The 188,275-nt window shown below is 56.9% G+C and carries 170 protein-coding genes and 4 pseudogenes (1 of these 174 only partly in view); 58 read left to right on the forward strand and 116 right to left on the reverse strand.

What is annotated here, in order from left to right; translation table 11 throughout:
* The 4 genes in view from ACP7B1_RS13330 to ACP7B1_RS13345 are tightly spaced (at most 5 nt apart) and all read left to right on the forward strand, a layout consistent with a single transcriptional unit that may run on beyond the window.
* Positions 1–30 carry the end of an ABC transporter permease gene (locus tag ACP7B1_RS13330; RefSeq protein ID WP_346308138.1) on the forward strand. The gene continues 906 nt to the left of window position 1, outside the view, so 30 of the gene's 936 nt are visible here — the last part of the coding sequence; the start codon falls outside the window, past its left edge; the stop codon is at positions 28–30.
* 5 nt (positions 31–35) lie between these two features.
* On the forward strand, positions 36–857 hold the full coding sequence (locus ACP7B1_RS13335) for an ABC transporter permease (protein WP_346308109.1): 822 nt from the start codon (positions 36–38) through the stop codon (positions 855–857).
* Complete coding sequence (locus ACP7B1_RS13340) at positions 854–1,834, forward strand: ABC transporter ATP-binding protein (protein ID WP_346308110.1); 981 nt, start codon at positions 854–856, stop codon at positions 1,832–1,834. The genes ACP7B1_RS13335 and ACP7B1_RS13340 overlap by 4 nt, the downstream gene beginning before the upstream one ends.
* On the forward strand, positions 1,827–2,795 hold the full coding sequence (locus ACP7B1_RS13345; protein WP_346308111.1) for an ABC transporter ATP-binding protein: 969 nt from the start codon (positions 1,827–1,829) through the stop codon (positions 2,793–2,795). Before ACP7B1_RS13340 ends, ACP7B1_RS13345 begins: the two co-directional genes overlap by 8 nt.
* 157 nt (positions 2,796–2,952) lie before the next feature.
* Here ACP7B1_RS13345 and ssuE read toward each other — a convergent pair whose 3' ends face one another.
* On the reverse strand, positions 2,953–3,534 hold the full coding sequence (ssuE, locus tag ACP7B1_RS13350) for an NADPH-dependent FMN reductase (RefSeq protein WP_346308112.1): 582 nt from the start codon (positions 3,532–3,534) through the stop codon (positions 2,953–2,955).
* The gene (locus tag ACP7B1_RS13355; RefSeq protein ID WP_426136964.1) at positions 3,531–4,925 is read right to left on the reverse strand and encodes an LLM class flavin-dependent oxidoreductase; all 1,395 of its coding nucleotides are present in this window, start codon (positions 4,923–4,925) and stop codon (positions 3,531–3,533) included. The genes ssuE and ACP7B1_RS13355 overlap by 4 nt, the downstream gene beginning before the upstream one ends.
* Before the next feature lie 156 nt (positions 4,926–5,081).
* Between ACP7B1_RS13355 and ACP7B1_RS13360 the strand changes: the two genes are divergently transcribed.
* On the forward strand, positions 5,082–6,026 hold the full coding sequence (locus ACP7B1_RS13360) for a LysR substrate-binding domain-containing protein (RefSeq protein WP_346308114.1): 945 nt from the start codon (positions 5,082–5,084) through the stop codon (positions 6,024–6,026).
* Between the two features lie 26 nt (positions 6,027–6,052).
* Here the strand turns inward: ACP7B1_RS13360 and ACP7B1_RS13365 are convergent, their stop codons facing one another.
* The 15 genes from ACP7B1_RS13365 to ACP7B1_RS13435 form a co-directional block, all read right to left on the reverse strand.
* The gene (locus tag ACP7B1_RS13365) at positions 6,053–7,531 is read right to left on the reverse strand and encodes a histidine ammonia-lyase (protein ID WP_346308115.1); all 1,479 of its coding nucleotides are present in this window, start codon (positions 7,529–7,531) and stop codon (positions 6,053–6,055) included.
* Complete coding sequence (locus ACP7B1_RS13370) at positions 7,528–8,529, reverse strand: ornithine cyclodeaminase family protein (RefSeq protein WP_346308116.1); 1,002 nt, start codon at positions 8,527–8,529, stop codon at positions 7,528–7,530. The genes ACP7B1_RS13365 and ACP7B1_RS13370 overlap by 4 nt, the downstream gene beginning before the upstream one ends.
* Positions 8,530–8,545: 16 nt before the next feature.
* A complete protein-coding gene (locus tag ACP7B1_RS13375; RefSeq protein ID WP_426136965.1) occupies positions 8,546–9,868 on the reverse strand; it encodes an LLM class flavin-dependent oxidoreductase in 1,323 nt (440 codons plus the stop codon).
* The gene (locus ACP7B1_RS13380) at positions 9,865–10,842 is read right to left on the reverse strand and encodes an LLM class flavin-dependent oxidoreductase (RefSeq protein ID WP_346308118.1); all 978 of its coding nucleotides are present in this window, start codon (positions 10,840–10,842) and stop codon (positions 9,865–9,867) included. The genes ACP7B1_RS13375 and ACP7B1_RS13380 overlap by 4 nt, the downstream gene beginning before the upstream one ends.
* Complete coding sequence (locus ACP7B1_RS13385; protein ID WP_346308119.1) at positions 10,839–11,579, reverse strand: DUF427 domain-containing protein; 741 nt, start codon at positions 11,577–11,579, stop codon at positions 10,839–10,841. The genes ACP7B1_RS13380 and ACP7B1_RS13385 overlap by 4 nt, the downstream gene beginning before the upstream one ends.
* Positions 11,580–11,633: 54 nt before the next feature.
* Positions 11,634–12,566, reverse strand: coding sequence for an ABC transporter ATP-binding protein (locus ACP7B1_RS13390; protein WP_346308120.1), 933 nt, complete (start codon positions 12,564–12,566; stop codon positions 11,634–11,636).
* Positions 12,563–13,204 (reverse strand): ABC transporter permease, encoded by a 642-nt coding sequence (locus tag ACP7B1_RS13395; RefSeq protein ID WP_346308121.1) that lies wholly within the window; start codon positions 13,202–13,204, stop codon positions 12,563–12,565. Before ACP7B1_RS13395 ends, ACP7B1_RS13390 begins: the two co-directional genes overlap by 4 nt.
* A gap of 9 nt (positions 13,205–13,213) precedes the next feature.
* On the reverse strand, positions 13,214–13,831 hold the full coding sequence (locus ACP7B1_RS13400; RefSeq protein WP_346308122.1) for an ABC transporter permease: 618 nt from the start codon (positions 13,829–13,831) through the stop codon (positions 13,214–13,216).
* A 106-nt stretch (positions 13,832–13,937) separates the two neighbouring features.
* A complete protein-coding gene (locus tag ACP7B1_RS13405; RefSeq protein WP_346308123.1) occupies positions 13,938–14,819 on the reverse strand; it encodes a glycine betaine ABC transporter substrate-binding protein in 882 nt (293 codons plus the stop codon).
* A gap of 308 nt (positions 14,820–15,127) precedes the next feature.
* On the reverse strand, positions 15,128–15,904 hold the full coding sequence (locus tag ACP7B1_RS13410; RefSeq protein WP_346308124.1) for an anti-sigma factor: 777 nt from the start codon (positions 15,902–15,904) through the stop codon (positions 15,128–15,130).
* A complete protein-coding gene (locus ACP7B1_RS13415; protein ID WP_346308125.1) occupies positions 15,901–16,431 on the reverse strand; it encodes an RNA polymerase sigma factor in 531 nt (176 codons plus the stop codon). Before ACP7B1_RS13415 ends, ACP7B1_RS13410 begins: the two co-directional genes overlap by 4 nt.
* Before the next feature lie 145 nt (positions 16,432–16,576).
* Positions 16,577–18,040, reverse strand: coding sequence for a YncE family protein (locus ACP7B1_RS13420; RefSeq protein WP_346308126.1), 1,464 nt, complete (start codon positions 18,038–18,040; stop codon positions 16,577–16,579).
* Between the two features lie 10 nt (positions 18,041–18,050).
* Positions 18,051–18,563 carry a DUF305 domain-containing protein gene (locus tag ACP7B1_RS13425; protein WP_346308127.1) on the reverse strand — a complete coding sequence of 171 codons (513 nt, stop codon included), beginning with the start codon at positions 18,561–18,563 and terminating at the stop codon, positions 18,051–18,053.
* Between the two features lie 383 nt (positions 18,564–18,946).
* Positions 18,947–19,768 (reverse strand): PfkB family carbohydrate kinase, encoded by an 822-nt coding sequence (locus ACP7B1_RS13430; protein WP_346308128.1) that lies wholly within the window; start codon positions 19,766–19,768, stop codon positions 18,947–18,949.
* 51 nt (positions 19,769–19,819) lie between these two features.
* A complete protein-coding gene (locus tag ACP7B1_RS13435) occupies positions 19,820–20,833 on the reverse strand; it encodes an SIS domain-containing protein (protein ID WP_346308129.1) in 1,014 nt (337 codons plus the stop codon).
* A gap of 196 nt (positions 20,834–21,029) precedes the next feature.
* On the opposite strand from ACP7B1_RS13435, the gene ACP7B1_RS13440 reads away from it, so the two are divergent.
* Entirely contained in the window at positions 21,030–21,761 is a 732-nt protein-coding gene (locus ACP7B1_RS13440) for a GntR family transcriptional regulator (protein ID WP_346308130.1), read from the forward strand.
* A 45-nt stretch (positions 21,762–21,806) separates the two neighbouring features.
* On the opposite strand, the gene ACP7B1_RS13445 is transcribed toward ACP7B1_RS13440, so the two are convergent.
* The 8 genes from ACP7B1_RS13445 to minC all read right to left on the reverse strand — a co-directional run bounded on the left by ACP7B1_RS13445 (position 21,807) and on the right by minC (position 28,236).
* A complete protein-coding gene (locus tag ACP7B1_RS13445; RefSeq protein WP_223614459.1) occupies positions 21,807–22,559 on the reverse strand; it encodes an amino acid ABC transporter ATP-binding protein in 753 nt (250 codons plus the stop codon).
* A gap of 22 nt (positions 22,560–22,581) precedes the next feature.
* Complete coding sequence (locus ACP7B1_RS13450) at positions 22,582–23,553, reverse strand: amino acid ABC transporter permease (protein WP_288193048.1); 972 nt, start codon at positions 23,551–23,553, stop codon at positions 22,582–22,584.
* 14 nt (positions 23,554–23,567) lie between these two features.
* A complete protein-coding gene (locus ACP7B1_RS13455; RefSeq protein ID WP_346308131.1) occupies positions 23,568–24,851 on the reverse strand; it encodes an FAD-binding oxidoreductase in 1,284 nt (427 codons plus the stop codon).
* A gap of 95 nt (positions 24,852–24,946) precedes the next feature.
* Positions 24,947–25,774: a transporter substrate-binding domain-containing protein gene (locus ACP7B1_RS13460; RefSeq protein ID WP_346308132.1), complete on the reverse strand. Its 828-nt coding sequence runs from the start codon at positions 25,772–25,774 to the stop codon at positions 24,947–24,949.
* Positions 25,775–26,138: 364 nt separating this feature from the next.
* A complete protein-coding gene (locus tag ACP7B1_RS13465) occupies positions 26,139–26,321 on the reverse strand; it encodes a hypothetical protein (protein WP_346308133.1) in 183 nt (60 codons plus the stop codon).
* Between the two features lie 56 nt (positions 26,322–26,377).
* Positions 26,378–26,641 carry a cell division topological specificity factor MinE gene (gene minE, locus ACP7B1_RS13470; protein ID WP_223614464.1) on the reverse strand — a complete coding sequence of 88 codons (264 nt, stop codon included), beginning with the start codon at positions 26,639–26,641 and terminating at the stop codon, positions 26,378–26,380.
* Entirely contained in the window at positions 26,638–27,453 is an 816-nt protein-coding gene (minD, locus tag ACP7B1_RS13475) for a septum site-determining protein MinD (protein WP_346308134.1), read from the reverse strand. Before minD ends, minE begins: the two co-directional genes overlap by 4 nt.
* A 30-nt stretch (positions 27,454–27,483) precedes the next feature.
* Positions 27,484–28,236: a septum site-determining protein MinC gene (gene minC, locus ACP7B1_RS13480; RefSeq protein WP_346308135.1), complete on the reverse strand. Its 753-nt coding sequence runs from the start codon at positions 28,234–28,236 to the stop codon at positions 27,484–27,486.
* 368 nt (positions 28,237–28,604) lie between these two features.
* Between minC and ACP7B1_RS13485 the strand changes: the two genes are divergently transcribed.
* Genes ACP7B1_RS13485 through ACP7B1_RS13495 form a run of 3 tightly spaced genes read left to right on the forward strand, consistent with a single transcriptional unit; the run spans position 28,605 to position 33,276 of the window.
* Positions 28,605–31,430: a xanthine dehydrogenase family protein molybdopterin-binding subunit gene (locus ACP7B1_RS13485; RefSeq protein WP_426136966.1), complete on the forward strand. Its 2,826-nt coding sequence runs from the start codon at positions 28,605–28,607 to the stop codon at positions 31,428–31,430.
* Positions 31,427–31,972 carry a (2Fe-2S)-binding protein gene (locus tag ACP7B1_RS13490; protein WP_346306866.1) on the forward strand — a complete coding sequence of 182 codons (546 nt, stop codon included), beginning with the start codon at positions 31,427–31,429 and terminating at the stop codon, positions 31,970–31,972. The genes ACP7B1_RS13485 and ACP7B1_RS13490 overlap by 4 nt, the downstream gene beginning before the upstream one ends.
* 11 nt (positions 31,973–31,983) lie before the next feature.
* Positions 31,984–33,276, forward strand: a complete 1,293-nt coding sequence (locus ACP7B1_RS13495; RefSeq protein WP_346306862.1) for a cytochrome c — start codon at positions 31,984–31,986, stop codon at positions 33,274–33,276.
* A gap of 190 nt (positions 33,277–33,466) precedes the next feature.
* Here ACP7B1_RS13495 and ACP7B1_RS13500 read toward each other — a convergent pair whose 3' ends face one another.
* Entirely contained in the window at positions 33,467–33,817 is a 351-nt protein-coding gene (locus ACP7B1_RS13500; RefSeq protein WP_346306861.1) for a YciI family protein, read from the reverse strand.
* A 329-nt stretch (positions 33,818–34,146) separates the two neighbouring features.
* On the opposite strand from ACP7B1_RS13500, the gene ACP7B1_RS13505 reads away from it, so the two are divergent.
* From ACP7B1_RS13505 to ACP7B1_RS13515, 3 genes are all read left to right on the forward strand, one after another.
* Positions 34,147–35,121 (forward strand): DUF2971 domain-containing protein, encoded by a 975-nt coding sequence (locus tag ACP7B1_RS13505; RefSeq protein WP_426136967.1) that lies wholly within the window; start codon positions 34,147–34,149, stop codon positions 35,119–35,121.
* Positions 35,122–35,310: 189 nt separating this feature from the next.
* Entirely contained in the window at positions 35,311–36,333 is a 1,023-nt protein-coding gene (locus tag ACP7B1_RS13510; protein ID WP_346306859.1) for an LLM class flavin-dependent oxidoreductase, read from the forward strand.
* Between the two features lie 177 nt (positions 36,334–36,510).
* The gene (locus ACP7B1_RS13515; RefSeq protein ID WP_346306858.1) at positions 36,511–37,242 is read left to right on the forward strand and encodes a response regulator transcription factor; all 732 of its coding nucleotides are present in this window, start codon (positions 36,511–36,513) and stop codon (positions 37,240–37,242) included.
* 111 nt (positions 37,243–37,353) lie between these two features.
* On the opposite strand, the gene ACP7B1_RS13520 is transcribed toward ACP7B1_RS13515, so the two are convergent.
* From ACP7B1_RS13520 to ACP7B1_RS13565, 10 genes are all read right to left on the reverse strand, one after another.
* Positions 37,354–38,793, reverse strand: a complete 1,440-nt coding sequence (locus ACP7B1_RS13520; protein ID WP_346306857.1) for an HlyD family type I secretion periplasmic adaptor subunit — start codon at positions 38,791–38,793, stop codon at positions 37,354–37,356.
* A gap of 11 nt (positions 38,794–38,804) precedes the next feature.
* Positions 38,805–40,520: a type I secretion system permease/ATPase gene (locus tag ACP7B1_RS13525; protein ID WP_346306865.1), complete on the reverse strand. Its 1,716-nt coding sequence runs from the start codon at positions 40,518–40,520 to the stop codon at positions 38,805–38,807.
* A gap of 97 nt (positions 40,521–40,617) precedes the next feature.
* Complete coding sequence (locus ACP7B1_RS13530; protein ID WP_346306856.1) at positions 40,618–41,196, reverse strand: PE-PGRS family protein; 579 nt, start codon at positions 41,194–41,196, stop codon at positions 40,618–40,620.
* A 328-nt stretch (positions 41,197–41,524) separates the two neighbouring features.
* Entirely contained in the window at positions 41,525–42,604 is a 1,080-nt protein-coding gene (locus ACP7B1_RS13535; RefSeq protein ID WP_346306855.1) for a hypothetical protein, read from the reverse strand.
* Positions 42,605–42,888: 284 nt separating this feature from the next.
* Positions 42,889–44,211: an MGH1-like glycoside hydrolase domain-containing protein gene (locus ACP7B1_RS13540; protein ID WP_346306854.1), complete on the reverse strand. Its 1,323-nt coding sequence runs from the start codon at positions 44,209–44,211 to the stop codon at positions 42,889–42,891.
* A 22-nt stretch (positions 44,212–44,233) separates the two neighbouring features.
* Positions 44,234–45,292: an ABC transporter ATP-binding protein gene (locus tag ACP7B1_RS13545; protein ID WP_346306864.1), complete on the reverse strand. Its 1,059-nt coding sequence runs from the start codon at positions 45,290–45,292 to the stop codon at positions 44,234–44,236.
* Between the two features lie 13 nt (positions 45,293–45,305).
* Positions 45,306–46,139: a carbohydrate ABC transporter permease gene (locus tag ACP7B1_RS13550; protein WP_346306853.1), complete on the reverse strand. Its 834-nt coding sequence runs from the start codon at positions 46,137–46,139 to the stop codon at positions 45,306–45,308.
* The gene (locus ACP7B1_RS13555) at positions 46,136–46,987 is read right to left on the reverse strand and encodes a carbohydrate ABC transporter permease (RefSeq protein WP_346306852.1); all 852 of its coding nucleotides are present in this window, start codon (positions 46,985–46,987) and stop codon (positions 46,136–46,138) included. Before ACP7B1_RS13555 ends, ACP7B1_RS13550 begins: the two co-directional genes overlap by 4 nt.
* Positions 46,988–47,023: 36 nt before the next feature.
* Entirely contained in the window at positions 47,024–48,301 is a 1,278-nt protein-coding gene (locus tag ACP7B1_RS13560) for an ABC transporter substrate-binding protein (RefSeq protein ID WP_346306851.1), read from the reverse strand.
* A gap of 16 nt (positions 48,302–48,317) precedes the next feature.
* Positions 48,318–49,352, reverse strand: coding sequence for a LacI family DNA-binding transcriptional regulator (locus ACP7B1_RS13565; protein ID WP_346306850.1), 1,035 nt, complete (start codon positions 49,350–49,352; stop codon positions 48,318–48,320).
* 340 nt (positions 49,353–49,692) lie between these two features.
* On the opposite strand from ACP7B1_RS13565, the gene ACP7B1_RS13570 reads away from it, so the two are divergent.
* The 5 genes from ACP7B1_RS13570 (at position 49,693) to ACP7B1_RS13590 (ending at position 55,198) form a co-directional block, all read left to right on the forward strand.
* Positions 49,693–50,301: a CDP-alcohol phosphatidyltransferase family protein gene (locus ACP7B1_RS13570; protein ID WP_346306849.1), complete on the forward strand. Its 609-nt coding sequence runs from the start codon at positions 49,693–49,695 to the stop codon at positions 50,299–50,301.
* A gap of 28 nt (positions 50,302–50,329) precedes the next feature.
* Complete coding sequence (locus ACP7B1_RS13575; RefSeq protein WP_426136968.1) at positions 50,330–52,108, forward strand: bifunctional alpha/beta hydrolase/class I SAM-dependent methyltransferase; 1,779 nt, start codon at positions 50,330–50,332, stop codon at positions 52,106–52,108.
* Entirely contained in the window at positions 52,105–53,448 is a 1,344-nt protein-coding gene (locus tag ACP7B1_RS13580; protein ID WP_346306847.1) for a phosphatase PAP2/dual specificity phosphatase family protein, read from the forward strand. The genes ACP7B1_RS13575 and ACP7B1_RS13580 overlap by 4 nt, the downstream gene beginning before the upstream one ends.
* Positions 53,449–53,607: 159 nt before the next feature.
* The gene (locus ACP7B1_RS13585) at positions 53,608–54,264 is read left to right on the forward strand and encodes a lysophospholipid acyltransferase family protein (RefSeq protein WP_346306846.1); all 657 of its coding nucleotides are present in this window, start codon (positions 53,608–53,610) and stop codon (positions 54,262–54,264) included.
* A complete protein-coding gene (locus ACP7B1_RS13590; protein ID WP_346306845.1) occupies positions 54,257–55,198 on the forward strand; it encodes a phosphatidate cytidylyltransferase in 942 nt (313 codons plus the stop codon). The genes ACP7B1_RS13585 and ACP7B1_RS13590 overlap by 8 nt, the downstream gene beginning before the upstream one ends.
* Positions 55,199–55,285: 87 nt before the next feature.
* Here the strand turns inward: ACP7B1_RS13590 and ACP7B1_RS13595 are convergent, their stop codons facing one another.
* The 4 genes from ACP7B1_RS13595 to ACP7B1_RS13610 all read right to left on the reverse strand — a co-directional run bounded on the left by ACP7B1_RS13595 (position 55,286) and on the right by ACP7B1_RS13610 (position 58,968).
* A complete protein-coding gene (locus ACP7B1_RS13595) occupies positions 55,286–56,143 on the reverse strand; it encodes a sigma-70 family RNA polymerase sigma factor (RefSeq protein ID WP_346306844.1) in 858 nt (285 codons plus the stop codon).
* A 66-nt stretch (positions 56,144–56,209) separates the two neighbouring features.
* A complete protein-coding gene (locus ACP7B1_RS13600; RefSeq protein ID WP_223614489.1) occupies positions 56,210–56,524 on the reverse strand; it encodes an EthD family reductase in 315 nt (104 codons plus the stop codon).
* Positions 56,525–56,576: 52 nt separating this feature from the next.
* Positions 56,577–56,882 carry a putative quinol monooxygenase gene (locus tag ACP7B1_RS13605; RefSeq protein ID WP_223614490.1) on the reverse strand — a complete coding sequence of 102 codons (306 nt, stop codon included), beginning with the start codon at positions 56,880–56,882 and terminating at the stop codon, positions 56,577–56,579.
* 397 nt (positions 56,883–57,279) lie between these two features.
* A complete protein-coding gene (locus tag ACP7B1_RS13610; protein ID WP_346306843.1) occupies positions 57,280–58,968 on the reverse strand; it encodes an FAD-dependent oxidoreductase in 1,689 nt (562 codons plus the stop codon).
* A gap of 197 nt (positions 58,969–59,165) precedes the next feature.
* On the opposite strand from ACP7B1_RS13610, the gene ACP7B1_RS13615 reads away from it, so the two are divergent.
* Positions 59,166–59,690: a LysR substrate-binding domain-containing protein gene (locus tag ACP7B1_RS13615; protein WP_346306842.1), complete on the forward strand. Its 525-nt coding sequence runs from the start codon at positions 59,166–59,168 to the stop codon at positions 59,688–59,690.
* A 58-nt stretch (positions 59,691–59,748) separates the two neighbouring features.
* Here ACP7B1_RS13615 and ACP7B1_RS13620 read toward each other — a convergent pair whose 3' ends face one another.
* On the reverse strand, positions 59,749–60,381 hold the full coding sequence (locus ACP7B1_RS13620) for a LysE family translocator (RefSeq protein WP_346306841.1): 633 nt from the start codon (positions 60,379–60,381) through the stop codon (positions 59,749–59,751).
* A gap of 227 nt (positions 60,382–60,608) precedes the next feature.
* On the opposite strand from ACP7B1_RS13620, the gene ACP7B1_RS13625 reads away from it, so the two are divergent.
* The gene (locus ACP7B1_RS13625) at positions 60,609–61,598 is read left to right on the forward strand and encodes an AraC family transcriptional regulator (RefSeq protein WP_223614499.1); all 990 of its coding nucleotides are present in this window, start codon (positions 60,609–60,611) and stop codon (positions 61,596–61,598) included.
* 59 nt (positions 61,599–61,657) lie between these two features.
* Positions 61,658–62,866: an MFS transporter gene (locus ACP7B1_RS13630; protein ID WP_346306840.1), complete on the forward strand. Its 1,209-nt coding sequence runs from the start codon at positions 61,658–61,660 to the stop codon at positions 62,864–62,866.
* Positions 62,867–63,005: 139 nt separating this feature from the next.
* On the opposite strand, the gene ACP7B1_RS13635 is transcribed toward ACP7B1_RS13630, so the two are convergent.
* The 3 genes from ACP7B1_RS13635 to ACP7B1_RS13645 all read right to left on the reverse strand — a co-directional run bounded on the left by ACP7B1_RS13635 (position 63,006) and on the right by ACP7B1_RS13645 (position 65,312).
* Complete coding sequence (locus tag ACP7B1_RS13635; RefSeq protein WP_346306839.1) at positions 63,006–63,821, reverse strand: glucose 1-dehydrogenase; 816 nt, start codon at positions 63,819–63,821, stop codon at positions 63,006–63,008.
* Positions 63,808–64,290 carry a MarR family winged helix-turn-helix transcriptional regulator gene (locus ACP7B1_RS13640; protein WP_426136969.1) on the reverse strand — a complete coding sequence of 161 codons (483 nt, stop codon included), beginning with the start codon at positions 64,288–64,290 and terminating at the stop codon, positions 63,808–63,810. The genes ACP7B1_RS13635 and ACP7B1_RS13640 overlap by 14 nt, the downstream gene beginning before the upstream one ends.
* 404 nt (positions 64,291–64,694) lie before the next feature.
* Complete coding sequence (locus ACP7B1_RS13645; RefSeq protein WP_346306837.1) at positions 64,695–65,312, reverse strand: TetR/AcrR family transcriptional regulator; 618 nt, start codon at positions 65,310–65,312, stop codon at positions 64,695–64,697.
* Positions 65,313–65,491: 179 nt separating this feature from the next.
* Here ACP7B1_RS13645 and ACP7B1_RS13650 point away from each other — a divergent pair, with 179 nt between their 5' ends.
* Positions 65,492–66,607 (forward strand): efflux RND transporter periplasmic adaptor subunit, encoded by a 1,116-nt coding sequence (locus ACP7B1_RS13650; RefSeq protein ID WP_346306836.1) that lies wholly within the window; start codon positions 65,492–65,494, stop codon positions 66,605–66,607.
* Entirely contained in the window at positions 66,607–69,672 is a 3,066-nt protein-coding gene (locus ACP7B1_RS13655) for an efflux RND transporter permease subunit (RefSeq protein WP_346306835.1), read from the forward strand. Before ACP7B1_RS13650 ends, ACP7B1_RS13655 begins: the two co-directional genes overlap by 1 nt.
* A gap of 267 nt (positions 69,673–69,939) precedes the next feature.
* Here ACP7B1_RS13655 and ACP7B1_RS13660 read toward each other — a convergent pair whose 3' ends face one another.
* The 8 genes from ACP7B1_RS13660 to ACP7B1_RS13695 all read right to left on the reverse strand — a co-directional run bounded on the left by ACP7B1_RS13660 (position 69,940) and on the right by ACP7B1_RS13695 (position 83,426).
* On the reverse strand, positions 69,940–72,678 hold the full coding sequence (locus ACP7B1_RS13660; RefSeq protein ID WP_346306834.1) for an autotransporter outer membrane beta-barrel domain-containing protein: 2,739 nt from the start codon (positions 72,676–72,678) through the stop codon (positions 69,940–69,942).
* Between the two features lie 426 nt (positions 72,679–73,104).
* Positions 73,105–75,123, reverse strand: coding sequence for a putative 2-aminoethylphosphonate ABC transporter permease subunit (locus tag ACP7B1_RS13665; protein ID WP_346306833.1), 2,019 nt, complete (start codon positions 75,121–75,123; stop codon positions 73,105–73,107).
* Entirely contained in the window at positions 75,107–76,276 is a 1,170-nt protein-coding gene (locus ACP7B1_RS13670; RefSeq protein ID WP_426136970.1) for a putative 2-aminoethylphosphonate ABC transporter ATP-binding protein, read from the reverse strand. The genes ACP7B1_RS13665 and ACP7B1_RS13670 overlap by 17 nt, the downstream gene beginning before the upstream one ends.
* Positions 76,277–76,344: 68 nt before the next feature.
* Positions 76,345–77,367: a putative 2-aminoethylphosphonate ABC transporter substrate-binding protein gene (locus ACP7B1_RS13675; RefSeq protein WP_403183321.1), complete on the reverse strand. Its 1,023-nt coding sequence runs from the start codon at positions 77,365–77,367 to the stop codon at positions 76,345–76,347.
* A 275-nt stretch (positions 77,368–77,642) separates the two neighbouring features.
* The gene (gene phnY, locus ACP7B1_RS13680; protein WP_426136971.1) at positions 77,643–79,100 is read right to left on the reverse strand and encodes a phosphonoacetaldehyde dehydrogenase; all 1,458 of its coding nucleotides are present in this window, start codon (positions 79,098–79,100) and stop codon (positions 77,643–77,645) included.
* Between the two features lie 18 nt (positions 79,101–79,118).
* Complete coding sequence (phnA, locus tag ACP7B1_RS13685) at positions 79,119–80,375, reverse strand: phosphonoacetate hydrolase (RefSeq protein WP_403183329.1); 1,257 nt, start codon at positions 80,373–80,375, stop codon at positions 79,119–79,121.
* Positions 80,376–80,402: 27 nt separating this feature from the next.
* On the reverse strand, positions 80,403–81,605 hold the full coding sequence (locus tag ACP7B1_RS13690; RefSeq protein WP_426136972.1) for a 2-aminoethylphosphonate--pyruvate transaminase: 1,203 nt from the start codon (positions 81,603–81,605) through the stop codon (positions 80,403–80,405).
* Between the two features lie 150 nt (positions 81,606–81,755).
* Positions 81,756–83,426, reverse strand: coding sequence for a Na/Pi cotransporter family protein (locus tag ACP7B1_RS13695; RefSeq protein WP_426136973.1), 1,671 nt, complete (start codon positions 83,424–83,426; stop codon positions 81,756–81,758).
* A 146-nt stretch (positions 83,427–83,572) separates the two neighbouring features.
* Here ACP7B1_RS13695 and ACP7B1_RS13700 point away from each other — a divergent pair, with 146 nt between their 5' ends.
* Positions 83,573–84,445, forward strand: a complete 873-nt coding sequence (locus tag ACP7B1_RS13700; protein WP_426137041.1) for a LysR substrate-binding domain-containing protein — start codon at positions 83,573–83,575, stop codon at positions 84,443–84,445.
* On the opposite strand, the gene ACP7B1_RS13705 is transcribed toward ACP7B1_RS13700, so the two are convergent.
* The 7 genes from ACP7B1_RS13705 to ACP7B1_RS13735 form a co-directional block, all read right to left on the reverse strand.
* Positions 84,442–86,919 carry a GcvT family protein gene (locus ACP7B1_RS13705; RefSeq protein WP_426136974.1) on the reverse strand — a complete coding sequence of 826 codons (2,478 nt, stop codon included), beginning with the start codon at positions 86,917–86,919 and terminating at the stop codon, positions 84,442–84,444. The two genes, ACP7B1_RS13700 and ACP7B1_RS13705, sit on opposite strands and share 4 nt — an antisense overlap.
* Positions 86,920–87,003: 84 nt before the next feature.
* Positions 87,004–87,798 carry a DeoR/GlpR family DNA-binding transcription regulator gene (locus ACP7B1_RS13710; RefSeq protein WP_426136975.1) on the reverse strand — a complete coding sequence of 265 codons (795 nt, stop codon included), beginning with the start codon at positions 87,796–87,798 and terminating at the stop codon, positions 87,004–87,006.
* Positions 87,799–87,993: 195 nt separating this feature from the next.
* On the reverse strand, positions 87,994–88,938 hold the full coding sequence (locus tag ACP7B1_RS13715) for a MurR/RpiR family transcriptional regulator (protein ID WP_426136976.1): 945 nt from the start codon (positions 88,936–88,938) through the stop codon (positions 87,994–87,996).
* 33 nt (positions 88,939–88,971) lie between these two features.
* Positions 88,972–90,585: a dipeptide ABC transporter ATP-binding protein gene (locus ACP7B1_RS13720; protein WP_426136977.1), complete on the reverse strand. Its 1,614-nt coding sequence runs from the start codon at positions 90,583–90,585 to the stop codon at positions 88,972–88,974.
* Positions 90,582–91,403, reverse strand: a complete 822-nt coding sequence (locus ACP7B1_RS13725; RefSeq protein ID WP_426136978.1) for an ABC transporter permease — start codon at positions 91,401–91,403, stop codon at positions 90,582–90,584. The genes ACP7B1_RS13720 and ACP7B1_RS13725 overlap by 4 nt, the downstream gene beginning before the upstream one ends.
* The gene (locus tag ACP7B1_RS13730) at positions 91,400–92,338 is read right to left on the reverse strand and encodes an ABC transporter permease (RefSeq protein WP_426136979.1); all 939 of its coding nucleotides are present in this window, start codon (positions 92,336–92,338) and stop codon (positions 91,400–91,402) included. Before ACP7B1_RS13730 ends, ACP7B1_RS13725 begins: the two co-directional genes overlap by 4 nt.
* Before the next feature lie 110 nt (positions 92,339–92,448).
* Positions 92,449–93,954, reverse strand: coding sequence for an ABC transporter substrate-binding protein (locus tag ACP7B1_RS13735; protein ID WP_426136980.1), 1,506 nt, complete (start codon positions 93,952–93,954; stop codon positions 92,449–92,451).
* 81 nt (positions 93,955–94,035) lie between these two features.
* Here ACP7B1_RS13735 and ACP7B1_RS13740 point away from each other — a divergent pair, with 81 nt between their 5' ends.
* Positions 94,036–95,196 carry a P1 family peptidase gene (locus ACP7B1_RS13740; protein WP_426136981.1) on the forward strand — a complete coding sequence of 387 codons (1,161 nt, stop codon included), beginning with the start codon at positions 94,036–94,038 and terminating at the stop codon, positions 95,194–95,196.
* Between the two features lie 69 nt (positions 95,197–95,265).
* Entirely contained in the window at positions 95,266–97,050 is a 1,785-nt protein-coding gene (locus ACP7B1_RS13745) for a sensor histidine kinase (protein WP_426136982.1), read from the forward strand.
* A gap of 72 nt (positions 97,051–97,122) precedes the next feature.
* Here the strand turns inward: ACP7B1_RS13745 and ACP7B1_RS13750 are convergent, their stop codons facing one another.
* From ACP7B1_RS13750 to ACP7B1_RS13790, 9 genes are all read right to left on the reverse strand, one after another.
* Positions 97,123–97,440 (reverse strand): hypothetical protein, encoded by a 318-nt coding sequence (locus ACP7B1_RS13750; RefSeq protein WP_403183370.1) that lies wholly within the window; start codon positions 97,438–97,440, stop codon positions 97,123–97,125.
* Between the two features lie 175 nt (positions 97,441–97,615).
* Positions 97,616–97,750, reverse strand: a complete 135-nt coding sequence (locus tag ACP7B1_RS13755; protein WP_426136983.1) for a hypothetical protein — start codon at positions 97,748–97,750, stop codon at positions 97,616–97,618.
* Positions 97,751–98,343: 593 nt separating this feature from the next.
* Complete coding sequence (locus tag ACP7B1_RS13760; protein ID WP_426136984.1) at positions 98,344–99,894, reverse strand: L,D-transpeptidase family protein; 1,551 nt, start codon at positions 99,892–99,894, stop codon at positions 98,344–98,346.
* Between the two features lie 4 nt (positions 99,895–99,898).
* Positions 99,899–100,921, reverse strand: a complete 1,023-nt coding sequence (locus ACP7B1_RS13765; protein WP_426136985.1) for an ABC transporter ATP-binding protein — start codon at positions 100,919–100,921, stop codon at positions 99,899–99,901.
* Positions 100,914–101,894 carry an ABC transporter ATP-binding protein gene (locus tag ACP7B1_RS13770; protein WP_426136986.1) on the reverse strand — a complete coding sequence of 327 codons (981 nt, stop codon included), beginning with the start codon at positions 101,892–101,894 and terminating at the stop codon, positions 100,914–100,916. The genes ACP7B1_RS13765 and ACP7B1_RS13770 overlap by 8 nt, the downstream gene beginning before the upstream one ends.
* A complete protein-coding gene (locus ACP7B1_RS13775; protein ID WP_403183682.1) occupies positions 101,894–102,712 on the reverse strand; it encodes an ABC transporter permease in 819 nt (272 codons plus the stop codon). Before ACP7B1_RS13775 ends, ACP7B1_RS13770 begins: the two co-directional genes overlap by 1 nt.
* Positions 102,713–102,771: 59 nt before the next feature.
* Positions 102,772–103,704: an ABC transporter permease gene (locus tag ACP7B1_RS13780; RefSeq protein ID WP_403183381.1), complete on the reverse strand. Its 933-nt coding sequence runs from the start codon at positions 103,702–103,704 to the stop codon at positions 102,772–102,774.
* A 163-nt stretch (positions 103,705–103,867) separates the two neighbouring features.
* Positions 103,868–105,469, reverse strand: coding sequence for an ABC transporter substrate-binding protein (locus ACP7B1_RS13785; protein WP_403183384.1), 1,602 nt, complete (start codon positions 105,467–105,469; stop codon positions 103,868–103,870).
* 39 nt (positions 105,470–105,508) lie between these two features.
* Entirely contained in the window at positions 105,509–106,411 is a 903-nt protein-coding gene (locus ACP7B1_RS13790; protein WP_403183387.1) for a serine hydrolase, read from the reverse strand.
* Between the two features lie 126 nt (positions 106,412–106,537).
* Between ACP7B1_RS13790 and ACP7B1_RS13795 the strand changes: the two genes are divergently transcribed.
* On the forward strand, positions 106,538–107,479 hold the full coding sequence (locus ACP7B1_RS13795) for a LysR family transcriptional regulator (RefSeq protein WP_403183390.1): 942 nt from the start codon (positions 106,538–106,540) through the stop codon (positions 107,477–107,479).
* Here the strand turns inward: ACP7B1_RS13795 and ACP7B1_RS13800 are convergent.
* Positions 107,446–107,619, reverse strand: a pseudogene (locus ACP7B1_RS13800) (DDE-type integrase/transposase/recombinase); the annotation flags it as partial. The gene ACP7B1_RS13795 and the pseudogene ACP7B1_RS13800 overlap by 34 nt on opposite strands.
* Before the next feature lie 4 nt (positions 107,620–107,623).
* Positions 107,624–108,529, reverse strand: coding sequence for a LysR substrate-binding domain-containing protein (locus tag ACP7B1_RS13805; protein ID WP_223614532.1), 906 nt, complete (start codon positions 108,527–108,529; stop codon positions 107,624–107,626).
* Between the two features lie 204 nt (positions 108,530–108,733).
* On the opposite strand from ACP7B1_RS13805, the gene ACP7B1_RS13810 reads away from it, so the two are divergent.
* The 8 genes and pseudogenes from ACP7B1_RS13810 (at position 108,734) to ACP7B1_RS13845 (ending at position 116,951) form a co-directional block, all read left to right on the forward strand.
* A complete protein-coding gene (locus ACP7B1_RS13810) occupies positions 108,734–110,035 on the forward strand; it encodes an FAD-binding oxidoreductase (protein WP_426136987.1) in 1,302 nt (433 codons plus the stop codon).
* Between the two features lie 320 nt (positions 110,036–110,355).
* A pseudogene (locus ACP7B1_RS13815) lies at positions 110,356–110,454 on the forward strand (IS6 family transposase); the annotation flags it as partial.
* Positions 110,455–110,599: 145 nt separating this feature from the next.
* Positions 110,600–111,730, forward strand: a complete 1,131-nt coding sequence (locus ACP7B1_RS13820) for an ROK family protein (RefSeq protein ID WP_426136988.1) — start codon at positions 110,600–110,602, stop codon at positions 111,728–111,730.
* Positions 111,727–112,530, forward strand: coding sequence for an ABC transporter permease (locus ACP7B1_RS13825; RefSeq protein WP_426136989.1), 804 nt, complete (start codon positions 111,727–111,729; stop codon positions 112,528–112,530). Before ACP7B1_RS13820 ends, ACP7B1_RS13825 begins: the two co-directional genes overlap by 4 nt.
* Positions 112,530–113,288 (forward strand): ABC transporter ATP-binding protein, encoded by a 759-nt coding sequence (locus ACP7B1_RS13830; protein WP_426136990.1) that lies wholly within the window; start codon positions 112,530–112,532, stop codon positions 113,286–113,288. The genes ACP7B1_RS13825 and ACP7B1_RS13830 overlap by 1 nt, the downstream gene beginning before the upstream one ends.
* A 30-nt stretch (positions 113,289–113,318) precedes the next feature.
* Positions 113,319–114,287, forward strand: coding sequence for an aliphatic sulfonate ABC transporter substrate-binding protein (locus ACP7B1_RS13835; protein WP_426137042.1), 969 nt, complete (start codon positions 113,319–113,321; stop codon positions 114,285–114,287).
* A gap of 93 nt (positions 114,288–114,380) precedes the next feature.
* Entirely contained in the window at positions 114,381–115,877 is a 1,497-nt protein-coding gene (locus ACP7B1_RS13840; protein ID WP_426136991.1) for a sulfatase family protein, read from the forward strand.
* Between the two features lie 171 nt (positions 115,878–116,048).
* Positions 116,049–116,951 (forward strand): LysR family transcriptional regulator, encoded by a 903-nt coding sequence (locus ACP7B1_RS13845; RefSeq protein ID WP_426136992.1) that lies wholly within the window; start codon positions 116,049–116,051, stop codon positions 116,949–116,951.
* A gap of 41 nt (positions 116,952–116,992) precedes the next feature.
* Here the strand turns inward: ACP7B1_RS13845 and ACP7B1_RS13850 are convergent, their stop codons facing one another.
* The 11 genes from ACP7B1_RS13850 to ACP7B1_RS13900 all read right to left on the reverse strand — a co-directional run bounded on the left by ACP7B1_RS13850 (position 116,993) and on the right by ACP7B1_RS13900 (position 130,143).
* Complete coding sequence (locus tag ACP7B1_RS13850; protein ID WP_426136993.1) at positions 116,993–118,333, reverse strand: MmgE/PrpD family protein; 1,341 nt, start codon at positions 118,331–118,333, stop codon at positions 116,993–116,995.
* 21 nt (positions 118,334–118,354) lie between these two features.
* Entirely contained in the window at positions 118,355–119,356 is a 1,002-nt protein-coding gene (locus ACP7B1_RS13855; RefSeq protein WP_426136994.1) for a serine hydrolase domain-containing protein, read from the reverse strand.
* Complete coding sequence (locus tag ACP7B1_RS13860) at positions 119,356–120,150, reverse strand: ABC transporter ATP-binding protein (RefSeq protein ID WP_426136995.1); 795 nt, start codon at positions 120,148–120,150, stop codon at positions 119,356–119,358. Before ACP7B1_RS13860 ends, ACP7B1_RS13855 begins: the two co-directional genes overlap by 1 nt.
* A complete protein-coding gene (locus tag ACP7B1_RS13865; RefSeq protein ID WP_288192301.1) occupies positions 120,147–121,010 on the reverse strand; it encodes an ABC transporter ATP-binding protein in 864 nt (287 codons plus the stop codon). The genes ACP7B1_RS13860 and ACP7B1_RS13865 overlap by 4 nt, the downstream gene beginning before the upstream one ends.
* A 5-nt stretch (positions 121,011–121,015) precedes the next feature.
* Positions 121,016–121,948, reverse strand: coding sequence for an ABC transporter permease (locus ACP7B1_RS13870; protein WP_426136996.1), 933 nt, complete (start codon positions 121,946–121,948; stop codon positions 121,016–121,018).
* Between the two features lie 9 nt (positions 121,949–121,957).
* Positions 121,958–123,025: an ABC transporter permease gene (locus tag ACP7B1_RS13875; RefSeq protein WP_426136997.1), complete on the reverse strand. Its 1,068-nt coding sequence runs from the start codon at positions 123,023–123,025 to the stop codon at positions 121,958–121,960.
* A 149-nt stretch (positions 123,026–123,174) separates the two neighbouring features.
* Positions 123,175–124,794 (reverse strand): ABC transporter substrate-binding protein, encoded by a 1,620-nt coding sequence (locus tag ACP7B1_RS13880; protein WP_426136998.1) that lies wholly within the window; start codon positions 124,792–124,794, stop codon positions 123,175–123,177.
* Positions 124,795–124,866: 72 nt separating this feature from the next.
* Positions 124,867–126,291 (reverse strand): M20 family metallopeptidase, encoded by a 1,425-nt coding sequence (locus ACP7B1_RS13885; protein ID WP_403183438.1) that lies wholly within the window; start codon positions 126,289–126,291, stop codon positions 124,867–124,869.
* A 24-nt stretch (positions 126,292–126,315) separates the two neighbouring features.
* On the reverse strand, positions 126,316–128,139 hold the full coding sequence (locus tag ACP7B1_RS13890; protein WP_426136999.1) for a S9 family peptidase: 1,824 nt from the start codon (positions 128,137–128,139) through the stop codon (positions 126,316–126,318).
* A 21-nt stretch (positions 128,140–128,160) separates the two neighbouring features.
* Positions 128,161–129,126 carry a prolyl aminopeptidase gene (gene pip, locus ACP7B1_RS13895; protein ID WP_426137000.1) on the reverse strand — a complete coding sequence of 322 codons (966 nt, stop codon included), beginning with the start codon at positions 129,124–129,126 and terminating at the stop codon, positions 128,161–128,163.
* Positions 129,127–129,288: 162 nt separating this feature from the next.
* Positions 129,289–130,143 carry an alpha/beta fold hydrolase gene (locus tag ACP7B1_RS13900; RefSeq protein ID WP_426137001.1) on the reverse strand — a complete coding sequence of 285 codons (855 nt, stop codon included), beginning with the start codon at positions 130,141–130,143 and terminating at the stop codon, positions 129,289–129,291.
* 156 nt (positions 130,144–130,299) lie between these two features.
* Between ACP7B1_RS13900 and ACP7B1_RS13905 the strand changes: the two genes are divergently transcribed.
* On the forward strand, positions 130,300–130,965 hold the full coding sequence (locus ACP7B1_RS13905; protein WP_426137002.1) for a TetR/AcrR family transcriptional regulator: 666 nt from the start codon (positions 130,300–130,302) through the stop codon (positions 130,963–130,965).
* Between the two features lie 45 nt (positions 130,966–131,010).
* Here the strand turns inward: ACP7B1_RS13905 and ACP7B1_RS13910 are convergent, their stop codons facing one another.
* Both ACP7B1_RS13910 and ACP7B1_RS13915 read right to left on the reverse strand, forming a co-directional pair.
* Positions 131,011–131,364, reverse strand: a complete 354-nt coding sequence (locus ACP7B1_RS13910) for a Rieske (2Fe-2S) protein (RefSeq protein ID WP_426137003.1) — start codon at positions 131,362–131,364, stop codon at positions 131,011–131,013.
* 11 nt (positions 131,365–131,375) lie between these two features.
* Positions 131,376–132,458, reverse strand: coding sequence for an amidohydrolase family protein (locus ACP7B1_RS13915; protein WP_426137004.1), 1,083 nt, complete (start codon positions 132,456–132,458; stop codon positions 131,376–131,378).
* Between the two features lie 128 nt (positions 132,459–132,586).
* Between ACP7B1_RS13915 and ACP7B1_RS13920 the strand changes: the two genes are divergently transcribed.
* Positions 132,587–133,444: a LysR family transcriptional regulator gene (locus tag ACP7B1_RS13920; RefSeq protein WP_426137005.1), complete on the forward strand. Its 858-nt coding sequence runs from the start codon at positions 132,587–132,589 to the stop codon at positions 133,442–133,444.
* 89 nt (positions 133,445–133,533) lie between these two features.
* Positions 133,534–134,598 (forward strand): 2Fe-2S iron-sulfur cluster-binding protein, encoded by a 1,065-nt coding sequence (locus tag ACP7B1_RS13925; RefSeq protein ID WP_426137006.1) that lies wholly within the window; start codon positions 133,534–133,536, stop codon positions 134,596–134,598.
* Positions 134,599–134,814: 216 nt separating this feature from the next.
* Here ACP7B1_RS13925 and ACP7B1_RS13930 read toward each other — a convergent pair whose 3' ends face one another.
* The 4 genes from ACP7B1_RS13930 to ACP7B1_RS13945 all read right to left on the reverse strand — a co-directional run bounded on the left by ACP7B1_RS13930 (position 134,815) and on the right by ACP7B1_RS13945 (position 139,060).
* Entirely contained in the window at positions 134,815–136,086 is a 1,272-nt protein-coding gene (locus ACP7B1_RS13930) for an ABC transporter permease (protein WP_426137007.1), read from the reverse strand.
* Positions 136,083–136,769, reverse strand: coding sequence for an ABC transporter ATP-binding protein (locus ACP7B1_RS13935; RefSeq protein ID WP_426137008.1), 687 nt, complete (start codon positions 136,767–136,769; stop codon positions 136,083–136,085). Before ACP7B1_RS13935 ends, ACP7B1_RS13930 begins: the two co-directional genes overlap by 4 nt.
* A 4-nt stretch (positions 136,770–136,773) precedes the next feature.
* On the reverse strand, positions 136,774–137,238 hold the full coding sequence (locus ACP7B1_RS13940; RefSeq protein ID WP_426137009.1) for a hypothetical protein: 465 nt from the start codon (positions 137,236–137,238) through the stop codon (positions 136,774–136,776).
* Positions 137,239–137,305: 67 nt separating this feature from the next.
* Positions 137,306–139,060: an alkaline phosphatase gene (locus ACP7B1_RS13945; protein ID WP_426137010.1), complete on the reverse strand. Its 1,755-nt coding sequence runs from the start codon at positions 139,058–139,060 to the stop codon at positions 137,306–137,308.
* A gap of 383 nt (positions 139,061–139,443) precedes the next feature.
* Between ACP7B1_RS13945 and ACP7B1_RS13950 the strand changes: the two genes are divergently transcribed.
* From ACP7B1_RS13950 to ACP7B1_RS13965, 4 genes are all read left to right on the forward strand, one after another.
* Positions 139,444–140,409 carry an ABC transporter substrate-binding protein gene (locus ACP7B1_RS13950; protein WP_426137011.1) on the forward strand — a complete coding sequence of 322 codons (966 nt, stop codon included), beginning with the start codon at positions 139,444–139,446 and terminating at the stop codon, positions 140,407–140,409.
* A 52-nt stretch (positions 140,410–140,461) separates the two neighbouring features.
* Positions 140,462–141,439, forward strand: coding sequence for a FecCD family ABC transporter permease (locus tag ACP7B1_RS13955; RefSeq protein ID WP_426137012.1), 978 nt, complete (start codon positions 140,462–140,464; stop codon positions 141,437–141,439).
* A 65-nt stretch (positions 141,440–141,504) separates the two neighbouring features.
* A complete protein-coding gene (locus ACP7B1_RS13960; RefSeq protein WP_426137043.1) occupies positions 141,505–142,476 on the forward strand; it encodes a FecCD family ABC transporter permease in 972 nt (323 codons plus the stop codon).
* Positions 142,477–142,484: 8 nt separating this feature from the next.
* Entirely contained in the window at positions 142,485–143,294 is an 810-nt protein-coding gene (locus ACP7B1_RS13965) for an ABC transporter ATP-binding protein (RefSeq protein ID WP_403183485.1), read from the forward strand.
* Here the strand turns inward: ACP7B1_RS13965 and ACP7B1_RS13970 are convergent.
* Both ACP7B1_RS13970 and ACP7B1_RS13975 read right to left on the reverse strand, forming a co-directional pair.
* On the reverse strand, positions 143,269–143,949 hold the full coding sequence (locus tag ACP7B1_RS13970; protein WP_426137013.1) for a class I SAM-dependent methyltransferase: 681 nt from the start codon (positions 143,947–143,949) through the stop codon (positions 143,269–143,271). The genes ACP7B1_RS13965 and ACP7B1_RS13970 overlap by 26 nt on opposite strands.
* 114 nt (positions 143,950–144,063) lie before the next feature.
* Positions 144,064–145,257: a (R)-mandelonitrile lyase gene (locus ACP7B1_RS13975; RefSeq protein WP_426137014.1), complete on the reverse strand. Its 1,194-nt coding sequence runs from the start codon at positions 145,255–145,257 to the stop codon at positions 144,064–144,066.
* Between the two features lie 167 nt (positions 145,258–145,424).
* On the opposite strand from ACP7B1_RS13975, the gene ACP7B1_RS13980 reads away from it, so the two are divergent.
* The 4 genes from ACP7B1_RS13980 to ACP7B1_RS13995 all read left to right on the forward strand — a co-directional run bounded on the left by ACP7B1_RS13980 (position 145,425) and on the right by ACP7B1_RS13995 (position 148,940).
* On the forward strand, positions 145,425–146,318 hold the full coding sequence (locus ACP7B1_RS13980; protein ID WP_403183494.1) for a LysR family transcriptional regulator: 894 nt from the start codon (positions 145,425–145,427) through the stop codon (positions 146,316–146,318).
* Positions 146,319–146,629: 311 nt separating this feature from the next.
* Positions 146,630–147,691 carry an alpha/beta hydrolase gene (locus ACP7B1_RS13985; protein ID WP_426137044.1) on the forward strand — a complete coding sequence of 354 codons (1,062 nt, stop codon included), beginning with the start codon at positions 146,630–146,632 and terminating at the stop codon, positions 147,689–147,691.
* Between the two features lie 71 nt (positions 147,692–147,762).
* Complete coding sequence (locus tag ACP7B1_RS13990) at positions 147,763–148,248, forward strand: cytochrome P460 family protein (RefSeq protein WP_426137015.1); 486 nt, start codon at positions 147,763–147,765, stop codon at positions 148,246–148,248.
* 5 nt (positions 148,249–148,253) lie between these two features.
* Positions 148,254–148,940 (forward strand): DUF4405 domain-containing protein, encoded by a 687-nt coding sequence (locus ACP7B1_RS13995; protein ID WP_426137016.1) that lies wholly within the window; start codon positions 148,254–148,256, stop codon positions 148,938–148,940.
* A gap of 68 nt (positions 148,941–149,008) precedes the next feature.
* Here the strand turns inward: ACP7B1_RS13995 and ACP7B1_RS14000 are convergent, their stop codons facing one another.
* Both ACP7B1_RS14000 and ACP7B1_RS14005 read right to left on the reverse strand, forming a co-directional pair.
* Positions 149,009–149,860 carry a DUF6500 family protein gene (locus tag ACP7B1_RS14000; protein ID WP_426137017.1) on the reverse strand — a complete coding sequence of 284 codons (852 nt, stop codon included), beginning with the start codon at positions 149,858–149,860 and terminating at the stop codon, positions 149,009–149,011.
* A gap of 59 nt (positions 149,861–149,919) precedes the next feature.
* The gene (locus ACP7B1_RS14005; RefSeq protein WP_426137018.1) at positions 149,920–150,198 is read right to left on the reverse strand and encodes a hypothetical protein; all 279 of its coding nucleotides are present in this window, start codon (positions 150,196–150,198) and stop codon (positions 149,920–149,922) included.
* Between the two features lie 84 nt (positions 150,199–150,282).
* On the opposite strand from ACP7B1_RS14005, the gene ACP7B1_RS14010 reads away from it, so the two are divergent.
* The 3 genes from ACP7B1_RS14010 (at position 150,283) to ACP7B1_RS14020 (ending at position 154,173) form a co-directional block, all read left to right on the forward strand.
* On the forward strand, positions 150,283–152,706 hold the full coding sequence (locus tag ACP7B1_RS14010; protein WP_426137019.1) for a GcvT family protein: 2,424 nt from the start codon (positions 150,283–150,285) through the stop codon (positions 152,704–152,706).
* Positions 152,703–153,773 carry a GlxA family transcriptional regulator gene (locus ACP7B1_RS14015; RefSeq protein ID WP_426137020.1) on the forward strand — a complete coding sequence of 357 codons (1,071 nt, stop codon included), beginning with the start codon at positions 152,703–152,705 and terminating at the stop codon, positions 153,771–153,773. The genes ACP7B1_RS14010 and ACP7B1_RS14015 overlap by 4 nt, the downstream gene beginning before the upstream one ends.
* Positions 153,774–153,882: 109 nt before the next feature.
* A complete protein-coding gene (locus ACP7B1_RS14020; RefSeq protein ID WP_426137021.1) occupies positions 153,883–154,173 on the forward strand; it encodes a hypothetical protein in 291 nt (96 codons plus the stop codon).
* An 81-nt stretch (positions 154,174–154,254) separates the two neighbouring features.
* On the opposite strand, the gene ACP7B1_RS14025 is transcribed toward ACP7B1_RS14020, so the two are convergent.
* The gene (locus ACP7B1_RS14025; RefSeq protein WP_091879693.1) at positions 154,255–154,401 is read right to left on the reverse strand and encodes a DUF1127 domain-containing protein; all 147 of its coding nucleotides are present in this window, start codon (positions 154,399–154,401) and stop codon (positions 154,255–154,257) included.
* Between the two features lie 540 nt (positions 154,402–154,941).
* Between ACP7B1_RS14025 and ACP7B1_RS14030 the strand changes: the two genes are divergently transcribed.
* Both ACP7B1_RS14030 and ACP7B1_RS14035 read left to right on the forward strand, forming a co-directional pair.
* Positions 154,942–156,918, forward strand: a complete 1,977-nt coding sequence (locus ACP7B1_RS14030; RefSeq protein ID WP_426137022.1) for an oleate hydratase — start codon at positions 154,942–154,944, stop codon at positions 156,916–156,918.
* A gap of 71 nt (positions 156,919–156,989) precedes the next feature.
* A pseudogene (locus ACP7B1_RS14035) lies at positions 156,990–157,085 on the forward strand (IS5/IS1182 family transposase); the annotation flags it as partial.
* On the opposite strand, the gene ACP7B1_RS14040 reads toward ACP7B1_RS14035, so the two are convergent.
* Positions 157,076–157,498, reverse strand: a complete 423-nt coding sequence (locus tag ACP7B1_RS14040) for a DoxX family protein (RefSeq protein WP_403183518.1) — start codon at positions 157,496–157,498, stop codon at positions 157,076–157,078. The pseudogene ACP7B1_RS14035 and the gene ACP7B1_RS14040 sit on opposite strands and share 10 nt — an antisense overlap.
* Positions 157,499–157,630: 132 nt before the next feature.
* On the opposite strand from ACP7B1_RS14040, the pseudogene ACP7B1_RS14045 reads away from it, so the two are divergent.
* Positions 157,631–157,729 (forward strand): annotated as a pseudogene (locus tag ACP7B1_RS14045) (hypothetical protein); the annotation flags it as partial.
* A 116-nt stretch (positions 157,730–157,845) separates the two neighbouring features.
* Here ACP7B1_RS14045 and ACP7B1_RS14050 read toward each other — a convergent pair.
* The 8 genes from ACP7B1_RS14050 to ACP7B1_RS14085 all read right to left on the reverse strand — a co-directional run bounded on the left by ACP7B1_RS14050 (position 157,846) and on the right by ACP7B1_RS14085 (position 165,684).
* Positions 157,846–158,289 carry an NAD(P)H-dependent oxidoreductase gene (locus ACP7B1_RS14050; protein WP_403183521.1) on the reverse strand — a complete coding sequence of 148 codons (444 nt, stop codon included), beginning with the start codon at positions 158,287–158,289 and terminating at the stop codon, positions 157,846–157,848.
* A gap of 28 nt (positions 158,290–158,317) precedes the next feature.
* A complete protein-coding gene (locus ACP7B1_RS14055; RefSeq protein WP_403183525.1) occupies positions 158,318–159,337 on the reverse strand; it encodes a hypothetical protein in 1,020 nt (339 codons plus the stop codon).
* Between the two features lie 7 nt (positions 159,338–159,344).
* Positions 159,345–160,475: a mannonate dehydratase gene (locus ACP7B1_RS14060; protein WP_426137023.1), complete on the reverse strand. Its 1,131-nt coding sequence runs from the start codon at positions 160,473–160,475 to the stop codon at positions 159,345–159,347.
* Positions 160,475–161,260 (reverse strand): SDR family NAD(P)-dependent oxidoreductase, encoded by a 786-nt coding sequence (locus tag ACP7B1_RS14065; protein ID WP_426137024.1) that lies wholly within the window; start codon positions 161,258–161,260, stop codon positions 160,475–160,477. Before ACP7B1_RS14065 ends, ACP7B1_RS14060 begins: the two co-directional genes overlap by 1 nt.
* 18 nt (positions 161,261–161,278) lie before the next feature.
* Positions 161,279–162,271: an ABC transporter permease gene (locus tag ACP7B1_RS14070; RefSeq protein ID WP_426137025.1), complete on the reverse strand. Its 993-nt coding sequence runs from the start codon at positions 162,269–162,271 to the stop codon at positions 161,279–161,281.
* Entirely contained in the window at positions 162,268–163,803 is a 1,536-nt protein-coding gene (locus ACP7B1_RS14075) for a sugar ABC transporter ATP-binding protein (RefSeq protein WP_426137026.1), read from the reverse strand. The genes ACP7B1_RS14070 and ACP7B1_RS14075 overlap by 4 nt, the downstream gene beginning before the upstream one ends.
* 63 nt (positions 163,804–163,866) lie before the next feature.
* The gene (locus ACP7B1_RS14080; protein WP_426137027.1) at positions 163,867–164,832 is read right to left on the reverse strand and encodes a substrate-binding domain-containing protein; all 966 of its coding nucleotides are present in this window, start codon (positions 164,830–164,832) and stop codon (positions 163,867–163,869) included.
* 99 nt (positions 164,833–164,931) lie between these two features.
* Positions 164,932–165,684, reverse strand: a complete 753-nt coding sequence (locus ACP7B1_RS14085; protein WP_426137028.1) for a FadR/GntR family transcriptional regulator — start codon at positions 165,682–165,684, stop codon at positions 164,932–164,934.
* Between the two features lie 219 nt (positions 165,685–165,903).
* Between ACP7B1_RS14085 and uxuA the strand changes: the two genes are divergently transcribed.
* On the forward strand, positions 165,904–167,088 hold the full coding sequence (uxuA, locus tag ACP7B1_RS14090; protein WP_426137045.1) for a mannonate dehydratase: 1,185 nt from the start codon (positions 165,904–165,906) through the stop codon (positions 167,086–167,088).
* Between the two features lie 10 nt (positions 167,089–167,098).
* Complete coding sequence (locus ACP7B1_RS14095) at positions 167,099–167,791, forward strand: RraA family protein (RefSeq protein WP_403183546.1); 693 nt, start codon at positions 167,099–167,101, stop codon at positions 167,789–167,791.
* A 64-nt stretch (positions 167,792–167,855) separates the two neighbouring features.
* Here ACP7B1_RS14095 and ACP7B1_RS14100 read toward each other — a convergent pair whose 3' ends face one another.
* Complete coding sequence (locus ACP7B1_RS14100) at positions 167,856–169,106, reverse strand: Zn-dependent hydrolase (protein ID WP_426137029.1); 1,251 nt, start codon at positions 169,104–169,106, stop codon at positions 167,856–167,858.
* A gap of 172 nt (positions 169,107–169,278) precedes the next feature.
* Between ACP7B1_RS14100 and ACP7B1_RS14105 the strand changes: the two genes are divergently transcribed.
* Complete coding sequence (locus ACP7B1_RS14105) at positions 169,279–170,787, forward strand: aldehyde dehydrogenase family protein (protein ID WP_426137030.1); 1,509 nt, start codon at positions 169,279–169,281, stop codon at positions 170,785–170,787.
* 9 nt (positions 170,788–170,796) lie between these two features.
* Positions 170,797–172,278 carry an NAD-dependent succinate-semialdehyde dehydrogenase gene (locus tag ACP7B1_RS14110; RefSeq protein ID WP_426137031.1) on the forward strand — a complete coding sequence of 494 codons (1,482 nt, stop codon included), beginning with the start codon at positions 170,797–170,799 and terminating at the stop codon, positions 172,276–172,278.
* A gap of 49 nt (positions 172,279–172,327) precedes the next feature.
* Here the strand turns inward: ACP7B1_RS14110 and ACP7B1_RS14115 are convergent, their stop codons facing one another.
* Together ACP7B1_RS14115 and ACP7B1_RS14120 are read right to left on the reverse strand one after the other, a co-directional pair.
* Positions 172,328–173,116: a helix-turn-helix transcriptional regulator gene (locus ACP7B1_RS14115; protein ID WP_403183558.1), complete on the reverse strand. Its 789-nt coding sequence runs from the start codon at positions 173,114–173,116 to the stop codon at positions 172,328–172,330.
* 75 nt (positions 173,117–173,191) lie between these two features.
* Positions 173,192–174,205: an agmatine deiminase family protein gene (locus ACP7B1_RS14120; RefSeq protein WP_403183560.1), complete on the reverse strand. Its 1,014-nt coding sequence runs from the start codon at positions 174,203–174,205 to the stop codon at positions 173,192–173,194.
* Between the two features lie 125 nt (positions 174,206–174,330).
* Between ACP7B1_RS14120 and ACP7B1_RS14125 the strand changes: the two genes are divergently transcribed.
* Positions 174,331–175,230: a LysR substrate-binding domain-containing protein gene (locus ACP7B1_RS14125; protein WP_426137032.1), complete on the forward strand. Its 900-nt coding sequence runs from the start codon at positions 174,331–174,333 to the stop codon at positions 175,228–175,230.
* Here ACP7B1_RS14125 and aguB read toward each other — a convergent pair.
* The 7 genes from aguB to ACP7B1_RS14160 all read right to left on the reverse strand — a co-directional run bounded on the left by aguB (position 175,227) and on the right by ACP7B1_RS14160 (position 182,816).
* The gene (aguB, locus tag ACP7B1_RS14130; RefSeq protein WP_426137033.1) at positions 175,227–176,102 is read right to left on the reverse strand and encodes an N-carbamoylputrescine amidase; all 876 of its coding nucleotides are present in this window, start codon (positions 176,100–176,102) and stop codon (positions 175,227–175,229) included. The two genes, ACP7B1_RS14125 and aguB, sit on opposite strands and share 4 nt — an antisense overlap.
* Positions 176,103–176,120: 18 nt before the next feature.
* Positions 176,121–177,617, reverse strand: a complete 1,497-nt coding sequence (locus tag ACP7B1_RS14135) for an aminotransferase (protein ID WP_426137034.1) — start codon at positions 177,615–177,617, stop codon at positions 176,121–176,123.
* Positions 177,560–178,624 carry an extracellular solute-binding protein gene (locus ACP7B1_RS14140; protein WP_426137035.1) on the reverse strand — a complete coding sequence of 355 codons (1,065 nt, stop codon included), beginning with the start codon at positions 178,622–178,624 and terminating at the stop codon, positions 177,560–177,562. Before ACP7B1_RS14140 ends, ACP7B1_RS14135 begins: the two co-directional genes overlap by 58 nt.
* A complete protein-coding gene (locus ACP7B1_RS14145) occupies positions 178,621–179,421 on the reverse strand; it encodes an ABC transporter permease (protein ID WP_426137036.1) in 801 nt (266 codons plus the stop codon). Before ACP7B1_RS14145 ends, ACP7B1_RS14140 begins: the two co-directional genes overlap by 4 nt.
* A 4-nt stretch (positions 179,422–179,425) precedes the next feature.
* A complete protein-coding gene (locus ACP7B1_RS14150) occupies positions 179,426–180,349 on the reverse strand; it encodes an ABC transporter permease (RefSeq protein WP_426137037.1) in 924 nt (307 codons plus the stop codon).
* Positions 180,346–181,524, reverse strand: a complete 1,179-nt coding sequence (locus tag ACP7B1_RS14155; protein ID WP_426137038.1) for an ABC transporter ATP-binding protein — start codon at positions 181,522–181,524, stop codon at positions 180,346–180,348. Before ACP7B1_RS14155 ends, ACP7B1_RS14150 begins: the two co-directional genes overlap by 4 nt.
* Before the next feature lie 236 nt (positions 181,525–181,760).
* The gene (locus ACP7B1_RS14160; protein ID WP_403183584.1) at positions 181,761–182,816 is read right to left on the reverse strand and encodes an agmatine deiminase family protein; all 1,056 of its coding nucleotides are present in this window, start codon (positions 182,814–182,816) and stop codon (positions 181,761–181,763) included.
* Between the two features lie 656 nt (positions 182,817–183,472).
* On the opposite strand from ACP7B1_RS14160, the gene ACP7B1_RS14165 reads away from it, so the two are divergent.
* Positions 183,473–184,180: a hypothetical protein gene (locus ACP7B1_RS14165; protein ID WP_426137039.1), complete on the forward strand. Its 708-nt coding sequence runs from the start codon at positions 183,473–183,475 to the stop codon at positions 184,178–184,180.
* A gap of 196 nt (positions 184,181–184,376) precedes the next feature.
* Here the strand turns inward: ACP7B1_RS14165 and arr are convergent, their stop codons facing one another.
* From arr to ACP7B1_RS14180, 3 genes are all read right to left on the reverse strand, one after another.
* On the reverse strand, positions 184,377–184,799 hold the full coding sequence (gene arr, locus ACP7B1_RS14170; RefSeq protein ID WP_403183591.1) for an NAD(+)--rifampin ADP-ribosyltransferase: 423 nt from the start codon (positions 184,797–184,799) through the stop codon (positions 184,377–184,379).
* A 274-nt stretch (positions 184,800–185,073) separates the two neighbouring features.
* Positions 185,074–185,553, reverse strand: a complete 480-nt coding sequence (locus ACP7B1_RS14175) for an SRPBCC family protein (RefSeq protein WP_403183594.1) — start codon at positions 185,551–185,553, stop codon at positions 185,074–185,076.
* A complete protein-coding gene (locus ACP7B1_RS14180; RefSeq protein WP_403183597.1) occupies positions 185,537–185,893 on the reverse strand; it encodes an ArsR/SmtB family transcription factor in 357 nt (118 codons plus the stop codon). The genes ACP7B1_RS14175 and ACP7B1_RS14180 overlap by 17 nt, the downstream gene beginning before the upstream one ends.
* Positions 185,894–186,041: 148 nt before the next feature.
* Here ACP7B1_RS14180 and ACP7B1_RS14185 point away from each other — a divergent pair, with 148 nt between their 5' ends.
* Positions 186,042–186,683 carry a dihydrofolate reductase family protein gene (locus tag ACP7B1_RS14185; protein WP_403183600.1) on the forward strand — a complete coding sequence of 214 codons (642 nt, stop codon included), beginning with the start codon at positions 186,042–186,044 and terminating at the stop codon, positions 186,681–186,683.
* A gap of 104 nt (positions 186,684–186,787) precedes the next feature.
* Here ACP7B1_RS14185 and ACP7B1_RS14190 read toward each other — a convergent pair whose 3' ends face one another.
* A complete protein-coding gene (locus ACP7B1_RS14190; protein ID WP_403183707.1) occupies positions 186,788–186,997 on the reverse strand; it encodes a HipA domain-containing protein in 210 nt (69 codons plus the stop codon).
* Positions 186,998–187,255: 258 nt separating this feature from the next.
* Entirely contained in the window at positions 187,256–188,128 is an 873-nt protein-coding gene (locus ACP7B1_RS14195) for an arylamine N-acetyltransferase family protein (RefSeq protein ID WP_403183603.1), read from the reverse strand.
* Positions 188,129–188,275 lie beyond the last annotated feature (147 nt).

Consider the following 188,275-nt stretch of genomic DNA (forward strand, 5'->3'; position numbering starts at 1 on the left):
GTCATCGACCCGCGTATCAGCCACGGGTGACGGATATGCGACTGCGTTTCAACCTTCTTTTCGGTGGCGCCATCTGCCTGATTATCCTGACGCTGGGTGTGTTTGCGCCTTTGTTCGTGCATCACGATCCGATCCTTGATGCCAATTTGATGAATGCGGAATTGCCCCCGAATGCCGATTTCTGGTTCGGAACCGACTCGCAAGGCCGCGATGTGTTCAGCAGGGTGCTTTATGGGTCCCGTGTGTCGCTGACGGTCGGTATCGTCTCACAGTTGATCAACAGCTGCATAGGCCTGCTGTTTGGCATATCCGCTGGCTATATCGGCGGCAGATGGGATGAATTCGTCAGCGGGCTTACCAATGTGATGCTGTCGATCCCCTCACTGATTTTTGCGCTGGCGATTATGGCCATTCTCGGTCCTGGCCTCGGCAGTTTGCTGATCGCACTTGGACTGACCAACTGGTCATGGACCTGCCGGATTGCACGCTCGTCAGCGTTGTCGCTGAAGAGCCAGGGCTATGTGCAAGCTGCCAAGACGCTTGGCTATAGTGATATCCGCATCATGATCACGCAGATCCTGCCCAATATGATCGGCCCCATCCTCGTGATCGGGACGCTTGGCATGGGTGATGCCATTCTTGCCGAAGCAGCGCTTTCCTATCTGGGACTCGGCATCAGACCGCCCTTCCCAAGCTGGGGCAGCATGCTGACGGATGCACGCGAATTGATCGCCGTCGCACCCTGGGCAGCCATATTCCCGGGGATCGCTATATTTCTGACCGTGCTCGGCCTCAATCTGTTTGGAGATGGGCTGCGCGACTACCTCGATCCGCATATGAGGATACGCAAGGCATGAGCGCTCCCCCTTTGCTTGAGGTCAGGAATCTGCATATCGATATGCGTTCTGGGCAAGAACGACTGAATGTCGTTGAAAACGTTTCTTTTTCGATCGGTGCCGGCGAGACGTTCGGACTTGTCGGCGAAAGCGGATGTGGCAAGAGTATCACCGCTTTGTCGCTGATAGGTCTTCTCAACAGGCCGCTTGCGGTTGGACAGGGTGAAATCCTGTTCAAGGGCCAGAACCTTCTGAAGATGAACGGCAGCGAGCTGCGCAGACTGCGCGGCAATCGAATCTCCATGATTTTTCAGGAGCCGATGACCGCGCTCAATCCGCTGGCGACCGTCGGACGTCAGATTGCTGAAATGTTCGTCTTGCATCAGGGCTCGACCTGGCACGAGGCTGAACGCAAGGCGATCGCCGCATTGGCACAGGTTCAAGTGCCCGCTCCCGACAAGCGTATCAAGAACTATCCGCACCAGATGTCAGGCGGCATGCGCCAGCGCGTGATGATTGCAATTGCATTGGCCTGTCATCCCGACCTGCTGATTGCCGACGAACCCACGACCGCGCTCGATGTCACCGTTCAGGCGGAAATTCTCAAACTGATGCAGGAGCTCTGCGATCAACGCGGTACATCAGTTCTGATGATCAGTCACGACTTGGGCGTTATCGCGAAAATGTGCCAGCGTGTTGGCATCATGTATGCGGGCCATCTCGTTGAAGAACGGGCAGTCGCCGATCTCTTCCGCCATCCGGCTCACCCTTACACGCATGGCCTGCTCGCTTCATTACCGGTCTTGGGGCAGCGCAAGCTGAACGAGCGCAAACCTTTGCAGGAAATCGAAGGAATCGTGCCATCGATTGCCGCTTTTCCCACCGGTTGCCGTTTTGAGCCACGCTGTAAGCGCGCCTCACCAATCTGCCGCGACGCAGTGCCGGGCCCATCCGTTCTCGGGGACCATAGCTTTGTCAGGTGTTACCATCATGGCTGATCAAACCCAACCTCTGTTGCAAATTGAAAATCTGAGCGTGTGCTTCCCGGTATCAGCGGGATTGTTCCGTCGTTCGCACCAAGCTGTGCGGGCAATCAATAATCTCAGCCTCAGCCTTCACAAGAACCAATGCCTGTCCATTGTCGGTGAATCGGGCTGTGGCAAATCTACCCTGGCACTGACAATACTGGGTTTGCAGCACCCCACGCAGGGCAGGATTTCCTTTGATGGAAAGCCGATCACCGGCGCTGACCAGCCGGGACGCATGCAACGCGCACGCATGGCTCAAATGGTGTTTCAAGATCCCTATGCGTCGCTCAATCCACGCCAGACAATTCACGCTGCCCTTGCTGGGCCGCTTGGGTTGCATGGGTTGCGCAACAAAGGTGAAGTCGACGACCGTATTGCGGCGACCCTGAAAATGGTGGGATTGAAACCGGAGCAGGCGAAGCGCTATCCGCATGAATTTTCGGGCGGTCAACGTCAGCGCATCGGGATTGCCCGCGCATTGATCCTCGACCCGAAAATCATTGTTCTGGATGAGCCGGTTTCCGCGCTCGACGTTTCCATCAGGGCGCAGATTATCAATCTGCTTTTGGACCTTAAAGAACGGCTGGACCTGTCTTACATCATGATCAGTCATGACCTGAGTGTTGTTGAACATATGAGTGACCGGGTCGCCGTGATGTATTTTGGCCAGATCGTTGAGGAAGGTCCGTGGCAAAGCATTTTCGCCAATCCGGTCCATCCCTATACGCGCCGCCTGCTCGCCGCCATTCCGGATCCGTTCATGATCATCCGCCAGGAGGACATGACCCGCAAGGACATGCAGCCGCCGCCCCTGTCAGGCTTTTCCTATTACCCCGAGGAAATCGGCACACATGACGTCTATCAGTCACCGCCCCCCACGGAATTCCTCACTGTCGGGGACGATCACAAGGTTCGCTTTATAGCCAGATAACCGGACCAAAATCGCTTGGCATGTCAGATCGGTCGAGCCGATGATCGGCACACCTTTCTGTTCGCGCGGCAACACATAGCCGCAAAGCGGCTGGCCGACACGCTGATAGTCAGTTTCGATATCTTCCCGCCACGGCATAGTCTGAATTCTTTGCCAGTTACACAACGGTAGGGCCGCGCGGATGCCCAAGCATTGCAGCCCTTTCATCATCTGTCAGGGAATAGATGAAGTTATCGCAGGCGTGACGAAGTGCGGCCCAAAGCGGGTCGAGCAGCGATATCAGTTCACCGGCTTTGGGAAAATCGCTCTCACACACGTAATGCGACTGGACGACATGGCGCGCGCCCATTGACTGAAACACCGGCCGCAGACCGTAATCAAGCGCGAGGACATGGGCGAGGCTGCCGCCGGTGCCAAGCGGCAGGATAACCTTTCCAGCCAGTGCAAACTGCGGGAGCACATCCAGGCCTGCTTTCAACAGACCCGAAAACGATGCCTTGTAGATCGGCGTGGCGATGATCAGACCATGCGCAGCGGCAACCTTTTCCAGGAACGACGCCACTGACGGAGCCTGGACGTCGGCTGACAACAAAGCGCCGGGATCGAGATGCCGCAGAACAAGGTGTTCCGTCTCGATTTTCTGTCCGCGCAATTCTTCCAAGACCGCCTCGACAACCCTTGCGGTCTTGGAGGTGGCGGAAAGGCTTGCGGATATGGCGAGAACTTTCCGGTTGCTCATGGACGAACCCCGGCTTTTCCGGCCCGGACGCGATCTGGTGCGCCGGCACTTGGTTCGCGACGAACAGCAAATGCGTTTTGTGGACGCGCCAGCCCCAGACGGTCGCGCAAGGTGCCGGGCTCGTACTCGGTTCTGAATAAGCCGCGCCTTTGCAACTCCGGCACCACGGTCTGCATGAAATTCAGCCAATCCTCAGGCAGCAGCGGAAACATCAGGTTGTATCCGTCAGCCGCTCCCGAGACGAACCAGGCCTCCAGCTGATCGGCGACTTGCGAAGGGGTCCCCGCAACGAGTGGAACCGAGCCGGTATTGGCGATCTTTCGGGCCAGCTGACGTATGGTAAGGCCCTTGTTCGCGTCGTCCTTGACGAGCGTGAGCCAGGTGCGCCAGCCATTGAACGTGCCCTCGTCGGGCAGATCCGGTATGGGCCCATCGAGCGGATAGAGGGACAAATCCACCCCTACCCAACTGGAAAGAAGATCGACGGCAACTTCATCGAGCATCAATGTCTCGAGATAGTCCTGTTTTTCCTGCGCCTCGGATGCCGAGGCGCCGACGATTGGCAGGATACCCGGCAGGAGCTTCAGGCTTTCCGGCGAGCGGCCGTGTTTTGCCAGGCGGTTGTTGATGTCCGCGCGATAGCTAAGTCCTTCCGCCTCGCTGCGAATAACGGCAAAATGCACGTCCGCATGCCCTGCGGCCAGATTCCTGCCCGCGTCGGACGACCCGGCCTGGACGATCACGGGATGGCCCTGCGGCGGTCGCGGTACGTTGAGCGGCCCCTTTACCTTGAAATGCTTTCCCCGATGGTCGAGATAATGGACATATTCGCGATGGGCGAAGAGCCCCGTTGCCTTGTCGATGACGAGCGCGTCGTCTTCCCAGCTGTCCCACAAGGCTTTGGCCACGTCGAGGAACTCGGCGGCGCGCTCATAGCGGACCGCATGTTCGATATTGGCATCGCGGCCAAAGTTGGCGGCCTCTTCTTCCAGCGCCGATGTCACCACGTTCCATGCGACCCGCCCCCTGCTGATATGATCCATCGAAGCAAACATGCGAGCGGTGTTGAATGGCTCGTTATAGGAACTCGACGCTGTCACCATGAAGCCGATGTCCTTGGTGACAGCAGATAGAGCCGATACCAGCGATAATGGTTCCAGTCTGGGATTGGCATAATGTGCCAGCCCGCTGCCATAGGTATCCCAGACGCCGAGATGGTCGGCGATGAAGATCGTATCGAGCTTGGCGCGCTCCGCCGCCTCAGCCAATCGGCGATAGTAGTCCAGATCGAGAAATTCGCGGCCGGGTGCACGCGGATGCCGCCATGACAGGCGATGATCTCCCTGGGGATTGAAGAAAAAGCCAGCTAAAATCATCTGACGACGCGGCATGGCAGACCTTCCTTTGGCCGGTGTTTCGTTGATCACGCTTGTTCCGGGATGGCCGTATCCTGCGCTGCCGGTTAAATTAGGCGAGGCTTTCCCTTTGCAAAAGCGATGATTTCTGCAAGAAAGATAAGTTCAACTTATCTTTTCCGGAGTGGCAGCATGACGGGTATCCCCTCTTTACGCGGCTTGCAGGCGGTCGAGGCCGCCGCCCGCTGTGGAAGCTTTGTCGCTGCATCCGAAGAACTGGCGATTTCGGCCGCCGCAGTCAGTCAGCTCATCCGCACGCTCGAGGATCAAGTCGGACGCAAGCTGTTTCATCGCATCAACCGGCGTGTCGTGCTGACCGAGGCCGGATTGGAGATTTTTCCGCGGCTTGCCAATGCCTTCAATGAACTCCGGAGCGTGTCGCGTGAGCTCGGTAGCGGCAATCAGCGATCCTCGCTGGTGGTGTCGGTGGCACCATCCGTTGCCATGGGCTGGCTCTCTTCGCGTCTGCCGGGATTCGTCGATATCCATGGTCCGGTCGACATCTCCCTCAGGGGTGAAGATGATCCGGTGCCATTCGACCGCGATCTCATCGACATGCGCCTGTCCTACGGTGTCTTTCATTATCCGGAACATGTCACCGAAGCGATTGGCACCGATGCGGTCTATCCGGTGTGTTCGCCACAGTTCCTAGCCGGGCATGACCCGATGACATCTCCGGAAAGTTTGCTGTCGGTCCCCTTGATCCATACCGATTGGGGGCCTGCGGGAGCCTCCTTTCCGTCATGGCGAAACTGGTTCGCCTCCGCCGGTGTGACGCCGGGCCGCCATATCCAGCATGGGATGACCGCCAACTCGTCGATGGCGTCGCTCGACCTGGCGCGTGGCGGACTGGGCATAACACTGGCGCAGGGGTTGTTCTGTGCCCGCCAGGTAGAAGCGGGCGAACTGGTCGTTGCCTGCAATCAGGTGCTCGAACTGGCCAGCCCCTATTGCATCACCACCCCGCGCAGAAGCGCACAACGTTCCGTTGTTGCGGCTTTCAAATCATGGTTCATCGATGAATGTCTGCGTTGCGTGAACGCGCCAGCACTTTTGGCTTCCAAGGTTCAGCGGTAACTCGGCGGCCAACAGCTTCAGCTCCCTCACGCGCCGATGTCCTGCAGACGCGCCGTAAGGCAGGACACGTCAGGTCCGAGCGGTCGGTCTTCGATGAGAGGCCCGGCAACGGATCGGACGAGATCGTAGGTCTCTTGCGTACCGCGGCCGCAGTGATGGCCCGCACGCAGATCGACTGCCTGCGCCCCGGCCAGCAGCTCGCAGGCAACAAGATGCCGCCAGAGATCGAGCATATCGGCGCACTTGGCCACCGCCAGAAGTGTCTGGGTGGCGTGATCTTCCACCCCTTCGGATACGGGCAAGAAATCCAGCAACACAGGATTTGCCTTGTGGCGGATCGCGCCGACAAGCGCAGTAACCGTCTTTTGCAGCGGAACAAAACCGGCGGATGCTTCGCCTACCGACGAAAGGTAACGCGGCAGGCCATTGCGGCCAGATCCGGTCAATTGAATGAACCGGGCAGCACTGGCCAGCGCCATCTGGGCGATAGCAAGTCCCAGGGTTTCAAACGCCAGTGCCAGAAACGGCGTGTGGAAATTGCCCGTCGAAAGCACCCTGTTCTCATCAACAAGCACCAGCGGATTGTCCGCTGCCGCATTCAGCTCGATCTCCACGGCTTCTCGGGCTGCATCCAGCGCATGCGCCAGCGCCCCATGGATCGAGGCGACACAGCGCAGGCTTAGCGGGTCCTGAATGGCCGCGCGCGCTTCATGCAGCGACGAGCCTTCAAGACGGGCAAGGAGCCTTTCCGCTTCCTGTATTTGCCCGGCGGCCGGGCGTGCCTGCTGGATGGCCGGGTGGAGGATCAGCGGGTTGCCGCCAAGCCCCTCGAAACTGAGCGCAGCAGCCTGTCGCTGCCATTCGAGCAAGACCATGGCATCGCTCAGGGCCAGTGCGCCCTTCCCCACCGAGACTGCCGAGGCATTGAGAAGCGACAGCCCGTCCTTCGGACCAAGTATGGAGGGTCGCAGACCGGCCTTCGACAGGGCTTCGGCGGAGGTAAGCACCGCGCCGTCATATTCGGCCTGCCCCTCGCCGATCAGGGTCTGGGCAATGGCAGACAGCAGGACAAGATCACCCGCACCGATCGACCCGATGGATGGAACAAGCGGGTGCACCTTGTGATTGATCAGTGCCAGCAGATCAGCAAAGACGTCAGGCGACAGGCCGGAGCCGCCAACCGCCAGCATGGACAGGCGCGCCGCCATGACAGCACGGGTTTCGTCGCGCGGCAGCACTGGACCGACGCCGGCACCCCGTCCGCGCACCAGCTGCTGCTGGAACTGACCGGCTTCATCGGCAACCGTCGTCCTGAGATTGGCGCCAAGCCCCGTGTTCAGGCCGTAGATATGCTGCCCGGAAGCAGCAGCAGCATCGAGCACGGCCCTCGCCCGGGTCAGTCTGGCCAATACATCGGGCGTCACCGTGACGATAACATCCTTGCGTGCGACGGCTGTAATATCGGCGATGGTGATGCCTGAACCCGTGAGAACAAGCGTGTTCATGCGAACCGTAGCCTCTGGCCGATATTGTTCGCCTTGGCTTTCTCGAGCATGGCATAACCAAGCGCGATATCGCTGAGCGACAGGCCCCTGTGCCAGAACAGGATGGTTTCACCGTCGTTCTCGCGTCCCGTCCGGTGACCGGCGACGATCTGGCCAAGTTCCGCATGCAATGTCTGTTCGGACAGCTTGCCCGCCTCGACATGGGCGCGCAGCGAGCCGAATTTACCGCCCCTGCACTGGCCCCAGTCATCCACCACCAGCTTGTCCATGATATCGGTGAGCGACAGTTCCACCGCGCTCATCGTGCCGTAGGGCACGACGAAGGCACCGGGCTTGATCCATTCGGTCTTGAGCATCGGTTGCGGCTCAGGCAGGCGTGATGCCTCGACCACGATATCAGCACCCTCGACGCATGCCTGCCAGTTGTCGGTAACGGTTATCGGCTTGCCGAGATCATCCGAGAGTTTTTTCGCGAAGGCGTCGCGGCTTTCCGGGCGGCGCGAATGCACGCGGATTTCATCGAAATCATAGAGATGATCGAGCAGCCGCACATTCCAGTAGGCGGTGCCGCGCGCGCCGATATGGCCGAGCACCTTGGAATTCCTGCGCGCCAGATGTTTTGCACCAAGGGCGGTGATCGCACCGGTCCGCATATCGGTGATGACAGTGGCATCGAGAATGGCCTTTGGTGCGCCTGTGCGCGGATCAAACAGGTTGAGCACACCGAATTCGGAGGGATAGTTCAGCTTATAATTATCAACGAAGTCCCCGACGATCTTGACGCCTGCCAGATTGAGCGGCGCCACATAGCCACGCAGCACGTTGAAATGGCCATGAAACGTTTCATCAGGCTCCAGATGCACTCGCGGCTCGATCACGGTCTGGCCGTTGCCCTGCGCGGCGAGCGAGGTCTCGATTGCCGCCAAAATCTCCGCATCGGTCAGCGCAAGCGCCTCGATGTCGAGGGCATTCAGATAGTCGATATAGATCGGTTTCATGCTTTTCTTTCTCTGCTCATGACGAACGGGCCGGTGTTCTGACGCCCAGATTTTCTCGCAAGGTGCGCCCTTCATATTCCGTGCGAAAGAGGCCCCGGCGCTGCAGCTCCGGCACGACGAGTCTCACAAAATCGTCGAGCCCCGTGGGAAAGAGCGGCGGCATGACATTGAACCCGTCGGCTGCCTTGCCGCGAAACCGTTCTTCCAGCGCATCGGCAATCTGGACGGGCGTGCCGATCAGTTGCCAATGGCCGCGCGCACCGGCGAAATGCCGGGCCAATTGCCGGATGGATAGATTCTCCCGCCGGCCGAGATCGATGATGAGCTGCTGCCGGCTCTGAATGCCATCGGTTTGCGGCATATCCGGCAACGGTCCGTCGAGCGGATAGGCCGACAGGTCCTTGAGACTGAGATAGCTCGCCAGCAGCGCCACACCGACCTGATCGGGGATCAGTTCCTGCAGTGCATCGTATTTTGCCCGTGCTTCGCTTTCGGTTTCGCCGACGATGGGCGAAACACCGGGCATGATCTTGAGATCGTCTGCCTGTCGCCCGAACTTCGCCAGCCGGGCTTTGACGTCGGCATAGAAGGCCTGCGCCTCGCCCATGGTCTGGGCAGCGGAAAAGACCACGTCAGCGGTACGGGCGGCAAGGTCCTTGCCGACATCCGACGCCCCGGCCTGTACCATCAACGGCCTGCCCTGCGGCGACCTCTGGCTGTCCAGCACACCTGTGACGGTGAAATGCGTGCCATGGTGATCGACCGGATGAAGTCTTGCCGGATCGGCATAGATGCCCCGCTTCGCGTCGATGACATAGGCGCCGTCATCCACGCTGTCCCAGACGGCGACAGCAGCTTCGGCAAACTCCTCTGCCCGCTCATACCGCTGGGCATGTGGCCGCAAGCCGCTCGATACAAAATTCTCCGCTTCAAGATCGCTGGCGGATGTTACCAGATTCCACCCGGCCCGGCCCCCGCTGAGCTGATCGAGCGCGGCGAATGTCCGCGCCAGGCCGTAAGGCTCATTATAGGTGGTGGAGGCCGTGGCAACGAGACCGATATGGGAAGTATTGACCGCCAGCGCCGCCAGCAGACTGAGCGGTTCGAAACTGGTCGAGCGCGCTGCCTGGCTGGCAATCTCCGGGTTGCGCTCGCGAATGGCCGCAGCGTCTTCGATGAAGACCATGTCGAATTTTGCCCGTTCGGCCGTCTGCGCCAGCTGAATGAAATGGCCGATATCAGCCCCGGCATTGGCATGGGCATCGGGATGGCGCCAGGCGGCGATATGATGGCCGCCCGCCATGAGAAAGGCACCGAGTTTCATCTGGTCCGCGCTCATGATGCACGCTCCAGGCGAGCCGGATGCGCAAGGCCGAGATGGCCGCGCAGGGTCGTGGCGTCATAAGCATGACGGAACACACCGCGCTGCCGAAGTTCCGGAACAACCTCATCAACGAAGCTGGCAACACCTTCGGGCGCAATTGCCGGCAGGGCGACAAATCCGTCGAGACCGGCCACAGCTGCCTGCTCCTGCATCTGGTCGGCAATGTCCGAAGCGGTGCCGATGGAGGGAACGATGTTCGCGAGCAGCCTGATATCCTCACGCTGGCGTCCGTGCGCCACGAGGCGTTCAAGCAGACTGGCGGCAAGCGCTTTCCATGCATCCGGCGTTGTCTCCGGCAGGAAAACCACATCCGCCAGCGCTGCAGTGTCGAGCGTATCCGGAGTCAGGACATGGCTGATCACCGGTCTGCCCTGTGGTGACGGATTGACATTGAGCGGGCCGCGAACCGTGAAATACGCACCCTTGTGGTTGAGAACGTGCATTTTATCAGGTTCGAAAAACCGCCCCCGAGCCTTGTCATAGACAAAGGCGTCGTGCTCCCAGCTGTCCCAGAGCCCGGATACCACGGCAAGATAGTCCCGATCACGATCAGGATCATGGGAGCCGATGACATTCCAGCCGGTACGCCCCCCGCCAATCAGATCGAGGGACGCAAAACGCCGGGCGAGATTGTACGGTTCATGCTGATGCGTCGCTGCGGCGGCAATCAGGCCGATGCTGCGCGTCGCCGTCGCCAGCGCCGAGACCAGCATGGTTGGCTCGAACGGCAGGGCAAGCGGCGACAGATCATCATGAGGCCGCTGACCAAAACTATCCGCCAACAGGACGAAATCCAGTCCGCCTGCTTCCGCCTTCTTGACCTGCGCCGCTATGTGACCGAAATCGAGCGCGTCCAGCTGGCCGCTTTTTGCGCGCCAGGCGGTCGGATGATGGCCGAACGGCGTCAGTGACAGGCCGATATGCATCATTCCGCATCCCCGGCGCTGACGCGGATTTCATCAACCTTTTCATTGTAGAACGAGATCAATCCCTTGATCCGTCCGCTTTCGTAGAGCGGCTCCGGATAATACCAGACGATGTTCTCGTGGCGCTTTCCATCGAGATCGAAGTGATAGTAGGACGCCCTGCCCTTATAGGGGCAATAGGTGTGCAGCGCGCTATTCGCCAGCGTGCCGGCAACCAGGTCTTCCACGGGAAAGTAATAGCGCGGGATCAGACTGGTCTCGAACAGGAAAACCGCGCGGTTCGTGCGGGCAACCAGCGTGCCATCGACAAAGACCTCCACACGGCGCTTGCTGTCGATCGTATCGACCCGCCAGTGAACATTGCGCGGATGACCGAAGATTTCCTCATCTTCCTCAAACCAGCGCACGGCGCTCCACGCCACAGTTGCATAACCGGCGAGTTCAGGCACGCCTTGTGGCACGTTTTCATAGCTCCAGGCGCTACCCTCAGCGCCCTTGAGCGACCAGTAGCGTCTTGCCCCGAGCACCGGCGATTTCCCCGTCTTTTCCGACGGCTGGAGAAGATCAGCGCGGAAGTCCGACTTCGGCAGGTAATAAACGGGGTGACCGCCATTTTCGTAGATGACGATGGCCTGCGTACTGTCGGCGATCACCTCTTCACCCAGCTTCAGGCGGATGCGGCGATAGGTCGGTTCGATCAGGACAGCGGGCACTTCCCGGGAACGATAACTGATGGACATAAGCACTCTCCAAAGGTGAGTTTCTATCGGCAGGCCTGATCAGACGGGATGCGATCAGACCGAAAAAATCGCATCGCGCGTCAACCGGCCGGTGACGGCTCCGGCCCCATCCATGACAGCAAGAACATCGCTGTTTGCAGCGACCATCAGTGCCAGTGCATCGCGCAGGTTGCTGGTGGAAGCGACGGGGTGCGCTCCGTCCCGCGGCTTGTCCGCCGTCATGGCATCGCCGACAGTAAACAGGCTCAGGCGCTTGATCGCCCGGTCTATGCCGACGAAGTTTTCGACAAATGCGTCAGCGGGATGGGAAAGGATCGCATCGGGCGTATCATACTGGACGATCGTGCCGCTCTTCATGATGGCAATGCGGTCGCCCAGACGGATGGCTTCGTCGAGATCATGCGTCACAAGCACCACCGTCTTGCGCACCCGCTGCAATATCTGGCGGAACTCATCCTGCAGGCGGGTCCGGGCAATCGGATCGATGGCGCCGAACGGCTCATCCATCAGCAGCACGGGCGGATCGGCCGCAAGCGCCCGCGCCACGCCGATGCGCTGCCGTTGGCCGCCTGAGAGCTGCCGGGGGTAGCGCTTGAGCATTTCGGCCGGATCAAGACCGACGAGATGCAGAAGCTCGTCGGTCCGGTTCCGAATCCGCACCTCATCCCAGCCAAGCAGCTTGGGTACGGCGGCAATATTCTGGGCGATAGTCATATGCGGAAACAGGCCTACCTGCTGGATCACATAACCGATATGGCGACGCAGGATCACCGGATCAACCTTGGTAACGTCTTCGCCGTTGACAATAATCCTGCCTTCGGTCGGATCGATCAGCCGGTTGATCATGCGCATGGTCGTGGTCTTGCCGCAGCCCGACGGACCGATCAGCGCAACGGTCGAACCCTCGGGTACGATCAGACTGAGATCGTCAACCGAAGCAACGCTGCCTTCACCATAGCGTTTGGTAACGTGTTCCATATTGATCATGCGGATGTTCTTTCTGCGAAGAAGATTTTTTCGGCCCGGCCGAGAATGAATTCCGTTGCCAGCGCCAGAATGGCGATGGGAACCGCGCCAACCAGAAGGCGCGACATGTCCATCATACTGATGCCCACAGCGATAAAATCGCCAAGGCCGCCGCCGCCGATGAACGGGGCAAGCGTTGCACCGGCGAGCACCTGCACGGCGGCGGTGCGTGCGCCGGCGAACATGGCCGGTGCCGCCAGCGGAATGCGAATCTTGCGCAGCACCTGTCCACGGCTCATGCCCATGCCGATTGCAGCTTCGACCGCATCGGGATCGACGTCGCGCAGACCGATAAAGGCATTGAGCAGGATGGGCGGCAAAGCGAGCACGGTCAGCGCGACAATGGAAGGCCACAGGCCGATACCGAGCAGCGGCATCATGATGGCGAGAATGGCAAGGCTGGGGATCGTACGCAGCGCATTGATGGAATTGATGACCGCAAAAGCCAGCCCGCCGCGATTGATGATGAGGACGGCAAGCGGCAAGCCAATGGCTAACGCAAACACCAGCGAGACGCCGGACATCACAAGATGCTGACCGAGTGCCCGCAGGAACTCGGGCTGATTGTTGATGATCCAGTTGAAGGCGGTGATCAGCATGCCCGCCCCTCAACGCCAGCGAACCAGGGCTTTTTCAGCCTGGCTCAGAACAAGATCAAAGAACGTCGCCATCAGCGCCGTCAGGATACCGCCGACAAGGATTTTCTCCGTATAGCTCTGGTCGATGCCCATGAGGATGATGGTTCCGAGGCCGCCGCCGTCGATGAAGGCGGCAACGGTGGCGATGCCGATGACCGTCACCAGCGCGATGCGGATACCGGAGACGATAAGCGGCAGGGCCAAGGGCAGTTCGATACGCACCAGCCGCTGCCAGGCGCTGTAGCCCATGCCATCGGCCGCATCGAGCACATCGGCGGGAACGCCGCGCAGGCCGGTCACCACATTGCGCAGAAGAATAAGCAGGCAATAGGAGGACAGCCCGACCAGAGCCGGCTTGGTGCCAAGGCCCAGCCACGGGATGAGCAGCGCGAACAGAGCAAGGCTGGGGATGACGAAGATGATGCCGGTGATTGTCAGCACGACCGCATAGAACCGCGGCCGCCGGGCACAGATGATGCCGAGGATCAGTGCTATGACGAGCCCGATCAGAACGGATGAGACCGACAGCACAAGGTGCTGCCAGGTTGCGGCCAGAATTTCCGGAATGTTTTTGGGAGCCCAGTTCAAGTGCGTCGTTCCATATCGCTCGGAATTGAAACAGCGGAGACAATCCTATCTCCGCTGTTTCCGGGATGTCCACGTGGCAGGTTGACTGCCAACCGCCAGAAAGGTCTCAGATGCCTTTTTCCTTCAGGAAGGCTTCCGCCACTTCCTTGGGTTCCTTCTTGTCACGCTCGACGGCGGCATTCAGTTCGCGCATGTTCTCATTGTTCAAGAGCGGGCTGACCTTGTTCAGGACTTCAGCAATCTTGGGGTTTTTGGCCAGGGTGTCCTGGCGCACGACGGGCACGAGGTAATAGGGTGGAAACAGGTTCTTGTCGTCGGCGAGAACAACAAGCTTGCTGTCCGCGATCTGCCAGTCGGTGGCAAAGCCATAGGAAACATCGATATTCTTGCTGGTGAGCGCGCTGTAGCGGATACCGAGCTTGGCAAAAATACGGAAATCCTTGAAAACGATGCCGTAGGTCTGTTTGAGACCGGGCAAGCCGTCCTTGCGTTCACCAAACCCGCCTTCCGCGCCGAAGCTCAGATCTTTCGACGCGGGACCAAGATCCGTCAGCGTCTTGAGCTTGTATTTGTCAGCAGTTTCCGGAAGCGTGATGATGGCATAGCCATTGTTGATATTGGTCGGCTGGAGCAAGGTCAGCTGCAGGTTCTTCTCGTAGTAGTCCTTGACTTCCGCATAGATTTTTTCGGCTGAACCCGAAAGATCGCCCTTCACCACGGCGGCAAGGGCCGTACCCGTATACTCGGGGTAGAGATCGATTTCGCCGTTCAGCAGCGCCGAATGGGCAATCAATGTCGCGCCAAGATTGGTGCGCCGCTCAACCTTCACGCCAGCCTTCTCCAGAGCCTGCGCATAGATTTCGGCCACCACAAACTGTTCGGTAAAGTTCTTGCTGCCGATCTTCACAACCTGGGCAAAGCCCGGAGTTGCGGCAGCCAATGCCAATATTACCCCCAGCCCTATGGAGGCCACGTTTCTGAAAGTCATGATTTACCCTGCGAGCTGACGTAGGACTTTGAGTATCCTACTGGTTTCGTTGTTCATTTCGCATGCTAGCAATCCACGGCAGTAAGTTCGTAGAACAAACTCCCAATATTTCCCCGATAAGTAGAAATTATTTACTCGGCAATTGCAATCGCTTTGGCACTGCAATGTATGGCCTTTACGAGCATCGCAAAGCCACTCGGGTGAACTGTCGAGGGGTATGGTGTGGATTCGCACGGCCCGTGATGAAAATGCGAAGCGCTGGAGCGACCAGTCCCTGTCGCAACAGCATGCTTTTGCTCACACTCTATCTACACATTTGTTTCGATTTGCCGGCGCATTTCATGGGCAATCGGATTGAGTGCCTGGGTGGAAAGAGGCCCGACCAGGCTGTAGCCGATACCCTCCCTGGACCAGCTGACTCTTTGCACGGAACCGGTCGATTGCGACGACATGGGCGCGTTTTTATCGGCTGTCATCGCCCGTGTCAGCATCATCAGCCGGGTGCCACGGTCATCGTCGTACATGAGCATGCCTGCAGGGCCGTGCGCTGTGGCGACAACCCGGCCCCCCATGAACCGGTAGCCGGAGCCCGTCAGGTCAGGCACGGATATAGTGTGGCCCAAACTGTCCGAAACCCATTTGACCAGGCTAACCTGATCGGATGCCTTGATTTCGACCGGCCGCCCTTTATCGCCAGCATACACCTGATAGCTGTATGTTGCCTCGTCAGCGAGCGCCATGATCCCACCGGCGGCCGGTTGACCCATATCGTGAAGCGACCAGCCGCCGGCTATGCCAACAGCAAGCAACACAACAGCGGCCGCCGCCGAGCGCCAAACCGGGAAACTGGGACGGCGCGCACCATCAAGCATGCGCGCCAGATTGAGCTCCGGAGGTACCGGTTCTTCGCTGATTGGTGCGAGCGCGGACCGCAGTTCATCCCGCTGCCTTCGGTAACTTGCGATCCTTTTTGCTTCGTCAGGGTGCTGCTCGAGATATCCGGCTACCTCATCCCGCCTGGTCGTGCTGAGAGCTTGGTCGACATAGGCATGTAGATCGTCTTCCGTAATCGGGCGCTTGTTCATTTTACTCTCCTCAAATGAGGACCGTTTTCAATTTTGTTGCTCACATCACCCTCAAGAATCTGCCGTAACCGTTCACGGCCGCGCGCCAGTCGCGACATAACCGTGCCAATGGGAACCCCGAGAATCTTCGCGGTCTCCGCATAGGACAGATCTTCAACCGAAACGAGAAGAATGACGCTTCTCTGTTCCTCGGGCAAAGTCTTCAAGGCACGCAAAACGTCCTGCTGGTGTAAGCCATCCTCCTGCGCGGGCCGTCCGGAGAGAGCCGGGTCAAATACATCATCAATGTCCAGATGCACCCCACGCCGTGCGGTTTTCCTCAAGCTGTTAATCGCCAGATTGTGCAGGATCGTAAACATCCATGTTCTGGCGTTGCCATCCTCACGCCGCTGGTGCCAATGACTGACGGCCCGCTCCAGACAATCCTGCAGCAGGTCATCGGCGGCCGATCGATCCCCCATCAAGCTGCGCGCATATCGCCGCAAGGCCGGAATGAGGGGCTCAATCAAAACGACCATATCTGTCATGACCGAACCCCTTCTGGTTCAAGACATTGTCCTGCGTCTTTGGCGGTGGCCGGTGTGCCAATGAAATTTTGACGCACTGTCCCGATCTGTAACTGCTGCCCGCATTCCGCAGTCCGACGGCAAACCGAATGCGGGCAGCGCGTTATCATTTGGTCTGCACCTGCACGGGCGTACCGATTCTGGCGGCCGTGCCGGACGCAACCACCAGATAACGGCTCGGGACATCCTGCCCACTCTGCGCCAATTGACGAATGGGGCCAACCGCGTTGACGATTGCCGAACCTGCGGGGTTGGTCATGAACGCTGCCAGCGGCTCGAGCATACCACCGCCATCCGCCTGGGAAGCCAAGGCCAGCACATAAGGCTGCTTTGGCTCCAGGCCCGTCACCGCAGCTTGCAGGACCTGTGTAAGCCCCTGATCGAAGAGGGTCACACTGGTCGGCTTCACGTCCGCAGACGCAGCAGCTGTCACCGAACCGAGGGTCAAGTGGGCCGCTTCGCCAGCAACACCGAGAGGTTGCAAGTTCTGCATCCCGTCACCTTCCGGGACGGCATTGGAAACATAGGCCAAGGCCTGCGGTGCCTGTCCGATGGGAATGGTTGCAATCACCGTATTGGTCAGCGTGTCGATGGCCGCCAATGCATCGGCATTTTCCAGGCCAACGTAAATGCGTGTGCCATCGCCAGAGGGCCACAGGCCATGCGGGAGCTTACCGACCGGGATCGTAGCCACTTGCTCAAACGTGTCGGTGCGGAAAACCTTGATCTGGTTCAATCCGCCAACAGTCACATAGGCAAACATGCCATTGGCATTGCCGACGATATTCACGTGATTGGTGATCGGCCCCGTGTCCAGCGTTTTGAGAAGTTTGAAAGGAGGCTTGGCATCAAACACCTGTGTCCTGCCCACGTCTTTCAGCGTGAACCAGACCTGCTTGCCATCGGGCGTTGCGGCAAGATCAGGGCAGAACGGACTTTCCTGCTTCACATGGCCGACGATCTTGTGATCGGCAATGGAGATGACAACGGTTTCCGGATTGAACGACGAACAGACATAGCCGTATTTGTTGTCAGGTGAGAAGATTTGCATGCCCGGTCCCGCGGGAACCTTGATTCGCGTCTTTTCTGCAAATGTATGTCCATCCAGAACAGCGATGTAATCTTCACCCCGAACCGTGACCCAGACTTCCTTGCCGTCAAGTGTGAAAAATGCCTCATGTGGGGCCCGCCCGAGGTAGGTGACGTGTTTGATCGCGTTGGTGGCCGTGTCGATAAACGTAACAGAATTGGTGCCGATCGAGACAACCGCGAGCGTTTTGTGATCGGGGGAGAAACCCATGCCGTGCACAAGCACCTGGCCGCGATAAAGCGGACTGAGATTGCCGGGTTGTGGATCTCCGAGCCGGATCACGCCCAACAGCTTGTTATCGACGGGATCGGTAACCGATACTGTATTGGAGAACTGTTCGGCAGCGTAGACGCGATCGCGATGACTGACCGGAACGTCGGGTGCCGAGGCCAATCCGGGCACCTGCCCGGCCAAAGCAGGAACCAACCCTGCGACTGCGGTGCCAATCAGCAATGTTATTGTAAAAAGCTTCAATCTCATTTCAAACTCCCTATTTCATGTTCATGGCTGGTGACATGGACATTGCTTGCGTTGTCGGCGAGTGGGTATCCAAATCAGGTATGAACGAGGTTTGGGTCGGAGATGGTTTGGATGGAGGCAGGGGTTCGCCGATCGCCAGGCGCATCGCTGCAATTTCCTGTTGTTGCGTGACAATGATTTCCTGGGCGAGACGCTTTATATTCTCGTTGTTGCCATAGCGCAGAACCGCCAGTGCCATATCAATCGCGCCCTGATGATGCGGCACCATCATCGCAACAAAGTCGCGATCAACGTCACCGGTTGGCTTGACCTCCATGTCCGCCATCATTTTTGCCATGGCCGCATCATTTTGCGTCAGAAATGGCGTTTCGTTCTGCATTGCAGATTTCGTCGCGTCGCTCATGCATATCACGTCGCTGGAAGGATCGCGCGCCGCAGCAATGGCGGACCAAGCGACAGCAAGTGTTCCCGCGAGAAGAAGTGCTCGTTGACCATTGAGATATCGATGGGACATGTCTTTCATACTCCGATCGGATTGTGTGTGTTCTGATGGTGAGACACGCCAAACGCCGGTTTATTCCACGCCGTGAGATTTTTTTGCATTGAGCATGTTCGAGCGAGCTGCTGCGCCGAAGCCGGATGCTGAAGTCTCTTTACCGCTGCCGTTTGCAACTTGAGGCTTGGTGGAAGGGTTGACCGTCCAATAAGGGCGCCGCCTCGCAGTGTTGTATTTGTCGCCAGAATGCCTGAGACGCCTGTCTGCGGCGGGGTCCAACATACGCAACAGCAAGGTGGCTGTCCGTTGAAGGTGCGATTGAAAACCGCCGTGGAGGTTGCAGACGAGACCGCTTTTCCCGCGGCCTCCATTTTGGGAACATAGTCTCGCTTTCCAGATTCTTTCGCTCTTTACAGATCCGTCGCTATCAGTGGCTGCAGAAACCCGCCCAAATGCGAGCAGGTGACGGCAGCACAATCACGCCCCGCAACCAGACAACTGTCGAAATCCTTTTGATGCAGGAAAGCCACGAGAAAGCCGGCTATGAAGCTGTCGCCCGCGCCGGTCGTATCCACCACCTCTGTCTTCCTACTGCCTATTCGAATTTCACCGTCACCACCGTGAGCGATTGCACCGGCACTGCCGCATGTGACGACGGCGTTGAGAGCACCTGCGGCGAGATAGGCTGTCAGCAATTGTGTTGCACGTGCGGCGTTCTCCCCCGCCGACCCGAAGGCGATTGTCAGCCCATGGGGTTCAAGGTGTGCTGGATCATTGTTGACGCCGAGATCCTGCGATACGCTGACACCCCGCTCCGTGAGGTGACGACGCAGCGTTCCCCCGTCATCGAGCCAACCGATATGCACGTGATCCATTGTTTCGAGAACTGCCAGATCGCGAGCCGATGGGGCATATCCAGAGCAGGTGCCAAAATCTTCGTCGACTATTATCCGATCGCCTGATGAGGCTATCGAAATTTGTGTCGACGCCGTTTTGCCGGCTTTGCTCTGGACGTATTGAACGTTCACGCCATTTTCTGCCAGGAGCGCGACCGTGCGGCTCCCGGCAGCATCCTCACCAACGGCACCGAAGTAGAACGACTGGCATCCCAGCCGCGCGAGTTGAACCGCAACATTGACTGCATTTCCACCAACGACCGAATATGCCGGAGGCGCCTGAAAGTAATCGATGCAATTATCGCCAACGGCAGCAATGCGCAGTGGTGTCTTCAACGTGCTTAAACCTTTCTTCAAATCGAAGGATGGCTTGGACCATGATCGTCTCTAGTATGCGACCCGCTTATAGTAACGACGGGTGGTCAGCGGATGGTTCCGGATCACTTCCAAATGGGCGCTGATCCGCTCCAAAACAGCTGCCAGCATAACGGGCGAGACAAGCCCGCGCAGTTCGGCAGAAATACCTGGCAGATCAAATGCCGCCGTATCGATGACCGACACCTGATCGGTATAGTTTTGTGCGAAGCTCTCCACACGGTCGGCCAGGGGGCGGCAAGCATCTTCCCCCTTGAGCAGGAACAGGCTGACATTCTTTTCGACAAGCTCCAGCGTTCCGTGAAAGAAATCCGACGCATGTACGGGACGCGCGCGTATCCATTGCATTTCCTCCAGAATGCACATGCCGTAGTAAAAGGCCGCCGGCCACACATTCCCGGCGCCGGTTATGATGTGATAATTGGAATTCGCCAACCGCGTGGCCAGCCCATTTGCCTGATCTTCGAACGAACGCTTCACGTCGAGAAGAAGCCCCGGCAACTGTGTGAGTTCACCAATCAGTTGGTCATAATTGGCAATCTCGCCGCGGTGTTTCATAACGGACAGAGCAATAATCAAGGATTGCAGATAGAAAGATTCGCAGGACGTATCGTCTTCTGCGAAATTTACGAACACGTGATCGCCACCCTTTCCAAGAGGTGTCTGCTCATGTCCGACAAGGGTGATAACCGTTGCCCCTAGCGTTTTTATTTTCTCAAGCAGTGCCACGCTCTCTTTGGTCGTGCCGGATAGCGAGGGCATCACGACGATCGATTTCGCGGTGAGATTGCGCGAACCGGTCACCAGCAGCTCTGCCGTCGATTCGATAAAGGCGGGAAAACGCGACTGCCGCTGCAGCAATTGCGCGGCGGGCTGCATAAGGATTGCTGCGCCGCCGGTGCCGAGGAAAAATATGTTTTCAGCTCCGCGAGCCAAACAGCTTCCTATGACCTGATCAAGGCGGTTTTCCAGCGCGAGCGCGCCGGTTTGGATACGGAGATATCGCTGTTCATCAAAATTCAGCATGTTGGTCTTTCTGGGAGAGAAGTGTGGATTGTTCCAAATCGGAGATACATTCATAGTTGTAAGACAACTGACATCATTGTCAATAATGCCTATATGAAAGAGAGCGATTTAAATGATAAGTTCAGCAAAAGCCTTCTTGACCGGATCATATTTGTCAGACAAGGAGGATTAAAACCACTTGCTGACGAGGTGATCCGTGGACGAGCCCCTTCGCGATATGCGAACATTGGTCATTCAACTTCGCGAAAGAATTGCTGACCTCATTCGCGAGCAGGCCCTCCGGCCTGGCGATAAACTCCCGACGGAAGCGCAACTGACGGCGCGTTTCAAAATCTCCCGGCCGGCATTGAGGGAAGCATTGAAACTGCTGGAACAGGACGGATTGATCTACGTCGAACACGGGCGCGGTCGATTTGTCTCGGCAATGTCCGCCATCCAGATCGACCGCCCTATAACGGTCTTCGAAAGTGTGACGGAAATGACCGGACACTATGGCTACAACACCGTCAACAAGGTCTTGTCCATCTCCGAAGAAGCGCCGGATTCGGCCCTGGCAAAGCAACTGCACCTCGACGAAGGCGCGCGCGTGATCCGGCTCGAACGATTGCGGTTGGAGCATGACGATCCGATAATGTATTGCGTGGATTATGTGCCGCGCAGCATCATAACCGCCCGCCTTTACGACATCGACTGGAGCGGCTCGCTATTGGCCCTGCTGGACCAGTACAAGCAAAGGCCTCGTATGTCGGCCGCGTCCGTTTCAGCCGTGATGCTACCGCAGGATGTCGTGGATCGAAATGATCTGCGCAATTTTGGGCCTGCGCTGCTGATCACTGAAACCTGTTTCAATGCAGCGGGAACACCGGTGGTCTATGCCCTGGACTACCACAAGGGCAGTCATTTTTCATTCAGTCTGGCGCGCAGGTAACGGTGTGATAGCGGCGTCTGCCGCTGGCGCATTTGCCCATGCCGGTCAATGCAGTATTTGGCTCAAGAAATGCCGGCTGCGCTCGTTCTGCGGATTGTCGAAAAAGTCATTCGGCTTGCCTTCCTCGACAATCTTGCCGCGATCCATGAAAATGACGCGATCGGCAACCTGTTTTGCAAAGCCCATCTCGTGGGTGACGCAAATCATGGTCATCCCCTCTTTGGCCAGAGACACCATTGTGTCGAGCACTTCCTTGACCATCTCCGGATCAAGCGCCGATGTGGGCTCGTCAAACAGCATGATCTTCGGATTCATGCAAAGAGCGCGGGCAATAGCGACACGTTGCTGCTGGCCGCCGGAAAGCTGGATCGGATATTTGTTGGCCTGCTCGGGGATGCGCACACGCTCAAGATAATGCATGGCGATCTCGACGGCTTTTTTCTTTGGCGTTTTCCGCACCCACATGGGCGCCAAAATGCAGTTCTGCAATATGGTCAGGTGAGGAAACAGATTGAAATGCTGGAACACCATGCCGACTTCCCGCCGCACTTCGTCGATCCGGTCTTCATCAGCGGTCAACTCAATACCGCCCACGACGATCTTGCCTTCCTGGTGGGCCTCGAGCCGATTGATACACCGTATCAGGGTGGATTTACCTGAACCGGACGGTCCGCAGATCACCACCTTTTCCCTGGGAGCGATCACAAGGTTGATGTCGTCCAGTGCATGGAAGCTCCCAAACCACTTATGGACGCTGTTCAGTTCAATTTCGACTGATGAAGCGGCGGATTTTGTCATGGCATTTCCCTTGGAGCGAACATTAGCGTTTCAGCGACCGGCCGAACCGCTCTTCAATGCGGGCCTGCACAATCTCGAGGCCGATGGACAGGAGCCAGTAGATCATTGATGCCGTAATGAGCATTTCGATGTGCCTGAATTCTTTCTGGCCCATCGTGCGCGCCAGATACATGATCTCCCAGACCCCCACGACCGATACCAGCGAGGAATCCTTGAGCATGGCGATGAATTGATTGCCGGTCGGCGGAATGATGACGCGCATGGCCTGCGGTAGGACAACCAGAAACATCGTATGATTGGGCCTCAGACCGAGCGCTGTTGCGCCCTCACTCTGGCCGCGCGGTATGCTTTCAATGCCGGCCCGGAAAATCTCGGTCATATAGGCGCCATAACAAAGCGACAGCGCCAGAATGCCAGCCGGGATCGCACCGATCACATAGCCCACCTGCGGCAAGCCCAGATAAATGATGTAAATCTGCATGAGCAGCGGCAGACCGCGGAACAGCGATGTGTAGAAACTCGCAAGTCCGTAGATGACACCGTTCTTGGAGAGCTTGGCGATTGCGCCAATCAAGGCGATGACCGTGGCAATGAAAATTGAGATCACCGATATATAAAGGGTCGTGACGACGCCTTGCGTTATGAGGAAGCCAATCTTCTTTGCAATGAATGTAAAACTGAGATCGAATGAATAGAAGAACAACAACAGCAGGCCGAACAGTTCCGCCCATACGGCGCCGATCTGGTACGTCCTGGGTAAAAGCCCCAGAAGTTTCCAGTTAACTGCAATCAGCAGGGCAAAGCAGATCGCGGCTAAAGCGCGTGTTATCTCGGGCGAGGCTGCAATTCCCGGCGCCAATGAAGGAAACAGGGTCGTAATCCAGTTTCCGCCCACACCCATCCAGTAGAGCATGGCCGCAACAAACACGACAGCGATGACGGCTCCGATACGCCTTGTTGCCTTTGGGTAGGACAGAACGAGAGTTGCAATCATTTTGATCCCCATAGTCAGACGGACGATCGTTCTCGCCACCAATCCTGAGCCTGTAGTTTCCAGTAAGTGAGTTGCGCCACCGTCAACCCGGCCAAGCCTCCAGCCCAGACGAGGCCGAACGGCTTGAACAAATTGTATCGGTCGGATTGCCCCAGGATGGCCTCGGCCACGAGCTTGCCGCCAATGGCGGTCGTGTTCAAACCATGCCCACCAAATGCGGTGCAATACCAGACGTTCGGCTGCAGTTGCCCGATCTGCGGCATGAGGTGCCTGGCATAGGACATCAATCCGGACCAGGATGTTTCGATCTTAAGATCGGCAAGTTGAGGATATGTGCTTACCATTTCCCGCCGCAGCTCGGCGGCAAGCGCAGCCGGTGACGCTGCCCTTGTGGTAATCCGGCCGCCCCATAGCAGGCGTTTGCCCCCCTCAACGACCCGATAATAGTCCCCTGCCCTGCGGTTGTCACCCACGGCGTGCGACGTATCGACGGCCTGCCGGATCAGTTCGGGTGCTTCTTCTGAAAGCATGACGTAGGTCGCGATCGGCAGAAAGCTTCGCTTCAGCTTTGGCAGAAAACCGGTGGTGTAACCGCCCGTCGTCACGACGATGCAACGCGCTTTGACCTTTCCCGCGCCGGTGTGAACAATCTTTTCAGGTTGGGAAAAGTCGTTGGCAATCGCGGGGCTCGCTTCGAAGATCTTTCCGCCCAATCGTTCAATCTCCGCGGCGACGCCACGCAAATAATTCAACGGATGCATGTGAAAGGCCTGCGGATCGCGCAATGCCTGGAAATAGCGCCTGGACCGGAGTTTCGCCTGCACTTCATCACGGCTCAGATAGTCCACGCCATAGTCGAAATCCCGTTGAAGGACTGCAGCGCGGGCCTTCAGAGCATCCCCATCGTCATATCGCAAGACAGACATGATCCCGTGGATAGGGTCTGCCGACGCAATGTTCAGATCGTTGATCGTGTCGCGGACAAAGCGCATGCCTTCAATGGACAAGGCATGAAGCTTGTGCGCGCTTTCAGGCCCAACCATGCGGGCTATGGCATCGCCGTCATTGGCAAAACCCGAACCGATGAAGCCGCCGTTTCGCCCGGACGCTCCCCAGCCGATACGCTCGGCTTCCAGCACAACGACCGTCTGGCCGGCCCGTGCCAACTGAAGAGCAGTGGTAATTCCGGCGAGACCACCGCCAATAACGCAGGTGTCGCACTCGACAGTGCCCGATAGAAGGGGAAATCGTCTGTCTTCGGCAATTGTCCGTCGATAGAACGTATCAATGTAACTCATTGCTTGCTCGCGAGGGGAATGCGTTTGAAGGATCGAATACCGGGAGGATAGAGCGCGGGTATTGCCACAATCGTCGGCGCCCGCGCTCTTCCTTGTCAGTTGGTGCTATAGTCCTTGCCATACCATTTGGTGGTCAACGCCGTGAGCGTGCCGTCCGATCGCATCGCCCCTATGATTTCACCGATCTTGGCGGTCCACTCGGGATCACCCTTTTCGGCGATCACGACAAGCGGTTCACGGAAGGCATAGCCGCCATCAAGAATTCGAACGGGATATCCGTTCTTGATTGCGTTCTGCGCTGTCTGCTCCGGGGCGATAACCGCATCCAGACGCACTCCGTCGCCAAGGCGAAGATCGTCAAATGGCAGCATTGAATCGGCAAAGGTACGAACTTCACCTGGTTCGACTTTATACTCGACCGGTGGCAGGCCCGGAGCATCGATCTCAAGCTGACGACGGATAAAATCTTCTGACGTCGTTGCCGTCTCGACGCCGATGGTCTTGCCGTTCAAATCCGCGCTCGATTTGGCTTTGCTGTCCTTATGGACGACGTAGACATAGGGGCTGTAGTAATACACCGATGCGAAATCGATAACTTGCGCACGGGCTTTTGTCGGCGTTACGGAACCGACGCCCACGTCATACCGCCCTTGCCAGCGACCGCCCGTCAGAGTAGCCCAGTCCGGGGTCTGGAAGGAGACTTCGACGCCAAGTCGCTTGCCGATCTCCTTGGACATGTCGATATCGAAGCCGACCATTTCGTTGTTGTCATCGAGATAACTTTGCGGCGGCCAACTGCTGTTGGTTGCAACCACCATGGCCTTTTTCTGCATTACCCGCTCAAGCGTTGTTCCCGCTTGCGCTGCCGGTACGAACGAAAGCGCCAATATCCCGGCCGCCAAACTCTTGATTATATAACCCATGCCATCCTCCTGAATGCGACGTCGGCCCCCTGCATTTCAATGCTTATGTAAGACGTCAGACAATGCAGTTCATAGCCAATGACCTATGGAGTCAAGACGGCGCCCGCCATTTTATGCGCAACGCCCGCAAAAGTTGTTGCAATTTGAATATGAGATCATGAGAAATGAAAATGTCAGGTTGCAGCTTGAAATCCGCACTGTTTAGATCACGCGCACAGCTTGCGGGAAAAGGGCACAGGCCAGCAATCGGATCATCGCCCCAAACGGAGCGATGAGGCGCGGTTGAGGAACACGGGGAAGCGGGGCCGCCCCCTGCCCGGTTTTGATCCCTCAACCTATCTGCACAGAACCTTCGAAGCTGCTATCAAGATGCAGCGTGCGCTTTGCCAGGCTTAGGATCGACCCCAACAGCCTGTTCGCAAAGTGCCACGTGTTTGGCCAGCGCATCGATTGGCAGGAACGCACTGACCGTGCAAATATCGCGCTTTTGGAACTTTGGCATTCCCTGGAGCTCCTTCAGTCGTTCAAGAAGTGCAAACCGGTTCATACTCGTCTCCTTCATCCACTGGTTGGCGTTTGCCCCGACCCCTTCTCATGTATCCATCAAGCAGCCCGAACTCCGGCTTTCAATGGAATCTCGATGTCGACCTCCAGCATCGAGACCTGGTCATCACTGTTCATTGTCACGCGAACTTTTTCCCGATCGATTTGTATGTGCCGCGTAACGACTGCCAGAATTTCTTCCCTTAACAGAATGACCAGGTCGGAATGCCCCTGCGATGCACGTTCATGGGCAAGCAGAATCTGCAGACGTTCGCGCGCCTTGGGTGCCGAAGCCTGCTTATTGAAGAAACGGAAAATGCTCATGCTGCCCTCCGCCGGAATATTTTGCCCAACAGACCACGCTTTTCACTGGGAATGGTGACAGGGATCGTTTCGCCGGCGAGGCGCCGTGCGGCATCCATATAGGCCAAAGCCGGTGCGCTATCCTTGTCAGCCAGAGTTACCGGCGAACCGATGTTGGATGCGCGCAGGACGTCCTGGCTTTCGGGAATGATGCCAAGCAGCGGAATGGATAGAATTTCGAGAACGTCTTCCACCTTCAACATATCGCCGCGTTCCGCCCGGTTTGCATCATAGCGGGTTAAAAGGAGATGTTTTTCCATTCTCTCACCGCGTTCGGCCTTGAGCGTCTTTGAGTCGAGAAGGCCAATAATCCGGTCTGAATCCCGAACCGAGGAGACCTCCGGGTTCGTGACGACGACTGCAATGTCGGCGTGGCGCATCGCCAGCGTCGCACCGCGTTCAATGCCTGCCGGGCTGTCGCAAATGATCCAGTCAAAGGATTTCTTCAAATCTTCGATGACCTTTTCCACACCCTCAGCCGTGAGATTGTCCTTGTCGCGGGTTTGAGATGCAGGCAGCAGGAAGAGCGTATCAAGCCGCTTGTCGCGAATGAGCGCCTGGGACAATTTCGCGTCGCCCTGGATGACGTTGACCAGATCGAAGACGACACGGCGTTCCGCACCCATAACAAGATCGAGGTTCCGCAATCCCACGTCGAAATCGATGACAACCGTCCTCTCATTGCGCTGAGCAAGTGCCGCACCAAGTGCGGCGGTTGACGTTGTTTTACCAACGCCTCCTTTGCCCGAGGTCACTACCACCACTTTTCCCATATTTTTTTCCTACCTTCCTCGAGCCCTGATTCAACCAAATGCCTCTGCCAGTATGGTGTCTCCCTCGAGCCACAGCTGGACGGCTTTCCCGCGAAGCCGAGGTTCCAAATCCTCCGCTGTCTTGTAAAGGCCATCTATGGCCAACAGTTCTGCTTCAAGTTTGCGGCAAAAAATGCGCGCCGATGCGTTGCCGGCCGAGCCAGCCATGGCTCTGCCGCGCAGCGTGCCATAGACATGGATAGAGCCACCCGCGACGACTTCAGCACCCGAGGCGACCGACCCGATGATGGTCACATCGCCCTCCGGAAAAATCACCGATTGCCCCGATCGCACAGGCTCCTTGATGATAATCGACGGCATCACGCGGACCTGAGCTCCGCTGGAAGCGTTCGCCGACGTGAAAGGAGGCTTGGCATTTCCGCCGCGTGGTTCGATTGCCGCCGTTGCTGCGGGAGCCTGGAAATCCGTCGCGGATTTCCCGCCCCGCATTGCCGGTGGCATGCCGGGAGCAAGCAGTGATGGGCGGGCACCTTCTATGCCCATGATCGACACCCCGCGCTTGGCAAGCTCTTCAATCAGCAGCGCCAGCCCAGCACGGTCGGTTTGCAGGTTCTCAACGTCGAGAACGATCGGTTTACCCAGGAAGAACCCCGCAGAACGTGATGCAAGGTCGTCCAGTTGGAGCAGCCAACGATCGATCGGCGCTTCGGGCGAAAGCACAAGGGCAAGAAACGACCGGCCTTTGAGGCGTATTGGTTGAGAATCTGTTAGCACTTTGTTCATCTAAGTTAATTTTTCGTTCCGGCGGTATAGGCGGCGAATGGTTAACAGATGGTTAATTTTCGCCGATTTCACACAGGTGAAAATCTGCAACCCGGTCCATGCACGGAGGAAGCAGGCGGGTCTCGCTCGACCGATTTTACCGGATAAGTACCGCCCCGAAAGCTGTCCCAATATGATCTGAAGTTTGCCCGCGGCGCGATAATCCTATTCGGCCCTGATGTACGGGAAAGCTGCAAGTCCATCGCAACACATGCGGCCTCCTTTCAGGAGCAACTGCATGTATTATTTGACTCCGAAATTGCGTCCGCTGTATCTATACGTCAGGCTGCGCGCTACACTGCCTGCAATTGTTTGGAGGAGGGGGAGACATGAAGCCCAATGTTTCGCGTAGAACCTTTATCAAAGGCAGCGTCGCGGCAGGCATCGCCGTCAAGGTGTCTTTTCTCTCAGCGCCGGCGCAGGCTGCACTTATTCAAACGCCTCCCTCACCCGGGCCCGACTGGCTTAAAACAGACGGTCGGCCGAAATTCCGGCTCGACGCCATCGCCAAGGTCACAGGCGAAAAGACCTTCGCCCGCGATTACCGTGCCCGCGATCTTGAAAACTGGCCGAAGGAGCAGGCGCACGCCTTCATGCTGCACGCGACCAAAGCGGATCGCATATTCGAAGGCATCGATTTAAGCCTTCTCGGCGACGACTTGAAACCCGACCGCCTCGTTCTTCACGAAGATCTCGTTGCCGACAACATCACCATCCCGGGCGAAGGCTTTTACGGTGACGTATTCTTCGTGCCGAAAGGGCAAACGGCCCGGCTGCTGGGGCAGCCGGTAGCCTTGCTTATCTATCATGATTTCGCCCGCTACGACGCGGCCAAGCGGCTGATACGCTTTGACGATACGGTGGTTCGCTATGGCGCTAAGGCGCCTTACAGCCATCCGGCGCACTATGGCGCGGCGCGTTATGTGCGCATCGACGGCGGCACGCCTGGTGCGGATGACCGATACTCATCGCTGAAGGATGCTGTGATTTATGGCGGTTTTGCCGGTGATGAACCGGCGTGGCCAGCTGCGGGCGATGGCAATGCCATGGCACGCGGCATGGCTGCCGCTGCGCAGATCGAGAAGGAAATCAGTAACGCCGGCAACGACCTGCTGGTCTTCAAACACAAATACTTCTCCCAGTCGGTCGACGCGTCCGCCATGGAAGCGGACAATGGCAATGTCTGGTACGATGCATCAACCGGTATCCTTCACGTCATGATGGCGACGCAGTCGCCTTATGAAGTGGCCGAGGTCTCGGCAAGCCTCGTCTCCAAATCGAAATTCCATCTCAAGGAGGTCGACCTCAAGGTCGGCTATACCGTCGGCTACGGCACCAAGGATCATTCCATCTTTCCGTTTTTCTGCGTTCTGGCTGGCCTCTACGGCGATGGCCGGCCGGTACGGCTTGCCAATGATCGCTACGAACAGTTCCAGATGGGACTGAAACGGCACGCGTTCTGGATGGACAACACGCTGGTCGTTGACCGTCAAACCGGCCAGTTCCGCGCCATGACCGGCCATTTCAAGAACGACGGCGGCGGGCGCCCCAACTTCTCGTTTTCAGTGGGTTTCGTCGGGGCAACGGCGGCGCAGTCGATCTACTATCTGCCGAAAAGCGACTTTTCCGCCGCGGCCATTGCCTCGCGTGCTGTCGACGCGGGCTCGACGCGAGGCTATGGCACCCTCCAGTCGATGTCGGCAACCGAGATGATGGTCGATGAGGTCGCCGAAATCCTCAAAATGGATGCGATCGACCTCCGGTTGAAGAATGTTTTCAAGTCCGGCATGAAGAATACGCAAGGGGCTATCCCCGCAGGCGCGCTGCGCAACGAGGAAATCCTGCTCAAGGCGCGCGACCATCCGCTGTGGACAAAGCGCGCCGAGAAGAAAGCCGCGTTCGATGCGGCCAATCCCGGCAAGCGCTACGGCGTTGGTTACGGTCATGTACAGAAGGACTACGGTACGGGCGCGGAATCGGCACTCGCTGCGCTTGAGTTCGATGCATCGGGCCGGATCAGGTTCGCGCACGTGGCACATGAGATCGGAACCGGCACGACCACGTCGCAGGCGATCATGGTTGGCGACATTCTCGGCCGCGTTCCCGACGAGACGGAGTTCGGCAAGGTGCGCTGGCCGCAGATGCCGCTCGAAACCTCCGAAGAGCCATATACCATGTCTCAGGAAGACGAAGACAAGCACAGCCAGAACCCGCGCTGGACGCCAAGTTTCACCTCGCCCATGAGCGCGACCAACAGCGTCTATTATCTCGGCCATGCCACGCGGCAGGCGGCGCATGCGCTTGTCGACCTTGCCATTTGGCCGGCGGCAAAGTCACTGTGGTCGCGCGGCATTGGCGGCGGATCGATGACCCCCTACACCGTGCGGCGGGAGGACATCCGGCTTGAAAACGGCCAGGTGAACGCGGGCGGACTGGCGCCGCTCAGTTTCGAGGCGGTTGCGGCCGAAGCGCACCGGCTCGGTCTCGTCACCGGCGTGACGGTCCACACCTTCAACCGATGGCAATGGACGGAAGCCGAATTCGACATCCCGAATGCAGGACGGGTGCGGCTTCCAATCGATGCGCTTGCGGTGAAATATGGCGATGGCGCCTCCGCCGAAACCAGAACGCTCATGACGCTGGACGGCTGGCAGTTCGTCAACCGGGCAGCGGTTCACTATCCGCCCACCCAGCGCAACAATGCCGGCGTCACCTATTATGCGCCGATGGCGACACTGGCCGAAATCAGCATCGATACCGCGACAGGCGAAGTGACGCTGATTTCGCACCACTCGATCATGGAGTGCGGAACCCAGGTCGTCCCGGAACTGGTCTCCGGGCAAATCCAGGGAGGCATCGCCATGGGTATCGGCCATGCGCTGAAGGAGTACCTGCCGCTTTACGAGGACGGTCCCGGCGACGGCACCTGGAACTGGAACCGCTACGAGCTGCCTCGTTCCAAAGACGTGGCGGTCTGGACCCAGACTGTGGAAATCCTCGCGCCGCTTTCGGAGACTGACCCGCCCAAGGGTATCGCCGAGGTCGTGATGATTGCGGTGGTGCCGGCGCTTGCCAATGCCGTGTCGCACGCCATCGGCAAGCGCTTCTACGATTTGCCGATTACACCGGAAAAGATACGGGGAGCGCTGGCATGACCCTGGCCACAAAGAAGCTGTCGCTGACCGTCAACGACAAGGCCATCGATCCCGTCGACGTGCCCGAGGGCATGATGATGCAGGATTTTCTCTACGAGTATCTCAATCTCACGGGTTCGCGCATGGGCTGCGGGCAAGGCATCTGTCATGCCTGCACGGTGATCGTGGAAAAGGATGACGGTACACTCGACGAGGTGCGCACCTGTATTACGGGCGCGCATTGGTTCAAGGACAAAAAGGTGCGCACGGTGGAGGGGCATGCCAGGCGCGATGCCTCTGGCGCCATTGTCGAACTCTCGCCAATTCAGCAGGCCTTCATCGAGAATTTTTCGTTCCAATGCGGTTACTGCACGCCGGGTTTTGTCACCGGTGCAACCGTTTTCATCGACCAGTTGAAACGAAAGCCGATTGCCAGGGCCGATCTGGAGCAGGCTATCACTGAAGCGCTTGATAATCATATCTGCCGCTGTACCGGTTACGTCCGCTATCACCAGGCCGTACGCGACGTGGTGCTGAAGACACCCGGCCTCTTGAAAACCTGAGGGAGTAGTCCATGACGTTGCGTAGGCTCCTCTGGATAATGGCGATACTGATCGTGTGCGGCGGTCTGGTTGCGGGCAGCGTTTTTGCCGGTCTGTTCGAGAAAAGCGCCGTGGCCAAGGACATCGAGCAGCCCCTGACTGCGGACGAGATGAAAGCATTGGCGCAACGCGGCGCCTATATCGCGGTTGCCGCAGATTGCTATGCCTGCCACACGGCAAAGGGCGGGGCTGCCTGGGCCGGCGGGCTGCCGATGCAAACGCCGTTCGGCACGATCTATTCCAGCAATATTTCGTCCGACAAGGAGAATGGTATCGGCAATTGGACCCGGTATGAGTTCCAACGTGCTGTTCGCGATGGTATCGGCAAGGACGGGAAACATCTCTATCCGGCAATGCCCTATGCCTCCTATAGGCAGATGACTCCGGAAGATGTCGATGCGGTCTACAGCTATCTGATGACGCGTGAACCCATGCCGGTGAAAAACCAGGATAACGACCTGGCGTTTCCCTTCAATATTCGCCGCACGCTGACCTTCTGGAATCTTGTCAACCTGCCCGGCGCGGTGCCGGCAAATGATCCGGCACGATCCGCATTATGGAACAGGGGCCGTTACCTGGCCGATGCGCTCGCCCATTGCGGCGAGTGCCACACACCGCGCAACCTGATGCAAGGCATGGAGCAGACGCGGTATCTGCAGGGAACGATCATTGAAGGCGTCTTAGCGCCCGACGTCACGAAGGATGGGCTGACACGCATGGGATTTGACGTCCCCTTGCTGGCGAGCTTTATGAAGACCGGCATTTTCGCCGGGGGTGCGATGACCAACCAGATGTTCGAGGTTGTCCATTTCTCGACACAGTACATGACCGACGACGATATGAAGGCACTCTCGGCCTACCTGTTCAACCTCGATGCCGTGCCGGACCAATCCCCGCCGCCACCAGCGCCCAAGCCGATCAATGTGGCTCCCGAGCTTACAGCGTCGGTACGGGGAACTTATCTCAACCTTTGCTCGGGCTGCCATGGCGCCCAGGGCGAAGGTATTCCGCATGTCGCGGTTCCGCTGGCCACCAACACGTCACTGCGCATCAATGACGCGCGCAATTTCGTCCGCACAGTCCTGCATGGCATTCCCGCACAACGTTTCCCGGGTCTCGAACGCATGCAGCCGATGCCAGCGTTCAAGGACCAGCTGACGGACCAACAGATAGCGGATCTTGCCAACTGGGCACGGGCAACATGGGGTGGCCAGGAAACGAACGTCAAGTCGGCGGACATTGCCTCGATCCGTCACGGCAATTAAAGGCAACACTGTTGCCAACGGTCGCAAACGACGTGTGGCCCCTGACGGCTTTCCTTTGAGCAAGCCAGTTCGCGCAGCATTCTTGCCAGGCTGGTGATCAGTCGGGGTTACGCGCTCCGCCAGATGGCGAGAGCACCCGATGAATGTCGGCGGCCGTCATGGCCACCGACCGGATGAGCGTTTTTTTGTCTCAAGCGCCGGCGAACGCACGAACCTCGCACGTGCCTTCCCATCCCGGCATGAAGTCCTTGTGCAGTTGCATAAACTCGACCGCCGACGCTACGGCCTCGTCCTTGTTGCCAAATTCCATGATTGCATAGCCGCCGATGACCTCCTTTGCTTCGACGAAAGGGCCGTCAATGACGCTGAGCTGTCCGTTTGCTATGCGCACCTGCGCACCCATCGTGACTGGTGTGAGTCCGCCCATGTCGAGCATGCGGCCAGCCTTGATCTCCCGGTCGGCGAGCTTGTTCATCGCCTCCATGAGTTCCGGCGTGGGAGGTTGGGAGTGGGCGGATGTGACGATTGACATGAATCGCATTTGACAATTCCTCCTTCGGCGAGCTGCGGGCACCATTGCCGCTGAACTGGCTCACTTATCAAGACAACGATCCAGCTCTTGCCAAATCGACATCCGTATTGAAAAAAATCCCACTTGTCTCAAGGTTGAGGGAACACACAATGCAAGATCGGGCTTTTGACATGGCCTTATGGCCGCCAATACTCCTGTTTCGCGATGCTCGACTATACACGATTTAGAGCCCAGCCCGGCTTTGAAATACCTTCTCCCGCAAAGGAATGCGCGCTAAACACGTACAGATGAGTTGCAAGCGAGTTGGCGGATTCGCGCCGAATCCAAGGGAAATATTTATGGAAAATTGGGATCCGGCCGTTATCAAAATGCTCAGCATCTTCATGCCGAGCACTTTCAAAAGCCGTGCAGCAATCAAACCGGAATCCCGGTTCGTCCACTACACCACGTCGAAAAATCTGCTCCAAATTCTTGACAGTGAAGAGATCGAGTTCAGAAACACCCGGGATATGAACGATCACCAAGACATCGAGACCGGCTTGGAAAGACTGCAGCATTGGATCAACAATTCAGGCGGTGCTGCACTCGCTGACGCGCTCGATCGATGTGCACCGGGCGTTTGGAACGAAGGCATAACGAAATTTCAGGACTGGCTGCCGGGTTTGAGAAACGAGACATATGTCTTGTCTGTAGCCGAACACGATCCCAACGAGAACAACACCGGACGCCTGTCGCTGTGGCGAGCCTTTGAAGGGGATGCAACCGGTGTTGCGGTCGTTGTCGACACTTCCCCGTTCATGCAAGTGGCACAGGCGTTGAAAGCTTATTCGAGCCCGGTTGCGTACTGGACAAGACAGCAGTTCGCTGGAGAGTTCGAAACTGTCACTGCGTCCATATTGGACAATCAGCAATTCATATCCCAGACCAACAGGCCCGTGCTACGCGAAGTTATATTTTTGATGCTGCTTTTCGCGGCCGTATGTTCCAAACACCCTGGCCTTCGCGATGAGCGGGAATGGCGAGTCTTGACCAACCCGCTTCTGTGGCCTTCGCCCATGCTTATTAAACACAACCCTGCTGTCGAGGGCAGCAACAGGACGATTTATAAACTGCCACTCAAAAATCGGCCAACGGAGAACATCACGGGATTGGAGTTTCCTCAGCTGATCTCGCGGGTCATTATTGGCCCCACAATGAATGCCGACGCCATCCGGGAAGAGATCGTGTCAAAATTGGCGGAGAAAAACGTCCCGCAGCCCGCTGCGAAAGTGATCATGTCAAAATTGCCTGTTCGTGCGAAAGCGATGGGGTAACACAGCGGAACACCAAGCTTGGTTGCCGCGTGGTCTGCCATCCATTGTCGGGCGAAAACTGTACCTTCGCACGCGCCGCTTGTGTCACTCTTCGAACACTGTGTTCAACGCACTTACAACCATTGGTATCCGGCCCCATATTGAGCGCTCCCCGAGCGACGGGGTTTGCTCCTTTTTAGGGATGATATCATGAAGAAGATCGGTTTTCTTTCGTTCGGCCATTGGGCGCCTTCCCTCCAATCGCAAACCCGTTCAGCCGGAGACGCTCTTCTTCAGTCGCTCGACTTATCTGTCGCTGCTGAGGAGCTTGGCATGAATGGCGCCTATTTCCGCGTGCATCACTTTGCCCGGCAATTGGCCTCCCCCTTCCCGCTGTTGGCGGCAATTGGAGCGAAAACCAAAAATATCGAAATCGGTACTGCCGTCATCGATATGCGCTACGAGAACCCGTTCTATATGGCCGAAGATGTCGGCGCGGCGGACCTGATCTCAAACGGCCGGCTGCAGCTTGGGCTGAGCCGGGGCTCCCCGGAACAGGTCATCGACGGCTGGCGTTATTTCGGTTATCAGCCAAACGATGGCGCCACCGATGCTGACATGGGACGTCAACACGCCGAGGTTTTTCTGGGCCTGCTCGGGGGCGAAGGTTTTGCTGAACCAAACCCACGACCAATGTTTCCGAATCCGCCCGGTCTGCTGCGCCTCGAGCCGCATTCCGAAGGCCTGCGAAAGCGTATCTGGTGGGGCGCTGGTTCGAATTCGACGGCGGTCTGGGCGGCCAAGCTAGGAATGAATCTCCAAAGCTCCACCCTTAAGAATGACGAGTCAGGTGAGGCGTTCCATATTCAGCAAGCGGCGCAAATACGTGCTTATCGCAACGCCTGGAAGGAAGCCGGCCACAATTGGACACCGCGCGTTTCCGTCAGCCGAAGCATCTTTGCATTGATGAATGACCGCGATCGCGCCTATTTCGGAAATGGCAGCAAGGAAGGAGACTCGCTTGGTTACATTGATGAAAACACCAGAGCCATTTTCGGCCGCAGTTATGCAGCCGAGCCCGAAGCGCTTGTGAAACAGCTCGCGCAGGATGAGGCCATCATGGAGGCGGATACTTTGCTGTTAACGGTGCCAAACCAGCTGGGCGTCGATTACAATGTACATGTGCTCGAGGCAATCCTGACGCACGTTGCGCCCGCGCTCGGATGGAGGTGACGGCGTCCAGCGAAATTCTCCGAACGCTGAGAGTTGGATCGAAAGCGTATATAGCCCAATTGATGTATATCGATGTAGAACAAGATCTAATCCCACTATAATCATGACATGCATGAAGAACGGGAATAGTATGCTGGGCTAAAATGGATTGGAATACATCCAAATAGGGAGCAACACGTGTCCATCGGTCAAGATACAAAACGCCGCAAGGCACACAATACGCCGACGGTAATCGTTATAGAACAACATACACTCGTGCGCACAACGATCATCCGGCTCCTCCAGGATGAACTTGCGGGCTGGGACTTCATCGACATGGTCTCAGTCAAGACACTCGATAGTGCTCTCGGGATGGATGTGCATGTCATCGCACTGGACATGGCTGGAAGAACTCTCGACAGCGCAAGTCTCTGCTACGATCTTGACGTAATTAGAGACATGTTTCCTGAGGCTTCAATCGCCCTTCTCTCCAACATGGATGATACGTTGGTCGCCTCTCAGGCGCTTGAGATGGGCATTCGCGGCTACTTCACAACCTCAGTTCCGATCGACGTCGCCCTTGCGGGCATGCGGCTCATCCTTGCCGGTGGTGTTTTCTATCCGCACCCGTTTGTCGCACACGCGAACGCGTCGGCGATGCGCAACAAGTCCCAGGACAAGCCGCGCAGAATAATCGAGAGCAACGCACACTATATGTCGATTGCGGATTTTACCCCGCGCGAAGCGGATGTTCTTGCAGAACTGCAATGCGGACATCCCAACAAAGTCATTGCGTGCAAACTAAATCTTTCGGATCATACGGTGAAAATGCATTTGCAGCACATCATGCGAAAATTGCAGGTGCAGAACAGAACCGAAGTGGTCGCACGGCTTGGTCAAAGGGTAACGTCAGACATTCCCGCGCAATAGATCCTGGACTATTTTGAGTGACGTCTTCTCCAGAATCCTCAAGCGCACTTAATAGTCCAGAACACCAATCTCTCTGCGCAACGCGATCCGTATCGCACCGCTTGCTGTCGTTCAATCTTCGCGAAACGCGCGGGTGAAACTGTCAAGGAGCGGCCTGACCGCGTAAAACGCCACACTGCTCTCCCCGGTTTCGATCAGCGCCTGCGCAGGCATGCCCGGAATCAGCGCAACATCGCGCATCTTCGCCAACCGTTCGTCGGTCACGCGAATTGTTGCGGCGTAGTAAGCTTGGCCGCTTTGCTTATCGACAAGACGATCGGCGGAGACGTATTCGACCACACCTTTCAGCAACGGTACGCGACGTTGATTGTAGGGAAGCAGATGAATCTGCGCTTCGAGTCCAGAATGCACGCGGTTGATATCTTCTGGCCGCACATGCGCGGACACAACAAGACTGCCGTTGCGCGGCACGAGATCGACGAGCGGCTCGCCAGCGCCAATAATACCGCCTGCGGTATGGATGCGCAGGTCAATGACCACCCCGTCCTCTGGCGCTCTGATTGCGGTCCGCGTGAGTTGATCGTCGATTGCCCGCAATCTTTCGCTCAGTTGCAATATCTGGCTTTCCGTGTCGCGAATGCCTTGGGCGACTTCGTTTAGCCGGTCACTTTCGATTTTCACAAGATAGGCTTGGCTTTCGCTGATGACCTGGTATGCGCGTGATATCTGGGCGATAACTTCGCCGAGCTGGCCATCGAGATCCGCTATTTCCCGTCCCAGAACAAGGAGCCTGGTCTTTCGTTCAAGCCCCTTGGCCGCCAACGGGGAGACTGCATCAAGCTCTTGTCGCGCGATTTCCACCCGCTGCGTCAGCGCCGACTTTTGTGCCACAAGACCAGAAATTTCCTCCTGCACCTGATCCATTTTCTTCTGCGTGATGGCGATCTCGGATTTCATCACCAGACGGCGCGTCTCGAAGATGTGATCTTGTCCGTCGAGAATGCCGTTGATTGCCGGATTGGTCACTCTGAGGATTTCGAGATCCGCGCCGTACATAACGCGGTCGCTGCCCTTCTGTTCTGCACTCAGGCGCGCGTGACTTGCCTTGGCATCCCAGAGCTGTCCCTGGAGACTGTCGCGCTCCGAGCGTGATTTCGTGTCGTCAAGCTGGAAGAGAACCTGGCCAGCTTTCACAGCGTCGCCGTTCTTGACAAGGATCTGCCGCACGATACCGCCTTCCAGATGCTGGATAACCTTGCGGCTCGTTTCAGGCTCGACAACACCTGCGGCGATGGCCGCGCTTTTGAGTGGCGCAAAGATCGACCAGGTGCCAAGGCCAATAATGAAGACCCCGATCAGCAGGTTGCCTAACAAGGCGACATTTCGAAGCCTCGGCATCGGGGAAGCAGGTGCCAGCGCCCCACTGGTTGGTCCAGCGATTGGCACATAGACGAAGTGCTTCTTGTTTTGATCCGACTTTACGATGGCATGACGCAATGTGTTAAGCACACCTGAAAACTTGAGCGGTATATCGAATTGAACGAGGGCCATTTCGCTGCCTCCTATGTCCCCGTTCGCGCTGGCGGTTGAAGGTACGTGTCGTAAATTTCGTCACTATCGCCGAAGGCATCGATGGTGCCGTTTCGCATGATCGCAATTTTGTTGGTGACTGGAAGAACACCCAACCGGTGCGTGATAACGACAACTGTCATCCGCTTGGCTCGCATGCGTTGGATCGCATTGAACAGGACACGCTCGCCGTCATAGTCCAGACTCGAGTTTGGATCGTCAAGCACAACGAGGGCTGGATTGCCGTAAGCCGCCCTTGCCAGTCCGAGCTGCTGTCGTTGTGCGCGCAGGAGCAAGCTGCCGCCCTCGCCGATGTCGGTCTCGTAACCCTGCGGCAAGCGCATGATGGCTTCATGCAGGCCGACAAGCTTGGCCGCTTCGATTGCCTTGGCGGAATCCGCGCCATCGAGTCGGCCGATTACTTCCTTGATCGCGCCGCCGAACAATTCGATGTCCTGCGGCAGGTATCCGATATGGCGCGTACCGCCGCAAAGACGCAGCGCTGATATATCCACGCCACCAAGCAGCGCGCTTCCGCTCGTTGGCTGCAGCACGCCAGCCATGATCCGCCCAAGCGTCGATTTGCCAGATCCCGATGAGCCGATGAGCGCCACGCAATCGCCGGGCGCGAGGCGCAATGAAACATCATTCAATATGTGCCGGTCGGCATACGGCACGGCGAAGCTCACGTTCTGAAGCACGAGGCTGCTGGATTCAGGCACCGGCACCATGCGCGAGCCGGCGTCCGATGCGACAGCAACCAACATCCTGTTGAGACGGTTGAAAGCGTTACGCGCATACGCAAAGGAACGCCAAGCGCCGATCGCACCTTCGATCGGTGTAAGCCCACGGCCCAGCAACAGGCTGGCAACGAAAATAATGCCAGGACTGCTGCTTTCCGCCAGTACCAGCCACGTGGCGGCACCCATCACCAGAATTTGCGTCAGCGTGCGGATGGATTTCGAGAAACCAAGAATGATCTCGGTCCGGTGCATTGCGTTGTCCTGCGCTATTCTCGCAAACTCCGCATCGCGGTAGACAACCTGCGCGGCTCCGTCCTGCATACCCATTGCCCGGACCACCTGGATGTATTTTAGCGCCATTCCGAACCGGGAGTAGCTCCGCGCCAGCGCCGCACTTGCGTGGGTCAGCGGTTCATGTGTGGCAAGCTCGGTTAGAAGGGCCAGAAACAGCAGCGCAAGTGCGCTCAAGAGGCCAATTGCTCCAAGCAGGGGATGAACGAGAAAAAGCAGAAGCAGGAAGACGGGCGCCCAGGGGATGTCGAAAAGCAGCGCGCTCGCCGGGGAATCGAGGAATTGGCGCAGCGAAGCAAGATCCCGATAGCAATCGGCCGCAACATTCGTATTGACCCTGGCTGCATATTCGAATGCGGCGGTAAGGACAACTGGCCGCATTCGATGATCGAGCCAACTGCCGATACGGGTAAGCGCAGCACGGCGCACGATATCGAGCACCGATCCAACAACAACCGCGACAGCGATGACAAGGGTCAACATCAGCAGCGTGTCGGTGCTCCGGCTCGACAGGACGCGATCATAAATCTGGAGGAGATAGATCGATGGTGCGAGCAGAAAGATGTTGTAACCGCAACTGTAGATGAAAACCAAACCAAAGGCTCCTGCGCAGGCGCGAAAGGCCACGACCAGATGCGTCGGTTGGCGCTCGGATTGTATGATATTCGTTGTCATTATCAGATCTCGGTTTTCGCGGTACTGACAAGGCAAACACCTGGCCGTCGATGAGGATCGCCGGTTTGGACCCGACGATCCTCACGGGCCGAAAGCGTCAGATCAAATGGCTCAGATCAAGATCGACATGGCTATGGTCGAAATGATCGAGAGTATTTGATACGGACTGAGTCGTTGTTGTGGGATCGGTGTGAACCACTGCAGCCGAGATATCGCCACCGCGTGCAATATTGCCGTTACCGCCATTACCGCCGACGCCGGCGAGAATAGTGGCATGCTGATCTGCGAAGAATTGGGTATTCTGGGTAGCCGTTGTTGCTGCAGAAACTGCTGCTACATCACCACCACTGCCGTTCGTCTCACTCCCGTTGGAGGTGGAAGCGCCGCCAGCACCGCCAGCACCATTGTTGGTGATGGAGGAAAGGGTTCCGTTCTCAGCTTCAGCTGAGCCACCGTGGCCACCAGGCCCCGCACCCCAATCTGCAGTTTGCCATACATGATCGCCATTATGCAGATCCGTATCTGCGCCATACACCGTCTGTGAATTGGCGACATACGCACTGGGATTGTAGTTGATATCTCCGTAGCTGTAGCCGTCGCCGCCGTTACCGGCATTTGCGTCGCCTGCGTTGGAATGATTGAGTTGGATCGTGTCAGATAATTGTGGAATAGGCATAACTTTACTCCCTTTACATGGTTTGTCAGTGTTTCTCCCACGTCCTGGTGCCCGGCGATGTCATCGCCAAGCAAGATAATCGCCCTAGAACAGTGCTCGCCATTTACATTGCGAGCTAGCTAGATATTCGGAGACGTTCTTTTGGGGAGGGTGCGGCTGCATAAGAGGCAAATCGCCAAAACATCCAACTGGCTATAGCCGCGCGCTGGTGCGCGACCTTTTATGATAATGCCGGCACTGCTGGCATTTCATTGCATTTGAGAGGGAAATGGGTGGAGGTTAGCGCACGGGGGCTGGAGATCCGCAGCCATATCCGGGGATCATGTGCTTACACATGAATGAACGAAAGAATGTCGTCTACCAGCGCTGAATGGGCATGCGAGATATCGCCGCCATGCCCACCGATGCCTGCCATTTGCAACGCATGCTGATCGTAAAGGACGTGATCAAGTTGTTGCGCATCGGCCGTGCCGCCCGCAGGTACCGCGATGTTGATCGGATGGAAATATCCTATGTTCACATCCACCATACTGCCGTTCGAAAAGCCCGACCCGCCACTTCCCGATGAATGGTTGCCGGTGAAAATCGTATCGGAACTCAGATTGAAACCGCCGCCATTGCCTCCTATGCCCGCGATCTGAATGGCGCCCTGATCGAAGATTGCGTTGTTGGTCTGATGGGCCTCGGCCGAGCCGCCTGCAGCACCGACCGCAATATTGATCGGCGAGAAGATGGCTACGTTCAGGTCGACCATGCTACCGATGAAATAGCCGTTGCCACCATGCCCCGCATACAGATCACCGCTATAGGTGAGTGCAGATCCGGACCCACTCGGGGAATCATGGATCGTTGTATTGTGATCACCGCCCGAGCCGCCGATTCCGCCAATCTGCGTGGTACCCTGCAGCATGGCCGAATTGTTCGATTGATCGGCAATCGCGTGTGAACCCGGCCCTCCAGCTACGGCAACGTTGACCGGCACGAAACTCCCGACATCCGCGCTTACCATTCCGCCGTAGAAAATCCCGTTGCCGCCGCTGCCGGCATGATGGAGAGTGTCCCCACCGCCGCCGCTGAGCACAGCGTTGCCGCTGCCGCCGTTCCCGCCCATGCCAGCCATTTCGGTGGAGTGCTGATTCATCAAGGCATTGTTGCCCTGCTGTGCCTCAACCACAGTGTGAGGACCAGCAATTGCGGCATTGGAAGGCGCGAAGATTGCCATGGGAGTGCTGCTTATGACGCCAATGGCGATGCCATCGCCGCCGCTGCCGGCTGAACTGCTTGGCACGACCTCCAGGGGAAGCCACGTTGGGACGAGCGCCAAATGCCCCGAAGCGGAACCCGGAATCGCATTCTGGCTGGTGCTCGTGTTGAGCACCCCTTCCGCTACGGGACGATTATCCGCCATCATCGTTACTCCACCCCAGTTGCAACCACCCGCCTCGCGAAGCTCTGCGGAACGCATGGTTCGACCAACCTCTATTGTGCAGTCAGATTAGCAAAAAGAAGAGCCTGCAATTCATCTACAGCCATCTGGGCGTAGGGATAGCTATTTGGCCGTAGTCTTTTTCGGGCAAATTCACGTTGCATCTGACTGTGAGAATTGTCCCGACGATCAGGATTTCGGCGGTTCTTAACGCAAGGCGACAGCCAAGTTGGCACGTTTCGGTCCACGGTCCTTCACCGAGCGCGTTACCGTGATGGGCTTGTAAGCTCCGGTCGCTCGCGCCTCACTGAGCCATCTACTTCCAATCGCAGAAGCTTGATGTAAGCTGCTGCCGTCCAGGAGAAACCCAATCCGCCACAACCTTCACCGGTCAAGGGGTCGAAATACTCGGCAAAGCCATTTGCTTCGATGGCTCTCACCGTGGAAAGGCGCAACTTCTCGGCCATTGTATCTTTGCCGTTGCGTTGCAGACCATCAATCAGCAGCCAGTTGATGACCGCCCAGACCGGACCGCGCCAATAGCGCTTTGCCTCGAAACCGGAATAAGATGGTTGTGTCGATGGGAACATTACTTTCAGTCCATCAGACCAAGCGTTCATTTCAGCGATTGCTGCTTCCAGCATGGTCTGTTCCAGGTCAAGCGCCAGGAGCGGACAGAAACAGGCCTGCGTCGGCGCTTCAATATCAGTGCCTGAAATCAGGTCACGCGAAACGAAGCGCCGCAGTTCCGGCCGCCATTGCGCCAGCAGCGCCTTGCGGGATCGAGCATTGACTATCTCGAGCTCCTCCGCGTCGGCCTCCTGGCCAAATTCGCGGGCGAGTTCGAGCAGCGCTTCGCCGGATGCCAAAAGAATGGCCGTCGTCTGGATTTCTGCGACTTTGAAGGGAGCGGCTGCCCATTGCTCCGCGGGATTCCACCCGCACGCGGCGTAGGTATCGACCAGATGAATAAAGCGGCGATAATCCTCGTCGTGCGGGCGCATGGCGGCGTCCACATGGCCGGTATCCTTGCGAATGACATCGGTTTTCGTCGTTGTGGGAACGCGGGCCAGCGCAATATCCCAGGCTGGTGAATTGTCGCTGCCACTTTCCCATGGATGCAGCAGCGCGACCAGTCCCGTGCTCTGAGGATCACGGGCTTCATACCACCAGCGGTGCCAACGCAATGCCGCATCGTAGAGGAACCGGCTGCGTTCCCCGGTGCCCGTTCGTCCCCGACGTTTTGCAGCATCATGGACTTTTTTCAGCGCCATTCCGAAGACAGGAGGTTGGGTAATACCTGAAGTGGCAATCGTGTGGTGTGTGCGCCAGACATTCGGACCAGGAAAATATGTGTCACTTGGCGCGTGGAAAACTATATGAGGGATCATTCCATCGGCCCATTGGCCCTCGATCAACCGTTCAAGCTCACGGTAGGCGCGCGGAACATCATAGGTCGCAAAACCCATTGCGACGAATGCGGAATCCCAGTTCCACTGGAATGGATAGAGCCGATCGGTCGGCACTGTGTAACCGCCGCGATCATTGGCGGCCAGAATTTGGCGCGCGTCTTCAAGATAATCAGTCATGGCTTCCCGTTCGAAGGTGGAGTTATGCAATGGGGTGATTGAGAGAAAGACCGGTTTCAGGCGAAAGCCATGTCAAACGGTCTGCATCGAGCTTGAGGCCAATCGCGTCACCGGCCCTGACTGTTTCGCTCGGCGGCAGGATCACGCGCACGGGCTGTTCCGCGACGGTACCCGTCAAGAGCAGATGCGAGCCCATTGGTTCAGCCACGCGCACGTCGAGGCGTAAACCTTCAGCAAGCGGAGCGATCGAAACATTTTCGCCGCGAAGACCAAGCACAATGTCACTGCCTGAATGAGCGGGCACTGTATGACTAATATTGCCGAGTTTTACAGTGCCATTCGTGACCGGCAGCCGGATAAAATTCATCGGCGGGCTGCCCATGAAACCACCAACGAAGCGGCTCGCCGGGTGGCTGTAAATATCGACAGGCGCGCCGACCTGCTCGATGCGGCCATTATACATGACGGCGATACGATCGGAGAGGCCCATGGCCTCGGTCTGATCGTGGGTCACATAGATGGTCGTCGTTCCCGACGCCTGCAGAACGGCTTTCAATTCCGTGCGCATTTCAAGGCGAAGCAGAGCATCGAGGTTTGAAAGCGGCTCGTCCATCAACAGCACTTTCGGCTCGACTGCCAGCGCCCGAGCAACAGCTACGCGCTGGCGCTGGCCGCCGGAAAGCTTGTTCGGATAGCGATCAAGGTAGGGTTCGATATGCAGGAGCTCTGCAGCCTTGCCGACCTGTCTTTTCACCCGCTGTTCATCGGCCCTTTGCATGCGCAGACCGAAGGCTACATTCTCGAACACTGTCATGTGGGGGAAGACCGCATAGTTCTGGAAAACCATGGCCAGACCACGATCCTTCGGTGCCAGCCCATTGATGGGAGTGGCGCCAATCAAAAGTTTGCCTGACGTTTCGGTTTCGAGCCCGGCAATGATCCTCAGCAATGTGGTTTTGCCGCAACCCGACGGTCCCAAAAGAGAAACAAACTCGCCGTCGTGTATTTCGAGCGATATTTCCTTCAATGCCTCGAATGTACCAAAGGTCTTTTTAATGCGATCAATGACGATATTGGCCACGATGGTCGCTCCATTATTTGCTGGAAATACCCCATATTGCGAACAGGTAGCGCCGGACCGCGAATATGAAGATGACGGAGGGAAGGATAAGCAGCAGGCCACCGGCAAAGCGGTAGTGCAGCGGGCTTTCAGCGAGAACGGTCAGAAGATAGGCCGTCAGCGTACGGTGTCGGACTGTCAAAACGGAGGCGGCAAAGACCTCGTTCCAGGAAATGACGAAGGCGAAGACCGCCGTTGCGGCAAGTCCCGGCAGTGCTAGCGGTGCAACAATACGGAAAAAGGCCTGGGGACGCGAACAACCGAACACCCATGCAGCCTCTTCGAGTTCTCGTGGTACACCCATGAAAATGCCCTGCGTGACGAGAGCGGCAAAGGGCAGAGCCAAAACCGTGTGCACCAGCCCGACACCGATGATGGTGTCGTAAAGGCCGATCCGAATGAAGGAGACAGTCAACGGCAGAGCTAGGATGGCGAGTGGAAAAGCCCGGGTCAGAAGCACGAGCAGACGAAAGCTGTCCTTGCCCTTGAAATTGTAGCGGGCGAGCGCATAACCGGCTGGCGCTCCGATCAGAACGGACAGGACAACGGTGACCGCCGCTGCGCCAAGCGAGTTCATGAAAGCGCCGGCCACGCCTTCGGTTTTCAAAAAGAGTAGAAACGGCTCGAAAGAAACACCAGCCGGGAAAACGGTTTTCGGCCATTGATAGACCCCGCCTCGTCCGCCAAAGGCGCCGAGTGCTACCAGATAGATCGGGACGAGAACCCAGGCACAAAGCACCGCGATGCCGCTCCAAAGAAGAACAGACCGGGCCGAACCAAAGCTTGACGGTTGGGAGCTGGTGGTCATGGCAGGCGCTCCGGATCAACCTTGACGGCTTTGAGATACACAAATGTGGCAGCCAGCGAGATGATCATGATCAGCACCGCATAGGCTGCGGCTACGCCATAATTCTGGTTCTGGTTTTGCCAGGTGTAGGCTTCGCCAACAAGCACAGGCATGTTGCTTCCACCCAATGCATAGACCACGGCGAAAACCTCGAATGCGAGAACTGTCCTGAGGATCAATGCGGATTGAAGAGCAGGTTTGATCAAGGGCAATGTGATGCGGAAAAACCGCGTCCAGCGGCCTGCGCCGAAGACTTCAGCCGCTTCGCCAAATTCCTTTGGCACCTGATTGAGACCTGCCACAATGATGACCATGACAATGGCGGTGCCACGCCAGATTTCAGCGACAGCAATAGCAAAAAACAAGGCTATCGGCGTCTGATAGGACAGCCAGTTGGCCGGCCGCTCTATGAGACCAAGAGTGAACAGCATGCTGTTCAGATAGCCACTGTTTTGCAGGATCGACAGCCAGACGAGGCCCGCCGCGAGATCGGAAATGCCAAGTGGAATTGTCCATATCCAGAGAATGGTTTCGCGGCCGGCGCCAACTTTGGCGACCATGGAACCCATTGCCAGGGCAATCATGATCTGGATCGGTACAACCGCAAGTGTCAGCAGGAACGTGTTGCGAATGGCCGAGCGAAAGTTCAAATCCCCCGCCATGGTTTGCAGATTGGCAAGAGAGGGCATGCCGCCTTCGGAAATCGCGAGCCAGATTGTCTGGACCAGCGGCAAAAGAAAGAGCAGCGCGAGAAAGATCACGCAGGGCGCGATCAGCACATAGGGAATCCAGGACTTATCGTTCTGCATGATCAACTTCTCGGGGAGGGTGCACGTCCAATGATATTATTCGACAGGACAGGAACCTTGGCTTGGTGCATCCGGTGCCCAGCAAGGGGCGCCCGTATCACCGATCAGTTTGCTCAGGCTCGCGGCTTGCTGGCTCAAGACATCGGTTACCGGTTCCCCGCGAATGACGATCCGCTGGAATGCATCCATATAGACTTTGTTGAACTCGCCGCCGCGATCCCCAAGACCCACCGGCAACAGTGAAATGACAGCATCCGGTGCCTGCTGCGTTGCCTGCACGCCGGCGGCCAGCATGGCAATGCCTGGTTCAATATCCGCCGGAAGTTTTGCGGCGACCGTTGGAAAGAAGCCAACATTCCTTGCCGTGAGAATTTGCGTTTCCGGTTTGACCAAATGTTCGATGACGCCTTTGGCTCCCGTTTCATCAGGTGCCCCTTGCGGGATTGCCAAGCCAGCCACGACAGGCATGTAGCCGCGTCCCTTCGGGCCAGCCGGAGCAGGGAAGATCACGTACTGGTCCGGCTGTGACGTGACGGCTTCTTTCAGCCGGGCGATATGATCCCAGGCAACCCATACTTCATCGGCAAGCAAGGGCTCCTGCATAAAATTGTAGTTGGTGGAATTGGGATTGACGACAGCCCAGAGCTTTTTGAAGCTTTCCCATCCCTTGGCCGCATCCGCGGATTTGAATGGGCGAACAACACCGCCCGTAAAGGACGGATAGAAATATCCCTGGAAATAGCGCGCCATCAGACCTTTGGGTCCAGCGGGAAAGCCGATACGCGGTTGTCCGGTCTCGGATTGCATCTTCTGACCCCATTCAATGAGCTGATCATAGGTCAATTTGTTGATGTCCGCCCCCGCAGGCAAATACTGGAGTGCCTGTTTGTTGGCCGCCATCACATAAGTGGCCTGCATCCACGGGATATATTGCTGTTTATCCTTACCGAGTTTTCCAAGATCAAGAAGTGCCTTTGGCATGCCCTTGTCGGCAAGTTGCTTAGCCAGATCGTCAAGCGGCACAAAGCCGTCCTTCGACGCAATGGGGGACAACTCGCCATGAAGTGCGCCGACAAGACTGATTGTATGTTTTCCCGCCTGGCGCTCGGCTTCCATGCGCACGGCAAATTGCGGCGGTTCTTCAACGACATATTCCACGGGAGCGGCCAGACCCTTCAGGATCACATTGCGCACGGCCGTTGCCTCTTCAATGGGACGCAGCTGCGTTGATAGAAAAACTGTTTCGGCCTTGGCGACGGTACCAGTCAAAAAGCCAGAGGCCGCGAGCAGCCCGATAAGCAGGGATCGTTTCATTGCTTCTCCTCCATTATTATTCGTGAATGCCTGCGTCATTGTCGGCTAGCCGTTGCGACCGGCAATGACTGGCGCGCGGTATGAATTCGACGGGGTGTATTTCCTGGAGGGATTCCGGCGCCTCGCCATCGATGGCACGCAACAGCAGAGAAGCGATGCGAACGCCAATGTCCTCACCGGTCACGCGCATTGTCGAAAGTGGCGGATCCGTAAAAGCACTCATAGGCAAGTCGTCATGTCCGGTAATACAAACGGTGTTGCCGCCCGCAACTTCACGCAATGCCCGCAACGCGCCGACCGCCATTTCATCGGTTGCGCAAAGAATGGCTGTGGGTTTGACAGGGCCGCTCATCAGCGCCTTTGCAGCGGCATATCCGCCATGCTCGGTGGGTTCGCCTTCAGCCATGAGTTCCGACGCAAGCCCGGCCCGGCGAAGGGCATCCTCCCACCCCAAACGCCGGTGATGGGCGAAGGAAAACTCCTGCGGCCCCGCCACATGCCCGATATGCGTATGGCCATCGGCAATGAAACGCAGTGTGGCATCCCGAAAGCCGGAGAAGCCGTCACCGTCAAGAAATGCATGCGGTTTCGTCGATTCCGTCCGGCCGTGCGTGACAAACGGGACGCCCCGTGACTGAAGCAATTCCACGCGCTCATCATGGCGCCTGGTACGTACAAGCAGCATGGCATCGACCCGCTGTCCGTCGATGAAGCGCCGACACATTTCGAGTTCACTCTGCCCGCGCGGGACAGGTGCAATGACAAGGTTGAGCCCTGAAATGGCCAGATGCTCCGCACAGGCGGAAAGCATATCGAGGAAATGTGGTGGTCCGATATGACCTGGGGCAGTTGGAAGCGTGACTGCGACAAGTTCAGCGCGTTGCCGCCGCAGACGCCGCGCTGAAGCATTCGGCTGATATCCCGTTTTGGCCACGGCTTCGAGCACGCGCGCCTTTGTCTTGGCCGAGACGTCAGAATAACCGTCAAGCGCCCGCGATACCGTGGTGATGGATAGGCCGAGCGATTGCGCAAGTTGTTTCAGATTGGACATGCCCCCTCCCAGAAGTGTGCGGTATAGTTTTCCAAAACGTTTTGGATGTCAATTATCAATACAGAAAATAAAGAATGGGCCTGATTTTGAATCGTAGGGATGTGAGGAACAATGTACTGAAACCCGCACTAGCGGCTTCGATGTGCCAAAAAGAAAGTCGGTAACACCATCGGGACAGAAAAGGCGCCCGTTCTCGGAGTTAAATCAGCGGCTTTTATGATAGACTCGGAAGTGATTTCATTTCCGAAACAAATATCTCATGCGGGAAAACCAGTCCGACGTGGATTTTCTGCTACAAGCCGTTGAGTGGTGAAATTAAGCACAACCATGGGGGGATTTCATGCCGACGCTTTATTCCATCAAACCAGCTTTTCAGAACCTGCTCCGCCCCCTGGCTGCTGGACTCGTTTCCGCTGGCGCCACCGCAAATCAGGTGACCGTCGCCGCAACAATCATCTCGATTGCAGCGGGTGCATTGATTGCGGTTTTCCCGCAGAATGCGTTGCTTTTCTGGCTATTGCCGTTGGTGCTTTTTGTTCGCATGGCACTCAATGCCATTGATGGAATGATGGCTCGTGAATTCGAACAGGCATCGAAACTCGGCGCGTATCTGAATGAGCTTGGCGATATCGTTTCGGATGTGGCCTTGATCCTTCCATTCGCATTTGTTGCACCGTTTGCCACTGCAGGGGTGGTTGCTTTTGCCGTCACAGCAATGATTGCCGAATATGCGGGCGTGCTCGGGGTCATGACCGGCGGCGGGCGTGGTTATGACGGGCCGTTCGGGAAAAGCGACCGCGCATTGGCTCTCGGCATCATTGCCGCGCTTGTCGGTAGTGGCATCATCCTGCCCTCATGGTTCGGCTGGGTTTTCCCCCTCATGGCCGTGCTATCCGTTGTCACCGCCGTGAACCGTGTTCGCGCGGGCCTACGCCGCGCCAATTCCTGAAAATTAATTCTGCTTCCGGAGCAAGCCTATGTCGACTGATCCATCCTCCAATCCTGCGGCATCAGATGCAGTAGAGGAAAGTAGCTTCCCCACCGACGACGGGACCGAACTTTTCTATCGTAAATGGCCGGCCAGATCGGGAAAGCCGAGAGGTGCAATTATTCTTCTGCATCGTGGTCACGAACATGGTGGGCGCGTAGCACATCTGGTTGAGGAACTTGGCCTTGGTGATTTCACATTCTATGCCTGGGATGCCCGCGGCCATGGCCGTTCACCGGGCGAACGCGGCTATTCCCCATCCTTTGCAGCGTCGGTGCGCGATCTCGACAGTTTCGTAAAGCACATATGCAAAACCGGCGGTTTTGCCATCGAGGACATCGCGGTTATCGCCCAGTCGGTGGGTGCCGTGCTCGCGGCAACGTGGGTCCATGACTATGCGCCGCGTATCCGGGCGCTTGTGCTGGCTTCTCCGGCTTTCAGTGTGAAACTCTATGTTCCATTCGCGCGTGAAGGCATCTGGCTCTGGCAGAAATTGAAAGGACAATTCTTCGTCAATTCCTACGTCAAGGCCAAGTTTCTGACCCATGATCCCGCGCGCATCGTGTCGTTCGACAATGACCCGTTGGTCACGCGGGCCATCGCATCGAATATACTGCTCGATCTTTATACGAACGCTGAGCGGGTGGTTGCGGATGCCCGCGCGATCATCGTACCGACGCAGTTGCTTATCTCCGGCAGTGACTGGGTGGTCCGGCACGGGCCACAGCATCGCTTCTATGAAAATCTGGCCCACCCCCTCAAAGAGCGCCACGTGCTCAAGGGATTTTACCATGATACTCTTGGCGAGAAAGAGCGTGCAATTGCCGTGGCACATGCGCGCCGGTTCATTCTTGCATGCTTCGACACAGAACTGGAGCCACTGGATGTAACGAATGCCCATCAAACGGGCTTTACCCGCGATGAACAGGACAGGCTGTCATCCCCGCACGATCTGCTTTCCTTGAAAGGTCTCTATTGGGCGATCTACCGCTCGTCCATCCGCTTCAGTGCATTGTTCTCGAAGGGACTGAAAACAGGCGTCGAGACCGGTTTCGACTCCGGCTCAACCCTCGACTACGTCTATGAGAACGAACCAAGAGGAATGGGACCGGGCGGCAGGCTTATCGACAAACAATTCCTGAATGCGATCGGCTGGCGGGGCATTCGTCAGCGCAAGCTGCATCTGCAAGAGCTTATCGGCTTCGCCCTGACAAGACTCAAGGATGCCGGCCACACGACACATATTCTCGATATCGCAGCCGGTCATGGCCGTTATGTCCTCGATGCGATTGCCAAATCCGCAGTCAAGCCGACAAGCGTCCGGCTGCAGGACTATGCGCCAATCAATGTTGGTGCCGGACGCAAATCCATCGCCGAGAGAGGCATCCAGGATATAGCGAGCTTTCATCAGGCGGATGCTTTCGATGCCGCAGAACTGGCTGCAATCCAACCCGCGCCCGATCTTGCGATTGTATCTGGCCTTTATGAACTCTTTCCCGACAACGCGCTTATCAAGCGCTCGCTTGGCGGGCTAGCAACGTCGATGCAATCCGGCAGTATGCTGATCTACACCAACCAGCCGTGGCATCCGCAACTGGAAATGATTGCACGAGCGCTCACCTCGCACCGTGGCGGCGAAGCATGGGTCATGCGGCGCCGGACGCAGGCTGAAATGGATCAGCTAGTTGCGGCAGCGGGTTTCAGGAAAATCGACCAGCTTGTCGATGAATGGGGCATATTCACTGTTTCCATCGCTGAACGCACATGACTGAAAACACCGTCGCACCGATTGGACAATGGCGCTTGAACCGGGCCGTCGCAAAACGTGCGCTGATCTGGCTCATCTGCCTCGCACCATTGTTCTACGCGACCTATGGGACAGCCAATTGGCTTGCCTCGCAGCGGGAGAACGTTCCAAATATTACCTTTGCCTGGGAACAAGCCATTCCCTTCATTGCCTGGACCATTTTCCCCTATTGGTCGATCAACCTGTTCTACGGACTTTCCTTGTTCTTTAACGATACAACCGCTGAGGTCGATCGCCTGGCGAAGCGTTACCTGACAGCACAGATCATCGCGGTTACCTGCTTCATCGCGTTTCCCCTGACCGTCATCTTCCACAAGCCGTCGACCAGCGGTGCGTCAGGCTTCCTGTTCGATATGCTGGGTGGCTTCGACAAGCCCTTCAACCAGGCGCCCTCCCTACATATCGCTCTCCTGGTGATTATCTGGACGCATTGGCGCGTTCGTCTGTCAGGCATTGTTCTTTGGATCTGGCATCTCTGGTGTGCGTTGATCGGTATTTCCGTTCTCACGACCTATCAGCATCATTTTATCGATATCCCCACCGGTCTGCTTTTGGGTCTTTTTGCTCTCTGGCTCTTCCCGGCACACATGCCCTCACCCGTGGCCGCATTCCGCTTGACCGATGATCCCAAGGCACGGCGCATTGGCACCTATTATGCAATGGCCAGTCTGATCTTCTTGCTTGCAACGATTATCGGAACGCCGACATCCGCGGCCTTCCTGTTTTTCCTGTGGCCGGCGCTGGCCCTCCTGCTCGTATCAATCGGCTATTTCGGTGCGGGCCCCGCCGTCTTTCAGAAGTGCACTGACGGCACGCTTTCCCTCGCCAGCACATGGCTGTTGGCCCCTTGCCGCCTTGGTGCCATTGTCAACAGCCGCATCTGGACACGCCAGCTCCCGCCCTCTGTTGCCATTGGCAAGAACGTGCATTTGGGGCGGCTGCCGCGAGTATGTGAACTGTCGAAATTCATAACCGTGATTGACCTGACCGCCGAACTTGCAAAGCCTTCCGGCGTGGAGATTGCGTGGCGGTCATTCCCGGTGCTTGATCTCGTTTCGCCTCAACACGACGAATTGCGCATAGCGGCCGACGCCATCGAACTTGCCCGGTGCAAGGGCCCCGTTCTCGTTTGCTGTGTGCTTGGATTCCAGCGCAGTGCAGCAGCAATTGCCGTTTGGCTTTTGCAATATGGCAATGTCAAAACCGCAGCCGAAGCAATCAGGGTAATCGAAGCCGGGGGCAGGCGTATTCATCTGGCAGAAGACATGGTGTCTTTTGCACAAGAGGTGAAACAACCATGAATGAACGGGCCGCTGCACTCGCCGACCGATTGCACGCCAAGGTAACGGCCATCGCGTCATGGCTGTAACAAACTGCCTCTTGTTGAAACTGCATCTTGCTTTTGCATTTTTTCTTGTTCTATTCGCTGTAATTACAACCTATGGGTTGTGGGGGCGCATATGAATGCAAGAGAAACGTTAAGGCGAATTTCCGCCATGGTGCTTGCCGGATTGGCTCGCGGCATTACGGGCGTGCGCCCGATCTGGCAGGGATGCGCGCCTTCGGACCGGCAGCGCATTTTCTTTGCGAACCATTGCAGTCATGGCGATTTTATTCTGCTTTCCTCCAGCCTGCCGCCACGCGAGCGGCAGCGCACACGTGCCGTTGCTGGTGCCGATTATTGGAAGCGCAATAAATTGCGGAACATTCTCGCCAAGGACTTGCTGAACACCGTGCTGGTTGACCGCAATTGGGTCGAGCGTTCGGAGGATCCAATGGTCGTCATGCTCGATGCATTGCAGGAAGGAAGCTCACTCATTGTCTTTCCCGAAGGCACGCGCAACATGACCGAGGAACCATTACTGCGCTTTCGCTCCGGTCTCTACAATCTCGCCCTGGCCCGGCCGGATGTGGAGCTTGTTCCCTGCTGGATCGAGAATATGTCACGCGTCTTGCCGAAAGGCACCTTCCTGCCAGTCCCGCTCCTGTGCCGCGTCGTCTTTGGCTCGCCAATCGCACTTGAACCAAATGAAGACCGGAAAGAGTTTCTTCAAAGGGCGCGCCAATCTCTGCTCGATCTTTCGCCGGAACATCAGAAAGCGCTCAATCATGGCTGAAACGGTCTGGCTCTTTCTCGGCCTGCTCGGTGTGCTAACGCTCGCCAGTGCCGTTGCAACAATGCTCACCTGGAAAAGCCGGCGCACGGCGGAGGTCTTGCCATCAACGCTCGTGAACCTCAATTCACGCATAAAGGCGTGGTGGATCATGATCGGCGGCATTTCCGTCGCTTTTCTCTTCGGTAAAAATGGCGTCATTTTCCTGTTCGCTTTTGTCTCCTTTGCTTCGCTGCGCGAATATGTGACCCTTACCCATACGCGGCGCGGCGATCATCGTATTCTCATCGGCATGTTCCTCGTCATCATTCCTATCCAATATTACCTTCTCTGGATTGAATGGTATGGGCTCTATTCCATCTTTGTGCCGGTCTACTGCTTTCTTGCCATGCCCGCCTTGACGGCAATTTCGGGCGATACGGAGCGCTTTCTCGAGCGCGTGAGCGAACAGCAATGGGGCATCATGCTGTCGGTCTATTGCATCAGCCATGTCCCTGCCCTGCTCACGCTTTCCATCCCCGGCTTTCAGGGCAAGGGATTGCTTTTGATCGCATTTCTGATCGCGACCGTTCAGGGAAGTGATGTGCTGCAATATGTGTTCGGCAAGCTTTTCGGCAAACACAAGGTTGCACCGAAAATCTCCCCCTCCAAAACCTGGGAAGGTCTGATCGGCGGCATTGTCAGCGCATCTTTGCTCGGTGCAGCGCTGACGTGGTTGACACCGTTCAGCGTCCTGCAAGCCGGGCTCATGGCGGGGCTTGCCTGCATTATGGGATTTTTCGGCGGGCTCGTTGCTTCGGCGATCAAGCGCGACCGCGGCGTCAAGGATTGGGGCCACATGATCGAGGGGCATGGCGGCATGCTCGACCGGGCGGACAGCTTGATTTTCGCCGCACCGGTCTTCTTTCATATCGTTCGCTATTTCTGGACAGCCTGAAGTAAACCCGCCGGCACGAGATCAAGCGGCAAATGGCTGGATCGCTGATAGCCTCGCCGGGTCGGGTTGCACTTCGACCATAACCTTTTAGCCCAACTGCACCCAATTTATGCCTTCGAGCACATAGGGAGCGAACAGGAAGTCGCGGATCTCGACAATCCGGCTATCCGACCAGCCGATCAGGACAAAATGCGCAGGTCTGTCCATCGGCCCGGTGCTGTCGAAGACGAGCATGGCCGGCTGCCCTTCAACCGCACCGAAGGCGAACCGCCATTTCGTCTCTTCCGCATAGCGCGTGAAATAAAGGCCAATCTTGTCACGCCCTTTCCACTCGAGCCGGTTCACCAGATCGAGTTTGACGTCATCGGCAAGCATGGCCCGGATTGCATCGAAATCGCCGCTTCGAAACAGATGGACATACGCTGTGATCTTCCGCCGGTCCGGATCGGACATCAGCGGCAGTCGGGTGTCTTCAGGCGCCTGCGCGAGTTGCCGCAACGCTACACGCCCGCGTTGAAGCGCCGATTTGGCCGCGGCCGGTGTGCTGCCGGCGATCGCCGCGATCTCTTCGACCGAGTGGCCAAGGACGTCCTTGAGAATCACGGCGCAGCGCTGAAGTTCGGGCAGTCGCAGAAACGTTTGAAAGCCGACCGCGACGATATCCGACTCGGGCATCGTCGCATCTGCCAGATCTTCTGTGAGCGAAACAACGTTGCTGCGGGAGCGTTGGCGCAGGAAATCCAAACTCGTATTGTGGGCGATACGGAACAGCCAGGCTTCGAGATTTTCGACAATCGTGCCTTCCGCGCGCGCCCGCAGGGCCTTGATCAGGGTATCTTGCAGCACATCCTCACCGTCCACGCTCGAACCGGTCATACGCGCGCAGTAGCGGTGAAGCCGTGGCCGCAGCGCTTTCAGCCGATCCTCGAATTCGTCCGTATTCATGTGTCGAGACCTATAGTGCTTCCACTCTGTTCCGCCAGGGCTTGGATACCAGTATCACGGCTGGGTTCAAACCTCTCTGTTGTCAAAGAGGAACATTTGAACGCCCGAGTCATCCGGCGCAAAAATCCGCCTATCCTCCCCGGCTGCCCGTCCCTCCGCGCTTGCAAACGCCCTTTCGATCGCCGCTAGGTCGTCGAAATACAACGTTCCAATCCGATGGATATCAGGGGTTCCCAACGGTGTCGCGATGGGACCGTCGCTGACCTCGTATTTCCGGAGACCCGGAATCTTCTTGGCGAGAGGCACGTGGATATCGAAGTAATGTCGATCAAATGCCTCTACGTCCTTTGGTGTCCGGTAAATCACGACCATCCGGGCCATTGCGGTTCTCCTTTGTAAATTGTGTGGCACAAACTTACTTGTGTGTTCACCCTCACCGGACTTCGCTCAACACCGCCGAGCCCATGACCGAGTCCAAACTCGCCAACTCGATGATCTTCGGGAAATAGGCTTGCATGTGCGGATCGCTGCGCATTGCCTCAACGGCTGCCGGGTTCTCCCACTCGGAGTAAATGACGACGCCGGCGCCGTCCTTTGCCGCGATCAGCCGGGTTGTCTTCCATCCGGGGAGCATGCGGACCACCGTATCGATGTTCTGCTTCAAGAGCGCTATCAGCGCCTCCTGCTTCCCGGGTTTGACCTTCAGCAGATTGATCAAAATGACGGATTCGTCGGACATGGCATATCTCCTTCTGTTTCGGATACGGCAAGGACGATCCGAGGGATTAAAACGGATCGCGGCGCAGAAGATTTTTCGGTTATCTGTCGAAAGAGCGTGCCTTGCCGAGTTTTACGACGCCAGTTGCAATGATCCGACACAGCCAGGTATCTTTGACACAGGGCATCCAGATACCACGCGCAGTCATCATTTCTTTCAGGTCACGCAAAACTCAGAGAACGCTTCACTCGCTATCCAGGATGTAACGCCTCGAGACCCACAATCATGAGCAGCGGATCGCCGTTACGCGCGCGCCCAGCCCGTCGGGAGTTCCGCGTCGCGGTTGACGCCGACAGGCGTCAGTCAATTGCTGCGAGCCCAACAGTTCAAAGCCAATATGCTTATCGCAAATTTCAGCCTATCGATTTTTGGCGTCCGGAACCTGCTTGAGGTACTGGTGAATGGCTTGAACCACGACTGATCCTTCCCCTACCCCTGACGCCACCCGCTTTACCGATCCCGCCCGAACATCGCCAACGGCGAATACGCCAGGAGCCGAGGTTTCAAAGGGAGAGCCGCTGGTCAAAACCCCGGCCATGAGTCCAGTCTCAATAAACCCGGACTTGTCCAGCTTAACACAGCCATTGAGCCATTCCGTGTTTGGTGCAGCTCCAATCATCATAAAGATATTCGAGATATTTTTGGTTTCGCTCTGTCCAGTCATACGATTGGTCCAGGTTACCGTGTTCAGGTATCTGTCACCGTCGATAGCGGTGATTTCAGTGTGAGCGTGCATTGAAATGCGCTGTGATTTTTCGATGCGTTGAATCAGATAGTCCGACATTGTCTCCTTCAAACCCTGCCCCCGGACCAGAATGTGCAAATGTTTGACCCATTGCGACAGGAACATCGCCGCCTGACCGGCCGAATTGCCGCCGCCGACAACAATGACCTCCTGTTCCCGACACAACTGCGCTTCCATTGCCGTGGCCGCGTAGTGAATGCCTTGCCCTTCAAACCGCTCGTAGTTCAACAGGTCCGGCTTGCGGTAACGGGCTCCGGTGGCAACGACCATTGCCCGCGCGGAGACGGTTTGTCCGTCATCGAGGAGGACGCGGTAAGGCGACCTGTCGCAATCGACGGAGACAGCCATGCGGGAAATGGCCAGGCGCGCGCCGAACTTCTGGGCCTGAACCTGCGCGCGGCCTGCCAGAGCCTGCCCGGATATACCAGTCGGGAAACCGAGATAATTCTCTATCTTCGAGCTTGTTCCTGCTTGCCCGCCTGGAGCCACCCCTTCGATCACGATCGTTTTCAATCCTTCCGATGCGGCGTAGACTGCCGAGGCGAGGCCGGCCGGTCCGGCACCGACAACCATGACGTCGTAAACCTCGGCCGGATCAATGATTTCTGTCAGCCCCAGCACATCCGCCAGTTGGCCGGTTGTCGGATTCTGCAAGACCGCTTTCCCTGGCGGAACGATAACAGGTAGCGACAACGCACAGATTTTCAACGCAGTGACCATTTCCTTCGCCTCGGGATCGACGTCGGAATCGACCAACCGGTGGGGATAACCGTTACGCGTCAGAAAGCGCTGCAATCTCAGTGTGTCAGCAGCGTGGCTCGGCCCAATCAGCACAACGCCTGCCTGACCGTGTTTGATAAAGCCGACGCGGCGCAAAATAAGTGCGCGGGTGATGATTTCACCGATATCCGGCTCCGCCGACATCATCCGCAGGAACGAATCCCGCTCAACGCGGATAAGATGCGAATCCTCAGCCGCCCTCGCCGTCACCAAATTCTCCCGACTATTGAACAGGTCGAGTTCTCCGGTGAATTCCCGCTCTCCCTGCAGAGCCAGGACCCGGCTAGAGCCATCGCCGCTGAGATCAAGTATCTCAATGGAGCCAGACTTTATCAGAAAGAAATCCGTCTGGCGTTCGCCGCGGCTGAACAGAACCGTACCCTTGGTGACTAAGGTCTCGGATCCGAACGCAGAAACGCGCTCCATCATGCCCTTGTCGAGCTGCGGAAAAGTTTGTGTCCGGCGGGCGTAGGGATCGCTCGCATCAGCTGAGACGTTATCGCTCAATTCCACCTGGTTCATTCCGGCGCACTCTCATTCGTGATCCGATTCTGACATTTGCATCCCCTTGATACAAGCCATACAGGCAAATGTCAGATCAGGTGAACCTCAACGCCGCATATATGTGACGAGATCGGCTGAGACGCGATTTGCTATTTGCCGGGAACGCGCTGCCAACATGCGGAACCGACGCGTTCCCTTTTCTTCGTGGCGGAACTTTGCAACGGTTCCACGATCTTGCGGTCACCCTCGACAGTGTCGTCAAGCAGACATCCTTACCTCTCTTCGAAGAAACGCTCTACATCATTGGCCCGTCGGGGCAGTTCACGCCCGATGCGGAAGTGACAGTGGAACGTGCCCTCGGCCTGCCGCTGATCCCGCCCGCGCGTCGCCACGGAATCCGCATACTGCTTGAACGGCAGGCTCTGATGTCCGGACGAGAACTTAACATCGTGCGCGAAATCGAAGGTGTGGCGAGCACGAAGGCGGCAATTCGCGCGGGTCTCGGACTGACGATCCTCGGGCGCGGTGCGGTCCATCCCGAGCAAGAAAACGGAACTCTGTCCGCCATCGCTCTCACACGCCCCGGTCTCACCCGCTGCCTCGTTCTCGACATGCCGGCCGACCATCCGCCGACGCGGGCCGTCATCGAGGTGCAAAAAATTCTGCTTGCTGTTGTCACAAAACTCGGTGCTGACGGCCACTGGACTTGCCTCTCACCGGCGCTGTCCGCGACCCGGTAGGTATTCTGCCGCAGACATCTGACGCAATATTGGATCTGCGCGTTCAGTTCCTTCAGATCTATTTTTGTGCTTCCGTGGCCATTCGAATAGCTAGGCCGGCCAAAACAGTTCCCATAAGATAGCGCTGCACCGTCATCCAAAATGGACGATTGGCAAGAAATGCTGCGATCGAACCAGCCGTAACCGCGATCATGGAGTTGACAGTCAAGCTTATGGCAATTTGCGTAAAACCGAAGCTGATTGACTGCAAGAACACGCTTCCAAGCTCCGGCTTTACGAACTGCGGCAAGAGAGACAGATACAGAACCGCCGCCTTGGGATTGAGGAGATTGGTTACAAAACCCATGACAAACAGTTTCTGTGGTGTGTCCTTTGGCAGTTCTCGGACAACGAATGCCGAGCGTCCACCCGGCTTGAGGGCGTTCCAGGCAAGCCAACCGAGATAAATTGCTCCGCCAAATTTCAAAACCTCGTAGGCAAACGGCACCGCAAATACGAGTGCCGTAATGCCAAGAGCAGCGGAAAGCATGTAAAAAACAAATCCCAGCGCCACACCCCCAAGGGAAATCAATCCCGCTTTCGGGCCCTGGCAGATTGATCGGGATATGAGGTAAATCATATTGGGGCCAGGGGTACAAACCATACCAAAGGCAATTAATCCGAATGCAAGCAGGCTCGTTACTTCAGGCATTTGTCACCTTTTGAGAGTGTACGCTGCTACCCGTGTTTTGAGAGTGCTCACTACCGCTGCGACCGCATACGCTGCAAGCACCCAATTGTCTGCATGACAAGTTTAGGTGCTGGAAATAGGACAAGGGCTATGGGTAAACCTTGCCCTGTGAATAGTGACTGGAAAGGCGGTTGTTTAGAACAACCACCCCACTTGCCTGCCGGACGCTCAGCATATATATTAGACAAATGCCTGATAATTCGTCCCGACCATCTTCACCGCCACATATCCCGATGGATGCGCTAAGCGAAGTCCTGCAGGACTTTCGTTTGAGCGGCGTCAATTATGGCCGCTGCGAGCTCCGGCATCCATGGAGCATCGCCTTTCCGCAACAACCGCTGCTTCGTTTTCACTTTGTCAGCCAAGGCCCGTGCTGGATCCATACCGAAGTGCAGGGCTGGCAGGAGTTGCGCGATGGCGACCTGGTGCTGCTGCCGCAAGGCATCGCCCATCGGCTGGCCAGCGCGCCGGATGTTGTGGGCGATTCGCTCAAGGGTTGCCACGTGACCAAGCTGGGAAGCAACGTCAGCGAAGTGGTGCGGGAGGGAACGGGGGCGACCAGTACCCTTTTCTGCGGCTCCATGGCCCTGGGTGCCTGTGCGCTCAACCCCTTGATCACTTTGATGCCGCCGATCATCAAGGGCTGCGATGTCGCCGGCAACGACCCGATCGTCGGTCCCTTGCTCGCGGCAATGACGGTCGAGGCCGCGCAACCGCAGATGGGCAGCGCCACCATCCTGTCGCGGATGGCGGACCTGCTGACCGCCCGGCTCATCCGCTGCTGGGTCAATTGCACCGGAGCCCCGACCACCGGCTGGCTCGCCGCCATCCGCGACCCCCATATCGGCCGCGTCCTGGCGGCCATGCACCGAGACCCCGGCCATAACTGGACCCTCGAAAGCCTCGCCGCCCTTGCAGGGCAATCGCGTTCGATTTTCGCCGAGCGTTTCAGCGCTGTTTTGGGAGAAGGCGCGGCGCGCTATCTCGCCCGTCTTCGTATGCAACTTGCCCGCGAATTGTTGGGGCAAAACGGCATGTCGGTTGCCGAGGTCGCCACTCGTTTGGGCTATGAGTCCGAAGCATCGTTCGCGCGCGCGTTCAAGCGTATCACCAGCGTCTCGCCCGGCGTTGTGCGCCGCACCATTTCCGGACGAACGGACATGCATTTCGGATTTTAGGATACATATCATCCGAGCGGACTCGTTTATGAAGATCTCCAAACCTTGGAGATACTTCAATGACAGACACAACATTACAACTTGAAGGCACCGCGATAGATCTTGATGCCGCTCCGCCAGTCGCGTGGAGCCCGGCCACCTGGTTCGCGGTTCTTTCAATGGCGGCCGCCAGCTTTGCGCTGGTGTCAGCCGAATTTCTGCCGGCAGGCCTGTTGACACCGATGGCGCGCGATCTCGGGATCAGCGAGGGAACGGCCGGGCAGGTCGTCACTGCCACCGCTTCCGTCGGCGCCGTCACGGCCATGTTGAGCAATGTTCTGATCGGCCGACTGAACCGCAAGACAGTGCTGGTTGGTCTCAGCGCCTTGGCGATCGGTTCCAATATTCTTGCGGCGGTCGCGACCGATTTCTGGCTATTGTTGCTGGGTCGGGCCGGGCTGGGCATCGCCCTCAGCGCTTTCTGGGCACTTTCCGTTGCCGTCGTAGCGCGGCTGGTTGGCGCCAACGCCACTGGCCGGGGCATGGCGATCGTTACCCTCGGCGTCTCGCTCGCCACCATTGCCGCACCGTCGATGGGTGCATTGATCAGCGATTGGCTGGGCTGGCGCAGCGCCATGGCCATGACAGCGGGACTGGCCGCGGTTGCCATGGTGTTGCAATTTCTCAGCCTACCGACCCTGCCTGCCACCACGAGCAACAGTCTTGCCGACGTCTTTCGGCTGACACGGCGGCGTGGCATTCAACTCGGCATGCTGGCTATTCTTTTGCTCATGACCGGGCATTTTGCCGGCTCGGTCTATGTGCGCCCCTTCCTCGAACAGGTCACGCACCTTGGAACCGGACCGATTGCCCTGGCGCTGCTCGGGTTTGGTATCGCCGCCGTGATCGGCAACGTTGTTGGTGGCCGCATGGCCGACGCCAATATCCACACGGCTCTCATGGCTACCGCCGCCTTGATGGGGCTTGCAGCGCTCGCTTTGGTAGTATGGGGTGTGCACATTGGCGTTGCCTTCGGTTTCGTCACCTTGTGGGGGCTCGCCTTCGGCATGGCGCCCGTGGTGCTGCCGACCAACCTGTCCCGTGCCGCGCCTGACGCTCTGGAAGCAGCAGGCAGCCTGATGGTCACCTCTTTCCAGGTCGCCATCACGATTGGCGCGGTGGTCGGCGGCTATGTGGTGGACACTTATGGCGCTACGGGGCCCTTGACCCTCACCGCCATCCTTGCTGCGTCGACGGTCGTTCTGGCGCTGCTACAGCCCCGCAGCTAATCTCTGTTGCTGGGCGTGGTTGATAGAGCAACCAGGAGTCATCACAGGGTTGCAGATGCGGCACTCACGCCGCATCTGCAAAGCGCGGCGTACGGCCTTGGCATTTTTTCGGATAGCATCGCGGGCCTATGGTGCCGGTTTAACCCGCGAGAAAACCGCCATCCGTGCAGAGGATATGGCCGACAACATAATCAGCCTCACTTGACAGCAGCCAGCAAACCGCCGCCGCAACTTCCTCGGGATGGCCCATTCGCCGCAGGGGCAGGCTGGCCGCGACCTGACGCATATCCGCAATACCGGACGCCAGCATCATATCTGTCACCACGCGCCCCGGAGCGACGCCATTGATCCGCACGCCCTGCGGTGCATATTCCATGGCAGCTGAACGCGTCATGGAAATGGCGGCTGCTTTCGATGCAGAATACAGCGACAATCCAGGATTGGGATTGCGTAGTCCGCTGACGCTTGTGTTGTTGACAATCGTCCCGCCACCAGAGGCCAGAAGCGCCGGTATTTGATGGCGCATACAATGAAATATAGCCCGCACATTGGTGTCAAATACCTGACTATAGACAGTATCCGTCTGGTCAGCCAAGGAAGCTCGCTTCTCCTGAAACCCGGCATTGTTGAAAACCGCGTCCAGTCTCCCGAAGCGTTGCAGAAGTGTTCTGACCAGTTGCTCAACCTCCGCTTCACAGGCAACATCTGCCGTAACAAAGAGTGCCTCAGCACCGATGGTCTCAAGTTCGGTGGCAACGTTTTGCCCGATAGCCTGCCTGCGACCCGCAATGACGACCGCCGATGCACCCTCGCGAGCCATTCGAAGCGCCGCAGCGCGGCCGATGCCAGTTGCACCCCCCGTGACCAGACATACTTTGCCTGCCAGCTTGCCGCCCGGCCTCCATTGTGGAACGGGTCCTGCCAGAATTACCGGATCGACATCATTCAACGCCATACTCCTTGTCTCCAGATTTATCTTCTGTTCGGCTGGCCTGCAGGGCGCAGGCATAGGAATCCAAGCTTTCCGGCAAGTTACGACCGGCCTCGACGCCCATCCTCGTCAGCGCTTCCATCACCTGATGCCGTGCAAACGCATCGACCCGCTGCAGCGTCGATACCCCTTGCGGGGTAAGCGACAAGGGCTTTACACGCGCATCGTCATCGCTCACTTCCTCTGCTAATTCACCGGCTTTGACCAGTTTGCGCACCATTCTGCTCACCGTGGATTTTTCCAGGATGAGGACAGCACTGAGATCGGAAGCCGTCATGGACCCGCGTGCGCCGATTTCAACCAACGCATGTACCGCAGAAGGCGGCAGATCAGTTGCCGCCAGTGTTGGCCGCAGGAAGCCAAGCTCCCGTACAAGTCGGCGAGAGGCATCGCGAATCCGGGCAATATGAGATTCATCGTTGCTAGCAGCCATACTGCGTCGCCCTTAATAGTTGTGTGATACAACTATATGGGAATTCTGTATCGCTGAAAAGGGGCCACATAATAGAAACCTAGGATAAGCGCCTAAACGAAGACCGATAAGAACGTGCAATGGCATTGGGTGCTATAGCCGCGCCCCTCAGAGAATTCACTTTGCCCGCCCCAAGCGTCGGTACATCATTGGTTCGCGGCAGAGCCAACTCTTTGTCGCCTGTTTCAGACAACGCGGAAAATCGGCTTGCACTGCCTCGAGTCGCGATGATCCCATGCTCAATAGTATTGCACAAACCCATCGCGAACCGCGGATGATCACGCGAAATGGCAAGCCAAGCGTGGTCACGGTCTCCGTGGAGGAACGGGCGCGGAATGCTAGTCATCCTGATCCTGGCAAAGTCATCAGTTTTTCACCATAGTATCGCGGCTCTTCCAAACCTGCAGGAAAACGCGGACGGCCTCCCTGGTCATCGCACGGTTTAAGCTTTTGTCCTCCAGCACCGTACCGAGCAGAAGCCGGGGAAAGAGAAAGCCACTGATGCTTCCTAAAAAGAGCATGGCCTGAAGTTCGGGGTTCTCAACGTTCAATTCCCCCGAACGATTTTTTTCAGAAAGGTATTTGATTAGCCGGTCGAGCAACTGCCCTGTCCGGGCAGATTTCACTTTCGCGCCAAGCATAGGCATTTCTTCGAATGCCTGGATCATAGCTCTCAACAGCCGCGCCATTTTAATATCAAGGAATTGGTCGGCAACGATTACCGCTATGGATTCCAGGAGTTCGGCAGGTGATGCATCCCAGGGCGCATCCTCAAGCCTCTGCTCAATCTCAATGCGCAATTCTTCAAAAACGGCTAACAGCAATTCTTCCTTACTCTGAAAATGATTGTAGATGGTTTGGCGAGACAGCCCCATCTCTGCTGCAACGCTGGCCAAACTCACCCCAGGTCCATGCCGTATCAACATGCTTCGCGCCGTGGTTACAATTCGTGGGACGTTACTCCCTGGCCTGCCTCTTTGCATTGTGTCCTCGCTACCGTGATGGGTCAAAGTCTTCGTTACCGATAATTAATTAGACTTTACAGTACAGTCAAATAATTTGGCCGTGGAATTCCGCCACAACAACGCACGTACGAAAGCGCCAACCCTGCACGAAGCATTTTTGGAGCAGCGCGAGCGCAACAAATACAGGGCTTTGCCAGATGCAATCACGAAAATTGAAATTGTTCGCTGCCGGTCTCATTCTTATCTCCGCGTCAGGAGCAGCCGGTTGGTACGGCTTACAGAAAACCGTCATTGCGGATGGCACAGTGCAGTCTGGCACGGCGCAGCTCCCACAAGCTGCTTCTGTAGAGGTTGCCAAGGTAGAGACAATCAAGCTGGATAAAACCTGGACGACGGTTGGAACCCTAAAAGCTAAGGAATCCGTCACGCTGGCGTCCGAAATAGCGGGGCGCATCGCCACAATATCGTTTGAGGAAGGTCAGGCAGTAAAGGCGGGCGATATACTGATCGCGCTGGATACGTCGGTACTGGATGCAGCCGTAAAGACCGCTCAAGCAGCGTACGATCTTGCGCGGATAACCTTCGAGCGAGCAGATTCTTTGTCCAAGCGCGGCATAAGTGCGACCCAGACCCGCGACGATGCGGAGGCGGCATTGAGAAGCTCGGAAGCAGGCCTTGCACTGGCCAAGGCTCAACGCGATCAAGCATTCATCAAAGCTCCATTTGGCGGCGTTGTCGGCTTAAGATCAGTCAGCGTTGGCTCCTACATCACCGCGGGGATAGGAACAACTACCGGAACGGGACTCGCGCGGCTGGAGCAGATTGATCCACTCGTCGTGGAATTTACATTGCCCGAAATTGCAATGCCAAATGTTGCTCCTCGTCAATTGGTAAAGATCGTTACGGACGCTCTTCCAAATATGACCTTTGACGGTGCGGTTTACGCGATTGAACCGTCCATTGACGAGGCAAGCCGATCAATTCGATTGCGTGCACTTTTGGACAATGCCGACCTCAAGCTTCGACCTGGACTATTCGCGCGTGTGGACGTCACTGTCGGATCCAATCCCAACGCTCTGGTGATACCGGAAAGTGCGATTGTTCCCGACGGGCAGAAGCAGACAGTGTTCCGACTGAAATCCAACGATACAGTGGAGGTCGTTGAGGTAAGCCTGGGCCAACGGCTCGGCGGAAAAGTAGAAATTGTAAACGGCCTAGCAATTGACGATATCGTTGTATCGGCAGGTCAGTTGCGACTGGCTTCGGGCACCACTGTAAGTATTACCAATAACCACACGGCGGGAGAGATCTGATGTCGCTGTGGGAGACCTGCATCCGCCGACCTGTACTGGCCATCGTCCTTAGTCTTGTTCTGGTTCTTATAGGCTTCGTTTCATACGAACGTCTGACAACCCGGGAATACCCGGATGTCGAGGAACCTACGGTTTCCGTCTCAACCACCTATTCCGGCGCGAGCGCAGAAATCGTCGAAAGTCAGGTTACCCAGGTCTTGGAAACTCAGCTGTCTGGTATTGCAGGCATAGATGTTGTGACCTCGACAAGCCGCGCCGAAACAAGTGCAATCACTGTCAGATTTACGCTCGGGACTGACCCCGAAGTTGCTGCGGCTGAAGTTCGCGATCGGGTGTCACGCGCAAGACGCAACCTTCCGGACGAAATCGATGAGCCAATTGTTGCAAAAGTGGAAGCGGATGCCCAACCCATCATGTATGTCGCCTTCACAAGCACGAAACAATCAAGTCTGGAAATCACGGACCTGCTCAATCGTGTTGTCGTCGACCGGATCCAGAATCTTCCCGGCGTTTCAGAGGCGCGCATTCTTGGCGCTCGAGAATATGCCATGCGGGTGTGGATTGATGCCCAAAAGCTTGCGGGTTATGGATTGACGATCCAGGACGTCGAAACGGCGCTGACGAACCAGAACGTAGAAATTCCTGCTGGCCGCATTGAAAGCAAGGACCGCGAATTTACCCTGATTGCAAATACGGCGCTGGCTACCCCTGACGAATTTTCAAACATAATCATTAACGTAACAAACGGTTATCCGGTGCGCTTGCGCGATGTCGGTCGGGCCGAACTTGGCGCGGCCGACGAACGCCAGGCAACGACAAAGCAAGGATTAACTGCTGTTTCTATCGGAGTGGTTCGTCAGGCTACGGCCAATCCTCTGGAGGTCTCGCAGGGCGTCCAGGACATTTTGCCCGAAATTACGAAAAGCCTGCCTGAAGGCATGACGGCTGAGGTAACATACGATACGTCCATTTTCATTGATCGTTCGATTGAATCGGTTTTCGAGACCGTTGGTGAGGCGATTGTCCTTGTCGTGTTGGTTATCTTTCTTTTTCTGCGATCGGTCCGGGCCAGCATTATACCGATCGTCACCATTCCTGTATCCTTGATCACGTCGTTGGCATTGATGTACGCCATGGGCTTCAGCATTAACACGCTGACATTGCTTGCCATGGTGCTTGCCATCGGGTTGGTTGTCGATGATGCTATTGTCGTTCTGGAGAACGTTCATAGACGAATTGCCACGGGTATGAAGCCGGTGGACGCAGCAATCGCCGGTACCGGTGAGATCGCATTCGCTGTCATTGCCATGACATTGACCCTTGCCGCCGTTTATGTCCCGATAGCTTTCGTGGAAGGGCGTACAGGCCAGCTCTTCATAGAGTTTGCATTGACTCTTGCCGGCGCCGTCATTGTTTCCGGCTTTGTCGCATTGACGTTAACACCCATGATGTGTTCGCGTCTGCTTCGTCATGAAACAAAACAAAACAAAGTATCTAGGGTACTCGAACGAGGACTCGACTGGATCAACGATGTGTACCGCAAAGTTTTGTATCGAGCCATGCAGGCACGCTGGCTGGTCGTCTGTGCTGGCATAATCGTGGCTCTTTCGGCGGGCGTTCTTTTTGTTCAACTGCCGAGTGAGCTCGCACCCATCGAAGATCGCGGCGTTGTCCGAATTGCCGGAACAGCCCCTGAGGGATCAACATTGGCCTTTACCGAACGATACGGTGCAATGGCCGAAACCATTATGGAAGACATACCCGAAATCGAGACGTATTTCTCGGTATATGGCTTTCCGCAGGTTACGGGTTTCGGCTCCTTTGGCCTTCTGAAGGACTGGAGTGAACGAGACCGCTCGCAACAAGAGATTATCTCTTCAATCGCGCCTGCACTGGGTAAAATCGCAGGCGTTCGGGCATTCGCTTTCAACATGCCCTCTTTGACAACCGCGCGCGGCAGTGGCGCAGGTGCGAACAATCCAGTTCAATTTGTGATCCAATCCTCGTCTAGCTATGAAGATCTCAATACACTCGTGAACACCTTTGTCGAAAAGGCCAGACAGAATCCGCAATTGATCAACGTTGAGTCCAACCTTGATCTCAACAAACCGCGCATGGAAATCAACATGAATCGCGAGAAAATTCGCGAAGCCGGACTGCAGGTCGCGGATGTCGGCCGCACTTTGGAGACTATGTTTGGCAGCCGACAAGTTACACGGATTGACCGCGACGGGGAACAATCAGATGTCCTCGTACAGCTTGACGCGAAGGACCGCAGCACACCAAATTCAATCAATTTTGTAAACATGCGCGGATCGAGTGGCCAACTCATACCGTTGTCCAATCTGGTTACAATCAAGGAAAGCGTTGAGCCTGCCAATCTTTACCGCTTCAACAGGTTGCGATCCGCAACAATCAGTGCGGGGCTGACGCCAGGATATTCACTCGGCGAAGCACTCACCTATCTGGAAGGCATCGCGGGAGAAACATTCCCGGCCTATGCGCAATATGATCTTGAGGGCGAGTCCCGCGACTTCAGGAGCTCAAACTCCAGTATCGTGTTTGTATTCGGTTTGGCGATTCTTTTTATCTATCTCGTACTAGCGGCACAATTCGAGAGCTTTATCAGCCCTTTCATCATCCTGCTGACAGTGCCGCTCTCCATCACTGGCGCACTTCTGGCATTAACTTTGGCAGGTGCAACACTCAATGTTTACAGCCAGATCGGGTTGGTCACACTGGTGGGCCTGATAACCAAGCATGGCATTTTGATTGTGGAGGTCGCAAACCAAATGCGTGAACAGGGCAAAGATGTCATGACCTCCATCATCGAGGCCGCCGTTATGCGTCTGCGCCCCATTTTAATGACAACAGGTGCAATGGTTCTCGGGGCAGTGCCGTTGGCCATCGCAACCGGTGCCGGAGCTCAAAGCAGGCAAGCGATTGGCTGGGTAATCGTCGGCGGGATGTCTTTCGGAACCCTGCTCACACTTTTTGTTGTCCCCATCGCGTATTCCCTTATTACGCGCGACAAACCAACGGCAAGTACTGCGTCCATCAGCTAGGGTCAGGACCCTAGCTGTGGAGCCTCGAGAGATTGTCCTCCGTTAGACCGAGTTAGCCGATGGGTAGTCTTGAGTTTGGACTGCCATGGGGCTTGCATCACCCTCAGCATCGAACCCAAGGCATTCCGTTCAGTTGGAAACTGACAGTATGTCGTTGCGTTGTTTTCCGCCGTTCGCAATCTCCTGATCCCGAATTACAATAAATCGTCGGCGAACCAAATGCGCAATCACAGACTGCATTCCATGGAGCAACGGGACATCAACCTGTCAGAACTTGAACGAAATATCGGCCTTGAACGCATTGTCCTGCGCCTTGCTGGCAAACTGTCCGGAATAAGAAATGCCAATCGTTGCCTGTGGTGAAAGCTTGAAATCGAGACCCGCTTCAAGCACGAGCGCGTCTTTGGCAATGGCGACGCCGGAGATATCAAAGGCAGCGCTACCGGTAAACGCAAGATTCGAATGGGGTACGGTGTCACCGAACGCATGACGCCAACCCAGCATGCCACGCGCAGCCGTTGTTACATTGCCCAACATGAAGTCCGAAGAGGCCCTGACGCCCAGCGTCGTGAATGTGTCATCCGTATCCGTCTTGCTGCCGATGAGAGCCGCTGCTCCGCCGGTTTCAGCAAAGGCGTCGTGCTTGAAATTGACATAGGCCAGATTGACGAAAGGCTCAAAGGCAACACGATTGGTATCAATTCGATAACCGAGCTCGCCGAATACCTGTGCTGTGTGCGCATTGAATTTGGCAGATGTATCGTCTGAGAAACCGGGGAAAACGACAGACCGGTGGATATTGATATCGTGCCACGTATAGCTCGCACCCGCCCTAAAACCAAGATTACCCCATTGCGAGCCGCCATATACGCCGAGGTGATAATTGTCGCTGTCACCTGAAGAATTTCGATCATCCACTTTAAAGGAGGTGTGACTATACCCAGCAAGCAGACCAAGGCGCCAGTTGTCAGCGATTTGGGTATCTGCTCCGATCAGAAAGCCACCGGTCGTGCTCTCAAGACTCGCGGCGTGTCCGTTGCTTTCGCCTGAACCCCAATTGCCGAACCCTGTGCCCCATACGCTAAATTGATCCGTCACCGAGGGTGCAAGTTTGGGTCCGTCATCCCCATAGGCCATAATCGGGACCGCTACCGCTGCGACACCGCTAAAAGAACCACGGATTCTGTTGATTGCCGCATCTCGGATGAAGCGACTATCTTCCAAAAGAACGGTTGTTGCGGAGGCATAAATTTCGCCGGACAGCGCGTCAAAGGCTTCCCGTGCAGATGCTGCATCCAAGATGAGAAGTGTATTGTACAGCGCAAGTGCGTTGCCGCTTTGCGGCAGAGTGTTAAGCGCGCCAGCAGTTGCTATTTGATGCGGAGTGGTGGCCGCTATGGGGAACGGACCTCCGCCCGCCGTTGGGGATTGCTTGACCGCTATTGTGAGATCGACAGCTTTTGCAGTGTTCGCGAGCGTTGCATCCAGAAAGGCGGAATTGGTCAAGACATTTGGATCGAATGTACCGCCAACGCCGCCTTGCGCGGTGAGAATCCGATAGGTCTGGCCTGTGTGATAGTTCGTTGCAGGATCAAGCGCGCGAACCGAAACCGTTCCGCCCTGCAGCGTTGCAATCCCTGTTGCCGCGATGAGATCCGAAGTACCGGCTGAGGTGATCTCCACGTTGTAGACCGAACCGCTGGCAAGGGTTACATCTCCAGCAATGTTGAGTGTACCGACCGAATTGCCAGGCGCAATCACACCACCTGAGGCAATTGTTGTGGTTCCGACTGTTCCTGTGCCTGAAAGCGTAGCGCTATTGAGCACCTGAACGGCTCCGATCAGAGCACCGTTGACAGAAAGAACACCTGTCTGAACGGTTGTCCCACCGGTGTAAGTATTGTTTCCGGACAGGGTGAGTTTGCCTGTGCCCGTCTTTACCAGAGATGCTCCGGTACCGCCGCCGGTACCCCCATCCTGAATAATGCCGGAGATCTCCGTCGATAGATTATTCGCGCCGACTGTTAGTGCAGTCCCGCCAAGGAAGAATCGGCCGCTACCTTCAAGAGAACCCGCCGTGTTTGTGGCAGGACCATTGGAAAAATCGACGAGCCCGGTACTGTTGGCAATCAACCGCGCATTGCCACCGGTGCTGTTCGTAAAGAAAACGGTTTGGCCGCCTGCGTTGGAAGTAATTGTTGCGTTGCCAGCCGATCCGCTGTCATCAAAGAGCGTTCGACCACCGCTGTTGTTGGTAATGACAGCGTTTCCAGCTGAGCTGGTACCGCGAATAAGCGTCAGACCGGTATTGTTGTTTGTGATCGTGGCATTGCCGGCAGTACTGGCGTCGAAGAATGTCACTCGTCCATTGTTGGCGTTGATCAGAGACGCGCTACCGGCGGTGCTGCTGTCATCGAATTCCGTATTGCCTCCGTTGTTGGAAATATTGGCAGTGCCTGCAGTACTTGAATTGATGAAAGCGGTTGTACCACCAAGGGTGTTCGTTATGACCGCATTGTCTGCTGAGCTGGTGTCACCGAATAACAATGCACCGCCATTGTTGGTTATGATGGCATGCCCTGCGATGCTGTCACTGAAGAAATCCGTGCGGCCATCGACGTTGTTGAGAATGGAGGCATTGGCTGCGGTGCTCGTACCGAAGAAGAGGGTCTGTCCCCCATCGCCATTTGTAATGGTCGCGCTGCCTGCATTGCTGGCGCCGGAAAATAGTGTGAGCCCGCCAAGGTTGGCAATACTTGCATTCTCGGCAGTACTGTCATTTGTGAAGTCCGTTTCGCCGCCAGTAAGGTTTGCAATGGTAGCTGTGCCGCCTTGGCTTGTGTCCTGAAACGTTGTGAGATCGCCAGAATTGTTGACTATTGCGGTATTGCCGGCAGAACTGTTGCCCGAATACGTCGTATTGCCGGCGAAGGCTGTTCCAGCAAGCAGTGCCATTGTAAGCGCTGTCGATGCACTTGTAGCTTTATACAGGGCCATGGCAGTCATTTCCCTCTCGATTTACACCGAGCGCAACTGGGCGAGTACGGGGTTATTTCACGATGTCCTGCCCCTCCGCCCGAATGTGCGGGCAACCTCACCTAGACCCTCGATCACATACTGAGAGCGGACGACTTCCAAGATACCAAACCGCGATCCGCCCCAGCGCGCCCAACCGGACGCGCATTCAGTACAACCGATCCATGCTCTTCACGTGTAGATGGATGATAGACTTAGTTGGCGGAATTCACGGACGCCCAGTTTCAAACTGCTACCTAGAATGGCTAATGACCGCCATCCCAATGGCGGTCATTGCAGGAAGCTGGCACATTGCCTGGAAGACAAATGCGCCCAATGACTGAGATGGGCCATTCAAGCCATGTAGCTGGCTGCGTTGCCCGCATTACTAACTATAGCTCGCTCGCTTCAGCATTTTCAGCCTCGGCTGCGCCATGCCTGGGTTCGGACGAGCACAGCACGAGACAATCCTGCGTGAACAAGACGTGCGAGCACATTGGTGTAAAAAATCATCATGCCCATGGCTGCCGCTGGTGCGATATCGCCGGCGTCATCCATGTTGAGCACCGCAACGGAGGCCAGCGTCGTATCGGCGGAATAGATGAAAACCACAGCTGAAACGGTGGTCATCGCATTGACGAAGAGATAGATCGAGATGTCGAGAATAGCCGGCAGACAAACTGGAACGGTCACCCCGGCGAACAGCTTGTAGAAAGGCTGTTTTAACGAAGCGGCGACAGATTCAAACTCCTGATCGATCTGCTTGAGGGCCGTGAGAGCCGTCAGATGCCCCACCGTGTAGAAGTGGGTAATGGTGCAGACAACCAGAATGGTCATTGTGCCATAGATCGAATGCAGTGGGTTGGCAGGATTGTTGAAGAAGAAAATATAGGCAAGTCCCAGCACCAGACCCGGAACGGCCATGGGCAGCATTGCCAGGAAATGGAAAATGGCGCGGCCTTTCCAGAACCCTTCCGTCTTTTCCACCATATAGGCGCCGGTGAAAACGACAATGGTTCCGAATATCGCTGTCAGCCCCGCTAGCTGAATGGAGTTCTTATAGGAGCCCCAGCCACCGCCATCCATATGGTTAAAGGCAAAATTCTTCAGGCTGAGACTGAGATCGTAAGGCCAAAACTTGACCAGTGCCGCCAGTTGGCAGACCAGCAAAATTCCGATGATAAAGGCAGCCACCAATGCACACCAGACGAGGCAAAGGCGGTCGAACCGCCGGTTCGGCTTCGGCTCATAGGGAACGGATCGTGCCGAAAGCAGTGCGACCTGCTTTTTCTGCACCAGACGATCGACAACAAACGCGGCAAGTGCAGGCACAAGCAGGATCACCGAGACAACAGCGCCCATTTCAAAATTCTGCTGGCCGATGACCTGCTTGTAAATATCGACCGCCAGGACATTGTACTGGCCACCGATCACCTTCGGCAGGCCAAAATCCGTGATTGCCAGCGTGAACACAACGAAAGCCGCCGAGATGAGCCCATAACGTGCTCCCGGTATCGTAACGGTCCAGAAGGTACGCCAGCGGCTGGCACGCAATGACGCCGCAGCCTCGTAATGGCGCTGGTCGGAAATGGCGAGCGCCGTCGAAATAATGATCAGCGCGTGCGGAAACGTGAAGAAAACGGAACCAACAACGATGCCCAGCGGTCCATAGATGGATGCACCGAACAGCACATCCCGGATCATACCCTGATTGCCGAAGAGATAGATCAAGGCAATGCCGGGCAAAAGCGAAGGCACAAGGATTGGCGCCATTGCGATCATACGGAACACACCCTTGTATCGCATGCAACTGCGGTTCATCGCATAGGCAAAGCCAAAGGCGATACCGACTGTCAAAACAGTGCTGATAACAGCTATGAACAATGAATTCTGGATGGACCGGAACAGCGTCGGTGTGGAAAAATAGCTGACATAATTATCGAAACCGGTGGACCGTGACGATCTCAGCGCAACACGGCGAAAGGTGTTGGAATCCACCTCCTGCCATTGAGTGCCCCGATGCAGGTCTGAGCCGATCAGATAGGTCGTATCATCCGTGGTGCCGCGTAGTCGGTATTTTACCGGGCTGCGGAAGCTGAAGTCTGGAAAGAAGCTGGTCGCGGCGAGCCTGCCATCGGCGTTCGTTGCAAGCTTATCTGGCGAGAGAACCGAAAGCCTGTCGTTCAGCACAGCTGCGGTGGTGGCTTGACTGAAATTACCGGCCGCATCGCTCACCTGAAACTCGTACCGGGTCAGGTCAAAACTATAGGTGGAGAACGATTTCGATAGCATTACATAAAGCGGCGCAGCCAGTGCAACGATCAGATAGAGCGAAATAACGATCATCAAGCCGCGTTTGACCAGATCATCTGCGTCCAACTGAAGTCTTGGTGTCTTGTGAGGAAGCGGCATGAGCAAATCAGTGACTGCTGCCATGGTGGCCTCCGTTCGGAAACACCAGAAGACGGTCGGCAGGCAGCTCCACCGTCAAAGCCCCACCTTCAGCAAGGCCAAGACGCCGGGCAGCATTGATCGAGAAGTCCGCGATGAGAACCTCGTCGCCAAGCCTTTCACCGCGCAAACGGGTCCGCCAGAAGGAACCGAGAAACTCCATCTTGCCAATGATGACGTCGATGAGATTCGCCGTGTCGCCCGATTTGGATCCTGGCTCGTATGGAATGACATCTTCCGGGCGTATCGCCACAATAACGGGTTCATTCACACCGAAAGCGTGCTGACGACAATTCAGGTGACCGTTGCCGAAAGCTACATCATGCCTGTCTGTTGCGCGTGCCTGCAACTTGTTGGTCTCGCCAATAAAATCGGCAACGAACAAAGTGCGAGGATGCCGATAAACTTCGGTTGGCGTGCCAACCTGTTCGATGATGCCATGGTTCATGACAACGATGCGATCCGCCATCGATAGCGCTTCTTCCTGGTCATGCGTGACCATGATGGTTGTGACGCCAAGCTTGCGCTGCAATTCCTTGATCTCGTGGCGCAAATGCACGCGTACCTTCGCGTCCAGCGCCGAGAGTGGTTCGTCAAGCAGCAATAGGCCGGGGGAAATGGCTATAGCCCGGGCGAGAGCGATGCGCTGTTGCTGACCGCCGGACAGCTGCGCCGGATATTTACCGGCTTGATCCTGAAGGCCGACCAAGAGGAGCAGTTCTTTTACCCGGTCTTCGATTTCGCGCCGCGACCGCTTGGCATTCTCAAGCCCGAAGGCAATATTCTTGGCAATGGTCAGATTGGGAAACAGGGCATAGGATTGAAACACAATGCCGTAATCCCGTTTTGACGGAGGCAGCGTGGAGATATCCTTGCCGCCCTGCTGAATAGTTCCCCGGCTTTGCAAATCGAGTCCGGCAATTGCCCGCAAAAGCGTGGTTTTCCCGCAGCCGGACGGTCCAAGGAAACAAACGAACTCACCTTCCTTGATATCAAGCGAGACGTCTTTCAACGCATGAAATTCGCCAAATGCTTTCCACAAATTCGAGATTTGTAAATACGCCGGGTCACTGGATGGTGTCATTGGGCGCACCTCCGTGGGCGTTGCCGCAGAGCGAGCAAGAGTTTCATGTCTCATGGGGGCACCTCGCAAGAATTGATAAAGGGTGCCGCCTGAGCGGCACCCGGTTCAAATGCTGAAAGCCCTCAGCTTTTCGGTTCCGATTTGGAATCGTAGCGTGTGTTCCACTCCTTGAGGATCGCGTTGCGGTTGGTCGCAGCCCACTCAAAGTCATTCTTGATCATCTTCGAGGCGACATCCGTCGGCAGGTTCTCGACAGGCTTGGCAATACCCGGCATTGCCAATACGGCATAGCCGACATTGTACATCTCATTGGCCTTCTTGCTGATCGACCAGTCCATCAGCACCTTGGCTGCCTCTAGCTTGGGTGTACCGGCAATAATAGCACCAGCTTCTGCTTCCCAGCCCGAGCCTTCTTCCGGGAAGATGATATCGATGGGGGCTCCGGCAGACTTTGCCTTGGCACCGGGAAATTCAAAGGAGACACCAATGACAGTCTCTCCAGCGCCAGCCATCTTGCACGGCTTCGAACCGGAATGGGTGTAGCTCGAAATATTCTTGTGCAGCCCGTCCATAAAGGACCAGGCATCCTTTTCACCGAACATCTGCAGCCAAGCCGAAACATCAAGGAAACCTGTACCAGAAGAGGCCGGATTTGGCATCACGACATGGTCTTTGTATTCGGGCTTGGTCAGATCTTTCCAGCTTTTTGGCGGGGTCAGGCCGAGCTTCTTACCTTCAACCGTGTTGTAGCAGATCGCCGCCACATAGGCATCCATCCCCACCCAGCTTGGCGGTGTGGAATTATCGACGAATTTTGGATCAAGCTTTTCGACTCCCGCAGGAGCATAAGGCTCCAGCATGCCTTCACTCTTCAGCATCAGCAGTGAAGATGCCGCGACACCCCAGACCACGTCAGCTTGCGGATTGTTCTTTTCGGCGAGAAGTTTGGCCGTCATGACACCCGTGGAATCGCGCACCCAGTTGATCTTGATATCCGGATGATCGGCATTGAACGTGTCGGCATAGCGCTGCAGATCAACTGCCTCGAAGGCGGTGTAAACGGTCAATTGAGTCTCGGCATAGGCTGCCGATGACAGAAGCGTAAGGGCAAAGGCGGCAAGCGCCACAGATTTGTGCGTGTTCATGACTTGGTTCCCATTTTTTAAAGGTCGGCTTATGCGCTTTTTTGCTTGGGAAAGGTTCGCCGCCGTCAACCGAGAAATGTCTCATCTTGCCAGAACGCGCCCAGTCCATACGTTGATAGTGAGGAACACCCTTTGATAAGTAAAATCTATTTATCTGATATTATTATTGAAAAAATCGATGATGTGGCTGACAATGGAAGCAGAGAAAATCCAGCATTTACAAATGAAAAGAGAGCGCGATGCGCTCTCTTTTCGCGTCAAAAACAATGGTTCATTCAGACCCAGGGCAGTGAATAGGTCTTGACGTTCGTGTAACTCTTCATGGCCTCGGAAACGCCTTCCTTATAGCCATTCCCGGAATCCTTGATGCCACCGAAGGGAGACATTTCAATCCGATAGCCAGGGACTTCCCAGATATTGACTGTGCCGACCTGAAGACCCGCAATGTATTTCTGCATGCGGCGGAAATCATTGGTGCATACGCCCGACGATAGGCCAAAGGCGGTGGAATTGGACAGCGCTATCAAAGCATCGTCGTCATCCGGAGCGCGGATAATCGGGATGATTGGACCGAAGGTTTCCTCCATGACAAGCTCGGAAGCATGAGGCACGTGATCGACAACAATCGGCGGCAGCAAGGCACCTTGCCGGCCGGGATTGTAGAGGATATCGGCACCCTGCTCGGCCGCCATGTGCACGCGATCTTCGAAGAGAGATGCGGCTCTTTCATGAACCACGGTGCCAAGATCCGTCGAGCGATCCATCGGATCACCGAAGCGCAGTTTCTTCGCCCGTTCCAGCACCAGCGGCACGAACCGGTCAGCGACCTTCTCCTGACACAGGATGCGCTTGACCGCAGTGCACCGTTGGCCGGAGTTCTTGGTCGCGCCGGCAACTGCAAGATCAGCGGCTTTGGCAAGATCATCATCACTCAGATCATTGAGGATGATGAGCGGATCGTTGCCTCCAAGTTCCAGTACGGCGCGCTTATAGCCCGCTGTAGTGGCAATCATCTTGCCGACAGGAACGCCGCCGGTGAAGGTGATGAGCTCAATGTTCGGATTGGTGATCATCTCCAGGCCGATATCCGCCGGCCACCCGGTGACAACGGACAGCATTTCCGGTGGCAAACCGGCTTCGTAGAGAATATCGGCCAGCACGAGGGCGGTCATCGGCGTCAGTTCCGTTGGCTTGCAGACAACGCAATTGTTGGTGGCGATAGCCGGAGCAATCTTGTGCGATACCATGTTGAGCGGATGATTGAAGGGCGTGATCGCCGAGATTGCCTTCAACGGCTCACGCATGGTGAAGATTTTCCGCGCCTTGCCGTGCGGGGTCAGATCACAGGAAAAAATCTGACCATCATCCTGAATGCACATCTGCGCCGACAGAGTAAATACATCATAAGCCCGGCCCACCTCGTAGAGTGAATCGGCTTTGGAGATACCCAGCTCCAGTGTGATCAGATTGGCGATCTCTTCCCTGCGGCTGGCAAGCGCTTCGGCGGTGCGAAACAATATCTGCTGACGTTCATAACGCGTCAGCTTCGGCGTGTAATTCGCAGCGATCTGGAAAGCTTGCCGCGCATGCTCCGTGCGGCCAGCTGGAACGGTACCCACCACTGCACCGGTATAGGGGTAGTGGACCTCAATCACACCGTCTGCGTCGACCTTCCGCCCTGCAATGCGCATCGGCTCGTGCCGTACTTTAAACTCTGCTTCCACCTTGACCATGATCCTGTTTCCCCGCGGCTATGCCAAGGCCGCGGCCATGGCGGCATAATGGAAGGCGTCAAAATTGCGCAGCTCCGGAGCACTAGGCAGATCAGGCAATTTGCGGTTGACGATGAAGGGCACCACCTGCTCGGTCAGACCACCATGCGAACGCAATGGCTCGTTCAATGCCGCAAGGTCATGACGGTGCTCGCTGGTGCCGAGCGTCTTGTTTTCCGTGGAAAGAAAGACAATGTCACCAATCCGGTCATTGGGCAGTTCGAAACGCTCGCATGCTGCAGCATTGTCGAGCACCACATCAATGCCTTCAATCTTCGCCAAACGCGCCATGATATCGGCTTGATCGGCTCCGTCCGGCAGATACGCGGTGGCGAACGAACCCAGTGCGCCGTGATGCACGACATAGGGGTCGGTGATCGGCAGAATGACGCGAGCCGCATCCTTGCCCAGCCAATCGTCGAGCAGATCCTGAACGTAGATAACGTCCGGCGATCCGTCCGCCTTATGCTTGGGCTTCATTCCATGGTCAGCCGTAACGACAATCGCCGCACCCAAGGCGTCAAGTTCAGCCAGGTATTTGTCGAACATCTCGTAGAATGCATTGGCTTCGGGAACACCCGGCGCATATTTATGCTGTACGTAGTCCGTGGTGGTCAGGTACATCACATCAGGTTTGAAGGTCTTCAGCAGCTTGACACCGGCCGCAAACACAAACTCCGACAATTCCGCCGAATAGACCTCCGGGACAGGTCTGCCCAGCCATGCCGACGCATTGTCGATACCGTGCTCTGCCTTGGTTGATTTGTCGGACTTTTCTGACGAGAAGCAGATTGCGCGATCCTCATCGAACGCCAGACCATGGCCAAGCAAGGCACGCAGCTTATCCTTCGCCGTGACGACAGCCACGCGTGCACCGGCATCGTAGTAGGCTTTGAAGATGGTCGGCGCGCGCAGGAAGCGCGGATCGTTCATCATCACTTCCTTGCCGGTCTCGCGCTCATAGAGATAATTGCCGCAAATGCCGTGTACAGATGGCGGGCGCCCGGTGGCAATCGACATGTTGTTGGGGTTGGTAAAGCTCGGGATGACGCTATGGGCCATGCGAACAGTGCCCTTCTCCTTGATTTTGACCAGAGCCGGCATCAGCCCCGCTTTGATCGCCTCATCGAGATAAGCGGGCTCGCAACCGTCGAGGCAGATTGCGATGGCCGTCACACGCGGCCAAGCATAATTGCGGCCGTTGACGCTGACATTGACGGGGGACATCTGGTTCATCGGAATAATCCTTGTTTATAAAGCGGTTCAGGCGGCAAGTTTGGCGCGTTCGGCGATAGCAGCGGCAGGAGGCGCCGCCGTATCAACACCCATCTCGCGCAGGGATTCTCTGGCAGCCTTGACGACGCGGCGCATGACATGTTCGTCCATGCGGCCGATGCAGCCAACACGGAAGCTGTCCACGACGGTCAATTTGCCGGGATAAATGATAAAGCCCTTGTCTTTCATCAGTTCGTAGAAGCGATCGAACGAAAAGTCCGGGTGGGCAGGATTGAAGAAGGTGACGATGATCGGCGAGAGCCAGCGGTCCTTGAGCAGGGTTTCAAAGCCGAGTTCGCGCATTCCTGCGACCATCACATCGCGGTTGTTTGCGTAGCGCGCACCGCGGCCGGCAACACCACCTTCCACTTCGTGCTGGCGCAGCGCTACCAGAAAGGCTGCAACCACGTGCGTCGGCGGCGTATAGCGCCATTGTCCGGTCTTGATCAGATGTGCCCACTGCGCATGTACATCGAGGCTCAGTGAATGGCTGCGTCCCTTGGCGGCTTCCAGTTCGCTCTTGCGGGCAATGATGAAGCCGAAGCCAGGTACACCTTCGATGCATTTGTTGGCAGAAGAGACCATGGCCTCATAGCGGATTTCGTTCACATCAAGCGAAATCGCACCGAATGCACTCATCGAGTCGATCAGCAGTTTGCGCCCCTTGGCGTAGACAGTCTCCGAAATCTCGTGCACCGGATTAAGGATGCCGGAGCTGGTCTCGCAGTGGACGATGATCACATGGGTAATGGCGGGATCGGCGTCGAGCGCAGCCGCGACCTCAATTCCGCGTGGGGGCATGTAGTCGCCCTTGTCGATCACGGTATGGGCCCGGCCAAGATAGTTCAGCGTTTGTGCAATACGTTGACCATACGCTCCATTGACCAAAACAAGCGTTTTACTATCCCGTGGCAGAAAACTGCCCAGCATGGCCTCAACGGCGAATGTGCCACTTCCCTGCATAGGAACACAGTCAAACTCATCATTTTTGTCGCCGGTCAGCGCGAGGAGGCGGCGGCGCATCTCTGCGGTCATCGCGCGAAAATCACCATCCCACGAACCCCAGTCACGCAGCATCGCCTGCTTGACAGTATAGGAGGTAGTGAGCGGGCCGGGTGTCAGAAGATATGGTTCGCCAAGCTCTGGCGTATCGAATGGGGTTACCGCTGTAGTCTGGTTTCCGGTCAACATTGTCATTCCTCCTGACTGACATGAAGTGCTCTTGTCCATCATCTCCCATGGATACGATATATATGTAAAATCGTTATTTTGTATCTATGTATAATTAAAATCGATACATCGCGCATGAATTAAGACAACCCGGTGCTGCATGGAAACTGGTCAGGCGGATTGAGCCAGCCGGCTTTCCAGCAGATGGCCATTCTGGGTCAGGATCGGATACGCCGCCGAGGCAAATAGAGAATTGATCTCTTTGAACGCCCGTACTGCTTCCAGATGAATATCGCTGGTTTCGATGCTCTCCTGCACATCGGATTGCAGACGATGCAAATGCCGTTCGTGACTTTGGCGCTCGAGCTTGCGCATCCGCTCTTTTTCTACGACGAGTTGCCGCGCTGAAACCACATCGCCCGAAACCAGTACATTCATTGCCAGTTGCATATTGACGAGGACGCGCTCGTGAATTGCAGTCAATTCCGACCAGCCGGCCTTTGAAAAATGCAAATCCTTCTCATTTTTTTCCAGCGCAAGAACCAAAAGATTCTTGGCGATAATATCTCCGGCCCGTTCGAGGTTGATGCAGAAATCTGTCAACTCGATGCCCCGCTGCGCTTCTATCGCGGTCATGATTCCGCGGTTGATTTCGGCGATATAGAGCTTGATGTCGGTGTGAGCGCGGTTCACCTTGATGTCCAATTTTTGTGCCTGTTCGATCTGTGCCTTTGTACCGGCGTCAAGGAGTTTCATCACCGGCTGCAACATGATCTCGACCACCTCGCCCATATGCAAAACTTCACGCGTTGCACTTGCCAAGGCCAAACCCGCAGTCCGAATGACTGTCCTATCTAGCGCGCTTATGCGCTGCGAGGTCAGGTCATTCACATCGCTTTTCTGAGGCGCAATATCGGGAAGCATTAACAAAACAAGCCGTTCGACAAGCCCGGTCAATGGAAGACAGAAAACAAGCAAACCAAGATTGAATGCCAGATGAAAATTAACGAGCTGGCGCGCCTGGTTCGTCCCAAGCAGATCAAGGGGGACAGCCATCATATGCAGTATTATCAGCACAATCACGGCGGCGATGCCGCGAAATATGAGATTGCCAAGGGGCAATCTCCGGGCTTCCAAGCCCTGACCGCGTGTTAGCCAAAACCCGATCAAACCTCCACCAAGGTTGGCGCCCAGTATAAAGACGAATCCTACCTCTGTGGGCAAAAGACCCTGCATCGCAAATGTAACAAACAAGAGGATTGCCGCAACGCTGGAATGGATCAGCCAGGTGAAAAGCGCTGCCACGAAAAATGCTGTCAGATAATCCTCCTTGAGATAGCCTATCGCTACAGGCAAAAATTCGCTGTGCCGCAACGGCGCAGTTGCCTCGGCAATCATATGCAACGACAAAAGAATGAATGCTATTCCAAGCAGAATGCGCCCTATTTGAATAATTAACCGCGACTCAAACTTAAGAAAGAGGGTTCCACCGGCCAGCAACAAGACTGGAATCATCCAGCTGAGATCAAAGGACAGTATCTGTACCACCATTGCCGAACCAAGATCGGCTCCGAGCAGGATCGCAAGTCCCATCGAGACCACCAGAACGCCGCTGGCGGCAAAGCCGGACGCAAGAACGGCGACCGCCGTTGAACTTTGCAGCACCACCGCAAGCGCTGCGCCCGCTGCGGCGGCCTTGACCTTACTGTTCCTTGTGCCACGCAGTGCTTCACGCAAACTGGATTCAAAAGCGCGCTCAACGCCGGTTCGAACCATACGGACAGCCCACAGCAACAGCATCGTTGCACCGGAAAGATGGAGAAGGACTAGTGAAAACTGCATAACAACGGCTCCCTCCGGAACCGTGCAAGAGGCGACTGATCCCATTACAGACTCAATTGAGCCTGCACATAAATCAAATCGTTAGTTTCGATATTTATATTAACAGAACTTATGATAAGTTCGCGCTGAACTGCTTGGGAGATATTATGCGCTACGTTCAGCTTCGTGCCTTTCACCATGTGGCAATCTACGGCGGGTTTTCCCGCGCGGCCGAGATGCTGTTCCTGACCCAGCCGGCGATTTCCGATCAGGTGCGCAAGCTCGAAGAAGAATATGACATCCTGCTGTTCAATCGGAACAAGAAGCAGGTAACCCTGACGGAAGCCGGGCAACGGCTTCTGGAAATAACTCACCGCATGTTCGATACCGAGCAGCAGGCACTGGAACTTCTTTCAGAATCTCGAGCCCTGCGCGCAGGGACGTTGCGTATCGTCGCCGATGCGGCGCACCATCTCCTGCATATTCTCGGCACATTTCGCGAGAGATATCCAGGCATTCAGGTTTCCGTGCGCGCAGGAAATACCGAGACTGTGATCAGCAGCCTCTATAGCTATGAGGCCGATATTGGCGTGCTGGGTGAGATCCCTACCGGGCGTGATTTTGAAATACTCAAGCTCAATTCAACCCCCATCGTCGCCTTTGTCTCCACCGAACATCCGCTCGCCGCAGCAAAATCACTGACGCTGGAAGAGCTGACACATTTCCCGTTGGTCATGCGCGAGCGCGGCTCGAAAACCCGGCAAAAATTGCAGGAGCGCGCTGCCAGCATGGGCTTTGACCTCAAGCCAGCCATCGAGGCGGAAGGCCGCGAGGCCGTCCGTGAAATCGTTGCATCCGGCGCTGGCGTTGGCTTTGTGTCATCCGCCGAGTTTGGTAAGGATAATCGTCTTGTGCAGATCCCCATCGCCGGGCCGGACGTGCTGATGGACGAAGCACTCATCTGCCTGCGCGAGCGCAGCGCAGGCAAACTGGTGCGTGTCTTTCTCGACATCGCCAAGTCACTGGGACCGGCAGCCTAAGCGGCTGCCTGTACCGTCACGATATCGGCCTTCACTCGGTCAGACTTTGGATCATAGGGACTGCGCATATGCGCTGTCGCCGGGTAAAGTTCGCCCGCCAGATCGATCGAGAAGCTGCCGCTTTCGATGAACTCCTTGCTGACACCATCCGGATGTTCGATCAATCCAAGCGCCACTGAACGGCCAAGCGTATGGCCATAGGCGCCCGAGCGAACCTCGCCAACCGGTTTGCCATCGCGCAATATCAGCTCACCGCCCCAAAGCATCGGGACGCTATGATCTACCGTAAACTGCACAATGCGCCGGCGTAGCACGCCGTCTTCCCTTGCCTTGACCAGCGCGTCCTTCCCGATGAAGCCGCCAGGCTTGTCCAAGGCGACAGCAAAGCTAAGACCGGCTTCGAAAGGATTGATATCAGGCGTTAGCTCGCGACTCCAGGCACGGAAGCCCTTCTCGAGGCGCAGTGCTTCAAGCGCATAGTAACCCGCATCGATGAGCCCCAGTTCGCGCCCCGCTTCGTGCAATGTCTCGTAAACACCAACAGTAAATTCCGTCGGCACGATGAGTTCCCAGCCGAGTTCACCGACGTAGGTCATACGGTTGGCGTAGGCTGTGGCATAGCCGATGTCGATTTCGCGGATCGTCGCGAAGGGAAAGCCCTCGTTCGACAAATCCGCTGACGTGACTTTACTGAGAACAGCGCGGGAGTTTGGGCCCATCAGCGCAAGAACGGAGTAAGAGGAGGTAACATCCGTGAGACAGGCATGCGAACCTTCCGGGGTATTCCTGCGGATCCAGTCAGCGTCATGCACCGCCTGAGCCGAGCCTGTCACGATGAGGAATTTATCGGCCGCAAGCCGCATCACCGTCAGATCAGTTTCATAGCCGCCGCGTTCGTTCAGCATGCCGGTATAGACTGAGCGGCCAATTTCTACATCGACGTCGGCAGCGCAAATGCGGTTGAGTACAACGCATGCGTCCCGTCCCTGTACCAACAGTTTTGCGAAAGACGTCTGGTCAAAAAGCGTCACTGTTTCGCGGGTCGCCTTCATTTCGCGCTTCACCGCCTCATGCCAGTTCTGTCGGCTAAAGGCATATTGCGTTTGCGGCGTTTCATCCGCCGCGGCAAACCAGTTTGCCCGTTCCCAGCCCATTTTCGAACCAAAGCACGCACCTTTGGCAGCAAGACGGTCATAAAGCGGCGAGCGGCGGAAGGGACGTGCTGTATCCAACTCCCGGTTCGGCCAAGGCATGGCGTAGTGCAGACCAAGCGTCTCCTTGACCCGGTCATGCAGCCATCGCGGATTGTTGTTGAACGAGGCAAAACGGCGAATATCGACCGGCCACAAATCCATGGTTGGGGCGCCATTGACGATCCATTCGGCCAGTGCCCTGCCCGCGCCGCCGGCACTGGCAATGCCCATCGAATTGAAACCTGCGCCAACAAAGAAATTCTTCAATTCCGGCGCTTCGCCAAGAATGAAGTTGTTATCGGGCGTAAAGCTCTCCGGGCCGTTGTAGAACTTGCGCACTTCCGCATGTTCCAGCTGCGGCACCCGGATCAGCGCATTCTGCATCAGTATTTCGAACTGATCCCAGTCGTCGGGCAGCAATGCGAATTCAAAGTTCTCCGGAATACCGCTCATTCCCCACGGCTTGGCCTCCGGCTCAAACCCGCCCATGACAAGGCCGCCGACTTCTTCCTTGAAATAGATGAAACCATCGGGATCGCGCAGCACTGGAAGATCGGGATGAACGCCGTCGATCTTTCCGGTCACGATATACATGTGCTCAGCGGAATGCAGCGGAACAGACACACCGCACATCAGACCGACCTGCCGGGCCCATTGGCCCGCACAGTTCACCACGACGTCAGCAGCAATATTGCCTTGATCAGTCTCCACCCCACAGGCAACGCCGTTTTTGACGGTGATACCGGAGACCTTGACCCGCTCGATGACGCGCGCACCGCGATTGCGGGCTCCCTTGGCAAGCGACTGCGTCAGATCGGTGGGATTGGCCTTGCCGTCGCCAGGCAGCCAGACAGCGCCAACGAGATCGTCCGATGCCATGACAGGCCAGATATCCGCGGCTTCCCTTGGTGAAACGACATCCACGTCAACACCCTGAGCACGCGCCGAGGCGGCGGTACGCTTCAGGACAGTCATGCGGTCCTGAGTGCGGGCAACGGCAAGTGAACCGCAGTTCTTCCAGCCGGTTGCAAGCCCGGTTTCAGCCTCCAGTTCGCTGTAGAGTTTGGTCGAATATTTGATCAGGCCTGTCATGTTGGCATGGCTGCGAAGCTGCCCGACAAGGCCTGCTGCGTGCCACGTGGTGCCTCCACTGAGCTGGCCCTGCTCCAGGAGAACCACATCGGTCCAGCCAAGCTTGGTCAGGTGATAGGCGACAGAACAACCGATAATGCCCCCACCGATGATGACTACACGTGCCTGTGTTGGAAATGCTTTCGTCATGACGATCCACCCATCAAAAAGAGATGAATCATCCTACGCAGCAAAATGCAACATATCAACAATAAATATCACATAATGCAACATTCAGCGTAATGGAAACAGGAGTTCCACGCCCCTTTCAACCAGAACGTTCAATAAAACATCCTTGGGTTGCCGATCTGTAATGATCCCAGCCGCCTTCGCAGTATTTGAAATCTTCATCGGCGTCAGACGCCCAAACTTCGAGCTATCAAGAACGAAATATGCCTTGTGCGCCTTAGAAATCATTTGCGAGCGCAATAGCGAGCCGGCCGTTGTAAAATCGGTAATGTCTCCATCCGGCGATACGGCCCCTCCTCCCAGAAACGCGACATCGATCCGAAAACGCTCGACAGCCTGCAACACATCCAAACCGGCTGCAGCCTCCTCCCGCGGATCGATTTCACCGCCGAGAATGTGAGCCTTGATGTTTGGCTGATGGCACAAGAACAAAGCAATCGCGAGACTGGAAGTGCATATGGTCAAATTCAAACGCGAACCAGCCAGTGCATGGGCGACTGCAAAAGTCGTGGTTCCGGAGTCAAGGAAGACGACCATACCATCCTCGACCAACGCCGCCGCGATTCCTCCGATAACACGTTTGCCTTGCGCGTTTTCACGGGTCCGTTCGCCTAAACCCGGCTCAATTGCATCAAAGCGTATGGCTCCGCCGTGAATAAGTTCAAGTTGCCCCTTGTCGCCCAGGAGTTTGAGATCTCTTCGTATTGTTTCGCGTGACACCTCAAAAAATGCCGACAAATCGGCAATGCTCACAGATCCATCGGAAGCAATTCGCCTCAGGATTTCGTCGTGTCGGCGCGGAGCAAGCGCTTTGTTTGCGTGATTGTGTGATTCAGACATGATTATAAATTGCCCGCATGCTGCCCTCGTTTAAAGGTGCCACTATAAATGGTTGGACATCGGGATGAATCGGAACGCTCATACGCCAACAGTGCAATAGATATCACATTTTGCAACACAATACTTGCAGGTGCCCGACGGTTCTGTTGCGACGGCTGAGCTAAGGCTTGATGCCGAACAGGATGCGACAGGCCCTTACTCAGCCAATCGTCCAGGCCGGTCGTGAACTGCGCGGATCATGTCGAACTCGTCGAAATGTCGACCAAGTTCGCGCATCGCTTCGACACGCTCCTGAACCGTCTTGCTACGCTGCTTTGCCACCGAATCGATCAGCAGATTGAGGATCACCGTGAGGCTGGCCGATGAGTCCCAGAAGGTCTCGACAAAGGTTTCTCCCTGGAGCACGAGATCCGTATAGTCGTAGGCCCAATTGGTGAACTTGTCCGTAACGATGATCAGCGGCATGCCCGTTTCCTGCGCCTTCTGCGCAAGTAGAACGCCCGTCCGCGCGTAGGCGTAGGTGTCAAGCAAAAAGAGGCAATGGCTCTCGCCGACCATGTCGAAGATCTCGGCGAAAACACCGGTATGGTTATCGGCAAAACGCACCCTTGGCCGAACATATTGCAGCCTGCTCGCAAAATCGATGGCCATCCCTCGCGATGCCTGGAACCCCACCACGGTCACGAACTGCGAGTTGGCCAATGCCTCAACGCAATACCGCCAGCGTGGCAGCGTCGCCAGCTTGTAGGCTTCGGTGATGGCCTCCAGCTCGCGCTCAAGGCTCTTTTCCAGAGTCTGTTCGCCCAGCGAATCGAGCCTCAGACGCTTGAAGACGTTGTCCATGCCGACTGCCTCCGTGCCAGGAGCAGGCTTCAGCGCCTCCTTGAAATCCTTGAGGTTAGCGTAGCCGAGTTGGCGAATGAAGCGGATTACCGTCATCTCGCTGAGTCCCAGTGCTGCGGCAAGCGAGGCACCAGTCTCGTAGGGCAGACTGTCCCAGTTGTCGCGCAGGTGCGAAGCGATCATTCGCGCCGAGCGCGACCATCCCATATCCTCACCCGCAAGTCCTCGCTCAAGGATTGTATTGAGATCCGTGTCAAGGCCGCGCTTGGCGGCGCGCTTGGAGCTGTCAGCGCCCATGCTTTCCTCCCGATCTGCATCCTACCGGCTTCATCAGGCGTTCCCGGTCTCGACATCCATACGCGGTACGGAATCACGGAGCAACGCCGTATATTCGCTTTGAGGCTGATCGAGCACTGTCGATGTCTCGCCCGTCTCCACCAGTCGCGCAGTGCGGAAGACTGCAATGCGATCGCAGAGCTTCCGCACGACGTCAAGGTCGTGAGAGATATAGATCACCGTCAGGTTGCGCTCGCGCCTTAGCCGGGCGAGAAGGCGGATGATCTGGGCTTGAATCGTAACGTCCAAGGCCGACGTGATCTCATCGGCGATCAGCACTTCCGGATCTAATATCAGCGCGCGCGCGATCCCCACACGCTGGCACTGTCCGCCAGAGAGCTGCCGCGGGCGGCGATGGGCGAACTCCTCGGGGAGCTCCACTTGCCGCATCATGCCAAGTGCCCGGCGGCGAGCTTCGGCGGCCCCTGAAATACCGTGGCGACGGAGCGGCTCAGCGATGGCGTCAACCACTGTCATCGCCGGATTGAGCGAATCGAACGGGTTCTGAAAGACCATCTGCACGCGGCGGCGATAGGCGGAAAGCCCTACACCCTTCAGTCGATTGATGTCGCCGCCGCGGAAGAGTATATGTCCGCCCGACGGCACGACCAATCGCGTCAGAGCCTTCGCTATGGTGCTCTTGCCCGAGCCGCTTTCGCCGACGATGCCGAAACATTCACCCTCTTTTACATCGAAGGATACCCTGGCAAGCGCCTGGACGGCGCTGTCTCGGCGATGAAGCAGACTGCCTGGATAGTATGTGACATCAAGGTTTTGAACCGAAATCAGAGGCACGGCAGCGGCAGCCGGCGCCCGAGCGGCAGGTAGTTCCAATCGACTTGGCTGTGACGCGATGAGCAATTTGGTATAGCTGTGCTGCGGGTCATGCAGGATTTCGCGTGCAGCGCCTTTCTCCACGACCTTGCCTTGACGCATTACCACAATTCGATTGCACATCTTGGCCACGACGGCGAGGTCGTGCGAGACTAGGATCATGCCGAGACCGAGGCGGCGGTTGAGGTCGCGCAGCACCTCGAGAATGCTTGCCTGCACAGTGACGTCGAGTGCGGTTGTCGGCTCGTCCGCAAGGAGAAGCCGTGGTGCACAGGCAATCGCGCCTCCAATCATCACACGCTGTTTCATGCCGCCGGACAATTCATGCGGATAGGCGAGCATACGCTTTTCCGGGTCGTTGATCTGGACTGCGCGGAGGATTTCCAATGCCTGGGTTTCCGCGTTGGCGGCCGTGCCGTGCAGTCGGATGGGTTCACCGATATGATGGCCAACGGTCTTGAGTGGGTCGAGATGCGAGGCGGGATTCTGAAAGATCATCGACATATGACGGCCGCGCAGCGCGCGCATCTCAGACGGCTTACAGGACAAAAGATCATGTCCGTCAAAGAGGATGCGGCCGGAAACCCTGGCATGAGCGGGAAGCAATCCCAGCAGGGCCCGGCAGATGATCGACTTCCCGGAACCGCTTTCGCCGACGATCGCGAGCACCTCGCCGTGGCTGAGGTCGAAACTCACGTTATGAACGACGGACAGGGCACCGAATGAGACGGTAAGGTCCTGTACGGAGAGGAGAGAAGTGGGAGCATCGCTCATTGCTGCATCATCCTTCCAAGCCCGTCGCTGACAAGAACAAACCCGAAGCCCAAGAGGATGGCTGCGAGACCTGGGAACAGGCAAATCCACCAGGCGTCGACCACATATGGCTGGCCTTCGGCAATCATCGCGCCCCATTCAGGTGTCGGGGGCTGCACACCGAGGCCGAGGAAGCCGAGGCTCGCGCCGGCAAGTACGATCATGACAACGTCAGTGGTCGCGTAGACGAGGATCATCGGTAGTATGGAGGGCATGAGGTGGCGTACGAGGATGACCGGAGTGGAATAGCCGAGCACCTTGGCTGCCAGAACGTAATCCTTGTCGCGCAGGATCGCCGTTTGTGCGCGCACCAGTCGTGCATAGGAAACCCAGCTGACCAGCGCCAGCGCAACGAAGTAGTTAGTGAGCCCAGGTCCCATAAGGCCGACGATCGCAATGACAAGCACGAAGAAGGGAAACGCGATGGTCACGTCGATAATTCGTGAGAGAACGACATCTGTCCAGCTGCCAAAATAGCCGGCGGCAAGGCCCGCGAACGTGCCGAGCACCAGTGGCGTGACTACCCCCGCCAAGCCCATCCAGAGGTCAATGCGAATTGCATGGATGGTGCGACTTAAAACGTCACGGCCGAGATGATCGGCGCCGAACGGATGATGGACGGACGGCGGGGCAAGCAGGGACTCGAAGTCAATCGCGTTCGGATCGAACGGCGAAACCCCGGCCGCGGCAAGCGCAAGCAGGAGGAGGAACAACAGGATGGCAACGCCGAGGGAAAATTCGAGCGCGCCCTTGCGAGCGAGGAAGTCAATAATACTCATAGCTTGATCCTCGGGTCTATCAGCGAGGAGAGCACATCGACGGTCAGAGTGATCAGCACGGTCAGCAACGCGTAGACCATGGTGAGCCCTTGGATGACCTGGAAATCGCGCCCGAGCACCGAATTGACCATCAGTGTCCCGATACCGGGAACTGCATAGACGATCTCGACCACGACAGCGCCGCCAATCAGATAGGCAAGCATGACGCCAAGCAGATTGAGTGTGGGAACCAGCGAGTTCACCAGAATATGACGGGTGAAGTTCGTTCCCTCCGTCAAGCCCTTCGAACGACCGGCAACGACATAGTCTGCCTCCATTTCTTGGATCAGTGTCGCCCGCAGATTTCGCAGCAGCAGCGGCACCAGCCATAGCGCGGTGCTGACGGCGGGCAGAAACAGGTGGCGGAGATGACTAAACAGGCCCTCACCATAACCGCTTACGGGAAACCAGCCCAACTCCACCCCGAAATATCGCGACATCATCAATGCCAACCAGAAAACCGGAAAGGTCATACCAACAATAACACCCAATCGGATTGTCTGATCGGGCCACCGATTGTGGTTTCGTGCGGCAACCGCAGCCAGCGCCAGGGTGAGCGGAATGCTGATGACCAAAACGTAGGCGACGAGGAAAAGCGTCGGCGGGAGGAATTGCCAGATGAGCTCGATTACCGGTTTCTGGAAACGGAGCGAGTAGCCGAGGTCGCCTCGCAGCAAGTTGCCGAGGTAAGTGGCATACTGCTCGACAAGGCCGTTGTTGAGCCCGAGTTGATTGCGCAATTGTATCACAGCCTCTTCGCTAGCCCGGTCTCCGAGCAGGAGACGGGCCGGATCGCCCGGTGACAGATGCACAAGCAGAAAGCTGGCCAATGTGATGCCGACTATCACCGGGAAGGACGAAAGCAGCCGTCTCGCAAGAATCGCTAGAAATGCCATACTGGATCCACTGGTCTTTGCGTTGAACGCAGGTTTTGCCGGTAAGCCGGAACGGCACCCGTTCCGGCAAGAAAAGCTAATCAACCGCGCCGCGCGGCAGTCGTCCGGGTCTATCTGGCCAGAACAGTCTCTTCGAGCGACCACTGTAGCGAAGGGCTGAGGGAAAGGCCTTCAAGGGCCTTGGCATAAGCGTTCGCATACGGTGGATAGTAGAGAGGAATCTGAGCGACCTCTTCGGTCGAAATCTTCTGGATCTCGCGATAGAGCACGTCACGCTTGGTCGGCTCGAGTTCGCGCACCGCCTGTTCAGTCAATTCGTTGACCTTTGGATTGTCATAGTAGGTATGGAAACTGTGCGTGCCGCAAGTGCCGCAGATTGCCCAGCGCACGGCAAGATCGGGATCCGGCGTTTCGTTGTACCACCAACTTGGCGCGAGATCGTAGTCACCTGCGGGAACGCGTTCCCACCATACGCCGCGATCGACCTTTTCTATCTTCGTTTTCAACCCTACAGCGGTCCATTGCGCTTGAAGCAGTGTTGCCAGTTTCTCGTTATCGCTGCCGGCAGAGATGAGCATCGTCAGTTCCTTGCCATCGTATCCGCCCTCGGTGAGCAACATCCGCGCCAGCTTAGGATCGTATGCAAGACCAGGCAGGTCCTTGGCGTGGTAGTCGAGAGCACCGGGCAGCGTCGTGTTGGCGGGTGTGCCGTGACCTTCGGTCATGGCCTTGGTGATGGCAGAGACATTCAGAGCATGCGCGGCTGCCTGCCGAACCTTGACGTTGTCGAACGGGGGCCGTCTTTCGTTCAGGAGTGTCATATATATGATGGTCGACGGCTCCAATGCGTCCCGCAGCGTGTCGCGCTTACCGACGTTCTCAAGTTGTGCCCACGGGACATCGCGTACCGCGTCCAACTCCCCCGACATCAGCATGGAAACGCGGGTGTTCGGGTTGGCAACCTCAATGAATTCAGCGCCGCCGTTCTTTGGGTACCCCTCCCGCCAATAATTCGTATTCGGCTCCAGGATCAGCCGGTCGTTCGGGCGCCATTCCCGTACCGCATAGGGGCCAGATGCAACGGGCTTGTCAGTGAAGGCCTTGTCGCCACGCGTCTCGACGTCCGCCTTTGAGACGATACCGGTGTTAAAGACTTCGAGATTATCAAGCGCCGGTGCGAAGCGATACTTCAACTTGACCTTCACGATATTCCTGCCCTCGGCGGTGACACGTTCGACGGCAGCCAGCGTGGCACTGTAGACGGATTTTTTATCGCTCATCGCGCGCGTCAGACTGAAGACGACATCGTCTCCCGTGATCGGAACCCCGTTGGAAAATTTCGCCGCACGAAGCGTAAAGGTGAGTTCCATGCCGTCTTCAGAAATCGTCCACTTTTCTGCAAGTCCCGGCTGGCGTTGGCCGGACGGGTCGCGGCGCAAGAGCCGCGCATAGAGTTGGCCGAAGGCTTCGATGTTTCCGGCTGATGCCGAGCGGATCGGATCGAGCGTCGTCGTCACATACGGCGAACCGATACGGATCAATTCCTCGGCCGAGGCCGCATTCGATATCAGCAGGGCAGCAAGCGTGCACGCTGGGGCGATGTACTTCCGTTTCATGCAACTTTCCCTTCTCTGGTTACGGCTCTTCTGGCCAGTTTCCACTTTACAGTGATATAAATATAACCTAAATGTCAATATATGTTATTTACCTATCAAAAATTTGGAGAAACGATGGAGAGGCAGGAGAGAAAACGGCGCGGACGTGAGCTGGAACTGGACTTCCAGGGCCGCACGGGCATCTGGAATGCAATTACCGATGTGCCGGGTGTGACGGTCGGCTATCGAACGATCATCGAGGGCGATGGGCCACTGCGTGTGGGCGAGGGTCCAGTGCGTACGGGCGTTACAGCCATCCTGCCGCGCAGCAACACAAAAGAGATGCAACCCGTATGGGCAGGCATCCACGCGCTTAACGGCAACGGCGAGATGACCGGCAGTCATTGGATACGCCATGCCGGCCATTTTTCGGGGCCAATCTGCCTTACAAACACCCACAGCGTCGGAGCCGTGCACGCTGCCGCCACGAAATGGATGATCCAGGAGTACGCCGAGGAATTCCTCACCGATCACGTCTGGGCCATGCCTGTCGTGGCTGAAACCTATGATGGTGTGCTGAACGACATCAATGGCCAGCATGTGCGGGAGGAACACGTGATGCAGGCGCTCTCGGCAGCAACATCCGGGCCACTTGCGGAGGGCAATGTCGGTGGCGGCACCGGCATGATCGCCTATGAGTTCAAAGGCGGCACCGGTACGGCCTCCCGGATCGTACGTCTTGCGGGACAAGACTACACAGTCGGTGTCTTGGTACAGGCGAATTATGGATTACGCGACTGGTTGACCGTGCTCGGGGTTCCAGTCGGCCGACATCTTCGCGAGAACCGGATGTACGATGCCGAGCAAGGTTCGATCATCGCCGTCATTGCAACCGATATCCCGCTCTTGCCAAATCAACTCGAACGTATCGCCCAGCGTGGCGGGATTGGCATTTCCCGCAGCGGTAGTCCCGGCGGCAACAGCTCGGGAGACATTTTCCTTGCCTTCACCACTGCCAATGCCTTTACCAGACGTGAACTCGCCGCCGCTTCGCGCCGGATGGAATGCATTCCCGACGACTGGCTCAATCCGGTATATCTTGCGGCGGTCGATGCGATCGATGAAGCCGTCATTAATGCAATGCTGGCGGCAGAGGACATGACTTGCCTAAAACCGCGCAAAGGCAGCATCTGCAAAGCCATTGATCCCAACCGCCTGTTGCAGGTTGTGGCAGCAGCCAGAAATACAATGGCAGATAGTTGATCGATATGCATTCAACGGTACGGCAGGCTCGATTGTTGTTGTCTGTATTGTTCGGAACGGACCTTCCCAATGATCGGCTGCGTTCTAAGGGCGAATATTGGGGCGGATGAGTATCCCACAGACCATTGCACGTATTTCAAATCTACATCTGCATCCGGGTTGGGGCTTTGTAATGAATTGCAAAAATATCTGAAACCACCGCTGATACTTGCTGTATCCATCTGGCTTCTTGCCTTACTGATCTATGCGTCGGCGTCGGCGATTGTGATCTTTCAGGACAAGTCAGACGCGTTCTCTGCAAAAGCGGACGAGATGGCAACCTGCCTTGACCGCCGCATTGCCCAGAATTTTGCATTCGTCAGATCCTTCGAAGTTTTCGCAACCCTATCCGGCAAGGAAGCCACGGATATATTTGGCGCCTTGGTCCGCCACACGATGGAACAGAACCCAAGAATCCGCCAAGTCAATCTGTATCAGCATGGCCATGACGACAATCCTTTGTCCGCCACGCTCGTTGCAAATTACCCGCCCGGAGAAAATGATGAGGCCGTGCGCTCAATCGTGTCCGATGTGGTGAAACAGCCTCTCGATACGATCCGTGGTTTTGCCGACCCGCGTTTTCCCGGACGATTTTTCACGGCCGTTCACTCAGAACGCAACAATTTTCATTATACGATTGTGATGCTCGTGGACGTGAAGGAAATGCTTGGGCCCCTCTTGTCAGAAGCCTCCACCAAAATTGAGTGGCTCATTGGTGGTGTACCGGCCATTCCATCGGGACCACGGCCCTCCGGCCTCAGCCGCCTGCTTACGCTGGAGAAAACCATTATCGCGGGCCCGAACACGCTCGCGCCACAAGATTTCACCTGGTTTCCTGACGGAACCGCGTTTCGTATAAGCGAGACCATCAGTCTCGCCGCACTGTTTGATGCATTGGATTTCCTTGTTTATTGCGGCCTCTCGACGATTGCTGTCGTGGCCGGATATTCCGCCTTGCATCAACGCCAACTTTCCAAACGCCTGCAACAATCCGAGGAAGAGGCACTGGGTCGGGCTGCAAGATTGGAAAAAGAGAACCGTCTTGAGCACGCCGCGCGTGTCAACGCTGTCGGCGAGCTTGCTGCCGGTATCATCCATGAACTTGCCCAGCCCCTCACCTCCTTGCTCAGTCAAAGCCAAGCAAGTCTCATAATGCTCGAGCAGAAAGAAACTCAAATCGACCTCGTGCAACGCGCTATGGTTGCCAATATCAGGGACGCAAAAAGGGCCAGCAGGATACTGGGAAAGATCCGTGACTATATTGTCCAAACAACCATCGTGCCCGAGATGACAAATCTGAACATTGCAATTCAGGACATCCTCGAAATCCTCAGCCTGGATATCGAACGGCATGGTGTCTCTCTCGCCCTGCGCCTTGCAGAGCCATCACCTGTTGCCAACATCAATAAAACAGAACTTGAGCAGGTGATCCACAACCTCCTTCGCAATGCACTTGATGCGCTGAACCCGTCGGAGCAGATGAACAAGCGTATCACGATTGAAACACGCGTGGAGCCAAACGAATCCATCATTCGCGTATCCGACAACGGACCCGGTTTGAGTGATGATACCCTTTCGCAACTGTTTCAACCCTTCTTCACCACCAAGAGCGACGGCATGGGATTGGGCCTTTCCCTCTGCCAACGGATCATACAGCGCGCCAGCGGAGTACTCGCGGCTGCAAACAATGAAGGCGCCGCCTTCACGATCAAGCTACCGAGGACGGAAGCGGTTGGGCAAAGTATGATGACAATGGACGAGGTCGTTGCTGTCAGCGATCGCTATATCGATCAAAAATGCATTCAAATAGCCTGACCGGACCTGTTTTTGAGACAGATCAATCATCTGCCTCCCTAACCAACTTGCCGCTGGATGTGGCGGCAACCCTTACGTCTCCAACCCGGAAATTCCAGGCTTTTGCTCCCAGGAACTCCCAGCTGCAAGAATACAGCTCTTGCCCGAGACATCTGTAATGACGATGGTCCATGTGGCCCCATGGGGAGAAAGAAACAGCTCAAGGATCGCCTTATCCCCAATCAGGCCGAAAGCCCCTTGAAGTTCCTGGAACTCATTCTTCAAATATTCGGCAATCAGAGCATGCTTTGCGCAGACAATTTCCTGCGTGTTGGCAGCAGTTCCACTCGCGGCAACCAATGCTGCCACAAGCATGGATATCATCGTTCTGTGGATGTAAATGCGCTTCATAACGCACCTCCTTGGCCGAATCCGATCCGGCAAACAGGCGCGTTGTTGCGCTCAGTATACCGGAAGGATGACAGCCCGTCGCTTCTTACGCACCGTCTCGCTCCTTTCTACGTTTCGGTTCCTGTCCGTGAAACCAGCAAGCGCTGATTTCACTTATAAATCACGTGGGGATTTTTCATCCGAACTTCAAGCCAAGAGCCCCCGGCATCAATGCCGCAGCCCCATTTTTGCGCAAACAACGTGACAGCACCTGGCGAATGTTATCCCATTGTTTTTGTTTCAGCGGGTTGGCGATATTGATCATAGGCATCAGGCAGTTCATCGCCGATTACAAGAACAACCGTTTTCGCCTGAGATCATTGCTCGGCCTTTGAGGAAATTGGGCGCCATTTGATAAGCCTGATCGCCCACTCATAAGCAATCCCTATACCGAGTTCATACCCTATCGATCCGGAACAGTCCGGCTGAAGGAACAATGCATATCTCGCCGCCGGGAATGTCCACGCGTGACGAGTTGCCCACTGGCCAGCCCTCCCTGTCAGCCGGCACTTGACGTCCAAGCCAAACCCGCACTAACACCAAACTTGGATCACCCAAACGGGCAGGCCGCGAGCAATCTATGAACTCGTCGAGCTGGCCGGCGAAACGATGGATCCATCGTCCGAACCGCTGGTGAACCCTTGGTATCTCCACATAAATGGGTTCTCTTGCCCATCGTCGCTGCTTCCAGCCGACTGTGAGAACCATATTTCAGGTTGTGCAGGAAAAGTTGCTGCGACGCGGCTCCGGCGGCTTAGCCAAAACGTCAATGCCCACCGCGTTAGATGGAGAGCCTCAACAGTTTGTCCGGGTTTGAACGAGCCTGCCCAAGGCACTGTAACCTACGAATGGTCGCTAATCCCGCTAGTTTTGCAGGCGTTCGCTCGGCTTGCAAAGGAAGCACAGCTCGCTGTGCAATGGCGCCGTTAGCCCGGCGAAAATGATCGCCCCATCATAGGGCATCAAAATATCGCTGCCATCGGCACGTCTTCCGATAAGTTCCCCTTTGTTCACTGGTTCGCCAGTTGCAAATTGTTTTACCAGATGATCCTCATCGTGATCGGCGAGAATGGCATCGCAAATTTCCAGCACACGTGGTGTTTGGGCTTGTGGCCGCGCTTCCGCAATCATACCAAGAGATGCTAGGCCATTGACGACGCAGTCATAACCAACCTGTGGCCCCTTCGGGTCTAGATGCTGGCCGCATTCAACGGTAACCCCATAGCCGCCGGCAAAGCGCATAAATTCAGTTGTGCCTATACCGTGCAGTGACGACAGGCCTTCGGTTACGCCTGCATCGCGTTTTTGCTTTAGTGCTTTTTCATGCGCAGGCAGCCAGCCATGCACAACCAGTGGAAGATCAAGTGCTTTCGCCAGTGTATTCTCTGCCGCTTCATGGGCGAAGGGCTCAAGCGATCCGTTATTATCCCGTGGGCCTATCAGTGCGAAAGCTTCGCCTTCCGAGCTGAAAGAATGCAAATCAATCAACACATCATGGGCACGGAGCAGCGGGCACATGATGTTGGCCACGCGATCTTCATTGTCCTGCGGCATGGCACTTTCCGCAAGATTGCGATTAAAATTGCGGTCTCCGATACGGGTATTCTTGCGGAAGGCAAGCCCGTTGACCACCGGCACAAAAGTAACCTTGCCGCATTCAAGTTCTCTTTGGCCTGTACGAAACTCACTGATCAAACGGTTGATCGCATAAGGGCCGGCTGGCTCGTTGCCATGGACAGAACCTGTAACAATCAGACGAGGGCCGGGTTTCATGCCGTGAAACGTAACGCTCTCAATGGATTTTGGCGGCGCGCTGACAAAGGGGGCGAGCGGCGTAACCGGATCATCAATTGAAGTGATGTCGACGACCATGCCGGGGCGCAGACGCCGCGCCAGTTCCATCAAATGCTCGTGCGCCACGACCACGCAGCCGGATGTGCCGCTGTAATCCGGCCGCGCCGTGTGCATGAAAATGGCTGAACCGCCGCGAGCGTCAGGCAGTGCATCGTTCCAGCCGACAGGTATGATCAGATCAAACAACCTTTCGCCACGGCGTGAAGCTTGTGTTCCATCCGTTTCGAACACCAGCTGATTATAGAAGGGGCTGTCGGCATCTTCTATCCAGCGGTAATTTTCAGGCTTGGGCAAAAACGGAAAATCGAAGCCACGAGGCTCGTCACCGAAAACCGTCGGATCGTAAAACCCATAACGCAAAGGATGACGGCCACGCGGCGTTTTACCGTCGCCTTCGCGTTTCAACTGCGGATCAACCAGCCCGTTGCGGCCAATGGCACATTTGACGGTCCAGTCACCTATGGTCAGCAGACCAATATGCGGGGTTTGTGGGTCATACCCTGTGCGCACCACAATTGTGGGCTGTTCGAGTGTTCCGACCATAAACGGGTTTTGACTCATGGGATTAGCCTTGCTCTAACAAATGGCAACGGGCGCGATGAAAATGCTCACCGGCCGAATTGGTAAATGACGGAATATCGCCCTCGCGGCATTTATCGAATGCGGAAGGGCAACGCGGATTGAAGGCACAGCCAGGCGGGGGATCAAGCGGTGATGGTGCTTCACCCTGCATCCGGCGCTGACGCGTCATAGGGGCCAGAGGATCGGGGATGGAAGCGATCAAAGCCTGCGTATAGGGATGCAGCGGACTGGTGAAAATATCACTCCATACGCCCTCTTCAACGATGCGACCCAGATACATCACTGCGATGCGGTCGCTCATATGTTCAACGACACCGAGATCGTGCGAAATCATCAAAAGCGCGATACCGAGTTCGTCTTTCAATTCCAGCAGCAAATTGATGATCTGTGCGCGGATCGACACATCCAGAGCAGAAACGGGCTCGTCGCAGACAAGCAGTTTCGGTTGAACAATCAAGGCGCGCGCAATGCAAATACGCTGCCTTTGGCCGCCTGAAAACTCATGTGGCTTGCGATCCGCCGCTTCAGGTTTCATGCCAACCTTGGCCAACATATCAGTCACGCGAGTTTCGATCTCCGCACTATCTTTCATGCCGTGGAGACGCAAAGGAGCGGCAAGAGCCTCTCGCACGGAACGGCGTGGATTGAGCGACGCAAACGGATCCTGAAAAACCATCTGCACATTTCGGGCCTGCGCGAGCGGATCGTTTTTAACGGCTGTCGGCACATCCCGCCCTGCCACACGCACCGAGCCGGAGGTAATGGGGATGAGCCCCATAATGGCACCGGCAAGCGTGGATTTTCCGCAGCCGCTTTCGCCTACCAGACCGAGGCATTCGCCGGCTTTGAGAGACAGATCAATTCCGTTGACAGCCTTCAGTGTCTTTTTTCGAAAGCCTTCGCGAACAGAATAATGAATGCGCAGATCTTGAATGGCGAGTACTTCGGCGGTGTTGCCGTTCCTGTCGCTATCTGTCGGTGTCAAAGCGGTGATCTGTTCAGTCATGATGGAAACACCTAATCGAACCCAGCTCATCAAGGGACGCTGCAGGCGGCATAACCTCCCTGCACACTTCGGTGACACGCGGACAACGCGAAGCAAAGCCGCACCCGATATCGCGCTCCATCAAGCCCGGAACGACACCTTTGATCTCGGTTAATCGGGAGCGGCCTTCCCGCAAACGACGGCCGAGGAGCGGCAAAGAGGCTACAAGCCCATGCGTATAAGGGTGGCGCGGATCGGTAAAAATCTCACTGGCAGGACGCTGTTCGACAATGTGGCCAGCATACATGACCGCCACCCGATGGCACATGCGCGCAACAAGCCCCAGATCATGCGAAATCATCAGGACTGCCGTGCCCCGGGCGGTGCACAAATCAAGTATGAGCTCAACGATTTCTGCCTGAATGGTCACATCCAGTGCGGTCGTCGGCTCATCGGCAATCAGCAATGCCGGGTCGCAGGCCAGCGCGATAGCAATCATCACGCGCTGGCGCATGCCACCGGAAAGCTGATGCGGATAATCCTTGATGCGCCGTTCCGGGCTTGGAACCTGTACCTGCTCCAGTGCCTCTATGGCTTTGAGCCGGGCCTGACGGGCGCCCATACCCTTATGCAGCACGAACATTTCGCCGATCTGGTCACCAATCGTCATCAGAGGATTGAGCGAGGTCATCGGCTCCTGAAAGATCATGGCCACACGGTCGCCGCGCAGACGGCGCAAATCTTTGTTAGGCAAGCGGTTTATATCCTGCCCTTCCAGAAGCACGCGTCCCTGCGTGACGTTCATCGGGTCGCGCAGCAAACCCGCAATCGTCAGGGCGCACAGACTCTTACCGCAGCCGGACTCTCCGACAAGCCCGAACACTTCACCGGCTCGAATGGAAAAATCAACCTGGTTTACCGCGGGAAAGTTCTGTCCTTTGGCGTGCAGAGCAATCGAAAGATTTTCCACCTGCAGAATAGGATTGTCAGCCATCAGCGTTTTGACCTCCCGTGCGGATCAAGCAGGTCACGCAAGCCGTCGCCCAGCATATTGAAGCCGAGCACGGTGATGAAAAGCGCCATTCCCGGAAAAATCGCGACCCATGGCGCAACCATGAGCTGCTCGCGTGCTCGTGCCAGCATACCACCCCAGCTCGGTGCAGGCGGAACAACGCCCAATCCCAGAAAAGACAGTGATGCTTCTGCCATAATGGCCGATCCGATGCCCATTGTGGCCACAACAATGAGCGGCCCGCCAATATTCGGCAGGATTTCACGCAGCATAATGTAGAATTTACCGAAACCGAGCGTGCGGGCTGCCTGCACATAGTTTTGTGATTTTTGAGTCAGAACCTGCGCCCGCGAAATACGGCAGCTATAGGCCCAGTCCGTCAAACCAAGGGCAATCAGCAGACTGAGCAGTCCGGGCCCAAGGACCGCCATGAGAGCCAAGGCGAACACAATGGTCGGAATGGATAGCATCAGATTTGTCAGGCCTTGCACAAACTCGTCCCACCAGCCGCCGAGATAGCCGGCGGAAAGACCAAGCAGAACGCCTATGAACGTGTTCATCGTCTGAACGGCAAGCCCGATCACAAGTGAGATACGCGCACCATAGGCAATGCGTGAGAAAATATCCCGGCCCTGCTCATCAGTACCAAACCAGAACCGCGCACTTGGTGCTTCTTCAGCATAGAGAAGATTGGAGTTGGAAACCGGATCGTAGTGGGCAATCCATGGCGCAAACAGCGCCACCAGAATGATGGTCACAAAGATTGTGAGCCCTATGACAAGATTGGAGCGGAACATCAGTGCTGCCTGTTCTGTTCAGAATGTTTGCATGATTGCAAAGAACGCTTTTCCATAAGCACTCAGCGATATCGAATGCGCGGGTCGATCGCGAGATAGGCGATATCGACAAGCGTGTTGATGATGAGAAAGAAGAGCACGATCACAAGAATGCAGCCTTGAACCGTTGGTATGTCACGCATGGAAACCGATTGCGTCAAAAGCGAACCGATTCCCGGCCACGCGAACAAGTTCTCAATGACGACCGAGCCACCCAGCATGGAGCCGAATTGCAGGCCGATCGTTGTCAGCACCAACACAAAGGCATTGCGCGCTATATGCTTGGTAACAATGCGGAATTCCGAGTTTCCCTTTGATCTGGCAGTGCGGACAAAATCAGCGTTCATCGTTTCCAGCACAGCTGCACGGGTCGTGCGAGCCAAAAGCGCCATGGGGGCAATACCGAGCGTCAGGGCAGGCAGCACCAGATTCTTGAAATTCCCGTTGCCATAGCCAAAAGTGGGCAGCCAGCCCAGTTTGAGTGATACGAAATACATGGCCAGCAAACCGAACCAGAAACCGGGCAGCGAGAGACCGGAAACGGCTGTTATCATGGCGGTTGTATCCAGCCATGTGCCCTGCCGCACGGCGGCCAGAAAGCCAAGCGGCAGACCGATGATGATGGCAAAGGCAATAGCGGCAACGGCGAGTTTGAATGAGGCGACTATGCGGGTGGACAGCATGGCGGTGACAGGGCGTTGCGTGGAAAAGGACGTGCCGAGATCACCTGTTGCAAGCCCTGAAATATATTTGCCGAACCGTTGTGGCAACGGATCATTCAAGCCCAGTTCTTTTTCGATGCGTTCGGTAACCGCCGGGTCGATGTCGCGTTTGTCACTGGAGAGCGACGACACAAAGGTGCCGGGCATGACGCTGAATAGAAAGAAGATCAGCGTTATTGCGGCAAAAACCGTGACCAGAGATTGCAGCAGTCGCCTGCCAATCACCATCAACATAGGAATATCCATAAATCGTGTTTAGAGAAAAGCAGCCAATGTTGCGGCTGCTTGAAAATCAAACCTTACCGGGAAATGTCAAGCTCAGGGCTTTTCAGCTTACTGAGTAGTGTTCTGGCAGTTCGGCATGGCCCCGGACTGCCAGAACGGATCAACAGCTCGATTAACGACCAGGCGCGTTAGCGTCGAGCCAAAGCGAATCCACTTCAATGATGGCGGCTTCGGTCACATTGCTATCAACGCCGTGAATCCACGGCTGGGTTGCCACAACGGCCTTGTTGTAATTATTGAACCAGACTGGCGCCTTTTCAAAAATATAGGCATCCGCTTTCTTCAAAAGCTCGATACGCTTGGCCGGATCCGATTCAGCCGACGCCGCATCCAGAATTGCGTCATAAGCGGGGTCCTTGAAGGCACTCCGGTTACAACCCGAACGGCTTACACGGCTGTCGAAGCAGCGTAAGGTGGTGAGCGGATCAGGTCCGGTGCCCGCGGAACGAAACCATGCCATGGCCGACCCCTGATTCATTTCATCAACAAGCGTGTTGGAATCCACGACCTTGGCTTTGGCGGTGATGCCGACCTCTTTGAGAAATGGCATCATGGCTTCCAGAACACCGAGGCTCGATGTGCCTTCCGTCACGGATATTGTCACTTCAAAGCCATTGGGATAACCGGCGGCAGCCAGCAGTTCCTTGGCTTTCGCCGGATCATACGGATATGGCGCGCGGTCTTTGTCAAATGCAGGGGATGTAGTCGGTAGCCAGCCCGTTGCCTTATACGCTTTGTCTTTGAGAAGTTTGTGGATGATGATGTCACGGTCAACAGCATAATTGATTGCCTGCCGCACACGCGCATCGTCAAAGGGCTTCTTTTCAGTGTTGAGGCCCATATGGCGGGTGAACACTTCCGAAATTTCAATCAGGCCCTTGGAAAGTTCTGGGTCTGCCTTGTAAAGGACATAAGCGTTTTCTGACAGAACGGTAGCATCCAGCTCGCCAGCGCGAAATGCCATATCAAGCGCGCTGTTGTCACCGGATATGGTGAAATCCACCGCATCAGCATAGGGCTTGCCCTGCTTGTAATATTTGTCGAATTTTTTGCCTGAGATTTTTGAACCTTCGACGTGATCCCCAAAGGTAAATGGTCCAAGACCAACCGGATGGGTAAGGAAATTACCGCTTTCTACTTCTTCTTTTGGCAAAATAGCTGTGATGGCTTCGAAGAATTGCGTGCCGGGATCGACGAGGTCTTTGAATGTAAGCGAGAAGGTGCGGTCATCGATCTTTTTGATGCCGCTGATTTCTTTGACTTCACCCTTGGAATATTCCTGCGCGCCGACGAGTGTGCCGACCTGCACCGCGCCCGGATAGCCCTTTGCCGGGTCCATGATACGCGTATAGGACCAGACCACATCATCTGTCGTCAGCTTACGGCCATTGTGGAAATAGATGTTGTCAAACAGCTTATAAGTGAAGGTTTTACCGTCATCGCTGGTTTTAACCAATTCAGCCAGATCAAGAGCAGGCGCGTTTTTGGCTGAATCCCACGTATAAAGGGAACGGTGAAACGCTTTGGAGACCACCATGTCCTGCGAGTTGTAAGTTGCATGCGGGTCAAGACTTTTGAGAGCTGCGCCATAGGGCGCTGCCAGATGCAGTGTACCGCCGGGCTTCGGCTCATCTGCCCAGGCTGAGCTTGCAGGAACAGCCGCAGACAGTGCGGCGGCAATCAATGCGGCTTTTATGATCGAGCGATAGTTCATGGTTTTCCCCTTTTTCATTGATTGGCTTTTACGGTCAGCTTATTTTTGGAAGGCATATCGGTAAAAGTGCCGCGCGAAATTGGGCAGAAAACTTTTGTCAGTCGCTGACCATTCCCCGTCGCACATCACACAGAGAACAAAACTTTTTCCGTCAGGCGTTTCCCCGTAGACCAGATCGTGCCTGGTCCAGGACGTATGACCCGCTTTCGACCACGTCATTACATCCCGTGGCAAACCCTCAACCAAAAAACCAAGGACCTGATCGCCTTCAGGATCGGCATCATTTGGACGGCGCTGAAACTCACGGTTCATCAGCCCCATCATCCAATCGGAGCGCGCACGCGCTCCGCGCGCGATATCATGCATCAAAGCTGCTGCGGATAAGGCGGTGAGAAGATTTCCATTTTTGCCATTGCGGATCTGCTTGGCACGACCATACGGGCTGTCCTCATATGTGCCATGCAATACGTTAATACCCGCGAATTCTGGACGGTTCTGTGAATCATACCACTGCTGAACACGGTGGCGCGCTGTGCACCATTCTTCCAGCGCTTTTCCCTGCAAAGGGGCGCCATCATCAGCACCGGTCAAACGTCCGACGAGATAAACCGTCGCCTCATTGGAGGAAATAGCCATCATCTGTTCGGCGGCGCGATCATCTTCCGCGTCCTCGGCCAGGCGGCCTTCCTCACGGAAAGCTGCCAAAGCATCGAGAAAAAACAGCTTCACGACACTTGCCGGATAAAGCGGTTTCATTGCCTGATGTCCAAACCATGACGAATTCAGGAATGCGCCGGGGTCAACCAGGCGTAAGGGGGCATCGAATAGGCAGGCAGCCAAGCTGACACGGCTTTCATCGAGAGCGCCATTTGTCGACAGCAACGCTTCTGATAGTGCGCGTGATGCCGGATGCGTCTTCGGCATTTGGGCAGTGGCGTTCATTTATGTTCCCTATTTTTAAAGCAATTTAGTCATGGAAATTTATTCGTTGATATAGAAATATCATTGGAACTTTATGCGCGTGCGATATGATGTGGTAAAAATCACCGCAATTTCGGAGGGCAAAAGGTGGGATCGAGCAAAGATCATATCGGTTTGCGCCAGGTAGAAATTTTTCGGGCCACCATGAAGTTTGGTACCGTCACCGCTGCCGCGGCGGCTCTTGGTTCTTCGCAACCAACCATCACGCGTGAGTTAGCACGATTGGAGCAACATATCGGCTTTCGCCTGTTTGAACGGCGTCTGCAAAGACTGGTGCCAACGGCCAGAGCGCTCAAGCTTTTTGAGGAAGTGCAAGCCTCATTCATCGGTCTAGATCGTATCAATGACTTTATCGATCGTCTGCGCGATGCTTCGGAAGAAGTGCTGACGGTCGCTTCACTTCCGGCCTTTGCACAGACGATATTGCCTGAAGCGGTCGCGCGATTGAATGCCACTCATCCGGATTTGACGCTGCAAATCAGCACGGTTGACCCCCGCAACCAATCGAGCATTTCTGGCTTTAATTTTGATGTCGGCCTGATCGAGGGTGTCTATACCGAAAGAGATGCGGAATCGCGGACATTGTGGGTGTTCAAGCTGGTCGCCATCATGCCGCCGGATCATCCTCTGGCACAACGTGACTATGTTGAGCCGCACGATTTTGAGGGCATCAACTTCATCAGTCTCGGCTCTCAGGATCCATACCGGCTGAGTGTGGAACGCATATTCGACACGGCTGGCACGCAAAGACGGCTGTTCCTGTCGTCGCAATCGGCCAGCAGCGTGTGCGAACTGGTGCTGAAAGGGTTGGGTATTTCAATAATTAATCCGCTTACCGCGTTAAGCTATGAAAAATACGGCCTCGTATTAAAACCTTTTTTGCCCGCACAGGATTTTGTGCTGTCGGTTCTACGTCCAATCAATCGCCCTGTCGTTGCCAGTTCTGATGCGTTAGTGGCGCATCTATCCCAAATATGTGCGCAAACGCATCAAAATCTGGTCCAAAAACGCTTGGCGGCTTTGGTATAACGCCGGTTATCGACGAGCTCATCGAGCACATACCCGTCTTGATCGACAGTCCACCACAGCCAGTGCTTGCAGCCAACGACGGCGACGCCGACTTCGTCCAAGTGCCAGATATCATCGCGGCAGGCCTGCTTGCGATGCAGCCCGTCAGCGGACATCTTTAATCCAGACCGAAAAAGCCTCTATGACCGCCGCCCGGGGACTATAAGGCATTGAGACGATGTAGAAGCCGTAGCCTGGCAACGACAGCGGGTGCGCTTTGACGAGCAGACCGGTTTCCAGCTCATGACCGACGATGACATCACTGCAGATCGCGATTCCCTGCCCTGCCAGGACCGCGTCGATCGCATGCAGTTCTTCCCGAAAGCTTAGATCCCACGCCTTGTCCATCTTCAGATTGGGATCGATCGACCGCGCTTTCGACAGCCATTGCCGCCAGGTAGGGGCCTCAGGATCCTTGTTCAACCAATCAAAATGGATCAAAGGAAAACGCAGAAGATCCGAGACGCGCTGAGATGCATGGCCGTTGCGCTTGAGCAAATTTGGGCTGCACACTGGAAAAAACGTATCACGACAGACCTCCTGTGCAGGAAAGTCCGAAGGCGGCCTACGGGCATAGCGGATGGCGACATCCGCTGCCCCGGCGCGCAGATCCAGCACCGCATCGGTCCCGATGATCTCCAACGGGACGGTTGGGTTTGCTTCCCGCCACTTTGGTAGGCGCGGGACGAGCCACCGACTTGCAAAGGCATTCGGGCTGGTAACTCGTAAAGGCGCCTGCTCGTCCGTCTCGGCAACAGCAGCGATGGCACCTGCGAGGGCATCAAAGCCATTGCGCAGAGCGGGAAACAGTCGGGCGCCTGCGCTCGTCAACACGAGAGGCCGCGGACGCCGCTGAAACAGTTGGCAACCGCACGTCCCTTCCAGCAAGCGGATTTGATGGCTGATCGCTGTCGGCGTAACGCCGAGCTCCTCTGCAGCCGCCTTGAAGCTCCCATGCCTCGCAGCCGCCTCGAAGGCGTGCAACGAGCGAAGAGGTGGAAGCTTTCTCATGTGAACAATGTAGATGAATTCCTCTCATCCAGCACGTGAGATCTTCGACATTGCAGTTGGTTGTGGGCCTATGAGACCATGCAGAAAGCTGGGAGGCACACCGCAATGGAGTTGAAGAGGCCAATTGCCCATCCAACGGGCACATATCCGCCCGGCTCTGCCGCTATTGAGAAGCTTCGGCAAGGCCTTCGGGGTGACCTAATCATGCCAGGAAACACCGTCTACGATGAAGCGCGCAGGGTCTGGAATGGGGCAATCGATAGGCGGCCGGCCCTGATTGCCTATTGCGTCGACGCCAACGACGTGATCCAGGCCGTGATGTTCGCTCGGACGCACAACTGTCCTGTGGCGGTTAGAAGTGGCGGCCACAACGTCGCAGGCCTGTCGGTCTGTGATGCCGGCATCGTCATCGATCTCTCGCGCATGAAGCGTATTGCAGTCGATCCCATCAGCCGCGTTGCCCATGCCGAGTCTGGTCTGAGTCTGGGCGAGTTCGATACGGCGACGCAGGCTTACGGTCTGGCGACGACGATGGGTGTTAACAGCGACACTGGCATCGCCGGGCTCACACTGGGTGGCGGTTTCGGCAAGCTCGGCCGCAAATATGGTTTGACTTGTGACAATCTCATCGCGGCCGACGTCGTCACGGCTGACGGGAGGCTGCTTAGGGCAAGCGCCGCTGATCATTCCGATCTGTTCTGGGGCTTGCGGGGCGGTGGGGGCAATTTCGGAATCGTGACGGCGTTTGAGTACGTGCTTCATCCTGTCGGTCCGTCCCTTCTCGTTGGTTCGGTGCTTCACCGTTACGATCAAGCCCGCGAGGCGATCCGCTTTTATGACGACTTTGCCCGCAAAGCGCCGGACGAACTAAGCGTCGACGCGGCGCTTGTGACGATGCAATCGGGCGAACGGTTCTTCAGCGTTTCAGCCTGCTATGTCGGACCGCCCGAATCCGGCAAGCCTATCCTCGCGCCTCTGATGGCGTTCGGCACGCCCGTGGAAAGCAGCCTCGGAGCCATCCCCTACCTTCAGATCCAGTCGAAGGGCGACGCCATTTTTCCCCGCGGGCGCCGCTACTACTGGAAAGCCCAGTTCCTCAATGAAATCAGTGATTGCGCTATCGATGCGCTGCTCGAGGCCTATGCCAGTTCTCCTTCTTCCACCTCGCTCTTGGTCTTCCAGCAGGTCGGCGGCGCTATCGCCCGCGTGCCGAAATCTGCAGCACCCTACGCCAATCGTGATGCGCTCTATGATTGTTTCCCGATCGCGATCTGGGATGATCCGGCGGATGACGAAGCAAACATCCGGTGGGCTCGCGCGATGTGGAACGCCATCAGGCCATATGCGACCGGCGGCGTCTATGCAAACAACCTCGGCGATGAGGGCGATGACCGCGTGCGCCAGGCCTATGGCGAGAACTACGCCCGCTTGGTAGCGCTCAAAACCAAATATGATCCGGCCAATTTGTTTCGGCTGAACCAAAATATCCCGCCGAATGCATCTTGATCATTGATACGCAGCGACCTCGACAGGATAAGGTGTTGGGGTCTTGAGGTGGATGCAGGTGCGCTGTCGCTGGACCAGCCTTGCCGCTGCCAAGGATGATGGCGACTTGGATAAAAGGATTGGTGAGACGATCAGTATTATCGGCCATTTTTAAAGGATCGCCACCTTTCATCGCCCATATGATATAGCTTTCCCACGTTCGGTTCGGCATGTACCACTGCCTCAATGCCGGATTGCGTCAGCTCCGGTTAAACGTGCCAAATTATACCGACACAAGCCCCAGTCCGCCATCCCTTGCCACAAGGCGCCCCCGCACACTTCGGCCTCACAAGGAGCTTAACAACCGTGCGCAGAATTCTCATCTGCCGTTTCGAAAACGGGAGCGAACACGGCAAGCGTTTCGGTCCATCGGGTCCTTATAACAATTTCTGACAATCTCTTCCGCAGTCCGTAACCTCTTCAGAACCGCAATGATACCCTTCCGCGTCTTAAGTCGAACAACGTGACATCAATCTTGACAGCCGTCATTAATTTATAAAGATTAGAAAATAATAAGGAGGAAGCATGGGCATCCATCATGGCGCCATACTGCGCATCCTGCGCGATGACGGCCCGCAGTCGAGGGCGGAGCTGGCGCGGCGGACGGCCCTGTCGCCGACCGCTTTAACGCATCTGACCGCACAGCTACTGAAGGATGGAACGGTCACGGAACTCACCCAGGTGGTCGCCAGCGGCGCGCCTGTCGGACGGCCCGCCGTCAATGTCGCGCTCGTGCCGGACGCAAATGCGATGGTTGGCGTGCATCTCGGCGCTGGCACCATCCACGCCACGATCACCGATCTCAAGGCCACACCGAAGGTCAAGGCTTCGCTGTACTTCGACACGGCCAGCAGCGAGCCGACGGCAGTGATCCGGCAAGTCGTCAAGACCGTCGAGGGGCTGATCAAGAAGTCGGGCGTCGATCGCTCGCGGCTTCTCGGCCTTGGGCTCGGCGTGCCCGGCCCGGTCGATACGGAACGCCGCCGCAACCTCCTGTCGATCAACTATGACTGGAAGGACGTTCCGTTCGCCGACGAGCTGGAAACCATGCTGAGCATGCCGGTAGTGGTCGAACACAATGTCAGCGCCATGGCGTTGGCGGAATCGCGCTACGGCATCGGGCGCGACGCCACCGCCCTGCTTTACATCTACCTGCGCACCGGCCTTGGCGCTGGCCTCGTGATCAACGGCCGGCCGTTCCGGCCGGGCGGCCATGGCGCCGTCGAGCTTGGCCATATCCAGGTCGTCGAGCATGGCGAACGCTGCTCCTGCGGCAGCACCGGCTGCTTGGAGACATTTCTCTCCGAGGGAGTGCTCGCTCGCGCCGTCAACATCGACAAGCCGCATCCGCGCCAGTTGCTTGCGGTGGTTGAGCGGCACCCCGATGTCTGGAACGCCGCATTGCGCCACTTGACGACGGCGATCGCCAGCGCGACCAATTTGCTCAACCCCGACCTGATCGTCTTTGGTGGCCATCTGGCCGAGGCGCCCGAGAGTTTCATCGACAGCATCCGCAAAAGCGTTCCACCGCGCGTGCTGCCACCCATGCGCGACGCGCTGCGCTTCGAGAGATCGAGCCTCGGCAACGACGCCGGCGCCATTGGCGGCGCGGCCGCCGCGCTCGATCAGCTTTTCTATTCCAGGGTATCGCAATGAGCGCGCCGACCAAGACAGCGCGCCAGCCTGACCGCGTGGCAAGGGCCCACGCCCCCGATTTCCAGGGTCTCGGGCTCAATTTCGTCGGGCTCGTCGTCGGTATCGCCGTGTGGTGGGTGCTGACTGCCAGCGGCGCGGTCGGGCTGCCGCCGCCACCCGACGTCGCGCGCAAATTCGTTGAGCTCGCCGCCAACGGCCAGCTTGCGACCGACATCACCTCGAGCCTTGCCCGCGTGCTCAGCGGCTTCCTCATCGGTGTCATCGTTGCCATTCCCGTTGGTTTCGTGATGGGCTGGTACAAGGTCGCCCGCTCGCTCATAGAACCGTACCTGCAGTTTTTCAGGATGATCCCGCCGCTGGCCATCATCCCGCTGGCGATCGTCACGATGGGCATCGACGAGACACCAAAAATCTTCGTCATTTTCCTGGCATCGTTCCTCGCCAGCGTCGTCGCCACCTACCAGGGCGTCATCAGCGTCGACAGGACAATGATCAACGCCGCACGCGTGCTGGGTGCGAAGGATCTGACGATCTTCCTGCGCATCGTCATTCCGGCCTCCACCCCATTCATCCTGGTCGGCGTGCGCATTGGCCTCGGCTCGGCCTGGGCAACGCTGGTGGCGGCAGAGCTGATCGCGGCGCAGACCGGACTCGGCTACCGCATGCAGCAGGCGCAGCTCTATTACGATCTTCCGACCATCTTCGTCAGCCTGATCACCATCGGCATCCTCGGCCTTGCCATGGATCGCCTGCTGCTGGAGATCGAACGTCGACTGACTGTCTGGCAGGAGCGCGTATGATGCAGCAGAAGATCGTCTTCAACAATGTGACCCGGCGCTTCGACCTCAGGGACAATACCTTCGTTGCGCTGGATCGTTTCTCGCTTGATGTCGCCGATGGCGAATTCATCACCGTGGTCGGTCCTTCCGGCTGCGGCAAGTCGACGGCGCTCAACATCGCCGCCGGGCTACTGGCGCCCAGCGACGGCGAGGTGCTGGTGGACGGACATACGGTCGAAGGACCTGGACCCGAACGCGGCATGATCTTCCAACAATACGCGCTCTTTCCCTGGTTGACTGTGCGCGAGAACGTCGAATTCGGGCTACGGGTCAAGGGCGAACCGGCGGCGCGACGGCGCGAGAAGGCCAGCTATTTCATCGATCTGGTCGGCCTCGGCGATTTCGCCGACGCACTGCCGAAAACCTTGTCCGGCGGCATGAAGCAGCGCTGTGCCATCGCCCGTGCCTATGCGGTCGACCCGTCGGTGCTGCTCATGGACGAGCCGTTCGGCGCGCTCGACGCGCTGACGCGTGTGCAGATGCAGGACCAGTTGCTGGAAACCTGGAGCCGCGAGCGCCGCACGGTGATGTTCATCACGCATGACGTCGATGAGGCCGTCTATCTCGCCAACCGGGTCATCGTCATGGCGGCGCGCCCGGGACGACTGAAGGAGATCATAACGGTCGACCTGCCCTATCCCAGAACCGAGGAAATCCGGCTTTCGAGCGAATTCACGGCCATCCGCAATCGCGTCTGGCACGCGGTCTATCACCAGTAACAACAGACAAAGAGGAGGAACGACATGATACTGACACGAAGACATTTCATCGCCTCATCGGCTGCGGCCGTCGCGTTCGCGGCGGGAAGCGCTGGCACCAGAGCCGCCGGCGTTCCGGCGCGCATTGGCTATAATGGCGATTTCTGGGGCGCGAGCATGGCCGGCGTTGCGAGCGACCAGGGCTTCTTCACCAAGCATGGCGTCGATGCCAACACCAAAGTATTCACCAACGGACCGATCCAGGTCCAGGCGCTCGGTGCCAACAGCCTGGAATTCGGCTATCTCGGGCCTGGCGCGCTTTGGCTGCCGGCGACCGGCAAGGCCAAGATCATCGCCGTGAACGATGTCGGCTTCTCCGATCGCGTGATCGCGCAGGCCGGCATCAAGTCGATCGCCGATCTCAAGGGTAAGAAGGTCGCCATCGCCGCGGGAACTTCGGGCGACATGCTGCTGCGCCTGGCGCTGAAAAAGGCCGGCATGGCGATGACCGACCTCAACATCGTGCAGATGGACCCGAGCACCATCGTCGCTGCCTTCTCATCGAAGCAGGTCGATGCCGCAGGCATCTGGTACCCATTCGTCGGCATCATCGGCAAGAACGTGCCGAACCTGGTCGAATTAGCCAAGAACGACGACTTCTACCCGGCAACGACATTCCCCAGCGTGTTCATCGCCCGCAACGATCTCGTCGAAAGCAATCCCGATCTGGTCAAGCGGGTGACCGGTGCCATCAAAGAGGCGCAAGATTTTCGCGCCGCCAATCAGGAGAAGTCGATCGAGATCACCGCCAAGCTGCTCGGCATTCCGGCTGATCAGCTCAAGGTCGAGGCCGGCTATGGCCGTTTCATGACCTCGACCGAACTGGTGAAGCTGACCAAGGACGGTACTGTCGACGGTTGGTTCAAGACCATGAACGACCTGTTCAAGACCTTCGGCAAGTTCGACACCTCGCTCGACCCCAAAGACTATTATCTCGGCGACCAGTACATCGCGGCCTGACCCGACGATCGAACACACCAGTGAACTGGGCCGGACAAGTCCGGCCCCGGCACTGACCCACAGTAAACGGCAATGCGCAGAGGCGGGTATACAATGAACGTACTTTACATCGACATCGACAGCCTGAGACGCGACCATCTCGGCTGCTATGGCTATCATCGCAACACCTCGCCGGTCATCGACAGTCTCGCCCGCGATGGTATCCGCTTCGACAATGTCTATGTCTCCGACGTGCCCTGTCATCCCTCGCGCACAGCGCTGTGGAGCGGGCGGCACGGCATGAAAACCGGCGTGGTCGGGCATGGCGGCACCGCCTGCGAGCCGTTCCGCGAGGGCGCCGAGCGCGCCTGGGCCGGAACCTTCTACGAGGAAGGCTGGATGCGCGCACTGCGCGACCTCGACTACCACACCACCACGATCAGCAGCTTCGGCGAGCGGCACGGCTGCTGGCACTGGTATGCCGGCTTCAATGAGATCATCAACCCCGGCAAGGCCGGCATGGAAAACGCCGATGAAGTCTCTAGCTTGGCTGTTGACTGGCTGAAGCGCAATGGCTCGGCCAAAAAATGGTTCCTGCACGTCAATGTCTGGGATCCGCACACCCCCTACCGCGCGCCGGACGCCTTTGGCGACCCCTTTGCCGGCGAACCGCTGCCCGAATGGATGACAAAGGAGGTGTTTGCCAAGAGCCATGCCGGCTACGGCCCGCATAGCCCGCAGGAGCCCTCCGGCTTCAATGTCGAGCCCGGCGGATCAAAATACCGGCGCATGCCGAGCCCGATCAGCGACATGGATCGTGTCAAGGCATGGTTCGATGGCTATGACACCGGCATACTATATGCCGACCACCATGTCGGGCTGATCATCGACGAGCTGAAACGTCAGGGCCTGTTCGATCAGACGATCATCGTCATCGGCGCCGATCATGGTGAGAATCTCGGCGAGCTCAATGTTTGGGCCGACCACCAGACCGCCGACGAGTTCACCTGCAACGTGCCGCTGGTGATCCGCTGGCCGGGCGCTGACGCACCGCGCGGCGTCAACCACGGCCTGCACTATCATTTCGACTGGGCCGCGACGCTGGTCGACCGGCTGGGTGGCACCGTGCCGCCAGTATGGGACGGGCGTTCCTTCGCCCCCGCCTTGCAATCAGGTCAGGATGGCGGCCGCGATTTTCTGGTGCTGAGCCAGGGCGCCTGGGCGGTGCAGCGCGGCGTGCGGTTCCGGCTTGAGGCCGCCGACTGGATCATGCTGCGCACCTATCACGACGGTTACAAGGATTTCGGACCGGTCGCGCTTTTCAATCTGAGCGAAGATCCGCACGAACAGAACGATCTCGCGGCATCACGCCCCGACATCGTCGCTCATGCCAGCCAGCTGCTCGAGGACTGGCGAACCGCGATGGCCGTGAGCGGCGACAACGACGTCGATCCGCTGGTGACGGTGATGCGCGAAGGCGGGCCGTTCCACACAAAGGGCGAACTCCCAGCTTATCTGAAGCGACTGCGCGCCACCGGCCGCGCGGCCGCCGCGGCAACGCTTGAGGCGCGCCACCCTGCCCCGGCACCGCGCCGCCGATCGTTGAACTGAAGCAGGATCTCGTTGCTCAGGGAACGCCACTTTCGGCAATATTGATCCGCCCAGCCCTATTTCTCACAGGCATTCATTGATATAGTCCGCCGTGCATGACTTTGAAAAACCGCTGCTTGTTTTTGGAATACAGTTTGCCGAAGCAAGGCACTGTATTTATTGGATATATAAATGGAATTGAAATGGCTTGAAGATTTCCTGAGCCTCTCCCAGCATTACAGTTTTTCAAGAGCGGCCAATGACCGCCATATCACGCAATCTGCCCTAAGCAGACGAATCAAGCAGTTGGAAGATTGGGTTGGCATGCCGCTGATCGACCGCTCAACCAATCCTGTCCGGCTGACGGCGGCAGGGCACAGTTTTCTGCCCCGGGCACAAGATGCTGTGGAGTTGCTCTACGGCGTCAAAAGTTCGCTGGCAGAACGCTACGCTCCCATGTGGGAAGTTTTATCCTTCGCCACGCTGAACACACTTTCCCTGACATTCTTTCCTGCCTGGATGGCCGCGCTGGAAGCGTCCGGCGACAGTTTCCGCGCCCGGTTCGCCGACCCTCACTCGTCTTTCCTCGGCAACATCTCGACCCTGGTGAACGGTGACTGTGACTTCTTTCTCACCTATGCGCATCACGCAGTCCCGCAGATGGACGATCTGAAAGGGTTTCCGTTCCTTCCTCTCGGCGTTGAACGGGTCATTCCGGTTTCGGCCTGCGGCCCGGCGGGCAGCCCGTTGCACAGTCTCAAGGACCGCTCTCGGCCGACCGATTATCTCAGCTATCGCGGCAACTCGTTTTTCTCTTCGGCTCTGCCCTGGCTTTTCGACAAGCACAAATTTCAACTCAACACTGTCTTCGAAAACGGGATGTCGGTTGCGCTGAAGGCAATGACGGTCTCCGGCCATGGCGTCGCGTGGATCCCGGAGGGCCTTGTAGCGGATGAATTGAAACGGGGCGTTCTCGTTCGGGCGGGCGACATGGACGCCGATCTGGTGGTCGATATCAGGGTTTACCGCACGCCGCAGTTTCGTAACCGGCATGCGGAAAGATTTTGGCGGCGGGCCTCGCAACTGGCGATGTAAGTCGCCGGGAAGTAATTTGCCCGGCGCCTGCCACAGGGGCTTTACACAAACAGAGACTGTACGATTTTCAGGTTTCCGGCTGTGTCGAGTTTCTGTAAATGACCGTAGATCTCGTCAACGCCTTCCACGCCATCGCAGCAGTCCCGGAACTTTCGCAAACGGTCTGAGTCAGAGAATGGCTGTCGGTTGGTACCGACCGCAAACTGACGCCCCCCTTGCAGAACTCGGCCATCGCGCAGGGTTATCGTCACCACATGCGGCAGCTTTTCTGCTGCTGCGCATTCTTCTTCCAAACTGTAGCTCTGCATGGTCACCGTATCGAGCAGGTCGTCACCCGCGAAGGACCGCACCGCCGCGGGCGTAAAATCGGAAAGACCGAGATAGCCTTGCCGCAGGGTACGGGCCACGCAATACTGCATGGAAAAGCGCGCCTGCATCTGGTCGACGGGCGCTGGATAGGCCAGATTGCGATAATTGGCGATCCCGACAAGCGTATCAATGGTTTTCACATCATCGGCACCAAAGTTGTGTTTATCCGCCAGATCGAGCAAGGCATCGATGATCATGTGCGTGGAACCACAGCATGGATGGCGCTTGGGCATCACGCCGGCCGTTTCGATGATATGCGCAGCCGGCGCAAGGATATCCTGCGTTTGCCAGTTGATCTGCGGGTCGCCGGCAAAAAGCTCGCGAAACCCCTGCTCTCCCTCCAGAATGTCATGCCTTGCCTGCATTCCCGCCCTCGCAAGCAAAGCGGCTTCGACGGCATTGCGGGCCGCCATTCCCGCGTGAAACGGCTTGATGAGAGTGCCGAACTGACCCTTCGTACCGGATGCGAAACTCACTGCAATGGTCAGCGCACGGGTGGTCGCCTCAACATTGAGCCCCAATATACGAGCCGTGGCTACAGCCGTACCGATACTGCCAATCGTCGAGGTGCCGTGCCAGCCGGCGGTATAATGCGCCTGCCCGACACCATCTCCGACATGTGCCTGCGCCTGCAGACCCGCCAGATAGGCATCGATCAATTGTGATCCGCTTGTCTTTTCCAGATCCGCCAGCGCCAGAATGGCAGGAACCAAGACAGCCGATGCGTGACTCATACCGGGCAGGAAATTGTCATCGTAATCCAGCGCGTGAGCGGCAGTGCCGTTGACGAGCCCTGCCAGCATGGGGCTGGATTTACCGCCTGTTACCAGGAGCGCCTCGCCGCCGCTGCTCGGTCGGGCAAAGGCGTCCCTGACGCTGCATGTGCTTTGGTCCGTACGCCCCGCCACCATGCACGCCAGCGTATCGATGATAGCGTTCTGCGCCAGCCGGCGTGCGTTGGCACTGACCACAGGCCTGGTGCTAGCCTCCGCTATGGCGGAGGCCACAGTCATGTCTTGCCCTTGCATGTTGCACTACCCCTGAAATGCATCCAGGACGAGCTTCAGGAGCCGTCCGAATTTGTGACGGTCAAGCTGCCGCCCCTGCACATCCGTATTGACCCTGTGCACCAGCACCATATCCAGCGCCGGCATGACGATACAGAAGTGGCCGCCCGCGCCAAAGCCGGCATAGCTGCCCTTAGGTGCCACGACTCCAGGGAAAAATACGCCGTCCCGCTCCAGCCACCACATATAGCCATAGGCACCACGCGCACCGGCGTGGGAATACGGCATGACGCATTCCTGCGCCCAGCCCTGCGGCAGTATGTGGGCGCCATTCCATGAACCATGGCGCAGATAAAGCTGGCCAAACCGGGCCAGGTCCCGCGTCGATAAGCGGAACGGATAAGCCGCATGGCGGCTTTCAGTGAAATGATCGTGCCAACCGTCAGGCTTTGCACCGGCAAGCGAGAAATCCTCAAATTGCAAAGGCTTGGCGATGCGCTCATCGAAGGCTTGATGGACCGTCTTGCCCGTCAATTGTTCGAAGATCGTGCCGAGCGCATTGAAGTCCCAATTGTTGTAACACCAGAAAGTGCCTGGGGCATGGGCGTGTCGCTTTTCCTTGATCATTCGCATCCACGGCGTTTCATAACCGGCAGCGTGATAAATGCCCGAACGAGCGGTCAGCAGATCGTAGACGGTTGCCTGCTTTTCGACTGCGCTCAGTCCATCATTGTCGTCAATGCCCAATGCTTCCAGCGTCTGGCTCAGATCAATGGTTCCGTCCTCGACATCCTGTCCCATCAGGGCCGCCAGAACGCTTTTACGGATCGAATGGCAAAGATATTTGTGGGTGATGTCGCCATAGGTGTAAACAATCTTGCCACCCTGCACGATCATCAAAGCATCAGTTTCCTGAGCATCAGCGCAGGCCTCAACCGCTTGCAGCCCCTTGTCCAGCCAACCAGCGGCTGACGGGTCCTTGATCCGCTCCCAATCCCCGGCTGGATTGGCTGCCGAATGATAGTTCATTATTGCATGTCCTTGTCATGATTGTGTGCCACCGCCTCGACACTCGCCTGCAGGAAATCCTGTGTGTAGGAATCCCTGGCCCGTGATTGCCGCAGATCGTCTGCGGTGAGTTCTTCCAGTATAATGCCCTTGTGCATGACACCGACGCGCTCGCAGATATGCGCGACCACGGCCAGATCATGCGAAACCATGAGATAGGTGAGGTTTCGCTCGCGGCGCAGCGTCTTCAAAAGATTAAGAATTTCCGCTTGAACCGATACGTCCAGCGCCGAGGTCGGCTCATCCAGCAGCAGCACCTCAGGTTCAATGATCAGTGCGCGGGCAATTGCCACGCGCTGGCGCTGGCCGCCCGACAATTCATGCGGATAGCGATACATGAAGTTCGGCCCAAGCCCGACGGCTGCCAGCACATCGCGGATACGCTCTTCCCTGCGGTCCATGCCATGGATCGCAAGAGATTCAGCCAGTACCTTGTACACCTGTTTGCGCGGGTGCAGCGAAGCGTAGGGGTCCTGAAACACCATCTGCACCCGGCGAAAGAATGCCTTGTCGCGCGCGCCCGTCATCGGCTGACCATCAAAGATGAAACGGCCCTGATAATGCGGGATCAATCCCGCAAGCGCGCGCAAAATCGTCGACTTCCCGCAGCCTGATTCTCCGATCAGGCCATAGGCCTGGCCCCGTGCAATGTGAAAACGAGCTTTCTTGACCACGGCGGTCCGTTTGCGGCCTTTGCCGAAAATAACCGACAGATCCGACACATCAACGTGTGGTCCCCCAATGTCATTCATCATGCCTGTCCCTCGCTCAGAGTTGCACCGCTCAGCCAGCTCGGATCACGCTCAGGAACTTTCAGCATGTCGACCGGGTGATCGAGCCGCGGAAGACTGGCCAAAAGCGCCTGCGTATAGGGATGTCTGGCCTTATGCAGTTCCTTGGCAGGCAGGTCCTCCATAATGCGGCCCGCATACATCACCAGAACGCGGTCGCAGAAATCGGCGACCAGGTTGAGGTCGTGGCTGATGAACATCAGCCCGGTGCCAGAACGGCTGACGAGTTCATCCAGAACCGTCAGCACCTGCCGGCGCACCGTCACGTCCAAAGCGGATGTCGGTTCGTCGGCAATAATCATGTCCGGTTCCGGAATGAGCATCATGGCGATCATCACGCGCTGTCCCATGCCACCCGATATCTCATGCGGGAACAGTTTCATGACGCGTTCCGGATCGCGAATATGAACGGCTTCCAGCATGGCCAGCGTTTTTTGTCTGGCTATTGCGGGCCGTGCGCGATGATGGAGACGATAGGCTTCCATGATCTGATCGCCGATACGGATCAAGGGATTGAGTGAGTATTTCGGATCCTGCAGGATCATGGAAATACGGTTGCCCCGTATCGTGCGCATCTTCCGTTCGCTGGCAGAAAGCAGGTCGACGCCGTCAAAACGCATTGCCTTCGCACGAATTTGCGCAGATTTCGGCGTGAGTTTCAGCACCGAACGGCCCGTCATCGATTTGCCCGAACCAGACTCGCCGACAATTCCCACCTTCTCACGTCCGATTGAGAAACTGATGCCACGCACAATGTCGATATCGTGTTTCACGCCCGGAAACGACACCCAGAGATCATCAACTTCAAGCAAAGGTTTTGTCATGATCTTTATCCATTCCGTGGATCGAGAATATCGCGCAGACCATCGCCCAAAAGATTGAAGGCGAGACTAGCAAGAAGAATTGCGCAGCCCGGCACCGCGGCAAGCCACCACGAGGTCATCATGAATTCACGGCCGCTGGAAAGCATCGCGCCCCATTCAGGGCTTGGCGGCTGTGCGCCCAGGCCCAGAAAACCAAGGCCCGCAGCTGTCAGAATGATCGACGACATATTGAGCGTGATACGAATGACGACCGAGGGGATACACATCGGCACGACATGTTTTGCAATCACACGCATCGTGGATGCGCCCTGCAGGCGGATCGCGGCGACATAGTCGGAGGAGCGGATGGTCAGGGTTTCCGCACGGGCAAGACGGGCGATCGGCGGCCAGGCGGCAAGCGAAATCGCGATGACTGCGTTTTCAATGCCGGGCCCAAGCGCAGCGGCAAAAGACAGGGCGAGAACGAGACTGGGAAAGGCGAGGAAAATATCGACAATACGCATCAAAGCCGTATCGACCCAGCCGCCGATGTAGCCGGCAGTGGTGCCAACGATCAACCCAATCGGTGCGGCGATAATCGCGGTTAGCGTGACAATATACAGCGTGATGCGCGAGCCAAAGACAAGACGGCTGAAAATATCGCGCCCCAGTTCATCGGTCCCGAAATAATGCGCCCATGACGGCCTTTGCAGCCGGTTCGCCAGATCATTGGTTCCGATATCATGGGTGGCGATATAGGGCGCAAACAACGCCACAAGAACCAGCAGCACAATCACAAAGAGGCCAAAAACGGCTGAGGTATTGGAGAGAAGCTTCAACCAGGAGCGTCGCAGCTGCTGTGCATTGGCTTGCAATGCAGAGGTCGGCACGGGCGCGGTCAGCCATTCACCCAGAGAACTGAACGAGCGCGCCGGATTTGTCGTGAGTTCATTGCTCATCTATGGCTCCTATCGGGTTCGAGGATCGAAAATGCGATAGAGGAGATCGCTGATCAGATTGATGCCGACGAACAGGATGCCGACGATCAATGTGCATCCAACGACGGCGTTCATGTCACCGGCCAGAAGCGCATTGGTGAGATAACGGCCAAACCCCGGCCAAGCGAACACGGTTTCCGTCAGGACAGCCCCCTCCAGCAGAAACGCATAGGAGAGCGCAACAACCGTAACCACTTGAACAGCGACATTGCGGAAAGCGTGCCCCCAGACAGTGCGTGCCCAGGAAAGCCCTTTGACACGGGCGGTGATGATATATTCCTGATTGAGTTGCTCGATCATGAAGCCGCGCGTCATGCGGCTGATATAGGCCATAGAGCCGAATGCAAGGATCAGGGCGGGCATGATGACGTGACTGATGGCATTGCCAAAAGCATCCCATTGCCCCTGCATTGCGCTGTCAATGAGCAGGAAGCCCGTCGTCGGCTCGACCGTATATTCATAGAGAAAGTCAATGCGGCCCGGTCCGCCGATCCATCCCAGCGTGGCATAGAAGATCAGGAGCGCCATAAGGCCAAGCCAGAAATTCGGAGTGGAATAACCAAGCAGACTGATCATGCGCACGGCATGATCCAGCGGTGAATTGCGGTACATGGCCGAAAACACGCCAAGCGGAATGCCGAAGCCCGTCCCGATGATGATGGCGACCGTGGCCAGTTCAATGGTCGCCGGAAAGACGCGGCCAATATCCTCCAGCACAGGGCGTCCCGACGTCAGCGCATTGCCGAAGTCGAACATCGCCGCATTCTTGAGATAGAGGCCATATTGAACAATCAGTGGCTGGTCGAGACCAAGCTTGCGATACATCATGTCGTAAGCCTCCTGGGAGATATTATCGCCCAGCATGGCAACGACCGGATCAAGCGGCAAAAGACGGCTGATGAAAAATGTCAGCGTGACCAAGCCCAGAAGTGTAACAGCCACGGAAAAGATCAGGCGCGCGGAGGCAGCGAGAAAGAGAAGCACAGGACCGAACTCCTCGTCGCCTTCCAGGTCTTCCAGAATGTCGTGCGTTGTCATCGGCTTTGATCCTGAACAAGATGAATAAGGATGCGAAATCCACCGCCACATCCGGTAATGTGCGCTCCCGCTTTGAGGCAGTTGCAGACATCACCTGATCGACGTGGGGCCGCCGGTCCGGGAGTGGACCGGCAGGAGATTGAAACGCGTTATTTCGCAGCCAGATCGTAATAGACGCGGAATCCGTTCCAGCTCCAGTTCTTCATGGCCTTGCTGACGCCGGCAACGTTGTAGATCTGGAAGATGAAGGCGTGCGGACCTTTCTCCATCATCTGCTTTTGCAGATCGACATACTTCTGCTTGCGCGTGGATTCATCTTTTTCAAACAGGGCGTCATCTACCTGTTTGTTGACGCCCTCGTCAAAATAGCTGGCGCGCCAGCTCGGATACATGGTCTGCTTGGCCTCGGCACGGTTGTCTGGATTGAAAATCTGGCGTGAGGCGTTGCCATGCGCATCCGGCACTGTTGTCTGCCAGCCCATCAAAGACGTCTGAAATTCACGGCCACGGATACGGCTGAACAATTGCGCATTCGCCATGCGCTCGATCTTGATCTTCACACCCGCCTTGGCAGCAGCATCCTGAATGCTTTGTGCAATCGGAGCCGCATAAGGTGCAGTGCTGATGAACATCGTTGTTTCAAAGCCATTGGGATAGCCAGCTTCTTTCAGAAGCTCCCTGGCCTTTTCCACATCAAGCTTGAACGGCTGACCATCTCTTTCATCGAGCGCACCAAACGCGCCGAGTTGAACGAAGCTTGCGCGCGGAACACCCACATTATGGACGACCGTTTTGCCAAGACCTTCATAATCTATGAGATAGCGCATCGCCAGACGCACTTTCTCATTGGCGAAAACCGGATCGGCATTGTTGAAATTCCAGTAGAACAGCGACGGCTTCAAAGCACGCGAGGCTGTTGCCTTGTTCTGGGTTTCAAGATCGCGCAAATCTTCCGGCGTCAGATCGCGGGCAATGTCGATATCGCCCTTTTCCAGCAGCAGGCGCTGCGTTCCAGCTTCTGAGACGTGGCGGATCAACACCTGCTTCAGCTTCGGCGCTTCGCCCCAATAATTGGCGTTGGCCTGAAGAATGACAACTTCCGCAGGATTCCAGCGCATGAGCTTGTAAGGTCCGACACAATCCGAACGTGTGGCAAGATATTTATTGCCCATATCGCCATCAACCTGATTTGCCATCAGCACTTTCTGATTGAGAAGTGCGGCAACGCGATTGGCGGCAATGGCAGCCAGAATGAGATTGGCCGGATAGGGCTTATCAAGCCTGAACACCAGCGTCTTGTCGTCCGGGGCAGTGATGCTCTGGTCCGCATTGTCCTTGGTGAAACCGTATTCGGTCAGCGTCGCGGCGTTGCCAAAGCCAAGCTTCACAACACGGCGCAACGACCACGCCATGTCACCTGCGGTTGCCTTTTCACCGGACGGAAACGCCAGGTCGTCACGCATGTGGAAAGTGATCTGCAGTCCATCCTGGGAAACATCCCAGCTCTTTGCCAGCTTGGGCACAAGCTTCGTTTCATCGGCAGGATCGAAATCGACGAGCGGATCGCAGATATTCTGGATGATCTCGTTGGTGGCCGCTTCACCGATTTGCGCCGGATCAAACGTGCTGATGGCATCGATATTCCAGGCCATTGCCAGCGTATTGGGTGGCGATGCCGCTTCTGCCGTAAAACTGATACCTGCAAGGCCCGCAACAAGGATAAGCGCTGTGCTGCGGCGCAAAATGGTTCTGGTTTTCAAATCGCTCATGTTCGTCCCCTTTTATGATTTTCATGTAGCTTGGAGGGCACCGCATCCGCACAGACGCAGTGCCAGACCGGATTACTCCGCTGGGCGCGGCTGGAGTGGCGGGTTCACCTCCGGTGGAATTGGGCAGGTATAGGGTGTTTTCGCGATACGTGCCTGATGATCAGCCTTGGCGTCTTTCAACAGGGCTTCGTTTCGCAAAACATCCAAAGCTGTTCCAGCCATGATCTTGGCTGCGTAGACCATTCCCTTATGCGCGGCAGGCATTTTGCCCTGCGCCGTGATCTGCCAGGAGTGACCCGGCGAACCGATGGCATGGGTGGCCACACGCGCCTGGACGGTTGGCACCGCCCAGCTGACATCGCCCAGATCGGTAGAGCCGATCATCGGCACACCTTTCTGTTCGCGCGGCAGCACATAATCGCAAAGCGGCGCATTGTCCGCGAGCGGCTGGCCAACACGCTGATAGTCGGTTTCGATGTCTTCCCGCGACAGCGTAGCCTGGATTTTTGCGGCGAACTCCCGGTCCGCATCATCAAACGGCACACCGCCCAGCCGGTCCATGTTGGACTGCATGATGGTTTCAAGCGGTGTATTGCCCAGCAGATTCGACACCGCACTCATGATCGAAATATCGACAGTGGTTTCGGTCATCATGGCCGCGCCCTGCGCGACCTTCTTCACCCGTTCATTGAGCGCAAACATGCCCGGCAAATCGGTGGCACGGATCGCATAGCGGATCTTGGTTTTGGCCTGCACGACGTTGGGAGCGATGCCGCCGGCATTGAGATAGGCGTAGTGCATCCGGCAATCGGCAGGCACATGCTCTCGCAGGTAGTTGACGCCGACATTCATCAGCTCCACCGCATCGAGGGCAGAACGCCCCAGATGCGGTGCGGCGGCGGCGTGAGAGGCCCGGCCGGTAAACTCAAAATCCATGCGCGTATTGGCAAGCGATTGCGCGTCGTCCACTTGCGTGAACGATGCCGGATGCCACGAAATGGCAATGTCCACATCGTCAAAAGCGCCTGCGCGCACCATGAACGCCTTGGCGGCGCCCCCTTCCTCCGCTGGACAGCCATAATAGCGCACGCGACCTCGTGCCCCTGTTGTCGCCAGCCAATCCTTGACGGCAGTCGCTGCAAGAAGTGCGGCAGAACCAAGCATATTATGACCGCAGCCATGACCATGCCCAGTGCCTGGGATCGGGCGCGGCTCGGCAATGCCAGCCTCCTGGCTGAGGCCTGGCAGCGCATCATATTCGCCCAAGATGGCGATGACCGGCCCGCCCTCGCCCGCTTCGCCCATCACTGCCGTCGGAATACCGGCAACGCATTCGGTAACGTTGAATCCTTGCGCGCGCAGCATGGATGTATGTTCGGCGCAGGACTTGTACTCCGTATAGGCTATCTCGGGCATTGCCCAAACACGGTCACTCAGAGCCTCAAAAGCGCTCCTCTTCGAGTCGACCAGATCCCATATCACATCACCATTTTTCATGGTGCTACTCCCAGATTGTTCAATTTAAAGATTTTCGGCGATGAAGCGGGCCAGAGCACCAAAGACACGACGACGGTTTTCGATACGGGCAAAGCCATGCCCTTCATGCGGAACGCGCAGATATTCCACCGGCTTGCCGAGGCCGCGCAGGCAGGAATAAACCATCTCGCTCTCGCACGGCGTTACTCGCGGATCTTCCATGCCATGAGCGATCATCAACGGCGCATTGATGGCATCAATCCGATTGATGGGCGAATAACGCTCCAGCGCGCCGCGCATGGTTTCCACATCACCATATTCGGCAGCACGCAATTGCTTGCGCCACGGGCCAGTGGTCTGCAACAGGGTCAAAAAGTTGGCGATTCCGTAATATTCTACGCCCAGGCGCCACAGATCCGGATATTCGGTCATGGCCGACAGCACCATAAACCCCCCGTAGGAACGGCCGAATACCCCGATGCGGCTTTCATCCACGTCCTGCCTTGCACCCACGGCGATACGTACGGCCTTGAGATCCGCAACGCTATCCATCCGCAACTCCCGGTCATCGAGATGCTGGTAGCGACGGCCATAGCCGGTGCTTCCACGAACATTCGGCGCCACGACCATGATTCCCTTGGCCAGCATATATTGAATGTCGGCGCGAAAATCCGGTTTCCACTGTGCCTCGGGTCCGCCATGGACGATGATCATGACAGGATAGCCATTTGGTTTTGCCGGGACTTTCGGCCGATAGACGAAATAAGGAATGTCGAGCCCATCGAAGCCCGCAACGCTGGTCACGGTCGGCTCGATAAAGTCCGGCAATCCGGCAGCGGCTTTGGACGCATCCGTCAGCCGCGCGAACTTACCCGTCTCAGCATCGCAGCACCATATATCACCTGACGTGGCCGCACCCTCGATTGGCATGACGAGCGCCGTGCCATCGGGTGTCCAAGCAACGGAACCAATCACGCAAGGCATGGGTGTTGCGAACTGCTTCAGGGTGTTTCCGGCGCGGTCAATGATGACCAGATCATTCCAACCCTGGCGATTTACCACGAGCGCGATCCTGGCTTGATCGGGCGCTATCGCCAATGCCTCGATATCCTGCTCCGCAAAGGCTGCAAGTTCCAAGAGGGTATCAGCCTCGTACAGCTTTACGATTAGCGAGAGATATTCTCTCTCCTGATCGGAGATCATCAGGATACCGGAATTATCCTTGAAGAATTTGGGCGCGAGGTAACGCGCTCGCCCCACATGGGGCAAGATATTTTCATAGGCGCCGGTGGCAAGATCCAGTCTGCAGAAATCTTGATCCATCATCGCTCTTTGGCAGTCATTGACGAGCAGGAACGTCCCGTCCGGAGAAAAGGCAAAGGGCGTTCGCCAACCCTGGCCTTGATGGACGCATTTCACCTGGCCCGTCGCGATCGTCATCACGTAGAGATCCATATGCGCGCGGTCGCGATAATTGGCCGAATAAGCAATCTGCAAACCGTCGGGCGACCAGCATCCCCAGCCATGAACAACGGTCGTGTCGGTCGTCAGGAGGCGTGGCTCTTCCTTGGCATTTTCGATCAGCCAGAGCTGATGACGCTCGTCCCCTCCCCAATCCGTTGTGATCAACAGGTCGTGGCTCTTTGGGTTGAAGGCAAGATTACCAACCGGTTCTGAAAGAGTGGTCAACTGACGGGCTGGCCCGCCCGCCAGTGGACGCACCCAGACCTGCAGCGTACCGCTTTCGTCGCTCAAATAAGCCAGCAGCTCGCCATCGGGCGAAACGGCGGGTTTTACCGCTTTGCTGATATCAATGTAGTGTGACATCGAAAGCGCGGGGTCAGTTTGCAGTGCGTCGAGCGTCGTCATATCTGTCTTTCGTCTATGGGATTAACCAGCGGCGGCGGCCGGCGCGGCAACCTTGATCGCAGTTGCCAACCGGCGGGAGGCTGCCTTGAGTTCTTTCGCCATGGGCCCAACCGTCGATTGATGATTGGAAAGGGTAACAATCGTGAAGGCGGCTTCCGGCCAGGCATTCCTGAGCTTCCACGCCGTCGCCATTGGCGTCACGGTATCGTACCGCGCTTGCACGATTTCTGCTGGCAGATGACGGATGAGATCGATGTTTTCCAGCAGATGGCCATCCGGCAAAAACGCCTGATTCACGCAATAATGGGTGAAAATCCGCGAAACAGCCAAGGCCGCATCCGGATGCAACAGCTGCCTTACATGATCAAGGCTTGGTTCGAATGTCTGCGTGCGAGCTGAGAAACCACGCAGGGCCTTCGCGGCAGCGAGTTCAACAGCCTGCTCACCACAGGTCAGACGCGCATAATAGGCTTTCAGAAGATCGCCGCGTTCCTCGACAGGTATGAATTCAGCGAATTCTTGCCAATGATCGGGAAAAATAGCCCGGCAGCCGTGAAACCACCAGTCGATGTCATCCTGGTCCGCCAGGAAAATGCCATGCAGCCGAAATCCAAGGCATCGACGTGGAAAAGCAATGCCATAGGCGAGCGCCAGACACGATCCCCAGGAACCGCCGGCAACCAGCCAGCACTCGATGCCAAGAAACTCGCGAATCTGTTCCATGTCGGCAATCAGGTGCTGTGTGGTATTTTCGACTAGCTCCGCGAGGGGCGTCGAGCGCCCCGCGCCGCGCTGATCGAAGGTGACGACGCGATAGGCAGCAAGATCGAAACTTGCAATCTGCTTTGCAGACACGCCAGCGCCAGGGCCCCCATGCAGAAAGACCGCCGGAATACCCTCGGGATTACCATATTCTAAAACGGAAAGTTCATGCGTCGCGCTGACAACCAGACGAAATTCCCTGTTCGGCAGGATTTCCGTATCCATCCGTCCCCCTCAAACACCATCATGTCCCTTTGCCGCGATTTTTTGTTTTTCCGCGGTCGCAAATTTTATAGTCGGTAAATTTGAGAGTTGGCCAATGCAATTTCAGACTGCTTATTCCAAAATGGAATAAAGTTGCGGGCTCGGCGCGCATCGCTATCGTCTTCAGTGCGTTGAAACGGACTCCCGAAAGTCGGCCAGGTCGCGGTTGAACCGCTGCGCGTCCTCCAGGAATGGCGCGTGTCCGGAATCGGCATAGATCTGCGAGCGAATTGCCGGATTGAGTGCCCTCGCCCGCTCAAGGCTCGCGCGCGCCATGACCAGTGCATCCTTTTCGCCGTAAAGCATCAGCATGGAAACCTTGACCTTGGGCAGCCCTTCCGCCGCAAAGACCGTCATGGAAGGTACCGTTCGGGTCATGATCCACGATGCCATAGCCGCATTGGACAACAGCCGTTCGAACGTTGCCTGATCCGGTTGCGTCGCAAAACACAGCGCCAGAAAGTCGCGCATTGCATCGAGGTGAACCTTCAGGTCATCCGAAGCAAGGCCCGCATAGACTTCGGGATGCGGCCTTAAAAGCGCGGCTTTCAGTTCGATGACACCACCCACATAAACCAGGCCTCCGATCTCGTCATCGCCGTAAGCTGCAACATAGTTGGAAACGACTACTCCGCCCAGCGACCAGCCGACAAGAACCGGATTTTCGGCCTTCGTCGCCTCAAGCACGGCGCGCAGATCATCAGCCCAGCGGCGTCCGTCGCCATAGGCCTGCGCATCCTGCGGTTTCCCCGAAAGTCCATGGCCGCGAAGATCGAACGTGATCAGCCGGTAACGCAAAAGGTCGGGGCTGTTCAGCTGGTTCTCCCAGTCGAGATGGCTCCCGAGCAATCCGTGAATGAAGACAATGGGCCGTCCGGCAGGATTGCCCGCTTCCTGGACCGCAATGTCGACACCGTCCGGCGACTTCACAACGTAGTCCTTCTGTTCCGCCATCACGGCCGAGGACATAATTATCATCAGGACCAACCATAGCGCGCACATCATCGAAACGAGGCTGGTTCGCCTCGACCCGCGGGCATCCAGCTCGATCGGCGGCTTGTTTTCCTGCATCGCCAATATCCGATTATTCACAATGTCCATCCTTATGTTTAGTGATCACTACAGGATAAGCACTTGCTTTTTGCTGTCAAGTTGTCTTTAGTGATCGCTATGGATAAGCTCGTGAAGAAACGGCGGAGCGGGCCGCGGACCTTCGACAGGGACCAGGCGGTCGATATCGCCATGCGCCTGTTCTGGCGCCATGGTTATGAGGGTGTCTCGTTGAACGATCTGACGGCAGCGATAGGCATCGCGCCGCCGAGCCTCTATGCGGCGTTCGGCAGTAAGGCTGGTCTCTACCGTGAGGCGCTCGATCGATATTCCGGCATGCCAAAGGCACTGAACACTCTCAGTCAAATGACCAATCTACGCGACGTCGTTGAAACCCTCCTCAATAGTGCCATCGATGCCATCACGGAGCCTGGCGAGGAACGTGGCTGCATGATTTCGAGTGGCATGATCCAGTGCGGCGAAGACCACGCCGACCTTGCCCGCGAACTGGCGGAGCGCCGAGGTTTGATGCGCGACACCATTGCTCACAAACTCAAACCGTGGCTGGATCGGGATCGTGCCGCGTCCCTCTCCCGCTACCTCGTCACCATCCTGCAGGGCCTTTCCGTCCAGGCACGCGACGGCGCCTCCCGCGAAGACCTTAGGCAGATCGCTGGTGAGGTTGTGGCCGGCATCAGGGCTCGGAACCTCTCGGACTGCAAAAAAGGACACCGTAGGGGTGTGGCATAGATTGGAGTTGTTCAACTGATGAAGCTGGTGCGAGGAAGATTTGCGTCAGATATGGACGTAGATATCGTCGCCCTCGAGGGAGACAGGAAAGCTCCTTGCCCGGACACTGCGGTCGACCAGGAACTCTCCGGTCCGGATGTCGAATTCCCAGCCATGCCATGCGCATCGGACCAACTCCCCCGCACGCTCATATATGAATTCCGTCTTGTCTGTTTGCCTGGTTGTCCCACATAAGGGGCCCTCGCAGAGCGCCGCCCCCTTATGCGGGCAGACATTGAGAAGGGCGTGAAACCCGTCATTCAGCTTAAAGAGACCGAGGGAGAGCTTGCAGACCGTCACAATCTTGGCAGCGTCAGACGGAACTTCCGATGCCTTGCAGGCAAAATGTTTTGATGCCATCGCTTCTCTCCTTACTCGGCGGCCATCGCCGCAGGACGCGGTATGCGCTTGTAGACCTCGAGTGCGTTGAGACCGAGCACCTTCTCACGCCAGGCGGGCGGTATGTGGAGTTTGGTCACATCGTCATAGTCCCAATGCGGATAATCGGATGCGAAGAGCAATGTGTTCTCGCCATCCATAGCCTCCAGTGTCGCCCAGAGGTGCTGGATGTTCTGCGGCTGTTCAAGCGGCTGCGTGGACATGCGGATGTTCGACTTGAAGTATTCAGATGGTAGGCGCTTCAGCCAGGGGGTCTCCTTGCGCAGTGCCCGATAGTTGGAGTCCAGCCGCCACAACACGGAAGGAACCCAGGCAACACCACACTCGATGATCACGACCTTGAGCTCCGGCCACTTCTCGAACACGCCCTGCGCGATCAGCGAGGCCATATGGGTCATTGCCGACTGTGGCAGGATCGCGTGTGTTTCCCAGAAAAAAGTCGAAGGCCCAGCCCCAATAGGATTCGCATTCACACCACCTTGTCCGCCAAGATGCATCGCGAACGGCAATCCCATTTCTGCGCATGCTTCGAAGATCGGATGATAAAAGGGATCGCCATAAGGCCGCTGGGCACCGTGGCTTACCAGAACCTGGACAATACGGGGATGCGAACCGATCCGGCGGATTTCCTCGGCCGCAAGCTTGGGGTCTTGCGGCGCGACCACCATCGATCCCCAGAACCGAATATCCTTCGGAAGCCAATAGTCGATCATATGGTCGTTGTAGGCCTTGCAGAGTGCATTTGCATAATAGGGATTGGCAAGCGTGGAAGCCTCAATCGGTTCGTCGCCCGTCAGGATCGCGATGTCGATATCGTATTTGTCGAGGTGCTTTTCCTTCATGATGAGATAGTTGTCGTCTTCCTCGACGGGGTTTACGTCGTGACGGGCGAAGCCCTCGGGGTGAAACCATGGTCGATGGCCGTGGGGAAACGCACCACGTGGCCCAGTCTTCTCGCCTCGGACGAACATGTCCTTGAACAACCCCTCCATGTAGGGCTCAAGCACTGTGGCGCTGCACCAGTAATTGTGACAGTCGGTATCAACGATGAACATCAGGGTCTCCTAGGCTTCGCGGGAGGCCTATCTGCCGGCTTCTCCCTCCGTCTCCACCCTATTGACCAAAGATCAATCGGCAAATATCAGTCAATTTCGATTATCGATCTGTTTTAGCGATAGGAAAAATGAATATCCCCCTTCTGATCACCTTCCTCGACGTGATGGAAACTGGAAATTTCAAGCGGACTGCCGAGCGCTTGAATATTATGCAATCGACCGTCAGTGCCCGCATTCGTCAGTTGGAGGAGACATTGGGGACGCGGCTCTTCGAACGAGGTCGTGGCGGCGCGGAACCGACCCCCGCAGGACGCCGTTTCGAGGGACATTGCCGGGCGTTCCTCACGCTCTGGGGCCATGCCCGGCGGGACGTGGCGAGCGGTGCCGCCGCCCGGAAACGTCATCTCCACATCTCCTGCCAGTACAGTTTGGTCAGAGCGTATCTGATAGGTTGGATCGACAGGCTAAGGAACGAAGACGACGATCTCGACTTGCATGTCGAGATCAATTTCTCGTCACAGATTCAACGCGACATTCTTGCGGGCGAGACGGACGTCGGCATCATGTTCGCACCGCAATTGACGCCGGATGTTCAGGTCGCCGATCTTGGAGCGACTGAATTCGTAATGGTCTCGACCGATCACGACACCCTGGGAGATGTCAACTTCAGTCGCTACATTAAGGTGGCTTACACAAGCGCGTTCGAACGGGCTCTGGACGAACTGCTTCCCGAATTCGCGTTTCCGAGCATGGTGATCGGGAGTGACGACCTTGCGATCGAGCTCTTGGGTCGGTACGGAGGCACGCTCTATCTACCAAGGTTTGCATTTGCGGGCGCACAGTCCAAACTTTCGACAATACGGATTGTCCAGGATGCGCCGACGATCCTGCAACCTGTCTTCTCAGCGGTCCACATGCGGCGAAGGCGGGACCCTGTTGTGGTTTGGGCGCTCAAGCTTCTAAAGGAGGTCATCGATCACCGATGATCGGAATTATCGATTGAAAACGGATTTTTACTAGGTGAATTCGGATCGCCAAACTTGATATCAATGTCGCACCTGTTTGGAGGTGCGCGATGTTCATGAACCCACCCTTTCGTTATTCCCTATCCGCTGCCAACCAGCAGCCATGCTACCGTGGTGGCCCCGCGACACTCGTGTGCAAGGCCGTGGTGAAGGAGACGCACAACAGCAAGACCTTCGTATTCGAGGATAGCCAGAGCCGCTGCTTTGATTTCAAGCCGGGTCAGTATGTCACCTTCAAGTTCGAAATCGATGGGAAGCTCTGCCCACGCGCCTACTCGATTTGTTCGACCCCGACCCGCCCACACAATATTCAGATCACGGTCAAACGCGTGCCAGGCGGCCTGGTGTCGAACTGGTTGAATGACAACATGCACCCTGGAATGGGGGTGGAAATCGCAGATATCGGCGGCCGTTTCAACTATCTTGATATTCCATCGCACAAACCGCTCTTTCTATCCGGCGGTTCGGGCGTTACGCCCGTCATCTCGATGCTGCAATACATAACCGATGTCGTTGATCAGACCGATGTCGTGTTCGTCTATTTCTCGCGAACGCCGAAAGATATCATCTTTCGGGACCAATTGGAGTTCATCGCCAAGCGGTTCCCGAGCGTCAAAGTGCATCTGGTCGTGGGCGACGACAGCGAGGAGGAAAGTTTTGGTGGCCACAAGGGCCAGATGGGAGCGGCATTGATGCGGTCACTCGTGCCCGATCTTGCGGAGCGGGAAATATTCATGTGCGGTCCAGAGGGCTTCATGAAGGCCGCCCGAGCGATGGCCCGCGAAACAGCCATCGCGGCTCAGTACGAAGAAAGCTTCGGCGAGAAAATCATTATCGAAGAAGCGGATGGTCTCGGCGGTGAAGTCTATTTCTCACTGTCGGGGAAACATGGCACATGCGCGGCCGGCGAGACCTTGCTTGAAGCGGCGTTGAACACAGGCGTCTGGATCGACAGTTCCTGTCAGCAAGGCGTCTGCGGAAACTGTAAGGTCAAGATGACCCAGGGAGCGGTCGAAATGGACGATCTGGGCGGATTATCCGACGACGAAAAAGCCGAGGGTTACGTCTTGGCCTGCTGCAGCAGGCCGCGAGGAGCGGTAACCCTGGCAGCTTGAGGACTCACGGTTTCAATGACCGTCGCAGGTTTGGCGTTATCAGCTTGCCGTCAGTGCTGCATGATTTGAAGGTCACTTTCTTTGGATCTTTGCAGGACGCCGTGATCACGCATGAAAAAGGGGTGTTTCCCGATTTCCACGCTGTTGCTGAGCCGGCTTTTGAAGAAGCCAAGCGATCTCGTCACGTAAACATGGCGTCAGTATTGCCGGTAGCGGCTACGCACGCAAAGCGGCAGCCGGGCTGGAACGCAAAGCGGCAAACGCGGGAACAATGGAAACAACCGCCGCAACAGCGAGAAAACCGATCACCAGCCACAGATCGTCCGGCGCGAAATCAACCGGCAGCCGGACGGCCGTCGATGCGGTCAGCCACGCCGAGATCGCCGATGCCGCGGCGTAGCCGAGGGCTATTCCCGATACGATGCCGGCGACGAACAGCAGGAAAAGCTCTCCCCACACGAGCGCGATGATCGAGCGAACCGGAGTGCCGAGCGCACGCAAGGCGCCGATCTGCCGCCACCTTGATCCGACATGCATGACCGTCACCAGCACGATGGCGGCAATGACGATCGCCTGCGTGCCCAGAGCAATTGCCAGAAGCAGGCTGCGGGCGTCCCCCAAGGTCGCGTAGAGCCGCGTCAGCACTTCCGCCGGGAAGACGCCGAGCGTCGCGCCTGTGCGGTATTCCTGCCGCAGGCGGTAAGCGTCGGCAACCGTCTTCGGCTTGACGAGAATGGCGGGAACGCCAGGGGATTGCGCATCGAAACGCTCGTCCAGGGGCGCATCCGCATCGACATGGCCATGCTCGTGCTCATGGCTGTGATCTTTCGGCCCGGGACCGTGCAACTCGGTTTCCCCGCTTTCACCGTCATGATGTTCCTCACCATGCATGCCGTGAAGCTGCCATACGGCCCGGATCGGCACCAGGATGGCGCGGTCCCAAGCGGTTCCCGTCGGCGCCATGCGGCCAGTCACCTTGTAGACAATCGCCGTATGGGTTTCACCGCCCGTTTCCGCTGTGCCGTGCATCGGCTTGATCAGCGCGCCCGGCGACAGCGCCACGTCGGAGCCAACCACCGCCTCGCCGAGGCGCGCGAAATGTGCCCCTTGCGCAAGGTTCGGGGACAGCGCCGAAATCAGGCGGGTCGTGGTGCCGACGATCGGAAACCCGTCAGCCGAATCGCCAAAGCCGACAGGCGCCGCCAGTTCGACGCGCGGATCGTTGGCGAGGCGGCCGAGAACGGCGCCCTCCATCAGCGGCAGCGGCGCCGGCTGCAGGAATACGGCCGAAAGCGCAAGCTGGGTTTCGCTGCCGGCTGCTCCGACCAGCAGATCGAATTTCTCGGCCGCACGCGCACTGCCGAGCCGGACAGCCCGCTCCTGCAGCGTCACGGTCACGCTTAAGGCGACGGACAATGCAATGAGCACCACAACGGCCAGCGCGCCGCTCCAGAATCGCCGCAGGTCGGCAAAAATGAACTTCATCATTGCGCGGCACTCTCTTCATTGTCCTCTTCGACACGCCCGCTCGCCAGGCAGATGCGGCGGCCAAGACGCTCCGCAAGAAACGCATCATGCGTGACCACCACCAGTGTCGTGCCCTGCTCTGCGGAAAGCCGCAGCAGAAGCTCGGCAACCTCGTTGCCCGCATGGCGGTCAAGACTGGCCGTCGGCTCGTCAGCGACGATGACGCCGGGACGCTGCAACAACGCGCGGGCGACGGCGACACGCTGCATCTCACCACGCGACAATGTCTCGACCCTCTGACTGACACGGTCGATCCCGGTGGCTGAAAGCAGCGCCAGCGCACGCTCCCGCTCCTCGACGGTCAACCGACGCGCAAGCCTGACCGGGAGCACCACGTTATCGAAGGCGGAAAGCCCGGGGAAAAGATGGAAATCCTGCATGACAAGGCCGATGTTGCGTGCGCGAAAAGCATCGCGCCGGCCGGAGGAAAGACGGGTGATGTCCATGCCGTTCCAAGAAATTTTGCCGTGCGTGACGTTTTCCAGGCCGGTGATCGCGTTGACGAATGTGCTTTTTCCCGAGCCGGAAGCACCCGTGATCGCCAGCTGGCCACCGGCCGGCAGATGAAATCGCTCGATGGCAAGGACCGGCGCAGCCAGGCCCGGAAAATGCATTTGGAGATCGGAAACGTCGAGTGCGAGCATGGTGTCAGACGGTCCTGAAGGCCGCGTTCCGAAGACGCAACTGGCTGATGAAGCCGGTTTCCGGATCGGTCCAGGAACCGAACTCCAGCACCCCACGCGCGATGATCGGCGCATTGAACTGCACGAAGGTCTGCTTGGCCGAGAGATAGACGACCATGATATTGTCCGGCCAGTCGGCGTCTGAGGAACAGAACGGGCAGAGCGACATCGGGATTTCCGTCAGGACGAAAAATGCCGCCTCCGCCTTGAGGGGCGGCGCCATGAAGCCGCTGATGGCAATCTCCTGGCCGCTCAGTTGCTTCACCTTGTCGGAAAATTCGAGACCGAGCGGACCAAAGCTTTTGTAGAGCTCGCCGAACCCCAGTTTCTCGGCTGCGCTTGCGCTTGCGGCAATGCCTATGAAAGGCAAGACCGCAGCGGCCGTGAGCAGCGCCCGACGACCAATAGCAAAGGTCTTCTTCTCCGTCATCGCAATCTCCTTAAGCGGGAAGACAGGCGGCTTTCGGCCGCCTGTCCTGTTGGTCCGCCGGACAGATTTACATCTTTGACGCACCGAGCGCGAAAGCGTCAGCCAGGACGCGGTAGACGTCGCTCTGTTCCATGTAACCACGGAAGCCTTCCGCACCCGGGCCAACGGCCTGAAGCACGACATCGTCCACCGCGTGAACACCGCTATCCTCATCGCGCGGGATGTTGCCCTGGACAAAGACGGCACCCGGCACGTCCTTGTAAGCTTCGTTGGCGACGTATTCCTTCTTCTCGTTCTGGATCGCCGGAACGAAAGGACCATCGAGCTTCGGACGGAAGGTCTCGTAATGGTCAGGGCCGTTGTTGGCTGCGATGAACAGACGACGGGAAACATCGACGCGGTCCGGATAGCCGTCGCCGTCCTTGTCTTCGTAGTTCGGGAAGCCTGCCGCGGCGTAGGTGCCGACCTTGTCGCGCATTTCCGTGCCCGGCTTATCGTCATCGACGGTGCCAATGATCGAAACGCCATGCGTATGGTCACCGGTGACGACGATCAGCGTATCCGGATTCTTCGTCTGGAATTCGCGTGCAGCCGCGATGGCTTTGTCGAATTCGATCGTATCGACCAAAGCGCGATCCCAATCGAGCGGATGGCTCATCTTGTCGATGGACGCAGCCTCCACCATCAGGAAGAAGCCATCCGGATTCTTCGACAGCCTGTCGAGCGCCACCTTGGTCATATCGACCAGGCCCGGCTGGTTGGGAAACTTGTCGACGGTTCCCTTTTTGAGGAATTCGCGATCGAGCGTGACGTCGAGGTTGCCGGTGTGGAAGAGGCCGAGCAGCTTGCCCTGGTTCGAGCCGGACGCGGCGGCCAGTTCATTCTTGTCGGTGGCGAGGGCGTAACCGGCCTCCTTGAAGAGCGCGATATAGTCCTTGTCATCCTTGCGCTTCGAACCGGGCACGTCCTTGGCCAGGAAGTAGGCCGAGCCACCACCGAGCAGCACGTCCGGCTTGACGTTGTACATCATGCCGACGATGTCAGCCTTGTCGGCGCGCTTGCGCGTATGCGAAACGAGCGCGGCAGGTGTCGCGTCCTGGACTTCGGATGTCGTCACGATGCCGAGCGACTTCTTGCCGGTGCGGCGCAGAGCCTCACCGATCGTTTCGACCTTGGGGTCGTCCTGGCTGGCTGGCGTGCGGTCAGCATAGACGCCAAGCGCATTTACCGCGGACTTGTGGCCGGTCATATAAGCCGACATGGTGTTGGCGCTATCAGTGGCGATGGCCGAGGTCGAGGAGGTGCCGATAAAGGCGACGGGCGGGATGTCGTCCATGGCAAGGCGGCCATTGGCCTTCCCCTCGGTCATACCCTTGGACATGAGGCGGGCACCGGTGCGATGCGCAACGGAAAGGCCATCACCCAAAAGGAAAATGATGTTCTTGGCCTTGGGCGTGTCTGATGTTGTGTATACATCCCAGCCGACCGATTTCTTCTCGTCGCCAGCCGACACCTCGACCTTGTACTGGCCGGGCTTCGCAAGCTTGATGTCGCGCAGGATGAGCGCGGATCCAAGCACCTTGTCTTCGGCGCCCTTCTCCTCGGCGACGAATTGGGCGGCCTTGCCGAAAACGGCGTCGTAGCTCTCACCGTTGATCGTGACTTTCACGTCTTCCGGCTTCACGACCTTGCTGAATTCAACCTTGAAATCGAATGGCGAGCCTGCGAGGACTGTGGCCCGGTCCAGCGGATAGATCGTTGTCGCTTGGGCCGCTCCGGACAAGAGTGCCACCGACGACGCCGCAAGGAAAAGTTTACGCATTTCATACCCCCAACTTGGTTAGCTTCCCCCCTCCTTTATAAATCCCGGATGACAGCCGGATGAAATCGCGCCAGTTTTTACAACCCGTAAGTTCACAGGATGCAACGATCACAGCAGCTTTATTGCAGAACTTGCCGTGGGGCATTGTCATGTCTGAAGCCCAATGATCGGAAGCCAGCTGCATAAAATCGCTGGTGATCGGAAAACGATCGTTTGTTGTTCCTGCCAAAAGGCTTATCCGCAAATTGGATAAGTTCCTTACCCGCCGGCGAACGGGTTTTTCACGCATCTTATTGCGGAAACCGCAAGATAATATGATTGAATATATCATGTTTATTGGCTAAAGCGGTGTACAGTTCCACGCAGTCAGGAAAGATGCCATCATGTTTGGTAAGGGCCTCAAGTCTCTTTGTGCAATCGGTTTGCTCGGCCTTCTAACCGCAGCATCGGCGTCGGCCGACAATGCAAAAACATTGTCAATTGTCGATGATCGTGGAACCACCATTGAAGTTCCCGCTAATCCCAAGCGTATCGCCTCCATTTCCTACTTTGCTACCGACGTGGCATTTGCGCTTGGCGTCAAACCGGTCGCAACGACCTATATGGCAGCCGGCCGCGAGCCCGATTTTCTCCTCGGCCTGACAAAGCAGATCAAACAGATCGGCCAGCGCGCCAAACCCAATCTGGAACTGCTGTCGGAAACAAAGCCTGACATCATCATTGCCATGCGCCGCTACACGATTGGCAATGCCGAGCAATTGCAGAAGATCGCACCCTACGTGGCCTATAATATGGAGCTTTTGAGCGAAAGCGATCGCGAGATTTCCCAGCTTGCACAGGTGCTGGGCAAGCCGGAACGCGGTACGGAACTCAATGCCGCTTTCCGGCAGCACCTTGCCGAGTACAGCACCAAAGCGCCGAAGGACGTGCATCCGCGCTTTCAGATCATGTGGGCCGGAGATACGCCATGGTCCTTCCACACCGAGAATACAACGGCCTCGATCGTTGCCGCGCTTGGCGGCGACAACATTGCCGGACCAATGCGCCAAGGCGGACCGTTCGGTGTGGAGTTGAGCCTTGAGACCATGCTTGAAAAAGACCCGGAGGTCATTTTCGTCTATGATTCCGGTCCGGATCGTCCCCACGAGAACAATCCGATCTGGCAGCAGCTTTCGGCGGTCAAAAATGGCCGCGTTTTCTATGTCGGTGATCATTGGGTTGAAGCCAATGGTCCGATAGCCCGCGAAATCGTTTTGCGTGAAGCAGCACATTATCTGTATCCGGAGACCTTTCCAAAGGTGGATGTCAAAGCCGAGGCGGCAAAATTGATCCCTGCCGATATCCAGTAGCGATATCTCCTTGGCACGGCGGCAAGCAGCAGGCATGGGACGGTCATTGGTCATGACCACACTCATCGTGGCGGCAACCCTTTTGGTGATTGTTGCCGGCCTGCTCGTCGGGGCCAAACCGCTTGGATTGTCCAAACTATGGCCGGTGCTCCTGTCGCCGGATGGAAAGATCGATTCCATTCTTGTCTGGTCGCTGCGCCTGCCCCGCAGCCTTGCTGCCGTGGTTGCCGGTGCCGGCCTCGCCGTCTCGGGGTATCTCCTGCAGGCGCTGACCCGCAATCCGCTCGCTGGTCCCGATATTACCGGCGTTGCGTCGGGCGCGGTGGCACCCATCGTCTTCTGTTTCGTATTCCTGCCATGGATTTCGTCGGTGTATTATCCCTTTGTCGGACTGGCGGGCGGTTTGGCCGCCGCTTCCGTCACCCTTTGGGTATCGCGCGGCGGCGAGGGGCGACCACTGCATCTTGCACTCGGTGGCATCAGCATCTCCCTCTTCCTGGGCGCGGCAACGACCTATGTGCTCCTCTTGAGCGGACCGCAAGCGCCATCCCTGCTCTTCTGGCTGTCCGGTGGTTTTCAAGGCAGATCGTGGCCGCACCTTCTATACATGACACCGTGGGTGCTCGGCGGCCTGGCCGGCGCCTTTGCGTGCCACCGCATCATCGGCATGCTTGCTCTGAGTGAACATGCATCCATTGGCATGGGACTGAACATGCGTTTCTGGAAACCGGTCCTGCTGCTGTTCGCCGTGCTTCCCGTTGCAGGTGTCGCGCCGGTCGCCGGGCCGGTTGCCTTTGTCGGCCTTGTCTCGCCGCACATCGCCCGGCTGCTCAAACCGCATAACATCGGCTGGTCCATTGCGCTGACGGCGGCCATCGGTGCGTTGATGGTCGTGACTGCCGACGTCATCGCACGCAGCGTCGCTTTACCGCGCGAGCTGCCGGTGGGTATTATCACAGCGCTGCTCGGCGGCCCCTTCTTTATCTATCTGGTCCAGACACGCCGCTTTTCGCTGAAAGGCGGACAGTGACGATGACCGTGTCCGTTCCCGTTCACCGCCGTTCCCTGTTTGGACCAGTATTGGCTCTCCTGGCCATGATGGTGCTCGTCCTTATCGCCGCGGTGTTTCTGGGCGTTGCCGACATTCCGGCGAAAGATGTAGCGGCCGTCCTGACCGGACATGGCTCCGATGAAGCCAGATCGATCATTCTGGATATCCGGCTGCCGCGCATTGTCACCGGTATGCTGGCCGGGATTCATTTTGCGTTGGCTGGCCTCCTGCTGCAGACCATCACCCGCAATCCGCTCGCCGATCCGTCCATCATGGGGATTTCACAAGGCGCGACCCTGGCCGTCACCGTCTTCCTTGTCTTCACCGTTTACATCTCTGAGCCGGGCTCCAACACGCTCGCCGAGCTGCCCCTTGCATGGCTTCCCGCCATCGGCACACTGGGCGGCATGGCAGCGGGCGGCCTTATCTACGTCCTCGCCTTCCGGCTTGATCTGGGGCCGCTCCGGATTACTCTTTGCGGCATTGCAATCGGTGCCGTGTTGCATGCCGCCGCGATTGGGTTGATTGCCGGCTGGGGCTCGGCGCGCATTGAAATCCTGCTGGAATGGCTGTCCGGCAGCCTTTATGCGCGCAGCTGGACCCACGCCCTGTTGCTTGTGCCTTTCACAATCGCCGGGCTTGCAGCGCTCCCGGCCCTGCGGCGTTCCATAGACCTGCTGCGGTTCGACCCAGCAGTCGCGCGCTCCTTCGGCCTCTCCTATCGCAAACAGTTTTCAATCGTCCTGCTGTTGTCGTGCGCACTTGCGGCAAGTGCGGTCGGTGCCGTTGGCCCCATCATCTTTGTCGGTCTTGTCGTTCCCCATCTCGCCCGTTTTCTGGCGGGCCGTCATTTTGCCCTTGTGCTGCCGCTGACCATTGCCCTTGGCGCATTCGTCGTCACGCTGGGCGATCTCCTCGGCCGGCTGCTCGGGCAGGCCGAGGAGATTCCGATCGGGGTGATCACGGCCCTGTTCGGTGTGCCTGTGTTGATCGCACTCCTGCGCAAAATACCTTGAGGACCATAATGCCCCTTTCCTGCTCGCAACTGTCGGTTTTCTATGGTCGCCGCAAGGCATTGAATAGCTTCAACCTTGATCTGAAGCCCGGAGAGATTCGGGCCCTCATCGGCCCCAACGGCTCCGGCAAAAGTACCGCGCTTCAATCCATTGCCGGCTTGATCACGCCCCACGAGGGGCAGGTGGAAATCAACGGCAAGCCCGCCAGGGAAATGTCACGGCGCACCTTGGCCAAACAGCTAGCATTCTTGCCACAGCAGCCGTCAGCTCCGGACGAGATGACCGTCGAACAGCTTGTGCGGCAGGGCCGCTATCCCCATGTCGGTCTGTTTCGCAGCTACAGCAGTCACGATGAACGGGCGATAGAATGGGCATTGGAAAGCACAGGGCTGGCCAATCTGGCGGACCGGAGCCTGCATGAATTGTCCGGGGGCGAGCGGCAGCGCGCCTGGATATCGGCGGCGCTTGCCCAGGAGGCCCAAATCCTGCTGCTGGACGAGCCTACATCCTTCCTCGATATCGGCTTTCAGGTGGAAGTGCTCAATCTGGTGCACCGCCTCAGCCGCGAAAGAGGCGTAACAATCATCATGGCCATTCACGATATCAACCAGGCGATCTCGATCAGCGACCGCATTTCCCTATTGGAAAAGGGCCAGTTGCTCTTCGACGGCGAACCGGACGCGCTCGCCGGGAGCGGACTGATCGAGAAGGTATTTCGTGTGCAGGGCAATTTTGTCCGCATCGCGCCCGGCAGCCGCCCTCATTTCGATATCGAGCTCATCCGGTCCGAAATTATGGTTTCACCAGCCGGAAAATGATCTTGGTCTGCGTGTAATAGGTAAGCGCATCGGCAAAATCCGGCATCCAGCCATCGGCGACAAAGGGAATGAAGCCGTCAAACTCGAGTTTACGCGCCGATACCTCGAACCCGGCACCCTCAAATACCCTGGCATAGTCGGTAATGGAGCGATCCTGCACGACCGTGTTGGTCTTCTCCGCAACAAGGTCGCGCCATTTCGGCCACAACGGGTTATCCGTATGGCAACCGGTGACCGCGTAGTAAACGCCCCCGGGCTTCAGACTTCGCCATATATCGCGCGCATGCGCTTCGATGTCGGCAACGAGATAGATCACCTCATGGCTGATCGCCAGATCGAACTCGCCATCCCAGCCCTCAACATGGGCCGCGGTCTGGTACTGAACGGGCAGATTACCCTTGAGGTCATTGGCCCTTGCAATTGATTGCTCGGCAATATCAACCCCGAGGGCCTTGCGAAACGGCCGGATTGCGTAGAGGTGGCGCAGCAGTCCACCTTGATTGCAGCCGAAATCCAGCACTGCCTTTCCGGAAAGATCCCGTTCCGGCAAAAGACCGATCAAATGCCGCCAGATCGGCGCATGCCCGTCGGCCATGGCATCCTCGGCGTCAGGATCGATGTACCAAGTGCTGATTTTTGGTGTGCTGCTGTGCATAGGAATCTCCGGTCATGTGTTGATGCACTTTTACACATTCCCGGAGGAGCACAACAGGAACTGCGGCAACATTGTTGCCTGCCAGACGGATAAATGTTGCGGGCATCTGATCATTCACTCCGCTTCCCGGCCCCGGCTGTAGTCTTCAGACGAAACCTTCTCCATCCAGGTTACGGTGTTGCCATCGAGTGCCTCCGATACCGCGAAATGCACCATTGGTTGGTCAACTGCCGCGCCGTGCCAATGTTTCACCATCGGCGGAATCCAGACAACGTCGCCCGACTCCATGATCTGGACCGCACCGCCTTCTTTCTGAACCCAGCCCTTCCCCGAAACAACGAAGAGTGTCTGGCCGAGGGGGTGCATATGCCAGGCCGTATGGGCACCCGGTTCGAATGATACGGTAGCCCCGCCTATGCGGGCAGCGCCGTCGCCCTTGTAGGCAGATGACACCTGGACCTTGCCGGTAAAGCATTCCTCGGGGCCGCTCACAGGTTGGCTGTCGCGCTTGATTACTTTGATATCGGCACCGGCCGGTGTTTGCGCGGTGGCGCCCTCCCTGCTTGCCAAAACCGTTTTGAGAACTGGCACCGCAGATATGGCACGCGGCCAACCGGCATAGAATCCCGCATGGGTAATGGCTTCGGCCGCCTCTTCCCGTGTCAGTCCGTTATCCAAGGCGCGGTTAAGATGGAATGCCAGTTGGTCAGGCTGTCCCATCGCTATCAGCGCTGTCATCGTAACCAGGCTTCGGTCGTGGGCCGACAGATCCGGGCGCTGCCACAGATCGCCGAACAGTGCCCGGTTGGTGAGGTCGGCAAGGGCGGGCGCGGTCGGCGCCACGTTGGCAGCCACGGACGCGCTGCGGGCAGCTTCTGCCGTAGCATCCAACTGGATAAGTGCATCGTCGCTATCCCTGACGGGCGCGATCTTCAGTTCGTCAAAGACCTTCTTGATCTCTGTCACAGCCGACATCGCATTGGGCCAGCCGGAATAGAATGCCAGGTGCGTGACCACTTCGCCCACTTCGCGGGCCTCCACGCCGTTTTCCAGCGCCCGCTTCACATGGTTGGCCAGGACGTGCCCCTTCCCGGTCGAGATCAAAACAGAAATAGTGACCAGGCTGCGATCGCGCGGACTCAGATCCCTGCGTTTCCACACTTCACCGAACAGAACATCATCGGTGAAATGGCCAAGCCCGGGCGCAACGTCGTAGACAGACGGCGGAGCCACGCGGGGGTTCTGCTGCGCTTCAGCACCCGTGGCTGCGAATGCCGACATGGCAAGACTTGTGGTGATGGCTTTCACGATGCTTCTCCTTGTTGGTAGATCCGGCGGCTTCTGGAATCGCCGATGGCCTGGGTTCTACGTGGGCATGGCGCGGGACGCCGCCGGCCATTGAGGCAAATTTACTCCTAGCCGATTAGCTCGACTAGATGCTAAGAACCAATTGGACTTATATTGGGGATTCATGAATGAAGCGAGATGAACTGGGTGACCTCGTTGCTTTTCTAACCGTCGCGGAAGAACGCAGCTTCACGCGGGCGGCCGCGCTGTTGGGTACCTCGCAATCGTCCCTCAGCCACTCGGTGCGTCGCCTCGAGGACCGCATGGGCGTTCGGCTGCTGACACGCACCACGCGCACCGTCGTCCCGACCGAGGCCGGAGAACAGCTTGCCGAAACGCTCAGGCCCGCATTCAACGATATCCGCGCGCGTATGGACGCACTTGGCGCCATGCGGCACGCGCCGGGCGGCACGATACGCATCACTGCCATCCGCCATGCTGCGGTGTCCATTCTCATGCCCGCCGTAACGCGTCTGATGCAGTCCTATCCCGATATTAACGTCGAGATCTCGGTAGAGAACCGGCTGGTTGATCTAGTTAATGAGCGTTTCGACGCAGGGGTCCGGCTCGGAGAACATATCGAAAAGGACATGATCGCGCTGAAAATCGGGCCGGAAATGCGCATGCTTGTTGTCGGCTCTCCAGATTATTTTGAACGGCACCCGAAACCACTCACCCCGCATGACCTGACGAAACACCGCTGCATCAATCTGAGACTGACCACCGTCGGCGGTCTCTATGCCTGGGAGTTTGAAAAAGACGGCAAACCGCTCAATGTCCGTGTCGACGGCCAGTTCGTCTGCAATGACGTCCCGATCATCATCGACGGGGCACTGGCAGGATTAGGCCTGGCATGCCTGCCAGACGATTACCTGCTCCCGCTGATCGGCGAGGGCAAGCTGGTTCCGGTGCTTGAAGACTGGTCACCGCCCTTCCCCGGATATCATATCTACTACCCCAGCAGGCGCCTTGCTTCACCCGCATTCTCGCTGCTGATCGATGCCCTGCGCTATCGCGGTTAATTCCATCACCTTTAGTTCATACCAGCGTGAACAGACGCCCATAGAACCGCGCTGAGCTTTTATCTATCTGTAAAAGCTCACTAATTCTGCGCCCGCGGATCATTCGTGATCTAGAAGTATAAACCCTATCATATTCATCTCACTAATCGCTCAGTCCGTCTCAGCCTACACTTCAGGGTGTGGGCCGGTCCTGTCTCCCAAGGGCAGAAATTCCGTTGACGTCGCCGGTGCGGAGCCGTTGATCGCGGCGTTCAACGCGATGGTGCCCGGCCTGGCGACCAATTGAACAAACAAGGAGCACCGAGTTGAATATCACCGACCTCAAGCCTCTCACCGTGGCGGCTGTCATCGCCCTGGCTGCCGGCGACGCCCGCGCGGATGATTACCGGAAAAACCCCTATACGCTTACCTACGAAGGCGCCATCACTGAAAACGTAGCCGGCAAAGTCAACATTCATCCGGTCAAATACAAGTTGAACGGACTGGACATTGCGGCGAACGTCTATACCCCGCCCGGCTACACCCCCAACCAATCCTATGCAGCAATTGTCGTGGCTCACCCGAACGGCGGCGTCAAGGAACAGACCGCGGGGCTTTACGCTCAGCGTTTGGCCGAGCAGGGCTACGTTACCATTGCGGCAGATGCAGCATACCAAGGTGGCAGCGGTGGCGAACCCCGCAACGTTGACAAGCCGTCCAACCGCATTGAAGACATCCACGGGATGGCGGACTATATCACGCACTATGCCGGCGTTGACGGCTCCCGCCTAGGGTTGCTGGGTATTTGCGGCGGTGGTGGTTATTCACTGGCTGCCGCCAAGACCGACAAGCGCTTTCAGGCTATCGCCACGCTGAGCATGTTCAACTCCGGCCGCGTGCGCCGCAACGGTTTTGAAGATTCACAGCTAAGCAGTCTTCAGGAGCGTCTCCAGCAGGCATCGGAGGCCCGCGCGCAGGAAGCCACCGGCAACATCATCTACGCCAATGCCACGCCGCTGACCGACGAGCAAATTGCCAAGCTGCCGTTCGAAATGTATCGCCAGGGCACCGAATACTACCAGAAAACCAACACACATCCTGGCTCCTCTGCGCGCTATACGCTGAGCAGCCTGCTCGATCTGGCGCGGTTCGACGCAACGGACCAGATCGATCTGATCAACAAGCCCCTGCTCATGATCGCGGGCAGCAAGGCTGACAGCCTCTACATGAGCGAAGACGCATTCGCGAAAGCAACCGGAACGACCGACAAGGAGCTGTTCAAGATCGAAGGCGCGACACATATCGAGACCTATTGGGTGCCCGAGTACGTCAACGCCGCGATGGGCAAGCTGGCGCCGTTCTTCAACAGAACGCTCGAAGGCACGCGCGGCTAACGAACGAGGCCGGCCCCTGAGCCGACCTTGTCCCCTCCCCCAGTGTTGCGGCTTCATTCAGGACCCTCGAGATGAACACTTTACTCACATATGCGACCGGAGCCGCCATCGCGTTCAGCGCTATCGCTCTTGTCGGCTTGCAGGTTCACGCGGAAACCAACCGCGTCAAATTTCCCGAAAACCTCGACAAGCTGGTGCATTATACCGGCCGTCAACGTGGTGAATCCGTCACCCATATCAAGACCACACAAAACGTAATCGACACGATCAAGGCCGGAAAGCCCGTGCCCGATGGCGCGCAGTTCGTCCTGATCGACTATCGCAATGGCGAGCTTTACCGGTATTTCGTCATGGAAAAGGGCGCCAATTGGGGCGCTGACTATGACGACACCCGGCGCACGGGTAACTGGCAGTTCCAGTGGTACTGGGCCGATCGCACGGTCAACAAGGCTGAGAACACCAACCGCCGTCAGTCCTGCCATCAAGGTGCCAGCGGCAATGATTTCCTGTTCACCCACAGCGAAATCCAGGCCTTCGACGGGACGCCGGTGAACTGACGGTCATGCCCCCTACCTTCCTTCTGCGACTGGCGATTGACTTTGCGGCGGTGGGCCTGCTCATGCTGGCCCTCGCCTATTACTGGCTTGGCAACACCGTTCATGAGCTGGCGGGTTCTGCTGTCTTTGTGCTCGCCGCGATACACAACGTCTTCAATCGACGTTGGTGGGGCACGGTCGCGCGCACCCGGCGCGAAGCGAGTGGATTGATATATGGCGGCATCAATCTGGTGCTGTTGGTCGTCGTCGCAACTGTTGTGGTGACCAGCCTTATGATCTCCCGGCTGGTGTTCGCGTTCCTTCCCCTGGATGGCGGCTTTACCGCCAGGCAGATCCATACTGCTGCAGCCTATTGGCTTCTGACTATCGTCTCGCTGCACATCGGTTTCCGCTGGTCGGTTGTGATGCACGCTGCCCGAACCCTGTTCGGCATCAAGACTTCCGGTAGAGGCCGCACGATCGCCTTGCGACTGCTCGCTGCTGCCATGGCGCTGTATGGCGTGCAGAGTTCGGCAGATCTGGGGCTAGGCGATAAGCTCCTCATGCGAGTATCGATGGATTTATGGGACTTCAATGAATCGACTGCCGGCTTCTTTCTTCGCATTGCGTCCATCGTCGCACTCCATGTCTGGATAGCCCACACGACGCGCATACTGATCCAGAGGATCGCCAGACGTCGCCACGCAACTTAAACGCGGTTGCGCCCTCGGCCCATACGAGGCGCTCCTTAATGCGCTCGGCAACGGGAACACGGCAATTGTTATCGCGTGTCTGCTCCACCAGCCGCCAAATTGTCGACGAATGACTGGAACGAAGTGGTCACGTAGCGTGTGTTGACGATCCAGTTTTTCTCGATCGTCAGATTGTCGCTCCAGACGTCTCGGACAAAAAAGTAAACCTTGCCGTCCCGATGATCGACGCAATAATAATTCCCGCCCCAATCAAAGGCAAACTGGATGAGATGGGGTGGCAATTGCTGTTCTGACCATTCCCTTTTGGTTCGTCCCTCAGCAGTAAAATCCGGATCGTCACCAAAGCGGTCGCTATAGCGAAACGGGATGAAGTCGCGAACTTCATTATCATCCCATTTCCCTTCCGGATCGACCCAAACGGATCTTTCCGGTGTTCCGCCATTGTGATCGATATAATGCGCCTTCAAATCGTCGGGAAGTTTTACGGACAATTCCTGTTCTACCGAAATGAAATCCTCGAGCGTCAGAGCTTTTTCACAATTGCTGAAACCGTTTTCACCCCTAACAATATCCATGCCATCTGTTCGAGTGCGAGGGTTCTGCCCGGCAAGATCCATGACCAAAGCCCGTATCTTGATTGCTTTTTCAAAATGGTTGAGTTGGTGGATTCGTATCCACCATTCCGCGGCCTCCATCAGAAGCTCGGGGTCATCATTTTTATTGCCAAAAAACGAATAGAACGAGAGGCCCACGCCGGAGCCTTTTTCGGATATCTTTTGATCACAGACCTCAACTATCTTTTTTTGCAGAATGGCTCTCACGAAACGTTCTCCATTGAATATCCAGATCTTTGCGACAGCAGATAGAGAAATGTGGGGCACTTCGATCCCCGCGAAGGTAGCTGCGGCGGAACTGTACACCCTTGAAATCCACCATCGTTGATATCCCATCTCAACTGATCACTCTGTGACACAAACCATCAAGGAAGAAAACTTTGCGACAGAGCCATTAAAATCGGCCACGCTCCACTGGAGGAAGGTCGGAAGGCAAGGTTCGCAGCCCACTCAAAATCGTTTTTGATCATTTTCTGTTCAATGTTGTCAGGGAGATATTTGACGGGTTTTGCGATGTTTGGCATCGCAAGCACAGCGTAGCCAACATTATACATTTCAATGGCTTTACGCGTCAGGATCCAGCCAATCAGGGTCTTGGCTGCCTCCTGCTTGGCAGTGCCTGCTACAATAGCCGATGCTTCCATATCCCAACCCTTTTTATGTTGTTATACTTTGCATAATGTGACTTAATGTGGCATTATTTCATGCTCAACCGTTGGAGCTGACCAGTGCCCATCAAGATTCCTTCGCATGCCCGCATCGTTATTGTCGGAGGCGGTGCTATCGGCACCAGCATTGCCTATCACCTTGTCAAAGCAGGCGAGACGGATGTGGTCGTTCTTGAAAAGAACGTGATCACCGCTGGCTCGACCTGGCATGCAGCCGGTCTGATGGGCCAACTGCGCAGCAAGGTGAACCTGACGCGGCTGATGCAATACAGTGCCGAACTCTGTTCCAAAATTGGTGCCGAGACGGGGCAGGACGTCGGCTGGAAGAATGTGGGTAGTTTGCGCTTGGCAGCCTCCGACGAACGCTGGGAAGAATTAAAGCGGGCAGCCACCGCTGCCAGGAGTTACGGCTTCGACATGGAGCTTGTCGGACCTGACGACGTGAAGCGACTGTTTCCGCTCGCCGATACCAAAGACTTACGCGGCGCGACGTGGATTGCCTCGGACGGGCACGTCGACCCTTATTCACTGACACACGCCTATGCAAAAGGCGCCCGGGCAGGCGGGGCACGCATTGTTGAGGGTGTGACGGTTACAGGTTTTACGATCCGGGACCGTCGCATCATCGAGGTTCAGACATCGGACGGCAATATTGGCTGCGATGTCGTCGTCAACGCTGCAGGCCTCTGGGCTCGTCAATGCGGCGAGCTTGCGGGTATCGATCTGCCTGTAACAGTGCTTGAGCACGAGTATTTCGTTACCGATAAATCCCCCCTTGTGCCCGATGACCTCCCAACGTTGCGCGATCCCGATGCCAATTTCTACGTCAAGCCGGAACCCGGTGCCATGGCCATCGGCGGTTGGGAAAAGGAAACGCGGGCTGCCTATGGACTTGGCAAGCTGCCTATGAGCTTTGGGCAAGAACTGTTTGCTGATGATCTTGATCGTATCTCTGACGTGATTGAAGGCGCTGCCAACCGCATTCCAATTTTGGGTGAGCTTGGCGTACGCACCGTCGTCAATGGACCAATTCCCATCTCGGCTGACGGTGAACCTGTGATGGGTCTTGCAGGCAATCTCGATAATTTCTACATCGCCTGCGGCTTTACATCTGGCATCGCCGCTTCCGGCGGCGCGGGCCGTGCCATAGCCAACTGGATCCTTGAAGGCGATCCTGGCATGGACCTCTGGGCATTTGATCTGCGCCGGTTTGGCCAACCGCATACGGGGCTTGCCTACCTGCGCGACAGCGCCATTGAAGCCTATTCAAAATATTATGCGATCGCCTGGCCGGAAGAAGAGCGCTCGGCCTGCCGCCCGCTGCGCCGTTCGCCGCTTTATCAAACCCTTGCCGATCATGGGGCCGTTTACGGCGCAAAGTTCGGCTGGGAACGACCGAATTATTTTCTCAAGCCTGGTCAACAGAAGCCGCCGCTCGAAACATTCGAGCGTACACCCAACCGCGAGGTCATCAGCCGTGAACACCGCCTAGTCAGGGAAGGTGTTGCACTCATCGATCAGTCCTCCTTTACAAAGTTCGAGATCTCCGGACCGGGTGCATTTGCCTATCTGCAATGGCTTGCCGCTGCCAATCTGGATCGCGGGACAGGAGCCGTCATTTATACACAGCTTCTCAACAAGCGTGGTGGTATCGAGGCTGATCTGACGATCATGCGTCCGCGCGATGATGTGTTTTATGTGGTGACCGGCTCGGGATTTGGCACGCGTGACGGCAACTGGATCCGCAGCCACATGCCGCGAGATCGCTCGGTCATGATGCAGGATGTGACAAGTGCCTATGGCGTCATCAATCTTTGCGGGCCACTTTCCCGGAAGGTGCTCGCCAAGGCGAGCGAGGATGATATCGACAACGAAGCCTTTGCGTACATGACCTGCCGAAATATCCGCATTGGCTGGGCACCGGTGATGGCAGCGCGCGTGACCTATGTCGGCGAACTTGGCTGGGAACTGCATATCCCCGTGGAATACATGTCTTATGTCTATGAAACCCTGCGGACAGCGGGTGCAGAGTTCGGCATTGCCAATGTCGGCTACAAGGCGATCTCCAGCCTGCGCATGGAAAAGCGCTACCTTTATTGGGGAGCAGATATCACCCCCGATGACACACCATTCGAAGCTGGTCTTGGCTTTGCTGTTTCCCTGAAGAAAGGCGACTTTCACGGGCGGGACGCGCTGATTAAACAGCAGGAACGCGGCATCCAGCGCAAGCTCGTTTGTTTCCGCCTTGATGACCCTCTGCCCGTCTATGGCGGGGAAGCCATGATCGCCAATGGTCGGAGTATCGGCATGACGACGAGCGGTGACTACAGCCACACGACCGGAGCTTCCTTGGTATTTGGCTATCTTGCCGGCGATGATATGGCTCTCACCGAGATGGACGTGGAAGCCTTTGGCCGCCGTAGCCGGGCAATACGTGTCGAACGCTGCATCTACGATCCAACTGGCGAGCGCATACGGCAATGAACAAGCACACAGGGGAGGCATCGCAGGTAAAGACGCATCTCGACCGCCTCTCCTATGATACAGCTATCGATCCTGGGCTAGGTGCACACACAGTCGTCAGTCTGCAGACCAAACCGACGGTGTTTACCGTGCTCCTGTTCCCGGGATTCTCGCAATTATCGTTGTCTTCGATGATCGAGCCCCTGCGTGTGGCCAACACATTGCTCGGTCTGGAGCAATTCCGATGGCGGCTCGTGAGCATTGATGGTCAGCCGGTAAAGTGCGCCAGCGGCTTCAGCATTGGCGTTGACGGTGACTTTCACACTGAACGCACGAACGTTGAAATGTCCCGTGTTCCCGACCTCATGCTGCTGTGCGCAGGTGAAGGTATCGAGGCCCAATGTTCGTCCGAGGTCAGCGCCTTGCTGAGGCTATGCGTGCGCCAGAAGATTGTGATCTATGCGCTTGGAACGGCAACATGGCTCCTCGCTCAGTTGGGTCTCTTGAATTCCAGCCGATGCACCATTCATTGGAACAAGATCCCCGCTCTGTCTGAAACCTTCTATGGACTGAATGTCAACGACGCATTGTTTATGCAGGATGGCCCCTTTGTCACCTGTGCCGGAGAGTTCGCGGCTTTCGATCTCGCCATCGACTTGCTGAAACGGCGCTGCAGTCCGGAAACCGTTGCCAAGGTCTGTCAGCACGTCATCGCAGATCGTGGCCGGGCGGGCGACGCATATCAGTATATTCCGCCGGGACTGCAGTACACCGGCAAGAACGAAAAACTCATTCAGGTTATTCGTATCATGCTGCAGAACATTGAGATGCCCACCGCTCTCGATGACATTCCCCAACAGATCGGCTTATCGAGACGCCAGATCGAGCGGCTTTTTCAGCGCAATCTCGGCACAACACCGGGACAGTACTATCTGTCACTTCGGCTCGCCCGGGCACGGCAACTGCTGGTATCAACCAACCTTTCCATCACCAGTGTCGCGATGGCCTGCGGGTTCAGTTCATCGTCGTACTTTTCCAACTGCTTTCGCAATGAATTCGGATTGAGGCCGCACGAGGTTCGTCTCTGATCGGGAGATAGACGTCCCGAGAACTATCAGAATTCTGTCATATCGGTCCTGATCGCATCGCAATGAAATCCGATCCTGCGTACTGCCGTTATGAAAGGAAATGTGAATTATGTCGGAAGCGGCGAGTGTTGAGACAGGTACTATCTATATCTTCGGGCCATTGATCGTACTGTGCATGCTGCTTCCAATCCACCACAGGCGCCATACTTTCCTTGCCTCGTACTGGAGCTTGCTCGGCATTACTATTCTTGCGTCACTTCTGATCGACGCCGTTGCCAACTCCTCCGCAACTATCGGCAATGATGGAATTCTTTGCAAGCCAATTGCTGTTATCGTCATGTCTGCCTTCATCCGTGTGATCGCAGCCGTCGGCGTTGTCGTTGGAATAGAATTTCGCTGACCTAGACACATGAGAGCGACACAAAAACGCCCGCGTTGAAAGCGGGCGTCGAACGGCTGTTGGTTCGTTAGTCTCGTGTGATTAGCGAGCGACTGATGCGCGGGCAACACTACGGATATCCGCGCGGTCGATACCCAAATCCTGCAGTTCACGGCTGGACATGCGGCCAAGTTCGGTGACGGTCTGACGGAACTTGAGCCAATTGTTGAAGGAGCGTGCTACGTTCATGATAATTCCCTTTCTGAGGGTTGTCTGACGTCAGCAGCCTTGCTTGGCTCCGGCGTCGTTTCGATGATTGGGATATAGGCCTTTCAATCGGTTTAAAACAGGCACAATCCCTCATTCCACCTATGCATCTGGCGCAATGGTCATGAAGGAAATGAATCTATTGGATCAAGCATCTTCAAATTTTGAATTGGGCTGGGGTTGTCATATTGATCATTCGTCAAATAACTTGCAGTAGTCGAGGTTCATGAATAAGCAGGCCCGACGTACAAAAAATCATCCCTTTTCAATTTCAATATGGTTACAAGATAGCCAATCCCACAGTGAGGCGCTTGACGATCAGGTCTTGAGGGAGCTGCGTTCGAACGTTGTGTTACCGTAACACGCTTCCATTGCTTCAATGCATAATCAATTGTTTACTGGGAGTAACTGCCTTCGATTCTGGAGATTACACCAAGCTTTTTTGACGTCACCCGCCATCAAACCGATAAATCCCGCAAAGCATTCAAGCTGGAATTTCAACTCGATACGGAGAAAGGTGCCATGACCAACTCGAACACCACCGCCAGCAAATCCGGCAAGACGTTCACGGTCGAGGCCGATGCCACCGCCGCCTATTGGCACAACAGCGCCGGCAACAGCCTGCCGCCACCCGACATGATGGGGGCGTATATGCGCAACCGCCCGGTCCTGACCGGGCCGGCTGAACGCCGCAAGGCCTGGATCATCGGCAGCGGCATCGCAGGTCTTGCCGCGGCCTTTTACATGATCCGCGATGGCGGCATGGCGGGCGAAGACATCACCATATTGGACACGATGCACATCGAGGGAGGCTCGCTCGACGGCGCGGGCAATCCCGAGGACGGCTATATCGTCCGCGGCGGCCGCGAGATGAACTGGAACTACGATAATCTGTGGGACATGTTCCAGGACGTACAGGCGCTCGAACTGCCCGAGGGCTATAGCGTCCTCGACGAATATCGGTTGGTCAACGACAATGACCCGAACTTCTCCAAGGCCCGGCTCATGCACAAGCAGGGCCAGATACGTGATTTTTCGACGCTGGGCCTCTCCAAATCACAGCAGTGGGAACTGATCCGCCTGATGTTGAAGCGTAAGGAGGATCTCGACGACATCACCATTGAGCAGTATTTCAGCGCGGGCTTCCTCGAAACCAACTTCTGGTATCTCTGGCGCTCCATGTTCGCATTTGAAAACTGGCAGAGCCTGCTCGAGATGAAGCTCTACATGCATCGGTTCCTCGATGCCATCGACGGGCTCACCGACATGTCGGCGCTGATCTTCCCGAAATACAATCAGTTCGACAGTTTTGTTCGTCCGCTGGTAACGCATCTGCGGGAACGCGGTGTGAAGGTGCAGTTCGACACGCGCGCCTACGACCTCGAAATGACCATCGAAGGCGAGGCCCGCACGGTGACCGCTATCCGTGCTCATGTGGGCGGCGCCGATACGACCATTGCCGTTGGCCCCAAGGATCTGGTCTTTGCGCTGACTGGGTCGATGACCGAGGGCACTGCTTATGGCGACATAGACAACGCCCCGGTGCTCGACCGCGGCAGGCATGACCCGGGCGACGCGAGCGATTGGGCACTGTGGAAGAATCTCGCCCGGAAGTCGCCCATCTTCGGCAAGCCCGAGAAATTCTATGGCAATGTCGACGGCTCGATGTGGGAATCCGTGACGCTCACCTGCAAACCGTCGCCCTTTGTCGAAAAGCTGAAAGAGCTTTCGGTCAACGATCCCTATTCGGGCAAGACGGTGACCGGAGGGATCATCACCTTTACCGATTCCAATTGGGTGCTCAGCTTTACCTGCAACCGCCAGCCGCACTTCCCGACCCAGCCAAAGGATGTTCTGGTGGTCTGGGTCTATGCGCTGCTGATGGACAAGGAGGGCAACTTCGTCAAGAAAACCATGCCGGCCTGCACCGGGCGTGAGATCCTGGCCGAGCTTTGCTATCATCTCGGCATTGAAGATCACCTCGACGATGTGGTGGCAAACACCAAGGCGCGCATTGCGCTGATGCCGTATATCACGGCGCAGTTCATGCCGCGTGCGGCGGGCGACCGGCCCCATGTTGTGCCTGCGGGTTGCACCAACCTTGGCCTGATGGGCCAATTCGTCGAGACGTCAAACGATATCATCTTCACAATGGACAGTTCAATCCGCACCGCGCGGGTCGCGGTCTATACGCTTCTGAACCTGCCAAAACAGGTGCCGGACATCAGCCCGACCCAGTACGATATCCGCTCGCTGCTCAAAGGTGCCCGGGCGCTGAACAATGGCGAGCCGTTTCCAGGCGAACGCCTGCTGCATCGTCTGCTGGACAAGACCTATTATGCCCACATCCTGCCGCCGCTGCCCGAACCCGACGCCGCCAAGCGCGGGACGGCCGAAGGCGAACTGACGGGGCTTCTCGGCAAGGGCAACCAGGCGCTCGGCACTGTGTTCGCTTGGCTGGAAAAGATGCGAGAAAACTTCACCACAAACAAGAATTAGGGTTCGCCAGATGACGCGTTAAACAGCCGATTTCAGCGCGGCTCTCTTTTCAAGGATTGCAGCAGGAGGCTTACCGTAAGCGCAATCCGATCTAGCGGTTTTTCTCCAAGCTGAAGCACTTCCGGAGCGTCGCCACACGCTATGACAAGCTCGGCGCTCAGACCCTGCCTTGCCAGCCCGCTCCGAGGGCAAGCACGCTCCCGGGCCCGTGCACGGCAGCAAAGAACAAACCGGCTACAAAAGTGAAATGGTCGACGAAGAAGCCGAATTCGGCCTGGTTGCTGGCCCAGTGCGACGGGCCGTGGAATGTAAATCCGAGGAAGATAACATAAACGGCCGCGACCATCGCCGCCGGAGTGAAAACGGCGCCGGTCAGGAAGGCAATGACCAGCAGCATTTCGAGGATCGCTGCGCACCAGGCCAGAAACAGCGGGAACGGGAAGCCGGCGGCGGCGATGTAGCTTGCCGTCGCACCCATATCCATGAATTTGAAGGAGACAGCCATCAAAAAGACAGCGGCGAAGATAATTCGGGCAATGAGAATGGCGGCAGTCTGCCAGACCGTTTGAGCGTTTTCCATGATGAACCTCCGGGTTGAAGCGGTTGATGCTGCAAGGACGGCCAACATAGGGGGATTCCGACAGGGCTGGGAAAATTTGTTTTGCCGGTCGCGTCGAGCGGACGCAGTTCAAACTGGATTCTGAACGCCAATCTGCAACGCCGCACCCAGATCCAGCCCAACAAGGGCAAGGCCCATCACGCGCTGAAACGTGCCATCAGCTTTCATCAGCGCGGCGAAATCGGCGACCGTGAAAATCCCATCCAAACGGCCACGGTGGTTCAACCTCATAATCCCCTTTTGCAGTAAAAGAAGCCGCGGACTGGATTACGCTTGGCATGAAGCAATCCACTGTGTTCGACCTCAGGTCAGTTATCAGGCGGCCGCCGAGCCCACCCGAAAGCAGCATTGGCAGCCTCAGCCTCGATTTGACCCTGGAACTTGTCCAGGAAGTCATCTCGCCCGATCTCGCCCAAATCAACTGCCTTTGCTCCACCTGCCGCAATGAATGTCACATCGGTAATACCGATGACGTTCAGGATCAGGCGCAGATACTGGGTTGCGATGTCTCGATCGCGGATTGGGGAACCTTCGGTGTAAACGCCCCCGGAAGCCATAAGCACAGTAGCCCTCTTGAATTTCAATGGGCACTGACGAGAATAGTCCATGTGATGGATCTTGTCGGGCACTACTTGCAGCCGCTGAGGTAAAGGTTTCATTTCTTCAGGGATCGGTTCAGGAAAATGGTTGGTAGACAGAACAAAAGAATCCTCCTCACTCCAAACATAAACAGTGATGGAGCGGGCATTCATTCAACGGCATTGATGCAACAGATATGGTTCAACAGGTTGCTTCGACCGATATTCTATACCGGGTAATAAAAGCATCGTCTGGATGAAACGTGATCGACGTTGCAGTGCCTGCGCGGTTAATCGGATTGGATGCGGCCGAAATGCCGGGACCAAGATCAAAGGCGGCGCAGACTGGCTCGACGCCGAGGGCGAGATGGTTCCCGTTCCATGGATAAGCGCGGCGGCCCCGGTTGCTGTACCAGAGCAGGACACTGGGAAAATGCTCCTTTTGCCAGTGCAATTGCACGCGAAAGCCCTCATCGCGGTAGTGAAGGGCTAGCGAGCCGCCGATATCGGTGAGTTGCAGCAGATCCTCGGCCTGGCCCGCAAACGGCACGCGGGCGGCATCAACCGGTTTGCCCTCTCTGGTCGTCACGCCTTGCAGGGCGGGCCAGCTCGCGTCCTTAGCAAACAGCGTCGCGCCCGGTTCCACGTCGCCGGGAAAGCTGCGGACCGCGCCGTGAATTCCCGGTTCGATCTCGACAGAACCGGTTCGTGGTGAAAGCCGGAATGTGGGATGCAGGCCTATCGGAAGGTTGCATGTCCTTCGAACCTGGACTTCCAGCGTGATGTCAATAGCAGTTGCAGCCGGATCCGGTGTGATGCAGCGCCGCACCGAGCTGACCGGATGTTCGGCGGGGTACTCGCATTGCAGCATGATCCGACTGTCATCACAATCACCCCAGTCCCAATGGGCGTTCGAGCTGTGACCGTGCGGCACGTCGGCTCCGTTGACCGTCTCGCCTGTCGCATTCCAGCCAATGGGCAGCGTGCGCCGGCCATCGCTGCCGAATGGTACGCAAGGCCATTCTCCCCGAAGTTCCCGCAGGATCGGGGGGAGAATATGGCGATCCGGATCATTTCCCCATGGCGCGATATGGAAAGGACTGATCTGTCGCCCATCCGGCAGCATGAAAAGGACGGGCCCGAGCATTGCGCCCAGCGACTGTACGCTCAGGCAGCCATGGGCCCAGGCCAATGCCCGTCTCGTCGTTGGCGTAACGCTCATCCGCAGGCTATTCCGCAGCCATATCGTGGGTAACGGAGCGGGAGGACCCCAGGGCATCGGCGTTTTGCACCAGTGCACGCATATAGCCCAGAGCAAAGGCCTTTCCGGCATGCCAGGATGCCGAGCACGCCATGGCGGGCGTGTGGTCGGGGATCATCACACCCTGATAATTTTCATCGCGCAGGATACGGACGATCTCGGCCATGTCGATATCACCTTCATCCACGAAGGTTTCTACGTAACGCGGCATCTTGCCCCTCACATTGCGGAAATGGATGTAACCGATCCGGCCGGAACGAGCAAACCGGCGTACATGGTCGTAGATATCGCCGCCGGGCATTTCCTGGAGTGAGCCAAGGCACAACTCCAACCCATTGGATGGGGAGTCGACGAGCGCCATCAGCCGATCATACTTTTCCGGACGGTTGACAAGCCGTGCCGTGCCACGCAATTCCTCAGCGGGTGGATCATCCGGATGCGCGGCGAGCACCACCCCCGCTTCCTCGGCAACGGGCACGAGTTCCCGCAGGAAGCGTGCAAGGCGATCCCAGATCTCCGCGTTGCTGGCGGATGCCGGCCGGGCGCCTTCTACGCCGTTGCGGTAGCGCATGTTCCAGACCATGCCATCGGGAATGGGTGCATTCGGATCGGGCGCTGCTGCCGGGTCGACACCGAAGCCTACGGATTCGGCATTGCCGCGCGCGTAAGGACCGCGCGTCCAGCCATAGACGCCCGCGAGCGAGAAATTATAGCCGATACACGGCACACCGGCACGCCCGGCATCGCGGATCAATTGTTTCAGCGCCTCGATCTGCGTGGCGCGTGCTGGTCCATCAAGAAGAATATCGTGCCAGAAGCGCGGCGAGAAATTCTCGATGGCCGCAAGTTCCAGACCGGCGGCGCGTACATCCCGCACCAGGGACGACAGCTCTTCATAGGTCCACAGGCGGTCCCCGGAACAATCACCCCAGCCACCGTCGGTCCCGCTGTCGATCTTGGGGTCCTTTCCGGCGAAGTAATTGGTCAGATGCGCCACAATGTGGGTTGCACCAGCTTGCAGCGCAAACCGGTAATTGTCCGGCGTGAGCTGTTCACGGTAGAGGCCAAGGCCGATTTTCATCTTCGTTTCCTGTTTCATCAGCGGACACCGATACCGGCCGTCAGCCCGCCATCAATGCGGAAGTCCGACCCGGTGATGAAGCTCGCCCGATCAGAGGCGAGGTAGGCCACGAGTTCAGCAACTTCCTCCGGTTCACCGATGCGGCCGATGGGATGGGCTGCCCCGAAGCGGGCAAAGGCTTCCTCCTCGCTCACGCCTTCGCCGCCATAGGTGCGGGCAGCAAGCGACAGAAGAGGTGTGCGGACGGAGCCGGGACTGACCGAATTCACCCGGACCTTGGCACCCGCATGATCGAGCGCCATGGCGCGGGTCAGCGCGTGAATGGCTCCTTTGGATGCGACGTAAGCGGCCACGCTCTGCTGGCATGCATGTCCCTGCACCGAGGAAATGTTGACGATTGCTCCGCCACCGCGTTTGACCAGTTCCGGTATGCCGAAACGGCCAGTCAGATAGATGGAGCCGACATTGACGCCGAGGCACCTGCTCCACGTCTCGAAACTTGTGTCCAGCACGGTGCCGAACGGGTGAACGGCGGCAGCATTGACGATGATGTCGAGACCGCCATGCCGCGAGACGGCATCCGCGACGGCAGCTTTCACCTCCTCTTCCACCGATATGTCGGTCAGCCGCGCGGCCATCGGCAGGTTGCGCTCTTGCGCAATCCGGTCGAATGCGGCGTTGGCCGCCCTGTCGTTGCCGCAGGCCAGCACCCGCGCGCCTGCGGATGCAAGCCTGATGGCGGAGGCAAGACCGATGCCGGAGGTACCGGTGACCAGCGCCGTCTTTCCCGAAAATTCTGTCATATCCATTTCCAGTCCCATTTAACGCACGCGCTCCAGCACCTGATTGAGAAGAACAGCGCCGAGGATGATCCCGCCACGCACGACGTATTGCCAATATTCGCTGACGTTCATGAGCGTCATGCCGTTTGAAATGCAGCCAAGGAACAACACCCCGATCAGGGTTCCCCAGATGCGCCCTTTGCCGCCAAAGAGTGACGTTCCACCGATGATAACAGCCGCGATAACATCAAGCTCCATGCCCGTGGCCGTGGTCCCCGTTCCAGCACCGATCTGCGATGCGATGAGCGTTCCGGAGATCGCCGTCAGTGCACCTGTCAAACCGAGGGTCAAGGCTTTGACTTTCCAGATGTTGATGCCGGAAAGCCGTGCAGCTTCCATATTGCCGCCAACCGCATAGACCTCGCGGCCGAAGCTTGTGTACTTCATCAGGAAATGCATCCCGGCAAAGGTGATCGCCAGAATGTAGACCGGGAAGGGGATGCCGAAGAGATAACCGCCGCCAAGGAAATCAAAGCCGTCGGGGAATGTAGACAGCGGAAAGCCGCCGGTGATGAGATTGGCGATCCCGCGCAGTGCCGCAAACAGGGCAAGCGTGGTGATGAAGGTTGGCACATTGAACCATTGACGGAATTTACCGGTGAGATACCCGAGGCTAAAGCCTACACCGAGCGCCACAAGGAAGCCGAGGATGACGGCATTCCAACCGCCGATCGCATCGGCAAATCTATCTGCGAACCAGGCCACGATGCAGCCCGCCAAGGCAGCGCCTGCACCGACCGAAAGATCGATTTCGCCAGATATGATAACCGCTGTCATGCCGAAGGCGATAATGCCGAGCATGGCAACCGTCCGCAGCACATTCAGAAGATTGGCGACCGAGGCAAAGCCCGGTGCCATCAGAATGAGAAAGACCACAACGCCTGCCAGGATTATCTCCATGGGATAGGCCTTGAGGAAACGTAGGGGTGCACTTTGTCGGCTGTGTTCCGCAGCCTGTGTAACGATTGTCATTGGGAAACCCCTTCCATGCACAGACGGTAGAGTTGAGTAAGATCGAGTTGGGTGGGGTCCACTTCCGCCACCACGGAGCCGTGATGCAGAACGAGAATGCGGTCGGACACTTCCAACACCTCTTCGAGTTCTGTCGATACGAAGATGCTTGCAAGCCCCTCGGCGGCCTTCTGCCATATGATGTCAAAGATCTGGCGCTTGGCCTGCACGTCGACGCCGCGGCTCGGTTCATCGAAGAACATGACGGAGGGACTGGTATTGAGCCATTTGCCAATCACCACTTTCTGCTGATTGCCGCCGGACAGTGACGATACGGGCAATTCCGGATCACCACATTTGATGGTCAGGTCCGCGATCTGCCGCGCGATATGCGGCTGCTCGCGCCGCCGCGAAATGAAACCCTTGCGTGCGATGGGTCCAAGGCTGGCCATGCAGAGGTTGTCAGCCGTCGACAGGGATTGGACAAGTCCGACCTCCTTGCGGTTTTCAGGGGTATAGCCAAGACCGGCGGCGCGCATCTCGCGCGGGCTTGCGCCCGCCATGGCACGGCCGTCGAGCTTGACTGTCCCGCTATCGGCCTGATCGGCACCAAAAATTGCGCGCATGAGTTCGGTTCGTCCCGAACCCAGCACGCCCGCAATTCCAAGGATTTCGCCGCGATGCAGATCGAATGATACGTCGTGAAAATGGCCGGAGCGGCTGAGATTGCGCACTTCCAGCAATGGGTTGTCGCGATTGACTGCCTTACGCGGCGGGCGGGTTGTTCGGGCCGCATCGCCGAACATCATGCCGATGATCTCGGAAGGCGTTGTCGAGCGCATTTCGACAGAGCCGATATAGTGGCCGTCGCGGATCACGGTGCAGGTATCTGCAATCTCGAACAGCTCGCTCATACGATGTGTGATGTAAATCATCGTAACGCCACGCGCGCGCAACCGGTCGATCAGGGCAAAGAGCTGTTTGACCTCCTTTGAGGCAAGGGCTGATGTTGGTTCATCCAGCAACAGGATCGAAGGATTGAAGGACATTGCCTTGACGATTTCGACAACCTGTTGCTGCCCGACGCTGAGTTCCGAAACCGGTTTGCGGGAGTCGATCGTAAGCCCCATATCGGAAAGCAGGGCTGTTGCCTGCTGGTGCAGGCCTTTCCAGTCGACCATGCGCAGCCCGGCCCGGCGCATGTGGGGCAATCGGCCAAGGAAGATGTTCTCACCCACCGAGAGTTCAGGAATGAGCGACAATTCCTGATGGATGGTGACGATCCCGGCATCGAAGGCATCATGTGGCGAGGTGAATGTCTGGTCCTTGCCGTTGACATTGATCGTGCCGGTCGTGGGATCGACAACCCCGGCAAGCAGTTTGATCAGTGTTGATTTGCCTGATCCGTTCTTGCCCATCAGCGCGTGGACACGGCCGGGCGTGAAAATGTGCGTGAACTCTGACAGGGCTACGGTCGTACCATAGCGCTTCGTCACGGATTGAAGCGCCAGCTGCCCGACAGCGCTGCCTGCATGGGGTGTGGAGTGTATCATCGGCAATTTCCGGTTGATCTCGGCGAAAGGCTGGCAGGGCGATTGGAGCCCTGCCAGACGATTTCACTTGAGTGCCTTCAGGCCTTCCTTATAGGTGGCGACACCCGCGGCGTTGACCCGGGTGAGAGGCAGGACAGGCACGCTGACCTTGGCCTCGACCGCCTTGCCTTGCAGGAGATTTTGCGCTGCCTCGACCGCCTGGCGGCCCACTTCGAGCGGCTGCTGCGCCGTCGTGGCCTGAAGCACGTTGTCCGCGTTGAGAAGCATATTGGCCAGCTGTTCGGACCCATCGGTACCGAAGACAAAAACCTTGCCTTCAAGCCCTGCCTTTTTCACGGCCTGGACGGCGCCAATCGTGCCGCCTTCATTGGCGGCATAAATGATGCGGATATCGGGATTGGCGGTCAGCATGTCACTGGCAACGGCAAGGGCTTTTTCGGCGAGCCAGGCATCCTGCTGCGAAACGATGTCAATCTGGTCAGAGACCTGGCTGAGGAAGCCTTCAACGCGCGCATTTGACTGCTCCGGCAGGAGCGCCTTGAACGCGAGCAGACCAGCCTTGATCTTTTGTCCCTTGCCGATAGTTTTGATGAATTCGGCGGCGGCCTTTCCTGTGCCAATGCCGATGTCGCGATCCGAGCTCGTCACGCTGGCCTGTGCCACATCGCCATTGGCCGAGGTGCCATAGGTGACAACAACGATGCCGGCATCGCGCGCCTTCTTGAGGGCCGGGACGGAAGCGTCGGCCGACAGGGGTGCCACCACGATGGAGCCCACGCCGCGTGCAATGTAGGTGTTGATCAGCTGGGCTTCCTTCTCGAGCTTGCTGTCGCTGTTACCGGCCAGAAGTTCATCACCAGCGGCCTTGGCGGCCTTTTCCATGCCGATCTGTATGCCGCGGAAATACTGGTCCTGCTGGAAGACGATTCCAGCGATGGCCTTGCCACCCGCAAAGGCAGAGCCGGGCGCTAAGCCAAGTCCGACCAAGAGAGCAGCTGCCGCAAGGACGTGGCGCTTTGTATTTAACATGTCAGGTTTCCTCCCATTTTACCCTTATTGATACTGCCGGACCAGCGGGTAAAAGGTCCGGTTCTAGCGCACCATCACTGGACGATGCTGCCGGAGCATTCATGCCGGCGTCGTTGCCTTCTTGTCTGCGGACGGTTCACCGACAAATTTGAGGCCGAACTCCAGATGACGGCTCATCAGATAGGTGTAGGCAATCCGGTCGCGTGCTCTCAACGCGTCGATGATCTCGTTGTGGGTTTCATAGGTCGCCGACTGGATGGGTCGCTCTGCCTTGCCCAGGCGCATGACCTCCTCGATGACCGAACGCATCATGCGATAGGCTGCGAGTGTCGTCCGGTTGCCTGAAAGCTCGACAATACCCTCGTGAAACTCATAATCGTACCGGGCGGCCTCCCTGTCGTTCTGCGCAGTCAGAATTCGGGCGTTTGCCGTAGCCAGGCGGTCAAAATCCGCGCTGGTGGCGTTGAGAATGATATGATCGCCGACGCCGGTCTCCACGATCCGGCGAAACCCCTGCAGGTCGCGGAAGGAATCGGGCGATATGCCGTTGTGAAAGGCAAAAAGCCGACGGATAGCTTCGCCATGGCCGTCGCTGATGACAGCGCCGACTTTCGGGCGGGTCTCAATCAGCCCATAGGCCCGCAGCACCTGAAGCGCTTCGCGTACGGTGTTGCGCCCCGCCTGAAACAGTTCACCCAGATCACGCTCCGTGGGCAAGGCATCGCCGATACCCAGGCTTCGTTCCGCAATCATATCCCGGATCTGCTTGACCAGCCTGTCGACCGCAGAGGTTTTCTCCCCGTCGGCGGCCCCGGCATCTGCGCGGGCGTCGTTCACTATCGAGTTGTTCAAAGGCATCTCCTCCGATGCAAGTTCTTATTTGTTGGTCCAGATATGAAAATTAGTCAAGGCCATGGTTGTGAAATTTGACAAATTCACCCATTTTCTTCAAGTTTTCACGAAATTATGGGTTATCCGACTCCGAACGGATTGATACACAGATGCTATTGCAGGTTCTGGTCCAACAATATAAAGACCTACAGAACAGCAGGGAGGTTGTGAATGAACGCGATGGAAGAATGCTTTCGCTGGTATGGTCTGACCGATCCGGTGCCGCTGAGCCATATCCGGCAGGCCGGAGCCACGGGAATCGTTTCCGCTCTTCACCACATCTATGACGGCTCACCATGGTCCGATGACGAGATTCTGGCGCACAAGGCGCTCATTGAAGCGGCAGGACTGCGCTGGAGCGTTGTCGAAAGCATTCCGGTCCACAATTCGATCAAACTCGCAACGCCCGAAAGTGCTCGCTACATCGATTGGTACAAGGACACCATAAGGGCTCTCGCGCGCTGTGGCATGCGGGTGGTCTGTTACAATTTCATGCCTGTGGTAGACTGGACGCGCACGGAACTGATGCATCCACTACCCACCGGCGGTTACGCGCTTCGTTTCGACGCTGTGGATTTCGCGGCCTATGATCTCTTCGTCCTGAAGCGTCCGCGCGTCGAGGAAAGCTATTCCTCCGCTCAGATCGCTACGGCGCGTATTCGTTTCGAGACTATGGATCAGGCAAGAATTGACCGCATAGAGCGGAATCTCATTGCGGGGTTGCCGGCAACCGAACGCCAGTTCAACCGTGCGACCTTTCTGGCGGCACTGGCTGAATATGATGGTATCGATTCTGATGCTCTGCATGCCAATCTGGCGCGGTTTCTTGCGGAAATCGTCCCGGTGGCCGAGGAGGCCGGGGTGCGGCTTTGCGTCCATCCGGACGATCCGGCATTTCCCCTCTACGGGTTGCCCCGGATTGTTTCCACGTCCGACGATGCACGCCGGATATTGGCTGCCATTGACAGCCCGGCGAACGGATTGACCTACTGCACGGGATCGTACGGAACGCGCGCCGAAAACGATCTTCCCGCCATGGTGCGCGAATTCGGTCCCCGCATTCATTTTGCCCATTTGCGCAATGTCGAACGCGAAGATGACGGATCGTTTCACGAGGCCGATCATCTCGGCGGCTCAAGCGATATGCCGGCAGTCATTCTGGCTCTCCTGCAGGAACAGGAGCGCCGGCGCACCGAGGGCCGTGCCGATTGGCAGATTCCAATGCGCCCGGACCATGGGCATCTTCTCGCCGACGATATCGGCAAGGAGAGGATCAACCCCGGCTACTCGCTTATCGGCCGCCTGAAAGGCCTGGCGGAAATACGCGGCGTCATGCAGGGAATTACCGTAGCGGCAAAACAGTGAAGGCAGAACAATGAAAAATTTCGACAACGACACCGATCTGTTTGCTGCTATGCGCAGCAAGCTCTTCACTGCCGTGGTGGGTGATATTCTCGATACGATGGGCCTGCAGCATCAATTCCTGCCACCGCAAATCCGGGCACTGCGCGATGATATGGTGGCTATCGGCAGAGCCATGCCCGTGCTTGAGGCGGATTTTTTTGCGGTTGCCGACGAAGGCGGGCATGCGCAAATCAGCCGGAAACCGTTCGGGTTGATGTTTCATGCCCTCGACAGTCTGAAGCCGGACGAAATTTACGTCTGCTCCGGTGCCTCGCCACGCTATGCGGTCTGGGGCGAGCTCATGTCGACGCGGGCGCTGCAACTCAAAGCGGCCGGAGCCATATGTGATGGCTATTGCCGCGACAGCCGCGGCATCCTTGACCTCAATTTTCCAACCTTTTGCTATGGTTCCTACGCTCAGGACCAGGGACCAAGGGGCAAGGTTGTGGACTACGGGTTACCGATCGAGATCGCCGGGATCAGAATCCGTCCGGGCGATATTCTCTTCGGTGATCGCGACGGTGTGCTTGTCATTCCACGAGAGGCCGAACACGAGGCGATCCGGCTCGCATTGGAGAAGGCGGAAACCGAGAGCAAGGTGCGCCTTGCCATAGAAGCCGGGATGACCACGGTTGAGGCTTTCGAACGTTTTGGCGTGATGTAGACGAATTCCAGATTTCGGGTTCTTGAGGTGGTGAAGGCGTATAGTCTTTACTGACGGTGATGAGCTATGGCCGCGACGCTCTGAGTGCCAGGGCCAATACCATGTCAAGGAGAACGTTGGTGCCTGCTGATACGTGTTCCGGTTCGGCATATTCGCGCTCGTTGTGGCTGATACCGTCGCGGCATGGAACAAATACCATTGTCGTCGGCACAATCCGCGCAAGATTGAAGGCATCGTGCCCGGCCCCTGAAACGATATCGAGTGAGGGGTAACCGCGGACACCCACACGTTCACGGGCCAATGCTATCAGCGCAGTATCAAAATGAACGGCGGGAGAATGCCAAATTGCCCTGCAGTTTGTCTGAACGCCCTTCTGGTTTTCGTTCAATGTTACGATACCTGATTGAAGCCAGTCATGCATTGCCGATAGCACATCGTCATCGGGATGGCGCAGGTCAACCGATATTGAAATTCGGCCAGGGACGACGTTCATTGATCCGGGCGCTGCTTCAATTCTACCTATCGTACTGCGTGCCTGTTCATCGGTATGGCCAACTGCCTGAACCAGATCGATAATTCGGGCCAAAATGGGCGTCGGATCTCGCCGCCGATCCATCGGAACGGGGCCAGCATGGGTTTCATCGCCGAGGATCGTCAGTTCATACCACCGGATTCCTTGTCCACCGGTAACAATTCCTATGGTCTTGTTGTGATCTTCCAGTACCGGTCCCTGCTCGATATGCAGCTCGATATATTTGTCGATTGCGTGAGACCCAGGCGAAAGGCCATCGAGATAGCCATTCTTCCTGAGTTCATCCCGAACGCTGATGCCGGCCATATCTTCTGTTGCCAGCGCTTCATCGAGTGATTGAATGCCGCAATGAACCCCAGACCCCATCATTGCAGGATGAAACCGGGCTCCTTCTTCATTGGTCCAAACAGCAACTTCGATGGGTTGTGCGGTCTCAATACTATGGTCTTCCAATGTTTCCAGAACCTCGAACCCAGCTAGAACACCAACCACACCGTCAAAGCGCCCACCATTTGGCTGCGTATCGAGATGGCTACCCATCACCAGCGGTTTCGCCGCTTTGTCCCTGCCCTCCCGCCGAACAAAAAGGTTTCCGATCTGATCGTGGACATGGCTGAAACCACGATCCTCCACCCATGACAGAAACAGGTCCCGGCCTCGCTGGTCATCGCTTGAAAGCGCCAGTCTCCGCGATCCCTGAAGCGGAATCTCGCCAATTGTCGCCATGTCCATCAACCGCGACCAGAGGCGTGTTTTGTTAACCGAAAGCCGAGACGCGTCCATCCATCCCCATCCTTGTCCGCACGGGGGACTACTGTCGAAAGATCCCGCGTCACCGGCGGCAATCTGCGTGTTTGGGCTTGACGCATCCAGTCCCCTATTTGGGTGACTTCCGAAAGTGCAGACCTGCGCATAGCCTCCCGACGAACCTTTTTCCCAACTGAATGGAGAGCACATGCTCGATGGGAACTCGACCGATTGGCATGCCGTTGCGAAGAGCCTTCGCCCCGACACCAGGCTATTGATTGATGGAGACTGGTGCGATGCTGCCGATGGGTCATTGTTTGCTTCGATCAATCCGAGCACCGGCGAAGAAATTGCCAGAATATCTTGCGGTAGTGACAAGGATATCGCGCGCGCAGCTGGCGTCGCCAGAAAGCGATTCCAGCAGGGTGTCTGGTCACAGATGCCCTCGCGGCAACGAATGGACGTGATCTATCGCTTTGCAAACCTGATTGAGAGCAATGCCTCGACATTTGCCGCGCTCGATACGTTGGAGATGGGCAAACCCATCTCCGAAATGCTCTCGATCGACGTGCCAGCGAGCGTGCTGACACTGCGGTTTATGGCGGAATGCATCGACAAGATCGGTGGTGCGTGCCCCAACACGGATCTCGGGTCTCTGCACTACATTCTCCGTCAGCCTTTGGGCGTCGTCGGGTGTATCACACCCTGGAACTACCCTCTCATGATGGCCGTCTGGAAGATCGCACCGGCACTGGCGGCAGGCAATAGTGTGGTTCTGAAACCGGCTGAAGATGCGGCGTTGAGTGCACTTCTTCTTGGCCGACTGTTTCTGGAGGCAGGAGGACCGGATGGCGTGCTCAATGTCGTGCCCGGTCGCGGTACGGTGGCGGGCAAGGCATTGGCATCATCGATGGAGGTGGACAAGATTGCATTCACCGGGTCGACCGAAGTCGGACGGTTGATACATCAGTATGCCTCGGTATCTAACCTCAAAAAGGTTTCCACGGAACTCGGCGGAAAATCCCCCCAGATTATTCTCGGGGATGCCGGCAATTTGCAGAGCGTGGCGGAATGCGTGGCTGACGGCATATTTGCCAATCAGGGCGAGGTTTGCTCTGCGGGATCGCGTGTACTTGTCGGCAGAGCCATACACGATGAATTCTGCGAGCTCCTGAAAGAGGCAACCCAGCGAAAATATCAGCCCGGCGATCCCCTTCTTCCCCAAACCACGATGGGTCCTCTTGTAAACAGAGGGCATCAATCTCGCGTGCTAGCATATATCGATGGTGCCCATTCGCAGGGTGCCAATCTTCTCCTCGGCGGTGCTGCTGACAAGGAAGTGCCCGCCGGATGCTTCGTGTCTCCAACGATCTTCTACGGTATACGCGCCGATATGACGATTGCCCGTGAAGAGGTGTTCGGTCCCGTATGCGCGGTTATTGCCCACGACGGACCAGAACATGCGGTGGCCATCGCCAATGACAGCCCGTACGGGCTTGCAGCCGGAATCTGGACCCAAAATCTCGGCAATGCGCACCGTATCGCCCGCGACCTCGAATGCGGAATGGTGTGGGTCAACGGATATATGAGCGGTGATATGACCCAACCCTGGGGCGGATGGAAACAATCCGGTCAAGGCCGCGACAAATGCATGGACGCATTGTTGGAAAACACCCAGACAAAGTCGGTGTGGGTGACACTCGATTCAGCGCATTAAGAGCTTCCCATGACCATTAGCGAAACACTCCTCGCCAGATTGAAAAACCCCTCGCTATTGATGGCAGCCGGCTATGTAGCGGGTAAATGGGCTTTTGAAGCGATCAGCGGCTCGCGTTTTCAGGTTACAGATCCGGCAACCGGCGAGTTGCTGGCTGATTTGCCGGATTTAGGGCCTGTGGAGACGTCAAATGCCATCGATACGGCCCACAGCGTGCAACGGCAATGGGCGGCTAAAACGGGTAAGGAGCGTGCCGCCATCCTGCGCAGACTCTTTGACCTGATCGTCGCCAATACCGATGATCTGGCGGCGATTGTCACTGCGGAAATGGGAAAACCTCTGGCAGAAGCGCGCGGAGAAATCCTCTACGGTGCATCCTATCTCGAATGGTTTGCCGAAGAAGGAAAGCGCATCAATGGCGATGTTCTTACCTCACATCAGGATGATAAGCGGCTGTTTGTAATCAAGCAACCGATCGGCGTGACGGGAGCAATTACTCCGTGGAATTTTCCTCATGCCATGCTGGCACGCAAACTCGCGCCCGCTTTGGCCGTCGGCTGCGCCATGGTCGCCAAGCCTGCAGAACAGACACCCCTTTCAGCGATTGCCCTCGCGGTTCTCGCCGAACGCGCAGGCCTCCCAGCAGGGCTGCTTTCGGTCGTAACGGGGACGGATGGGCCGGCGATCGGCCGTGAAATGTGCTCAAACGAGAAATTGCGAAAGCTGACATTCACCGGTTCGACGGAGGTGGGACGCATCTTGCTGCGTCAGGGAGCGGATCAGGTTATGAAAATGTCGATGGAACTGGGCGGCAACGCCCCTTTCATCGTTTTTGATGACGCGGATGTGGACGCTGCAGTCGCAGGGGTATTGCTGTCAAAATACCGCAACAACGGTCAGACTTGCATCTGTGCCAACCGCATTTACGTACAAACGGCTGTTTACGACACTTTTGCCGCAAAGCTTGCAACGACGGTTGCTGAACTGGAATTGGGCAGCGGCTTTGCACCGGGCGTCACCATGGGGCCCCTGATCGACGAAGCGGCAGTCATCAAGGTTGAGGAACATGTCGCCGATGCCGTGTCCAAGGGTGCTGTTGTCCTGGCGGGTGGAAAGCGCTCGCCCATTGGCAATCTGTTTTATGAACCGACCATACTGACCGGAGTGACGAGCAGCATGAGGATTGCCAGGGAAGAAACATTTGGGCCAGTAGCGCCCCTTTTCTTGTTCGATACCATCGAAGATGTGATCGAACAGGCAAACGCCACGGAATTTGGTTTGGCCGCATATTTCTACTCGCGCGACCTGACCAGAGTGTGGCGTGTCGCCGAAGCGCTGGAGTTCGGAATGATCGGTATCAACACCGGATTGATCTCGACCGAGACGGCGCCGTTTGGCGGTGTCAAGCAATCCGGCCAGGGGCGTGAAGGCTCGAAGTACGGAGTTGAAGACTATCTGGAAATGAAATTTCTCTGCCTTGGCATCTCATGATGAAGGGCCTGCATTTTTAAGTAGACCGAACAGCGCCTTCTTGCCGAAATCAGGAGAATGCCACCATTCCCGCTTCAGCGTCCATCGGAGGAAAAGCCTGGGCCGCGATGAACATGGAGAACAATTCTCCCTGCGAGGAGATTTTCAGTTTGGCATATATGCGCTTGCGATGAACCTTGACCGTCTCGGGGCTGTTACCCAGCAATCGTGCAATGGACTTTGTCGAATGTCCTTTCAGCATCAATCGAACAATCTCCGCCTCGCGGGTGCTCAATCTTGCGCTGCCACAGCGGTCAAAAGTTGGTCCCATGTCAGGCAATGAGCGGTAAATTGGGGCTTCCGGATTGGGCCAATGTTTGTGGCATAGCGCCGATATAACGGGCAATAAAGCATCCAACTGCTTGGTGGCATCGGGAGCGCAGCACGCATTGGTGTTGCGCTGGCCGAGTGACAAAACAATACTGGTGCCGTTCCCGGCGCCAATGAAAATTGTCACCTCGTCACGCAGGCCAATATCCGAATAGAACATCTTGTAATATTCGGTTGTTTTAAAATCGTCCGGCGCGCATTCATCAAGGGTAACGACACAATCCCGGATATCCGACTTGAACAACCCGTAAAAGGGGTCGAGCAGATACGCATAACTGAGATAGGGACCAATCGTGCGCCGCGTTGCCTCGGCATCGAGATTTGAATAGAGCTGGCGTGGTGGCAGATCCTGCGAAAAGATCGAGATGAAAATGCTGTCAAAGTTGAACACACTCAGACAAAGATTGCCGAGCAGCTCGGGAAAGTCGTCACGGCCGACGGCCGTGACTGCATTGGCGATATAGGTCATCTGGTTCGTCGTGGAATTGTCCATTCGAATGCTCCACCTGTGGTGCTTGCTTGGAAGGAAAACCGACCTACCCCATCACGCCGGTTCCTGCTGCGTGATGCAATGAATGCCTCCGCCACCGATTGCGATCGAATCGATACGTACCTCGCGCACACGCCGTTCCGGAAAAAGCGACCGGAAGATACCACGGACAACCGTGTCCGATGCAACTCCATAAACCGGCATCACGACGCCGCCATTGACCAGGTAGGAATTGACGTAGGACCGGCAGAATTTCGGATGCTGTGATGGAGCCTCGACAGCCTCGGGTACTGTCACGATCCGGATGCGGCGGCCCTTGGCGTCCGTCTGCCCTTCCATGGCGTCGAGATTTTTCCTGATATAATTGTTCCATTCACTTGGTTCCGTACCAGGACTTTCCATCAAAACGACGCCGGGAGCCACGAAAATTGCAATACCATCGACGTGGCCATCCGTTTCGTCTTCCAGCGGATTTCCGGGCAGCCAGATCACCTTGTCCCCGCCCAGCATTTCCATCAGCTCGGTTTCAATCGCGGCTTTGGTCCAGCCCGGATTGCGATTGATGTTCGGAAAACAGGTCTCCGTCGTGATGATTGTGCCTTCTCCATCGACGCTGACGCCGCCGCCTTCGGCAACAAGGTTTGAGGTATAGGACTTCACATCAGCCGTTTCGCAAACAGCAGCCGAAAATGCTGCATCGCCATCATGCGGATGATATTTTCCTCCCCAGGCATTAAACCGAAACTGTGTACCTGCCCGCTGACCGTTAGGATTTGTCAGGAAACACGGCCCGGCGTCACGCGCCCAGCTGTCGTCAATATCAGCCTGAACAATATCAATATCGTCATCGAGCATGACGCGCGCCTCAGCGTAGTCCTGTGGACGAACGGACATTGTCACTGGTTCGAATTCGCGGATGGCATGGGCTACCGCGGCATAGTCGCGTCGGGTGGCCGTGATATCTGTCCAAACCTCGGCACGGCAGGGCCACATCATCCATGTACGTTTGTGTTCGGCCCATTCCGCTGGCATTTTGTAACCGGCTTGGCGTGGCGTTTGGTTGGACATGACATCACCTTTGCATAAAGAATGCTCATATTTTTGATATGGCCAATTCTGGAATAATCCTAGTAAACCAACGAATATCCTGCTATTCAAACTCGAAATTCTCAACTATTTCATGAGTTATTCTCATGCATTCGAATTATCGCAATCTTCCCCTCGGCGCTTTGATTGGCTTTGAAGCAGCAGCCCGGCTTGAGAGCTTTTCGCTGGCTGCGGCAGAACTCAACATGACCCAGTCGGCTGTAAGCCATCAGATAAAAGCGCTTGAAAACCAGCTCAGCCAGCCGCTGTTCCGCAGGATCAATCGGGGGGTTGAACTGACTGATGCAGGGCGCGATCTGCGCGGGACTGCCGCCGCGGCTCTAGAGACTATTCGTCTTGGGGTGCGACGACTGGATTTTTACACAAAGCCCGGCTCGGTCGTGCTCATGATGCCTCATGCCTTTGCGACAGGATGGTACATGCCGCGCGTCCCCGCATTGATGCGCGACTTGCCGAATATCGAGCCTTGGCTGGTCACTGCAGACGATGAGCCCGATGTTGCAAATTCGGAGATTGACTTCGCGATAACGCGCGGGCGCGGCGCCTGGGACGGGCTTGTCGCTGTCCGGCTTTTTGGCGACCGGCTGCACCCCATGTGTGCGCCAGAATTGCGGCGGCGTCTGCCGGAGACGGTGACCCCGCGCATACTCCAGGATGTCCCGCTGCTTCATCATGAGGAAGAGGAAGATTGGCAGAATTGGTTTGCCACAGCAGGCGTTGCACGGCCCAGCTTCGTCAAAGGCCTTAACTTCTCGGACCCCGGCATGGTGCTGGATGCCGCTGCGCGTGGCTTGGGCATATGTCTCGGCAGTATGCGGCTTGCGGGTGAGCGCATTGAGAAAGGCGAACTGGCGGTGCTCGGTGATGGTGTCCCCTCCAGCCGCCCATATTATCTCATCGCGCACCCGCGCAATTTGAAGCGCCCCGGCGTAACCGAATTGTGGGACTGGTTCCTGTCCCAGGCAGACGCTTCTCAAGAGGGTTAGGTCGTACTATACCCATCCAGCGTGCCGAGTGCAGCATACATCTCCGGCCGACGATCGCGGAAAACGCCCCAGGCACGACGATAGGCTTCGATTTCATCCAGATCAAATGCCGCGGTCAGATAGGTCTCGTCGACTTTGTTTGCTTCCGCAACGATCTCTCCGGTGTAGTCGGCAATGAATGAACTTCCGTAAAAGACGGTCGAGGTCTCTCCGTCCGTTTCGGTCGACACCCGGTTGGATGCGATCAATGGCACAATATTGGCGGCTGCATGTCCCTGCATTGTGCGCTGCCAATGCCCCGATGAATCAAGCGCCGCATTCAGCGGTTCACTGCCAATGGCGGTCGGAAACAGGAGCAGTTCCGCACCTTTCAAAACAAGGGAGCGCGCCGTTTCAGGAAACCATTGATCCCAGCAGATGCCGCATCCAATCCGGGCAAACCTGGTCTGAACAGCGCGGTATCCCGTATCACCGGGGCTAAAATAGAACTTCTCGTGATATCCCGGCGCCTGCGGAATATGGGTCTTTCGATAGTTCCACAACACCTCCCCATCGGCATCGATGATTGCCAGTGAGTTGAAATAGACCGTACCGGACCGCTCAAAATAGGAGATGGGCAAAACGACGCCGAGCTGTTTTGCCAGCATCCGGAAATGGGCAACGCCACGGTCATCCGCCAGCGGGCGCGCCAGTTCAAAATGATCCAGCCGCTGTTCCAGGCAAAAATACGGTGTCTGAAAAAGCTCCTGGAGCAAAATGATCTGCGCACCGTCTTCGGCGGCGAGCCGGACAAGATCTTCGGCGCGCTGGATATTGTCATCGATATCGCCGCTGCACGCCATCTGGGTCGCCGCAACCGTCAATTTCCGCATTTGTCTCTCCTTCAATGATTAGCGTGCAGCCATGAAGTCTTTGATTGCATCCATGATGGCGCTGACAATCGTATCGCATTGCACACGGTCTATGATCAGCGGCGGTGATACGATGATGCGGCTACCAACGGGGCGCACGATCACACCGCGTTCGATGCACCCCGTGAAAATGCGTTCCGCGGCATTTTCAGAAATCGGCAGAGGGACTTTGGTCGCCTTGTCGGCCACGAGATCAATGCCAAGCATCAGTCCCCTGCCGCGCACATCCCCTACAATGTCCAGGTCCAGCAGTTTCCTTGCTGCCTGCTGCAGATAAGCGCCGGTGCCGGAAGCATTTTCAAGCAGTCTCTCACGCTCCATGATTTCAATGTTTTTCAGTGCCGCCGCACAGGCAACCGGATGCCCGAAATAGGTAAGCCCCATTGAAAACACCCCGCCCTCGCACTGCGGACGGCTGATGACATCGTAAATTTCGTCAGAAATCAGCGTTGCGCCCAAGGGAATGTAACCGGAGGTAATTCCCTTGGCACTGACGATCATATCAGGCTGGTAGTTGTAGACTGAAGCGGAGGCGAACCATTCGCCCAAGCGGCCGAAAGCCGTGACGACCTCGTCGGCAATGTAGAGAACGTCATAACGGATACAGACCTTGCGCATTGCTGCGTGATACCCGTCGGGAGCAACGAGCACGCCGCCCGCCCCCATGATCGGCTCGGCAATGAATGCAGCAACATTGTTTGGGCCGAGTTGCACGATCCGGTTTTCAAACTCGTTGACCAGGAAATCGCAATAGGCGGCGTCCGTCATATCGGTTGGTTTGGCATAAAGATCGGCAGCGGAGATGTGATGAATGAAATCCTCTCCGACCTGATTGAAGCCATACTTCGTACCGTGAATGCCGGTCAGGCTGGCCGCAATGTAGGTACCCCCATGATAACCATTGTTGCGCGAAATGATCTTGCGCTTGAAAGGCATGCCCTTCATCGCAAAATAATACTGCGCAATACGCACGGCCATTTCGTTGGCCGTCGAGCCGCCGCAGGAATAATACACATGATTGAGCGAACCCGGCGCCAGTTCGGCCAGTCGTGCGCCGAGCTCGGCAGCGGGTATGTTCGACGATGCTCCAAAAGGATTGTAGTACTGCATGTCAATGATCTGACGCGATACAGCCTCTGCCATTTCCGCGCGCCCGTGGCCGATATTCACGCACCAGAGACCGGCAATCCCGTCGAGAAACTTGCGTCCCTGCGTATCGGTAACGTACATGCCTTGCGCTTTTTCAATGATCTGACTTCCGCTTTGCGCGAAAGTCGAGAAATCGGTGTAGGGATGCAGGACGTGGTCGCGGTCTTTTTCCCACGCGGTCCGCTCGTTGGAGCGTAAGAGGTTGGGTAAGGCGGTCATTTGTTTCTCCAGAAATGCAGGCCAGAAAGTGACCCGTACAGGGGATCGGGTCAGTTCAAGAGTTTGGTCCAGACGCGGTCGTAGAGCTTGGTCGATGCCGGGCTGCAATTCGGTATGAATTCAGGTGCGGCTGCACCTGCCGGTGGAGCCAGTTCTGGAGCAGTTGCCAATTTTGCATCAACAAACTTTTCGGAGCCCTTGATGCCATTGGAATAGCGGGCGTAATTAGTGACCATCGCCGCATTTTCCGGATCCATCATGAAGTTGATGAATGTCTTCGCATTCTCCAGATTGGGTGCGCCCTTGGGGACAGCCAGATTGTCCATCCAGCCGGAAAACCCTTCCTTGGGATAGATATAAACAAGCGATGGTTTTTCGTCCCTGGCGCGCATGGCGTAACCATTCCAGGCCATCGAAGCGACAGCTTCACCTGAGACCAGTGCTTCTTTGAACTCGGAATTGTAACTTTTGACCCACTGTTTCTGGGTCTCCAGCAATGTAAGCACCTTCTTCATATCTTCCGGATTTTCATTGCAGCGCGGCAAATTGAGATAACGAAGCGCGATGTTGATGACTTCATTAACGTCACGCATCATGTTGATCCTGCCTTTGACCTCAGCAGGCGGATTGAACAGGACGCCAAGTGTGTTGATATCGCCCTTGACGAGAGCGCCATCGATCATGAAACTCGTGGTGCCCCACGCCCACGGTGCCGAATAATTGCGACCGCTATCCCAGTACACATTCCGCCAGCGTTCTTCGACGTTGACGTAATTGGGCATCGCATTGACATCGATCTTTTCGAGCATCTTTTCGCTGATCATCAGCTGTATGTTGGGATCGCCAGCCACAACCACATCATAGCCGCCAGCGCCCCCGCGAAGCTTGGCCAGCATGGTTTCCATCGAGTCAAAAGTATCGACATGAACCTTGATGTCGAATGCTTTCTCAAATTTTGTCACCAGGTCCGGGGGCGTATATTCGCCATAGGTGTAGAGGAACAGATCTCCCGCGGCGAAAACAGGTGAAGCCCAGGCGATCATCGTGGTCGTGAGTAAAATGGTTTTCAATCTCATAGTATCTGTTCTCCCTTTTGTGATTTTGATGCGTGTCACGAAGTTTTTCCTGCGCGCCCCAAAACGCCTGCGATCATCAAAAGAACGATTGATCCGATCAGCATGAGGGTGGAGATCGCATTGACCTCGGGTGTAATGCCTAGCCGAAGCATGCCGTAGATGTGCACCGGCAACGTCGTTGCACCGGGTCCGGCAACCAGCGCCGTGATAATGAAATCGTCGAGCGAGATAATGAACGCCAAGAGCCAACCGGATATCAATCCGGGGACCAGAAGCGGCAGCGTAATGCGCCAGAATACCCGAATGGGAGAGCCATAGAGGTCGGCAGCAGCGGCACTGAGACTAGGATCCATCCCCTCAAGCCGCGCGCGGATCGGCAGATAGGCAAAGGGAATACAGAAGACGATATGAGCCAGGAGGATCGTACCGAAACCCAGGCTGATACCGAGCGACACGAAGAACACAAGCGAAGCGACAGCCGTCACGATCTCAGGCACCATGAGCGGAAAGGTTAGCGTGGCATAGGCGAGAGCCTCGCCTTTGAACCTGTTGTTAACGGTTGCCAGTGCGGCACCAAGTGCGAGCACGGTAGACACCGATGCAGCGATTGTCGCTATTGTCAGCGAATTGATTGCCGCTGCCTTGATGCCGCTATTGCCAAAGACCGTACTGTACCAGCGGAATGAGAAACCGCTCCACTGGCTCACAGATCGCCCGTCATTGAAGGAGTAGGCGCAAAGAAACAGGATCGGCAAATAGAGAAAAAGCACACCGGCGACTGCGATGGAACCAAAACCGGAGAAAGCACGGATGTCCTTCATACGAGCGTTTGCCATCGGCCTAGTACCCCACATTCTTGCGCGCTGCACGACGAGCCATCCAGATCAGGACGATCAACGTAACGGTGAGCAGGATCATTGAGAGCGCAGCTCCGAACGGCCAGTTATGAGCACCCTGAAATTGCGTTCCGATGAGATTGCCGATCATCAGTGTCTTGCCGCCGCCCAGAATATCGGGGGCGAGATAGGACCCGATGGACGGGATGAAGACCAGCAGACTTCCGGCGATCAGACCTGGTCGCATCACCGGCAACACGATCTTGAAAAATGCGACACGGCGCGAGGCGTAGAGATCATACGCCGCTTCCAGCAACCGGAAATCAAAGCGTTCGAAAGCCGAATAGAGCGGCAGGACCATGAAGGGTAGAAAACTATAAACAAGCCCCAGACCAATGGCGAAGTTGTTGTAGCTAAGCGGCAGAGGCCCTTGGACAAAACCGGTCATCATGATGAGCTTGTTGACCGGACCATCATCGCGCAAAATGAACAGCAGCGCGATAGTGCGGATCAAAAGGTTCACCCAATAGGGAACGGTGATCAGGAAAATCCATATCGACTTTGAGCGCTCCGATCGCGTGGCAATGAAATAGGCCATTGGCACGCTGATCATCAGGCAGAGGACGGTGCAGATGGCAGCCTGAAATACGGAGCGCCACAGGATCAGCACATAGTCGGCCGAAAATTGAAGACTCCCATCGAGGAAATCCCGCTCGAACAAAATCTGCAGATACCCCTCGGTCGAAAAACTCCAGACCACGCCGCCATAACGTTCCGGTTGCAGAAACGAATAGACAAATACAATCGCGACGGGCGCAATCATGAAAACCGCAATCACGCCGATGGCGGGAAACAGCAGACCCGCGAAGGCCCAGCGCTTTGAAAGACGATAGGAAGTGGAAGCTTGCAGACCAGCATGTGCCGTCATGATACGAGCACCCTTGCGGCATTGGGTTCGAATTCCAGCTGCACCGTGTCCCCGGGTGCGAAATCCTGAAGCCCCCGAAGGCCCCCACGCGGGGAACGTACCGTGAAGGTGTGGCCACCTGCCCTCAGATGATACTCGACCGCATTACCAAGATAAGTTCGATCGAACACAGTCGCAGGTCCCAGTCTGCACTGTCCGTTTGACCTCGAAAGAGCGATGCGTTCCGGACGCACGGACAGCGTAACCTGCTGCCCCCTGCTCAAATGATCGGCCGAGTTCAAATGAACCGATCCAAGACCTGCCAGTTCGAATTCCGCCACGCCGCCGTCAACGCGGGTGACCGTGGCGAGAAGCAAATTGGACTCACCAATGAAATCAGCCACAAAGCGGCTTTGTGGCTGTTCATAAATTTCCTCCGGTGTCCCGACCTGTTGCAGATGCCCTTCGCTCAGCACCGCCACCCGATCGCTCATCGCGAGCGCTTCTTCCTGATCATGGGTGACGAAAATGAATGTGATCCCCGTTTCACGCTGAAGCGCCTTAAGCTCAAGGCGCATCTTTTGCCGCAACTTCAAGTCAAGCGCAGAGAGCGGTTCATCCAGCAGCAGCAGCTTGGGCTGAGGAGCCAGCGCACGGGCCAGTGCCACCCGCTGACGCTGCCCACCGGAAAGATGGTCCGGCTTGCGGTCCGCGTAATCGCTCATGTGAACAAGAGCAAGCATCCTCTCGACAGTCCGGTCGATCTCGGATCGTGTTCTTCCGAGCATTTCCAGACCAAAGGCAATATTGCGGCGCACGGTCATATGCGGAAACAGGGCATATTGCTGGAAAACCGTATTGACGGGGCGCGCCTCCGGCGGCAGGTGACTTACATCCTGGCCGAAGATCCGGCACACCCCGTCCGTCATGGTTTCGAATCCGCCAAGAATACGCAAAAGCGTCGTTTTTCCGCATCCGGACGGGCCTAGCAGCGTGAAAAATTCATTGGCATGAATTGCCAGATTGATATTTTCCAGCGCTTGGAAAGCCTGTGGTGTCGACGGGTTATAGATCTTCTTGAGGTTTACCACCTCAGCAGCAACCATTGTTGCATCCACACCGCTACTGATTTGAGCGACAGTTGCCAGCACATCGGATCGCAGCGCGATATCGGGACGGAAAGCGGTCATTGCCATCAAAAATATACCTCCTCGCAAAGACGCCGTTCCCATTTTTATTTTGGCGTTTTGGAAAGTATGCGTCCGCTCTGCCAGTAACGTGAGTCACCCGATTGGGGTATAACGCGTCAAGTTGAGGCGAGAGGTAATGTCAACGAAATGGATCCCGGTGGCCATTTCGCAGGAACGGGCACCGGGATTTGCATCAGGCTAAAAGGATTGAAGCAGCGTGATGATGCTTTCAGTCTATCCCATTAAGCAGGCTGCTGCTGGGTCGTGCAGTGGATGCCGCCACCGCCGGCGGCGATCGCATCGATGTTGAGCTGCACGATCTCGCGTCCCGGCAGGACATCCCGCAACGCGTCACGGCAGAAACGGTCAGCCTTCGCATCGCCGAATTCAGGAGCGATGACAGCGCCGTTGCACAGGTAGAAGTTGATATAGCCCGCTGCGAATTCCTTGTTCTCGAACTGCGGCCGCACGCTGCCGGGGCCGGGAATGACGACCACCTGCAATTTCTGCCCAGAGCTGTCGGTCGCTTCCTTGAGCAGTTCAAGATGCCGCTTGGTCACCGCGTGATCATAGGACGTCGGATCAGTGTCAAGGCCGGCCACGACGACGCCCGGGCTGACGAAACGGGCGTAAAAATCCGTATGGCCATCGGTGATGTCCTTGCCCTTGATACCCGGCAGCCAGATGATCTTCTTCAGTCCGAGAAGGCGTCCCAGTTCCTCCTCACACTGTTCCCTGCTCACGCCGGGATTGCGGTTCTTGTTCAAAACGCAGCTCTCGGTGATGATTGCCGTGCCCGTGCCATCGACTTCGATGCCGCCGCCTTCCAGCACCAGCCTGGTGCGCAGTGTCTCCACCTTTGTCTTGCCGGTGACAAATTCCGCAACTTCCGCGTCGCCGCCGTGTTCCTGCTTGTTGCCCCAGCCGTTGAAGTTGAAGTTGACCCCGGCCAGCTGGCCGGCGCTGTTCTTGACGAACACCGGCCCGGTGTCGCGCATCCACAGATCGTCGATTTCGTGCACGAACAATGTCACCGCATCGCCGCACAGGCGCTCGGCCGTCTCCCGGTCTTCCGCCCGCACAAGCATGTTCACCGGTTCGTGCGCGGAGATGGCCTTGGCGATCACCGCAAGGTTGTTCTGTGCGCCGCGTTGGAGTTTCTTGCCCCATACGTCTTCACTGGGGCCAAACGCCATCCACGTCGCCGTGTGCCGATCGCCCTCGTCGGGCATGTGCCAGGTGTTGTCGGCGGCAAATGCCATGGTTGCGCCTCTGCCGATGACGCTGGAAACAACCATGCCGGATGTTGCTTGAAGGATGTTGCGGCGCGTTATCATAATTACCCTCGATTCAAGTAAAGTAGAAATTGCGATGAATCGGAATTTGTCCGATTAAATTGTTTACCGATGCTGGCATCACCGAAGTGGCGGACGGTCAATGATAACTGAGCTGGAGCTGTTCTCATCTCGTCCCGCGGTATCTCTCAACACGCTTCCCCAGCCATGACTGTACATGTCATCCGTCGCATCCAGGAAAGAGCGATCGAAATTGGAGACCGCGTTGTTTCAAGACAACTTACATGTAGCACCTCGTGAACCATACGGCGCAATATATGGAGCAACTAGTATCTATATTAGTACCCCGAATTGGGTACTGCTCCGTTGTTTCATTCTAGGATTGGCAGCTAGAATTCCGGATCGAGGTGTACGGACCTGGCACAAAAGAAGCGTCGCAAGGGTTGTCGATAACGTTCGTTTGTAAATGCCGATAAAAAGCCCGTTCTGTCTTGCCTATGTACGTGCTGAACAGAGTGAAAGCGCCAAACGGACGAACAACGTGACTTTGTCTTCGTAGCCGCACAGACGTTCCAAATTCATCATCTGCAAGGTATCATTCGGAGGCGCTTTGGGGCGGCGTTTGCAAACGCCTAAGCGAGAACGCAGGATGTCGGTCGATGACGAGCCACGAAATTCACAGGGCTTCTGATATGGGTGCGACCGCTCGACCTGGAACCACCGGCCTGCGACAATTCCTTGATCTTGAGCAGCAGCGCGATTGGATAGAGGGCAAGATCGACTTGCCGGACACGGGCGACCGCTTGGAGTCCCTGGAACAGCGCTTCAAATATGTGGCTCGATTTGAGAAGCTGCTTGGTCGTCCGCAAGCAGGGGAAGTCCTCGAGATTCTCGGGCTGTACGGTCCAAATTGCATTCCGATCCCGCGCAAGACCGAGCGCTCCTACTGGTCTGTTTCCTGCCTGCCGTCGACCTCGGACAAGCCGCTCGTCCGCGTCAATGCGAGCTGGATGGAACTTTTTACGCTCTATGCCCAGGACGAAGACATCCGCGCCAGATTCATCGTGCATCTTTCGGATTTCACGACGGATCGTTCAGCCACGCCGAGCCGAGTGGACAAACCCTTGCTCGAGCAAAGTGTCGCGGCGCCAGAGCACGTCAGTTATTTCTTCCCGCGTGGTACCGACATTTTCGGCATCAATGTGCGCGGCTCTGTCTCGATCCGCAAATTCCTCACGAGCCGCCGTATGGTGGGCGCCATTCGGACGTTCAACCTGACGCACATGAACCGGGGGCGGAACGCCTATCAGGCGAGCCATTGCTACAGCGTAGCGGATTACATGCAGGCAGATCGAGGGGTTCTTTAATGCGCGCCATGTTGGCGAACTCGCTGGCGCCATTGCGGCCTCTTTGCGCCGCCAAGACGGCCGTTAAACCAGGTTACGACATTTCCTCAAAGCTGCAGTTCTGCGTACGGGATCTGGCGGTCCAGTTCGGAGTGGAAAGCTGATCGTCTCCTTTGATTCGACCGCGTCATGAGCACACGATGCGCGGCGCCTCGCATCAGTTGATGATTTCGCCTCGTTCGTCTGAGCGCAGCGCGGTCAGTCGCTGTCTCCATACCTGTAGTGCTTCGGGCGTCAATCTTGTCCAATGCGTGATTTCGCCAATGACCTTGAGCGGTGCGCTGCTGCGATACGACCGAGTGGGGTTGCCGGGAAATTTCCTGTCGGTCACGTTCGGATCGTTCTCGAATGTCCCGGTCGGCTCTACGACGTAAACACGCGGGACTGCGCCGCCTTCGGCGAGTTCAGCCGCGATTTCAGCGGCAAGCCCGGCACCGTCCACAATGGCAGTAAAGTAGATATGGTTCATCACCACTTCGGGACGATAGTTCGACCGGTATCCTGCTGTGAGGAAATCACCCGGGCGCAAATCTGCGACTGTGCCGTGAAAGAAGGGGCCCTCGTCCAGCGCTTCGGTCATCGTGATTGTCCTTATCTAGTGAGTCTGCCTGTCGTCAGTGAGCTAAGCGGTGCCAATGTCCGCGATGAGGCCCTAAGCGACGTGGGAGGATTCCGCTCCTCCCGTTTCTGCCTCGCGCCCTCCATGCTGTCGATAGCGGCCGCCCGTACACAGACATCGTGTGGGGCTATCCTGTTCCGTCGAGCTCTATGACTTGCGTGATCAACCGCAGCTCGATCTGAACGCCGCCTCGGCCATCGCCAACTGGCGCGAGCGGCACTGAGCGGCCAAGGGCTCACCCATCCAGCCAGGCCGCGAGGCCGTCCAGTGTCTGCAGTCCGTATTCCACCGCGCCGAAGCCGATGACCACCTGACGCCGCTCGCGGCTGGGATGGAGCTGGCGCATGGTCAGCACTGTCTTGCCATCCGTCTGCTCGTCGAAGGTCACTGTGGCACGGAAACGGTCGGGGTCGTCAGGATCCGGCGTGCCATAATCCATCACGATCCGCTCGTTCGGCACGATCTCCACAAAGCGCATGAGGCTTGGGAAGCGCTGCTGCTCGCCCTCGAATACGCCCACCATGTCGAACCGCCAGACCCCGCCCTCGCGGATATCGGCTTCGTGGGTTTCGATACTGAAGCCGGCCGGACCGTACCATTCGCCAAGTGCCTTGGGGTCCATCCAGGCGGCAAAGACCTTGTCGCGTGGGTGGTTGAGCAGCTTCACCAGCACGATTTCGCGGTCGAGCGACCATGTCTCAAACAGGTTTGCCATGTCCTTCACCCTCCTCTTCCGTTTTATCCAAGTAGACTTCCAGCCGATCCAACCGCTCAGCCCAGCGCCGGCGCTCGGCTTCCATCCAGTCAGCCGCCTCATCGAAGCGCGACTGCACCAGACGGCACCAGCGGCTGCGCCCGCGCTTCTCGCTGACGATCAGTCCGCAATCTTCCAGCACCCTGAGATGCTGGGCGAAGGAGGGCAGCGCCATGTCGAAAGGCTCGGCCAGGGCGCTGACCGGCAACTCACCCTCGACCAGCCGCGACACCACGGCACGGCGAGTCGGGTCGCTAAGAGCGTGAAAGGCGAGGTCGAGCGGAGTCGAATGATAGGGCATGTGCATCAGTAAAGTGGTCGGGGGCGCCGGTCAAGGATAAAAAGGTACTTGCCTTAGTATCCGACTTCAAATACAAAGGCAAGTACCTTAGTAATAGGCCTTGAGTATTGAGGCAGTTATGGTGCAACCAGACGCAAGGAGGACTCCCGTGGCAGTTCGTGTCGATCTCATTATCTCGCTCGATGGTTTCGCGACAACGACGGACCAGACGCCCGAAGCGCCGTTCGGCGAGGACTGGCCGCGTCTCGTCGGCGCATACACTGCAACGCGAACGTTCCGTAAGCGTGTGCTTAAGGATACCACGGGAGCAGGGACCACAGGTATCGACGACGAATACGCGAAGGACTACTTCGCCAATGTGGGGGCCGAGATTATGGGCGCTGGTATGTTCGGACTCCACAACTTTCCCGACGATCCGAACTGGCATGGCTGGTGGGGCGACGAGCCACCGTTCCGGGTTCCGGTCTTCGTCCTCACCCGCAACACGCGACCCTCCATAGAGATGGCCGGCGGCACCACTTTCCACTTCCTCAAGACCACCCCGGTTGATGCGCTCCAGCAGGCTGTCAGTGCGGCGCGCGGCAAAGATGTGCGGGTTGGCGGTGGTGCGACTGTCGTTCGCGACTTCCTCAAGGCGGGCCTTGTCGATCGTCTTCACGTTGCGATCACTCCGATCTTGCTCGGGCGCGGCATCCGCCTGTGGGACGATCTGCGCGGCCTGGAAGCGGGCTACACAGTCAAGACTGAAACGGCACCGAGTGGCACTATCCACCTCACCTTCCGGCGCTAGCCGTTAGCCTCTGACGTCGGAGAGAGGTGTCATTCAGAAGCATCCGCCGGGGCCAAGGAAAATACTGACGTTTTTAGCGTGAGCATCGGGTGTGTCACTGCCTTTCAAAAGGTTGATGATTTCCGCATTCCAGGGCCGCCGGCGGGCTGATATTTTTTGGTGGGCGGGATCGACAGCGCCTGGCACGTGTCCTCTTGCGGCAGACTGAGCAATCTTCCGTCCTTCGCCCAAATGCGGTCGAAACGTTCTACGATTAGTGTACGACCTTCCTCGAATTCCGCGATGTCGACGGCGCTGCCCTGGCTCAAGTGCACCTGTTTGCGGGCGCGGCGCAGGATGGCGCCGAGTTGTTTTTCTGTTCGTTCATGCCGGCCTCCAATCGCCAATAGACGCGAAAGCGTTTAAAAACCCAGTATACGGGAATGCGTATAAGGACGCAGACGCACACCAATCGTCGCCTACCGCCGGTGTTTGACCCTGAGCTTTGATGGGGCGCCGGTGCATGAATGCAGCTGAAATCGTCAATGGACGCTATTGGTTCTTGTTTCGATCCATGCATCGCCAAACGCCGATCATGCACTTGACGATGACATGGTTGGTTCGTCGCTCTTATCGCGGCCAATCATCTGGATCTTATCCCAGATCTTTGCAGGCGTGGGAACGTCCAGGCTGAAAATCGTTTCGAACGTGTCGGCAAGGTGATCCGCGCTCGTGATACGCTGTTCGCTGACGCCCTCTGCCGTCACGCGGCACAGGCAATCGTTCTTCAGGGCGACATAGCCATCTGCGGTATGCCGCAGGATCGCCAGCGCGTTCGTGAACGGCGAGCCGGGATCCTGCGTCAACCAGCCAAGCGTGGCGGCGATGGCGGCCTCATCGCTGTGATCGGGCCGGAAATCGAAGCTGTGCGCCATGCCGCGCGCATGATTCCTGAAACGCAGCCAGCCGTCGTTCGTCGGCATGATCGAAAAATCGAAGCCGCGCTGGCTGATCGGCCCGACGGCAAGCGGTACGGGCTCGACGATGGCGTCCGCCAAGCCGACCTCGGCGAGGTACGGGCGGTCGAGATCGACACGCAGAGTCAGATGGTTGCCGATGGCGTTGTCGCCCAGCGTTTCACGATTGACGCCGCCGCACAGGCGGGTCACGCGGAATCCGAGTGCGGCGAGCGCCGCGCCGAACAGACCATTCATCTCGTAGCACCAGCCGCCGCGCGTGCCCTCCACCATCTTGACGAAGGCGGCGGCCGGGACGATTGAGGACGGCCATCCCATGAAAGCATCCAGTGCCTCCCAGGTGAAGGCCAAGAGATGGGCGCGGTGAAGTTTCGACAGGCTGGCAACGTCAAGGGAAGCCGGCCGTACGACTCCGATCCTTGCGAGATAGGCGTCCAGTTGGCCGGACGTCAGGATCATTCCACTTTCGCTTGAAGAGGCGTGCGTCATGCTGCGGTTTCCTTTCGACGGACTGGTAGGGGCTCTGTGGTCATTTCTACATTAATACACGCTAAGGGCATTTTGCAGGTGACGGGAAACACATGATTTCCGCTCACCGTGATCGCGGGGCAAACTGGCCACGCAATAGGGCCATTT

This window comes from Phyllobacterium sp. SL163 (assembly GCF_049896885.1).
Lineage (GTDB): Bacteria > Pseudomonadota > Alphaproteobacteria > Rhizobiales > Rhizobiaceae > Phyllobacterium > Phyllobacterium calauticae.

Excerpts from the sequence above, each read along its gene's own strand:
- ACP7B1_RS13925 (WP_426137006.1), top strand. The coding sequence starts at position 133,534 with ATGTTCATGAACCCACCCTTTCGTTATTCCCTATCCGCTGCCAACCAG.
- ACP7B1_RS13780 (WP_403183381.1), bottom strand. The coding sequence starts at position 103,704 with ATGTTGATGGTGATTGGCAGGCGACTGCTGCAATCTCTGGTCACGGTT.
- ACP7B1_RS14115 (WP_403183558.1), bottom strand. The coding sequence starts at position 173,116 with ATGACCTATATCGCCAATGCAGTCACGGCCGTCGGCCGTGACGACTTT.
- ACP7B1_RS13850 (WP_426136993.1), bottom strand. The coding sequence starts at position 118,333 with ATGACTGTGGCCTCCGCCATAGCGGAGGCTAGCACCAGGCCTGTGGTC.
- ACP7B1_RS13555 (WP_346306852.1), bottom strand. The coding sequence starts at position 46,987 with ATGCAGAACGATAAGTCCTGGATTCCCTATGTGCTGATCGCGCCCTGC.
- ACP7B1_RS13675 (WP_403183321.1), bottom strand. The coding sequence starts at position 77,367 with ATGAACACGCACAAATCTGTGGCGCTTGCCGCCTTTGCCCTTACGCTT.
- ACP7B1_RS13455 (WP_346308131.1), bottom strand. The coding sequence starts at position 24,851 with ATGAGTTACATTGATACGTTCTATCGACGGACAATTGCCGAAGACAGA.
- ACP7B1_RS14005 (WP_426137018.1), bottom strand. The coding sequence starts at position 150,198 with ATGGAAGCATCGGCTATTGTAGCAGGCACTGCCAAGCAGGAGGCAGCC.
- ACP7B1_RS13630 (WP_346306840.1), top strand. The coding sequence starts at position 61,658 with ATGACAGACACAACATTACAACTTGAAGGCACCGCGATAGATCTTGAT.
- ACP7B1_RS13705 (WP_426136974.1), bottom strand. The coding sequence starts at position 86,919 with ATGACGAAAGCATTTCCAACACAGGCACGTGTAGTCATCATCGGTGGG.
- ACP7B1_RS13745 (WP_426136982.1), top strand. The coding sequence starts at position 95,266 with ATGATCGGCTGCGTTCTAAGGGCGAATATTGGGGCGGATGAGTATCCC.
- pip (WP_426137000.1), bottom strand. The coding sequence starts at position 129,126 with ATGGATACGGAAATCCTGCCGAACAGGGAATTTCGTCTGGTTGTCAGC.
- ACP7B1_RS13960 (WP_426137043.1), top strand. The coding sequence starts at position 141,505 with ATGATGGTGCTCGTCCTTATCGCCGCGGTGTTTCTGGGCGTTGCCGAC.
- uxuA (WP_426137045.1), top strand. The coding sequence starts at position 165,904 with ATGGAAGAATGCTTTCGCTGGTATGGTCTGACCGATCCGGTGCCGCTG.
- ACP7B1_RS13990 (WP_426137015.1), top strand. The coding sequence starts at position 147,763 with ATGAACACTTTACTCACATATGCGACCGGAGCCGCCATCGCGTTCAGC.
- ACP7B1_RS13940 (WP_426137009.1), bottom strand. The coding sequence starts at position 137,238 with ATGACGGAGAAGAAGACCTTTGCTATTGGTCGTCGGGCGCTGCTCACG.
- ACP7B1_RS13580 (WP_346306847.1), top strand. The coding sequence starts at position 52,105 with ATGACTGAAAACACCGTCGCACCGATTGGACAATGGCGCTTGAACCGG.
- ACP7B1_RS13880 (WP_426136998.1), bottom strand. The coding sequence starts at position 124,794 with ATGAGCGATTTGAAAACCAGAACCATTTTGCGCCGCAGCACAGCGCTT.
- ACP7B1_RS14180 (WP_403183597.1), bottom strand. The coding sequence starts at position 185,893 with ATGCCCTATCATTCGACTCCGCTCGACCTCGCCTTTCACGCTCTTAGC.
- ACP7B1_RS13920 (WP_426137005.1), top strand. The coding sequence starts at position 132,587 with ATGAATATCCCCCTTCTGATCACCTTCCTCGACGTGATGGAAACTGGA.
- ACP7B1_RS14050 (WP_403183521.1), bottom strand. The coding sequence starts at position 158,289 with ATGAATGCCCGCTCCATCACTGTTTATGTTTGGAGTGAGGAGGATTCT.
- ACP7B1_RS13855 (WP_426136994.1), bottom strand. The coding sequence starts at position 119,356 with ATGAACTATCATTCGGCAGCCAATCCAGCCGGGGATTGGGAGCGGATC.
- ACP7B1_RS13840 (WP_426136991.1), top strand. The coding sequence starts at position 114,381 with ATGAACGTACTTTACATCGACATCGACAGCCTGAGACGCGACCATCTC.
- aguB (WP_426137033.1), bottom strand. The coding sequence starts at position 176,102 with ATGCGGAAATTGACGGTTGCGGCGACCCAGATGGCGTGCAGCGGCGAT.
- ACP7B1_RS13500 (WP_346306861.1), bottom strand. The coding sequence starts at position 33,817 with ATGCGATTCATGTCAATCGTCACATCCGCCCACTCCCAACCTCCCACG.
- minE (WP_223614464.1), bottom strand. The coding sequence starts at position 26,641 with ATGAGCATTTTCCGTTTCTTCAATAAGCAGGCTTCGGCACCCAAGGCG.
- ACP7B1_RS13935 (WP_426137008.1), bottom strand. The coding sequence starts at position 136,769 with ATGCTCGCACTCGACGTTTCCGATCTCCAAATGCATTTTCCGGGCCTG.
- ACP7B1_RS14150 (WP_426137037.1), bottom strand. The coding sequence starts at position 180,349 with ATGACGGCACATGCTGGTCTGCAAGCTTCCACTTCCTATCGTCTTTCA.
- ACP7B1_RS13785 (WP_403183384.1), bottom strand. The coding sequence starts at position 105,469 with ATGAACTATCGCTCGATCATAAAAGCCGCATTGATTGCCGCCGCACTG.
- ACP7B1_RS13570 (WP_346306849.1), top strand. The coding sequence starts at position 49,693 with ATGCCGACGCTTTATTCCATCAAACCAGCTTTTCAGAACCTGCTCCGC.
- ACP7B1_RS14175 (WP_403183594.1), bottom strand. The coding sequence starts at position 185,553 with ATGGCAAACCTGTTTGAGACATGGTCGCTCGACCGCGAAATCGTGCTG.
- ACP7B1_RS13650 (WP_346306836.1), top strand. The coding sequence starts at position 65,492 with ATGCAATCACGAAAATTGAAATTGTTCGCTGCCGGTCTCATTCTTATC.
- ACP7B1_RS14070 (WP_426137025.1), bottom strand. The coding sequence starts at position 162,271 with ATGACAATCGTTACACAGGCTGCGGAACACAGCCGACAAAGTGCACCC.
- ACP7B1_RS13845 (WP_426136992.1), top strand. The coding sequence starts at position 116,049 with ATGGAATTGAAATGGCTTGAAGATTTCCTGAGCCTCTCCCAGCATTAC.
- ACP7B1_RS13750 (WP_403183370.1), bottom strand. The coding sequence starts at position 97,440 with ATGAAGCGCATTTACATCCACAGAACGATGATATCCATGCTTGTGGCA.
- ACP7B1_RS13655 (WP_346306835.1), top strand. The coding sequence starts at position 66,607 with ATGTCGCTGTGGGAGACCTGCATCCGCCGACCTGTACTGGCCATCGTC.
- ACP7B1_RS13505 (WP_426136967.1), top strand. The coding sequence starts at position 34,147 with ATGGAAAATTGGGATCCGGCCGTTATCAAAATGCTCAGCATCTTCATG.
- ACP7B1_RS13485 (WP_426136966.1), top strand. The coding sequence starts at position 28,605 with ATGAAGCCCAATGTTTCGCGTAGAACCTTTATCAAAGGCAGCGTCGCG.
- ACP7B1_RS13860 (WP_426136995.1), bottom strand. The coding sequence starts at position 120,150 with ATGATGAATGACATTGGGGGACCACACGTTGATGTGTCGGATCTGTCG.
- ACP7B1_RS13525 (WP_346306865.1), bottom strand. The coding sequence starts at position 40,520 with ATGACAACGAATATCATACAATCCGAGCGCCAACCGACGCATCTGGTC.
- ACP7B1_RS14155 (WP_426137038.1), bottom strand. The coding sequence starts at position 181,524 with ATGGCAATGACCGCTTTCCGTCCCGATATCGCGCTGCGATCCGATGTG.
- ACP7B1_RS13550 (WP_346306853.1), bottom strand. The coding sequence starts at position 46,139 with ATGACCACCAGCTCCCAACCGTCAAGCTTTGGTTCGGCCCGGTCTGTT.
- ACP7B1_RS13445 (WP_223614459.1), bottom strand. The coding sequence starts at position 22,559 with ATGACAAAATCCGCCGCTTCATCAGTCGAAATTGAACTGAACAGCGTC.
- ACP7B1_RS13520 (WP_346306857.1), bottom strand. The coding sequence starts at position 38,793 with ATGGCCCTCGTTCAATTCGATATACCGCTCAAGTTTTCAGGTGTGCTT.
- ACP7B1_RS13490 (WP_346306866.1), top strand. The coding sequence starts at position 31,427 with ATGACCCTGGCCACAAAGAAGCTGTCGCTGACCGTCAACGACAAGGCC.
- ACP7B1_RS13910 (WP_426137003.1), bottom strand. The coding sequence starts at position 131,364 with ATGGCATCAAAACATTTTGCCTGCAAGGCATCGGAAGTTCCGTCTGAC.
- ACP7B1_RS13730 (WP_426136979.1), bottom strand. The coding sequence starts at position 92,338 with ATGGCATTTCTAGCGATTCTTGCGAGACGGCTGCTTTCGTCCTTCCCG.
- ACP7B1_RS13715 (WP_426136976.1), bottom strand. The coding sequence starts at position 88,938 with ATGGGCGCTGACAGCTCCAAGCGCGCCGCCAAGCGCGGCCTTGACACG.
- ACP7B1_RS14120 (WP_403183560.1), bottom strand. The coding sequence starts at position 174,205 with ATGTCCAACCAAACGCCACGCCAAGCCGGTTACAAAATGCCAGCGGAA.
- ACP7B1_RS13820 (WP_426136988.1), top strand. The coding sequence starts at position 110,600 with ATGGGCATCCATCATGGCGCCATACTGCGCATCCTGCGCGATGACGGC.
- ACP7B1_RS13870 (WP_426136996.1), bottom strand. The coding sequence starts at position 121,948 with ATGAGCAATGAACTCACGACAAATCCGGCGCGCTCGTTCAGTTCTCTG.
- ACP7B1_RS13435 (WP_346308129.1), bottom strand. The coding sequence starts at position 20,833 with ATGCTGAATTTTGATGAACAGCGATATCTCCGTATCCAAACCGGCGCG.
- ACP7B1_RS13380 (WP_346308118.1), bottom strand. The coding sequence starts at position 10,842 with ATGATGCATATCGGCCTGTCACTGACGCCGTTCGGCCATCATCCGACC.
- ACP7B1_RS14100 (WP_426137029.1), bottom strand. The coding sequence starts at position 169,106 with ATGGACGCGTCTCGGCTTTCGGTTAACAAAACACGCCTCTGGTCGCGG.
- ACP7B1_RS13710 (WP_426136975.1), bottom strand. The coding sequence starts at position 87,798 with ATGTCTGAATCACACAATCACGCAAACAAAGCGCTTGCTCCGCGCCGA.
- ACP7B1_RS14165 (WP_426137039.1), top strand. The coding sequence starts at position 183,473 with ATGACGAGCCACGAAATTCACAGGGCTTCTGATATGGGTGCGACCGCT.
- ACP7B1_RS13700 (WP_426137041.1), top strand. The coding sequence starts at position 83,573 with ATGCGCTACGTTCAGCTTCGTGCCTTTCACCATGTGGCAATCTACGGC.
- ACP7B1_RS13465 (WP_346308133.1), bottom strand. The coding sequence starts at position 26,321 with ATGAACCGGTTTGCACTTCTTGAACGACTGAAGGAGCTCCAGGGAATG.
- arr (WP_403183591.1), bottom strand. The coding sequence starts at position 184,799 with ATGACCGAAGCGCTGGACGAGGGCCCCTTCTTTCACGGCACAGTCGCA.
- ACP7B1_RS13365 (WP_346308115.1), bottom strand. The coding sequence starts at position 7,531 with ATGAACACGCTTGTTCTCACGGGTTCAGGCATCACCATCGCCGATATT.
- ACP7B1_RS14025 (WP_091879693.1), bottom strand. The coding sequence starts at position 154,401 with ATGAACGTAGCACGCTCCTTCAACAATTGGCTCAAGTTCCGTCAGACC.
- ACP7B1_RS13530 (WP_346306856.1), bottom strand. The coding sequence starts at position 41,196 with ATGCCTATTCCACAATTATCTGACACGATCCAACTCAATCATTCCAAC.
- ACP7B1_RS13495 (WP_346306862.1), top strand. The coding sequence starts at position 31,984 with ATGACGTTGCGTAGGCTCCTCTGGATAATGGCGATACTGATCGTGTGC.
- ACP7B1_RS13765 (WP_426136985.1), bottom strand. The coding sequence starts at position 100,921 with ATGACTGAACAGATCACCGCTTTGACACCGACAGATAGCGACAGGAAC.
- ACP7B1_RS14065 (WP_426137024.1), bottom strand. The coding sequence starts at position 161,260 with ATGACAGAATTTTCGGGAAAGACGGCGCTGGTCACCGGTACCTCCGGC.
- ACP7B1_RS14040 (WP_403183518.1), bottom strand. The coding sequence starts at position 157,498 with ATGGAAAACGCTCAAACGGTCTGGCAGACTGCCGCCATTCTCATTGCC.
- ACP7B1_RS13450 (WP_288193048.1), bottom strand. The coding sequence starts at position 23,553 with ATGATTGCAACTCTCGTTCTGTCCTACCCAAAGGCAACAAGGCGTATC.
- ACP7B1_RS13390 (WP_346308120.1), bottom strand. The coding sequence starts at position 12,566 with ATGATCAATATGGAACACGTTACCAAACGCTATGGTGAAGGCAGCGTT.
- ACP7B1_RS14145 (WP_426137036.1), bottom strand. The coding sequence starts at position 179,421 with ATGGCAAACGCTCGTATGAAGGACATCCGTGCTTTCTCCGGTTTTGGT.
- ACP7B1_RS13645 (WP_346306837.1), bottom strand. The coding sequence starts at position 65,312 with ATGCAAAGAGGCAGGCCAGGGAGTAACGTCCCACGAATTGTAACCACG.
- ACP7B1_RS13740 (WP_426136981.1), top strand. The coding sequence starts at position 94,036 with ATGTTATTTACCTATCAAAAATTTGGAGAAACGATGGAGAGGCAGGAG.
- ACP7B1_RS13665 (WP_346306833.1), bottom strand. The coding sequence starts at position 75,123 with ATGGCAGCAGTCACTGATTTGCTCATGCCGCTTCCTCACAAGACACCA.
- ACP7B1_RS13345 (WP_346308111.1), top strand. The coding sequence starts at position 1,827 with ATGGCTGATCAAACCCAACCTCTGTTGCAAATTGAAAATCTGAGCGTG.
- ACP7B1_RS13735 (WP_426136980.1), bottom strand. The coding sequence starts at position 93,954 with ATGAAACGGAAGTACATCGCCCCAGCGTGCACGCTTGCTGCCCTGCTG.
- ACP7B1_RS13915 (WP_426137004.1), bottom strand. The coding sequence starts at position 132,458 with ATGTTCATCGTTGATACCGACTGTCACAATTACTGGTGCAGCGCCACA.
- ACP7B1_RS13825 (WP_426136989.1), top strand. The coding sequence starts at position 111,727 with ATGAGCGCGCCGACCAAGACAGCGCGCCAGCCTGACCGCGTGGCAAGG.
- ACP7B1_RS14195 (WP_403183603.1), bottom strand. The coding sequence starts at position 188,128 with ATGACGCACGCCTCTTCAAGCGAAAGTGGAATGATCCTGACGTCCGGC.
- ACP7B1_RS13420 (WP_346308126.1), bottom strand. The coding sequence starts at position 18,040 with ATGAGATTGAAGCTTTTTACAATAACATTGCTGATTGGCACCGCAGTC.
- ACP7B1_RS14110 (WP_426137031.1), top strand. The coding sequence starts at position 170,797 with ATGACCATTAGCGAAACACTCCTCGCCAGATTGAAAAACCCCTCGCTA.
- ACP7B1_RS14055 (WP_403183525.1), bottom strand. The coding sequence starts at position 159,337 with ATGAGCGTTACGCCAACGACGAGACGGGCATTGGCCTGGGCCCATGGC.
- ACP7B1_RS13370 (WP_346308116.1), bottom strand. The coding sequence starts at position 8,529 with ATGAAACCGATCTATATCGACTATCTGAATGCCCTCGACATCGAGGCG.
- ACP7B1_RS14030 (WP_426137022.1), top strand. The coding sequence starts at position 154,942 with ATGACCAACTCGAACACCACCGCCAGCAAATCCGGCAAGACGTTCACG.
- ACP7B1_RS14060 (WP_426137023.1), bottom strand. The coding sequence starts at position 160,475 with ATGAAACAGGAAACGAAGATGAAAATCGGCCTTGGCCTCTACCGTGAA.
- ACP7B1_RS13865 (WP_288192301.1), bottom strand. The coding sequence starts at position 121,010 with ATGACAAAACCTTTGCTTGAAGTTGATGATCTCTGGGTGTCGTTTCCG.
- ACP7B1_RS13410 (WP_346308124.1), bottom strand. The coding sequence starts at position 15,904 with ATGAACAAGCGCCCGATTACGGAAGACGATCTACATGCCTATGTCGAC.
- ACP7B1_RS13965 (WP_403183485.1), top strand. The coding sequence starts at position 142,485 with ATGCCCCTTTCCTGCTCGCAACTGTCGGTTTTCTATGGTCGCCGCAAG.
- ACP7B1_RS14015 (WP_426137020.1), top strand. The coding sequence starts at position 152,703 with ATGAACAAGCACACAGGGGAGGCATCGCAGGTAAAGACGCATCTCGAC.
- ACP7B1_RS13945 (WP_426137010.1), bottom strand. The coding sequence starts at position 139,060 with ATGCGTAAACTTTTCCTTGCGGCGTCGTCGGTGGCACTCTTGTCCGGA.
- ACP7B1_RS13720 (WP_426136977.1), bottom strand. The coding sequence starts at position 90,585 with ATGAGCGATGCTCCCACTTCTCTCCTCTCCGTACAGGACCTTACCGTC.
- ACP7B1_RS13600 (WP_223614489.1), bottom strand. The coding sequence starts at position 56,524 with ATGGCCCGGATGGTCGTGATTTACCGGACACCAAAGGACGTAGAGGCA.
- ACP7B1_RS13415 (WP_346308125.1), bottom strand. The coding sequence starts at position 16,431 with ATGACAGATATGGTCGTTTTGATTGAGCCCCTCATTCCGGCCTTGCGG.
- minC (WP_346308135.1), bottom strand. The coding sequence starts at position 28,236 with ATGAACAAAGTGCTAACAGATTCTCAACCAATACGCCTCAAAGGCCGG.
- ACP7B1_RS14105 (WP_426137030.1), top strand. The coding sequence starts at position 169,279 with ATGCTCGATGGGAACTCGACCGATTGGCATGCCGTTGCGAAGAGCCTT.
- ACP7B1_RS13695 (WP_426136973.1), bottom strand. The coding sequence starts at position 83,426 with ATGCAGTTTTCACTAGTCCTTCTCCATCTTTCCGGTGCAACGATGCTG.
- ACP7B1_RS14020 (WP_426137021.1), top strand. The coding sequence starts at position 153,883 with ATGTCGGAAGCGGCGAGTGTTGAGACAGGTACTATCTATATCTTCGGG.
- ACP7B1_RS13755 (WP_426136983.1), bottom strand. The coding sequence starts at position 97,750 with ATGCCTATGATCAATATCGCCAACCCGCTGAAACAAAAACAATGGGAT.
- ACP7B1_RS13830 (WP_426136990.1), top strand. The coding sequence starts at position 112,530 with ATGCAGCAGAAGATCGTCTTCAACAATGTGACCCGGCGCTTCGACCTC.
- ACP7B1_RS13770 (WP_426136986.1), bottom strand. The coding sequence starts at position 101,894 with ATGGCTGACAATCCTATTCTGCAGGTGGAAAATCTTTCGATTGCTCTG.
- ACP7B1_RS13805 (WP_223614532.1), bottom strand. The coding sequence starts at position 108,529 with ATGAGAAAGCTTCCACCTCTTCGCTCGTTGCACGCCTTCGAGGCGGCT.
- ACP7B1_RS13385 (WP_346308119.1), bottom strand. The coding sequence starts at position 11,579 with ATGTCCATCAGTTATCGTTCCCGGGAAGTGCCCGCTGTCCTGATCGAA.
- ACP7B1_RS13460 (WP_346308132.1), bottom strand. The coding sequence starts at position 25,774 with ATGGGTTATATAATCAAGAGTTTGGCGGCCGGGATATTGGCGCTTTCG.
- ACP7B1_RS14125 (WP_426137032.1), top strand. The coding sequence starts at position 174,331 with ATGCATTCGAATTATCGCAATCTTCCCCTCGGCGCTTTGATTGGCTTT.
- ACP7B1_RS13790 (WP_403183387.1), bottom strand. The coding sequence starts at position 106,411 with ATGAACGCCACTGCCCAAATGCCGAAGACGCATCCGGCATCACGCGCA.
- ACP7B1_RS13625 (WP_223614499.1), top strand. The coding sequence starts at position 60,609 with ATGCCTGATAATTCGTCCCGACCATCTTCACCGCCACATATCCCGATG.
- ACP7B1_RS13405 (WP_346308123.1), bottom strand. The coding sequence starts at position 14,819 with ATGACTTTCAGAAACGTGGCCTCCATAGGGCTGGGGGTAATATTGGCA.
- ACP7B1_RS13635 (WP_346306839.1), bottom strand. The coding sequence starts at position 63,821 with ATGGCGTTGAATGATGTCGATCCGGTAATTCTGGCAGGACCCGTTCCA.
- ACP7B1_RS13950 (WP_426137011.1), top strand. The coding sequence starts at position 139,444 with ATGTTTGGTAAGGGCCTCAAGTCTCTTTGTGCAATCGGTTTGCTCGGC.
- ACP7B1_RS14160 (WP_403183584.1), bottom strand. The coding sequence starts at position 182,816 with ATGGTTGTTTCCAGCGTCATCGGCAGAGGCGCAACCATGGCATTTGCC.
- ACP7B1_RS13355 (WP_426136964.1), bottom strand. The coding sequence starts at position 4,925 with ATGCCGCGTCGTCAGATGATTTTAGCTGGCTTTTTCTTCAATCCCCAG.
- ACP7B1_RS13595 (WP_346306844.1), bottom strand. The coding sequence starts at position 56,143 with ATGAATACGGACGAATTCGAGGATCGGCTGAAAGCGCTGCGGCCACGG.
- ACP7B1_RS13725 (WP_426136978.1), bottom strand. The coding sequence starts at position 91,403 with ATGAGTATTATTGACTTCCTCGCTCGCAAGGGCGCGCTCGAATTTTCC.
- minD (WP_346308134.1), bottom strand. The coding sequence starts at position 27,453 with ATGGGAAAAGTGGTGGTAGTGACCTCGGGCAAAGGAGGCGTTGGTAAA.
- ssuE (WP_346308112.1), bottom strand. The coding sequence starts at position 3,534 with ATGAGCAACCGGAAAGTTCTCGCCATATCCGCAAGCCTTTCCGCCACC.
- ACP7B1_RS13335 (WP_346308109.1), top strand. The coding sequence starts at position 36 with ATGCGACTGCGTTTCAACCTTCTTTTCGGTGGCGCCATCTGCCTGATT.
- ACP7B1_RS13640 (WP_426136969.1), bottom strand. The coding sequence starts at position 64,290 with ATGGCTGCTAGCAACGATGAATCTCATATTGCCCGGATTCGCGATGCC.
- ACP7B1_RS13955 (WP_426137012.1), top strand. The coding sequence starts at position 140,462 with ATGACCACACTCATCGTGGCGGCAACCCTTTTGGTGATTGTTGCCGGC.
- ACP7B1_RS13425 (WP_346308127.1), bottom strand. The coding sequence starts at position 18,563 with ATGAAAGACATGTCCCATCGATATCTCAATGGTCAACGAGCACTTCTT.
- ACP7B1_RS13890 (WP_426136999.1), bottom strand. The coding sequence starts at position 128,139 with ATGACGACGCTCGACGCACTGCAAACTGACCCCGCGCTTTCGATGTCA.
- ACP7B1_RS13565 (WP_346306850.1), bottom strand. The coding sequence starts at position 49,352 with ATGTCCAATCTGAAACAACTTGCGCAATCGCTCGGCCTATCCATCACC.
- ACP7B1_RS14095 (WP_403183546.1), top strand. The coding sequence starts at position 167,099 with ATGAAAAATTTCGACAACGACACCGATCTGTTTGCTGCTATGCGCAGC.
- ACP7B1_RS13510 (WP_346306859.1), top strand. The coding sequence starts at position 35,311 with ATGAAGAAGATCGGTTTTCTTTCGTTCGGCCATTGGGCGCCTTCCCTC.
- ACP7B1_RS13690 (WP_426136972.1), bottom strand. The coding sequence starts at position 81,605 with ATGTTGACCGGAAACCAGACTACAGCGGTAACCCCATTCGATACGCCA.
- ACP7B1_RS13375 (WP_426136965.1), bottom strand. The coding sequence starts at position 9,868 with ATGAGCGCGGACCAGATGAAACTCGGTGCCTTTCTCATGGCGGGCGGC.
- ACP7B1_RS13560 (WP_346306851.1), bottom strand. The coding sequence starts at position 48,301 with ATGAAACGATCCCTGCTTATCGGGCTGCTCGCGGCCTCTGGCTTTTTG.
- ACP7B1_RS13340 (WP_346308110.1), top strand. The coding sequence starts at position 854 with ATGAGCGCTCCCCCTTTGCTTGAGGTCAGGAATCTGCATATCGATATG.
- ACP7B1_RS13885 (WP_403183438.1), bottom strand. The coding sequence starts at position 126,291 with ATGAAAAATGGTGATGTGATATGGGATCTGGTCGACTCGAAGAGGAGC.
- ACP7B1_RS13540 (WP_346306854.1), bottom strand. The coding sequence starts at position 44,211 with ATGACTGATTATCTTGAAGACGCGCGCCAAATTCTGGCCGCCAATGAT.
- ACP7B1_RS13535 (WP_346306855.1), bottom strand. The coding sequence starts at position 42,604 with ATGGCGGATAATCGTCCCGTAGCGGAAGGGGTGCTCAACACGAGCACC.
- ACP7B1_RS13970 (WP_426137013.1), bottom strand. The coding sequence starts at position 143,949 with ATGCACAGCAGCACACCAAAAATCAGCACTTGGTACATCGATCCTGAC.
- ACP7B1_RS13875 (WP_426136997.1), bottom strand. The coding sequence starts at position 123,025 with ATGACAACGCACGACATTCTGGAAGACCTGGAAGGCGACGAGGAGTTC.
- ACP7B1_RS13590 (WP_346306845.1), top strand. The coding sequence starts at position 54,257 with ATGGCTGAAACGGTCTGGCTCTTTCTCGGCCTGCTCGGTGTGCTAACG.
- ACP7B1_RS13900 (WP_426137001.1), bottom strand. The coding sequence starts at position 130,143 with ATGATAATTATGTCCTCGGCCGTGATGGCGGAACAGAAGGACTACGTT.
- ACP7B1_RS13660 (WP_346306834.1), bottom strand. The coding sequence starts at position 72,678 with ATGACTGCCATGGCCCTGTATAAAGCTACAAGTGCATCGACAGCGCTT.
- ACP7B1_RS13930 (WP_426137007.1), bottom strand. The coding sequence starts at position 136,086 with ATGATGAAGTTCATTTTTGCCGACCTGCGGCGATTCTGGAGCGGCGCG.
- ACP7B1_RS13810 (WP_426136987.1), top strand. The coding sequence starts at position 108,734 with ATGCCAGGAAACACCGTCTACGATGAAGCGCGCAGGGTCTGGAATGGG.
- ACP7B1_RS13360 (WP_346308114.1), top strand. The coding sequence starts at position 5,082 with ATGACGGGTATCCCCTCTTTACGCGGCTTGCAGGCGGTCGAGGCCGCC.
- ACP7B1_RS13610 (WP_346306843.1), bottom strand. The coding sequence starts at position 58,968 with ATGAACCAGGTGGAATTGAGCGATAACGTCTCAGCTGATGCGAGCGAT.
- ACP7B1_RS13980 (WP_403183494.1), top strand. The coding sequence starts at position 145,425 with ATGAAGCGAGATGAACTGGGTGACCTCGTTGCTTTTCTAACCGTCGCG.
- phnY (WP_426136971.1), bottom strand. The coding sequence starts at position 79,100 with ATGGTCAAGGTGGAAGCAGAGTTTAAAGTACGGCACGAGCCGATGCGC.
- ACP7B1_RS13995 (WP_426137016.1), top strand. The coding sequence starts at position 148,254 with ATGCCCCCTACCTTCCTTCTGCGACTGGCGATTGACTTTGCGGCGGTG.
- ACP7B1_RS13575 (WP_426136968.1), top strand. The coding sequence starts at position 50,330 with ATGTCGACTGATCCATCCTCCAATCCTGCGGCATCAGATGCAGTAGAG.
- ACP7B1_RS13395 (WP_346308121.1), bottom strand. The coding sequence starts at position 13,204 with ATGCTGATCACCGCCTTCAACTGGATCATCAACAATCAGCCCGAGTTC.
- ACP7B1_RS14075 (WP_426137026.1), bottom strand. The coding sequence starts at position 163,803 with ATGATACACTCCACACCCCATGCAGGCAGCGCTGTCGGGCAGCTGGCG.
- ACP7B1_RS14080 (WP_426137027.1), bottom strand. The coding sequence starts at position 164,832 with ATGTTAAATACAAAGCGCCACGTCCTTGCGGCAGCTGCTCTCTTGGTC.
- ACP7B1_RS13620 (WP_346306841.1), bottom strand. The coding sequence starts at position 60,381 with ATGCCTGAAGTAACGAGCCTGCTTGCATTCGGATTAATTGCCTTTGGT.
- ACP7B1_RS13605 (WP_223614490.1), bottom strand. The coding sequence starts at position 56,882 with ATGTCCGACGAATCCGTCATTTTGATCAATCTGCTGAAGGTCAAACCC.
- ACP7B1_RS13585 (WP_346306846.1), top strand. The coding sequence starts at position 53,608 with ATGAATGCAAGAGAAACGTTAAGGCGAATTTCCGCCATGGTGCTTGCC.
- phnA (WP_403183329.1), bottom strand. The coding sequence starts at position 80,375 with ATGAACCAGATGTCCCCCGTCAATGTCAGCGTCAACGGCCGCAATTAT.
- ACP7B1_RS13760 (WP_426136984.1), bottom strand. The coding sequence starts at position 99,894 with ATGAGTCAAAACCCGTTTATGGTCGGAACACTCGAACAGCCCACAATT.
- ACP7B1_RS13670 (WP_426136970.1), bottom strand. The coding sequence starts at position 76,276 with ATGAGACATGAAACTCTTGCTCGCTCTGCGGCAACGCCCACGGAGGTG.